Genomic DNA, 230,686 nt, shown 5'->3' with positions numbered 1-230,686 from the left:
GATATCGTAGTCCACAACGCCGGAATCACCCGCGACAGGCTCTTGGCCAACATGGACGAGGGCCGTTGGCAGTCTGTCATCGCCGTCAACATCGCAGCCCAGCTGAGAATCAACGAGGCCCTTTTGGCGTCGGAGTATTTCAGGGATTCGCCGCGAATCGTTTCGGTCGCGTCCACCAGCGGCATCGCCGGCAACAGGGGGCAGACCAACTACGGCGCGTCCAAGGGGGGCGTCATCGGAATGGTCAGGTCCACCGCCCCGCTGATGGAGTCTTTTGGGGGGACGATCAACGCAGTTGCCCCGGGCTTTATCGAAACCGAAATGACCGCCAAAATGCCCTTCGCCATCCGCGAGGCAGCACGCAGGCTCAACTCTCTCAAGCAAGGCGGGCAGCCCCAGGACGTGGCGGAAGCCATTGCCTTCCTTTCCAGCGATGCTGCCGGTGGAATTTCCGGAGAAGTACTTCGCGTCTGTGGACAACAACTGGTGGGAGCATGAACCATCCCCAGCCCGTTATCCTCGGTGAGCTGCCATCGCTGTCCAAGCTGTACGTCAACGCGGCCACAACGGCAGCCCGTAGGCGGGTCCTCGGGGCCAGCACAGGAAAGACGAAGTTGCCGGCTGTCAGTCACGAGGTGAGGGGGGTCCGGGCCGACGTCGGCAACCTGACCGCGTACCAGCACCTGGTAGGGGAGACGGCAAGCGATATTCTCCCGGCAGGATATGTCCACGCTTTAGCCTTTCCTGTTTCCATGAGTGTCATGAACCGCGACGACTTCCCGTTGCCGCTCCTGGGCATGATCCACCTAAGGAACCACGTAGAGCAGCGGATGCCGATCCACTTCTCCGACTCTTTGGATATCCGGTCCTGGGCGGAGAACCTCTCCGCCCACAGGGCGGGAACAATGCTGGACCTGGTGGCGGAGGTCCACGCCGGCTCCAGCGGAGACCTGCTGTGGCGAGGCGTCTCCACCTACCTTGCCAAGGGCGTCTTCCTGCCGGGCATCGACAAGCCGGGCAGCGTCAACGGAGCATCGGGAGCCTCGGACTTCTCACCCCCGGACCCCACTGCCCTGTGGCAGCTTGGCCTGGACATCGGGCGCAGCTACGCCACCGTTTCGGGTGACTTCAATCCGATCCACTTAAGTGTCCTATCGGCCAAAGCACTGGGGCTGCGAGGATCCATTGCGCACGGCATGTACTTGGCCTCGCGTGCGCTGGCTGACGTTGGTGCCGTCAAGGCGGATTCCTTCATCTGGGACGTGGCCTTTGAGGCTCCCGTGTTCCTGCCAACGCGGGTTGCCTTGGACATCACCACGGTCCAGTCGGCTTCTGGACGCTGGGAACGATCGGACTACGTTGCGTGGAATCCCCGCAGCGGCAGGCGGCACTTCATTGGCAGCGTTTCGGCCTTGCTCTGAAGTCCGCGAAATGGGACGGCGGCGGTCACTCACAAGGTGACTGCCGCCGTCGTCATTAATTCCATAGTGATCAAGGTCGCATCGCAACTTGCCCGGGAAAGCCGGGAAAACAAACAAGGCCCGAAATCCGTAGATTTCAGGCCTTGTGATTGTGCGCGGAGGGGGACTTGAACCCCCACCCCCTTTCGAGGACTAGCACCTCAAGCTAGCGCGTCTGCCATTCCGCCACCCGCGCAGGTGGTGTTCAGAAGTTCGTTTTGCACCTTGCGGCGCTTCACTTTCCTCCGAAGCAGCGAGAAAAACTCTAACACGGTTTCAGGGCGCTGAAAAATCGGCGCGGATCAAGGCTCCTCTGCAGGCGCGTCCCAAGACCCACGGCGAAACGAATACCTGACTGAGCCCGCTGCTGGTGAGTAGGCTGAGGGAACACGGGACGGAAACGCTGGGAAAACCACAGCGTGCGTCACCGGAACCTGCAGCCCAGCAACGCAAGGAGAGTTTCCATGTCTGTCATCCGCCCCGAAGACGAAGTCGTCCGGATCTGCCAGGAGCTCATCCGCATCGACTCCTCCAACTTCGGAGACGACTCGGGGCCGGGGGAGCGTGCGGCAGCTGAGTACACAGCCGGGCTGATCACCGAGGTTGGACTTGAAGCTGAGATCTTCGAGTCAGCCCCGGGCCGCGCCAACGTGGTAACCCGCATGGCAGGAGAAGACCCGTCGGCGGACGCCCTGGTAGTGCACGGGCACCTTGATGTTGTCCCGGCCCTCAAAGACCAATGGAGCGTGGACCCGTTCAGCGGCGAATTGAAGGACGGCCTGGTCTGGGGTCGCGGCGCCGTGGACATGAAAGACATGGACGCCATGATCCTTTCAGTCATGCGGAACTTTGCCAGGACAGGACGCAAGCCCAAGCGCGACATCATTTTCGCTTTCTTCGCAGATGAAGAGGCCGGCGGCACCTACGGCGCCAGGTACGCGGTAGAGCACCGACGCGAACTTTTTGATGGCGCCACCGAGGCCATTTCCGAGGTAGGTGGGTTCTCTGCCACGATCGGCGGACAGCGGACCTACCTGCTGCAAACTGCGGAAAAGGGCCTCTCGTGGCTGCGCCTCGTAGCCCATGGCCGGGCAGGACACGGCTCCCAGATCAACACCGACAACGCTGTTACCCGCCTTGCCCGTGCTGTGACCCGCATCGGCGAACACAAGTGGCCTGTGGAGCTGACGCCCACCACCCGACAGTTCCTGGACGGCGTCACCGAACTCACCGGCGTCGAGTTCGACGCCGACAACCCGGACATCCTGCTGAAGGAACTTGGTACCGTGGCCCGGTTCGTCGGTGCCACCCTTCAGAACACTTCCAATCCCACGTTCCTGCGTTCCGGATACAAGCACAACGTCATCCCTGAGTCTGCCGAGGCGTTCGTGGATTGCCGCACACTGCCCGGACAGCAGGAGCTGGTGTTCGAGACCATCAAGGAACTCGCCGGGGACGGCATCGAGATCAGCTACGTCAACAAGGATGTTTCCTTGGAGGTGCCGTTTGCAGGGAACCTGGTGGACTCCATGATTGATGCGCTGCACTCCGAAGACCCGGGCGCCAAGGTCCTTCCCTACACGCTCTCCGGTGGCACGGACAACAAATCACTGAGCAAGATCGGCATCACCGGCTACGGGTTCGCTCCTCTGATGCTGCCCGACGAACTCGACTTCACCGGGATGTTCCACGGTGTTGATGAGCGCGTGCCGGCCGAATCCCTCCAGTTCGGTGCCCGCGTCCTGAACACGCTGCTGACTAACTACTAACGGCAATCACCGGAAGAAGCTCCACGCCATGACTCCCGAAGAAATCCTGCCCGACGAACTGCTCGAACGGCTCCGTGGCCGCGCAGCAGGATACGACCAGAACAACCAGTTCTTCCACGAAGACCTGGAAGACCTGGCGGCCGCCGGTTACCTGAAGCTGTTCGTACCGGAGGCCGACGGCGGCGCCGGACTCGGTCTCGAAGCAGTAGCCGCGCTGCAGCAGCGTCTCGCCACGGCTGCACCGGCCACAGCGCTGGCCGTGAACATGCATCTGGTGTGGACCGGCGTCGCGCAGGTCATGGCGGCCAGGGGAGACGACTCGCTGGACTTCGTACTCAAGGAAGCCGGACAGGGTGAGGTCTTTGCTTTCGGCATCTCCGAGGCCGGCAACGATTCCATGCTGTTCGATTCCGGCACGGTTGCAGAGCTGCTGCCCGATGGAGGCTACCGGTTCACCGGCCGGAAGATCTTCACCAGCCTCTCGCGCGGCTGGACCCGGCTGGGCACGTTTGGCAAGGATATCGATGCCAGGGACGGTGAGGGTGAGCTCGTCTTTGGATTCCTCCGCCGCGATGAGCCGGGCCACGAAACACTGAGCGACTGGGACACCTTGGGTATGCGTGCCAGTGCATCCAACACCACCCTCTTGCACGGGGCAGTGATTCCCCCGGACCGCATCTTCCGCAAACTGCCCGTGGGACCCAACAAGGACCTGCTGATCTTCGCGATCTTCGCCTGTTTCGAAACGTTGCTCGCCGCTGTGTACACCGGCGTAGCCGAGCGAGCGTTCACTCTGGGCGTGGAAAATGTGAAGCGTCGTGTGTCAGCCAAGTACGGTGGCCGCAGCTATGCGCAGGATCCGGATATCCGCTGGAAAGTGGCAGACGCCGCGTTGGCGATGGATGGGATCTATCCGCAGATATCCGCCGTTGCGCGAGACGTCGACAACCTGGTGGATCACGGGGCGCTTTGGTTTCCAAAGCTTGTGGGGATCAAGTCCCGCGCCACAGAAAATGCACGCCACGTAGTGGATCTGGCCATCCGGGTTACTGGTGGATCCAGTTACTTCCGCGGCTCCGAAATGGAGCGCCTGTACCGGGATGTGCTTGCCGGTATCTTCCATCCGTCAAATGATGAATCCGCGCATAACACCGTGGCCAACGCGTGGTTGGGGCCCTTGGAGTAGCGGCGGACGCTTTAGACGGTTCGCTGCACGGAATAGACTTTACGGCGCAGCCAAAAGCGCCGGCCGCCTCCGAGATAGAGCACGCTGCGCTCGAGTTCCCACTTGCCGTATTCGGAATGCTCGGCAAGCCGGCGCCGGGCGTCCGGCAGCGAATCGTCAGGTCCCACCGTCAGAACGAGGTATTCGTACTGACGTGCGTAGTCTCGTTGGCGCTCAACGGAGCTGCCCGGAAATTGTTCTCTCATCCCTCTCCATTTTCGTCCTTTTCCAGCTAACGTGAAGTCATGAGCATCGATCCGCGTGTCGCGCTTCAATCACTGACCGCCGCCCTGGAAGAACATCTCGCTGCCGCATCCGCGCGCAGGGGCGAAGGTGACCCCAACGTCGAAGCGTCATTTTTCGCCGTCGCTGACGCCTTCGAGGTTTATGAAGACGCACTCTACGAGGCCTATTCCGAGGTTACTCCGCTTCAAGTTTTTGACGACGAAGATGAGGAAGACGACGAGGTTCTGGACGAAGACCTGGAAATCGTAGAGGACTAAATACCCTGATGACCGGCCACCCACTGGGTGGCCGGTTTTTTGTGGCTTCCTGGCGCGTTCTTGTGCCGTTTCCAGCCCGGATTTCCGGCCTTTTCCACCTCGTCGCCGAGCCCGAAAACACGTAGTGTGGTCGCCGCCGGCTAGGTACTCGCACGTAGATGCAATGGGTAATCCTGCGCAAACTTGAGTACAGACTACTGGTGCGCCTCCTGACCGCCGCCGCTTCACTGATAAGTAGGCAATGGCAGGTCTGCAAAGAAGGCTGACATGGTGAAAGTTCCAGTCTTGCGTATAGGCAAGGTAGCGGCACCCACGGGTGCGGACCATGCCCTGGCGGGGTCAGCCTTTCCCGCAAAAAATGCCATCGCCGACGTCAATCCGCCGGCGTCTCCCTGGATTGACAAGTCCGTTGCTGCACAACGGACTGAAAAGGCGGGACTGGCGGCACCGAGGTCCGAGGTCACCCTGGACTTCGTGCCGCCAGTCACCCGCAGGACCCCTCGCATCACTTTCCCTCGCCGGGGCCGCTCCGACTGGACGCACTCGCTGACCAACAGCCTTCGCATGTCGGACACGGCCCTCGTTGCTGCGGCTGTGTTCGCGGGCTTTGCGCTCAACACCAATGGCCTGTCCTTGGCAGCGGAAAGCCCTGCGTTCACGCACCATCTGATGACGGGATTGATTCTTGGCCTGGTCTGGTTGGGTGCACTGGAGGTCTACCGCACCCGGGATCCCAAAGTTCTCGGCGTAGGACCCGAGGAGTACAAGCGCGTCCTGTCGGCCAGTTTTCGCGTATTTGGCTTCCTGGGCATCGTTGCCGTGGTTTTCCGGCTCGATGCCGTCAGTTCATTCGTGCTTGTCTCCCTGCCCCTTGGCCTGGTGGCGCTCACCGGCAGCAGGTGGAGCTTCCGCCGGTGGCTGAGTCACGAAAAGTCCCGTGGGCGCTGCCTCTCCCGCGCGATCGTTGTGGGTGAACCCCAGGACGTCAGATACGTCATCAAACAGATCAACCGAAAGTCCGGCGCCGCCTACGACATCCTCGGAGCATGTCTTCCAGGTGCCCGGCGTGGTGCGGTGCTGAAGGTGGACCACCTCCGCGTCCCTGTCCTGTCGTCGATCTACGGCATCGCCCACACAGTCCGGCAAACAGGGGCAAACGCAGTAATTGTGGCCGGCCCCGTTCCCGGAGGAAACCAATTCATTCAAGAGCTGGGGTGGCAGCTGGAGGAAAATGCCGCGGAGCTGGTCCTCGCAGCCACCCTGACCAACGTTGCCGGCCCGCGCATCCACTGGCGGCCCGTCGAGGGACTTCCCCTGATGCACGTGGACATCCCGCATTACTCCGGGGGCAAGCACACGCTCAAGCGCTTGATGGACATTACGGTCTCGGCGTCGGCATTGCTGATCCTGTCACCGATCCTGCTGCTCCTCGCCGCCATAGTCCACCATGACAGCCCCGGCCCCGTACTTTTCCGGCAGGAGCGGGTTGGCAGGAGGGGCACCACCTTCCACATGCTGAAGTTCCGTTCCATGGTGGTGGACGCCGAATCGCGTTTGGAAGAACTCAATACCCGGGATGAGGGCGCAGGTGTGCTCTTCAAGATCCGCGGCGACCCCCGCATCACCCGTTGCGGCCGGTGGATGCGAAAGTACTCCCTCGATGAATTGCCCCAGTTCTGGAATGTCCTGGTGGGCAACATGAGCCTGGTGGGGCCACGGCCACCCCTGGCCCGGGAAGTCAGTGGATACGAACGCCACACGCATCGTCGGCTGCTCATCAAGCCCGGTATCACCGGCTTGTGGCAAATCAACGGGCGGTCCGACCTTCCATGGGATGAGGCCGTGCGGCTGGACCTCTACTACGTCGAGAACTGGTCCATAGCGGGAGACCTGATCATCATGTGGCGGACCTTCAGGGCAATGATTCAACCCTCCGGAGCCTACTAACCAGTAGCTGCAACAAACCAAGCAAATCGCGTTGTCAACATAGAAGCAGAGTGGGAAATGAGCATACGAACCATTCCATCAGGACAACTGAACGGCCACGGACTACAAGCCAAGCTCCGAATCGCGGTGGTCGGGGCAGGGTATTGGGGGCCCAATCTGGCCCGGAACCTCAAGGCCAGCCCGGACTGGGATCTCGTGGCCATCTGCGACCTCGACGTCGAACGCGGCCTGAAGCTCGCAGAGACGGTCGGTGGGGTGGCCGTCGTCGAATCCTTGGACGAGCTGTTGGATACCTACAACCTGGACGCCATAGCCGTAGCGACGCCGGCGCATACCCACCATGGAGTGGTGATGACGGCCCTGCGCGCAGGCAAACACGTCCTGGTGGAAAAGCCGTTGGCCGACAGCCGGGCCAAGGGCTTGGAGATGGTGGACGAAGCAAAGGCCAGGGGATTGGTCCTTATGGCAGACCACACGTATTGCTTCACTCCGGCGGTCCTCAAGATCCAGGAACTGGTGTCCAGCGGCGCCCTGGGCGATATCTTGTACGTGGATTCCGTCCGCATCAATCTGGGGCTCGTCCAACCGGACGTCAACGTCTTCTGGGACCTGGCCCCGCATGACCTCTCCATCCTGGACTTCGTCCTGCCCGGCGGCCTGCATCCCACGGAAATTTCAGCTCACGGCGCGGATCCCCTGGGAACGGGCAGGGACTGCGTTGGACACCTCACCTTCGGTCTGCCCAATGACGCCATGGTCCATATTCATGTGAACTGGCTCAGCCCCACCAAAATCAGGCAAATGATCATCGGAGGGTCAAAGAGGACCCTGGTGTGGGACGACCTCAACCCCCAGCAACGCCTCAGCGTCTACGACCGCGGGGTCAGCCTGGAGCACCAACCCAGATCTGCCGCAGACAAACGGACCTCGGCCATCTCCTACCGCCTCGGCGACACGTGGTCCCCGGCGCTGCAGGAAAGGGAACCCTTGGGCCAGGTGGTCAGTGAACTTGCCTCGTCCATCCGCAACCGCACAACGCCACGGACCAGCGGTGAATCCGGGCTCCGCGTCTTGTCCGTGCTCGAAGCCGTCACCAAAAGCCTTGGTACAGACGGACAATCAACAATCGTCGCCGGGAATGAAATCTCCCTCCAGGTTGCACGATGAAAGAGCTTCCAGGGGCGCGTGTCCTGGTCACCGGAGGCGCCGGCACCATTGGATCGACGCTGGTTGACCAACTGCTCGACGCCGGTGCGGAACACATAGACGTGCTGGACAACCTCGTCCGCGGCCGACGCGCAAACCTGAACGAAGCCCTCTCCAGTGGGAGGGTGCAGCTGATCGAAGGCGACCTCCGTGACCGCGACCTCGTCCACGACCTCACCAAGGGCAAGGACCTCCTCTTCCACCAAGCCGCCATCCGCATCACCCAATGCGCGGAAGAACCACGGCTGGCCCTCGAAGTACTGGTGGATGGGACCTTCAACGTCTACGAGGCCGCCGCAGCACACAAAGTGGACAAGCTCATCTCAGCGTCAAGTGCCTCCGTTTACGGCATGGCGGAGGAATTTCCCACCAAAGAAAGCCACCACCACCACAACAACGACACCTTCTACGGTGCTGCAAAGTCCTTCAACGAAGGAATGGCACGGAGCTTCCGAGCCATGTCAGGCCTGGACTACATCCTGCTGAGGTACTTCAACGTTTACGGACCCCGCATGGACGTCCACGGCCTCTACACCGAGGTACTGGTCCGCTGGATGGAACGGATTGTCGACGGCCAGCCCCCGCTGATTTTCGGCAGCGGGCACCAAACCATGGACTTCATCCATACCGCGGATGTCGCCAGGGCGAATGTCCTTGCTGCCGTCAGCAACGTACGCGAGGGCGTCTTCAACGTGGCCAGTGGTACCGAGACCAGCCTGGCGGAACTCGCACAGACACTGCTGAAAGTCATGGACTCACCACTTCGACTGGAACATGGCCCGGAACGTGCCGTCAACGGAGTTGCCCGAAGACTTGCAGACATCACGGCAGCACGCGATGCCCTGGGCTTCGAGGCGGCCATTGGCTTGGAAGACGGGTTGCGCTCGCTGGTTTCGTGGTGGCGTCCGCTTCGGGCCGAGATCGCTGCAGCCCGCACCATTAGTCGTCCAACAGCTCCGGCAGTGGGTGCGCGATGACCATCTCCGAAACCCGATTGGCCCGCATTGATGTCATGAAGCCGTGGCTTGGCGAAGAAGAGACCCAAGCCGTTGCTGAAGTGATCGCATCAGGTTGGGTGGCACAGGGCCCCAAGGTGCGGCAATTCGAAGACGCCTTCGCCGCCGAGCAACAAGCCGACTTTGCCATTGCAACGTCGAGCTGCACCTCGGCACTGCACCTGGCGCTCGCCGTCGCTGGAGTTGGACCAGGGGATGACGTGGTGGTGCCGTCGTTCTCCTTCATTGCCACCGCCAACGCGGCAACATACGTGGGCGCGCGGCCGGTCTTCGCCGACGTCGACATGCATACAGGCTGCGTTACTGCAGCAACCATCAAGGCCGCCCTGACACCCGCCACCACAGCGGTGATCGCCGTTGACCAAGGCGGAGTCCCTGTTGACCTGGAACCCATCCGGGCACTCTGCGATCCTCTCGGAATCATCGTGGTGGAAGACGCTGCGTGCGCTATCGGCTCCAGATACCGCGGACGACCTGTAGGTTCCAACGCCGAGCTGGCCGCATGGTCCTTCCATCCGCGCAAGATTCTCACCACGGGAGAGGGCGGGATGATAACCACTCCTCGCCAGGATTACGGTGACAGGGCACGACGGCTTCGCGAACACGCCATGAGCGTTTCAGCCGCCGACCGCCACGCCAGCCTGCTCGCCCCCGCTGAGGAGTACCTCGAAGTCGGGTTCAACTACCGCATGACCGACCTTCAGGCCGCCGTCGGGCTTGTCCAACTCGGCCGTCTCCAAGCAGTTGTCCAACGGCGGCGTCAGCTCGCCGCTACCTACGCCAACGCCTTCGCCGGCGTCGAAGGCCTCCGGCTGGTCAGCGACCCCCATTACGGCATCAGCAACTTCCAATCGTGCTGGTTGGAGATCGGCCCGGCGTTCCCGCTGGGACGGGAGGCGTTGTTGACCCGTTTGGCCGGAGACGGCATCTCTGCCCGCCGCGGAATCATGGCGGCGCACAGGCAGCCCGCGTATTCCGGTGCGGACACCGGCTCGGCTGAGCTGGGCGTTACTGAATGGTTGTCGGATCACACGCTCATCCTGCCGCTCTACCACGAACTGTCACTGCAGGACCAAGTCCGGGTCATCGACTCCGTGCTGCGCGCGGCGGGACAGCCATGAGCGAACTACTCCTCATTGCTGCAAGCGGCCTCGCCCGGGAGGTGCTTGCCATGGTCCGCAGCAGCGGGCCCTTCGACGTCATTGGGATCCTCGACGACGACGAAGACAAACTTGGGCGCGTAGTAGATGGGGCCCATGTGCTGGGCCCCATCCGCGACGCCTTGAAATTCCCCCATGCGATGCTCCTGGTCTGCATCGGCTCAGGAAGTGGGCGGGAGGGCGTCGTAATGCGGCTACGAACACTCGGACTCGACGATGACCGCTACGCGACAGCGATCGATCCATCTGTGAACGTTCCCGAGGGCTGCTTGATTGGCCGCGGAAGCATCATCCTGGCCCACGTCAGCATGACGGCATCCGTCACTATCGGCAGCCATGTCGTCGCGATGCCGGGAGTAACCTTCACCCACGATGACCTCATCGGCGACTACGTCACGTTGGCCTCCGGCGTGTCACTGGGCGGTAACGTCCACATCGGCCGGGCAGCCTACATAGGAATGAATGCCAGTGTCCGCGAGCGCCTGACCATCGGTGCGAAAGCAACGATCGGAATGGGCGCTGCCGTCCTCAGCGACGTCCCGGAAGACGAGACGTGGGCCGGTGTCCCTGCCCGGGTGATCAGGCGGGGCAACTCTCCGGCGCTGGAGGGGGCCCAGTGAGGCTCCTGATTTACCCTCACGAGTTGGCCATGGGAGGCAGCCAGATCAATGCCATTGAACTGGCGGCAGCGGTCCGTGATTTCGGCCATGAAGTGGTGGTATTCGCAACACCTGGAGTTCTGCTTGACAGGGTTGCGGAACTGGGACTCGAGTTCCTCGAAGCTCCCGCCAGGAGGCACAGTGTGGACGCGGAAACAGTCCGCCGCCTGATCGGCGCAGTGGACCAGCGTGGCATCAACCTCATCCACAGCTACGAGTGGGCTCCGTCTTTGGATGCGTTCTTCGGGCCAGCATTGTTGCGCGGTACCCCACTGGTGATGACTGTGCTCTCCATGGACGTTCCGGGCTTTCTGCCCAGGAATGTTCCGCTGATTGTGGGAACAAAAGGCTTGGCCGATGAGCAATCCACGGTCCGGCCGCTGGTACACCTCATGGAACCACCCGTGGACACTGACTTCAACGCGTCCCGCGGGATGCTTCCGGCACGGCGGCAGCTGGGGATCGAGGATCACGAACGGGTCGTTGCCGTGGTTGGCCGGCTCACCACTGACCTTGGCAAAGTGCAAGGCGTCCTTGCGGCTATCAGCGTTGTGGACAGGATTGCAGAGGACCGTCCGGCCATGCTTCTGGTCGCTGGTGATGGCCCTGGCCTTCGAGAGGTCCGCTCGTCAGCATCGGCGGTTAACCTCCGGCACGGAAGAGTGGTTATCCGTGTCGAAGGGTTGGTCCCTGATCCGCGGATGATCTATGACGCCGCTGACGTAGTTCTCGGCATGGGCAGCTCTGCGCTGCGTGGGATGTCATTTAGCAAGCCTGTAGTTGTGCAGGGCGCCGACGGGTTTTGGAGTCTCTGCACTCCGGGCAACACGGCGCGTTTCCTGCAGGACGGCTTTTATGGGCGCGGGATCCAAGAAGACCTCGAGAGCACCCTGTCCAGGCTCCTGACCGACGACGACTTGCGGATCGCACTGGGCGCCTACGGCCGGACGCTGGTAGAAGAGAACTTCAGTTTGGGTGTAGCGGCCCGTCGGCTGCTGGCTGTTTACGAACATGGAGAGCGCCGTAGCCGAAGTATGCAGGCAGAGCGCATCGGCGACTATCTGCGCACAAGCGTCGAGGTGGCAAAGTTCCGTGCGTCCATGAGGCGGCAAGCCTTAGCACGGCAAAAGCAACAACGGGGTCCGTGACATGACGCAGACTCAACCTGAACTCGGACTGCAAGTCAGGCATGGACTGGCCTGGAGCAGTATCAGCAACATTGTCCTGCGTCTGGGGAGCCTGGCTGTGGGCATAGCACTTGCCCGTCTCCTCAGCCCGGAACAGTTTGGTGTGTTCGCCGTGGCGCTCACCGTACAGACGGTCCTGATGACCATGGCAGACCTGGGCATGAGCGCGGATCTCATCAGGTCCGAGGATCCGGAACGGAAAGCACCAACAATCGCAACATTGGGCGTAGTAGCTGGGACAACGCTTGCAGCCGCTATGGCCTTTTCAGCTCAGGGCACAGCTGAACTCCTCGGCAGCCCTTCGGCTGGTCCTGTCATCGCCGTCATGTCTTTCTCACTTTTCCTCGCCGGCGTGGGCGTGGTGCCATACGCAACCTTGCAACGCGAATTTGCCCAGCGGAAACTTTTCATCGTCGCGCTGGTCGATTTCACCGTAGGAACGGCCCTGGTCCTCCTCCTGATCATTGTGGGTTGGGGTGTTATGGCGCTCGCGGCCGGTCGCCTGATCTCCCAAGCCGTGTCCCTGCTGGTGCAATTCAGGCTGGCCCGAACGCCCTTCCGTTTGGGTTTCGACAAATCCATCGCTCCGGCAGTGATTGCGTTCGGCCTTCCTGTGGCAGGCGCGAACCTTTTGTCATGGGCGCTTTTGAACGTGGACAATGTGGCCATTTCGCGGCTGGCGGGTCCGGTGGCGTTGGGCTATTACTTTCTGGCCTTCAATATTTCGACGTGGCCAATGAGTGCATTGGGCCAAGTGGTGCGTTCCGTTGCGCTCCCGGCCTTCGCCCGGATTTCCGGCACCATGCGGAAGGGGAGCTTTGGGATATTGCTCGGACCCGTGTGGGCCGTCGCTTTGCTGGCCGGAATCATGCTCGCCCTGCTAGCCGCCCAGCTCATAGAATTCGTGTACGGGGCACGTTGGCTGCCAGCGGCCAGCGTACTCGTTTGGCTCGGGTTGTTCAGTTCCTTACGCGTTGGATTCGACCTTGCCGCCTCGTACCTACTTGCAAACGGTGCGGCCCGGGCAACCCTTTTCGTCCAAGTCGCCTGGATCGCCGCACTCATTCCAGCGCTGACTTTCGGCGTCATCATTGGCGGGATTGCCGGAGCAGCGGCGGCCCACTTGATGGTGGCGTTCGTCGTCGTCGGCCCTGCTTATGCCTTCGCTCTTCACCGGAACGGGGCGGACATATGTGCGGCGTTTCGCAGCCTGTGGCCCCCGTGTCTCGCGGCAATACCTGCTGCAGCGGCAGCCATGGCGGCCGCTATGCCGTTCGACGGTCCAGTGGAGGGGCTCCTGGCCGGGGGCACCGCCGGCGCAGGAACCTACGCGTTGCTGCTGTGGCGTTGGGTCCTCCGCCGTCTCGGTGAGGTGCGGAGCATGCTCGGCAACGATGACAACGGTCCGGTGAGCGGAAGCCCCACTCCCGGTCCACTCTTGGTGAAGACTAAAGTCAGTCAGCCAGCAAGCTTTGCTCCTGCACAAGCCGACACGGTCACTGTGGTCATCACGTGCTACAACTATGGCCGATTCCTCCGGCAGGCGGTTGAGAGCGCCCTCACCCAGAACGATGTGACAGCGGATGTCATCGTGGTTGATGACGCATCCACGGACAACAGCCATGATGTAGCCCTGGAACTGGCGGCGATGTCCCACAGGGTCAAAGTACTGCGCCACCAGAGTAATCGCGGACCCGTGATTTCGTTCAATGATGGCGCCGCAGGTGCACAGGGCGAGTTCATGGTCCGGCTCGACGCTGATGACATTTTGACACCCGGTTCCCTGCGACGCGCCGTCGACGTTGCGCGCGCCTATCCTTCAGTTGGACTCGTCTACGGACATCCCTTGCACTTTGAGGCCAAAGAGCTTCCAGCTCCACGGCTATCTGCAAAGGCATGGACAGTGTGGCCGGGGCGGGAATGGCTCGGGGAGAGGTGCCGGAGCGGAGTAAACGTCATTACTTCGCCTGAAGCTTTGATGCGACGATCCGTCCTCCAAACCATCGGATACCAGGCACACCTCAAGCACACGCACGACATGGAGATGTGGCTCAGGATCGCCGCCTTTGCCGATGTCGCCTACGTACATGGAGCCGACCAGGCCTGGCACCGTGAACACGCGGACAGCCTGTCGGCCACAGGGATTGATGAATTGGAGGACCTCAAGGCACGTCGGGACGCCTTCGATGTCCTGTTCTCCGGTCCTGCAGCCAAGATTCCCGAGGCCCCGGAGTTCAAAGCCAAAGCCCGGCGTGCCCTGGCGAACGATGCACTGACCCGGGCTTGCCACGAATACGACCGGGGGAGTGGCGCGGCGCCCAAGTCCGAGGCCTTCGCAGCACTCGCCGCTGAACTCGTGGATAACCCCACAGAACTTGAGGCTTGGAACAGTTACGCCAGAAGACGTGCGCTGGGGCCGGCCCTGGCTGGCCAACCTTTGTGGTCCGGACCTCCGAGGCTGGCCCGCAGAATCCGACACACATTGCAGATACGGAGGTGGCATAACAGTGGTGTCTAATAACCTCCGAACCGACCCAGTCAGCGAGACGCTCGCCGTAGTCACGCCCAGCTACGGCCCCGATCTGGAACTCTGCAAGGACCTGAACCGCTCGGTTTTGACAATGACTGCCGCGGATGTGGTCCACCACATCATTGTGCCGCGGAACGACCTGACCGAGTTCCAAAGCCTCGCCGGACCACGCACAGTGGTTCACGATGCCAGGGAATACCTGCCACTTTCATTCGTCAAACTCCCGTGGCTCAACATGTGGGTCAACGTCGCACGGCCATGGCCGCCGGTTCGTGGGTGGATATGCCAGCAAATCATCAAACTTGCCGTCGTGGCGACACTCGACGCACGGGGAGTGTTGCTCATGGATTCAGACAGCGTCCTGGTCCGACCCACCACCCTGGACGCCTTTAGCGTGGACGGCGAAGTTTGCATGTATCGAAAACCAGGAGGGGTCGACCATACGCTGCCGGGTCACCGACTGTGGCACGATTCGGCTCGAAGGCTGCTCGGAATACAGCCGCCCTCCGACGGCGACCTCACCGACTACATTTGCTGGCCTTGCCTGTGGGAACCACACATTGTGCGGCAGATGCTGCTGCACATCGAAAACACAACCGGCTCGGCTTGGAGCACAGCCGTGGCGAGCCAGTTGCGATTGTCCGAAATGATGCTCTATGGGATCTTCGTAGACGAAGTCCTGGGCGGGAAACGGGCAACCTCAACAACGATGAAGGGGACAGTCCACTCCGCAGAACAAGCGCTGAGCGGGGCAGAGATACAGCAGTTGCTCAGTTCAGGACCACACGACGCCCTCGCAGTCATGCTGTCGGCCAAGGCCGGCATTCCGTTGGAAACAAGGCGGCGTGCACTCAAGGAGTTCACAGACCACATCAGCGAGACGGGCAGGACGGCACAGCCATGAACGCCAGCCAATCAACCGCAGCCCACGTCCTGTCCCGGCTCAGGCGCGACGGCTGGTCCTCGCTGGGAAGGCAGGCTCTCAGGAAAGGAGCACGCGCAGCGCTCGAAAGATGGAGCCTCGCCGAACCGGATTTCCCCCTGCGCGATGAAGACATCACCGACCCGGCAGGGCTTGTGCATCCACACGATGCCCCCCTCAGGATGGGTCCCCTGACAATTGGATGGGTATGCACCCCACCCGGCCCCGGTTCTGGAGGCCACACGACGTTCTTCCGTATGGTCCGTGCGCTGGAGGATCGAGGGCATCACTGCATCCTCTTCCTCTATGACCGAAACGACGACGACGTATCCCGGCATGAAGCGGTCATCCGGCGACACTGGCCCCTGATGCGCGCAGAAATTCGCAGCGCGACGCAGGGCATGGACGGTATCGATGCCGTCGTGGCGAGTTCATGGTCATCGGCGCACGTCATTGCAGCCCGATCCCATCACAGCGTCCATCGTTTCTACTTCGTCCAGGATTACGAACCCTATTTCTACCCGCGCGGCGCCCTCTACTCACTGGCCGAGGACAGCTATCGATTTGGGTTCACCATCATAGCGCTGGGCGACATGATCGGCAGTGTCCTGAAGGCCGAACTGGGTCAACTGCCGGAGACCACGGTTCCATTCGGCTGCGACACGGACATCTATCACTTAATCCGAAACCCGCATGGGCGATCCGTACGCAGTGGAGTGGTCTTCTACGCCAAGAAGTCGGTAGACCGCCGGGGATACCTCATCGGCAAGATGGCCCTCGAAGAATTCCATTCACTGCGGCCCGATCAGGAAATCCATGTCTACGGGGACGAGACTTCCGGTTGGAACATTCCCGTCACGAATCACGGGAATCTCTCGCCGCAGCAACTCAACGAGCTGTACAACCAGACCATAGCCGGCCTGGCAATCTCCTTCACCAACATCTCGCTGGTGCCCGGCGAGCTCTTAGCGGCCGGGAACGTCCCCGTTCTCAATGATTCCCTTTTCTCCTCCCAGGAATTGACAGATCCCGACGTCGTCTGGGTACCGGTATCACCCCACCGGCTTGCCGCGGCGCTCGCAGGGGTAGTCAGCGCCTCTGACATTAATGAGCGCGCACAGCGAATCGCACAGCGGCCGCGCCCGGACTGGTCGCAGTCCCAAGCAGCGTTCGCCGGAATTGTGGAGTCGCGCTGCACTAGGCACCAGCGGTGGGAATTGACATGAAGCGCAGAAACCGCGAGTTCAATGTCCTTCCGCCCAGGCCGGAGGTCCAGCTGGTGGATTTGGACCTCACCCCGGGTCCTGGCAGACGCGTTGGTTTGCTGCTGAGGATTGCGGCATTCGGGATCTTCTTCTTCCCATCCAACATGGTGGTGAAGCCGTTGGGCGCCATCGGGACAGTGCCCCTGCTTCTGGCCCTTCTAGTTCTGGCGGTGTGGCTGTGTTCCGTACTATTCGGCTTACAGAACCCTCTGAGCCCGCGTCACCCGGGACGCATCGGGCTGGTCCTGCTGTGGGTCGGAACCTGCGCCTCCTACGCAGCTCTGTATTCGGGTTATACGGGGGGTAGTTCCGTAACTGCGCGGGCGGCCGCCGACCGCTGGCTCATCTTGCTCCTTGCGAGCGCCGGCATCATTCTCGTCACAGCCGAGGCTGTGCGGACACTCAACGATGCATTGTCCCTGTCCCGGGCAATACTCGCCGGAGCATTCTTCTGCTGCGTCGTGGCTGTACTTCAATTCTTCTTCAGGTTCAATCCCATGGAATGGGTGCAGGCCGCAATGCCAGGGTTCACGGACAACGGAGGAAACACGCCTTTCCAGATGCGCGGCTTCATGATGCGGGTCTCGGGCAGTACTTTTCATTCCATTGAACTGGCCGTGGTTGCTTCCATGCTTTTGCCGCTCTCCATATGGAGAGGAATCTATGACAAGAGTGGACGCAAGTGGCTCCATTGGTTGGGAACGTCCCTCTTGGTCTTTGCCATAGCATCCACGGTATCCCGGTCCGGCATCCTTGGATTGGTCACCGGGCTTCTCGTCTTCATACCCTTTCTGCCACGAATCGCCCGGCGGTGGGCTTTGGTGGCAACACCCGCCGTCATAGCCGTGCTTTTTCTGGGCGTACCGGGGCTGGTCGGCACCTTGACAGCCTCGTTTACGGCGGGCGAAGACGACCCTTCCATCACTACGCGAACCAACAACTATCCGAGGGTGGCCGCCATGGTCGCCGAGCACCCCTACTTTGGAGTTGGTCCCGGGAATTACATGCCCACAAACGCCATCTACATCCTGGACAACCAGTATCTGAACTCTTTAGTCACGATCGGCGTCGTCGGACTGATCGGGCTAATTGCCTACCTGGTCATACCCGGCATTTCAAGTCTGCTGGCCGCCCGGGCATCCCGGATTCCGGCCCTACGGTGCTTTACCGGCGCTGTCTCCGCGGCGGGTGTCATCGCGGCCGTCTGCTCCCTCACCTTTGATTCAATGTCGTTCCCCGTCTTTGCCTTGATGTACCCCTTCATCGTGGGGTTGGCAGGAGGGTCATGGATCATGGTTCGACGTGAACTGGAACTCCGAAAAGAAGTGCCATCGATAATTGGCAACAGCCCGGTGCCGGCGGGACCTGCACCCAAGACTCCCAAGGGGGAGACATGGATCCAATAGCAGTTCTCAAGACCCTGTGGCACCACAAAGTCTTTGTCCTGCCAGTGCTGTTCCTGACCGCATTCGCAGCCGTCTACATGTACTCTTACGCGCCCAGATCATATGAGGCCCTGACGACCTACGCGATTGTGAATCCAAAAATCCCGTCATCCCAGGAAATAGAAAAGGACCCTGCCCTAGGTACCCTCAATACCGATAATCCCTATCTGCGTTCGGCCGATTCATCATTGATAACCCAAGTCATCACCACCCGGCTGAATGACGCTTCAACCAGCGAAGCGCTGGACAAGGCCGGCCTGGCTACCGACTACAAGGTGGAGCGTCCGTCAGCGGCGTTCCTGGTGGAGATCAGTGCCGTTTCAGATAGCGAAGACATCGCGTTGGATACTGTGCGTGCCCTTGGAACACGATTGGAACAGGAACTCCAAACAATCCAGACGGTCAATGGCGCTTCTGACCGGTACCTGTTCACCTCCTTGGTGGTCGCTGTGCCGGATAAGGCAACTGAACAGTTCTCAAGCCGTCTGAGATCGCTCATAGTGGTGGTGGTTGCGGGCCTGGTCCTCACGTTGGGGGCGGTATCAGTGGCACGATCGGTGGAATCGGCACGCGAACGGGCCAGAACAGAACGCACATCATCCGTTCCGACCAGGAAGGGCCGTAAAAAGCGCACGGGTGAAGCAGTGAACCCGGAGGGTGAACGCGCCGCGCCCTCCCATGCGGACACCCTCTCCGAACTGGAAACCCTGGTGGAGTTGGGTGTGCCCTCACCGAAGGAAGAGCTGCTCCGGCAACGTAACGCCGTTCAGGGCATCCTGAATGCCGATGCTGACCATAGGGCTCCCAACAAGAGAACGACTGTCTGACCAGCACCGCTACTGAACATGGCAACCAACGAACGACCGAGGCGCAGAAAGGTGGGACATGGTTCGTTTCGGCTACTTCGTGCCTGAGTTCCCAGGACAAACACACGGCTTCTTTTGGCGTGAGCTTCGGGCACTCACGCAGTTGGGACTTGAGCCTGAACCGGTCTCAACCCGGCGGCCGCGGCAATTGGCTCTCCTGCCGGAGTGGGCACGCAATGAAGTGGCGGCCACCCACTATTTGACACCGCCCAGCATCAAAACCTTCATGGGCGGGGGCACAAGAGCTTTTCGCGCTGTGGCCGGCGGCCGCCTGGGCGCCATCGTCCGCAGCGCGGCCAGTCCCTACGAGTCTTCCCGTGACCTTGATAGCCCGCGGCTGGGCTACGCAGTTGCACGCGCCGCGGCTCTGCTCTGGGCTGGCGGGGAACTTGCCCGACACGCGGAGACACGTCAGTGGGACCACGTCCATGTGCACTCATGTGCAGACGCCGCACAAGTAGCTCTCTTCGCACATGCCATTTCCGGTATACCCTACAGCCTGACCCTGCACGGCCCTCTGAGCGACTACGGGCCCAACCAGCTCCGCAAATGGCAAAACGCCGAGTTCTCGGTGGTCATCACGGCACGGCTGCTGGCCGAAGTCAGGGAAGCCTTGGACGGCCATCTGCCCGGAGAAATCCGGGTAGCGCCCATGGGCGTGGACTTGGACACCTTTAAACGTGTGGCACCTTATAAACCTTGGTCAGGCCAGGGCCAAGCCAGGATTTTCTGTTGCGCACGGTTGAATCGAAGCAAAGGCCATGCGGATCTGCTCAAAGCAATCACCATAGTTATGAGTTCCGGCTTTGATGTGCACCTGACATTGGCCGGTGAGGACGAGCTCGGTGGTACTGGTTACCGACAGGAGCTTGAACGTCTTGTCCGCGAGCTTGGATTGGAACGCAACGTGCGTTTTTTGGGTGCGGTCCCGGAACACAAAGTCCGGGAAGAACTTGCCGCAGCGCATCTTTTCGCCTTGGCGAGTCACTCAGAACCGCTCGGAGTCGCCATCATGGAAGCCATGGCCATGGGAGTGCCCGTCGTAGTGACATCCGCGGGAGGTGTCCGGGAACTGGTAGTGGGGGGTGAGAGCGGAATTCTGGTGGAACCCCACAACCCCGGCCGGCTCGCGGAGGTAATTTTCGAACTCCTCCAGCATCCCGACAAAGCCTTATCAATCGCTGAACAAGGGCGTTCCAGGATTGAACAGGCTTTCGATGTCAGAACCAGCGCGCTCGTACTGGCTGAACTGATGGAATCGAAAATCCGGAGAGGCAGAACATGAAGCCGCAAACAGCATGGGTCCTGGGTGCCGTTGCCATTGCGAGCATTGTCCTCGCAGTTGCCGCGGCTGGCGGCGGTGCCCCACCTTCTCCATCCGCGACCAGCGCATCCAGCGCCTCGCCGACACAGAATGTCACCGCGGCGCCGATAGCCCTTCGCCAAGTAGACGGCGGACAGGCCTACTACGCCCAGTTCAGAGCCGGCCTTCCCGCTGAGGATTCGTTCTTTCCCATCGGTGTGTGGCTGGAAAGTGTCCTGGACAAGGGAAACGTGTCCATGGACTCCGATGCCGGCATCAACACATACGTGGAGCTCACTGCCAACTCGAACGTTCAATTGATCCGGGACTCCGGTATGTTCGCACTGCCTTCCTTCCCGCATGAAGCCGCTGCCGGCTACACGCTCAGCGACGAAGTGGACATGTGGGCGGGCCCGGGCGACGCTCAGTGGACAGGCAACTACCCTGGCGAGGGACCCGTCTGCTCACCGGACGGAACACCGTGCGGCTACACGATCCAAAGGGACCGCCGTGCCTTGGCCCCCAAAGAAGCCATGCTCTACGCCAACTACGGCAAAGGCGTTACGTTCTGGGAATCCGACACGGTAGCGGCAAAGTTTGTCAGAGGCCTCCAAGACGTGGTGTCTGCAGATAACTACTGGTTCACGGATCCCAATATCTGCGGAAAAGGCGAGGGCGGAGCAATCGTGGACTACACCCGGGATCTGAACCCCGACGAGTGCAGGCTCGCAGCAAACTATGGCTGGACCATAGACCGGCTGCGTGCGCTCCAGGACCCATCTGCAATGATCCCCGTCTGGGCCTTCATCGAGAACGGTCATCCATCAGGTGATGTAGAGGGGACTAAAACCATTACTGGCCCAGAGCTGCGGGCCGCAGTTTGGAGCAGCCTCATCCACGGCGCCCGCGGAATCATCTACTTCAACCACAACTTCGGCGGACCCTGCGTAACCCAACACGTCATCAGAGACTGCGGCAAAGACATCGTTCCCACGCTAACGAACGTCAACAAGCAGATCACAGCCCTGGCACCGGTCCTGAACGCGCCATTCCTGGACAACGCGGTCACAACAACCGGCCCTGTAGACCAAGCCACGAAACTCCACAACGGCAAGGTCTACGTATTCGCAGGAGCGAACAACAACACAGCCGGAGCGGCAACCTTCACCGTGAAATGCGGCGGCAGCACCGCCGTCGTGATCGACGAAGACCGAACCATCCCCATCGTGGACGGAACCTTCACAGATACATTCGCAGACGGCAACGCCGTCCACCTCTACCGCATCGAAGGCGGCGGCACCTGCGGCTTCTGACTACCGACTACTCTCGTCCCGCTCCCAAGCGGGCACCACTTTGCGGGAGAACAGGGGACGACGGCGGCCCGCACCGGCGAATACGACGTAAACGGCGGCATCAAACGCCGTCAGCGGCCCCCTCACCGAGGCGAGCAACTCACGTAGAGTCCGAGCAGCAGACGCACCACCTGATACTCGATCCTGCTCCCCGTTCCCCCGATATGTCCGCCTGAGGACAGACAACAAAGCGGTGCACGTCCGTGGCGTCCTGACCACCACAGGCTCGGTGGGCAGCACTGCCTTCTCTTCATCAGAAAACAACCGGTCTACGTAGTAGTCATCACCTGTTAGCGCAGGGAAAGTCCCCAGCCGCTCATGTCCTGAATAGCTCAGGGCATACGCACCTGCACCCCAGAGCCCCTGGGCGTTTCCCGGTATCCGACACCGGGCGCGGTAGTAGGCCCGGACCAGCCACGAGGCACCCGCAGTGTCATAGCGGAACGCAGGACGTGCGGCCAGCACTGTGTTGCTCTCCAGCGCCCCAAAGACCGCACGAAGCGCTGGGGCGCTGACCTCGATATCGGCGTCCAAGTAAAGGCGGGGCCAACGCTGCGTTGCTTGGTCACCAGCATTCAACGCCGCAGTCTTGGATGCCTCGGCCACATGAAGGACGCGGACACCCTCACACCGGGACGCAACGGCCTCAGTGCCGTCCATGCACCCATTACAAGCCACCACGACATCAACAGTGCCCCACTCGATAACCTCCCTCAACGCCTCAAGCGTCCGGCTTATAACGTTGGCCTCGTTATGGGCCGGGATAATGACAGCACCCTGGGGATGGGACCCGGTCATGGCATAGCTGCGGTCGTGGTCCGCGTAGCGTGGGGCAAGGCCTCCCAACGCCGCTGACTAAGGACCGCCAACGCTGCATCCCGGTGTCCGGGTTTGTTCAAACGGGCAACCTCCGCGGCCAGGACCGCACCCCGGAAAGCCAGCGCACGCCCGCGCCCAAGATACTTGTCTGCATAGCGGACCCGATTAACCGACATCAACGCAGTCAATTGGGGTGACGTGCCCGACCCCCCACGTTCGTGCCACATCCGGGCCGCAGGCTCAAACCAGATGGAGAAACCCGCGTCCCTCACCCGGTGGCAATAATCCGTTTCTTCCGAATACAGAAAAAACTGCTCATCCCACGCACCCACCGCATCAGCCGCCTCGGCACTGATCAGGAGAGCCGCACCCGTAGCCCAGTCAACACAATGCCCGTGCAAGTAACTCTCCGGGTCAAAGTCCATCTCAGACAACCATTCCGGTCTGGCCTTCACATGACTGCCCAACGCCGCGTCACCAAGCGCTCGCAGAACGCCCGGCTCGCGGCGCAACGACGGGTAGATACTTCCGTCATCGTCCAACAGGACTGGAACAACCATGCCGGCCCCCAGCTCTTTCATCCGCCTAAGCATGGCGGCCACTGCTCCAGGTTCTACGCGGAGGTCCGGGTTGAGGACTAGGTAGCTGCCAGCCTGGCCGGCCACGGACAACGCGGTGTTGATACCGCCGGCATACCCGAGGTTTCCACCCGTGCGAACTGCTGTGACGTCGGGGTGGTGCGACAGTTCAAGGAGGGTGCTCTCATCGGGAGAGTTATCTGCCACCACCACCTTGATCGACTGATCCGTAGTTTCCTTCCGCAGGCTGGCGAGCAGCGGCCCGACATCGTCGGCATTGTTGTAGGTGACCACAATTACGGCGACGTCGGCCTTCTCGGTAACAGACACGAAAGGTCCCGGAGCCCGGCTGGGCACGGGTTCCGGGACGGCGTATGCGGTGGTGGAAAGCAAAGTTCTGGGCTCGATGTCGGAACTGCTCCACATCCGCAACTTCACGTACGCCTCCGGCCCCTCCACCAAATAGCGGCGTGCCAACCGGCGTGGCTCCAGCATCAGGCGCCATGCCCATTCGAGGCTGTGCGAACTGGCCCATGAGGGAGCACGCCGGACGTTCCCCGCCAGGAAATCCACCACGGCACCAAACGCCAGCAGGACCTTGGCGCCTGTCAGGTGGCCGTACTCGGCTATCCACAGTTCCTGTCGGGGTTTTCCCAAACCAACCACCAGGACGTCGGGGGCTGCCGCCCGTATCTCCTGGGCGAGCATGCGGGAGGCTGCGGCATCCCCCAGCGTGGACCTGGCAGGAGCCCACCAACCAACCACGTTCAGCTCAGGCCTCTCCGTTGCAAACTTCCCCGCGATCAGTTTCTGGGTCTCTTCTGAACCTCCCAGGAACCCCAGGCGCAAGCCCCGTGCCGCTGCGCCAGTCAGGAGGGGGTGAATGAGGTCGCTGCCGGCAAGCCGGGGCCACGTCCTCGACGTCAGGCGCCGCGCCTCGGTGGCCAGGGGTGCGCCGTCGATCAGGGTCAACCATTCGACAGGTGCGGGCGGGTCCAAGGTGCCCATCCAGCGGCTTCCGGTTCCGAAGTGCCGGACATGATCCAAATTTGCTGAGCAAACGCCCAAGGGTGGCGCATCGGGGGAGCCAACACGATCCAAAATTTCCCGAATCGCGCCGTCAGCTTCCATGAGCCTGACCGGGACCCCGCCCAGGTTCACCCAAGGAGCCCCCGCCACCGGCTCTGCGGAACCGGCCACACTTTGGTGCCGCTGATGACGCGGGCTTCCGGCTGTGACACCACGTCGCGGGTAAAGGTGGGGGACTACCCTGTGGAGCAGATCTCCAGTGGGCAGGATTTTCGGTAGCAGCATTCTCGGCTCCAACTCAAGGCATTACCATGTGGCCGACGACCCGAGGCTGCTGCACTGCCTGGATCGTCGGTGGCGGACCTGTGCCGCCGTGTCAACATGTTCATTTGAGTTGTCTCCCGGCCTCCTGCAAGAGGCTGCCGTACGGCTACTTTAGGACGTTTCGCAGGACTCCGCTAGAGCTGCAGGCTCCTGAGGAACTCAGCGAGGCGCTGAGTTGCCGCCGGGGGATCAAAGCCGGTGGCACGGATCTTGGATAAGTCCAGGACGCTGCTGCGGGGGCGCGGCGCAGTTCCCGGCCCCATGTAGTCCGCGGTGCTGATGGGCGTCACCCGTTCCGGGTCCGCTCCACTCAACCTGTACACGTCCCTGGCAACTCCGGCCCAGGACTGCCGCTCCCCGCCATTACTGAGGTTGTAAGTTCCGTAAGGGGCTTGATGATCAAGCAGGTGCCGAATTCCCGCAGCGATGTCTTTTGCGAAGCTCAACCGCCCCCATTGGTCATCCACTACCGATGGCGAGGCGCCCTTGGCCGCCAACGATGCCATGGTTCGAACAAAGTTTCTCCCCTCGCCCACAACCCAACTTGTCCTGACGATGTAGTGCTTCCGCACTGCCGCTACCGCCGCGTCACCTGCGGCCTTACTCTGACCGTAGACTCCCAGGGGAGTGGGCACCTCATCTTCGAAGTGGACCTCTGCTGTGCCGTCGAAAACGTAGTCACTGGATACATGGACCAATGTCAGTGAATGCTCGACGGCGGCACGAGCCAGGCGGGAAACAGCAGTTGCGTTGACGTTCCAGGCAGCTGCGCGACCTTCCGGAGTTTCGGCGGCATCCACCGCCGTGAACGCGGCGGCGTTGATAACCGCGGAGTAAGAGCGCCAGTTGACGGCGCGGTAGGAGGCTTCAGAGGTGATGTCGAATTGCGCGCGGCCAGCGAACTCCACCGTGGCGTCCCCTTCGAAGGCATGCCGGAGTGCTGTGCCTAACTGGCCCTCAGCTCCAAGGACCAGCGTGCGGCGCCCCGGCATGGGAACAACGTCCGCGAGGCGCGGATGCTTCTTGTCCTGTGGAGACAGAATGGCGCTCTTCAAGGGAATCGGCCAGGGCACGGCGACGTGTTCGTCGGCAAGGTTGAGGAAGGTGTAGTCCCTCTGCGCCTCCGCGCTCCAATGGTCGTTGACCAAGTACGTATAGGCGGTGTCGTCTTCCAGAGTCTGGAACGCGTTGCCTACGCCCCGCGGGACAAACACGGCGTCGTGGGCAGTCAGTTCAGCGCAGAACGAGGTCCCGAACGTTGGACCTTCGCGGAGGTCTACCCAGGCACCGAAGATGCGGCCGGAGGCCAAGGACACGAACTTGTCCCATGGCTCGGCATGAAACCCACGAATCGTTCCGCGTGCTGCGTTGAAGGAGATATTGTTTTGCACCGGCCCGAAGTCCGGGAGGCCTATGTCCCGCATCTTGGCCCGGTGCCAGTTCTCCTTGAACCAGCCTCGTTCATCACCATGAACTGCCAGTTCAAACAGCAGCAAGCCTGGAATGGGCGTGGTCCTCGAGTGCAGTTGCTCTGCCGGTTTCACGCCCTAATGTCCTTGGCCTGCGTATTTGGACTCTGTGGCTGCCTTTTGCGGCCGCCACCAGTGTTCGTTGTCCCTGTACCACTGAACCGTGTCCGCCAGTCCGGCGTCGAAGTCCGAATATCGGGGGGCCCAACCAAGCTCGCGTCGAAGTTTGCTTGAATCGATGGCGTAACGGAGGTCATGACCGGGCCGGTCGGTCACCAGATCATAAGCATCGCGGGGTTGTCCGGCGAGCGAGAGCAACATCTCAACCACCTCGCGGTTGGACCGTTCACCGTCGGCGCCTATCAAGTAGGTTTCTCCCACGCGGCCGCGCTCCAATATTGCCAAGACTGCGGAGGAATGGTCCTCCACATGGATCCAGTCACGAACGTTCCGCCCTTTGCCGTAAAGGCGTGGACGGTCACCGTCAAGGATGTTGGTGATCTGCCGCGGAATGAACTTTTCCACGTGCTGATAGGGGCCGTAGTTGTTGGAGCAATTACTGATGGTCGCCCGGAGGCCGAACGAGCGCACCCATGCGCGGACCAACATGTCCGATCCCGCTTTAGTAGCTGAGTATGGACTGGTGGGACGGTAGACGGACTCTTCAGTAAAGCGGTGAGGATCGTCCAAGGCCAGATCTCCGTACACTTCATCAGTGGAAATGTGATGGAAACGGATGTCATGCCTGCGCGCCGACTCTATGAGAGTGAAAGTTCCCAGCAGGTTGGTGTCAAGGAACGGACGGGGCTCCGCAAGTGAGTTGTCGTTATGCGATTCAGCTGCGAAATGGACAACTGCGTCTACGGAAGAGGTTAGTGAGTCCACCATGGCGGCATCGCATATGTCACCTTCGAAGAAAGCGAACCTGCTTGACGGCAGTCCTGAAAGCGATTCAATGTTGCCGGCATAGGTCAGTTTGTCCAGGACCGTGACATGGAGGCGGGTGTGCTCCATGATGTAGTGAACGAAATTGCATCCGATGAATCCGGCCCCGCCGGTGACAAGGATTCTCTGCATGGCCATAGCGTAACCGCCGAATACGGTGCTGCGCAGCGGGAGAGGACAGTTAGATGCGCGGAATTATTCTTGCTGGCGGTACGGGTTCCCGGCTTCATCCCATAACGCTCGGAATTAGCAAGCAGCTGGTTCCAGTCTTCGACAAACCCATGATTTACTACCCGCTTTGTACGCTGATGCTGGCCGGCATCCGCGACATCCTGATCATCACAACGCCAACGGATGGCCCTCAATTCGAGAATTTATTGGGAAATGGCTCCCAATTCGGGATCAACCTCAGCTACGCCCGGCAACCAACGCCCGACGGGCTTGCTCAGGCGTTCATCCTGGGGGAGGAGCACATCGGAAGCGGCAAAGTGGCCCTTATCCTGGGCGATAACATCTTCAACGGCCCCGGCATGGGCAACCAGCTCCGGCACTATGCCGATGTGGACGGCGGTGCAATCTTTGGCTACTGGGTCAAGGACCCGTCTGCCTACGGCGTGGTCGAGTTCGACGACCATGGCATGGCCGTCTCCATCGAAGAAAAACCCACCGTTCCCAAAAGCAACTATGCCGTTCCGGGGCTCTACTTTTATGACAACAACGTGGTTGCCATGGCCAAGGACCTGAAGCCATCCCCGCGCGGGGAACTGGAGATCACGGACATCAACAGGACGTATATGGAGCTCGGCCGGTTGCATGTGCAGAAATTTCCCCGTGGAACCGCATGGCTGGACACCGGTACATTCAGCGACCTGAATGACGCGTCAAACTATGTCCGTACCACCGAGAACCGGCAGGGTTTGAAGATTGGTGCTCCCGAGGAGGTGGCTTGGCGAATGGGGTATCTGACCGATGACGAGCTCCGCCAGCAGGCCGCCAAGCTCGCCAAGAGCGGCTACGGCCGATACCTGTTGGACATCCTGGATCGCGAATAGGCTGGACTACGCTGCAGAAACGTCCTCGAGAGCGCGCGCAATCTCAGCCGGCAGCGCCGTCAATTGAGCGTCCAGGAGTTCCTTGAGCTGAACAGCGTTTCTGGGCCCTACCACTGCGGTGGAGACGCCGGGCCTGGAGAGCAGCCAGCTCAGCGATACGTCCATTGGTGTCCTCCCCAGCCCGCGCGCTGCCATGGCCACAGCTTCCACCACGCGGGATGGCCGCGACTCGAGGTACGGCTCTACGTAGCCAGCAAGGCGAGTCTGGGCGGCACGCGAATCAGCAGGAATTTGTCCACGGTATTTGCCGCTCAGCACACCACGGCCCAAAGGCGCCCATGCCATCAGCCCCAGTCCTGCGTCTTCCACGGCAGGGATGAGTTCGTCCTCGGCTTTGCGCTGAACGAGCGAGTATTCGGACTGGTTGGCCACCAGAGTGAAGCCGGCCACTGCCGCTGCCTTGGCCGTCTGCCAGCCGTTGTAATTGGAGATACCCACGTAGCGTGCACGCCCGCTTCGCTGGGCTAACTCCAATGCTGAAAGGGTTTCGTCCAAGGGCACGTTCGGATCCCACTCGTGGGCGAACCAAATATCGATGTAGTCGGTGCCGAGCCTGGCGAGGCTGGCATCAAGGGCGGACAACATCGCGCCGCGGGAAGCATTGATACTGCGCCTGGAGTCCGACGACGACACGCCGGCTTTCGTGGAAATCACAATTTCCGATCGGGCCACCACATCGCCCAGCATGGACCCCAACATGGCTTCTGCCCGGCCTTGGGCGTAAGACGCTGCCGTGTCCACAACAGTGCCGCCGGCGGCAACGAATTCATGGAGCAGTTCGGCAGCGTCCTGCTCGTCGGTCTCCTGGGCCCAGGACATGGTTCCAAGGGACAATGAGGACACACGGAATCCACTGTTTCCGACATAACGCTGCTGCATAGCAGTTAGCTTACGGGGAGTTAGAGGACTTCATGACGTAGGGTCTATTCACGTGAACTGGATAGAAGCAGCCTTGCTGGGCCTGGTGCAGGGCCTCACCGAATTCCTCCCGATTTCCTCGAGCGCACACCTGCGGATTGTCGGATCATTCCTTCCGAATGCCGCAGACCCCGGTGCTGCCTTTACGGCCATAACGCAGCTGGGAACTGAAACCGCCGTGATTGTCTACTTCTGGCGTGACATAGTACGGATCGTCCAAGCATGGTTCGGCTCCCTCACAGGCAAGGTGGAGCGCAACAATCCGGATGCCCGCATGGGTTGGCTGGTCATCCTGGGCAGCCTGCCGATCATCGTCCTGGGCCTGTTGTTCCAGGACCAGATCGAGTCGGTGCTGCGCAGTATGTGGATCGTCGCCACCATGCTGATCGTCTTCGGCATGATCCTTGCTGTTGCCGACGCCGTTGGCAGGCAGGAGAGGGATCTCACGCAGCTGAGCTACAAGCACGGCATCCTCTACGGCTTTGCACAGGCCATGGCCTTGATCCCGGGCGTTTCCCGCTCCGGAGGCACCATCACCGCCGGCCTGCTCATGGGGTACACACGTGAAGCAGCCGCCCGGTACTCCTTCCTCTTGGCCATACCGGCCGTGTTCGGCAGTGGCCTCTACCAGCTCTACAAGACAGTTTCCAACGAGGGACTCGCTGGTCCCTATGGCCTCCCGGAGACTGCGCTGGCCACAGTCATCGCTTTCGTGGTGGGTTACGTCATCATTGGCTGGTTTCTGAAGTTTGTCTCCACCCGCAGTTACCGGCTGTTCGTTTGGTACCGGATTCTCCTTGGCTTGGCCTTGTATGTCCTGCTCGGTTTCAATGTGATCAGTGCCTAGCACTAAGGTTGAGTAGTGAAATCGTGGACCTCCCGCCCTGTTCCTGAGCTGCCCGGCAGCATGCCGCAACTACGGCTGTACGACACAGCCCTTGGCCGTGTGGTGGACGTCGAGAGACAGCCGGAACAGTCGATGTATGTCTGCGGCATCACGCCGTATGACGCCACCCACATGGGACACGCAGCCAGTTACGTGGCTTTCGACCTCCTGAACCGTGCCTGGCGCGATGCCGGCGTCCGGGTGTCCTACGTCCAGAACGTCACGGACATCGATGATCCGCTTTTGGAGCGGGCCACGGCCACTGGCGTGGACTGGCGCGAATTGGCGCAGAGCCAGATTGACTTGTTCCAGACAGACATGGACGCTTTGAATGTCCTCGCTCCGAACCATTACATCGGTGCGGTGGAGGCCATCCCGGACATCGTTCCCGCCATCGAGCAGCTCATTGCAGACGGCGTGGCCTATCGCGTTGCCGGCTCCGAAGGAGAACCTGACGGCGATGTCTACTACGACGTCGAGACGGCAGGCAAGCGCTCGGATGCCACTGACGCCTGGACGCTGGGCGACGTCTCCGGCCTCGGCGAAAAGGAGATGCTGGAGCTTTTCGCTGAACGGGGCGGCGACCCCACCAGGGCCGGGAAGCGCCATGCCCTCGATCCTTTGCTCTGGCGCGTCGCCCGTGACGGCGAGCCGAGTTGGCCAGGTTCCACCCTCGGCGATGGCCGGCCTGGCTGGCACATCGAATGTACCGTGATCGCTCAGAAGTACCTTCCCGCTCCCTTCACCGTTCAGGGTGGTGGCTCGGACCTGGTGTTCCCGCACCATGAAATGGGCGCCGGCCACGCCTATTCACTGTCCGGAGTCCCGCTGGCGCGCCACTATTCACACGCCGGCATGGTGGGGTTGGACGGCGAAAAGATGAGCAAGTCCAAGGGCAACCTGGTTCTTGTCTCAAAGCTTCGCGCTGCCGGTGAGGAACCTGCGGCAATCCGCCTTGCAATCCTTGCCCACCACTACCGCTCTGACTGGTCATGGACCGATGCGGAGTTCGCCGAAGCCAAGGACCGGCTCAAGCAGTGGCGTGCGGCACTGGATCATGCCCCGGCCGGATCCGCCGCGGCCCTCATATCAGCCATGCGCGATGAACTTGCCAATGACCTCAACGCTCCAGGTGCCATAGCCGCCGTCGACCATTGGGCCGCGGAAGCTATTCGCTCCGGCTCGGACAAGTCCGAGCAGGACACCGCGCTTGTCACGGATGCCATCGACGCTTTGCTTGGGGTTGAACTCTAGACCACAACAGAAAACGCCAACGGCCCTGACTTCGCGTCAGGGCCGTTGCTGGTTTCGGCGGCATTAATCCGTCAAGGACGTTCTTTGCCGCGACGTTTTAAATACCGCTCAAACTCGCGGGCGATGGACTCGCCGGACGCCTCCGGTAGATCGGCGGTGTCCTTCGCTTCTTCCAGTTGCCGCACATAGGCAGCAATCTCAGGGTCTTCCGTTGCAAGCTCGTCCACGCCGCGCTCCCAGGCTTCAGATTCTTCAGCCAATGCCTGGCTATCCAAGGGAACCTGCAGCAGGTCCTCGATCCTGTGCAGGATCGCCAGCTGCGCCTTGGGGGAGGGCGGCTGGGCAACGTAATGCGGAACTGCTGCCCACAGGGAGACCGTCGGCAGCCCTGCCAGCATCGCGAACTCTGCGAGCACACCCACAATTCCCACTGGTCCCTCGTACTGGGAAGCTTCCAGGTTGAGGCGCTCCCGCAGGGAACTGTCCTCGGTGGTGGTGCTCACCGGAATTGGACGGCTGTGGGGAACGTCGGCGAGGAGCGCACCCACCAAAATCACGGAGTCCACTTTGAGCGCTTCAGCATGGACCAGCAGTTCGGTGGTGTAGGCCCGCCAGCGATATGAGGGCTCAGTGCCCAGAACCAGAACCACATCCACGTTGCTGTCCGGAACTTCAGCTTTGTAAATCCGCGTTGACGGCCATTTCACCTTTCGGGCGCCTGAGGATGTACGCCGCACGGTTGGCCGCGTGAACTGGAAGTCGTAGTACTCCTCGGCGTCCACAGTGGCAACCTTCTTGCCGTCCCAGAGCTTGTTCAAGTAGTGCAGCGCATCGCTGGCAGCCTCACCGGCGTCATTCCAGCCCTCAAACGCCGCGAGCATTACGGTGACGCGCTGGCCGTCCGCGGGTTCCTTGAGGAAACGCTCGGGCTCCGCGGTCATGTCCTGTCCTTCGGGGGTCCCGTCCACACTGTTCATCCACTCACCCTACGTCCAAGACCCTTATGGATGCATGGCATTCCGCGCCGAAGCGTGTCCGCGATTCGCCCACAGCGCAACGCGGGGACAGCCGCCCGCCAGGTTCCACGTAGACTGGAAACCATGCATTCGTTACCCAGCCAGCCCCTCCTCAAAGCCGTGCTCTGGGATATGGATGGCACACTCGTGGACACCGAGCCCTACTGGATCGCGGCCGAGCGTGCGCTGGTGGAATCCTACGGCGGCACGTGGTCCCAGCAGCAGGCCATGCAATTGGTGGGCCAGGCTTTGCTTCACTCGGCAGCCGTGCTGCAGGCCGCCGGCGTCAGGCTTGAGGCCCGTGAAATCGTGGACACCCTGAGCACACAGGTCATCGAACAGGTCCGAAAAGAAGTCCCGTGGCGGCCAGGCGCCCGGGAACTGCTGGATGAACTCCACCAGGCAGGCATCCGCTGCGCCCTCGTGACCATGTCCGAGGGCCCCTTGGCCGGCGTCGTGGTGGAAAGCCTCGCCAAGCCCTACTTCGAGTTCATGGTGACGGGCGATACTGTCACCAACGGAAAACCGCACCCCGAGGCCTACCTCACGGCGGTGGAACGGCTCAGGCTGGACGACCCGTCCGTCACCGTTGACAACTGCGTCGCTTTGGAGGATTCCATCCCAGGTGCAACTGCCGCTATCGCGTCGGGTGTGGTCACAGTGGGAATTCCCCATCAGGTTCCCCTCCCGGAAGACCCCCGGATGATCACGTGGCCCACGTTGGTTGGCCGCACCGCACCCGATCTACAGCAGCTCGTGGCTGACCGTTTCGCCGCAGCAAACCTGCTTGAAGGGGCCAACTAGGTGAGCAGCCCATCCACACAGCATCACACGCAAAACAAAAAGCGGGACGGCATCCCCCTCGGAAGAATCGCGGGCATTCCGGTTTACCTGGCATACTCGTGGTTTGTCATCGCAGCTTTTACGGTGATCGTCTACGGCCCGGTCCTGATGGACTACATGCCCTATCTAAACAACTGGGCATACTTCGTAGCGCTGTGCATTGCCCTGCTGCTCGCCCTCTCTGTCCTGATCCATGAACTTGCACACGCGCTCAGCGCAAAAGCCTTCAAGTGGCCCACCGAAAAAATCGTGCTCAATCTTTGGGGCGGACACACACAATTCGAGAACTTCACGGCTTCGCCGGGACGTTCGGTTGTTGTCGCCCTGGCTGGACCCGCTTCCAACTTCCTGGTGGCCGGGGTGATGTGGGCTGTGATGTCCACCGACCTGCTCAGCGGCGTGTCCGCAACCTTGGGCGACATTCTGATGCGAGCCAACCTCTTGATCGGCATCTTCAACATTCTTCCCGGAATGCCACTCGATGGTGGTCGCTTAGTGGAGTCGGCCGTCTGGAAGGCGACCGGCAGTCAGGACAAGGGCACTATCGCTGCCGGCTGGTCCGGCCGGATCATCGTCGTCGTGCTGGTCATCTTGTTTATCGGCGTTCCCTTGATCAGTGGCGCGTGGCCGGACCTCACCTTCATTGTGATCACCGTGCTGGTGTGCGGCTTCCTCTGGATGGGCGCCTCAAGCTCCATCCACCACGCAAAGCTCCGCAGCCGTCTCTACTTGGTAAGTGCCGCCGGCCTCGCTGAGCCGGCACTAGGCGTGCCGAACTCGGCAACAGTGGCTGACGTCCTGGACATTTCACCCACCGGAAGTCCCGCCGTCGTGATTTGCGGCCCCGACGGCAAACCGCAGGGAGTTGTGGATTTCAGCGCAACACTCGCGGTGCCCGCCGCTGCCTCTACGACGACGCCCGTCACCGCTGTGTCGCACGCCCTGGCTGCAGGGGCTTACGTTCCGGAATGGTCGAAGGGGCAGGAATTGATCCAGTACTTGGCCCGACTCGAAGGCGGCGAATACGCTGTGGTGGACCACAACGGCATCGTCACCGGGCTGCTCCGGCAGCAGGCGGTAGTGACGGCCATAACAGGTAAGGAAGCACGCAGGAGCGGGCGCGCCTGACTGCGTTGCCGGTAGAGTTACATGCCGGCGGTTATACAAAAGAGACCCATTGATTTTTTGGCGCCCACCAGCCGGTCACACATCGCGGCCCAGCCGTACAGGAGCGAGGAACACCACATGAGCAGCGAAACCGCCGCCCCCGCAGCAAGCGCAGGCACTGACGAGTCGGCCACCGGCTCGGCCGTACAGCCGACAGGCGCTGCACGACGCCGCGGGCCTTTCCGCGTGGGCGAGCGGGTCCAGCTCACGGACGAGCGCGGGCGAATGAACACCATCACCTTGGAAGTGGGCGGCGCTTTCCATACGCACCGCGGCTTCTTGAACCACGATGAAATCATCGGCAAGGTGGATGGGTCCGTGGTTAGCAACAACGTCGGCCAGCAGTACCAGACGTTGCGGCCCCTGCTCTCTGACTTCGTGCTGTCCATGCCCCGCGGTGCGGCGGTGGTTTATCCCAAGGATGCCGGCCAGATTGTCACCATGGCTGACATCTTCCCCGGTGCACGTGTTGTGGAAGCGGGAGTTGGCTCAGGCGCCCTGTCCATTTCCCTTCTGCGCGCAGTCGGCGACGGCGGTTACCTCCACTCGTTCGAGCGTCGCGAAGAGTTCGCGGACATCGCACGGGGAAACGTGGAGACCATCTTCGGGGGCCCGCACCCCGCTTGGCAGATCTCCCTGGGTGACTTCCAGGAAGAGGTCGTCAAGGCCGAGGCCCCGGGGTCCGTGGACCGGGTTGTGCTGGACATGCTGGCTCCATGGGAATGCCTGGATGCCGTTGCCACCGTGCTGGCTCCCGGCGGCGTCTGGATCAACTACGTAGCAACCGTCACCCAGCTGTCCCGCACCGCCGAGGCAATCCGCGCTGATGGCCGCTTCACAGAGCCGGATGCTTGGGAATCGATGGTTCGAGGCTGGCACCTCGAAGGCCTCGCAGTCCGTCCGGATCACCGCATGGTCGCCCACACCGGATTCCTGCTTGTCACACGCCGCCTGGCCGATGGCGTCACCGGAATCTCCGTGAAGCGCCGCCCGTCCAAGACTGAATTCAGCGAAGAGGACCTTAACGCGTGGACCCCCGCAGCAGTGGGGGAGCGCGCCGTGTCTGACAAGAAACTGCGCCGTGCAGCACGCGACGCAATCGCCGGGACCAACGTCCAGGATGAGCCCTCAGTCACAAACTGACAAAGGTCACAATAGGGTTCGCATTCCGAATGTCACCCAGCACCCTGAGCGTTTCGGGACTAAGGTCTTGTTAAGCGCAGGAAGGGGCTGATGAATCGTGGATACGTCAAACAACGACCTTGGACGGCCGACGCCGGAAGAAGCAAACGACGCAGCGGAGAATACGGCAAGCCGGAGGCTTGGCGCTGTTCAGCCGCCGGAGACCTCGAGTGAACTGACTGTTGCCGAGCGGCAGATCAATATCCTTCGGGACAAGCTTCGCCACATCGACCGCCAGTTGGCAGCCGCAACCCAGAACAACAGCAAACTTGTCAGCATGCTGGAAACGGCGAAGGCCGAAATTCTTCGCTTGAAGGGCGCCTTGGAGCAGGAGGGTCAACCTCCTTACAGCTTCGGTACCGTGGTGCAGATCAACCCACGGAAACAGCCGGCCGCCGGCAGTTCGGGGCAGGCAGCCACCGAAGAGTCCGTGGACATTTTTAATGCGGGCCGCAAGATGCGTGTGGGCGTCAGCCCCCTGGTGAACCTCAACCAGCTCGCTGTCGGACAGGAAGTCCTGCTTAACGAGGCACTGCTGGTAGTGGCCGGACTCGGCTACGAACGCGCCGGCGAGCTCGTCACGCTCAAGGAAATGTTGGGCAGGGACCGGGCGCTGGTGGTCGGCCGCGCCGATGAAGAGCGCGTCGTCAGGCTATCGGGAGCGCTCCAGAGCGTTCACCTGAAAGTGGGCGATGCGTTGTCGCTTGATTCCCGGACAGGTTACGCCCTGGAGAAGGTCCCGCGCGCTGAGGTGGAGAACCTCGTCCTTGAAGAAGTTCCGGACATCACTTACCAGGATATCGGTGGCCTGGGCCCGCAAATCGAACAGATCCGGGACGCCGTGGAGCTGCCGTTCCTGCATCCGGACCTGTACCGTGAGCATGGCCTGAAGGCCCCAAAGGGCATTTTGCTGTACGGCCCTCCGGGCTGCGGCAAGACCCTCATCGCCAAAGCAGTAGCGAATTCCCTCGCTGCCCGGGCGGCGGAACGGGCTGGCAATACCGATCTGAAGAGCTACTTCCTGAACATCAAGGGCCCTGAGCTCCTGGACAAGTATGTGGGTGAGACTGAGCGCCACATCCGGCTGATCTTCTCCCGCGCGCGTGAAAAGGCGTCCGATGGCAGCCCCGTGGTTGTCTTCTTCGACGAAATGGACTCGTTGTTCCGCACACGCGGTACCGGCGTATCGTCCGACGTCGAAACCACCATCGTGCCGCAATTGCTCAGTGAGATCGACGGCGTGGAGCGCTTGGACAACGTGATCGTCATTGGCGCCTCAAACCGTGAGGACATGATCGATCCCGCCATCCTTCGTCCAGGTCGCCTCGACGTGAAGGTCAAGATCCAGCGTCCCGACGCTGAAGCTGCGGCCGACATCTTCGCCAAGTACATCACCACTGACCTGCCGTTCCACGCCCAGGATTTGGCTGAGTATGGCGGCGACGTGCAGGCCACTGTGGATGCCATGGTCCAGCGCACGGTGGAGGCCATGTACTCCACTGAGAAGTCCAACGAGTACCTCGAGGTCACCTACGCCAATGGCGATACCGAGATGCTGTACTTCAAGGACTTCAACTCCGGTGCCGTGGTCCAGAACGTGGTGGATCGCGCCAAGAAGTATGCCATCAAGGATTTGCTGACCAATCAACAGAAGGGTCTTCGAATCGATCACCTGCTTCGGGCCGTTGTGGATGAGTTCCGTGAGCATGAGGACATGCCCAACACCACCAACCCGGATGACTGGGCACGGATTTCGGGTAAGAAGGGCGAGAGGATCACCTACATCCGCACGATCGTTCAGGGCAAGGCCGGTCAGGAACCGGGCAAGTCCATCGAAACCACCGCGAATACGGGCCAGTACCTGTGACAGCAAGACCCGAGGGAACACCGGCAGAGAAACTTCCCGCAGGCGGCGCCATGCGTGTCATGGGCTCCGAAACTGAATACGGAATCCATGCGCCATCAGCGCCGGGAGCCAACGCCACCATGATGTCCGCCAGGATCATTCAGGCTTATGCCACGGTTACCCGGCAACGGGCGGCCGGCGGGGCTGAGACGCGGTGGGACTACACGGACGAGGAACCTTTGCACGATGCCCGCGGTTGGACCGTGGACAGGGCGGTGGCGGATCCCAGCCAGCTGACGGACCAGCCGCCAGTGCTCGACGCCGAAGCGGTCGCCCTGGCTTATGGTCGCCAGGAGTTGGAACTGGATGGCGCAGACGAGTCCGGCTCCCTCCTGATGAACATGGTCCTCGGCAATGGTGCGCGCCTTTACGTGGACCACGCGCACCCTGAGTATTCCAGCCCGGAGGTCACCAACCCACGCGATGCCGTGGCATGGGATGCCGCCGGTGACCTGGTTGCCTTGGCCACCGTCCGGAAGGTCGCCTCCGATCCCTCACTTCCTCCGATCAACCTGTACAAGAACAACACCGACAACAAGTCCGTGTCCTACGGCTCGCATGAGAACTACCTCATGCCGCGTTCTGTGCCCTTCGGAGACATCATCCGTGGGCTCACGCCGTTCTTCGTCTCCCGTCAGGTCATCTGTGGCGCGGGCCGGGTGGGGCTGGGGCAGGACAGCTCAACGCCCGGCTACCAGATCAGCCAGCGGGCAGATTTCTTTGAAGCCGAGGTGGGGCTGGAGACAACCATCCGCCGCCCCATCATCAATACGAGGGACGAGCCCCATGCGACAGCGGACAAGTACCGACGCCTCCACGTGATCATTGGGGACGCCAACCTCAGCCAGGCCTCAAATTTCCTCAAGTTCGGTACCACCGCCATGGTCCTGAGCCTCATTGAGGCAGGACAGGCTCCGAAGATTGAGGTTCACGAGCCCGTCCAGGCGCTCCAAGCCATCAGCCACGACACCACGATGGCTGTGACCGCAAGGCTCCTCGACGGAAGACGCGTGACCGCCCTCGATCTCCAGTGGATGTATTACGAGGCAGCCGCCAAACTGGCCCAGGAGACAGGGGTGGCGGATTCGGTCACCGGAGATGGCCACACCCATCTGGTCCTGTCGCAGTGGGAGTCCACGTTGACAACCCTGGGCACTGATCCTGATGCCGCTGCCTCGTCGGTTGAATGGGTGGCCAAGAAATCGCTTCTGGAAGGTTACCGCCACCGGGACGGACTGGCGTGGGACGACGCCCGGCTCGGCTTGGTGGACCTTCAGTGGTCGGATATCCGGCCGGAGAAAGGCCTTTACTACAGGCTGCTCTCCAGGGACCGGATGACGCGCATAGTCGACGACGGCGACATCACCCGGGCGGTCGCCGAACCGCCGTCGGATACCCGCGCTTACTTCCGCGGCCGGTGCGTTTCGAAGTTCGGAAAGGACGTTGTCGGCGCCAGCTGGGACTCGGTGATTTTCGATGTTCCCGGGCTGGGGAAACTGCAGCGGGTACCCACGCGCGAACCCCTGCGGGGAACCCAGGCCCTCACCGGCGCCCTTTTCGACCGGCATGAGGACGCTGGCACTTTCCTGTCCGAATTGATGGGCCGGAACCCGCCTCCGGCGAGGAGCTGAAGAGTGGCAGCCACAGGGAGATTCGTGCCCCCGCAAAGCCACGCGCAGCAGCCCGCAGCGTGGCACTATGGCAGTAGGAAGTCTCCGTCAACAGGGGACTGACAGTAGGGAGAAAGAAAATGGCAGCACAGGAGCAGCAACAACCACAGTCCCGGGAAACCGAGACCGAGGTGGATGTACCGGAGGCACCCCCGGCAGCACCCGAGGCACAGGCCTCGGAGGCGACGCAGGGAGTGGATGACCTTCTTGACGAAATCGACGGCGTTCTGGAATCCAACGCTGAAGAATTCGTCAGGGCGTTTGTCCAAAAGGGCGGCCAGTAACAGGACCCACCCCCGCAGGTACTGCCCGGTAGGCGTGAGGCCACCGGGCATCGGAACGCAGAGTCGAAGGAGTGCAGCAATGCAGGACCCATCAACCGGCCCCCTGGCCACCCAGGCAACGTCTTCTTTCACGGAGCATCTTCAACGTTCGCGTCCCGAACTCCTACCGTTCAATCAATTGTTACCCGCCGGCACAGTGCCGTCGTCGCCGCATGCCACCACCATCGTGGCCTTGACCTACGCCGGTGGTGTGTTGATGGCCGGGGATCGCCGGGCCACCATGGGCAACATCATCGCCAGCCGTCACATCGAGAAGGTGTTTCCTGCCGACGAGTACTCCGTGCTGGGCATAGCAGGCACCGCCGGCTTGGCAATCGACATCACACGGCTTTTCCAAGTTGAACTGGAGCACTACGAAAAGATCGAGGGCACGCTGCTCAGCCTCGTGGGCAAGGCCAACCGCCTGGGTGCGATGATCCGCGGAAACCTGCCCATGGCAATGCAGGGGATGGCGGTCATTCCGTTGTTCGCAGGCTTCGACCAGGTGGCAGGCGTGGGCCGCTTGTTCTCGTACGACGTCACAGGCGGCCGCTATGAAGAACAGGAGCATCACTCCGTTGGCTCCGGTTCGGTGTTTGCACGGGGAGCGCTGAAGAAACTGTGGAAGCCGAACTTGTCTGAGGAGGACGCCATATCCGTGGCCGTTGAGGCGCTCTACGATGCTGCCGACGACGACTCCGCCACCGGTGGCCCCGACCCCGTCCGGCAACTATGGCCGGTGGTCTACACGGTCAACCGCTCCGGCAACCGACGTGTCCCTGAGAGGGACCTGGCTGCGGTAGCCGGCGCAATCGTTGAATCGCGTGCCGTCGCCGGACGGGAGGCCTGACATGACACAGCAGTTTTATGTCTCTCCCGAACAGTTGATGAAGGACCGTGCGGACTTCGCACGCAAGGGCATCGCACGCGGGCGCTCTGTGGTGGTCATCAGCTGCGCCGATGGCATCGCATTGATCGCGGAGAACCCTTCGCCGTCGTTGCACAAAATCGGTGAAATCTACGACAAAATCGCCTTCGCCGCAGTGGGCAAGTACAACGAATTTGAGAGCCTCAGACAAGCAGGCGTCCGCTACGCAGATGTTCGCGGCTACTCCTACGATCGCGAGGACGTGACGGCCCGGGGCCTGGCCAGCGTTTATGCTCAAAGCCTCGGAGCTGTATTCACGGCCGAGCAGAAGCCGTTCGAGGTGGAATTGGCAGTGGCCGAAGTCGGCGTCACGCAGGAACAGGACCACCTGTACCGCCTCACCTTCGATGGATCAATCGCCGATGAGAACGGCTTCGTGGTCATGGGCGGACTTGCTGACCAAATTTCCGACGTCGTCAACGGGGCTTGGGAGCCGGAGCTCAACTTGGCGGGGGCCATGCAATTGGCACTTCGTGCCCTCGCCACCAACAAGGAAGTTGAAGAATTGCCCGCTGCCGCCGTGGAAGCCGCCGTTCTTTACCGCGATTCGGAAAGCAACCGCGGATCCCGCAGGGCGTTCCGACGGCTGCTTCCGGAAGACATGACCCGGTTGCTCACAGAGGAGAGCTGAGATGGATAAGCGGATATTTGGCATTGAAACGGAATTTGGAATTTCCTATTCCAGCCCCGATTCCCGCCCTTTGGCACCCGAAGAAGTGGCACGCTACCTCTTTCGCAAAGTGGTCAGTTGGGGCAGGTCATCCAATGTCTTCCTGACCAATGGCTCCAGGCTGTACTTGGATGTGGGCTCCCACCCTGAGTACGCCACCGCAGAGTGCGATGACCTTGCACAGCTCATTGCCCATGACAGGGCGGGCGAACTGATCCTGGACGACCTCGTGGATGAGGCCCAGGCAAGGCTGGCCGCGGAGGGGTTCAATGGCACGGTTTATCTCTTTAAGAACAACACCGATTCAGCTGGTAACTCCTATGGCAGCCACGAGAATTACCTCATACCGCGGCGTGGAGAGTTCTCCCGCCTTGCCGAGATCCTGATCCCCTTCCTGGTCACCCGGCAACTGATCGCGGGTGCCGGCAAGGTCTTGAAGACCCCGCACGGTGCCACGTTCGCGTTTTCTCAACGGGCCGACCACATCTGGGAGGGCGTCTCCTCTGCGACCACCCGGTCCAGGCCCATCATCAACACCCGCGATGAACCGCACGCGGACGCAGAGTTCTACCGCCGCCTCCACGTGATCGTGGGGGACTCCAACATGTCCGAAACTTCCGCGCTGCTCAAGGTCGGCACGGTGGACCTCATCCTGCGCATGATCGAGGCCGGCGTCATCATGCGGGACATGCGCATGGAGAACCCCATCCGAAGCATCCGCGAAATTTCCCACGACCTGACGGGCCGCGCATTGGTACGGTTGGCCAACGGACGGCAGCTCACCGCACTTGACATCCAGCGCGAGTATCTCAACAAAGTCACCGATTTCGTGGCCACAAACGGTGCCCACAACGCCCACGTTCCGCTCATCCTGGACTTGTGGCAGCGGACCCTGGATGCCATTGAGAGCGGCGACACCAGCACCATCGACACCGAAGTTGATTGGGCCATCAAGAAGAAGCTCATGGATGGCTACATGCGCCGCCATGACCTCAGTCTTGATTCACCACGCATTGCCCAACTGGACCTCACCTACCATGACATCTCGCGGCAACGTGGCATCTTCTTCCTCTTGCAGGCGCGCGGCCAAGCACGCAGGCTGGTCACTGAAACCGACGTTAAGGATGCTGTGGATGCCCCGCCACAGACAACGCGCGCAAAACTGCGGGGAGACTTTGTGCGCAGGGCACAGGAGCTTGGCCGCGACTACACAGTTGACTGGGTACACCTGAAACTCAACGACCGCGCACACCAAACCATCCTCTGCAAGGATCCGTTCCGGAGCGTTGACGAACGGGTGGATGCCCTCCTGGACTCCATGGGCTGACGGGCCTTATAAGCTGGCTCCCAGCTTCACGGGCTATTCTGGATAGTGGTCTCTTCCCGAGATACACCTTGCTTGGATGCGCAACGCGTCTTTCCGAGTGTCCCTTTGCCCCGACGAAAGTGTCTTTTTGTGCGTCGACTCCTAGCAATTCTACTTCCCGCCCTGCTGCTCATCACCGCGTGCGGAGGCGGAAGCACTCCGGCCGCTGAGCCCACCAGCCAGTCAGCAGGCGAAGTCGCCAAGCTCGACTCCGTGAAAGTTACGGATAACGGCAATGACAAAGCGCCCGGCATTGAATTCTCCAAGCCCCTCGCCGTGACCGAACCCACCGTCAAGGTTGTCAACGAAGGTGACGGTGAACCCGTCAAGGCTGGACAGACGGCGGAGCTGGCGTATCTCGCATTGGATGGCACTGACGGCAAGACCCTGGAAGATGCGTACGCGGCCGAGCCCCGGCAACTTGAGCTTACGGACCAGCTCAAATCCGAAAACGCGCTGATCTACAACGCCTTTGTCGGCGCCAAGGTCGGTTCGCATGTTGCCTTTGCTGTGCCCGGCACTGCCACTGGTGCTGCCGCAGCATCCACCCAGCTGATCGTCTTCAAACTGGTTGCCGCCAAGGATGCAGCCCCGGTGCTGGAAAAGCCTGAAGGTGAAACTGTTACGCCTCCCGCGGGACTCCCCACCGTGAAGGAAAACGACAAGGGCATCCCGGAGATCTCGGTTGAGGGAATCGCAGCTCCCACTCAGCTGATCGCCCAGGACCTTATCAAGGGATCCGGCGCGGCAGTCAAGGCCACCGACACGCTTACCGTCAACTACGTGGGCGTCAACCTTTCCGACGGCAAGAAGTTCGATTCCAGCTTTGATCGCGGCGAGCCTACAAGCTTCCCGCTCTCCGGCGTCATCAAGGGCTGGACCCAGGGCCTGGAAGGCAAGACCGTAGGTTCCCGCGTCCTCCTGGTCATCCCCCAGGACCTCGCGTATGGCGAGGCAGGTCAGGGCGAAGCCAAGGGCCACCTGGTGTTCGTCGTGGACATCCTGGGCGTCAAGTAACGCCAGCAGGATAGGCAGGCACTCGCTTAGGCTGGTTCCTGACATATTTTCTTTTCTCACCTAAGGAGCAACCATGTCATTTGGTCAGCGTGACTTCGACCGCACCAAGCCCGAAATCGACTTCCCCGAAGGCGACGTCCCCACGGACCTTGTCATCACGGATCTCATTGAAGGCACCGGCACCGAGGCCAAGGCCGGGGACACCGTGTCCACCCACTACGTCGGCGTTGCCTGGTCCACGGGCGAAGAATTCGACGCTTCCTGGGGCCGCGGCGCTCCGCTCGACTTCCGCGTAGGCGTCGGCCAAGTCATCCAGGGCTGGGATCAGGGTCTGCTCGGCATGAAGGTCGGCGGCCGCCGTCGCCTGGAAATCCCCTCGGAGCTGGCTTACGGCTCACGCGGCGCCGGTGGAGCAATCAAGCCCAACGAGGCCTTGATTTTCGTGGTTGACCTCGTAGCCGTCCGCTAGGACTTTGGCTTTTCGCAAGGCGCGTTACCTTCCGGTTTTGCCGGTCGGTGACGCGCCTTGCTGCTTTCCCGCAGGTTTTTAGTAACGTAGCAAGCGTGTCCGCATCCCGCACTGAACGCCTGTTGAATCTCCTCCTTGCTTTGCTCAATACCAAAGTGGGCCTCCCACGTGCCGTGCTGCGCGAAAAGGTTTACCACGATTCGGCGGAGAACGATGTCGCCTTTGGACGGATGTTCGAGCGCGACAAAGTTGACCTGAAGCACTTTGGCTTCGAGATCGAGACCTTGACGGATCCGCAAAACTTCGGCGCCGACGACCCCGCCTCCACCCGATACCGCATTGGCAAGGACTCCAACCGGCTGCCCGATGTGAGTTTGACGCCTGCAGAGAGCACCGTGCTGCTGCTCGCTGCACAGTTGTGGGAACGCGCAGCGCTGGGAACCGCAGCCGCCAACGCCGTCCGCAAGCTGCAGGCAGCCGGAGGCTTCACGGATGTGGACCTCCCAGCAGGGGTCCAGCCCCGGATCAAACCCGCCGGACAAGCTTTCGACGACGTCGTTGCAGCCATGCACGGCAAGCACCCGGTCCGCTTCGGCTACCTCGCGGTCAGTACCGGGCGCGAAGAAGTCCGCGAAGTGGAGCCTTGGGGACTGGGCAGCCGCTTCGGCCAGTGGTACCTCGTGGGCTTGGACCGGGGGAGGGACGCCAAGAGGCTCTTCAGGCTTTCCCGGATGACCACAGCAGTGAGCGTGGACACCTCGGGCAGTTTCCTTCCGCCGGAGGGTTTCAACGCCCGGGCTGAGCTGGACGCCCTCAACGAGCTTCCCGTTCAGCGGGCCACCTTGGTCGTCGAAAAGGACAGGTTGCTTGCCCTCCGCAAAAGGGCTGCTTTCATCCAAACGGACCCTGATGAACGCAGCCGGGACCGCATATCTGTGGATTTCCGGGATCCTGAGCAACTAGCAGAAGAGTTGGCATCCTACGGGCCCCACGTCAAGGTGACCGGACCCGCGGAACTGCGCTCCGCCGTCGTACGCCGCCTCCAAGCAGCCGCAAACTTTGATGACGTTTCCCCGATACCCGTTGAGTTTCCGGAAGCGGGACGCGCGCCCCGGGCACGCAAGCGCACGTCCGAAGACCAATTGTCCAGGATGCTGCAGCTGGTGCCGTTTCTGGTCCACCATCAAGGACTGCATATCCAGCAGGTGGCTGATCACTTTGGCATCAGCCGCAAGGCGTTGATTGACGACCTGAAGATCCTGATCTGTTCCGGCCTGCCCGAGGGATATCCGGATGACCTGCTGGACATCCAGTGGGAGAACGATCACGTGTATATCTCCGAGCACCTGGATTTGAATCGTCCCGTGCGTTTCAGCGAGGACGAAGCGGCCGCACTACTGACCGGCCTGGCCATGCTGGGCGATCTGCCGGCGCTGGCAGGCCTGACAGAAGATGAGTCCGGCAGCGCCTTGGAATCCGTCACCATCAAGCTGACGGGTGCTGCCGGGCAGGCAGCACGATTGGCCGGTTCCGTGTCCGGCCAATCGGTGGCGCCTGAACAGTCACAGGCTTTCGCTGCCATAACCAGAGCCATCAGGGAAGGTCAGCAATTGAGGCTCAGGTACTTCTCGTTGCAACGCGACGAAGTAACCGAGCGTGACGTGGACCCCCTGCGGCTCTACTCGCTGGACAATACGTGGTACTTCGAGGCCTACTGCCACAGCAAGGCCGGCATCAGGAACTTCCGGCTGGACAGGGTGGAAACCTTGGAGAGCAATGGTCGGCCCGTGTCCGGCGCTGCGACTGCAGAGCAGGATTTTCCGGCCAGGTTGTTCACTCCTGGAGACGACGACGTGCTGGTGATCCTCCAGCTGACGCGACAGGGTGCCGGACTGGCTGACGACTACTACGCCGAACGCACGGCCCAACTGCCCGACGGCGGATTGCTCGCCGAAGTGAGGTTTGGCAATCCGGAGTGGCTGCCGATGTTTGTTTCGCAGCATGGGGGATCCGTTCGAATCCTCGAACCCGGGACCTTGCGGCAGGAAAGCCGTGCGTGGGTTGACGCGGCCCTGGTGCAGTACGACTCACCTTCGGGCACCAAGGCTGGCTAGACTACTCAAATGCCTTGGTGGTTTTGGATCCTGTTGTGGATCGCGCTTATAGCCCTTTCGTTGCTCCTTCACCTGACACTGGGCTATCGCTTGTACCGAAAATTCATGTCAACTGTTCATGAACTGGCTGCTGCGGGTAAACGTTTCAGCAATCTCTCACCTGTCGTGGAAACCTCCGACGTTGACGGCGCGAATCCCCGGCCAGAACCGGGATCCGCAATTTTTGCCTCCCCGGACCAGATGCGTCATGATTACCTGACGGCCAAAGCCTTCCGCCAGGAAGTTCGCCGTCAACGGCGCGTCAAGCGCAAAGCCGAGCGCGGTCAGCCGCAATCCCTGCACGACATTGAAATCAGATAGACGTAGGATGTATCCAAAAGGAAAGGACCTCCCCACATGAGGCTCGAAGGCTGGCATCTCATCATTATCATCGTCCTGGCTCTGGTGCTCTTTGCAGCGCCGAAGCTGCCGTCCATGGCGCGCAGCATTGGGCAGTCGATGCGTATTTTCAAGTCTGAAGTCCGGGAAATGAAGAAGGATGGTTCTTCCGAGGCGAAGGACTCCCAGGACGCTTCCGACGCCGTAGAAGGCAAGGTAGTAGGCCACCCGGACGTCAAGACCAAGAACAACGGCGAGACTGACGTACCGCCCTCCAACCGCGTCTAAAGAGAAGTGGTAGAAACGAAGGGGCGCAAGGCCAACCCCGAAGCCCGGATGGCGCTCCTGGACCACCTCAAGGAGCTGCGAAACCGGCTCTTCAAGGCTGCAATCGGCGTCATTCTGGGAACAGTGGTGGGCTTCATCGTCTACCAGCCCCTCCTGGAAGCACTGATCAAGCCGATCAAGGACCTCAATGAAAAAGAGGGACGCGCTGCCACGCTGAACTTTGATGGCGTCGCGAGTTCGTTCGACCTCATGGTTCAGGTTTCGGTCTTTCTCGGTGTGATCCTGGCAAGCCCTGTCTGGATCTACCAACTTTGGGCCTTCATAGTGCCTGGGCTCCACAAGAAGGAGCGGCGCCTCGCACTGTCCTTCGTGGCAGCAGCGGTCCCGCTGTTCATCGGCGGTGTCCTGCTTGCCTGGCTGGTGCTGCCCAATGCCGTTCGCGTGCTGACCGACTTCACTCCGGTGGGCGGGTCAAACTTCATCAGCGCTGAAATCTACTTGGCCTTTGTCCTCCGGCTCCTTCTGGCCTTTGGTATCGCATTCCTGGTGCCCGTGGTGCTGGTTGGATTGAACCTCGCGGGAATAGTCAAGGGCAAACAGCTCATCAAAAGTTGGCGAATCACCATCTTCCTAGTGTGCTTGTTCGCTGCGATGGCAGCTCCGGGCGCTGACGCCATGAGCATGTTCTACCTCGCGGCGCCCATGCTGCTCCTGTTCTTCGCGGCCATCGGCGTCTGCGTCCTGAATGACCGGCGCCGTGAGCGCCGTGCCATCAAGCGGGCAGCTGAGACCGAGGCCACTGCAGACATCGCAACCCCGGCCACGGATCTGGAGAATCTCTAGACCTTGGGCCACTAGGCTTGATGCATGTCCTCCACTTCCGGGTCTTCATCACCATCAGACCGTTATCAGGCGGCAGCCCAGCGGGCAGCTGAGTCGAAAACTTACTTGGGCTCGTTCGCCCGTACCTTGGACTTTGACCTGGACGACTTCCAACGTGAGGCGTGCAGGTCGCTCCAGGAAGGCCGCGGCGTTCTGGTGGCAGCCCCCACCGGCGCTGGTAAGACGATCGTTGGCGAATTCGCGATCTACCTGGCCTTGGAACGGGGACTTAAGGCCTTTTACACCACGCCCATCAAGGCCCTGAGCAACCAGAAGTACTCGGAACTGGCGGCAAAATACGGACCCGCGAACGTTGGCTTGCTGACAGGTGATACCACCATCAACGGAGAAGCTCCCGTAGTGGTCATGACCACCGAAGTTCTTCGAAACATGCTTTACGCCGATTCTGAAACCCTTGGCGACCTGGGGTTTGTGGTGATGGACGAAGTTCATTACCTGGCAGATCGATTCCGCGGCGCCGTCTGGGAAGAAGTCATCATCCACTTGCCCAGCGAAGTGCAGGTTGCCTCGCTGAGTGCCACAGTTTCCAATGCGGAAGAGTTCGGCGCCTGGCTGGATACGGTCAGGGGCGATACGGACGTCATCGTCTCCGAACACCGTCCTGTACCGCTTTGGCAGCACGTCATGGTGGGCCGGGAAATAGTGGATCTCTTTGCCGGTGACACGACCTTCGACGAGATTGCGCCCCAGGCACCTGGTGCACAGGAAACCGAAGTGCCGGATCTTTCCGAAGCGGACGAGGTACTGACCGAGCCGGCCCCTACTGATCGACGACGTCCCGCAGCCAAGCGCATGTCCGCAAACACAGTCCGCCAGGCAGTCACCGGCCCCGAGTTCGAAGTGAACCCGGACCTCTTGGCCATGGCGCGCTCAGAGAGCCGGATGAACATGAATGGCCGATTTGGCCATGGTGGCCGGAGTCGTCGGCGCCAGGACCGGTACCGCGATGACCGGCAGCAATCCGAGCAGCGCAGTCCGGTGCGGAAGGCCAGCCGCCCCCAGGTCATTGAGAGCCTCAGGCGCCAGGATCTTCTGCCCGCCATTACCTTCATTTTCTCCAGGGCAGGTTGTGACGCTGCCGTAGCGCAGTGCGCGGCATCGGGACTTTGGCTGACCACCGAACGTGAACAGCAGATCATTGCCCAGCGGGTGGACGAGGCGAGCCACGAGATTCCCGCTGACGACCTCGACGTCCTCGGATTCTGGGGCTGGCGCGACGGCCTTGTCAGGGGCTTCGCGGCCCACCACGCAGGCATGCTTCCAACGTTCAAGGAAGTAGTGGAGAAGCTCTTTGCCGACGGCTTGGTCAAGGCAGTCTTCGCCACCGAAACACTGGCCCTTGGTGTCAACATGCCTGCACGCTGCGTGGTGCTGGAAAAGCTGGAAAAGTTCAACGGCGAAGCTCACGTCAACATCACTGCGGGGGAGTACACCCAGCTCACAGGCCGCGCGGGACGTCGAGGCATTGATGTCGAAGGCCATGCCGTTGTGCTGTGGCAGCCGGGTACTGATCCGGCCGCCGTAGCTGGACTCGCCTCCCGGCGCACGTACCCCCTGAACTCCAGCTTCAGGCCTACGTACAACATGAGCATCAATCTGATTGCCCAGTTCGGACGGGTCCGGGCACGCGAAATCCTAGAGTCCTCCTTTGCCCAGTTCCAGGCTGACCGCTCAGTGGTGGGCCTTGCACGGCAGGTGCGTGGACGTGAAGAGTCGCTGGCGGGCTACGCCAAGTCCATGGAGTGCCACCTGGGCGACTTCACCGAGTACGCAAAGCTCCGGCGTGAACTCAGTGATGCCGAGAATTTCGCTGCCCGCGACCACCATCGCGCCCGGAAATCCCATGTTGCTGATTCCCTCACACGCTTGATCCCCGGCGACGTCATCAGCATCTACAGCGGCCGACTTGCCGGTCATGCCGTTGTGCTGGAGGTGGACCCCAATGCCCGGGAACCACGCCCCTCCGTGCTCACCTCTGACAACCAGCTGCGACGCATCGGTGTCCATGACCTCGATGGTCCCGTGTCACCGATAACACGTATCCGCATTCCGAAATCCTTCAATGCCAAGGTTCCCAAAGCCCGCAGGGACCTCGCTTCCTCCATGCGGCACGCCATCAGCGAGGACGCTCCCCAAAGCCGCCGTAACAGCAGGCACGAAGACTTCGGGCTCGGCGCCCGCCTGCCGGATCAAGAGAAGAAAATCGCAGATCTTCGCCGGGCACTGCGTGCTCATCCATGCCATGGGTGCAGCGAACGCGAAGACCATGCACGGTGGTCGGAGCGCTGGTGGAAACTGCGCAGGGAGACCGACGGCCTGGTCCGGCAGATCCAAGGCAGAACCAACACCATTGCCAAGACGTTCGACCGCGTCTGCGATGTTCTTTCGGTTTACGGTTACCTGGAAACCAGCGACGCCGGCCATGTCACCATCAGCACCGATGGGCAACGGCTGCGCCGGATCTATGGAGAGAAGGACCTGCTCATCTCCCAGACTGTTCGGCGGGGCGCCATCAACGACCTCGATGCCGCCGAACTGGCTTCGTTTGCCAGCACCTTGGTTTACCAGGCCAAACGGGAAGACCGCGGGCTGCGGCCCAAGATGCCTAGCGTCTCACTGGAATCGGCCATAGACATCGTCATCCGTGAATGGTCGCAGCTGGAAGACACCGAGGAACGCAACAGGCTGCCTTTGACGGGCGAACCGGAACTCGGACTGATGTGGCCCATGTACAAGTGGGCCAAGGGGCGCCACCTTCAGGACGTGCTCAGCGGAACGGACCTCGCGGCCGGAGACTTTGTGCGCTGGGCGAAGCAAGTGGTGGACCTCCTTGACCAGCTGGCCAAGATCCCGCAACTGGACCCGCGTTTGGCCCGCATCTGCCGTGAATCCATTGACTTGGTCCGCCGCGGCGTGGTGGCTTACTCCACGGTGGCTTAGCGCGTCCCTTCCCTGATTGACAGTTTTCAACGCTCGAGGAGCACAACGCATGAACCAGCCAGGCGTGCCATCCGGCCAAGACCACAACACCAAGTACCGCAAGGTCACGATGTATCGCAACGGTTCGATCTATACCGCAGCCGACCCCTTTGCCACCGCCATGGTGGTGGACGGCGACACCGTAGCCTGGGTGGGCTCCGAGCAGGCAGCCACCTCCATCGCTGACTCATCCATGGACATCATCGATCTCCGGGGTGCCCTCCTTGCGCCCGGATTCGTGGACTCACATGCACACCTGACGGAGACAGGCCTTGCCCTGTCCGGTCTGAAGCTCGCAGCGGTGCGTTCGGCCAAGGAACTGCTCGACGCCGTTGCCTCCGCCGGCGGTACGGGCACAGTCCTGGGCCACGGTTGGGATGAAACCGCGTGGGAAAATCCTGTGCTCCCTACCCTTGAAGAGCTCGAAAGGGCATCCGGTGGACGGCACGTCTATCTTTCACGCATCGACGTCCACTCAGCCCTCGTGTCCTCCTCGCTGGCCGCGGCCGCAGGGTTGAATGGCCTCGACGGGTTCTCCGGAGTCGCACGCGTGGTGCGGGCAGCACACACCGCATCCCGGTTGACGGCGCGGATGTTCCCGGAGTCCGAAAGGCGCGGGTACCAGGAGCAGGCCCTGCAGGAGGCCGCGTCCCATGGATATGTAGCCATGGCCGAGATGTCCGCACCACACATTTGCGGATCCGAAGACCTGAGGATGGCCGCCTCGTGGAACCGCCACGGAGACAAGCCCGAGGTGCTCCCTTATTGGGGCGAGCTGGCGACGTCGGAGGAGCACGCCCAGGCCATACTGGACGCCTTGGGTACCGAGGTTCTGGGTCTGGCCGGTGACCTCAACATGGACGGTTCCATCGGTTCCCGCACGGCGGCCCTCCTGGACGACTACGCCGACGCACCGGGCCACCGCGGGAGTTTGTACCTTTCAGTGGACGATGCCACCAAGCACCTGATATCCACGTCCCTTCTGGGGGTCCAGGCAGGCTTCCACGTCATAGGTGACGCCGGACTGGGCGCAGTACTGGACGCACTGGATGCAGCAGCCGACGAAGTGGGGGAGCAGCGCATCCGGGCAGCCGGCCACCGCCTTGAGCACGTGGAGATGGCAGACCAGTCCGCCATCGATCGGCTGGCCAAGTACTCCGTGTCGGTCAGCGTTCAGCCTGGTTTCGACGCCGCATGGGGTGCCTCAGGCGGCCTCTACGAGCAGCGTTTGGGTGGCCGCAGCCAAACGATGAACCCCTTTGCATCCTTCTACGCAAGCGGCGTGCCTATCGCTTTCGGCAGCGACAGCCCAGTCACGCCTCTCCGCCCGTGGTCGAGCGTACGAGCCTGCCTGGAGCACAGCAACCCGGAGCAAAGAATTTCGGCTCGTGCCGCGTTCTTGGGCCACACACGTGCGGGGTGGCGGGCCACCAAGCACCGGAACCCCCTGATGGGCCAGCTGGTGCCGGGGGCACCTGCGAGTTTCGCCGTCTGGGAAGTGGACGAACTGATGGTCCAGGTGGCTGATAACCGAGTACAGTCATGGAGCACGGACCCCCGGGCGCGGACGCCCCTTCTGCCTGCTCTGGACACTGGCAGCGATCCCCGTTGCCTGCAGACGGTCCGCGAGGGACATGAGCTGTTCGCCCACGAATCGCTCAGGGTGTAAAGCAGGAATTTCCATCGGCACAGTGCCGCCTGATCTGCGACGACAGACGAAACCGCAGGTCATTGGCCGGTTGACACCCTAAGGTGAGTCCGTAGCATTGAGGCTCAACGGACAATCAACGCAGGGGCTGTGGCCGTAGCGTGGTGGTCCGGTCGTGGCCGGAGCGCATTCATGGTGGCGGCAGATGAGTGGGCAGGTCCACAGCGACCCGGAAAACAGTGCGTTTGCGGTTTCGTCCTCCGACGCCACTGGTCCCGGGCTTGTGGACCTGCCCGCCAGCGCGCCGCCACTGCCTGCGACCATGTGTCCGGCGCCACAGCCGCCAAATGAGTCCTTGCCGTCGTCCTATAATGGAGAGTTGCGCCAGAACGCCAGCCGTAAGGCTGCTCCGGCACACTGACCGCTCCATCAAGGAAAGGCCTCTTCTTGCGTGTCCTGACGATCATTCCCACCTACAACGAGCTGGAATCGCTCCCCGTGACATTGGGTCGACTGCGCGCAGCAGTGCCCGATTCCGATGTCCTGGTGGTCGACGACAACAGCCCTGACGGCACGGGAAAGCTTGCCGACGACTTCGCCGCAAAGGACAGCCAGGTGCATGTACTGCATCGCAAGGGCAAGGAAGGCCTGGGAGCCGCGTACATCGCCGGCTTCAAGTGGGGACTGGCCGCAGGCTATGACGTCCTGGTGGAAATGGACGCTGACGGTTCACATAAGCCGGAGCAGTTGCCGCTTCTCCTGGACGCCGTCAAGGACGGGGCAGACCTTGCAATGGGCTCACGATGGGTTCCCGGCGGGAGTGTGGTTAACTGGCCGCTCTACCGCCAGGCCATCTCCCGTATCGGCAGCACCTATGCCCGCATTATGCTGGGCGTCAAGATCAAGGACGTCACCGGCGGCTACCGTGCTTTCCGACGCAGCACTCTGGAAGCACTCAACTTGGACGAGGTCGAGTCGGTTGGCTACGGCTTCCAGGTTGACCTCGCGTGGCGCGTTGCCAAGCTTGGCCTCCGCATCGAGGAGCGCCCCATCACGTTCGTTGAACGCGAACTCGGGGCATCGAAGATGAGCGGCAACATTGTGGTGGAAGCCATGATCAACGTCACCAAATGGGGACTCGCGGCACGTTGGGCAAAGCTCACCCGCAAGTCGCCTGCCGTAGCCAAGTAGCTCGTTACCTTTATCAAGCAGAAAGGCCGGGTCCGGTTCCCAAAGGGAAACCGGACCCGGCCTTTCTTGTGTCCATGGCCGACTAAGCGGAGCGGCGCTCTCCACGGCGCTCACGCAGGATGTTCAGACGATCCTCGAGGATCTGCTCCAGCTCGGGGAGGCTGCGGCGTTCCAGGAGCATGTCCCAGTGGGTGCGGACAGCTTTCTCGTTTGCATCCACAGGACGCTCGCCATCAACCAGCAGCGCTTCCTTGCCGGTCTTGGAAACCCAAACGGGGGGAATTTCGGCCTCGGAGGAGAAGGTCACGAAGACCTGCTCGCCGTCCTCGCAACGGTACTCGACCCGCTGGCGCGGTGCCGGTTCAACGCCGGATTCTGTTTCCATGCTCTGGGCGCCAAGACGCATACCCCGCAGGCTGCGATCGCTCATGATTACTCCCTCTGTCTGTTCGCGGAGCAGGAACCCCGCGCTAGCCGTAAGCCGTTTTCACGATCCTTACGGACTACTTCTGCACACCTTGCATCACTAATTGCAACGCCTGGCCAAGCTTTAATGTTCCATCCACGCTGAACCAGCCGGACAAATATCCCATTATACGCGGATCATCGCCCACTACTCAAAAAGGCGGACAAACAACGAGCGGCCAGCCGGAATAGCTGACCGCTCGGAGACCCTGCAATGCTGGTTTACTCAGCTGGCCGCGGTTGCTGCGCTGTCCCCGCCGGCTCGGAGGTCTTGGTCTGTTCATTTCCACCGAAGAGGCCAGCGGGGGAGTCCCCGTTGTTCCCTCCAAGGGCACCGCCGATGCCTTTGAGTGCCTCTCCGACTTCACTCGGAATGATCCAAAGCTTGTTCGAGCTTCCCTCAGCGATCTTAGGAAGTGTCTGCAAGTACTGGTACGCAAGGAGCTTCTGGTCCGGGTTGCCCTTGTGAATGGCGTCGAAGACCTTCTGGATGGCCTGGGCTTCACCGTCAGCCCTCAGGATGGCCGCCTTCGCGTCACCTTCAGCCGCGAGGATGGCAGCTTGGCGCTGGCCTTCTGCGGTCAGGATCTGCGACTGCTTGGTGCCTTCGGCGGTCAGGATGGCTGCACGGCGATCACGCTCTGCGCGCATCTGCTTTTCCATCGAGTCCTGGATGGAGTGGGGCGGATCAATCGCCTTCAACTCGACGCGGGACACGCGGATGCCCCAGCGACCCGTTGCTTCGTCCAGGACACCACGCAATTGACCATTGATCTGGTCGCGGGATGTGAGTGCTTCTTCGAGGTTAAGCCCGCCCACCACGTTACGAAGCGTGGTAGTGGTCAACTGTTCCACGGCCTGGATGTAGTTGGCGATCTCGTAGGTTGCTGCCCTGGGATCGGTGACTTGGAAGTACACAACGGTGTCAATCGAGACCACCAGGTTGTCCTCGGTGATGACCGGCTGAGGCGGGAACGAAACTACCTGTTCACGCAGGTCGAGCAACGGCAGCAGCCGGTCGACGAACGGGATCAGGATGGTCAGCCCCGGGTTGAGCGTCCGCTGGTACTTGCCGAGGCGTTCAACGACGCCGGCACGGGCTTGCGGGATGATCCTTACCGAGCGGACCAACACGATGATGACAAAAATGACGAGAACAATCAGCACAATTGCTGCTGCTGTTCCTCCTAAGCCGTCCATACATCTCCTTCATTCCCCAATTGCGTGGTTTGATGCGGCGTGGCCCTGGCAGGCTGCCCGGGCCGGCAACCGCTGAAATTCAAGGGCGCGCCTTAGCGCGGGCTATTCTCGGCAGGCGAGGCGACTACCGCCGTCGCGCCGTCGATCCTGGTGACCTGAACTGTCGAACCGGCGTCGAGAACACCGGCCGTGCTGCGGGCGCTCCATACGTCGCCGCCGATCTTGACCAGTCCACTGGTTCCACTCACGGCTTCGATGACGAGAGCGGACTGACCGATGAGCCGGTCGATATTGCTGCGCTGTTCGGCTGGTCCCTTATGCAGGTGCTTCATGGCGACAGGACGGACAAAGACGATCATTAGGAGGGAGACCACGGAGAAGATCACGATTTGGAGCCAGAAATCGGCCCCCGCGAAGTCGGCGATCAGTCCGGCAAGGGCACCGCCACCGAGCATGATGAAGAAGAGGTCGAGGGTAAGCATCTCCACCACCGCGAACGCGAGGAAGACCGTGAGCCAGAGGGCCCACCAATTCTCGCCGAGCCATTCAAACATCATTTCCCCCTTGGTCCCGGATCCCGCGAGCGGGATCACAGTCACTGTTCCTCCATCCTAGCCCGACGTACCGTCCCACGTCAGGACACGGTAAATTCGCTGATTCGGAACTTCGCGCTGGTGGCCACGGAGCCTTCCACCGCGGTCAATTCCGCCAATTGTCCGCGCTGAAGGTGATGCCCGGCTGGACCCATGTAGGCGAGGTCAGCTACCTCCGGTCCGCTGAGCGTCAGGGGGAGATCGAGGCTCTGGCTGGCGCCTGAGAGGAAATGGTCCCGCATGGAGTCCATCAGCCGCTCCTCTTTGCCTTCTTCAATGCCGAGCATGCCTGTCCGGGCTGCGATTTCAGCGAGATGGCCCGGCCTGGGCGTCACAACGATCAGCGAGCCTCCGGGCCGGAGCACCCGGGCGAACTCGGCGGGGTTACGCGGGGCAAAGACCACCGTCACCACATCCGCAGTGTTGTCCGCCATGGGCAGCGGACGCCAAATGTCCCATACAAGGTTTGCGGCCTGCGGATTGAGCCGGGCGGCGCGCCTCAGGGCGAATTTGGAAATATCCACACCGATTCCGGCCACCTTGGAGCGGCCAAGGACAGCCTGGAGGTAGTGGCCCGTGCCGGTACCGGCGTCGAGAACCAGCGCGTCGGGACGTTGGAGTGATCCTGCGGCTGCTTGGGCGACGGCCTGGGCAAGGCCGGAGTAGTGTCCGGCCTCCAGAAACCTGTATCGGGCTGCCACCATGTCCGCCGAATCTGCTTCGAAGACCGTGCCTTTGCCCGTCAGCAGGTTGAAGTAACCCTGTTTGGCTGCGTCGAACAGGTGCCCGGCCTCGCAAGCGAGAGTTCGCTGCCGGCCTTCCCTGAGCTGGAACGTCCCTTGGCAAACAGGACAGCGGAGGGCAGCAACGGCGTCGGACAACATGGCTTCAATCCTACGGCGGGACGGAGTGTCAGGTGCCGGGTGCAGAGCAGCCGGGCTAGGCTCACCAACGTGAAACCCGAGCAATTGCACCTGCTGAACTCAGTGTCCGCCCCGGCAATCCACCCCGATGGAACCAAGGCGGTGGTATCCGTCACGAGGCCTGACTTTGACGCCGACAGCTATGTGGGCCAGTTGTGGAATGTTCCCCTGGACACCACCAAGTTTCCTCGACGCATCACGCGCGGCTTCAGGGACAGTTCGCCGGCGTTCTCACCCGATGGACTTGTCCTGGCCTTCCTTCGGAGTGACCCGAACGGCAAACCGCAACTGTACGTGGTGGAGGCAGCCGGCGGTGAACCGCAGCGCATCACGGACCAGCACGCCGGTGTAGGTGGTTTCGTGTGGGCGCCCGATTCGCACCGGATTGCCTTCGAGGCCCGGGTGCCGGAGCAGGGGCGCTACGGAACGGTCGACGGCGTCGGTTCCGGCGCCGAGGACGCCCGGCTTATCGCTGTCAATCAGTACAAGCAGAACGGCGTCGGATATACCTCCGATCAGCGTCAGCAACTTTTCGTCGTTGAGGTCCCGGAGTTGGGCGGTGAACCTGCTGTTGCTCCGCGGGGGAGGGCCGCCCACGAACAGCCCACCAGGACGGCGACGGGGATTCCAACTGCCAAGCAGGTCACGTACGGTGACTCGGACCACGAGTCGCCGTGCTTTTCAGCTGACGGCACCCACCTTTACTTCATTGCCGCCCTCCATGAAGGACACGACGACGACCTCGTCACCGCTGTCTATCGAGTCGCCGCCGACGGCGGTCAGCCGACCGCCGTCGAACCTTTCAAGCAAAAGCTGCAGACTGTCACGGCCGTGCGTGCCTCCACAGACGGCCGGTGGTTGTTTTACGTGGCCCAGGACCTGGGTGACACCGGCAAGGACTTCGTGGCTCGAAATGCTGTTCTGTACGTCATGCCCATCGCCGGGGGAGAAGCGGCGGCCCTGACGGACGTTGAACATTTGGACGTATCGGGACCTCTGGAACCCAGCGGGCCGGCCAGCGTCCTGGTGCTGAACACAGCGCTGGGAAGTGTCGAACTGCTGGACGTCACGGCGGAGGGCGGGATCACACCACTGGTCCATGGCAACCGTGTAGTTGTCGGGGCAACAGTGGCCGCCAACGGCGAAATTGCCGTGAGTTTCTCAGATGCCTCAACGGTGGGAGATGTCGCGTCACTGGAACGAGGAGAGATCCGCCTTCTCACGGACTTCTCAGCCGCCTTGCGCAACAACTCCCGTGTAACGGAACCCTTGGACTTCGAAGCCGAATCCACCGATGGACAACCCGTTCACGGTTGGGTGGTGCTGCCTGATGGCCCTGGCCCACATCCCGTCCTGCTCACCATCCATGGAGGCCCCTTCTCCCAATACACCGGCGCTTTCTTCGACGAAGCGCAGGTATACGCAGCTGCCGGGTACGCAGTTGTCATGTGCAATCCACGCGGGTCCTCCGGTTACGGACAAGCCCACGGGCGTGCCATCAAGGAACGCATGGGCACAGTGGACATGCAGGACGTGCTCGCGTTCCTGGACTCAGCGTTGGCTTCGTTTGCCGTCCTGGATGAAACACGGGTGGGGATCATGGGCGGTTCGTATGGCGGCTATCTGACCGCGTGGACCATCGCCCACGATCACAGGTTCAAGGGTGCGATTGTAGAGCGCGGTTTCCTGGACCCTGTCAGCTTTGCGGGTTCCGCTGATATTGGCTGGTTCTTCGGGACCGAGTACACCGGGGGAACCCCGGAACAGATGGCGGCCCAAAGTCCCATGGCTGTAGTCTCCCGCGTTGATACACCTACTCTGGTGATTCACAGCGAGAATGATCTACGCTGCCCCATGGAACAGGGTCAGCGCTACTACGCGCAGCTGAAGGCCCAAGGCGTGGAGACGTCATTGCTCATCTTCCCGGGGGAAGATCACGAGTTGTCACGGTCCGGGACGCCTCATCACCGCAGGCAGCGCTTTGATCACATCCTCCGATGGTGGGCAAAGTACCTTCCTACGGACGTGAACCGCAAGGAGGGCTAGCCATACAGTCCGGTTTCCGCCTCAGGGAAGGAATCCAAGGGCCCGTCGTGCCTCATCAATGTTCGGCGCGAACCAGCGGGCGGAGTGCTCAGCATTACTGGACAATGAGCGCAGTTCGGCCCGGTCCAGGTACAGGATGCCCTGAAGGTGGTCTGTTTCGTGCTGCACGATTCGCGCCTGCCACCCAGAGAACCACTCTTCCACGGGCTCGCCTGCTGGATTGGTGTAGCGCAGCTCCACGTTCCGGTGACGCGTCACTACAGCTTGGTATCCGCTGACGGAGAGGCACCCTTCATAAAATGAGGCAGTTTCTGTTCCGAGGGGACGGTACTGCGGGTTAACGATGGCGAAGAACTCCAATGGTTCCCTGTGACGCACCGCCGCCGACTCCGGGTCCACCTCATATTTGTCCTCCAGAACGGCCAGCTGCAAGGGGATTCCCAGCTGGGGAGCGGCCAATCCGACACCCGGGGCGTCGTGCATGACTTCCTTCATGCGCTCCAGGAAGGCCGCCAACTCGGCATCGTCAATTTGGCCGTCGTAGGGGGCCGCCAGCTGGCGCAACACGGGGTGCCCGGCCTGCACGATGGACGGAAGCGCTTCTGCATCAAGCAACCTGCGGACCGCGTCCCGTATCTGGGTTGGGTTATAGTCCGTGGCGGGGCTCGTGGCCTCAGGGTGAGGTTGGTGGGTCATACAGTGAGCCTAACGCGATGAAGGCAATCCCGACGGTGGGCTAGGCTCGACGAATGATCGATTCCACCCCTCTGGATTGTGTACTCGGGTTTGTTCGAACGGTTGAAGCCGGCGGCGGAGCTGCTGAACTGCGGCCCTTCCTGGCCGACGATTTCATACTCACTGAGTGGCCGCATGCCTTGTCCAAGACGGGCTCCACGCGGAACCTGGCCGAGACCTTGTCTGGCGCCGACCACAGCAAGGACATTGTCTCCGATCAGCGCTTTGACGTGGTCCGCACTACGAGCCAGGAAAACCGAGTGGTGCTTGAAATGAACTGGTCGGCCACTTTGCTGCTTGACCTTCCGCACTGGGACCGCGGCGATACCATTCGCGCCAGGAGCACTGCCGTTTTCGAGCTGCGTGATGGGCTAATCATCAGCCAGGACACGTACGACTGTTACTACACGACGCCGGAATAGCTAGCGCCCCGGAAATACCTAACGCATGGTGAAGCGGCGCTCCACCAGTTCTGAAATTGCCGGTATAGCCAGGGCGCTTGCGAAAAGCGTGTTCCTTGCCGACATGGCGGGAGGCGGGAGCGGTCTGCCCAGAGCCATGTTGAGGCCGGCCTGACGTGAAGCGCGAAGCGCCGCTTTCCTGCGTGACTTCTCGAAATTTGCCACATCGCGTCCTACGTCGGCACCCCGAAAGGATGCATCAATGATGGGGGCCAGAGCTGCAGCATCCAACCAGCCAAGGTTCATGCCCTGCCCGCCGATGGGGCTGATCTCGTGAGCGGCATCCCCCAGCAACACCACCCTGCCGTGAACCATGCGCTGAGCCAGCCGCGAACGTACTTCGAAAGCGCTCAACATCGAATTGCCGGCTGTGTCCAGTACCTCACCGGTCCTGGCCGTGACCAGGTGGGCCAGCCCCGCCGCCGTCGGGTTCTTGTGCGGTGCGCCCAGCCTGACGACCCATCTGCGGATGCCTCCTGGCAGAGGAAATGACTCCACGATTCCTTCGGGTTCCAGGTACAACACGGCGTCGGCGCCATGCCCCGTGTCATCCGGGAAATCGCCCATGATGTAGCAGTCCGGATAGCTGCGGAACGGCAAGGCCGGCAGGTAGTGCGGACGGATGGTTGAGTGCGCTCCGTCTGCGGCTATTACCAAGCGTGCATCTGCTTCCAGGCTCCCGGAAGGTGAAACCCCGCGAACGTGTAAGGTTTCGCCGCCGTGGTTGATCTCCTGGACATCGACACCCCGGACGATGGCGCCGGCATCCAGATCCCGTACCGCCAGCTCCAGAACTTCCTCGGTGAACGTCTGCGGGACGGCAAGGATGAAGGGAAACGCAGCGTCGCCGTCGAACGCGAGCTCCGCCACCCGTCGTCTCCGGCTGTAAGCCACGCCGCGCTGGATGTGGACTCCGGCAGCCATGAGTTCCTCGGCAACTCCAGCCCGCGCCAGCTCGGCCAAGGCCGGGGGGTGGATTCCGATCGCGCGGGAACGGTTGCTCCTGCCCCTTCGACGCTCCAAAATGCGGACCTGATATCCCCGTTGAAGCAGCAGGACGCCCATGAACAGGCCCACAGGGCCGGCCCCCACAATCACAACGTCAGGCACGGTTCTCCCCGCGGTGTTCGGTAAGGGCCTGGGGAAGGGCATGGACAAGGAGATGATGCCACGGTCCGTTTGGTTCCACGGTCCATGGGGCCGGGACTGCTGCTTTCAGTTCCGCCGCGGTGTAACTGCGCCTGATGGACGTCAAACCATCCCCGCAGATGTACGAGCCCACGCCCAAAGGCCAAAATCCTGCCAGGAACAAGAAGTATGCGATATTGCTGCGATTGAGGTCGTTATGGAGGCAAAGTCCCCGGCTCAACAACTCCGAATCGTGGAGGACCGCCGCAAGTTGCGCGGGATCGAGGTGGTGGAGGATGTGGTTGGAGATGACGACGTCAAACGTCCGGCCTTCCGCGACGAGCTCTGAGCTGTGCGCCTGACGGTAGCTGACCCCCTCCATACGAGGGGCTTGGGATGCAAAGGCGAAGGCTCTCTCATCCGGGTCGACCGCTGTCACTGTGAGCCTGAAGCCATCCCGTCGGGCCCACTTCGCGAGGCTCCGTGCCACATCTCCGCTGCCGCATCCGATGTCCAGCAATGACACCGCACGATTGGCTGCCAACAGCGGCCGAAGTCGTCGACGATACGTCCGGTGCCACCCCGAAAGCAGCCTGTTCACCACCGGGAAGCGGGCGTAAGTCCTGTTGAGGCGCCTGGGGTCGCAGTCTTCCCTGTCCATCTCCTCGACGGCGTGCAAATCCCTCTCTTGTAGGGATCCCCAGGGACTCACAGCGCAGGCGAGACCAGCGTAAAGAGTCCCGTTTCAACTGTCAGGCCCGGGCCGAACGCCATGGAACAGATCCTTTCCTCACGTTCGCTGACCGACCGTTCAAGCATGTACTTCAGGACGAACAGCACAGTAGCGCTGCTCATGTTCCCGTATTCCCTCAGCGTTTCCCGCGCGGGAACCAACTGTTCCTGGGTGAGTTCCAACTTGGACTCCACCTTGTCCAGGATGCTACGGCCGCCGGGATGGATGGCCCAGTGGGTAATGTCCCGGTAGGGGAGGCCGGCCAAGGAAGGCTCCCTGGCAAGCAGCGGCGCAAGGGCACCAGTGATGTGTTCCTCAATAATGTGCGGGACGTACGAGCCCAGCACCATCTCGAACCCTTCGTCACCGATGTTCCAGGCCATGGCTTCCTCGCCCACAGGTGTCAGCACGGTTTCAAAGTGGTCCAGGCGGATGGCCGGTTCCGGCCCCTGCAGCTCACGCGCGGTCACGACGGCGGCCGCCGCGCCGTCACCGAAAATCGCCGACCCCATGATCGTGTCGGGATCGTTCGAGGTCCTCACATGCAGGGAGCAGAGTTCAACACAGATCACCAGGACAACCGCGGCGGGGTCAGCGACACAGAACTGCTTGGCCGCCTTGAGGGCGGGGAAGGCTGCGTAACAGCCCATGAAGCCAAGATGGTACCGCTGCACTGCGGGGTTGAGCCCCAAGGCTCTGACCACCTTGTAGTCCGGACCAGGGTTGAAGAACCCTGTGCAGGACACGGTGATGACGTGCGTGATGTCATCGAGGTCGATCCCGGGCGCCTGGGCCACTGCGGCCTTGCCGGCCTCCACGAACAATTTGGTGGCTTCAGTTGCAAAGATCTCGTTGCGCACTTTAGTGCTGGGGCTCAGGACGCGGTTGGTTTCGGGGTCGAAAAACTGCGGATTCTCGGCACGTGCATCAAGGCTGAGCTCCGCTACCGCGGTGTACCGGGTGTCAATTGCCGCAGAGTCGAAACAGGTACTGACCAGTCGGGTACCCAGCCGCGTTAGGCCTGGCTGTGATGCGAAGACGTCACGGGCTTGCTGCTGTACGAGGATGGTTTGCGGAACTGCGGTTTCAAGGGACCTCATGTATACCGGCATGCTTCATTCTTAGCGAGTAAAGCTGGGAAGACAATGGCAGAATCGATCGTACTGACCGAGGTTGGTCAGTAAAAACCAGGCGACGCCGACGGGGGACTGTTGGACCGCGCCGCCTAACAGATGGAGAAATGATGACTATTGCTGCGAGTACCGACAAGCAATCTCCTGCATGGCACGCGGCCGATACCCACGATCTGATCCGGGTTCAAGGCGCACGCGAAAACAACCTGAAGGACGTCAGTGTTGAGATCCCGAAGCGCCGACTGACGGTCTTCACGGGTGTTTCCGGTTCCGGGAAGAGTTCGCTGGTCTTCGCCACCATCGCTGCAGAGTCGCAGCGCATGATCAACGAGACCTACAGTGCTTTTGTCCAGGGCTTCATGCCGTCCCTGGCCCGGCCGGATGTGGACGTGCTCGAAGGACTGACGACGGCGATCATCGTGGACCAGGAACGCATGGGCTCCAACCCGCGCTCTACCGTGGGCACCGCCACCGACGCCAACGCCATGTTGCGTATCCTGTTCAGCCGGCTTGGCCAGCCACACATTGGTTCGCCCAACGCCTATTCCTTCAACGTGCCCACGGTGAAGGCCAGCGGCGCCATCACCGTGGAACGTGGCGAAGGCAAAACGAAGACCGAGAAAGCGACCTTTAACCGGCTGGGTGGCATGTGCTCCCGCTGTGAGGGCATGGGTTCGGTCAACGACTTCGATCTCACGGCTCTCTACGACGAGACCAAATCCCTGAGCGAAGGCGCCCTGACCATTCCGGGATACACCATGGATGGCTGGTATGGGCGCATCTTCAGTGGCTCAGGGTTCTTCAATATGGACAAGCCCATCTCCAAGTTCACCAAGAAGGAACTGCACGATCTCCTCTACCGTGAACCCACCAAGATCAAGGTGGAGGGCATCAACCTCACGTACGAGGGCGTGATCCCCAAGATCCAGAAGTCGATGCTCAGCAAAGACGTCGATGCTTTGCAGCCGCACATTCGTGCCTTCGTGGAACGGGCCATTACCTTCACCACGTGCCCGGAGTGCGAAGGCACCAGGCTGAGCCCCGAGGCGAGGTCTTCCAAAATTAGAGGCAAGAGCATCGCGGATGTCTGCACCATGCAGATCAGCGACCTCGCAGGCTGGGTTCGCGAGCTTGATGAACCCTCCGTAGCTCCTTTGCTCAAGGGCCTCCAGCACCTTCTCGATTCTTTCGCCGGCATCGGATTGGGTTACCTGTCCCTTGAACGGCCGGCCGGCACGTTGTCCGGGGGAGAGGCCCAGCGGACCAAGATGATCCGGCATCTGGGGTCGTCCCTCACGGACATCACCTATGTCTTTGACGAACCAACCATTGGGCTGCACCCCCACGACATCGAGCGCATGAACCAGCTGCTGCTGCAGCTTCGCGACAAGGGCAACACAGTGCTGGTGGTGGAACACAAGCCGGAAACCATCGCGATCGCGGACCACGTCATCGATCTGGGTCCTGGCGCCGGCACCGGAGGCGGCACCGTGTGCTTCGAGGGTGACCTTGAGGGATTGCGGGGGAGCGACACAATCACGGGTCGCCATCTGGACGATCGCGCATCCATCAAAGACAGCGTGCGATCTGCCTCCGGCCACTTGGAAATCCGTGGTGCCTCCACAAACAACCTCAAAAACGTCGACGTCGACATTCCCCTTGGCGTTCTTTGCGTCCTCACCGGGGTGGCCGGCTCGGGCAAGAGTTCACTGATTCATGGTTCCGTAGCCAAGCGGGACGGTGTCCTGGTGATCGATCAGGCTGCCATTCGGGGATCCCGCAGAAGCAACCCCGCCACGTACACAGGACTCCTGGAACCCATCCGTAAGGCGTTCGCCAAGGCCAACGGCGTCAAGCCTGCGCTCTTCAGCTCGAACTCCGAGGGCGCGTGCCCCACGTGCAATGGAGCGGGTGTCATTTACACGGATCTCGGTGTCATGGCCACTGTCGAGTCGCCCTGTGAAGAATGCGAGGGAAAGCGCTTTCAGGCCTCTGTTCTAGAGTATCGGCTGGGGGGTCTCAATATTGCAGAGGTGCTTGCAATGTCTGTAGATGAGGCTGAGGTTTTCTTCAGCGAAGGCGAGGCGCGGACCCCGGCTGCCCACAAGATTCTCGATCGTCTTGCCGATGTTGGACTGGGCTACCTGACGCTTGGGCAGCCGCTGACCACCTTGTCCGGCGGTGAGCGCCAGCGGCTCAAGCTGGCGACGCAGATGTCCGAAAAGGGAGATATTTACATTCTCGACGAGCCGACCACCGGCCTGCACCTGGCCGATGTCCAAAATCTGCTGGGCATGCTGGATCGTCTGGTTGCAACCGGAAAGTCGGTGATTGTCATCGAACACCACCAAGCCGTCATGGCACATGCCGACTGGATCATCGACCTCGGACCAGGCGCCGGACACGACGGCGGCAAGATCGTTTTCGCCGGAACGCCGGCTGAGCTTGCGGCCGGGCAGTCGACACTGACGGGCAAGCACCTGGCTGCGTACGTCTCAAAGTAACGTCCTTGATGTGGTCGTTTCGACGGCGCTCGAAGCGACCACATCAGCCGCTCCCCAGATCCTCTCCAAAACGCCGATAATCTACATTATGTAAAGTAGAACTGTGATTATGGCGTCTGATGTGTGATCACCCCTCCTCTGCCCGTCGGATCCTTCACCCGCTGGCATCACCTGCGACGCAACAGGGTAGTCTCTACAGACGGGCCGCTAATTCAACACAATTATTCAAAGAATTCGACGGAATTTGCAGAACTAAAAATATCGACCATCCTGGCAACTTTGAGTAGCCAGCCAAATTCGCGGGTTGCAACACAAACAGGGTGGGTGTTCCCTCAAAGAGACACCCACCCTGCCTCTATGGATAATGTCTAATCGGAGGGCGTGGCGCCAGAACGTCGGCGTGCAATCACTACCGAGGCGGCGCCCGCTGCCAGCACGCCTGCTCCAGCCAGCCCCCAAACAATGAGGCCGGGATCAGTAGCCAACTTCTCCGGCCCTACTGCCGCACGAGCGTCCGTGACGCTGGAGACAGCAACGAAGTCGGAATCATGGTTGCCACCCCCCTTACCGTTGCCGTTGTTTCCGCGTCCGTGGTTGCCGTTGTTTACAGCCACCCGTGCAGAGCGAGTAACTCCGGACTCTGAACCAACGGCTGTAATCATGAAGCTTCCGGCGTCTTCGAAGGTGACGCTCGTAGTAATGGCGCCTTCACCGTTGGCGACAACGCTGAAGTTCGCTGGAGCGCTCCCCTGTGGTCCACCCCTCTTCTCGAAAGTGATGTTGACGGTTTCGCCTGGGAGGTATCCGCCGGCGGCGAAGGTGATGGTTTCACCGCGGTCAATCGTGCCGTCCGAGACGGTTCCTTGCTCATTGCCTGGCGCCGGGTAGGTGCTGGCTACGGCTGGTGCAATACCAGCGAACATGACGGTTCCCGCAACCATAAGAGTTGTGATGGTCTTTTTCATTTGTTTCCCTTGAGATCAATGAGTAAATCTACGTAAATGACGGCGTAACCGCTACGTAAATAACTTGTGGAACCCCCATATGCAATAGCAAGCGAAACGTTATCACGCAGATGTTGCCGCGACAAGGCGGGATTGAATGATTACAAAGCCCTAACCAAGCGTTTAGTTGACACAACTATCTCACTTTCTTCATTTCTCATACAGTATTTGTGACAAAATCAACGGGCTCTGTGACAAGCAGGCGAGCTCCAGCCGTGTGCTCAATCGGGCCGGGAACCAAAAAGGATGCCCACCCGGTAATCCGGATAGGCATCCCTGTTGTTGTCCTAAGCCGCCGGACTTCCGGCCGGCAACGAGCAGAGTTATTGAGCCTGCTGTGCTCCTGCAATGTTGACCAGCCAGCCGATACCGAACTTATCCACGCACATTCCGAAAGTGTCACCCCAGGGCGCCATCTCAAGCGGCACGGTGACCGTGCCGCCATCCACCAGCTTGTCCCAATACCCGCGAAGTTCCGCCTCGTCCGATGAGTCTCCGCTCAAGGAGACCGAAATGTTGTCACCGGGGTTGTACGCCATGCCGTTTGGGGTATCCGCGGCCATCAGCGTCAATCCGCTCGGAGATTCCAGCATGGCATGCATGACCTTGTTCGCCTCGGCTGGATCTTCGCTGGCCTGATAGTCGCCGAAAGTGCTGATGTTCAGTTCACCGCCAAAGACGGATTCGTAAAAAGTGACTGCATCCCGGGCGTTGTCCCGAAACGAGATGTAGGGGTTGAGGCGGGTGGTCATTGGTCAGTTCTCCTCGTTTGTAGTGGTGATGGTCACACATCGGTGTGCGGCAATGTTAACAGCGCCAACACGCGCCTGTCCCCCATTGCTTTCAGTCGCCGTCGTACGCCTTTTGGAGGATATTGATGTCGAGTTTCCGCATCTTCAACATGGCCTCCATAGCGCGCTGAGCACCTGCGGGATCGGGACCGCTCAACAGTCCCGACATGGCCGTGGGAACGATCTGCCACGACAATCCGAACTTGTCCTTAAGCCATCCGCACTGGCTCTCCTCTCCCCCGACCAGAAGCGCGCCCCAGTACCTGTCAACCTCCTCTTGGGAGTCGCAGTTCACAACCAGCGAGACCGCCTCATTGAACGTGAAAGCCGGTCCCCCATTGAGCCCCAAGAACTCCCTGCCCTCGATCTTGAATTCAACAGTCAGGGTGGTTCCATCGGGCCCGGGCGTCGTTTGCCCCATGGACGAATGATCGAACGTCGATGTGTAGAACTCGGCCGCTTCGCTCGCTTGCCCGTCAAACCATAAACAGGTGGAAATCTTCTGCATGTGCCGCTCCTCCAAGGTAGCCGGGAACTGCTTTGTCCCCCGTCAGGCTAGTACCGTGTGATCGCCCACACAACGCCCGACGGCGAGTCCAAGGGACCACTCATGCGGCACCTGGCGCCGAGGTACTGAAGCACTTACCTTCTGCTCAGTCCCCCGCCGTGCGGATCCGGCTCACCAAACCCACGGTGTTGGCCTCGCTATCCTCAATGAACGCCATCCATTCTTCCGAACCGGCCGGCCCCAGAGTGCCGTCCTCGTGCGCATAAATCATGTGCGGATCGGCGATGATACGGACTCCACGGCGCCGAAGTGCTGCCACTGTTCCGTCAAGATCTGCCACTTCGAGGTACAGCAGCGACGACGGTGCACCTTTCTCCAGCAGGAGGCGGACTCCACCCACATCAAAGAACAGGAGACCAGGGGGATCAAAGAGGGCGCTCGGCTCGGCGTCCAAGAGTGCAGCGTAGAAGGCAGCTGCCCTTTGAAGGTCGTCGGCGTGCTGGGCCACCTGAACAAATCGCATGGTCTCCTCCTGGTTGGGCTGACACATGGGCACTTGCGCTCATGGTGGCGGCCCAAGGGGCGATACGCAAGAGCTGCGGCACGGGCGCCAACTTCGCGCCGGAGGGACACCCCGATAGTGTCATGAGTATGTCTTCCCCATCACGACTCTGGATCCCCGCAGCCATTGCCGACCTTTTGCTGGTTCTTGTCTTCGCCGCCATCGGCCGGGACGCGCACGCCCGCGGAGATATTATTTCGGGAGCTTTTGCCACAGCGTGGCCGTTCTTGGCCGGAGCAGCCATCGCTTGGGCGGTAACGCGTGCATGGCGCTCACCCTTGGGCATGTGGCCATCCGGGGTGTGCATATGGATCGGCGCAGTAGTGGTGGGCATGTTGTTGAGGGCAGCCACAGGCCAAGTCGTGGTGCTGCCGTTCGTGCTGGTGGCTTTGATCACCCTCGGCGTCTTCCTTCTGGGATACCGGCTTCTCGCAGCGATGCTTTTGCGGGCATCGCGCAAACGGCAACGCCGGGTGTGATCAAGCCCCTGCCGAAAGGAATGCACTAGGCTGGAAAACGTCCGCAACGATGCATTTTCCGGAAAGGCCCCACGTGATCACCGCTTTCGTCCTGATCAAGACCGATGCCTCGCGCATACCGGAGACCGCCGAACAAATCTCGGCTATCCAGGGCATCAGCGAGGTCTACTCCGTCACGGGCGAGTGGGATCTTATCGCGGTTGCCCGGGTCAGCAAGCACGACGAGCTCGCAGATGTGATCGCCGATCGCCTGTCCAAGGTTGCTTCAGTGGTTCACACCACTACTCACATAGCCTTCAGGGCATATTCACAGCATGACCTGGACGCAGCCTTCGCTCTCGGATTCGAGTAACAGCAGGACTGCCGGTCATCAGCTTTGGCTGAGGGCCGTCCACTTGGCGAGTACTTCGGCGGCTTTGCCGGAGTCGACGGATTCTGCTGCCCGGGCGAATGCGGTGCGCATCCGCTGCTCAAGGCTTCCTTCGGCATGGAGATCGATGGACACCAAGCCAGCCGCGGCATTCAGAAGAACTGCGTCACGCACCGGACCGGTCTTACCATCGAGGATCTCTCGAACCACGGCCGCATTAGCGGCAGCGTCGCCTCCGCGAAGGTCTGCAACTGTCGACGGGCGGATTCCGAGATCGGCCGGCGTAAACACCTGCTCCTTGACTGTTCCGTTCCTGAATTCCCAGACGGTCGATGGCCCGGTAGGGGTCAACTCGTCCAGGCCATCGTCACCCCGGAAGACCAGGCCCCGGCTGCCGCGTCGGGCCAGCACCCCGGCCACCAACGGCGCCATGCGAGCGTTGGCTACGCCCACGGCCGAGGCCTGAACATGTGCAGGGTTGGTCATCGGTCCCAGGAAATTGAACGCAGTGGGTACAGCCAGTTCACGGCGAGGAACAGCTGTGTGGCGGAACGATGGGTGGAAGACCTGGGCAAAACAAAATGTGATTCCCGCCTCTTCGGCGTTCCGTGCCACCTGCTCGATCGAAAGATCCAAGCGGACACCCAAAGCCTCCAGAACATCGGCCGAACCCGAAGCGGAAGAAGCAGCCCTGTTGCCGTGCTTCACAACCTTGGCCCCGGCGCCGGCAGCCACGAGCGCGGCCATGGTGGAGATATTCACGGTGTTCAGCCGGTCTCCCCCAGTTCCTACGATGTCCAGCTTCTCACCGGAGATATCGATCGGATTGGCGTGCTGAACCATGGCCTCAACCAGGCCGGCCAGCTCTTCCACCGTTTCCCCCTTGGCGCGGAGTGCCACCAGGAAGCCGGCGATCTGCGCCGGAGTCGCTTCTCCGGCCATGATGGTGTTCATAGCCCACTCTGTGTTGCCCACTGCAAGGTCGTCGCCGTTGATCAGTGCAGAGATGAGGCCTGGCCAGGTATTGCTGGCTGCAGGTGCCGATGCCGGAGAAGTCACTCCCTGATGCTATCGAGCCAGCCACGCCGATGACCAATGTGAACCCGACCGGGAACTTTTCCGCGCGAATTCGCGTCTTTGTAGAAAAAGTCTCCCGAATCGGTGGTTTGCATTGGGAACTCTGGACTTTTACAGACATAATGTCCTTGTGACATCTGCGACCCATGCCCCCAGTACCCCGGCGCACCCGACGCTGAACCGCCCCAACTTGGTTTCTGTTGGAACCGTAGTTTGGCTGTCCAGTGAGTTGATGTTCTTCGCCGGCCTCTTTGCCATGTACTTCACCCTGCGCTCCACATCCGGAACGATGTGGGCCGAGGAGACGGCCAAGCTCAACTTCCCGTTTGCGCTCGTCAACACCATCGTCCTTGTGGCAAGTTCCTTTACTTGCCAGATGGGCGTCTTTGCCGCCGAGCGGCTCGAGCCGCGCCGTACCGGTGGGCTCCTGCAGTTCACGCGTTGGGGCATGACCGAATGGTTCTCCCTCACGTTCGTCATGGGTGCCTTCTTCGTAGCCGGCCAGACCATGGAATACGCGATGCTCGTCTCCGAGCATGTATCCCTGTCGTCCAACGCTTACGGCTCGGCCTTCTACATGACCACAGGCTTCCACGGCCTTCACGTCATTGGCGGCCTGATCGCGTTCCTGTTCATCATCGGCCGCGCGTTTGCAGCCAAGAAGTTCGGACACTTTGAAGCGACGTCGGCGATCGTCACCTCGTACTACTGGCACTTCGTTGACGTTGTGTGGATCGGCCTCTTCCTGGTCATCTACGTCCTCAAGTAAGCCCGGCTTTGACTCTTTTTCTACAAGAGGCAGAATTTCAAGAAGCGGCTCACGGAGCCGACGCAGGATCGAATAAAGGAACCACCACGTGAAGGCACTCTCGCAGAAGCGACGTCACCCACTGGCAGCCATTGCGCTGTTGCTGATGGGCCTCCTCCTCACTGGTGGGCTGTACGCCGTTGCCACAACTGTCAACCAGGCCAAGGCCAGCACCACAAGCTTCAGCGCAAGTGACGTAGAAGAAGGCGGCAAGCTATTTGCCGCCAACTGCGCCACCTGCCACGGCATGGGTGCCAGCGGAACCCAGGACGGCCCCTCGCTGGTCGGCGTGGGTGCTGCTGCAGTTGACTTCCAGGTTGGCACCGGCCGTATGCCCATGCAGATGAGCGGCCCGCAGGCCCAGCAGAAGCCCGCCCAGTTCAATGCGGAACAGACTAAGCAGCTCTCTGCTTACGTTGCATCCCTCGGCGCAGGTCCGGCCATCCCCGAGGAACACCTCCTCGACGGAAAGGGAGACGCAGCCAACGGTGGCGAACTCTTCCGTGTCAACTGCGCCATGTGCCACAATGCCGCCGCGGCCGGTGGCGCCCTGACCCGCGGCAAGTTTGCCCCCGCGTTGGCAGGTGTGAGCCCTGAGCACATTTACGAGGCCATGGTTACCGGTCCGCAGAACATGCCCGTCTTCAGTGACTCGAACGTCACCCCTGAGGACAAGCGCGATATCATCACCTTCCTGAAGACCATCGAAGCCAACGGATCCCCCGGTGGCGCGGACCTTGGCTCGCTTGGCCCGGTATCTGAAGGCCTGTTCGTTTGGGTTGCCGGCTTGGGTGTCATCATCGCATTCACGATCTGGTTGACGTCCCGCACGTCTTAGTCCGGACAGGACAAAACTTCTGCTGCAGGTCAGCAGTTTGAAACTGAAAATAACTCGGCCCCGGCCGAGACAACGAGAGAAGGATGAGGCGAATTATGGGCAACCATAGTGACGGCAGTCCGAACCACTCGGGCACCGTAGCTACGGCTGGTCAGAATGAGGTGGAGAAGTTCCAGGATCCTGGGCTCCCTCCGCATCGTTTGCGCCTGGCTGACACGGACCCGGTAGCCGCAAAGCGCGCCGAGCGTCAGGTAGCCATTCTGTTTGGCACCTCTGTAATCGGTACGCTGGTGTTCCTGGTGGCATACTTTGCCATTGACTTGGGCGAAGATACCTCCATTGCGACCATCCGCACCCAGAACCTCCTTCTGGGGCTCGGTACGGCCTTTGCAATGCTGGGAATCGGCACCGGAATCGTGCACTGGGCCAAAGCCCTGATGCCCGATCACGAAGTGTCTGAAGAGCGCCACGCTATCCGTACTGAAGAAGATCGCCAGGCAGCAGTCCGCATCGTCGACGACATCGTGGACGAGACCGGCATCAAGCGCCGCCCGCTGATCCGCAACACCCTTCTTGGTGCCGTTGCACTTGCTCCTCTGCCTGCCCTTGCCATCTTCGGCGATTTGGGCCCGCGGCCGGACAACGCTTTGGCACATACGATGTGGGCGCCCGAGGGCGACAAGCTCAAGCGACTGACCCGCGACCCTGATGGCACCCCCATCAAGGCTTCGGACGTCACCATCGGTTCTGCCTTCCATGTCATCCCCGAAGGCCTCAATGAGCTCCACGAAGGCAAGCTGAACGAAAAGGCCAAAGCCGTCGTTCTCCTGATGCGCCTGGACCCGGACTCCTTGAACCCCTCGGAGGGACGCGAAAACTGGAGCTACAACGGCATTGTTGCTTACTCCAAGATCTGCACGCACGTCGGTTGCCCGGTTGCTCTTTACGAGCAGCAGACGCACCACCTCCTGTGCCCCTGCCACCAGTCCACGTTTGACCTCACGCAGGAATGTAAGGTCATCTTCGGACCGGCAAGCCGTCCGCTCCCCCAGCTGCCCATCGCAGTTGACGCAGAGGGCTACCTCGTCGCCACCAGCGACTTCAGAGAACCTGTAGGACCGAGTTACTGGGAGCGTGACGAGCATGAGCGCCTCATCAACAGCTGAAGCCCCCTTCGTTCCGAAGACCAAGGTTGGTAGTTTCACCAACTTCGTGGACGAGCGTGTTGGCGGCTCCGGCATCCTGCGCGAGTTCGGCCGGAAGGTCTTCCCCGACCACTGGTCGTTCATGTTCGGTGAGGTGGCGCTGTACTCCTTCGTCATCTTGCTGATGTCAGGTACCTTCCTGACCTTCTTCTTCGATCCGTCAATGGCGGAAACCCACTACCAGGGTTCCTACACACCGCTATACAACGTCGAAATGTCTGTTGCCTACAGCTCTTCGCTGAACATCTCGTTCGACGTCCGCGGCGGTCTGTTCATGCGTCAGGTTCACCACTGGGCAGCTCTGCTGTTCGTGGCGTCGCTGGGTGTGCATATGCTGCGCGTCTTCTTCACGGGCGCTTTCCGCAAGCCCCGCGAAATGAACTGGGTTGTGGGCGGCGTGCTGCTCATCCTGGCAATGGCTGCCGGCTTCACGGGCTACTCACTCCCCGATGACCTGCTGTCCGGCAACGGCCTGCGCATCATTGACGGTGTTATCAAGTCCATTCCGGTCATCGGAACGTACACGTCGTTCTTCCTCTTCGGTGGAGAGTTCCCGGGTACGGCTATCATCGGCCGTTTGTACGTGCTGCATATCCTCCTGGTTCCGGCGCTGATCCTCCTGATGATTGTCATCCACCTCTTCATGGTGGTCGTGCACAAGCACACCCAGTACCCCGGTCCCGGCCGCAATGACGGCAACGTCGTCGGCTACCCCCTCGGCCCGGTATACGCTGCCAAGGCCGGTGGATTCTTCTTCATCGTCTTCGGTGTCCTTGCCCTCATGGCGGCAGCCTTCACGATCAACCCGATCTGGAACTACGGCCCTTACGACCCCTCCCCGGTTTCGGCCGGTACCCAGCCTGACTGGTACATCGGGTTCGTCGACGGCGCCTTGCGCCTCATGCCGGGTGTCATCAACGACTTCCATTTCGAATGGGTCATCTTTGGACGCACCCTGACGCTGAATGTTCTACTTCCGGCACTCGTGCCCGCGGGAATCATCTTCACCGTGCTGTTCATGTACCCCTGGATCGAACGCTGGGTCACCAAGGACAACCGCGAACACCATGTTCTGGACCGTCCGCGCAACGCCCCGACCCGCACCGCGATCGGCGTTGCAGGCTTCACCTGGTACTGCGTGATGTGGGCAGCCGCTGGTTCCGACCTCATCGCAACGCACTTCCACGTGTCGTTGAACGATGTGACGTACTGGCTCCGGACGCTGTTCTTCATCGGCCCGGTTATCGCCTTCATCGTGACCAAGCGCATTGCACTGGCCCTCCAGCGCAAGGACCGCGAAATTGCACTTCATGGCCGTGAGACAGGACGCATTGTCCGACTCCCCCATGGTGAGTTCATTGAGGTTCACGCCCCGCTGGATGAGTACAAGCGTTACAAGCTCGTCGGGTTCGAATCACCTGCTCCCATCCCGGCCCAGCCGAACGAACACGGAGTCGTCACCCGCAAGGAGAAGCGCCGCGCGGCACTTTCCCGCTGGTTCTTCGAAGACCGTGTTGCCCCGGCGACACCGGCGGAACTCGAAGCAGCGCACGCTCATGGCCACCACGAGGCCATCGCAGCTGGTGAAGACCAGAAGAGCCTGAGCCACTAGCGCTTAGCTCTCAAACATAAGGGGAAGGGCCCGGTCCGCATGGACCGGGCCCTTTTCTTATGTCTTTTGTCCTACCCCACGAACATCCAGGGCTACGGGTAGCACATGGTTATTGGGTGCGGTACCCCGACGAGTAGTTTCGGGTGGGACGAATGCCGGGGCGTTGCAAGGGAACCCAAAGTTTATAGCGGTCAGCCCTGTAGTACGAGACCGAGTAGTCCACCATTGCCCGGGCAACGAAGGCGTGACGCTGGATCTTGAGCAGCGGGGCGCCGACATCGACGTTGAGAAGTCTGGCAGTGGACGGAGACGCCGCAGTGGCCTCGATCATGTCCTCACCCCACTCCATGACCAGGCCAAAGCGTTCGCTCAGGACGTTGTAGAGCGAGGTTGGAGGCGCCTCATCGAGCAAGCCTGGCACCCGGTGTGCTGGAATGAAGTTCTCATCCACGCTCATGGGTTCGTTGTCAGCCAACAGAAGCCGCCTGAAACGCACCAGCGGTGTGCCTTCTTCGAGTTGCAGCTCCCTTGCAAGGAATGCACTGGCAGCGATTTGTTCGAAGCTTAGAACCTTAGCGGCGGGCACCATACCTCGGCGCTGCATCTCCTCGCTGTAGGAGGTCAACTTCACCTGTAGATCCAGCTTTGGCTTCCTGACGAAGGTGCCCAGCCCCACCACGCGCTCTATGACTTCTTCGCCAACCAAAGCATCAATGGCCTGACGAACAGTCATCCTGGCCAGTCCGAACCGTTCCGATAGATCCCGTTCAGAGGGCAGCGCAGAACCGGGCGGGCAGGACTGGACAATAAACGTCCGTAAAATCTCGCGTAGCTGAACGTAGATGGGTGTGCCGCTGGCGCGGTCGATCTCGCCGGCAATGCTTGCTGCTTCAGCCACGGCAGTCTTCCAGCAATTGAGTCATGCTTCAAGGATAATTCAGCCGGCCGGAGGTCTAGACCAGTGGGGCTGAATGTGGAACGGGTCCGGCCCCTGCGGCTACGCTGGTATGGATCATTTTTCAGGCGGGCGATCCGTCGTACCAAAGGAGCTGGGTTGCCGGAGCAGAAAACCTTCGTCGCCGCAGAAATCGGGCTGCACGCTCGGGCGGCCGCAGTATTTGTCCGAGCCGTCACCGAAACAGGACTGCCGATCACTATCCGCAAGCAGGACGGCCTGCCCGTGGACGCCCGCTCGCTTTTGGAGGTCATGACAGAGGACTTTGAACAGGGGTGCGAAGTTTTCCTCGCAGTAGCTCCAGAGGCACTCAGCGCCGGTCACACTCTTCCCGAGGTCGAGAATGCCCTCGTCGCTCTCTCGGCTGTCCTGGAGGGCACACAAGCCCGCTGACAGCCCCTCAGCTCCATCAGACCACCTGCGGCGTCGCCAGAGGGTCGGAATCGGAAACAGTACTTAAAGACGAAGGGCCCCACCAAGAGGTGGGGCCCTTCGTTGTACTACAGCTACTTAGTGGGCGTGATCGCCACGGCTGTACTCGAAGACCCAGCCAACCAAGGCAATCAACGCAAGACCGCCAGCAACGTAGGTTACCCAGAAGCCGATGGCGAGGCCGAGGAATCCACCGGCACAAGCCAAACCGAGAACCAGCGGCCACCAGCTCCAAGGGCTGAAGTGCCCCTGCTCGCCGGCGCCTTCGTGGATCTCTGCGTCGGGGCGGTCTTCGGGACGCAAGCCAATTCGCTTACCCGTGAACCCGAGGTAGGCACCAATCATGCCGGCAAGTCCACCGACCAGGAGGATGCCCAGGACACCAACCCATTCAGACCATTCCGTCAGGAAACCATAGGCGATGGCTACGGGGACGAAGAAGAAGACACCGGCTCCGAAGAGCCACGATTCAATTTTCATTTGCTGACGTCCCTTTGGTCGGCGTTACCCAAGACAGCTGCTGCGGGTGACGGGGCCTCGGCGGTGTGAACCTGCGCCAACTCCGGGTGGTGAAGGTCCAGAGCCGGGCGCTCGGAGCGAATACGGGGCAAGGAGGTGAAGTTGTGGCGCGGCGGCGGGCAGGAAGTTGCCCATTCCAGCGAAGCACCGAAGCCCCACGGGTCGTCCACTTCCACCTTCTTGTTGCTGCGCCAGGTGATGTAGACGTTCCAGAAGAACGGCAGGAGCGAAGCGCCAAGGACGAAGGAGGAAATGGTGGAGAACTGGTTCATCCACGTGAAGTTATCCTGCGGCATGTAGTCGGCGTAACGACGCGGCATACCCTCAACGCCCAACCAGTGCTGGATCAGGAACGTGCCGTGGAAGCCGAGGAACAGCAGCCAGAAGTGGATCTTGCCGAGACGCTCGTTGAGCATCTTGCCGGTCCACTTGGGCCACCAGAAGTAGAACCCTGCGAACATGGCGAACACGACCGTACCGAACACCACGTAGTGGAAGTGGGCTACAACGAAGTACGAGTCCGATACGTGGAAGTCCAACGGCGGCGAGGCCAGGATGATGCCTGTGAGGCCACCGAAGAGGAACGTCACCAGGAAGCCGATGCTCCAGAGCATGGGCGTCTCAAAAGTGATGGATCCCTGCCATAGGGTGCCGATCCAGTTGAAGAACTTCACGCCAGTGGGAACTGCGATGAGCATGGTCATGAAGGCGAAGAACGGCAGCAGCACTGAACCGGTCACATACATGTGGTGGGCCCACACAGTAACGGACAAGGCGGCGATGGCGATCGTTGCGTAGACAAGACCCTTGTAGCCGAAGATCGGCTTGCGGCTGAAGACCGGGAAGATCTCCGAAACAATGCCGAAGAACGGCAGGGCGATGATGTACACCTCGGGGTGACCGAAGAACCAGAACAGGTGCTGCCAAAGGACTGCACCCCCGTTTTCGGGATCGAAGATGTGGGCACCGAAGCGGCGATCCGCACCGAGTGCGAACAGTGCTGCAGCAAGCGGCGGGAAGGCCATCAGGACCAGGATCGCGGTAACCAGCGTGTTCCAGGTGAAGATGGGCATGCGCCACATGGTCATGCCCGGGGCGCGCATGCAGATGATGGTGGTGATGAAGTTGACGGCACCAAGGATTGTGCCGAAGCCGGAGAGGGCAAGGCCGAAGACCCAAAGGTCACCACCGACGCCGGGACTGAACGTCGTGTTCGACAATGGCGCGTAGGCGAACCAACCAAAGGAGGCAGCACCCTGGGGGGTGATGAATCCGGAAACAGCGATGGTTGAACCAAAGAGGAAGAACCAGAAAGCCAGGGCATTCAGTCGCGGGAATGCAACGTCGGGCGCGCCGATCTGCAGCGGCATGATCACGTTGGCGAAGCCAGCGAACAGAGGCGTAGCGAACATCAGGAGCATCACGGTGCCGTGCATGGTGAACATTTGGTTGTACTGCTCTTTGGTCTGCAGGATCTGCATACCGGGTTCGAACAGTTCAGCACGAATCAGCAGCGCCATGACGCCACCGAGGCAGAAGAACACGAATGACGCAATCAGGTACATGTACCCGATGGTCTTGTGGTCCGTGGAGGTAATCCAGTTGACGACGATGCGTCCCTTGGATTTAGGAACTACGGGAGCTTCTAGGACCCCCGGTGCGGATTGAGTGTACGTAGCCACGTCGCTCCCCTTACTTGGTTTCGTTCAGGTTCGGGTTGCGGTCATATTCCGCACCGAGCAGGCCCGTGTTGCCATCCTGGCGAAGCTTGTCCATGTGGGCCTGGAACTCAGACTCGGAGACAACCTTGACGCGGAAGAGCATTTCGGAGTGGTATTCACCGCAGAGCTCTGCACACTTGCCATCGAAGGTGCCCTCCTTGGTGGGGGTGAACCTGATGTAGTTCGTCTTACCCGGGATCATGTCGCGCTTCTGGAGGAAGGCAGGAACCCAGAATGAGTGGATGACGTCGCGGGAGTTCAGCTCCAGGTCCACGGACTTGCCAACGGGCAAGTACAGGGTGGGGAGGAGTTCCTTGTCGACCTCATTGCCGGTCAGGTGGGCCTGAACGCCGGCCTCGTGGAGGTCTTCATTGATGACCTCGCCCTTTTTGTAGTTGAAGTCCCAAGCCCACTGCTTGCCGCGGACGTCAACAACGACGTCGGCGGGCTGCGAGCGGTCATCGATCGCGCGCTGGTCCTGGTCGGTGAAGTAGAAGAACACCAGCACCATGAACAGCGGGATGGTCAAGTAGAAGACCTCGAGTGGCAGGTTGTAGCTGAGCTGCTTCGGGAAACCCGTGGTGCCCTTGCGGCGGCGGTAAGCAATGATGCACCAGACCAAGAGGCCCCACGTGATAATACCGACTGCCAAGGCGGCGATCCATGAGTTGACCCAGAGGTCCATGATCCGGTCAGTGTGGTTGGTCGTGCCGCGCTCTGTTGGCAGCCAACCCTTCTCTACCTCTGGTGAACATCCGGTCAAAACCAACGCGCCGGCTAGTGCCAAGCCAGTGATCGATGTGATCTTTATGCGTCGGCTGCCGGTTCGGTTCTGCGAACTCACAGACGGCCCTTCCTCTTGTTGCTGTCTCCCGGCAGGCCGAAGGCTCACCGGGCACACTAAAAGTTTTACTACCCGATGTAGAGCTTACCGCTATCACGCGGTTTTCGCGCACATGTCAGCGCCGTGGCTCCGAACGGTTTTAAAGCCGGGCGAAGGGGCGCCGACATGCGGCGATGGCTCACATCAGTGGAATGAATCGCCGCAGGCGCAAGACCCGCCGGCGTTCGGGTTGTCGATGGTGAAGCCCTGCTTCGAAATAGTGTCCTCGAAGTCGATGCTTGCACCGCTGAGGTAAGGAACGCTCATCTTGTCCACGACGACCTCAACGCCGTCGTAGTCGCGCACGGCATCTCCGTCAAGCAGGCGCTCATCGAAGTAGAGCTGGTAGATCAGGCCCGAGCATCCTCCAGGCTGGACTGCAACGCGCAGCCGAAGGTCTGTGCGCCCTTCCTGCTCGAGGAGGCTGCGGACCTTGCCTGCGGCGACGTCGGTCAGATTGACCTCGTGCGTGGCCAGTTCGTCGTCGTTGGTGACGAGCTGTGCTCCGGTGCTGTTTTCGTTGGTTGCAGTGCTCATTGGCCTACCTTCTTATGAAGCTCCTGGCGGCGGCGCCGGAACGCTGCCTGCCCTTACCCAATTACGTACGGGTTATAGCTAATGCTACGTCGCGCAGACGCTTAGCTATAACTCCTGACGTAACCACAGACAGCATTTCGTTGTTCCCGGCGCGCCGCAGGAGTTTACTCCTGCAGACCCTCGGCGTTGAGGCGGGCCAGCATCAGAGCCTCGGCCAACACGGCATGCCGGAAGTCTCCGATGTGCAACGATTCGTTGGCACTGTGCGCGCGGGAGTCGGGGTCCTCCACGCCGGTCACCAGGATCTGGACATCCGGATACATCTCCAAAAGATCGGCGATGAACGGAATGGAGCCACCGATACCCATTTCCACGGGCTTTACACCCCACGACTCTCCCAGCGCCCACAGTGCCACGCGCGCTGCGGCAGAAGACGTGTCGGTGGAGAAGGCATTGCCCCTCTCCCCCGGCGTGAACGTCACCTTGGCACCAAATGGCGCATGGGATTCAAGGTGCTGCTTCAGGGAGTCCATTGCAGCTTCGGGGTCCTGACCGGGCGCCAACCGCATGCTGAACTTTGCGCGGGCCGCCGGGATAAGGGTGTTGGAGGCAACATCGACGGCCGGTACGTCCATGCCGATGATGGACAATGCCGGTTTGGTCCACAGGCGCGAGGCGATGGTTCCGCTGCCGGCGAGCCTCACGCCGTCGAGCACTGATGCATCGGCGCGGTAATCCGCTTCGGCGAGGTCCACAGCCACCTCGTCCCGGCCCACCAGGCCCGCCACCGCCACGTTGCCATCGTCGTCGTGAAGCGTCGCAATGAGTCGAGACAAGAGAGTAGGGGCATCGAGGACCGGACCGCCAAACATGCCCGAATGGACCGCGTGCTCCAAGACGCGTACTTCGAAAGTGCCGTCCACCAGGCCGCGAAGGCTGGTGGTCAAGGCGGGAATGCCCACCTTCCAGTTGCTGGAGTCGGCAACAACGATCACGTCTGCCCGGAGAAGCTCCTGGTGCTCCTCAAGGAACGTCCGAAACGTCGGCGATCCCGCTTCTTCCTCACCTTCGAAGAAGAAGGTCACGCCGAGACCGAAGTCCTCGCCCAGGACCTTTGTCACGGCACTGTATGCGGCAAGGTGCGCCATGATCCCTGCTTTGTCGTCTGCAGCACCGCGGCCATACAACCGGCCGTCCCGTTCCTCGGCGACAAACGGTTCCGAATTCCAGAGGCTCCGGTCCCCCGGTGGCTGGACGTCGTGGTGCGCGTAGAGCAGAATGGTCGGCTTGCCTTCGGCGGCGGGTCGGCGGGCGACGACGGCAGGACCACCGGGCGTACCGTCGGCCTTGTTACACCGAAGGATCCGGACGTCCTGCATGCCTGCTTCCTTAACCAGGGCCGCAACGGAGTCGGCGCTTCGATCCAGTTCCGTTGGGTCGAAACTCGGCCACGCAATGCCCGGAATGCCAACCAATTCTTGCAGGGACGCGAGTGTGCTTTGGAAGGAGTCGTTGACTGCCGTGGCCAGTGCCTCGACCGGAGTGGAGCCGGACTGCCGTTGCTTGTTCTGCGGGATCTCCGCATGTGCTGAAGTCATGGGCCACACTTTACCGCCGGGGATTCACCCGCCGCAGCAGGCTTAGCCCGGAGCCGGAGGGGTTCACGGGGGCTAGGGACTCCAGCAACCGGACACGTAACGTGCGCCACCTTCTTCAGGGGTATTCTGTATGGGTGTTCGGACGCAAAAAGGAAGAGCCCAGCGCTCAATCAGTAGTAGATCAGGCCTACGCCACCGCACCGGAGTCCGGTGCGGGAAAGGGCGCCCCAACGCCTAAGCGGAAGGACCAGGAAGCGGCCCGCAAGCGCCCCTTGGTTCCCAACGACCGTAAAGCCTCCAAGGCAGCGGAAAGGGTAGCCATTCAGGACCAGCGGCAGAAAATGCGGCAGGCTCTGGATACGGGTGACGAGAGGTTCCTCCCCCTTCGCGACAAAGGCCCACAGAAGCGGTACACGCGCGATTACGTCGACGCACGCTTCAGCTTGGGCGAGTACCTCATGTTCGGCGCCTTGCTGTTCGTGGTGATCTCCCTGATCATCCCTCCCACCAGCGCCGGCATCAGCTATGTCCTTATTGGATTCTGGATTATGTTCCTCGCGGTCTTCGTGGATGTCTTCATCCTGTCGCGAAAGCTCCGCAAGCGTCTTACCGAGAAGTTCGGCGAAGTGGAACGTGGCTCCATTTGGTACGGCTGCATGCGTGCCCTCCAGTTCCGCAAACTCCGTCTTCCCAAACCCCAGGTGAAGCGTGGTCAGTATCCCGCCTAGGCGGCACAAACCTTCGCAAGCAAAGAAGACCCCGGGCCAGCGGTCCGGGGTCTTCTTTGTGCGGCGACTTGCCTGAAACTTGCCTGCAAAGACAGGTATCAGTGGGCTGCCCGCCGACGAAGTTTCACGAGGCCCTTATTGATGCGCGAAGCCCAAAACGGGCCTTCGTAGAGGAAAGCTGTGTAGCCCTGCACCAGCGTTGCCCCCGCGTCCAAGCGGTCCTGAACATCCTGCGGGGTCTCCACGCCGCCTACCGCGATGAGTACGAGCTGGTCCCCCACCGCGTCCTTGAGCCGGCGCAACACTTCCAGGGAGCGCTCCTTGAGGGGTGCTCCCGACAAGCCGCCCGCTCCGAGCGACTCCACCTTTGCGGCGTCCGAGACGAGTCCATCGCGGGAAATCGTGGTGTTGGTGGCAATGATCCCATCAAGCTTCAGGTCCAGCGCAAGCCGTGCGACGTCGTCGATATCGTCATCGGACAGATCGGGCGCAATCTTGACCAGCAGGGGAACATGCCGGCCGGCGGCTTCGTCGGCAGCGTCGCCAACGGCCCGCAGGAGCGGTCGCAGCGTCTCCACGTTCTGCAGCAAGCGCAGCCCCGGAGTATTGGGAGAGCTCACGTTGACCACCAGGTAATCGGCTGCCGGTGCCAGGCTACGGGCGCTGACCAAGTAGTCCTCGGTAGCGTCGTCCAGATCAACCAGTTTGGTCTTGCCGATGTTCACCCCAATAATCGGCCGGACGTTCGGGTGCAGCCGCTGCAAAGCAGCCCGCGCTGACTTGAGTCTCGGCGCGACTGCGGCGGCGCCGTCGTTGTTGAATCCCATGCGGTTGATCACCGCTTTGTCCTCAATCAAGCGGAACAGGCGGGGCTTTTCATTGCCTGGCTGCGCCTGGCCAGTGATGGTCCCCACTTCCACATGTCCGAAGCCAAGCTCTGACAAGGCTTCGATGCCGTGGCCCTCCTTGTCGAAGCCTGCCGCCAGGCCGAACGGCGACGGGAAGGTGAGCCCCAGCGCCTCCGTGCGGAGGGAAGCATCAGGAGCCGTGATCCTGGCGAGAATCCGGCCGGCACCGGTACGGTGGGCAGTCCGGATCCCTTGGAAGCCGATCTTGTGGGCCTTCTCGGCATCCATCCAGGAGAAGGCCAACTTGAAGAATGTGGGGTAAACACGCATGCTCCTAGTTTTCCCGCTTACTGACAACTCACCAAACCCGTGACCCACCCTGCCGCTAGCATGTAGGAATGCCGCTGGAAAATCGTGACGCAGATCATGGAATCCGAAGGATCGCTGCCGACATCGTGATTATCGGCGCCGGGTTGTCCGGACTCGTCGCCGCAGCCACCGCCTACGCCGCCGGCAAGACGGTGGCTGTTTTGGACCAGGAACCTGAGGCCTCCGTCGGCGGACAGGCGCACTGGTCCTTCGGGGGCCTCTTCATGGTCAATACGCCGGAACAACGGCGCTTGGGGGTGAAGGACAGCGCCGGGCTGGCCATGTCCGACTGGCTTGCCTCAGCCTCTTTTGATCGCTCCGAGGACCGTGCTGCCCGGGAGTGGGCCGAAGCCTATGTCCACTTCGCCTCGGGCGAGAAGCGGGCCTGGTTACGGAGTCTGGGCGTCGGCATCTTTCCGCTGGTGCAATGGGCCGAACGCGGCGGTTACGGGCCGCAGGGGCACGGAAACACTGTTCCCCGCTTCCACGTCACGTGGGGAACCGGGCCTGCGATTGTTGAACCGTTCCTCGCCAAGGTGTTGGAGGGCGTCGCTGCCGGCAAGGTCAGCCTGCACTTCAGGCACCGGGCCTTGTCTCTGACGACGACGGCGGGCAGGGTCACCGGCGTTTCCGGTGAGGTACTGGAACCCTCGACGGCGGTCAGAGGCCAAGCGTCCGGGCGCGTCGCCGTCGGGAGCTTTGAAGCAACGGCGGATGCCGTGGTGGTGACGACTGGCGGCATCGGTGGCAATCACGCCACGGTGCGCCAACAATGGCCCGGGAACTCTGCTCCCGATTACATGCTCAGCGGAGTGCCGGCCTCCGTTGACGGCGAATTCCTGTCCGCCGCCATCTCCGCTGGAGGTGCCGTGGTCAACGGCGACCGAATGTGGCACTACCCCGAAGGCATCCACAACTACGATCCGGTGTGGCCCAACCATGGAATCCGTATCCTGCCCGGACCTTCCTCCTTATGGCTGGACGCCGAAGGACGTCAGTTGCCGGCTCCGCTCTTCCCCGGCTTTGACTCGCTGGGAGCGCTTAGGCACATAGTCCGGACAGGACATGGATATTCATGGTTTGTCCTCAACCGCACCATCGCGCTTAAGGAGCTGGCCCTCTCCGGGTCCGAACAGAACCCGGATCTCACGGGTAAGGATGTCCGGCTGCTCGCATCACGGTTGCGTCCTACGAGCGACACGCCCATTCAACGTTTCTTGGACAAGGGCATTGACTTTCTCCAGGCTTCGTCCCCTTCAGAGCTCGCTTCGCGCATGAACCACCTCGCAGGAAGCTCCTTGATCAACGCCGCGGAGCTCGAGTCACTGATCCACGCGCGGGACGGCCAGGTGGCCAGCGGCTTGGGCAAGGACCCACAACTGTCCGCCATCAGGGCAGCGCGTCGATTTGCGACGGACAAGCTTATGCGGGTGGCTCCGCCCCACCGCCTGATGGACCCGACGCATGGTCCCCTGATTGCCATCCGGCTGTCCGTGCTGACGCGGAAAAGCCTGGGCGGTCTCACAACGGATTTACGCTCAAGGGTGTTGGACAAGGAAGGAAGGGCCATCCCGGGCCTCTATGCGGCTGGCGAGGCGGCGGGATTCGGTGGAGGGGGTATCCACGGGTACCGGGCGCTGGAAGGAACATTCCTGGGCGGTTGCCTCTTCACCGGAAGGGCAGCGGGCCGCGACGCCGCCGCCAGTGTCTAAGCTAAAGCCATGGAGTGGACGGCTGACATCCTGGGAACCGACTTCCAGTCCTGCGGCCTTGACGCCACAGGGCAGGATGGCGTGATCCGGCATGCCACCTTGATCCGGCACAGAGTTCAGGCAGCCCATGCCAATGACAGCCAGTCACCGCCGCAGCGCTCCGGTGCCGTACTTTTCCTGCACGGCTGGAGTGACTACTTCTTCAATGTAGAGCTGGCCGGCTTCTGGGCAGACCAGGGATACGATTTTTACGCCTTGGACATGCACAATCACGGCCGGAGCCTTCAGGCCGATATGCCCGGCGGCTACGTGGCGAACCTGAATGACTATGATGCCGAAATTGAAAAGGCCATCGACATCATTCATCGGGATCGCGCTGGCTCCCCGGCGGGAAGCCTGACGCTGATGGGCCACTCAACCGGCGGGTTGGTGGCAGCACTGTGGGCCAGCCGCCACCCGGAAGCCGTCCAGTACCTGATTCTCGACAGTCCGTGGCTGGAGATGCACGGCAGTTCACTGGTGCGGCGCGCTGCGCAAGCCATGGTGTCACCCATCGCAAAGATCCGCCCGGAGACCGTCTTGAGGTTGCCGGAGCGTGGCTTTTACTTCCGGAGCATCAGCAGTACCGCCGAAGGGGAATGGGCCCTCGACGAGAACTATAGGCCTCCGCTCGCTTTCCCTGTCCGGGCGGGCTGGCTTAGCGCTGTGTTCGCAGGTCATTCTCAGGTGGCCCGCGGCTTGAAACTGGAGATGCCGGTCCTTGTATTGACATCCAGCACCAGCGCCAATGGCATGGTGTGGCAGGAATCGATGCGCCGTTCGGATGCCGTGCTGGACGTCAGCGTCATCGCCTTGCGGGCAATGGCTCTGGGCCGGACAGTCACTTTGGAACGCATCGACGGCGCCCTCCACGACGTCTTTCTTTCGGCCCCCGCCGTACGAAAGGACGCCTATGCGCGCCTTGCCCGGTGGGTCAACGGATTCATGGACAACAACAGGCCCGAGCACCAGTCGGAAGGGGATACATGACCACCACGGACGAGTCGGTTTCACTGTGGCAGCCCGACGTCCTCGGCCACGGTTACGAGTGCATGGATCTGCCGTTGAAAGCTGATGAAGAAGGGCCGGTCAAAGCGACTCTCGTCAGGCATGCACCGCCGGTGGTCCATCCGTCCCCGCATGGCGTCCTCGATTTCCTGACGTCTTTCACCAAGCGCAAACGCCGCCCCGCCCCGGCAGATCCCGGCGGAGCGCCGAGGGTGGTTCTCTACTTGCACGGTTGGGCGGATTACTTCCTGCAGACCGAGTTGGCCGAGTACCTGACGGCGTCGGGCTTTCACTTCTATGCTCTGGACCTGCGGAAATTCGGCCGCAGTCTGCTGCCGGGACAGACGCCCGGCTACACGTCCGATCTTGGTGTCTACGACGAAGACCTCGCCGCTGCCATTCGTGAGGTCGAACGGGACGTAGCCGCAAGGACCAGTAATGCCACACCGCCCACCATTCACATGCTCGCCCATTCCTTGGGCGGCCTGATCGCGGCTCTGTGGGCCGACCGCAATCCCGGCCGCGTGGGAACCTTGGTCCTGAATTCGCCGTGGTTGGAACTCCAGGGCAGCAGCCTGGTCCGCAGCATCGCCATGCACTTGGTGGAACCCTTTGCCCGGACCGATCCAAAGCGTCCCTTCAGGTTCCCGGAAATGCCCGCGTATTGGGAAAGCGTCAGCAACGAGGCCCATGGGGAATGGATTCTGGATCCGACGTGGCGTCCGCGTGCTTCGTTTCCCATCCGGGCCGGATGGACAAAGGCAGTTTTGGCTGGACATGCCGCGGTGGAACGCAAGCTCAACATCGACGCACCCGTGTTGGTTCTTCTGTCCGGGAGGACCAGGATTCAAGCCGAATGGACTGCGGACCTCATGCGTGCCGACGCCGTCATTGATGTCGAGGAAACGTCGCGGCGGGCGCTTGGCCTTGCCCGGCGGACTGCCGTGTTCCGCTATCCCGGCGCCCTGCACGACGTGTTTCTCTCACGGCGCACGGTCCGGCAACAGGCCTACCGTGACGTCGCCGTCTGGCTGGCAGCCTATCCGTACTGAGTTAACAGGTACGTGCTAATTGACTGCGGGTGCCGCGTCCACGGCCCCGCCGTAACGCCGGTCGCGTTTCGCATAAATCTCGACGGCGTCCCAAAGGGTCCGCCGGTCCACGTCCGGCCACAATGTGTCCATGAAGACGAACTCAGCGTACGCCGACTGCCACAGCAGGAAATTGGAGAGCCGCTGCTCCCCCGAACTGCGCAGAAACAGATCCACATCAGGAAGGTCTGGTTCGTCCAGGTACCTTTGAATGGTCTTCTCGGACACCGACCCTGGCTTCAACCTGCCAGCGGCGACGTCGTGCGCGATGGCCGAAACGGCGTCGGCAATTTCTGCCCGGCCACCGTAATTAACACACATGGTCAACGTGCAGGTGTCGTTGGCGCGGGTGTAGTCCTCTGCCTCCTCCAGCTCTTTGATCACCGATCCCCACAGGCGTGGCCTGCGGCCAGCCCAGCGGATACGGACACCCCACTCATCCAGCTGGTTGCGCTGGCGGCGTAGTACATCCTTGTTAAATCCCATGAGGAATCGAACTTCTTCCGGTGACCGTCGCCAGTTCTCGGTGGAGAACGCATACACGCTGACGTACTTGATTCCGAGTTCGATCGCCCCCGCCATAACGTCCAAGAGCGCAGGCTCACCAGCCTTATGCCCCTCTATGCGCGGTAGGCCGCGCTGATTGGCCCACCGCCCGTTGCCGTCCATGACTATGGCCACGTGCTGAGGGATGAGCTCACTGGGAATATTGGGCGGCACAGCCCCGGAAGGGTGTCCGTAGGGCGCAACCACGGGGGCCGTTCTTGCCGCTGTTGACTTATTCTTCTTTCCAAGTACCACTGTCAGCTTCGCTCCACGTGTTTGAGTGATTTCAGGGCCCGTTCAAGGTGCCACTGGAGGTAACTGGCTACCAGGCCGGCAGCCTCCCGCCTGTGCCGCGGATCCGAAGCGTCGGCGACGCTCCAGTTACCAGTGAGCAAGGCACCGAGCAATACCACGGTCTCCGGCGCCGGAGCCGGCGAGCCCGGGGGCCTGCAGTCGCTGCACACCATCCCGCCTATGGGGGCGGCAAATGCCGTATGAGGACCGGGACGGCCACAACGGGCACATTCGGTAAAGCTGGGCGCCCAGCCACCTGTGGCCAAGGCCCGCAAAAGATAAGAATCAAGAATGAGTTCGGGCGGATGGTCCGAACGGCTGAGGGCCGCCAAGGCACCAACCAGCAGATTGTATTGTGCGGTCCCCGACTCGGTGTCGGCATCCGTAAGTTTCTCGGCAGTCTCCGTCATGGCTGCAGCCACAGTGAACCGCCCGTAGTCGGCTGCGATGCTGCTTCCGTACGCGCCCTTCGCCACGGCCTGGGTGACAATGTCCAAGGTACGGCCGGAGACCAGTTGCAGGTCAGCCACCATAAAAGGCTCAAGACGCGCCCCGAAGCGGCTGCTGGTCCGGCGAACACCCTTGGCAACTGCACGAACCTGCCCATGGTGCTTGGTCAGCAGAGTAATGATTCGATCCGCCTCGCCCAGCTTGTGGGTACGAAGCACCACGGCATCGTCCCGATAGGACCGTGCTGCAAACGACGGATTGGCCACAACTAATCTTCGCACTAAGCCTGGGCCCGGCAGTGACCGCCGGACCGTGTGGTGACGGTATTTCCCGTCACCACACGGCACGTGCTCAGGCCTGGGCGTCCCGGACGGCCCGGTTTACTGCCGAAATCAGGGCCTTGAGGGAGGACGTGGTGGTGCTGGGGTCGATTCCGACACCCCACAAAACGCGCTCTCCGACAGCACATTCAACGTATGCCGCCGCGCTGGCACTGCCACCTTCAGACAGGGCGTGCTCGCTGTAATCGAGCACCCGCACGTCAACGCCGTCGTGGTGGAGTATGTCCAGCAGGGCTGCAATGGGACCATTGCCGTGGCCGGTGCGGCGGACTTCGACGCCGTCGATCCGCAGGTTTGCGTTCATGGTCATGGCGCCGGATTCGTCGGTCTCAGTACTCACGCTGCCCAGACCATAACGACCCCACTGGGCCTGCTCTTCGTCGGAAGGCAGATACTCATCCTGGAAGATCTGCCACAGCTGGGCGCCACTGACCTCTCCGCCCACAGCATCGGTACGGCGCTGGATGACTCCGGAGAACTCAATCTGGGCGCGACGGGGAAGGTCCAGGTTGTGCTCGTTCTTCAGCAAGTAGGCCACGCCACCCTTGCCGGACTGCGAGTTGACCCGGATGACGGCCTCATAGCTGCGACCGAGGTCCTTGGGATCGATGGGCAGGTACGGTACCTGCCATGTGAAGTCGTCAACCGACTTCCCGGCAGCAGCAGCGTCCTTCTCCAGAGCCTCGAAGCCCTTCTTGATGGCGTCCTGGTGTGAACCGGAAAAAGCGGTAAAGACGAGGTCGCCGCCGTAGGGGGAACGCTCCGGAACCGGCAACTGGTTGCAGTACTCCACAGTGCGGCGGATCTCATCGATATCAGAGAAATCGATCATCGGGTCCACACCCTGCACGAACATGTTCAGGCCGAGCGTTACCAAGTCCACATTGCCCGTGCGTTCGCCGTTGCCGAACAAGCAGCCTTCTATGCGATCGGCGCCTGCCAGGTAACCGAGCTCAGCAGCAGCTACGCCCGTGCCGCGGTCGTTATGCGGGTGGAGGGAGATGATGATGCCCTCGCGTGGGTGGAGGTTCCGGTGCATCCACTCGATGGAGTCTGCATAGACGTTGGGGGTTGCCATTTCCACTGTCGCCGGCAGGTTGATGATGACCTGTTTGTCGGCCGAAGCCTCAAAGACGTCAGCAATGGCGTTGCACACGCGGGCAGCGTACTCGAGCTCGGTTCCGGTGAATGACTCCGGCGAGTATTCATAGGTAATGTGCGTGTCCGTCAGTGTCTCTTCATACTTCTTGCACAAGCGCGCACCCTGCAGTGCGATATCCAGAATGCCGTCTTCGTCCTGATTGAAGACAACGCGACGCTGCAATACAGACGTGGAGTTATACAGGTGCACAATGGCCTGCTTGGCGCCAACCAACGACTCATAGGTCCGTTCGATCAGGTGCTCACGAGCCTGAGTCAACACCTGGATGCTGACGTCGTCCGGAATATGGCCGCCCTCGATGAGTTGGCGAACAAAGTCGAAGTCGGTTTGCGACGCTGAAGGGAACCCGACCTCGATTTCCTTGTAGCCCATCTTGACGAGCAACTGGAACATCTTCAGCTTGCGTGCCGGGCTCATGGGATCGATCAATGCCTGGTTGCCATCGCGCAGATCAACTGCGCACCAGCGCGGAGCTTTGGTGATGACTTTATCCGGCCAGGTGCGGTCCGGAACCTCGACGGTGATCTGGTCCTGGAACGGCAGGTAGCGGTGAATCGGCATACCGGAGGGCTTTTGTGCATTACGCATGACGTGTGGCCTTTTCTCTAAGAACTAAGTGAAAGCTTAGCCGGACACAACGGAACTCCGCGGCGAGGATGGCCCAGCTTCAGATAGCTTTCAGGCCTCGCCGCGGCAGCTAAGAAGAAGCATCGCCGTACGCACAAATTCACAGTAACACGGTGCGTATGATGACAGTGCAACACCTCATGAAACGTCCACTATGCAGACGCCGCGACGGTGGAAACGCCGACTGCAGTGTCCACTCAAGGAGCCACAGTGCCACAGTCGGGGATCTCTCTTTCCAATATCGATCACAGCGTCCGGCCCCAGGACGACCTTTATCAGCATGTCAACGGCGCTTGGCTCAACAGCACAACGATCCCCGACGACAGGCCGCTTGAAGGCACCTTCACGGCTTTGCGGGATGGCGCCGAGTTGGCCGTCAAGGCGATTATCGAAGAAGCAGCCGCCAAGGGTGAGTCAGCAACCGGCGTCGAACAGAAGGTTGGCGGACTGTACGCCAGTTTCATGGACGAAGATGCGGCTGAGGCAAAGGGCCTGGAACCCGTGCGAGGCCGCCTCGATCAGGTTCGGGCGGTGGGCTCGGCACAGGAACTGGCCGCCCTCATCGGCCGGTTGTTCCGGTCGGACGTCTCCGGCCTTTTCTCCATCTACCCCGCTCCGGACGCCGGCAATCCGGAACGTATCCTCCTGTATATCGGACAGGGTGGCCTAGGTTTGCCGGACGAGTCCTACTACCGCGAGGAAAAATTCGCAGCCATCGTGGCCGCCTACGGTGACTACATTGCAAAGTTGTTCAATCTCGCGGGTATCCCCGATGCGGAAGCTGCTTCACAGCGCATCGTCGCCCTTGAAACCGCCTTGGCATCCCACCACTGGGACAACGTCACTCTGCGGGATCCCCAAAAGACCTACAACCTCAAGACCGCAGAGGAAGCCGAAGCACTGTTCCCCCTGCTCAACACGTGGTTCGAGGCGGCAAGGGTAGAACAAGCCAAGCGGGATGAAATTGTGGTGAGTACTCCGGACTTCTTTGCAGGGGCTGCAGCCTTGCTGGAATCCGAGCCACTGGAAACGTGGAAGGAATGGCTGACACTCAGGGTTCTCAGCTCGGCCGCGCCATACCTGTCTTCCGTTTTTGTTTCCACGAACTTTGACTTCTACGGCACCACCCTCAGCGGTACCCCGCAGAACAAAGAGCGCTGGAAGCGCGGGGTGGCCGTCGTCGAGGCGGCCCTTGGCGAAGCAGTCGGCCAGATCTATGTTGATCGGCACTTCCCTGCCGGCCACAAAGCAAGGATGGAGACGCTGGTCTCCAACCTGATCGAAGCCTACCGGGAGAGTATTTCTTCCCTGGGATGGATGGGCGAGGACACCAAAAAAGAGGCGCTGAAGAAGCTGGACGCATTCCGTCCAAAGATAGGTTTTCCCGACAAGTGGATCGATTACTCTGCCGTCGAGATTGACCCGACAGACCTCCTCGGTAACGTGGAACGTGCCCATGACGCCGATGTGGACCGGCACTTGGATGAAATAGGGAAGCCCGTTGACCTGACAAAGTGGCTCATGACACCCCAGACTGTCAACGCCTACTACCATCCAATGCTCAATGAGATCGTCTTCCCCGCAGCTATCCTTCAGCCCCCCTTCTTCAACGCGGACGCGGATGACGCTGTCAACTATGGCGGCATCGGCGCGGTGATTGGTCACGAAATCGGCCACGGTTTCGACGACCAAGGGTCACAGTTCGACGGGAGCGGAGCGCTTCGCAATTGGTGGACGGAGGACGACCGTACAGCCTTTGAATCCCTGACGGCGAAATTGGTTGCCCAGTACGACGCTTTGTCCCCCTACGCGGCACCGGACCATAAGGTCAACGGCAAACTGACCCTGGGTGAGAACATCGGCGACCTCGGTGGCCTGACGATTGCCTACAAGGCCTATCTCCTGAGCCTGAACGGAGCCGAGCCCGAAGTCATCGACGGATTCACAGGATTCCAGCGGTTCTTCATGTCGTGGGCTGCCGGTTGGCGCCAAGTGATCCGCACCGAGGAAGCGATCCGGAGACTGGCCACCGATCCCCACTCCCCCAACGAATTCCGTACCAACGCCATAGCCCGCAACCTCGACGCCTTCCATGCAGCGTTCGCAGTGTCTAAGGCCGATGGCATGTGGATGGAGCCAGGGGAACGCGTCAGCATCTGGTAAACCCGCACAACGCAACGGCCGGCCAGTTCGATAACTGGCCGGCCGTTGCTGTGTGCGGCTAAAGCAGGGAACTTACTGCTGATCGATGTACAGGGGATTCACCTGTTGGCAAACAGCATCGTTGGCCGTTTGATTGACCACATCGGACGGAACAGAGGCTGCACCGTACGCCGTTCCGCTGCTGAAGTCTGTACCCACGTAGAGCTGCACGCCCGCTACGCCCGGAGCTTCCTGGACCTGCGCGGCCGGGATGCCGAAAAGTGTAGCGACGTCGGCAGCCACGTCCGCGAAGCCCGGTCCATAGTAAAGCACCGTCTGATCCACGGGATTAGCCAAGTAGGAGACCGTCTGAGCGAAACCGTTCCCTGTGAGTACGGTCATGAGCTCCTGAGCCCTGGTAGCAACGCCACTGCCGTTGGCAACGGCCACCGGCTGAATCGCTTTGTCGTACGCAGGTGCGGGAGGCGTGGTAGCCGTTGGCTGTGGGGCCGGGCTTTCGCTCGGTGCAGGAGGAGCCGTCGCACCCGGCGTTGTGAGGTCGAGGTCAGCACGAAGCGCAGCGAAAAGCTGCGATGCCTGGGGCTCGATGAGTTCCAACCTGTTAATGTCAGCCGCGGCGGCCTGAGTGGGCACCGCTACGAACGCCACCTTGGAAACATCGATGTCCTTGAGCCGCCCGCCAATGGTCAGCAGCGAAGGAACAGACGCCAGGCCCTCGTCCACAGTCAGGTTCTGCGTGACCACATCCGCGATCTGCAACAGCCTTTGCGGGTTACCCAGTGTTCCCTCATCCTTGAGCTTCCTGGTGAGGGATGAGAGGAACGCTTGCTGCCCCTTGATGCGGCCAAGGTCGCCTCCGTCACCGAAAGCATGCCTGGTCCGGAGGAACGCCAAAGCTTGTTCGCCTTCAACCAAGGAATCACCCTTGGCGAGGCGGAGCCGCGAATCCGGGTCAAACACCGGGTCACTGACGCAAACATTGACACCGCCCACAGCATGTGAGAGTTCCTTGACCGCGTTGAAGTCAGCCATCATGAAGTGGTCGATTTCCAAACCGGTCAACTGGTTCACGGTATCCACCGCGCAACCAATACCGGCCTCTGCCATGGCTTCATTGATCATCACGCCGCTGCGGGCAGGGAAGGTCTGGTTATTGGTACGGTCGGTGCATTGGGGCACGTCAACAAGAAGGTCGCGCGGGAAACTCAAGACATTGACGCGTTTATTGTCCGCGGAGATGTCCAGCAGCATCATGACATCGGAGTGGCCATAGCCGGTGGAGTCCTCAGTGCTACCGTATTCGGCGTTCTTGCCGTCACGGGTATCGGAGCCAAGGATCAGGATCTGCAGGCGATCCGTCTTATCGTCCACCAGCGGGTCACCGGCGTTGCGGGTTTCCCCGGCACTCAAGGGCGCCTTGGTGATATTGGTCTGCAGGCGGATAAACCAGAAAGCCGCAAAGGCAACGCCTGCCACCAGCGCAACGGAGACCACGCCGGTAACAATTTTCAACCAAAGCGGCAGGCCTTTGGGCGCGTTCATATGGCGAGGGGTACCGTCGGCATCCTCTCCATGGCGCGCCCCGGTGGGGCCAGCGGTGCCGGTGCCCTGCGGGCGGGCGTCACGACGTCGCACTATTCGGTTTACCTTTCATCAAACAGCTGGATCCCCGCAATCATAGTTGCCGTTTCTGGGAAGTTCCTTATCGGGCCCGTAGCCACGCCGGATCCAGTAACGCCAACTAGAACCCGAGTTTGACCAATTGCTTGGGATCGCGCTGCCAGTCTTTGGCTACTTTAACGTGGAGATCGAGGTAGATCCGGGTGCCGAGCAGCGTCTCGATACCCTTTCGGGCGTTGGTTCCCACCTCACGCAAACGGCTTCCGCCCTTGCCGATGATGATGGCCTTCTGGGAAGGCCGTTCAACATAAAGGTTCACGCGAACATCCAACAGCGGGTTGTCCTCGGTCCGGCCCTCACGGGGAACGATTTCCTCCACCACCACTGCGAGTGAGTGCGGAAGTTCATCGCGGACGCCCTCAAGTGCCGCTTCGCGAATCAGCTCTGCGATCATGACGGCCTCAGGCTCGTCCGTCAGCTCGCCGTCAGGATACAGCGGCGGTGATGACGGCATGTGGCTGATCAGGACATCTGCAACAGTGGAGACCTGAAAACCATCGGCGGCAGAAACAGGCACGATGTCAGCCCAGCCCTGCTCACCAAGAACATCGCGGCCCAACGCGGCGACTGCAAGCAATTGCTCCGTCAACGCCTGACGATCCACAAGGTCGGTTTTGGTCACAAGTGCCACGATGGGCTTGCGTCCGACGGCGGCAAGCTGAGCGGCGATGTATTTGTCGCCGGGGCCGATTTTTTCGTTTGCCGGCAGGCAGAAACCGATGGCATCGACTTCCGCCAGGGTGTCTGCAACAAGTTCATTGAGACGCTTTCCCAGCAGGGTACGCGGGCGGTGAAGGCCCGGAGTGTCCACAAGGATCAATTGGGCGTCGTCGCGGTGGACAATACCGCGAATGGTGTGCCGTGTAGTTTGCGGTTTGGCCGAGGTGATGGCCACTTTCTGGCCAACCAACGCGTTGGTCAGTGTCGATTTCCCCGCATTGGGCCGGCCGACAAGCACCGAGAAGCCAGCGTGGAAGCCACCGAAATCGGCATCGGCATCGAATTTCTTATTTTGCTTGCTCACGTGGAACTCCCTGTTGCGTTGAGTCGGCGTCATCGAGAAGGTCTTCAAAGTCAGTGTCTTCCTTTGGCATGGCTGCCGCAATGATGTGGCTGACCCTGTTACGGCGACCCTCCAGCCTATCTGCCCGGAGCGATATTCCGTTCACTTCAACGGAGCTCCCAACAATGGGAACCTGGCCAAGGGCTTTTGCAAGAAGACCGCCGACCGTATCCACCTCGTCGTCGTCCAGATCGATGTCGAAGAGTTCGCCCAGGTCATCGATGCTCATGCGGGCGCTCACGCGGTACGTGCCATCGCCGAGATCAACCGCTTCCTCGGCGGCGGCGTCGTATTCATCCACAATCTCGCCAACGATCTCTTCAATGAGGTCCTCAAGGGTGACCAGCCCGGCGGTGCCGCCGTACTCGTCGATGACGATCGCCACATGCGTGGACTCTTTTTGAAGTTCCCTCAAGAGGTCGCTCACAGGCTTGGATTCCGGGACATAACGGACGTCGCGTGCGAGCGAGTCAACGTCGTGGGCTTGTAATCCGGGTTCGCTGCGATGCATGGCCGCAGCCACATCCTTGAGGTAAAGAATTCCACGGATCTGGTCCGTGTTCTCACCAATGACCGGGATCCTTGAGTAGCCGGACCGCAGGAAAAGGCCCATTGCCGTTTCGAGGTCCGAGCCCGTACCGATACTGACAATGTCCGTGCGGGGAACCATCACCGAACGCACCAAGGTGTCACCGAAATCGAAGACCGAATGAATGAGCTCAGCCTCGTTGTCTTCGATCATGTCCGATTCCGCGGCACGATCCACGAATTCGCGGAACTCCTCTTCGCTGACGAAAGCGTCATCCCCGCTCGGGGCACCTGGTGCAACTGCCTGCCCCAAGGCCACCAACCAGCCAGGGATGGGTCCCAAAATCCAGCACAGGAACCTGATCAGCGGTGCAGTGAAGCGAACGACGGGGCCGGAGTGCGCCCGGCCCAACTGCCTGGGTGAAACACCCACCAGCACGAAGCCGATGACCGCCATGATTCCCGTGGCTGCGAGCCCGGCGAGCCACACGTTGTCCAGCAGACTATGCAGGACAACCGCAACGGCAACTGCCGCCGCCATTTCGAACCACACGCGCCAAAAACGCAGGGCCCGCATGTGCGCGATCGGGTTCTTGAGAATTCCCCCCAGCGCCTTACCCTTGCTCCGCACTATTGATTGTTCGGCCTCATGCCGGGGCAGGAAGTTGAACGCAGCCTCGGCTGCGGTCAGCAGTGCAACGAAGCTGAGAAAAACCAGCGCCATGCCGACCAGGATGATCGAGGTCACTGCATGGTCTCCATGGGGGCATCCTTGCCCAGGAATTCAGACAGCAGTTCCCGCTGCAAACCGAACATCTCTTCCTTTTCCTCCGGCTCCGCATGGTCAAAACCAAGCAGGTGGAGGATGCCATGGGTTGTCAGGAGCAGCATTTCGTCCTGCGTGGGGTGCCCGGCGTTGCGCGCCTGTACCTCGGCCACCTGAGGGCAAATAGCGATGTCGCCCAGCATGCCTTGCGGCGTGGGCTTCTCCGGAGTGCCCGGCGTCAGTTCGTCCATGGGCACGGACAAAACATCCGTAGCCCCGGGCTCGTCCATCAGTTCGATGTGCAGCTTTTCCATTGCCGGTTCATCGACAAGGAGAATGGATAGCTCTGCTTGGGGGTGGATGTACAGACGCTCAAAGATGAAGCGTGACAACGTCACCAGCTGGGCTTCGTCCACCACCACACCGGACTCGTTGTTTACTTCAATGCTCATTTGCGTACTCCACGGTTGTACTGTGCACCAGGTTTGTCTTGTGCACCAGGTTTGTCTTGGGCACCAGGTTTGTACTGGGCGTCGGTGCGGTGTGCGTCGTCCCATGTGCTGTAGGCGGAGACGATGTCAGCAACCAAGCGGTGCCGGACGACGTCAGCGGCCTCCAGAATGGAGAAGTTGACGTCATCGATTCCCTTCAGGATTTCCCTGACAATCCGCAACCCGGAGGTTGAACCGGAAGGCAGGTCTATCTGCGTGACATCGCCCGTGACCACCATTTTTGATCCGAAACCTAGGCGGGTCAGGAACATCTTCATCTGCTCCGGAGTGGTGTTTTGCGCTTCATCGAGAATGATGAATGCGTCGTTCAGCGTCCGTCCACGCATGTAGGCCAGGGGTGCGACCTCGATGGTCCCCGCAGCCATCAAGCGCGGGATGGACTCGGGATCCATCATGTCGTGCAATGCGTCATACAGCGGGCGAAGATACGGGTCGATCTTGTCGCTCAGCGTTCCGGGAAGGAAGCCCAGACGTTCCCCCGCTTCCACCGCAGGCCGGGTGAGGATGATCCGACTGACTTCCTTTGTCTGCAGCGCCTGGACTGCCTTGGCCATTGCCAGGTATGTCTTTCCGGTACCTGCGGGACCGATTCCGAAAATGACGGTGTTGTCGTCAATGGCGTCGACGTAGTTCTTCTGGTTCAGCGTCTTGGGCCGTATGGTCTTGCCCCTGCTGGACAGAATATTGTGCGTCAAGACATCAGCCGGATTCTGCACGGACTGGACCCTCAACAAGGACACGAGCTGCTGAAGGATGTCCGGAGTGACCACGGTCCCCTTCGCCACGAGCCCACGGACTTCCTCCAAGAGACGCATGATGCGTGGAATGACGGTGGAAGGCCCCGTCATGGAGAGCTCATTACCGCGGACATGGAAGTTGACGTCCTGGAACTGTTCCTCGATGTATCGCAAGGCTTCGTCGTGGCTGCCCAACGAGTGAACCATCTGGTCGGAGTTGTCGAACGTGACAACTTCCGTGCGCGTACCCGGTAGTGTGTGCGGGAACTCGGTGGGCGGCTGGTTGCCGTTTCCGGTCCTGAGCCGCCCGTTCAAAGATTCACTCATAGTGCTGGCCTCAAGGCCTTTTCTCCTCCGGTTGGTTCGTAATAACGCCATCGATTCGACATTCGTGGCCGCTCAAAGGCGCCAGCCCGGATGCCGGAATGTCTTCAATCCTACGCCAGCCCGGCCTGCGATGAGCCTCAACCGACGGCAACATCCGGGCCGGGGCCGTCATGTCAGACATATTGTCTCAACTCGGCATCAAGCGGGTATCAATCATGTTTCAGTTGGCCCCGGTCCGCCCAATCCCGGCCGGCCGCCGTCGACGATGTGCCAAGCTGGCATAGCGGGTGGCAGCAGCACCCTGCGGCCCGGCTTCTGCGGCTGGGGCCGCCAAGAGACATACGGCAAGGCAGGAAACCCATCACAAAGCCAGTAAGCATAGGGAACGGCGCGCGCAGAGGGACGAAATCCGTCATCGCCGCGCCGGCGATGCTTGCTGTCCTGTTGCTGACCGGTTGCATCGCCAATGGCGGCGGTAGCCAAGCAATCACGAGTTCACCACCTGTTACTGTCCAGGATGCCCCGGCCAGCCATGCCCCGCTGGAGACCACACAGGCTTCCACCAAAATCCCGGTCTACTGGATTGGCCGCAGCAAGGAAGAGGTTTACCTCTACCGCGAGTTCAGGGACATTTCCAGCGATGGAAACCCCGTGACTACAGCGCTCCGGATCATGATGGCTGAGAAACCCCTGGACCACGACTTCTTCACGCCTTGGCAGGACCCGGGAAGCCTCGCCACGTCCATCTCGGGCAAGAACGTGATTACCGTGGATATTTCGCGGGACGCCTTTAATTCAAACCTCGACGCCGGAATGGCACATCGCGCCGTTCAGCAGTTGGTCTATACAGCTACGGCAGCAGCCTCGTCCTCGGGACTTATCAACTCCGGCCAGCAGATCCAAGTAGTCATTTTGGTTGACGGGCACAAGGACTACATGGCGTTCGGGCAGGTGCAGCTCGGCCAACCCATGGAGCGGAACGCATCTTTGGTGGCACCGCTGTGGATTATCGATCCGCAGGAGGAAACATCCTTGCCCGCGGGTGTAGTCAAATTCAATGGCCGCAGCACCGACAGCTCAAGGCCGGTCAGCTGGCAGATCCTCCAAGACGACGGCAAGGGCGAAAAGACCAGCCTGCTCACAGGCCAGACCAAGGCAACCGGTGAGCCGGGACAATATGGTCTTTTCACTTTCAGCGCCACGCTGAAGACCGGAAAGTATGAGCTGCGGGTTTCACAAGTCGATGAAGCGGGCGCAACCATCGAAACGAGCACCGATACCCGCTTGTTCAACGTCGGTTAGTCTGCGGGCTGACTACCAGCGGCCCAGAACGTCGCTGGCAAGAACGACGGCGGCTGGTCCCGCCGTCGACGACCGCAAGACATGGTGACCCAAGAGGGCCGTCACCGCGCCCGAGTCGCTGAGCCGAGTTACTTCACGCGGTGAGATTCCGCCCTCAGGTCCCACGATCAAGAGAACTTCGCGCGGCTTACCTTCGTTAGGTAACGCCGCCAACTCTTCAAGGACAGTTCTCAGGGGGTTCTTGGCGTCTTCATGCAGGATGATGGCCATGTCAGCGTCCGCTACGGCCTTGGCCAAAGCAACGGTATCCACAATGGACCGCACCTCGGGAATCCAGGCACGCCGCGCCTGCTTGGCCGCGGCTGTGACCACCGACTGCCACTTCGCATGTGCTTTGGCGGCCCTCTCACCCTTCCACCGCACGATTGCACGCTCGGACTGCCAGGGGATAACAGCATCTATGCCGAGTTCCGTGGCAGTCTCGATGGCGAGTTCGTCGCGGTCGCCTTTAGCCAGGGCCTGGACCAGCACCAGCCGGACCTCCGGTTGCTCCTCGAACAGCACTTCGGAGGCCTTAACCGTCAAGGTGCTGGATCCGGCGTCGACCACTGTCCCTGTCAGCCGCACGCCGGCACCATCTGCAATATCCACGGGCTCGCCTGTGGTCAGGCGCTTAACCGTGACAGCATGCCGGGCCTCTGCACCCTCGAGGACGAAGGTGGAACCAAGGACTACCTGACCGAGGGAACCCGCCGGCGTGAAGAAAACAGGATTGCTCACTGCTATAGGTTACCGAGCTTGTCCCGCAGCTTTGCGAACATACCGCCGCTGGCCACAAGCTTTCCTTCCGTAAACTGCTCGCCACGCAGCTTGGCCAGCTGCTGCAAGAGTTCTTCCTGGGCGGGGTCGAGCTTGCTGGGCGTCTCCACATGCAGGTGCACCTTGAGGTCGCCACGGCCGTAGCCCCGGAGGTGCGTGACACCCAGGCCGCGGAGGGTAATGACTTCTCCCGATTGCGTGCCGGCCTTCACATCAATGTCCTGTGCGCCGTCGAAAGTGTCCAGCTGCAGCTCGGTTCCCAGCGCGGCCGCCGTCATGGGCACGCTGAGCGTGGCGTGAAGGTCGTCGCCTTCACGCATGAACATGGCGTCGTTGTTAACCCGGATCTCTACATAGAGGTCACCTGCAGGACCACCTGCGGGCCCCGCTTCGCCCTGTCCGGACAGCTGGATGCGCGTACCGGTTGCGACGCCTGCCGGGACCTTGATGGTGAGGGAACGGCGGCTGCGGATACGGCCCTGCCCGTTGCACTCGTTGCAGGGATCCTTGATGACGGTGCCGAAGCCTTCGCAGGAACCGCAGGGGGCGGTGGTCATGACCTGGCCGAGGATGGATCGGACAGCCCGCTGAACCTGGCCACTGCCACCGCAAATGTCGCAGCGCTCCGGATGGGTGCCCGGGCGGCAGCAGCTGCCATCACAGGTGGGGCAGACCACGGCGGTGTCCACTTCAAGCTTCTTGTTGACGCCGAACACGGCGTCCTTCAGGTCGATGCGGACGCTGATGAGCGCGTCCTGGCCGCGACGGACACGGGAGGCCGGTCCACCGTGGCCACCGCCTCCACCAAAGAAGGTGTCGAAGATGTCCTGGAACGCGAAACCCTGGCCGGAATAGCCGCCACCGAAACCGTTGTCGGTGCCGTTCTCATTGCCCGTGGCGTCGTAGACCCGGCGTTTCTGGGGGTCTGACAACACTTCGTAAGCGTGGGTCACGGCCTTGAACTGTTCCGCGACATCCTCACCGGGGTTTACGTCGGGGTGCAGTTTCCGCGCCAACTTGCGGTACGCCTTTTTGATCTCTTCCCCGGTGGCTTCCGGCGAGACTCCCAAAACGTCATAGTGGCTGCTCAAAGTCGGTATCTCTTCCTTGTTGTACTGCGGATGTTTCCTCGGACCGGTGTTCAGCCGCCGAGAATGCGGGAAAGGTAACGGGCCACGGCACGAACGGCTGCCATGGTGGTGGGATAGTCCATGCGTGTGGGACCGAGAATCCCCACCTTGGCGCCGGAGCCGTAGCCCGTAGCCACGACGGATGCCTCAGCCAAGCCGTCGTACGGATTCTCGCGTCCAATGCTCACAGTGACTCCGCGGGGGTCATCCCCCATATCGGACAACAACCGGAGCATGACAACTTGTTCCTCGAGTGCTTCCAGCACGGGACCGATGCTCAGGGGGAAATCCACGTTGGAGCGCGCAAGGTTGGCCGTTCCTGCCATCAGGATGCGCTCTTCTCGGCTGGTGTCACTGAGCGATTGGAGTCCCTGGGCCAACGTCTGCGCCAGGCTGCGGAGCTCCGGCGGGCACAGGGCAACTACCGATGGGAGCACTTGCGGCAAGAGAGCCAGTTGCGTGGCGGCAATGCTGCCGAGGAAGCGGGACCTCAGGAGCATCAAGGCTTCGTTGCTTACGTCCGAGCCGGCGTCGATGACCTTCTGCCCTACGCTGCCGGTGTCCGCGATGAGGACCACGAGCACCTGCTTTGGGCCCAACAGGACGAACTCCACGTGACGGACCAGTGCGCGGTTGGAATGCGGATACTGCACGACGGCCACCTGATTGGTCAGCTGCGACAGGAGCCTTACGGTGCGCTCCAGGATGTCGTCAACCTCATCGGGGCCCTCTAGCAACGAATGGATGGCCCTGCGTTCGGCGGCCGAGAGCGGCTTTACCTGCGAAATGCGGTCGACGAACAGGCGGTAGCCCTTGTCCGTAGGGATTCTCCCTGCACTGGTGTGGGGGGCCGCGATGAGGCCTTCCTCTTCCAAGACAGCCATGTCGTTCCTGATGGTGGCACTGGAAACGCCAAGATGGTGCCGCTCCACGAGGGCCTTCGAACCGACAGGTTCCCTGGAATGCACGTAATCCTCAACGATGGCACGCAGCACCTCAAGCTTGCGCGGCTCACTCATTGCTCCACCTCCTGACGACTGCCATGGTCCCTGGGACCGGTCAACGCGGGATCTCAATCGGACCACCACACTTAGCACTCAACATGCCCAAGTGCTAACAAGTCTAGTATGAGCCACCCCGTTGCTAGCATTGAAACCTGCCGCGGCCGGCTTCGGCCCGCACCATAAACCAGCACAAAGGTAGGAATCCCTTGGCTTTCGACAATTGGGGACCGCAGGATCTGTCCGCTCCAGCCAAAAAGCAGCTGCCGGAAGTAGCCGTCCAGCGGGGAATGGTCCTCGAGGACGTCCAGTCCGGCTGGGTGGGCGAAGTCACCCGCGTTGAGAAATCGGGCGGAATGCATGTGGTCTCCCTTGAGGACCGGCGCGGAAAGACCAAATCTTTCCAGCTCGGATACGGGTTCCTGTTGGAGGGCCAGGCCATACGGCTTATGCCTCCTGCTGCCCGCCCTGCCGCCTCTGCCGCCCCTTCCACCCGGACAGCCTCCGGATCCGTGAGGGTACAGGGCCAACGTGCCCAGGTGGCCAAGGCGAGCCGCGTCTGGGTCGAAGGAAAGCACGACGCCGAACTCGTCGAGAAGGTCTGGGGTGACGATCTGCGCGTGGAAGGCATCGTCGTGGAGCCATTGCATGGCGTAGACGACCTGAAGTCGGCCATCGCTGCCTTCAACCCCGGGCCGGGTCGCCGACTCGGCATCTTGGTGGACCACCTTGTCCCCGGCTCCAAAGAGTCGCGCATCGCAGCCGATGCCATGACGGTACCGGGGGCTGCAGGAAACGTTTTGATTGTCGGCCACCCCTACGTGGACGTCTGGCAGGCCATCCGGCCAAAGGTCCTGGGCATTGAGGCATGGCCGGAAGTCCCCCGCGGGATCGACTGGAAGACGGGAATCCTCAGCGCGTTCGGCTGGCCCCACGACACAGCCGAGGACATAGGCTTGGGCTGGCAACGTCTCCTTGGTGCAGTACGCACGTATGCCGACCTCGAGGCATCGCTGCTGGGACGCGTTGAGGAAGTCATCGATTTCCTGACAGTTCCCTGAGGCAACGTCCACGAAGGAACATCAACCACCGTGTCAAAGGGGCGTTGGTCCCGGGAAGCACGTTGGGGCCGGTATTCTGGGACAGCAACACCGCAGCATCTTTACAGCAAAGGGAAGACACCGTGGCAGATAACGCTCCTGAAGAACCGGGCAGCGCCGCAGGCCGGCCCCAGTACCATGGCGCGCCTGCCAACGCACTACCGTTGACGGCCAGCGAGGACAGGCAGTGGGCTACGCTGGCCCACTTCGGCGGCATCCTGGGATGCCTGCCGTCCCTTCTGATCTACTTGATTTTCCGGGATCGCGGGCCGTTCACCGCGCAGGAATCAAAAGAAGCCCTGAACTTCACGCTGCCTCCCACCATCGCTGCAGTGCTGGCCAACATCCTGGTGCTGCTGCCCGTGGTGGGCAACATCTTCGCCGTCATCGCCACGGCTATCTGGGTGGCACTGACGTGCTTCTCCGTCTCGGCGGGAATCCGGGTCAACCACGGGCAGCCTCACCGTTACAAGGTCAACCTGCGCTGGATCAAGTAGCCCGCCCTCCCCCTCCAGAGGGAAGGGCGCAGAGGTTAGTCGGGAAGAATCCTTCGGACTACGGCGTCAGCCAAGAGCCGACCCTTCAGGGTCAAGACCAAGCGACCCTTGAATGCCTGCACCGGGTCAACCAGTTCGTCGGCAATCAGCCCGGCCATCGCATGCCGTCCGATCGCGTCCAAGGCGTCCACGGACAACCCTGTTCCAAGCCGCGCTTCAAGCATGATGCGCTCAACTTCCCGGGTTTCGACGTCGAGGGTTTCCCGTCCGGCAGCCGGTGAGGTTCCGCTCCCGAGCCGTGAGGCATACGCCGTGGGGTGCTTGACGTTCCACCATCGGACACCCCCCACGTGGGAGTGGGCTCCGGGGCCGATGCCCCACCAGTCATCTCCGCGCCAATAGGCAAGATTATGCCGGCAAGCCTGTTCCGGCGTCCGGGACCAATTGCTGACCTCGTACCAGTTCAAGCCCGCTTCAGAGATCATCTTGTCGGCCAACTCGTACTTGGAGGCGTGGTCGTCATCGTCAATACCGGGTACTTCGCCGCGACGTATCTGGGCCGCAAGTTTGGTGCCGTCCTCCACAATCAACGCGTAGGCACTGATGTGATCTGGTTGGTACGAGAGCGCAGTTTCGAGTGACAGCTGCCAGTCGGCCATGGACTCTCCGGGCGTGCCGTAAATGAGGTCAAGGCTAACTGCCAGGCCGGCTTCGCGCGCCCACTGCACAACGAGTGGCACACGGCTGGGCGTATGGGTGCGGTCCAGTACCTTCAGAACGTGCGGAACCGCGGATTGCATGCCGAAGGAGACCCTGGTGAATCCGGCATCAGCCAACACTCTGAGGGATTCAGGTGTCACCGAATCTGGATTTGCCTCGGTTGTCACCTCGGCGCCGGGCTCCAGGCCCCAATGGCCGACGGCGGCACGCAGGATCCGCGCCAGGTCTTCCGCCGGGAGGAGCGTTGGGGTACCACCGCCAAAGAAGACAGTGCTGAGGGGACGTCGAGGCAAACCGGAGGCGTCAAGTGCCAGAGAGGCGAAGTCCAGCTCGGATACGGCCGTGGAAGCGTAGGCGTCCTGCGATGCACCGCCACCGAGTTCGGTTGCAGTGTAGGTGTTGAAATCGCAATAGCCACACCGCACGGCACAGAACGGTATGTGGACATAGAGCCCGAACTTGCGGTGCTCGACGCCGGCCAACACCTGCGGAGGCAATATGCCATCCGCAGGTGCCGGGTCGCCCAAAGGTAGGACGCTGGGCATCTACTTCTTGGCCTTGTCCTTGGACTCGTCAGTGGTCAGGGCTGCAATGAATGCCTCTTGGGGCACCTCCACGCGGCCCACCATCTTCATGCGCTTCTTGCCCTCCTTCTGCTTCTCGAGCAGCTTGCGCTTACGGGTGATGTCACCGCCGTAGCACTTGGCAAGAACGTCCTTACGGATGGCCCGGATGCTCTCACGGGCAATGATGCGGGATCCGATGGCGGCCTGGATGGGTACCTCGAATTGCTGCCTCGGAATAAGCTCACGGAGCTTCCCCGTCATCATCACACCGTAGGCGTAGGCCTTGTCACGGTGGGTGATGGCGCTGAAAGCATCCACTTGCTCACCCTGCAGCAGGATGTCCACCTTGACCAGATCCGCCACCTGCTCGCCATCGGCCTTCCAGTCCAGCGATGCGTAGCCGCGGGTCTTGGACTTCAGGAGGTCGAAGAAGTCGAACACAATCTCAGCCAGCGGGATCCAATAGCGAAGCTCCACGCGGTCTTCGGACAGGTAGTCCATCCCGCGCATCTGGCCACGGCGACTCTGGCACAGTTCCATGATGGAACCCACGAACTCGTTGGGCGCCAGGATGGTTGCGGACACCATTGGTTCACGGACCTCGGAGATCTTGCCCGTGGGGTACTCGCTGGGGTTGGTGACGTGGATGACCTTCTTGTCCTCAAGGGTCACCTCGTACTCCACGTTGGGAGCAGTTGAGATGAGGTCGAGGTTGTACTCGCGTTCGAGGCGCTCACGCGTGATTTCGAGGTGCAGCAAGCCGAGGAACCCTACGCGGAAGCCGAAGCCCAGCGCTGCAGACGTCTCGGGCTCGTAAACCAGCGCGGCGTCGTTGAGCATCAGCTTTTCGAGGGCATCGCGGAGGACAGGGTAATCTGTGCCGTCCAGCGGGTAGAGACCGGAGAAGACCATCGGCTTGGCGTCGGCGTAGCCGCTGAGCGACTCCGAGGCCGGCTTGGCCAGGTTAGTGACAGTATCGCCAACCTTGGACTGGCGGACGTCCTTCACACCTGTGATCAGGTACCCCACCTCGCCGACGCCCAGGCCCTTGGACGGTGTGGGCTCCGGGGAGCTGACACCAATCTCCAAGAGCTCATGCGTTGCCCGGGTGGACATCATCTGAATGCGTTCGCGCGGGTGAAGCATGCCGTCCACCACGCGGACGTAGGTGACCACGCCGCGGTAGGTGTCATAGACAGAGTCGAAAATCATGGCGCGGGCCGGAGCATTGGGATCACCAACGGGCGCGGGAAGGTCGCGGACAATCTTGTCCAGCAACGCCTCCACGCCTACGCCGGTCTTGCCGGAAACCTTGAGGACATCCTCGGGGTCGCCACCAATGAGGTTGGCCAGTTCCGCCGCATACTTCTCGGGCTGCGCGGCCGGAAGGTCGATCTTGTTCAGCACAGGAATGATGGTGAGGTTGTTTTCCATCGCCAAGTACAAGTTCGCGAGGGTTTGAGCCTCAATGCCCTGGGCCGCATCCACCAACAGCACTGCGCCTTCACAAGCTGCCAAGGAACGGGAAACTTCGTAGGTGAAGTCGACGTGGCCGGGAGTATCGATCATGTTCAGCGCGTAGCTGTTGCCATCGAGTTCCCACGGCATGCGAACAGCCTGGGACTTGATGGTGATGCCGCGCTCACGTTCGATATCCATACGGTCCAGATACTGGGCCTTCATGTCGCGTTGCTTAACGACGCCGGTGTACTGCAGCATGCGGTCGGCCAAGGTGGACTTACCGTGGTCAATGTGGGCAATGATGCAGAAGTTCCGGATGATGGCCGGATCTGTTGCGGCGGGCACCGGTGCGGTGCGGGCCATGGGAGACACGCAGGATCCTTACTGTCGACACTCACACGGCAATTCCGCGACTGGGCATAGGCCAGCCGGAAAACGCCGCGCATCTGATCCTCTAGTCTCCCATGAACCGGCGCTTCGCCGTACATTGCCTGCCGGGCGTCCGCAGTGGACGGTTGTAGCGTTGTCACATGGCTTTCGACTTGCGCCCCTTGGGCAAACTTCTCCTGCGATCATTCAAGGCGCTGGGAGGCAGCCGCACCAACGCCGGCACCCCCTTGGGCGCCCCCTCGAGCGCTCCGGGCAATCAATCCCGGCGGACCGCCGTCGGGCACCCGCCCGGCTCCTACCCCGGCGACTTCCGCGGGGCCGTCAAAGTGAACTACTCCCCCAAGCCTGACGGCCAACCGGATCCCGGGGAGATCGTATGGAGTTGGGTCCCTTACGAAGAGGATCACTCACGCGGTAAGGACCGGCCCGTCCTTCTTATTGGACGGGACGGCGGCTGGCTCCTGGGGCTGATGCTGACATCCAAAGACCACGACAACGGGAACAGGGCGGATGACTACGTCGATATTGGAGCGGGTTCCTGGGATCGACAGGGCCGGGCGAGTGAGATCAACGTAGGCCGCATCATCCGCCTGGATCCCGAGGCAATCCGGCGCGAAGGCGCAATCTTGGGGAAAACACCGTTTATGGAGGTCTCCCGGGCCGTGCGCGCCAGGCACGGTGGGAACTGAACCGCCTGCAACTAACACGACGAGTCGTGGGTGAGCCATACTTTCTGCTATCCTTTATAGCTGTGTGTCCGTGCAGGTCGACGGCCATACATGGTTGGCTGCCATAGGCATCCCCACGCCGCTCAGTCGATGGCCAACCTGAAAACCCTCTAGACCATTTCCGCATTAAAAAGAGAGTTCATACGTGGCTAATATCAAGTCCCAGAAGAAGCGCATCCTCACCAACGAGAAGGCTCGCCTGCGTAACAACGCTGTCAAGTCCGAGCTGAAGACGGCCATCCGCGCCGTCAACACCGCCGTTGAGTCTGCTGACAAGGATGCTGCTGGAACTGCACTTGTTGCTGCCAGCCGCAAGCTGGACAAGGCTGTCAGCAAGGGCGTTATTCACAAGAACAACGCTGCAAACCGCAAGTCGGCGATCTCCAAGAAGGTCAACGCACTCTAAGGTTTTTCCAGTTCGACTGAGCTGATCAAAAGGCCGGCGCCCCATGGGCGCCGGCCTTTGGGTTTAAGCAGGCCAGTCAGCACCGACGCGCACAAGCGGCGGCCGACATCAGCGGCGACTGGCCGAGGTGGCGATGACCGTGACCGCGTGCTCAACCGCGTAGACAGGGTCCCGCGACTCGCCCTTCACTTGGGCATCGGCTTCTGCAATGACTTGGATGGAGCGAATCAGGCCTTCCGGGGTCCAGCGGCGGACATCACGCTGGGCCTGTTCCACAAGCCACGGCTGCATACCCAGGTTTTTGGCGATGGTGGCGGGTGAACCGTTGGCACCCGCAACTTTGGCCAAGGTCCTCAGCTTGGCAGCCAGTGCTGCAACCAGGGGAACCGGATCAACGCCGGTGGCCAAGGCGTGGCGCAGGGTGGACAGTGCAACCGGTCCGTTGCCGGCCATGGCAGCATCGGCCACCTTGAAAGCCGTAGCTTCAACTCGGCCGCCGTAGTAGCGCTCAACAGTCTCGGCTGTGACGGCTGTGGTGGCGTCGGCAATCAACTGGCTGCAGGCAGCAGCAAGCTCGGAAAGATTGGCGCCCACCGCATTCACCAAGGCCTGGACAGCCTCGCCCTCAATGCGTCGTCCGCCGGCCCTGAACTCGGAGACGACAAACGCGGTCTTGTCAGAGTCTTTCTTCAGGGGTTGGCAATCGATGACGGGCCATCCGGCGGACTTGACGGCGTCGAGCAGCTTCTTGCCCCGGACTCCCCCGGCATGGCGAAGGACGAGGACAACGTCTGGGTCCGGATGCTGAAGGTAGGCCAATCCGTCGGACAGGAAGGCGTCATTCATGGCCTCGAGACCCTCGACCTCGATGAGCTTGCCCTCGCCGAAGAGAGACGGGGTAACGGTCATCGCCAACGACCCGGCCTCGTAGGCACCCGCGTTCAACCGGCTGAGCTCAACATCCGGTGTAGCGGTTCGCACGTGGCTACGGATGCCGTCCATGGCGCGGATACCAAGATACTCTTCCGGGCCCATGATCAGGACTACGGCGGCCGGCGCCGCATCACGCCAGCTGACGGTGTTCGCCGCGACGCTCTTGGCCCGGGTGTTTTGGGCAGCAGCCACTGGTAGTTCCTTCCGGACGTTTCTTTGCAGGCTTCAAGTCTGCCATGTTTGGTGATGACCCCGCGCTCAAGAAGCAACACGATGATGTGGTGCACGCCCAGGACACGGCCCCACACCCCTGCCGGGTGCAGCAACATCCAAACGATCGGGATGCTCAAAAGTGACATGGTAGCCATGGCCACCACTCCAGCCGGGCCTTCGGCCCACGGCAGGGCCGCCCCGGGCATATGGGCGAAGAACCTCGCCATACCAGCCACGGCACCTGCACATGTTCCCGCAACGGCGATAGGTACCACTGCCAACCAAGGAAGGGTCGCAGCCAGTGGAACGGCGATCGTCCCAAGGATAGTCACCGGAGCCACCAAAGGACCGGCCACCACGTTCGCGATGAGTGCGTAAGGAGTGCACTGTGGTTGAAGGGCCACAATCACCGGGCAGCACAGCAACTGGGCCGACAACGGTACGGCCACCCCGGCAGCCAACCACCGTGGCACGCTGGAAGGCATCCACGACGCAACGCGCGTGGCCAGCAGCACGATACCCAGCGTTGCCAGGACGGACAGGAGGAACCCGACATTTGCAGCCATGCTCGGATCGAGCAGCAAAAGAACGATGGTGGCAAGACAGAGGAAAGTGAGGGACCTGCCCCGCAGGCCACCGATGAGGGCAGCCAGCCCCACGGTCCCCATGACAGCAGCACGTAAAACACTCGGGTCCGGCCCCACCATGACAACAAAAGCCATAAGACCGCACGCCGCCAAAACTCCGGCAACCGGGCGGGTGAGCCTCAGGCATCTCGCCAGCAAAATGAAGCCTCCCAGCACCAGGCTGCAGTTTGCACCACTAACTGCGGTGAGATGTGTCATTCCGGTGGTCTTCATATCCGCCTCAAGACTTTCCAGCAGGGCGGTGGTGTCCCCCGTGACCATTCCCGGCATCAGACCGGCCGCGTCCGGAGGCAACCAACTCGACGCTGCCACAAACTGTCGACGTACCTCACCGGCGGACCGTCGGACATCAAAAGCCGACGTCATGATGATGGGAGCGGAGGACGCGGACAGGAGAGCTGCCTGTGTTTGTCCTTCCCGCACAGCCTTGAGTGTTCCTGAAGTTCTAATGCTTTGCCCGGGCCGCACGTCTTGCCAGCCAGTTCCTCCAACAACCATCACCTCTGCGGAACCACGAATGACAGTTCCGTTGGATGTGAGCTCAAGCGACGTCGCAGTCACCGACCATCTGTTTCCACCGGATTGGCTCGGCATGGGGACCTCCGCAGGCATTCCTGTGACCAGCAGTTGAATGAAGACACCGCCTCCCCTTGCCACCGCCTCAGACAATGGGCCGGTCTCCCGCGTGTTGGCCACAACAGCACAATGGACAGCTACTGCTGCACCCAGGACACAGGCGAGGGCTAAGGTGGCAGCCATCGTTCCGGCACGAACCGATGCCGCTCCGCGACGCCGCGCCCCAACCAGGAGCAGTCCCCCGACCACGGCCAGTACTCCTGCCACAGAGGCGGACCACGCTGCGTCGATGAAGGCTCCGGCAAGTGCAACGGACCACGTGACCAGCACGGCAGGAACAAGCCGCAGATCCGTGCGCTTCGATGCCGTCGCGCCCCCAGCGGGTTCAACCGTTCCTGCCACCGGATCAGCCACCCTGCACCGTCACAAGATCCTTGAGAGACTCCATGAGCTTAGGACCGATGCCATCAACGGCGTCAAGTTCCTCCACGGATGCAAATGGGCCGTGCTCTTTCCGCCAGTCAATAATGCCTTGCGCAGTCACCGGCCCCACTCGGGGCAGCGTCCCCAGTTCTTCCAGTGAGGCAGTGTTGATGTTGACCTTGGCACCTCCGGCCGCAGGGCCGGCCGTTGCACCGGGGCTACCGGAACCGCCAGCTAGTGGCGATGGCGGAGGCTGCGGGACCTCCCCTACTTTCGGCACATGAATCTTGACCCCATCACTTAGCACCTCAGCAAGGTTGAGCCCGTTGAGTTCGGCGTTGGACGCAGCACCCCCGGCCGCATCTATCGCCTGGAAAACCCGGCTGCCCTCCGGTAAAGCCACCACGCCGGGCTTCTGCACGGCACCGGCAACGTGCACAAGAAGGCTCCTCCCAGCCTCCCTGGCCTCTGGATGCTGGGACTCTGACGGACTTGGTAGCCCGGGGCCCGCTGACATCGACGGTGTGAGGGGTTCAGAAATTGGCTGCCCCACGGCCGATTGCCACAAGTGCCAGGCAATAATGCCAGCTCCTACAACGGCGAGCAGGGCGGCAACCCGCCAAGGGGTTCGCCAACGAGTCCGCGCAGGACGGGTCTCGGATTTTCGATATGAGTGATCAGTCGTCGGATCCGCCTCGAGGGGCAGCTGTAAGAGCGGAGGTGTCTGGGGGTTCGCCCCGAGACGAGAGGCAAACCGCTGCCGGACTGCCTGCGCTGCGGCATCTGGGGACGTATCCCGGTTCCGGCGTGGCATGAAACGAGCCTATGACCGCCGCTGTCCGCCCGACGGGGACGAGGTGCTCTATGTGGATAAGACGAGCGAAGGGTCAGTCTGTTGGCGTGCTGCTCTCCCCCACGATGACTGCAAGAACACCTAAACCTGCATGTGCTGCCAACACAGCCGGCAGTGCGCTGATTTGAGGTGCCGGGCAATCCGGGCACTTCTCGCTAAGACGGGCGGCCAAGGCTTCTGCCTCCAACTGATTGCCAAAGTGGTGAACCGCCAATCGCTGCTGCCCGGCCGGGCGGGATGCCACGTCTGCTGCAACGATCTCCTCCAAACGGGCAACGGCGCGCACAGCGGAACGGACCTTTTCCAGCGGTACGATCCTGCCGCCGTCGACCGCCAGGATGGGTTTGATGGCCAGGACAGTACCGAACAGGGATGCTGCCGCGCCGATGCGCCCGCCCCGCCTCAATTGTTCGAGGCTGGGCACGTAGAAGTAGACCTTGGTCCGCTCCATGCGCTTCTCGGCGAAGCCGCGGACTTCTGCCGCTCCTTGGCCATCGGCTGCTGCCACCACTGCACTTTGGACTCCCATGCCTTGCGCCATCCCCACGGTGCGCGAGTCCACGACTTCAACCGGGATGGTGACGCGTGCGGCAGCCAACCTTGCGGAATCGGCGGTTCCGGAGAGTTCGGAGGAAATGTGGATGGACACCACAGCCTCAAATCCGTGGCGCTGCGCAGCGAGGTACGCCTGTTCAAACTGGCCAGGCGATGGCCGTGAAGTTTTCACCGAAGCGCCTGAGGCAAGAGCCAAAGACAGGGTCTGCGTGATGTCGTCTTCGCCTTCGCCGTAAATTTCGTTGCCCACCATGACTGGCATCGGAACAACCGCCAATCGGCCGTCCGCGGTGAAAGCAGACACCCAGTCCGACGGCAGGGCCGCGGCGGAATCGGTGACGACGGCAGTTTTGACGACGGCGGCCAGCGGCACGTCAGCGACAGGAACCGGTGCCGCGGGCTGCCGGAGGCGCGCCACTCTTTCCTTGAGCCATATCCATGCGGGTGGTTCTCGCTCAGGCACGCAACCTCCAAAGATGATGGCTGGCCGCCGGCAGAATGCCGGCGGCCGCACTATCCCTGCTAGGCAGGAACGATGTTCACCAGTTTAGGTGCCCGCACGATGACTGTACGGATGCCGCGGCCGTCCAAGGCACGCTGGACGTTCTCCGAGGCCAGGGCGAGCTCACGCAGCGAGTCCTCGGTGATGTCCGGCGAAACGTCCAGACGGTCGCGAACCTTGCCCTGCACCTGGACCACAGCGGTCACGGTGTCCTGCACCAGCAGTGCATCGTCGTGCTTCGGCCAGCCTGCATTCGCAACGGAAGCCGGGTGACCGAGCGTGTTCCACAAGTCTTCGGCCGTGTAGGGCGCAAAGAGGCTCAGGATCACGGCTACGGCTTCCACCGCTTCACGAACAGCCGGATCTGCGGCGCCTGCCCCCGAATCGATGGTTTTGCGCGTGGCATTGACCAACTCCATCAGGCGGGCAACCACGACGTTGAACTTGTTGTTGTCCAGCAGTTCAGCGGCATCGGCGATGGTCTTGTGGGTCACGGTGCGCAGGGCACGGTCACCTGTGGCCGGATCAACGCCCGGTTCGCTGCTGACGTCCTGGCCGAGGCGCCAGGCGCGGGCCAGGAATTTGGCCGAACCGGACGGCGAAACGTCCGCCCAGTCGACGTCGTCCTCAGGTGGGGAGGCGAAGACCATGGTAAGGCGAACGGCGTCGACACCAAACTTGTCCAACTGCTCGCCCAAATCCACGCCGTTGCCGAGGGACTTGCTCATGGCCTTGCCGCCGTTGAGCACCTGGCCCTGGTTGAGCAGCGCCGAGAACGGTTCGTTGGCCTCGATCAGGCCGATGTCCTTGATGACCTTGGTGAAGAAACGTGCGTACAGCAGGTGCAGGATGGCGTGTTCAACGCCGCCCACGTACTGCCCGACCGGCATCCAGTTGTTGATCTTTTCGGGATCGAACGGGCCTTCGGTGTAGTCCGGCGATACGAATCGCAGGAAGTACCAGGACGAGTCCACGAACGTATCCATGGTGTCAGTATCACGCTGCGCTGCACGGCCACAGTTGGGGCACTCTACGTTGACCCACTCGACGGCGGCGGCCAGTGGGGAGGTCCCCTTCGGCGACAACGCCTCACCGCGCAGGTTGTCGGGCAACCTGACGGGCAGCTGGTCATCTGGAACGGGCACTTCGCCACATTCGCCACAGTGGATGATGGGAATGGGGGTACCCCAGAAGCGCTGGCGGCTGAGCAGCCAGTCACGCAACCGGAAGTTGACGAACTTTTCGCCGGTTCCGAGCTTCTCGAGAATCTCGATCGCTGCGGGAATGCCTTCGGATTTGGAAAGGCCGTCCAACTCTCCGGAGTTCTTGAGCGTGCCTTCACCTGCAGTGGCAACGCCGGTCTCTGCGGGGTCCTCGTCACCGGTATCCAGTACCGCACGAACGGGCAGCCCGAAGGTCCTGGCAAAGTCGAGGTCGCGCTGGTCGTGTGCCGGGACGGCCATGATGGCGCCCGTGCCGTAGTCGGCCAGGACGTAGTCAGCGGCCCACACCGGGAGCTTTTCTCCGTTGAGCGGATTGATGGCGTAGCGGCCGGTGAAGACGCCGGTCTTCTCGCGCTCGGTGGACTGGCGCTCAATTTCCGAGAGTGCCTTGACCTTTTCGCGGTAGGCCATGAGTTCGTCGTGGTGTTCAGGCGTCACCAAATCCAGCGCCAGGTGAGCATCCGCAGCAACAACGAAGAAGGTTGCACCGTAGAGGGTGTCCGGCCGGGTGGTGAATACGGTGACTTCGCGCTCTGCCCGGTCCTCTGTGGCTTCGATGACAAAACGCACGTGGGCGCCCTCGGAGCGGCCGATCCAGTTTCGTTGCATGGCCAGGACGCGCTCGGGCCAGTGACCCTGCAGCTGGTCCATGTCCTCAAGGAGGCGGTCGGCGTAGTCCGTGATCTTGAAGTACCACTGGTTCAGGGACTTCTTGGTAACTGGCGTGCCGCAGCGTTCGCAGGCGCCATTGACTACCTGCTCGTTGGCGAGAACAGTCAGGTCCTTGGGGCACCAGTTGACGGGCGAGTCCTTGCGGTATGCCAGGCCACGCTCGTAGAAGCGCTTGAACAGCCACTGAGTCCACCGGTAGTACTCGGGGTCGGAGGTGTGGAGGCGGCGGGACCAGTCGGCGGAGATTGCGTAGCGTTTGAAGGACGCCGCCTGGGTGTCGATGTTGGCGTAAGTCCACTCGCTGGGATGCGCGTTACGCTTGATTGCAGCGTTCTCAGCGGGAAGTCCGAAGGAGTCCCAGCCGATGGGGTGCAGGACATCGAAGCCCTTCTGGCGCAGGTAGCGTGCCACGACGTCACCCATTGCGAAGGCTTCGGCGTGGCCCATGTGGAGGTCGCCGGAGGGGTAGGGGAACATGTCCAGCACGTAGCGGCGTTCCCGCGATCCGTCGTCGGCAGGCGTGAAGACTTTGAGGTCCTCCCAGACCTGCGGCCACTTGGCTTCCATCGCAGCGAAGCTGTAGACGCCTTCTTCGGGCGCTTCGGCTGCGGCTGTTTGTGCTGTTCCGGTCTCTGTCTCCGGCTGAACGCTCACTGCTGCCCTCTTCTGTTCTTCGATGGCGGTTTTGACTCCTGCTATGGCACCGGTAAGTCCCGGACACACAAAAGCCCCTCAACAATGGAGGGGCGGCCGCACGGCTAGTGAAAGCCGAGCGGCTAGATAAGCAGAAGGATCGCACGCATAGATCTACAATAGCGCACGATCCCCCTTCCACTCACCGGCAAATCGTGGTTGGCGACGCAGCGCGCAGCGTCGAAAAAGGGGCCGATGACTCCCCGCCATCGTGTGGCGGGTCCCCCCGTTGGGCCCCCGGCTGCGAGGGCCCACCGCGAGCTTGCGGGCGGAGGGAGCAGCTGGGGACGGGCGGGCGGGAGTCATCGGCCCCTTTTTGAACTACTTAACGTCTTCGTCGACCCAATCCATGGATTTGGTTACGGCCTTCTTCCAGAGCCGCAGCTGACGCTCCTGCTCCTCCACCGGCAGCTGCGGCTCCCAGCGCTTGTCCTCGTTCCAGTTTGCACTGAGCTCACCGAGGTCTTTCCAGAAACCGACGGCGAGGCCGGCCGCGTAGGCAGCACCGAGGGCCGTGGTTTCCACAACCTTCGGGCGAACTACAGGTACGCCCAGGATGTCTGCCTGGAACTGCATGAGTGCCTCGTTGGCCACCATGCCGCCGTCGACCTTCAACTCGGTGAGCGGAACGCCCGAGTCGGCGTTGACGGCGTCGAGAACCTCACGCGTCTGGAATGCAGTTGCTTCCAGTGCTGCGCGGGCAATATGACCCTTGTTGGCGAAGCGCGTGAGTCCGACGATTGCACCGCGTGCGTCTGCTCGCCAGTACGGTGCGAACAGGCCGGAGAAGGCCGGCACGATGTAGACGCCGCCATTGTCCTCGACGGCGGCAGCCAAGTCCTCAACCTCAGGAGCGGAGCTGATCAGGCCGAGGTTGTCACGGAGCCACTGGATCAGAGACCCGGTGACGGCGATGGAACCTTCAAGGGCGTAGTGCGGCTTGGCGTCCCCCAGCTTGTATCCAAGGGTGGTGAGCAGGCCGTTCTTTGAGTGAACGATCTCTTCGCCGGTGTTGAAGATCAGGAAGCAGCCGGTGCCGTAGGTGTTTTTGGCTTCGCCGGGCTGGAAAGCGGCCTGCCCGAAGGTTGCTGCCTGCTGGTCTCCGAGGATGCCGGCTACCGGCGTTTCGCGGAGCAGCTGCGAGGTGTGCACGTGGCCGTATACCTCGGAGGACGACTTGATGGCAGGCATCATGGAGGCCGGCACGCCGAAGATGTCCAGGATCTCCTGGTCCCACTGCAGGGTCTCGAGGTCCATGAACAAGGTGCGGGAAGCGTTGGTCACGTCAGTGACGTGCACGCCGCCGTCCACGCCGCCGGTCAGGTTCCACAGAACCCAGGCGTCAGTGTTGCCGAACAGGAGGTCGCCGGCTTCGGCTCGTTCGCGGGCGCCGTCCACGTTGTCCAGGATCCATTTGATCTTGGTCCCAGAGAAGTACGTGGCCAAAGGCAGGCCGACCTTCTGTTTGAAGCGCTCCACGCCCCCGTCTTGAGCCAGTTCATCCACGATGGACTGGGTGCGGGTGTCCTGCCAGACGATGGCGTTGTAAACGGCCTCGCCGGTGTTCTTGTCCCAGACGACCGCTGTTTCGCGTTGGTTGGTGATGCCGACGGCGGCAATGTCGTGCCGTGTCAGGTTCGCCTTGGACAGGGCGGAGCCGATCACCTCGCGGGTGTTGTTCCAGATTTCGGCGGGGTTGTGCTCCACCCAGCCGGCCTGCGGGAAGATTTGCTCATGCTCCATCTGGCCTGTGGACACGATGTTGCCCGTGTGGTCAAAAACGATGGCGCGGGAGCTGGTGGTGCCTTGGTCGATGGCGATGACGTATTGATTCATGGTGACGTCCTTGTCTTGGTTGTTAGCTAATCAGTGGTTATCTACAGCGTGCGGATAAGTGAGGTGCGTTCGGGATTAGCCGGCGAGTGCAGGCATGATGTCAGGGACCCAGAGGGCCACGAGGCCGGCAAGTGCTCCGCCAACAAGCGGTCCTACAACGGGAATCCATGAGTAGGCCCAGTCGCTGGTGCCCTTGCCCTTGATGGGGAGGACGGCGTGCGCGATGCGGGGGCCAAGGTCACGTGCAGGGTTGATGGCATAGCCGGTGGGGCCACCGAGGGAAACGCCGATACCAACAACAAGCAGTGCGACAGCCAGCGGGCCGAGACCCGAGGGGGTGCCGCCAAAGGTCAGGATGACGAAGACCAGGACGAAGGTGCCGATGATTTCAGTGATCAGGTTCCACGGGGTGGAGCGGATGGCCGGTCCGGTGGAGAAGGTGCCCAGCTTGTTGGCTGCCAGGGGCTCCTCATCGAAGTGCTGCTTGTAAGCGAGCCAGCAGACAACGGCACCCAGGAACGCGCCCAGGAGTTCAGCGCCGAAGTACGTCAGGGTGGAGGCGAAGTCCACCGGCACACCGGGTGCGTACTCTGGCTTGCCGTTGACCAGCAGGCCTAAAGTGACGGCCGGGTTAAGGTGCGCACCGGACTTTGCGGCCACGAAGACGCCCGCGAAGACCGCAATACCCCAGCCCCACGTCACCATCAAGAATCCACCGTTGTTGCCCTTGGTGCCTTTGAGCGCAACGTTTGCCACGACACCGCAACCCAGCAGGGTCAGCATCATGGTTCCGAATACTTCGGAAAGGAAAACAATTCCAAGAGACATCTTTGACTCCTCATTTTTCTGTTGTCAGCCTCCTCGCGGGTGAAGAGGCTGTTGGGACGGTTCCGTTGTCTCCGGAACCGTCCCGGTGTGGTGGTCCCCTGGCGGGCCCACCTACCCCATTCCGTCCCTACCGCACGCTGGGACGGTCAAGCTGTTTCCGCTGCTTGGTGTCAGGCTACGAGACTGTGCACGTCAACCTTGTGGAACCGTTGCAGTACCTCTTGGGCGTGGCGGATCTCCGCTTCACGGGCAGCGGCGTCCCAACCGAGCGGCTCGGCCAACGCTGCGGCGATCTCGTTGAGCAATTCGCCGGTGACCAGCCCACGGAACGCGAGTGACGTCCTGCGAATGAGGACATCCACCAGGTGCCCGATTTGCTCGTGCTCGGCCATGAAAGCCAGCTCCCGAACGCTCAGTTCGCGCGTGGAACGCAGCGGCGTGTCATGTCCCGCGTTCAGGTAGTCAATGACGGCGTCTGCCCGGGTTCCGTACCGGGTCAGCAGCACGGCTACGCGGTCAGCGTCCAGGCCCGGGCCCATGTGCTTCTTAATCCATTCCTGCTCGCCCTGTTCTGAGGCAGGGAAGCCGGCGCCGCCGCCGATGGCGAGTTTCGCCGTCGAGACTTTGCGTTCCATGCCCAGTTCGCGAAGGACGTCATTGCTCATGTGTTCGGCCAGGGCGCGGAACGTGGTCCACTTGCCGCCTACCAAGCTGAGTACGACGGCGGCCTTACCGCCTGGTGTTGGGACGGCGTCGCCGCCGGTGCGGACGCTGCGTTCGATGCGGTAATCGCGTGAGACGAATCCCGGCTGCGTTTCGTCGTGGCGCGGCAGGGGCCGAACTCCGGCGAAACTGTAGACGATCTGCTCCCGCTCCACCTTGATGGTGGGGAACACGTGGCCGACGAGGTCGAAGAAGTAGTCGATCTCTTCATCCGTGCACACTGCGTCTTCGGACATATCAGCGTCCACATCCGTGGTGCCGACCAGCACGCGGTCCCCCATGGGGTAGATCAGGACGATGCGGCCATCGGTGTGCTCGAAGAAGATCTCCCGGCCGTTGCACGCGGCGAGCAGTTCCGGGTGGTCAAGGACGATGTGCGATCCTTTGGTGCCGCCCATGAACTTGCTGACGGCGCCCATGGCCTGGTTGGTGAGGTCTACCCAGGCGCCGGTGGTGTTGACGATGACGTCGGCCTGGAAGTCGAATTCCTTGCCGGTCAGTTCATCGCGGAGCCGCACTCCGTCCGAACCCATGGAGACAAGCGAGACGTAGTTGCTGGCGCGGGCGCTTCCTCCTGGGAGTCCCCCACCTCGGCCTGCCTTCTCGCCATCCTGGAGGACGTCGAGGGTGAGGCGCTCGGGGTTGTGAACCGAAGCGTCAAAGTACGTGGCCGCGTACTTGATGCCGGAGTGCAGCTTGGGGAGCTCGGCCAAGGCCTTTGTCCGGCCGCGGAACTGGTGGCGGGGTACGCTGCCGCCGTCGCGGGAGAAGAAGTCGTACATGCTCAGGCCAACCTTGATGAGGAACGCGCCACGCTCCTTGGGCTTGCCCTGTTTGTGGGTGAGGAAGCGCATGGGTGCGGACAGGATGCCGGAGAACGTGCTGAAGATCGGGATGGTGGTCTGCAGTGGCTTCACGTAGTGCGGCGCAATCCGCAGCAGACGGTTGCGCTCAACCACGGATTCCTGGACCAGGCGGAACTCGCCGTTTTCGAGGTAGCGGATGCCGCCGTGGATCATGTGGGACGAGGCGCCACTTGCACCTTGGCAGTAGTCACCGCGTTCAACAAGCGCTACGTCGACGCCTTGAAGGGCGAGATCGCGGAACGTTCCCACACCATTGATGCCACCGCCGATGATGAGTACCTTGGCCGAAGGCCGCTCCTGCAACGCAACGACGGAGTCGCGCTGTGTGTGCTGTGAGGTACCGGAAATCCTGTTGTGTCCCAAAACTGCTCCCTTGGGCTTGGTTCGTGCGCCGCGCCACTCGCTGCTGCACCGTTCACCACTAATCTTGCGAAGGTGGAAAATGGAGTCAAGCTATTTGCACAAACGTGCAGTAAGGAAATGAGATGGCACGATCACGTCACTCGGATGCGCTCCGGGCTGCACAGATGTACTACCTGCAAGACCTGACCATGGATGCCATTGCCCGGGAGCTGAGGACATCCAGGTCCACGGTGTCCAGGCTGTTGTCTTCGGCGAGGGAAACAGGCTTGGTTCAGGTTCAGATTCGAAGCCCTTTTGATACCGGCCCTGAGCTGGAAAGCCAGATCCGGAACCAGTACGGCGTGGACGTCCACGTGGTTCCGGTGCTGGACACGCTCAACGAAGCAGAGACCCTGGACCGCGTAGCCATGCAGGCTGCACGAACAATAGGCCCTCTGGTGGACTCGAATGCCATCATCGGTGTGGCCTGGGGCGCGACGCTGAGCGCCGTCAGCCGGCACCTCACCCGAAAGATGACCCACGACAGCATCGTGGTCCAGCTCAATGGCGCTGGAAACATGCAAACCACCGGAATTACCTATGCCAGTGACATCATGCGGCGCTTCGGCAGTGCGTACGGGGCCCGCGTGGAACAGTTCCCTGTTCCTGCGTTTTTTGATCACGCCTCCACCAAGACAGCCATGTGGAATGAGCGCAGCGTTCAGCGCATCCTGGACTTGCAAGCCCGCATGAGCATCGCAATCTTCGGCGTCGGGTCTGTGGATTCGGATTACCCGAGCCATGTCTATGCCGGTGGTTACCTCGATGAACACGACCTCACCATGTTGGCCGCCGACGATGTGGTGGGCGACGTAGCCACGGTCTTCTTCAGGAGCGATGGATCCTCTGATGGCATCACCTTGAATGAGAGGTCGACCGGGCCCAGCCATGAACAATTGCGGCAAGTCAGGCGCCGTATCTGCGTGGTCTCCGGCGCATCCAAGATCAACGGCCTCCAAGGAGCCTTGGCTGCGGGGCTGGCGACGGACCTTATTCTGGACGAAGCCTCAGCCCGACGCCTGGTGAGTTTCAATGGTCATTCCTGAAGCAATCGTGCAAGGAATGGGTAGAGTCGTTGCTATGAGATCCCCATCCAAGCTGACATCAAACAGGCTGGCATTGAATAACGGCGTACAGATGGAACGCATGGGATACGGGCTCTACAAAGTTCCCGCCAAAGACGCAGAAGCTTTGGTGTCCACGGCTTTGGGTGAGGGCTACCGGCGATTTGATACTGCAGCGATGTACGGCAACGAGGTAGGGGTGGGCCGCGCCCTCGGCGGCGCTATCGGCGATGCCGCGGAAGCCAACAGGGGTACCGGCGGCTCTGGAGAGTCGGTGCACTCACTTGCACGTGAGGACCTCTTCGTCACCACCAAGGTCTGGAACGACGATCACGGCTACGATGCCACGCTCCGCGCATTCGATACGTCCATTTCAAACCTTGGCCTCGACTACGTGGACCTTTACCTCATTCATTGGCCGTGTGCCGGCCGTGGCCTTTATGCGGAAAGCTACAAAGCCATGGAGACCCTCTACCGTGAAGGCAAGGTGAGGGCGATCGGTGTTTCCAATTTCCAGCCCGGACACCTTGAAGAACTCATGCAGAAGGCCGAAGTTGTCCCCGCGGTAAACCAGATCGAGTTGCACCCTTGGTTGCAGCAAACCAGGCTGCGGACCTTGCATGAACAGTTGGGGATCGCCACAGAGGCTTGGAGCCCCCTCGGCCGTGGGCAGGTCCTGGCTGACCCTGCCATTGTGTCGCTCGCCGAGAAGTATGGAAGGACCCCGGCCCAGATCATTCTGCGCTGGCATCTTCAGCTGGGGAACCTGGTCATCCCCAAGGCGAGTTCGGCGGGACGGATCAAGGAAAACTACGCCGTCTTTGATTTTGAACTGGACGCCGCGGACATGGACGGCATAGCCACGCTCGAACGCCACCATCGGACCGGGTCCCACCCGGACAACGTAAACTAGGAACAAACGAATGGACAACGTGGACACCGCGCACTCCCCACGAGGTGCGCAGGCCCCCAGCGAATTCTTCAGCAAATCCTTGCAGGGGCGGACCCATGCCTCGGACGTTGAGGTGGACGGCAGCAACGTAGCGTACTGGACTTACGAACCGGTCATGGTCACTCCAATGACACGCACCATCCTGGTGATCCATGGCTTCCGGGGAGACCACCACGGGCTGCTGCGCGTGGCCGATCAACTTCCGGAGATGCGGATCATCATGCCGGACCTGCCCGCCTTCGGGAGTTCGGAGCCCTTCGTCGACGATGAGCACAGTGTTGAACGCTATGGAACGTTCATCTCCGGTTTCATGGCCGCCCTCGACTTGGATGACAAGACTGTCCTGCTGGGCCACTCCTTCGGCTCAATCGTGGCCAGCCACTTCACCGCCGCGAATCCGGGAACCGTCTTTCCGCTGATCCTGATCAACCCCATTGCTGCGCCCGCATTGGAAGGCCCCAAAGGCATCATGACCAAGCTTGCGGTGCTGTATTACCAGGCGTCCGCCAAGCTTCCCCGCCCTCTGGGACTGGCCGTCCTTCGCAATCGGCTGATCGTTCGCATCATGAGCATCACCATGGCCAAAACCAAGGATAAGGGCCTGCGCAGTTTCATCCACGGCCAGCATGACGCCTACTTCAGTGCCTTCGCGGACCGGAAGAGCCTGCTCGAATCGTTCAAGGCTTCCGTCTCAGGCAATGTGGCCGAGGTCGCCGAACAACTTACTCTCCCCGTGCTGTTGGTCGCCGGCGAGAAGGATGAAATAGCCACTCTCCCCAACCAGTACAAACTCATGAAACGACTACCTGACGCAAAGCTGGAAGTGATTCCCGGCGTCGGGCATTTAATCCACTATGAGACGCCGGTTCCGGCGGCAGAAGCAATCCGCACCTTCCTGGAGGAACATCCCGCGTGAAAATTGTCATCGACGCCCGCTTTACCCGAACGGACCACCACGATGGCATCAGCCGCTACGGTTCCAGCCTCATAGCCGCAACGTCCAAAATCGCCGACGTCACCATGCTGATCAGCGACAAGCGCCAACTGGCCCTGCTGCCCGACGTTCCGTATGTCATGGTCAACAGCCCCTTGTCTCCCTTGGAGCTGTTCGTCGCCCGCAAGGTCAACCCCCTGGGTGCCGACGTGGTGGTGTGTCCCATGCAGACCATGGGCACCGTGGGCCGCCGATACGGGCTGGTACTGACCCTGCACGACCTCATTTACTACGAACACCCGACTCCCCCGGGCTTCCTGCCTGCCCCCGTGCGCCTGTTGTGGCGCCTCTACCACAAGGCGTTCTGGCCACAGCGATTCCTGCTTAACCGGGCGGACATCGTGGCTACCATCAGCCGCACCACCGAGGCCCTCATAGCCAAGTACAAGCTGACAAAGCGTCCCGTGCGCATTGTGGGCAACGCACCCCAACCGGGCCAGACAGCGCGCGACCCCGAGGCAGGCGCGGACAAGTCCCTGCTCTACATGGGTTCGTTCATGCCGTACAAGAACGTGGAAACCATGATCCGGGGTATGTCCGGCCTGCACGACTACACCCTTCACCTGCTCAGCAGGATCACTCCGCAGCGCAAAGCAGAACTGGAGGCGATGGTTCCTGAGGGAGCCAAGGTCCTTTTCCACAACGGTGTTACTGATGCCGAATACGACGAACTCCTCCTCAGGGCCACCGCGTTGATCAGCCTGTCACGAGCCGAAGGGTACGGTTTGCCGTTGGTGGAGGCGATGGCCTTGGGCACCCCCGTTATCGCAAGCGATATTCCGATTTTCCGTGAAGTGGGTGGGGACGCCGTCAGCTACGTCCACCCCGAATCGCCGACGGAATTCGCGGCCGCTGTGACGGCCCTTGCCGACGACGCACTTTGGCAGCAACGCTCCCGCCGGTCCGCGGAGCGCGCGGCAGAATTCAACTGGGACGAGTCTGCGCGGCAGCTCGTGGCTGCGGCGGAAGAAGTCGTGGCCCGGCGCGCACGCAAGACCCGGGAACGCGCTTAGCGCACTCCCAGGTCCCGGGGCGGCAGCCTGTCATCCAGTAGTCGCTCTTGACGCAGGCTGGTTGGTTACGGAGGATGCAATCTCTTCGTAGGGCCGCAGTCGGAACAGGGCGACGGCCGCGAGGAGGACCACCACGGCCACTCCGATGTAGAGCTGGTGGGGGTTCCATCCGTTGTCAAGCAGCGCGCCGACCGCAATGGGAGCGAGGATGGCACCGGCCCGGCCAATACCAATCCCCCAGCCCACACCCGTGGTGCGGACACCAGGCTCGTAGGTCATGGGAGCCACGGTGTAGAGGCCAGCGATGCAACCGTTGACGAGCATCCCGACGACCACGCCGGACGAGAACGCCAGCAGCGGCAGGGGGCTTGTGGTGATGAACAGGACGAGGGTCACGGCCGAGAGCACCGTGAAGACCATGAGGGTCAACCGCGCGTCCCACCGGGTGGTGAGCACGCCGAAGAGCAGCGAACCGAAGGTTCCGCCCATGGTGAGCATGAGTCCCCCGATGATGCCCTGCTGCTCCGTCATCCCTGATTCCACGAGCAGCCGGGGCGTCCATGAGTTGGCGAAGTAGAAGCCGAACATGATGACGAAGAAGGAGATCCAAAGCAGGATGCTGGCCGTGCGGTACCGCGGGCTCAGGAGCACGGCCACGCTGCCCTGCTGCTTACCGGCACTCACAGGGGCAGGACCGGGATTGACGTCACCCTCGAGACCGAGACGGCCGGCGATGCGCTGGAGCTTCCCGGCCGCGCCCGCCGGTCGCCGGGTGCGGAGGTAGTCGACGGACTCTGGCATGAGGACAACCACCAGAGCGATCGCCAACAGAGTCAGCAGGCCACCAACGAGGAACACGGAGCGCCACCCGAAGGCGGGGATGAGCTGGGTCGCTCCCATCCCCCCGAGCGTGGCACCTACTCCATAGCCCGCGGTGAAGATGCTGACGGCCATACCGCGACGGCGGGCATTGGCGAACTCACTCGTGATCACAGTCGCAGAGGCGAGGATGCCGCCCACACCCAGTCCTGTGACGACGCGCCATAGGCCGAGCTCGAGCGCGGAGTTCGCTGTTGTGGACAGCAACAGTCCGACCGCGTTGATCGCCAGTGCGACGATGAGGATCTTGCGCCGGCCGTAGCGGTCCGCGAAGGGCCCGAGGACGAGCGAACCCACGGCCATACCGATGAGGCCCGCGCTGAGCAGCCAGCCAAGCTGGGAACCGGAGAGTCCGAACTCCTTGGTCACGGATGTGGCTGTAAAGGCCATGGCCAGCACGTCGTAGCCGTCGAGGGCGTTGAGGAAGGTGGTCACCGCGATGATGATCCACTGGTAAGACGACATCTTGGATGCGTCGATCTGGTGTCTGATGTCCATGGTACTGATGCCTCTCAGGGAACGTCGATGGTGAGGATGGTGGGACGGGGCGTCAGGACTGTGCCCGGTTCGGCAGCGACCACCCGCGAGACGCAGCAACACATTTTGGTGGTGGGTTCCTTCTGGCGGTCCGAGTAGAAAACGTCGCGGTGGTCGATCCGTCCGGCGAGCTCAAGGACCTTGACCTGGCACAGGCCGCACTCGCCCTTGCGGCAGTCCGACATCATGTCCACACCATCGCGCTCGAGGGCCTCCAGCACGGTCTCATCGGAGCCGACATGTGTCTCTACCCCCAGCCGCGGTATCCGCACGGTGAATGGTTCTGCCTCGTACCAGCCGCTGTTGCCGAAAGTCTCGTAGCGCAGGTTTGTGGGCTCGAGCTCCCGCTCGGTCCATGCACGGCGGACAGCGTCCATGAGCCGAATGGGCCCGCACATGTAAAACTCTGCGTCCTCGGGGGCTGAGCCCACGAGGGCCCGGACGTCAAGGGGAACCCCCTCCGCGTCGATGTGCGCCTCGAAGCGGTCTCCGTGCATGGCGGCGAGGTCATCCAGGTAGGCCATCGCATCCCGGGAGCGGGCCACATAGACGAGGCGGTAGTCGGCGCCGAGGCGGCGCAGCAACGCGGCCATCCCGGCGATTGCGGTGATGCCGATGCCCCCGGCAAGCAAGACGTAGGAGGGGGCTCCGATCCGCAGCGGGAAGTTCTGCAACGGCTGGGTGATCTCCAGGCGCTGCCCGGGCTGGAGAGAGTGCATGAACACGGATCCGCCGCGGGAGGTGGGGGTCCGGAAGACGCTGAGGGCGAGGTGCGTGCCATCGTCGGCGGCATTGACCACGGAGTATGAGCGGACGTGCTGCTCGCCTTCGATGGTCGTGCGGACATCCACGTGCTCGCCGGGACGAATGGCGCAGGGACGCTCCGGACGCAGGACGATGCGGCGGATGTTCTCGGCCACGTCGGATACGGCGTCGACGACGGCCTGCTGCCACAGGATGTGATGGGAATCGGCCACGGTTTTCTCCCCTGCTCAGCTGCCCGGCAGGGCGGCGAGGCGGCCCTCGACTTCGAGCGCACGCTCCAGGAGCCGGCGCACCCACATCCCGCCCATGTCGATGTTGAGGTTGTAGAACTCGTAGTCGGGGTTGGCGTCGATGGCCGCCTGCTGCGCAAGGAGCATGGCCTCGTCTTCGCCGAAGACCCCGTGCACGCCGTTGCGCAGCTGTGTGGTGATGAGCTGGCTCTCCAACCGGTAGTTGCGCATGAACGCCCAGAAGTAGTGGCAGGAACGTTCGGTCTCCGGCGTGATGGTGTTCATGACGTAGCCGTTCACCCCGCGGGAGCGGTCGCCCTCGGGGGCTCCGGTCCCGGCCTCGGCGACCCCGACGTCGATGCAGATGGTGGAGGGGAAGTAGTAATGGATGATCTGCCAGCGGTCCACCTTTCCCTCGAAGTCCGGGAACTTGTCCCGCATGTTCTTCAGCCAAAACGGTGGCGCGTCAATGTTGCGCATCCAGCGGGTGACAGTGACGGATGTCTCGTCGTGGGTCACCTCGAACTCGGACTCGGACAGTTCCTCTTGCCCGATCGAGGAGCTGTGCACGAACTCCTCGTGGGTGAGGTCCATGAGGTTGTCGAGGACCAGCTGGTAGTTGCATGGGGCGTGGATGGTCTCGCCGTCTCCCGCCCACTCGGGGCTGTCCAACTGGTGCATGTCCGGCAACAGGCCCGGGTCGGCCTTCGTAGGATCACCGAGCCAAACCCACACATAGCGGTACCGCTCGACCACAGGGAAAGAGGGCACCGTGGCTGAGGGATTGAGGGTTTCCTGCGCAGGCATCGAGGTGCAGCGGCCAGCAGCGTTGTAACGCAGCCCGTGGTACGGGCACTGGATCTCGTCACGGCCCACGAGTTTCCCCTGGGAGAGCGGGGCAAGACGGTGCCAGCAAGCGTCGGCCAGTGCGACGGCGCGGCCGTCTCCTGTTCGGTAGAGGGCCAGAGGGCGGCCGGCGATGGTGCGGGCCAGAATCCCTTTGGCGGAAATCTCATGATCCCACCCCGCCACGAACCATGCGTTGAGCGGAGAGGGCAGGAGCTTGGCGGTGGATGTGGTCTTTGTTGCAGAGACAGTCATGAAGCGGTCCTCATCTTTGAGCGGGCCGGAGAGAAGAAAATAACTATCAACATAGTTATTTGGTGACGTGAGACACATACTATCTATCTCGATAGTGGTTTGCAAAGCTCTTCTGGGGCTAAGCTGTAATTGCCGTCCTGAAAGGAGCGCCTGTGACCCTTCGCTCAGCTCTGCTGGCACTGCTGTCCTCAGGTCCGCTGACAGGCTACGACTTGGTCAAGCAGTTCAGCTCTTCCGTGGGCCACGTCTGGCACGCCCCCGACTCCCAGATCTACCCGGAGCTGCGAAGGATGCACGCCGAGGGCCTACTCTCCAGCAGGCCTGTGCCGTGGGGCACCCGCGGAGCGACGAAAACGGAGTATGCCCTTGCGCCGGCAGGCGAGGCGGCTCTGATCGAGTGGCAGAATCAGCCGCTCACCTACGTCCGGGACCGGGACCCTGCGCGCCTCAGGGCCGCTTACTTCGAGTGGGCCCCGTCCGGCGTGGCGGCTGCGCAGCTGCGAGCTCACATCGCCCATTACGACGAACAACGCCTCCAAACTCTGTACATGATCCAAGCTCTCGAGCAGCGCACCCATCCCACGCTTGCCCGGCGCCTCGCCCTGTACTCCGAAGAGGAACGAGAGCATATTGTCCGCTTCAAGGTCTTCGCCTATGAAGGTCAGCTTGCCCATGCCGAGCAGGAAATCGCGTGGGCGAAGCGCGGCCTGCAGATACTTGAAGATATAGAGAACCCCGGAACGTCTGATCCAGTGAATGAACCAGGGACCTAGAGGACGTCTACGCCGTCCAAGCGCAACTGAACGGGTCCTGAGGTACGCTTAGCGGCATTTGCTACCTTCACGGCCCGCATGGCACGGGTGGCGGTCGCAGCGTCAGCGTAGGGAATGAAGTAGAGGGTCCTGACCTCCGAATCGCTCTCTTCGGCTGACGACTGGGCTCCTCCAAACAGGTGCACCGGCGCAGGTCCGGCTTTGCGAAGTTTCGGTGCCGACGCCAACTCGGCGTTGGCTTCCAGCGCGTCACTGAAATGCACGACGTCGGCCCTTGCGCCTGTCACGGAAGCTACCCTGACTGCGGGTGGCAGCTGCAGTTCCTTCCGAAGCGCCAGTTCGCGCGATGCGTAGCCGGAAGCATCCCACCGCAACAGTGCTCCCGTCGCCGCGGTGTCATCCGCAGTAATCACCACGAGCCCACCTTGGCTGGCTGGCTTCACGAGGGAGGCGGCATTGAACCACCGGCGAACAGTGTCCTCCCCCGCCCGCAGATTCTCCCGCCGGAGCAGCGAGTTGCCGTCCAACAGCAGGGCAGCCGCGTAACCGTTTGGGGCAACAGGCTCGGCACCCACCGTAGCGACTATCAGTGCGGGTGCATCCGGGACTGTTGCCTTGATGTGTTCGCCGGAGGACGTCACGACGGCCTTGCCGGGGAAGGCCCGTCCCAATTCCTCGGCAGTACGCATGACTCCAGCCGCTCCACGGCGCAGCTTTGTCCCACTGCAGTGGGTGCAACGCCATTGAGGAGCGGGGGTGGAGCACCACCGGCATGCCGGCATCGCGGAACTGCTGGACACGGCCAAGGGGCCCCGGCAGGCGTTGCAGCGCGCTAGTTCCCGGCACGTCTCGCACACCAAGGACGGGGCGTATCCCGCGCGGGCTACCTGGACCAGAACCGGGCCGCGCTCCAGGCCCTCCTTTGCCGCACGCCACGCCGCGCCAGGCAAACGCGCAATGCGCGCCAACGGATCGCGCTCTTGCTCGAAACTGTCCGCCGTGTTGAGAACCCGGGGCACCCTAGAGCGGACATGTGTGCGCGGAGCTTCAATGGGCACTGCCCACCGCATTTCAACGAGGCGTTGAAGTTCAGTGCTGCGGCTATGGGACGCCATGAGGCAGGCGGCATGCTCCTGCTCGGCGCGGAGCAGAAGGACCTCCCTGGTGTGTGCATAAGGAGCCCGTTGCTCGATGTGGAGGTCGTCGCCGTCGTCCCAGCACACCACCAAGCCAAGGTCGCGGACGGGAGCATACGCCGCCGAACGTGTGCCGATGGCGACCCCCGCCGCACCGGTCAATAGACGCAGGAAATTCCGGTAGCGAGGCGTTTGCCCATCATCCGCGGTGAGCCGGGCGACGTCCGAAGACGGCAGGACGTTGGCAAGCGCCGCCTCCAACTGCTCAAGATCCCGGTAATCCGGCACTACCACCACGGCTCCCCGGCCTGAGGAACGGACCGTGGCAACGGCTGACGCCACGAGGGCGGGCCAACCACCAGGACCGAACCCTTGTAGGGCCGTCAGGACAGCCTTGGGCGAACCACCACTGGCTAGGTGCTGCAGGTACGGCGCTCCGTTGGAGTACGCCGCCCACGCACGGGCATCCGTGAACGGTTTCAGGTCCGCTGCGTCGGCGTCGAGATCTCCGGCCAAAAATTCCTTCTCCACCTTGGCCACACGGGGAGGCACAGCCGTCCGGAGAACATCGCTGAGCGTACCGGCGTACCGGGCAGCGACCGCGCCGGCCAACTCGGAGATAGCAGGGGTCAGGACAGCCAGCGGGGACACGACTTTATTCAGGACCGTCAGCGGATGGGCTGCATCCGAGTCCACACGCCGCTCGACGACGTAACCATTGAGCTCCTGGCCGTTGAACTTCACCTTTACACGAACACCGGGAACCGCAGTTTCGGACAGCTCCGCGGGAACGCTGTAGTCAAAGGGCCTGTCCAAGTGCGGCACGGAAGACTCCAGGACGACGCGCGCAACGGGATTCACAGCTGCCAACGGAGGTCCGTTGACAGGAACCCGGTCCGGGAAACCTTGCAGCAGCGAGGGTTGAAGCAACGATGGCTGGGCCTCGTGTCCTGCCATACTTCACCTCCACCTCATCGCGCGGAAAACCACTGCGCACCATCAACTCCACTGCGCACCATCAACACAGATGCCCGCAGCGGGATTGACCCGCTACGGGCATCTCTCTGTCTCCAGCCAACCACGAAGCACCGACAAAACAACATCAGCGATCAGGACCGGCCTGACGAAACAGCAATCAGGCGTTGAAGTATTCCTTCAGGTCAGCCACCCGGTCCAAGCGCTCCCATGTGAAGTCGGGTTCATCACGGCCGAAGTGACCGTGAGCCGCCGTCTTGGTGTAAATGGGTCGCTTGAGGTCCAGTGCGTCGATGATGGCACGCGGACGGAGGTCAAACAATTCGTCGATGGCTTCACTGATGCGGGCAGGGTCAACAGTCTCCGTGCCGAAGGTCTCAACGTAAGTTCCAACAGGGCGTGCCTGGCCGATGGCGTAGGCAATCTGAATCTCAGCACGCTTGGCCAGTCCGGCGGCCACCACATTCTTGGCAACCCAGCGCATGGCGTACGCGGCTGAGCGGTCTACCTTGGACGGATCCTTGCCGGAGAAGGCGCCACCGCCGTGGCGTGAGAATCCACCGTACGTGTCCACGATGATCTTGCGGCCGGTCAGGCCCGCGTCGCCCACGGGTCCTCCGATGACGAACGCGCCGGCCGGGTTCAAGATGTTTGCAGTCCGGGCGATATCCAGGTTGGACGCCGACAGAACAGGATCGATCACGTAGCTGGCCAAGTCCGCACGAAGCTGATCCAGGCTCGCTTCTTCTGCATGCTGGCTGGAGATGACTACCGTTTCAACGGAAACCGGCCGGTCGCCGTCGTATCCTACGGTGACCTGGGTCTTGCCATCCGGGCGCAGGTAAGCCAACTCGCCGTTCTTGCGGACTTCGGTCAGACGCTCGGAAAGTCGGTGGGCCAGCCAGATGGGCGTGGGCATGTAAGACGCCGTCTCATCGCTGGCGTAGCCGAACATGATGCCCTGATCGCCCGCGCCCTGGAGGTCGTAGTCGTCCTCCTGACGGCCTTCGCGGGCCTCGAGGGAGTTGAAGACGCCACCTGCGATGTCGTTGGACTGCTGGCCGATTGACACGGACACACCACAGCGGGCGCCGTCGAAGCCGTTGGCCGACGAGTCGTACCCAATACCCAGTATGGTCTCGCGGACAATCTGCGGAATTTCAACATAAGCGTCTGTGGTGACCTCACCCGCTACGTGCACCAGGCCTGTAGTGGCCATGGTTTCGACGGCCACACGGGACTCAGGATCAGCAGCCAGGAGCGCATCAAGGATGGCATCGCTGATTTGGTCGCAGATCTTGTCCGGGTGCCCTTCAGTGACCGACTCGGAGGTGAAGAGCCGGAGCTTGGACGGGGTGCCATGGTGTTCATGGTGCAGCGGTAAAGTCACTCGACCACCTTACTGGGTTGCGGGACGACGATATCTGCCGTGTGTCCCTTTGCTAAGAATTCGGGTGTGTGCTCAGTTACAAAGCCGGGAAGACCCGTGCAAGTTCGGCGCCCACCCGATCGATCACCGCGGCAGCGACATCGGCTTTGGTGCCGGCGGCCGACTGCGGCTCCGCTCCGTGACCGGACAGGATCACCACGGAATTGTCATCCTGGCCGAAGACGCGGCCAATACCCACCTGATTAACCACTAGGAGGTCGCAGCCCTTGCGTTTGAGTTTGGCCGTGGCATGCTCCAGGACGTCGCCCTGGGCGTCGCCTGTTTCGGCCGCGAAACCCACTATCAACTGCTGACCACCCTCGGCGTTGCGGCGTTCCACCAGCTCATGCAGAATGTCCGGGTTCCGGATCAACCGCACAACGGGCGCGTCCCCGCCGTCGACCTTCTTGATCTTGGTGTCCGACACCTCTGCCGGACGGAAGTCCGCCACGGCGGCGGCCATAATCACGACGTCGGAGTCCACCGCCGCTTTCAGCGCCGCCTCCCGCAGTTCCAAGGCTGATTCAACGCGGACAAGCTCGACGCCGGCAGGCGGATCGACGTCCATGTGCGCGGCGAGGAATCTGACAGTTGCCCCGGCAGCCAAGGCTGCAGCAGCCAGTGCCGCACCCTGCTTTCCTGAGGACCTGTTTCCCAGGAAGCGGACAGGGTCAAGCGCTTCCCTTGTCCCGCCGGCGGAAATGGTGACGGTACGGCCTGCCAGGGAGGCGTGCGCGGCAGGCGCTGCCTTCCCTTCGCCCTCCACGGAAGCCTCGGCCAAAGCCATAGCCGCAGCAAAGATCGCTTCCGGGTCCGGCAAGCGGCCGGGGCCTGAGTCAGCACCCGTGAGTCGACCGGAGGCAGGCTCGAGCACCGTCACACCTCGGCTGCGCAGCGTCTCCACGTTGGCCTGGGTTGCGGCGTGCTGCCACATTTCCGTGTGCATCGCAGGAGCGAAGAGCACTGGACCGTGGGCCATCAGCAGCGTGTTGGTGAGGAGGTCCCCCGCCTGTCCGGTTGCTGCTTTGGCCAAGAGGTCGGCCGTGGCTGGAGCAACCACGATCAGGTCTGCATCATGCCCCAAGCGGACGTGGTTGACCTTCTCAACGTCGTCAAAGACGCTGTTGCTCACAGGGTTGCCGGACAGGGCTTCCCACGTGGCCACTCCGACGAACCGGGTAGCAGCTTCTGTGGGAATGACCGTTACCTTGTGGCCGGCTTCAGTAAAAAGCCGGAGGAGCGATGCAACCTTGTAGGCTGCAATCCCTCCCCCGACTCCGAGGACTATGCGCACGTGACCTCCGTCAACAGGCAGTCTTTGTTATTCGGTGGGCTCGATCGGCGTGGAAACCAGAAGGCCTTCGTTGATCTCGCGGAGTGCGATGGACAGCGACTTCTCGTTCAGCTTGGTGTCAACCAGCGGGCCGACGTACTCGAACAGGCCCTCGTGCAGCTGTGCGTAGTAGGCGTTGATCTGGCGGGCGCGCTTGGCGCCGAAGATGACCAGGCCGTACTTGGAATCAGCAGCCTCAAGCAGCGAATCGATCGGCGGGTTGATGATGCCTTCAAGGTTCGTGGACACGAATTCTCCAAATTTTAGCGGGCCAACAAATGCAAGCGCTTAGCGCTGGTGCGGGGTAAGCCCCATGAGTGAAACAAGCTCGTCCGCTGCCCGGCGAACGTCGTCATTGATGACGGTGTGGTCAAACTCCGGTTCAGCAGCAAGTTCCAGTTTAGCGGTTTCCAGCCTGCGCTGCTGTTCCTCGGGAGTTTCAGTACCGCGGCCCACCAAGCGGCGGACCATTTCGTCCCAGCTGGGCGGTGCCAGGAACACGAAATTCGCGTCCGGGACGGCAGCCTTGACTTGTCGTGCGCCCTGGAGGTCGATCTCCAGCAGCACTGACTTGCCGTCGGCGATGGCCGCGTCCACCGTGCTGCGAAGCGTTCCATAGCGGTTCTGGCCGTGCACCACGGCCCACTCCAGAAGTTCACCCTCAGCTACCAGGGAGTCGAACTCCTCCGCGGACTTGAAGAAGTAGTGAACGCCATCCTTTTCGCCCGGACGCGCGGCCCGGGTGGTTGCCGAGACTGAGAGCCAAACCTCCGGATAGTTGTCCCTGATGTAGGTGGATACGGTTCCCTTGCCAACGGCAGTGGGGCCTGCAAGGACAGTCAGTCCGGGTTTCTTGCTCACGGATTCCTTCGGGGAGATGCGTCAAACGCTTTGCTGGGTATCCATAAAATCTACCAGCGCCCGGGCCTGATGAATTCCCAGTCCCCGGATGCGCCTGGATCCTGCAATGCCAATCTCCGCCATGATCCCCGCAGCCCTGACGGGCCCGATGCCCGGCAACGCCTCCAGCAATTCCACCACCCGCATGCGGGCTATCGCTTCATCCGTTGAACCGGAAGAGATCAGCTCCGCAACACTCACCTCTCCGCGCTTGAGCCGTTCCTTGGCAGCGGCACGCACGGCCCGCGCCTTGGCAGCCTTTTCAAGCGCAGCGGAGCGCTCCTGCGGTGTCAGCTCTTTAAGGCCCACTGCCAAACCCCTGTCAGATCGCAATTGTGATCCAGATCACGCGGACTGATCCTGAACCTACCGGCAGGGGCCCGGTTGCGCAATGAGGGTGGGCAACTTACTCGGAGCGAAGCCCGTCCAGCGTCTCTGCTGTTGCGGCACGCAGGCTCGCCAAAGACGGACCAGCGGCCAGGATCCCCCTGCTGGAGGTCGCCAGGACTGAGGGATAGGCATGGCCGAAAGTCGCCCGAAGATCAGCAGGAGTAGCGCCCTGCGCGCCGAGTCCGGGGGCGAGGATCGCGCCGCGGACAGGAGCCAAGTTGATGTCCAGGTCCTCAAGCGCGGAACCGATAGTAGCGCCAACAACCAAACCGACGGAACCTAGAACGCCCTGATACCGCTGGTTCTCCGCTGCAGCAGCGGCAACCATCCGGCGCGCCACGGAGTCGCCTCCGCCAACGTGCTGGACAGACTTTCCTTCAGGATTCGATGTCAGTGCAAGCACGAACACTCCCCTGCCATAATGCGCAGCAAGATCCAAAGCCGGCCGCAGCGACTCAAAGCCAAGGTACGGGCTCAGGGTCACCGAGTCCGCAGCCAAGGACGAACCATCCCGCAGCCAAGCATCCGCATAAGCCGCCATGGTGGAGCCGATGTCCCCGCGCTTGGCATCGGCGATACTGAGCACGCCTGCCTCAGCGCATGCGGCCAGAGTGCGCTCCAGGGCCGCCATGCCGGCGGAGCCATGACGCTCATAGAGCGCCACCTGCGGCTTGACCGCGGCAGCGAGGGAAGCCACGGCCTCCACGACTGTCAACGAAAAGCGCTCCAGCCCCGCGGCGTCGTCGGTCAATCCCCAATCAGCCAAAAGCTGCGGGTGGGGGTCGATTCCGACGCAGAGCGGGCCGCGCGCGGCCATGGCGGCAGCCAGCCGGGAGCCAAAAGACTCCCGGACCGGCTGCTGCTCTTGCTGGGGTGAAGCAGACTCAGGCATTGGCTGCTTCCATTGCCGCCGACAGGTTGGCTGCGTGCTCCTGCAGGCTGGTCACCGACCATTCGTAGGTGCGCAGTGCCTCAATGGCCTGCACTGCGGCGTTGAACTCGGCAACGGTGGTGATGCAGGGAATGCCGATCGACGTTGCCGCGGCACGGAGCTCGTATCCGTCGCTGCGGGCTTCGCCACCGGAGGGCGTGTTGAAGACCATGTCGATCTCGCCGGCTATGACCAGATCCGCGATGGTGCCTTCGCCCTCGGCGCTGCTGCCCTCTGCCACCTTGCGGACCGGAGTCGCCTGGATGCCATTGCGGCGCAGGACGTCAGCAGTGCCACCGGTGGAAACAATCTCGAAGCCCAGGTCCGAGAGTCGCTTGACGCCCATGATCACGGAGCGCTTGTCACGGTTGGCCACCGAGACGAAGATCTTGCCCTCGGTAGGCAAGGCGTTGTTCGCAGCGGCCTGGCTCTTGGCGAACGCGGTGTCGAAGTGCTTGTCGATGCCCATGACTTCACCGGTGGAGCGCATTTCCGGGCCGAGCAGGGAGTCGACAACCTTGCCTTCAGGAGTACGGAAGCGGCTGAACGGAAGGACCGCTTCCTTGACGGCAACCGGGGCGTCCAAAGGCAGGGTGGAACCGTCGCCGGTTTCCGGCAGCATCTTGTAAGCGCCGCGGAGTTGGTTGATGGTCACACCAGTACCAATGAGGGCAGCAGCCTTGGCCATCTGCACGCCCGTTGCCTTGGAGACGAACGGAACGGTGCGGGAAGCGCGCGGATTGGCTTCAAGGACGTACAGGACATCCGAGGCCAGCGCGAACTGGATGTTGATAAGTCCGCGGACGCCTACACCTTCGGCAATGGCACGGGTTGCCGTGCGCACACGCTCGATCACGTTGTTGCCAAGAGTAATCGGAGGAAGCACGCATGCGGAATCACCGGAGTGGATGCCCGCTTCTTCGATGTGTTCCATAATGCCGCCGAGGTACATGTCGGTGCCGTCGAAGAGTGCGTCGACGTCAATTTCGACCGCATCTTCAAGGAAGCGGTCAATCAGCACCGGGTGGTCCGGGGTGATTTCGGTGGCGTTTGCGATGTAGCGGGAGAGGTTGGCTTCGTCATAGACGATCTCCATGCCGCGGCCGCCCAGGACGTAGGACGGACGGACCAGCACCGGGTAGCCAATTTCGTCGGCGATCTTCTTGGCGTCCTCGAAGGAAACGGCGGTGCCGTTCTTCGGGGAGGTCAGGCCGGCTTCATCCAGGACGCGGGCAAAGGCTCCACGGTGCTCTGCGAGGTCGATCGCTTCCGGCGAGGTGCCCAGGATCGGAACACCGGCGTCGGCGAGCTGCTGGGCCAGCTTCAGCGGGGTCTGGCCGCCGAGCTGTACGAAGACGCCCATAACGCCACCGGTGCGCTCCTCTGCGGCAATGACCTCAAGGACGTCCTCAAGGGTCAGCGGCTCGAAGTAGAGACGCGTGGAGACGTCGTAGTCCGTGGAGACGGTCTCGGGGTTGCAGTTGACCATGACCGTCTCATAGCCGGCCTTGCGCAGCGCCATGGAGGCGTGGACGCAGGAGTAGTCGAACTCGATTCCCTGGCCAATGCGGTTGGGGCCCGAGCCCAGGATGATGACGGAGGGCTTGGCGTGCAGGCCTACTTCGTCTTCCTCGTCATAGGACGAGTAGTGGTACGGGGTGTAGGCGGCGAACTCTGCTGCACAGGTGTCAACCGTCTTGTAGACCGGACGAATGCCTAGCGCCTGGCGGACGCCCCGGACCACGGCCTCGTTGTTGTGCGTCAAAGCACCGATCTGCTCGTCGGAGAAGCCGTGGCGCTTGGCGTTGCGCAGCATTTCCTCCGTGAGGACGCCGGCCTTGCGGATCTCCTGCGCGGTCTCATTCAAGAGCTGCAGCTGATCCAGGAACCAGGGGTCGATCTTTGTGGCTTCGAAGAGGTCTTCCACCGTGGCGCCGCCCAGGAGCGCGCGCTGCACCTGGTGCAGGCGGTCCGTGGTGGGGCGCTTGGCCTTCTCAATGAGCTCGGCAACCTCGTACTCCGGCACGGAGCTGAAGTCCAGCTGCGAGCCCTTCTGCTCCAGTGAGCGAAGCGCCTTCTGCAGGGCCTCGGTGAAGTTGCGACCCATGGCCATGGCTTCACCAACAGACTTCATGGTGGTGGTCAGCGTGTTGTCGGCTGCCGGGAACTTCTCAAAGGCAAAGCGCGGAACCTTGACCACTACATAGTCCAAAGTGGGCTCGAACGAGGCCGGCGTCTTCTGCGTGATGTCGTTCGGGATCTCGTCCAAGGTGTAGCCAAGGGACAGCTTGGTGGCGATCTTGGCGATGGCAAAGCCGGTTGCCTTGGAGGCCAGGGCGGAGGAACGGGATACGCGGGGGTTCATCTCGATGACCACCACACGACCCGTGGCGGGATCGATGGCGAACTGGATGTTGCAACCACCGGTGTCCACGCCCACTTCGCGAATGACCGCGATGGAGACGTCGCGCAGCTTCTGGTACTCGCGGTCCGTGAGGGTCAGCGCCGGGGCGACCGTGATGGAGTCACCGGTGTGGACACCTACGGGGTCGAAGTTCTCGATGGAGCACACAACAACGACGTTGTCGTTCTTGTCGCGCATCATCTCGAGCTCGTATTCCTTCCAGCCGAGGATGCTCTCTTCGAGCAGGACCTCGGTGGTGGGGCTGTACTGGAGGCCTTGGCCGACGATGCGGCGGAGGTCGTCCTCGTTGTAAGCCAGCCCGGAGCCCAGGCCACCCATGGTGAAGGACGGACGAACCACCATGGGGTAGCCCAGGTCCTCGGCAGCAGCGAAGGCCTCTTCCATGGTGTGGATGATGTGGCTGCGTGCGGACTCTGCGCCACAACGCTCCACGACGCCCTTGAACTTCTCGCGGTCTTCGCCGAGCTCAATGGCCGCAATATTCGCGCCGATGAGTTCCACGTTGTACTTCTCCAGCACACCGTTCTTGTCCAGCGCGATGGCCGCGTTCAACGCAGTCTGGCCACCCAAGGTGGGCAGGATGGCGTCCGGGCGCTCCTTGGCGATGATCTTCTCCACCACCTCAGGAGTGATGGGCTCCACATACGTGGCATCGGCGAACTCCGGGTCCGTCATGATGGTGGCCGGGTTGGAGTTCACCAGGATGACCCGCAGGCCCTCCTCCTTGAGGACGCGAAGCGCCTGGGTACCGGAGTAGTCGAACTCAGCCGCCTGGCCGATGACAATGGGGCCGGAACCGATGACAAGGACGCTCTTGAGATCTGTACGCTTGGGCATTACTTCTTGTCCTCAGTCTTGGAGTCGGTGGAGTTGGCGCCTGTGGCCTTGGACTTGGTGTCGGCCATGAGGTCGATGAAGCGGTCAAAGAGGTACGCAGCATCGTGCGGTCCGGCCGCGGCTTCGGGGTGGTACTGGACCGAGAACGCCGGGATGTCGAGGCAGGCGAGTCCTTCAACGACGTCGTCGTTCAACGAAACGTGGCTTACTTCCACGCGGCCGAAGCGCTCTTCCGGCGCCACGGTGGAACCGTTCAGCGGTGCGTCAACGGCGAAACCGTGGTTTTGCGAGGTGATTTCCACCTTGCCGGTGCGGCGGTCCATGACGGGCTGGTTGATGCCGCGGTGGCCGTAACGGAGCTTGTAGGTGCCGAAACCCAGGGCGCGGCCGAGGATCTGGTTACCGAAGCAGATGCCGAAGTATGGGAGCTTCTCCTCAAGCACCGAGCGCAGAAGCGAGACCTGGTGGTCAGCTGTAGCGGGGTCGCCAGGTCCGTTGGACATGAAGAAGCCGTCCGGGTTGACCGCGTTGACGTCCTCAAGAGTGGACGTTGCAGGCAGGACGTGCACGCGCACGCCGCGCTCGGCGAAGCGGACCGGCGTCATGGCCTTGATGCCCAGGTCAACCGCCGCGATGGAGAAGCGCGGCTCACCTTCCCAGCCGTGGTCCTTGGGTTCCACAACGTAGGCCTCATCAATGGAGACTTCCTCAGCCAGCGCTGCGCCTTCCATGGGCGCACTGGCAAGGACAGCGTCCAGGAGCTCCTTGTCGCTGGCCTGTGCGGCCTCGCCGGAGAAAATGCCGGCGCGCATGGTTTTGTGCTCGCGGAGGTGGCGGGTGATGGCGCGAGTGTCTACGCCCTGGATGCCAACGATTCCCTGGTCCACCAGTTCATCATCGAGGCTGCGTTCGGAGCGCCAGTTTGAGGGGCGGCGGGCGGCGTCGCGCACAACATATCCGGCTACCCAGATGCGGCGGGATTCAGCGTCTTCGCTGTTGACGCCTGTGTTGCCGATGTGAGGCGCGGTCTGGACCACAAGCTGGCGGGCGTAGGAGGGATCAGTGATGGTCTCCTGGTACCCGGTCATGCCGGTGGCGAAGACGGCCTCACCGAGAGCCGTTCCCTGGGCTCCGTAGCTGCGGCCGCGGAACATGCGGCCGTCTTCGAGCACGAGTACTGCTGCTGAGGGGGCGGGTGTGGTGGCTGCTTTACTATCCGTCACTTTATTACTTTCCACTATCGGCATCTGCCTGAGGGGCTGCGGAGATCAATTCTTGGAGGGCTTCGAGGAGGAGCTGCTTGTCGGCTGCGTGCCTGGAACGGAATCCGGTGTCGAGTTCCCGGGAGCCAAGCTTCCAGTTGATGACCAGGAGTCCGTCCTTTTCGACGAACTTCCCGGCCATTCCGTTGGCTTCGCGGCTGTCCACCAGGGCTGAGCGCGGGATGAACACCGGGGCGGCGCCTGAACGGTCGAACAACGCACCTTCAGCGTGGATGCTCAGTTCCGCGTTGGTCCGGATACCCAGGCCCTGGACTGCTATCCGGTCCAGCCAGTCGCCCGCCGTGGTGGTGGCAACGTACTGGCCGTCCGAGACAACGGTGGCCGGCGTCAGCTGCTCCGGCACCTCGGGGAGGCGTTCGACGTCGGCTTGTCGCCTTAGCCGGTTCCGCCACCCCAGCCAGATCATCGCCAAAACGATGACGATCAGCGGCACCGTGATGAGCACGGTCAGTGTTTGGTTGTCCATCAGTTGCTGCTGACTGCCGGGTACCTGTACGGCGTGTTGAGCTGGCCATCAAGCACCGTGGGGTGGCCCTTGAAGAAGGTCGCCACCACGGATCCGGGCAGCTCTTTGCCCTTGAACGGTGAATTGCGGCCCATGGTTGCCATTTTATGGGGGTCAACGGTCCAACGCGCAGCCGGGTCCACCAGAATGACGTTGGCCGGCTCGCCAACCTCCAACGGACGGCCCTGATCGGCGACGCGACCGATGACTGCGGGCGTGAAGGACGTGACCCTTGCAAAGTCGGCCCACGTCATGAGGCCGGTTTCGATCATGGTCTCCTGGACCACGGACAGGGCAGTTTCAAGACCGGTCATGCCCATGGCTGCCTGCGCCCACTCGCATTCCTTATGCTCGCTGGGGTGCGGGGCGTGGTCGGTTCCCACCACGTCGATGGTGCCATCGGCCAAACCCTCGCGGAGCGCCTGAACATCGGCGTCGGTGCGCAGCGGGGGGTTGACCTTGTACACGGGGTCGTAGCTGCGGACCAGTTCATCGGTGAGGAGCAGGTGGTGCGGGGTGACCTCGGCAGTAACGTTGATCCCTCGCGCTTTCGCCCAGCGCACGATCTCCACGGAACCTGCAGTGGAGACATGGCATACGTGGAGGCGGGAACCAACATGCTGTGCAAGCAGAACGTCGCGGGCGATGATGCTTTCCTCTGCAACAGCCGGCCAGCCGGTGAGTCCGAGCACCGCAGACACAGTGCCTTCATTCATTTGAGCACCGGCGGTAAGGCGCGGCTCCTGCGCATGCTGGGCCACCACGCCGTCGAACGCTTTGACGTATTCCAGGGCACGGCGCATGAGGACGGGATCGTGTACGCAGATACCGTCGTCGGAGAACATCCGGACCTGGGCTCGGGAGTCAGCCATGGCACCCAACTCGGCGAGCTGCTCGCCGGCCAAGCCCACCGTCACCGCGCCGACAGGGCGCACATCCACCCAGCCGGACGCACGGCCCAGGCTGTGAACCTGCTCCACGACACCTGCAGTGTCGGCCACCGGGTTGCTGTTGGCCATCGCGTGGACAGCTGTGAAGCCGCCCAATGCTGCAGCCCGGGTACCGGTTTCCACCGTTTCGGCGTCTTCGCGGCCTGGTTCGCGCAAGTGGGTATGAACGTCCACCATGCCCGGCAGGGCCACGAGGCCCTGGGCGTCAATGACAGTTGCGTCGTCGGCCGACAGGTCCTTGCCGCGTGCTTCGATAACGCCGTCACGAATCAAGAGGTCTTCAGCTTCGCCGCCGAGGATGGCGGCCCCACGAATCAGGTAGGTGTTCTCGGCCATCAGTTGGTCTCCTTGCTGGACTGGCTTACGTTCGGGGCGGCTTCGCGGGAGTCCCCGGAGAGCAGCAGGTAAAGGGCGGCCATGCGGACCGAGACACCGTTCCGCACCTGCGCGAGCACGGTGGAACGCGGTGAATCTGCGGCCGCAGAAGATATCTCCAACCCCCGGTTCATGGGGCCTGGATGCATGATGATGGTGTCCTTCATGCCGAGGTCGTCCAGCATCCGGAGCCTGGCGTCATCGAAACCCCAGCGGCGCGAGTACTCGCGGGTTGAGGGGAAGAAGGACGCGTTCATGCGCTCACCCTGGACACGCAGCATCATCATGGCGTCGATGCCTGCTTCCAACGTCTCGTCCAGGTTGTAGCTGACTTTGCAAGGCCAGTGCTCCACGCCGATGGGCAGCAGAGTAGGCGGCGCCACCAAGGTGACCTCGGCGCCAAGGGTCTTCAGCAACCAAACGTTGGACCGGGCGACACGGGAGTGCAAGACATCCCCGGCGATCGCTACGCGCATGCCCTTCAGATCTGCTCCCGTGGACTCAGTACCGTTGACCTGCGACCAATGGCGGCGCATGGTGAACGCATCCAACAGTGCCTGGGTAGGGTGCTCATGGGTACCGTCGCCGGCGTTAATGACAGCTGCGTCTATCCAGTCGGTGGCGGCGAGCCTGTGCGGCGCGCCGGAAGCCCAGTGGCGGATAACGACGGCGTCCGCGCCCATGGCTGCGAGTGTCTGCGCGGTGTCCTTAAGGGACTCCCCCTTGGAAACCGACGATCCTTTGGCGGCGAAGTTGATAACATCCGCTGACAGGCGTTTGGCTGCCGCCTCAAAGGAGATACGGGTACGGGTGGAGTCTTCGAAGAAAAGATTAACCACGGTGCGGCCGCGGAGTGCCGGTAGTTTCTTTACTTCACGCTCGCCGACGGCGGACATCTCCTCCGCCGTGTCCAGAACACGAATGGCGTCGAAGAGACTGAGGTTTTCGGTGGAAAGGAGGTGCTTCACTTGCCAGCCTCAATTACTACCTCGTTGACGGGCACGCCGTCCACGGAGTCGATCTCCTCGAGGTGCACCCGGACTTTTTCGGATGAGGAAGTGGGCAGGTTCTTGCCCACGTGGTCTGCCCGGATGGGAAGCTCGCGGTGGCCCCGGTCCACCAGCACAGCCAAGCGGACGATCCGTGGGCGGCCAAGGTCAACCAAAGCGTCCAACGCGGCGCGAATGGTCCGACCGGAATAAAGAACGTCGTCGATCAGGACAACAACCTTGTTGTCGATCCCGGACAACGGGAGCCGTGTGTGGCGTGGGGGCCGCGTGGGCTGATGGGAGAGGTCGTCACGGAACATGGTGACATCCAGCTGGCCAACCATCGTCTCGGCGTTCACCGTGGGGTCGGCGGCTGCAATTTTGTTGGCAAGCCGCACTGCCAAAGGATAGCCGCGGCTGGGAATGCCCAACAGGACAAGGTCCTGGGAGCCTTTATTGGCTTCGAGGATCTCGTGGGCGATACGAGTGAGCGCACGATCAATGTCCGCCTGATTGAGAACAACCCGCGACGGCACGTGCGCTGAAGTGACTTCAGTCATCGCTCGTCTCCCCTTTCCCCGCCTCACGGGACGGAATTAAAAAAGGAATATTTGCTTTTCAAAGCTACCACAGCGCCTCTTTCCCATCTCACCGGGGACGCCAGTGAAGCGTGAGTTTAAGCTCACACTCCGTACTGTGGAATAGGCTCTTGCCCATGACCATGAACCACCACGGCCAGCCCTATCCGCGGCCATACCTGGAACCTGGTGCCAACCCCACCTGGATCGGCCGCGTGCAGCCGGGGAACTATCAACCCGCCCCGGGTAATCCGACGTCACTACCCCAGCAAACCTGGGCCGCACCGCCAACACCCCCGGGACGCCGGTCCTGGGGGATGCTCCCCCTGCTCATTGCGGGAACTGTGCTGGTTCTGGGCAGTCTGTTGTTGGTAGTGCCGTTTCTGCTGGGCAACACCGGCATCACCGGTTTCGTGATCGGATTCATTGCCTCCCTGATTCCGCTGTCAGTGGTGCTGCTGACGGTGCGCCTGATCGACCGCTGGGAGCCCGAGCCGAAACGACTCCTCTGGTTCGCCTTTACGTGGGGTGCGGCCGTCTCCATTGCCGGTACGTTGCTGATCCAGCCGCTCTTCGCACTTGCCGCACCAACCTCCAGCGAAGAAGCTTTCACCTACTTCATGGCCACGGTGCAGGCCCCCATCGTGGAAGAGTTCACCAAATCGCTGGGGCTGCTGGTGCTGATTTTGGCAGCACGCAAGTACTTTGACGGACCTGTTGACGGTGTCGTGTTCGCCTTCACCATCGCCGCCGGCTTCGCCTTCACGGAGAACATCCTCTACTTTGGTCGCGAAATAGCCTCGTCCGCCGATCCCGGAACTGACTTGGTCCGCATCTTCATCCTCCGCGGGGTCATGTCCCCGTTCGCCCACGCGGTGTTCACGGGAACAACCGGACTGATTATGGGCTTCGCCGCCCGGAAATGGCACTCAGGGTACGCGGTCCTTGCGTTCTTCGTCGGCTTGCTGCCCGCGATGTTCCTGCACAACCGTTGGAACAGCATGGGACAGAACTTCCTGGTGGAGTACTTTGTGGTCCAGGTGCCGATCTTCCTGGTCGCCGCCGCAGGCATCATCCTTCTCCGTGTCGCCGAAGGAAAGCTCACCCGCCAACGGCTCCTCGAGTACGCCCGGGCAGGTTGGTTCACTCCAGCTGAAGTGGAGATGCTGGCCACGTCACGAGGCCGCCGACAGGCCGTTCGCTGGGCGTCCTCGCGCGGGCGTGGTCACCAGATGAAGTCATTCATCAAAGGTGCCACTGCACTGGCGTTTACCCGGCAACGGATACTGAGTGGCCGCGACGTCCACATCCACCAGCACGATGAGCTTGAGCATCTGCGCAGGATCCCCACGCTCCGGGCGGCGGTGCTTCAGTGACGCAAGAGGCCGTCCTCCAGTAACGCAAGAAGGACCCGCATCCTGCGGATGCGGGTCCTTTCTTGTCTTATCGCGGTTTGTCTTACCGCGCATAGCTCATCGCTGTGAATGCCTACGCGAGGAGAGAAGGTTTGAGCTTCTGCAAACGGCCAAGAAGCCCGTTGATGAAGGCCGGCGACTCGTCCGTGGACATCGTCTTGGCGAGGGCCACGGCTTCGCTGACAGCTACTCCGTCCGGAACTTCGTCATTGTAGAGAAGTTCCCAGGCGCCAATGCGAAGGATGATGCGGTCTACCGACGGCATCCGTTCCAACGTCCAGCCTTGAGCGTAGGTCTGCAGGAACTCATCGATGGTCGCCTGCATGGAAACGACACCTTCCACGATTTCCACCGTGTACGGGTTGATGACAAGATCGGTCTTCTCCCGACGCGCTGTCATCGCGTCGAAAGCCGAAACAGAGCGCTGCTCTGCCTCGAAAAGTACTTCAAGCGCCCTGCTACGGGCTTTACCGCGTGCGCTCACTAGTCGTTGACCCGGCCCAAGTAGCTGCCATCGCGGGTGTCTACCTTGACCTTGGTGCCCTGCTCAACGAACAGGGGAACCTGGATTTCGTAGCCCGTCTCCACAGTTGCGGGCTTGGTGCCCGCCGAGGAGCGGTCGCCCTGAAGGCCCGGTTCCGTGTAGGTGATTTCAAGGACGACGCTCGGGGGCAATTCGATGTACAGCGGCGTGCCCTCGTGGATGGCAATATTGACCATCTGGTTCTCGAGCATGAAGTTGGTAGCGTCGCCTACAGTAGCGCCGGACACGGTGATCTGGTCGTAGTCCTGGGTGTCCATGAAGACGAAATCTTCGCCGTCCTGGTACAGGTACTGGTAGTCACGGCGGTCAACCGTTGCGGTTTCAATCTTCAGGCCGGCGTTGAAGGTCTTATCGACCACCTTGCCGGACATGACGTTGCGCATTTTGGTGCGAACGAACGCTCCGCCCTTGCCCGGCTTGACGTGCTGGAACTCAATGATGTTCCAGAGCTGGCCCTCGAGCTTCAGTACGGTCCCGTTCTTGATGTCGTTTGTGGTTGCCACTCGTATCCTCTGGTTTCTCTCACTGGTTCAAGCTGCCAGTTTGTCTATGCCAAGCAGGCATGCCAAACGGCCCGCCAGCGCGTATTTATCAAAAATCCAAGAACCATTCTACCGGCAAATACACCTAAGACTTGCGGGCGCGGTTTCCCGGGGCGTCAGGAAGCCAGTTCCAGGACATTCCGCGCCCTTTGCAGGGCTACGGCGGAGGAGTAGATCAGCGCGGCATCAGCAGCCATGGCTACGCGCAGATTCAGGGCCTTGGCGAATTCCTCGGATGCGGCAAGCGCGTTCCCGCTGACGAAATATGCCCGGCCCAGATATTGGTGCACGATAGCTTCCTTCGAGCTGCCTTGGACATCCTGCAAGAGATGCCTGAACAACTGCACAGCACGGTCCAGCCGGTTGGTTGCGCGGTGGACTTCAGCTTCAAAAATCCTCAACCGGAACGACTCCGGATCCTTGTAGCGCGCTTCGGCCAACAGCTCCGCTGCCTCGTTCGGCTGGTTATCCAGCAGGAGAGCCATGATGCGATCCGCGGGGTCTTCCGAGGCCGCAAGGGCGGACTCCATGACTTCCTCATTGACAACCACGGGAAGCAAAGTATCCGGGTTCATCCGGACTCCGGGGAAGCCGGCTGTGGGCCAATCACTGACGCCTTCGCGCAGAGTGACAGTCATGATGCGATCTCCTGGTATGCGGCAAACAGGAGTGACGTGTCAGGGACTTCCAGGATGCCCGGCTTGGCTACGCCGTCGAGGACCACGAACCGGAGAAGATCGCCGCGGGACTTCTTGTCCCGGCGCATTCCGTCCAGAAGACCCTGCCAGCGGTCCCTGCGGTACGTGATGGGCAAACCGAGGCTCTCCAGGATGGTGCGGTGGCGGTCTGCATCGGCATCGGACAAACGCCCCACGCTGCGGGACAACTCGGCAGCGAACATCATTCCCACGGAAACGGCGGCACCGTGACGCCATGAGTATCGTTCAACGAGCTCGATGGCGTGGCCAAGCGTGTGACCGTAGTTCAGGATTTCGCGGAGGCCGGATTCCTTGAGGTCCTGGGAAACGACATCGGCCTTAACCGAAATCGCGCGTTCAATGAGCTCGCGGACAACATCCGATCCCGGGTCCATCACAGCGTCGGTGTTCTTCTCGACGAGGTCGAGGATCGCGGGATCAGCGATGAAGCCGCATTTGATGACCTCGGCCATCCCGGAAATGAGCTCGTTCTTCGGCAACGTCTGGAGTGTGTCCAGGTCGGCCAGGACAGCGGCCGGCGGATGGAAGGAGCCCACGAGGTTCTTGCCTTCGGCCGTGTTGATTCCGGTCTTGCCTCCCACGGAAGCATCCACCATGCCCAGCAAACTCGTGGGCATGTGGATTACTTTGACCCCACGAAGCCAGGTGGCTGCCACGAAGCCGGCGAGGTCCGTGACTGCGCCTCCACCTACTGCCACGATGGCATCGGAGCGTGTGAAATCATTCTGGCCCAGCACTTGCCAGCAAAAAGCGGCCACCTGGATGTGTTTGCCTTCTTCGGCATCCGGGATTTCGGCCGTGAGGGCCGTGAATCCCGCAGCTTCAAGCTCGTCCCGGACGGTATCGCCGGTCAGCCGGAGGGCCCTCGGGTGGATCACCAGTACTCGCCGTACACGCTCGCCGAGCTTGGCAGGCAGCGTGTCCAACAGGCCGCGGCCCACCACGACGTCGTAGTTCTCATTAACGGACTGGCCGGTCACCTTGATGACAGTTGCTTCGTTGCTCACTTTTCAACTTCCTCTTTCAAGGCTGCATGCTGGAGCAGCCGCTCCTCCAATAGGAGGCCGATTTCCGCCACGGACCCGGAACGGACATCCATGACTATGTCCGCGAGACGCTCATAGACCGGGCGCCTGGTGGCAAACAAAGCTTCCCAGCGGGTCATGGCGTCGCCCTGCAGCAGGGGTCTGCCTGTGTTCCGCGCAATCCTGTCTGCGACTGTTTCCGCGTCACACTCCAGATAGACCACGGTGCACTCCCCCAGCAGTTGCTGGGTCCCGGAGTCAAGCACCGCACCTCCGCCCAGGGAAATAATGGCGGGCTCGACCTTGGCCGACTCGATGGCCTTGGCCACAGTCCGCGCTTCAATCTGGCGGAAGGCGTGTTCTCCCCTGCCGGCGAAAATATCTGCGATGCTGCCGTGGGCAGCAACCACCACTGCGTCGGTGTCCACGAACGGGAGATGGAGTTGCTGGGCCAGTTGCTGGCCGATCGCCGATTTTCCAACGGCCATGGGGCCTACGAGGACAACGGGGCGGCCATCCGGGATAGCGCGGCCCACTACCGGCCGACCGAGTCCAGGGTGGCCGGGATGCTCTCGAGGTAGCTCTGCAGGTTCCGCTGGGTCTCCGGCACGGAGTCGCCACCAAATTTCTCCGCAACAGCTTCTGCGAGAACCAGTGCCACCATGGCTTCGGCAACAACGCCGGCGGCGGGAACCGCGCAGACATCCGAACGCTGGTGGTGGGCCTTAGCAGGCTCACCGGTACTCACGTCGATGGTGCGCAGTGCACGCGGAACGGTTGCGATCGGCTTCATGGCTGCCCGAACGCGAAGAACCTCACCGATGCTCATACCACCTTCGATTCCACCGGCGCGGTTGGTCTGACGAACGATTTTGCCGTTTTCGTCCTTAAGGATTTCGTCATGTGCAGCAGAACCGCGACGGGCGGCCGTGAGGAAGCCGTCGCCGACCTCTACTCCCTTAATAGCCTGAATACCCATGAGTGCGGCCGCGAGGCGGGAGTCGAGGCGACGATCCCAGTGGACGTAGCTGCCAAGTCCCGGGGGAAGCCCGTATGCCAAGACCTCCACTACGCCACCAAGGGTTTCGCCTTCCTTGTGGGCGGCATCCACCTCGGCCACCATCGCATTCGACGTCTCACGGTCGAAGCAGCGCAAGGGATCTGCGTCAAGCGCTATGACGTCCTTCGGCAACGGCAGGGGCCGTCCTTCAGGAACGGTCACGCTGGCGATGGAAACAGTGTGGCTGACCAGCTCGATACCCAATTGCTTCAGGAACTGGGCAGCAACGGTACCTAGTGCCACGCGTGTGGCGGTCTCGCGTGCGCTGGCACGCTCGAGGACCGGACGGGCTTCGTCGAACCCATACTTCTGCATTCCCGTGAAGTCGGCGTGCCCGGGACGCGGACGAGTCAGAGGTGCATTGCGGGCTTGGTCGGCGAGGACTTCAGGGTCCACGGGATCAGCAGACATGATCTGCTCCCACTTGGGCCACTCGGTGTTACCAACCTGGATGGCTACTGGGCCACCCTGAGTGAGTCCGTGGCGGACGCCACCCATGATGGTGACCTCGTCCTGCTCGAACTTCATGCGGGCACCACGGCCATAGCCCAGGCGGCGACGCGCCAACGCGTCACGAATCTGCCCGCTGGTGAGTTCAACACCGGCAGGCACGCCTTCAACAATTCCGATCAGGGCCGGACCATGGGATTCACCGGCAGTCAACCAACGCAACATATAACCAATCCTGCCATGTAAGGCTTCTAGAACACTCGCCGGGGAAGCCCGACTGAGTCGCACATCACATCTATGACGGCGGCATCCACGTCACAGCCGCTGAAGCGCCTGATCTGCTCGGCCGCCTGATACATCAGCATCTCCAGGCCAGGGACTACCGCTCCCCCGTGGCCTTGCCACACTTCCGCCAAGCGGCTGGGCCAAGGATCGTAGGCGACATCCAGCAGGACGCCGCCCCCGGTTCGCGGCAAAGCTGCAAGCTCCTCAGCCAACGGATCAGCGGCACGCGGCGGAAATGTGGAGATCACCAGATTCATTCCGGCCACAGCGGACGCTGCTTCGGTCAACGGCCGGACGGCGAGGGAAAGTCCGACGGCGGCCGCTGCGGCTTGCGCATCACCGGCACGTCCGGCGTCGCGAACGAAAACATCGACGTGACGGGCACCGAGTTCCTTTACAGCTGCGACGGCCGCAGCCGATGTCCCGCCGCCACCAAGGATGGCTGCGTGGGGTGCTGCAACCACGCCCGCGTAGCGGACCGCCTCGACGATGCCGGCCACATCAGTGTTGTAACCCACCCGGCGCACCTGTGCGCCGTCGCGCTCGAAAACAACAGTGTTGATGACGCCCAAGTGGGCGCCGGCTCCGCGAACTTCGTCCACTTGGCTGATCATGGCCGATTTCAGCGGCATGGTCACCGAGAGGCCGCACCAGGTGTCATCACCGCGAAGTGACTCCATGAACCCTGGGAGCCTTTCAACAGTGACGTCAATCGCCGAGTATTCGATGTCCACGCCCAACGTGGCATAGGCAGCAGAGTGCAGGGCCGGAGACTTCGAATGTGAGATCGGATGCCCCAGAACTGCGGCACGACGACTCACACACACCGTCCTGCGTTAGCCTGGCACCACGCATTGTACTGCTCAACGTAGGTGTTGTGCTCGGCCAGTGTCTTGGAGAACCGGGTCTCCTTGGTGTCCAGGTTGATGGTCACCCAGTAGAGGTATTCGTTCGGCGTCGGCTTTGCTGCAGCATCAATGGCAGTCTTACCTGGAGAACCGATGGGTCCCACCGGCAGCCCAACGTTGGCGTAGGTGTTGTACGCGTTGGACTTGTCCGCCTTTTCTTCCTCCGTGAGGTGGAAGGACTTCTTCCCCAGCCCGTACGTCACAGTGGCGTCGGACTGGATGAGGCCGCTGGTCTCAACGTTGTTGGGTTTGAGCCTGTTGTAAATGGCGCCGGCCACGTTTCCGTAGTCTGCCTGGCCGCCTTCAGCCTGGACGATGCTGGCAATGGTTACAGTGTCGTACTGCTTGGCCGGGTCCGTTACTCCCTGGGCTTTGAGTTCATCAAGGGTAGTGTTCACCAGCTTCTGGATGATGTCCTTGGCGGATGTACCGAGTTCAAAGCGGTACTCCCCCGGCGCCAGGAAGCCCTCCAGGTTCTTGGCCTTGGCAGGCACTCCGAATTGACCCGGCGCTTGGTTGAGGGCATTGAGCTGTTGCATGGGTATGCCCGAGCCCTTGGAGATGGCCTCCAGCGATTCGTTGATACGCAGACCTGCGCTCAGGGCGAAGTACATGACCTTGGATGCGTCCTTGTTCACCAGCACAGCCACGGCGTCGGAGTTCTTCATCTCCGTACGGAACGTGAAGTCCCCGGGAGAGAGCTCCCCGCCCTCGCTCAGGAATGCCTCCACAAAAGCGTCGGAGTCGGCAACCACGCGCTTTTGCACGAGGTCGTTTGCCACGGCTTTGGGACCGGATCCCTCAGGAACAGTAATGGTGACCGAGCCCGTTCCCGGGCCCGGAAAGTCGGTAACCCTGTCCATGCCCAGCAAGGGCTTCAGGAACTGCGCACCTATGGCGATGGCGGCAACGAAGACACCCAGCGTGATCAGAAGGGCCAATACACGACGACGGCGGCGGGCCTTCTTCGCGGCGGCCTTGGACGCTGGACTGGCTACAGCGGCAATGAGGTCATGGTGGTGGTCATCATGGAGATGAACGTCACCGTGAAGTTCTTCATGGATGCCGGGCTCGTAGTGGGCATCGTAAGCCGCGTACTCGTGGTCGTCGGCGTGAGCCTCGGGGTGTCCTACTAAAACAGCTTCGTGTTCGATGTCACCGTGCAGGGCGTGATCGTGCAGGGCGTGATCGTGCAGGTGGTGATCACGCTGGGCGGGATCGTCCTGAACATTACCGTCCTGAACCTCACCGCGAGCAAGCTCGTCATACTCATGGTCTTCGTGGAAGTCTGCTTCGTCTTGGTGGACTTCCTGGTGGTGGCCTTCCGGCCCACCATGCGCCTCAGCCGCGTGAGTTGTGGCGTCGGCCGCCTCTTCGAGAGGTGCCTCTGGCTGCGGGGCGGCCACGTGCTGGGTTTCGGCCGCGGCTGCCGCGGCTGCCGGGGGTGCAACGGGAGTTGGCGGCGCCACGGGAGTTGGGGGCGCCACAGGAGTGGGGGGCGTCACCGGGGTGGGTTGAACAGCCGGGACGGGTCGCGGCAGTTCCGGCTCAACGTCTGCTGAGGGAGCCGCCTCTCCGGGAGTCGCTTCGGGAACGGGCACCACATTGTGGTTCTGCGTGGCGAGGAATCGTTCACGCGCCCGCAGCTCTTTGCGGGTCAGCGACATACCGCCGCCGGCGGTACCGCTGGAGGGGTCGTTGTTGACCGGGCTCACAGTTGCAGTCCCCTCTTAGAAGAATCGGTTTCAAGGCCGGAGGCAGCCCGCAGTGTTGGGGCACTGCTGGGTTTTTCGGACTGCACCGGTGCCTGCACTCGGCGGCCAACGTCCGTTCCTCTGGCTTTTTGCATGTCGATTGCGTGCTGCAGTATTCCAGCAGCGGCAACCTGATCAACCACTTTACGGTGGTTCTTGCTGCTCATGCCAGCTTGGTGCAGGTTGCGGTGTGCCGTAACGGTTGAAAGTCGCTCATCCACGAGGTTTACGGGAACGTCCAAACCGACACGCAGAAGCTCGCTTACAAGGAGGTCCGCATAGTCCATGGCCATTTGCGCAGACGCGCGCTCCTCGCCTTTCATGGTGCGGGGAAGACCCACGAAAATCTGGACCGCCGGCAAATCCGCGGCGTGCTTGACCAGTACGCGCACATCGGAGTTCTTCTTGCTGTCCCGCCCGATAGTCTTCAACGGCGTCGCCAAAATCCCGTCGGGATCACTGACGGCCAGGCCTACCCGGACGGTACCGACGTCTACCCCCAGCTTTATACCGTGGGGGTAGACGCCACTGTGAGTACTGGAAGCCACCGTCAGCGCTTGGCTATCGCATCCACCACCGCTGTGAGGGCCTCGGAGACCTTCCCAGCGTCGGTGCCGCCGCCTTGGGCGACGTCGTCCTTGCCGCCACCGCCGCCGCCGAGGATGCCCGCCGCCAAGCGGACCAGCGCGCCGGCCTTGACGCCCGCTTCGCGAGCGGCCTCGTTGGTGGCGATCAGAATGACAGGTCGGTCATTGCTGACACCCGCAACAGCAACAGTGGAGGCTTCAGAGCCCAAGCGATTACGCAGGTCGAGGGCAAGGTTACGCAGATCGTCAGCCCCACCCACCTGACCGGCATCGTGGGCGACAACCCGAACACCAGCAGCATCCTTCGCTGTACCCACCAAGTTGGCAGCAGCTGCAGCAAGCTGCTCCTTGCGGAGGCGGTCAAGTTCCTTCTCCGTGGCCTTGAGCTTGTTCAAAGTGCTGGAGATGCGGTCAGCAAGTTGTCCGGAAGGAACCTTCAAAAGCTCCGTAAGCTCGGAAACCAGGGCGCGCTCTGCTGCCAGGTGACGGAATGCGTCCAAGCCAACAAAGGCTTCAACGCGGCGGTTTCCTGAGCCAACGGACTGTTCGCCCAGCAGGGAAAGGCTGCCGATCAGGGAGGTGTTGGAAACGTGGGTGCCACCGCACAACTCGCGGGACCACGCGCCATCGATCTCCACTACGCGAACTTCGCTGCCGTAGTTTTCACCGAACAAAGCCATGGCGCCCAGCGCCTTGGCTTCAGCGAGCCCCATCACCTTGGTGTCCACCCGGAAGTTGTTCCGGATGGCGATGTTGGAGACCTCTTCGATTTCGGACCTCGTGGCTGTGCTCAAACCCTCGCCCCAGGCGAAGTCGAAGCGAAGGTATCCGGCCTTGTTGTACGAACCGCGCTGGGTAGCTTCCGGGCCGAGGATCTGGTGCAACGCGGCATGCACAATGTGCGTGCCGGTGTGGGCCTGCTCGGCAGCATGGCGACGTTCACGGTCGACGGCGGCACGCACCAGCGCGTCGGAGCCGATCTCACCTTCGCGGACGATTGCCTTGTGAACGCTGAGGCCCTTGATGGGGCGCTGAACGTCCAGGACCTCGACAACGAAGCCGTCACCGGTAATGAGGCCGGTGTCAGCTGACTGACCGCCTGCTTCTGCGTAGAACGGGGTTTCGTTGAGGACCAGCTCAATCTCGTCGCCGGTGGAGGCATGCGCTACCGCACGGCCACCGCTGACGATGCCGCGGACCTTTGCCTCGCCCTCCAACTCGTCGTATCCGGTGAAGACGGTCTCGCCCTTGCCGAGGAGCTCCTGGTAGGCGCTGAGGTCAGCGTGGCCACCTTTCTTGCCCTTGGCATCAGCCTGGGCACGCTGGCGCTGCTCGAGCATGAGCGCACGGAAGCCCGCTTCGTCCACCTGCAGGCCAGCTTCTTCTGCCATCTCCAGGGTCAGGTCAATCGGGAAGCCGTAGGTATCGTGCAAAGCAAAGGCATCCGCGCCGGACAGCGGAACGCCGGCCGCCTTGGACTCCGCTACCGCGTCCTCCAGGCGGGCCGTACCGGAAGCAATAGTGCGCAGGAATGCTTTTTCTTCGGCGTAAGCAATGCGGCTGATCCGTGCGAAGTCAGTCTCCACTACCGGGTAAACGCCCTTCATGGCGTCACGGGAGGCGGGAAGCAGGTCCGGCAGGCAAGCCTTTTCGACGCCGAGCAGGCGCATTGCCCGAACGGCGCGCCGAATAAGTCGACGCAGCACGTAGCCACGGCCCTCATTGGACGGTGCTACGCCATCAGCGATGAGCATCAAAGCAGAGCGAATATGGTCGCCGACGACGCGCATGCGGACATCGTCCGTGTGGTGCGGGTCTTCCGGCGATTCAGCCGAGGTGTACTCGCGGCCGGACAATTCAGCGGCTTTGTCGATCACCGGGCGTACCTGATCGGTCTCGTACATGTTTTCGACGCCCTGGAGGATCATCGCGAGACGTTCCATGCCCAGGCCGGTGTCGATGTTCTTCTGCGGCAGTTCACCCACGATGTCGAAGTCCACCTTGGAGCGGACGTTCTCGATCTGGTACTGCATGAACACGAGGTTCCAGATTTCGATGTACCGGGTCTCGTCGGCCAGGGGGCCGCCTTCGATTCCGTAAGCAGGGCCGCGGTCGTAGTAGATCTCCGAGCAGGGTCCGGCGGGTCCGGGCTGGCCAGTGGACCAGTAGTTGTCGGCCTTGCCCATGCGTTGGATGCGCTCTGCCGGAATTCCGGTGTTCTTGAGCCACAGCTCCTTGGCTTCGTCGTCCTCTTCGTAGACAGTCACCCAAAGACGTTCGGCCGGAAGCCCGTAGCCGCCGTCGTCAACACTGGTGGTGAGCAGCTCGAAAGCGAACTTGATGGCGTCTTCCTTGAAGTAGTCGCCAAAGGAGAAGTTGCCGCACATCTGGAAGAACGTGCCGTGGCGTGCGGTCTTCCCGACTTCCTCTATGTCACCGGTGCGGATGCACTTCTGGACGCTCGTTGCACGGCTGTAGGGAGGCTCTTCGCGCGCGGTCAAATAGGGAATGAACGGCACCATTCCGGCCACAGTGAAGAGAAGCGACGGGTCGCTGGAAACGAGCGACGCGGAGGGAACGGCGGTGTGGCCCTTGTTGACAAAAAAGTCCACCCAGCGCTTGGTGATCTCCTGCGACTTCATTAGCTGATTACTTACCCTTCTCAATTCACTGCACACGATGTGCGCGGTTCCGGCTGGTGCCGTTCCGCAGCTTTCCATTCTGCCCTGTTGAGGGCGTGGGGGCGAACCGCTCCCCCCTAGCGCCGAACGGCTCCGGCGTCGTCGATTCCCAATGCTGCCCGTAAATCTTCCTCGCGTTGGTGCATCCCCGTCCGCACGGCGTCGGCAAAGTCGAACAGTCCATCCGCCATCCGGCCGACAGCGCGGTTCAGGCCCTCCGGCCCAAGGTTGGCTTGGGCCTCGGTGATTTTACGGAAGGCAATGACGCCAATGGCGACGCCTATGCCCATCCACACAATTCTCTTCATGAGGTTTGGTCTCCCTGTAGTTCAGCGACTGTGTAGTTCAGCGACTGTGTAGTTCAGCTGCTGCGTAATCAGCGGCTGCGGCGGCCGGATGAAGGGGCGCGGCGTCCAGCGAAAGCCGAACGGACGCCATAGCTGAAGGCAGCCACCTTGATCAGCGGCGAACCAACCGTGGCTGCAACGAGCGACGACAACGCGGAGATGTTGGCCGATGCATCGGAGACGTTGGAGGCGATGCCGTCAACCTTCTTCAGTTGCTGGTTGGTGGTGGTGACCGTTGCGGTCACTTCATCCATCAGGGGCGTGGCGCCGTCGCTGATGGAACGGATGGAGGTCCGCACCTCGTCAAAAACGCCGCCAAGCTTCAAGATGGGCACGGCCAAAAGCAGGACGAGGAGCGCGAAGACTCCTGCTGCGATGAGGCCGGCGATGTCGCCACCAGACATAGAACTCTTCTCCTTGGATCGTTTCGCTGCCTCGCACCAGCCGGTTCACGGCTTCGGTCAAGGCCTCCCCAAGTACCTTACCTACTTTGGCCCGGTACCTTACATACAAAGAAGCCCGCGGCTTGTGCCACGGGCTTCTTTGTATGCGCTGCTTGAATTTAGCGAGCGTAGAATTCGACGACGAGCTGCTCTTCGCAGATCACGGGGACCTCGGAGCGCTTCGGGCGACGAACCAGGCGAGCCTGGAGGGCGTCAATCTTGACGTCCAGGTATGCCGGCACGTTATTGAGCACGTGTGCGCCAGCGGCTGCCACCTGGAACGGGGGCATAACCTCGGAGCGGCTGTGAACGTGGATGAGCTGGCCTTCGCCAACGCGGAAGGACGGGCGGTCCACGCGGATGCCGTCAACCATGATGTGGCGGTGCACAACCAGCTGGCGTGCCTGTGCGATGGTGCGGGCGAAACCTGCACGGAGCACGAGGGCGTCCAGACGCATTTCGAGCAGCTCAACCAGGTTTTCACCGGTGAGGCCCTTGGTGCGGCGGGCTTCTTCGAAGGCGCGGGTCATCTGGGCTTCGCGGATGCCGTACTGGGCGCGCAGACGCTGCTTTTCGCGCAGACGTACGGCGTAGTCGGAGTCCTGCTTCTTGCGGGCACGGCCATGCTCGCCGGGGCCGTACGGACGGCGCTCCATGTACTTGGCGGCCTTGGGGGTCAGAGCAATGCCGAGTGCACGCGAAAGGCGTGCGGTACGGCGAGCACGAGTGTTGTTAGCCACTTGTGTCCTTCCAATTACTGCGGTGTGTCAGTGTTACTGGCCTCCATCAGGGAGAGCATCGGCCAACCGCTGCCTCTTGCTACTAGCCCGGGCGCACAGCACTATTGAAGAAATCTCAAAGGGATTGTGCGTCGGGCCATGCCAGACAAGCAATTATCCTACCACGGGCAGGGCGGCCGCCCGCAGTTGGGTTGATCCGGCCGGCTACTCCCCCCGGACGATCTTGCGGAGCCGTTCCAGCCTGGCGGCAATATCCCGTTCAGCTCCGTTGTTGGTGGGCTCGTAGTAGTCCTTACCTACCAGATCATCCGGCGGATACTGCTGGGTTGCCACTCCATGCGGCTCGTCGTGTGCGTACTTGTAGCTCTTGCCATGGCCCAATTGCTTTGCACCCGGGTAATGGGCGTCGCGTAAATGCATGGGAATGCCGCCGCCGAATCCGGCACGAACATCGGCCACCGCTTTGTTCAAACCCATGTAGGCGGCGTTGGACTTGGGGGCAGTGGCCAAATGGACCACGGCTTCGGCCAGCACGATGCGGCCCTCCGGCATGCCAATCAACTGCACTGCCTGCGCCGCTGCCACGGCGGTTTGCAACGCCGTGGGGTCAGCCATGCCGATGTCTTCGGCTGCGGAGATCACGATGCGCCGCGCAACGAACCTCGGGTCCTCCCCGGCTTCAAGCATGCGTGCCAAATAGTGCAGGGCAGCGTCCACGTCCGAGCCCCGGATGGACTTGATGAACGCACTGGCCACATCATAGTGCTGGTCGCCGGCGCGGTCGTAGCGGACGGCCGCCGCATCCAACGCACGTTCCGTGTGGCGGAGTTCCACCATGACCGGTGCGTCGGGCGGGCCGTCGTTCGCGAGTCCGGGTTCGGCGTCGGCGGTTTCGCCTTCCTCTTCAGGCCCCGTCGCGGTGTCGGGAACATCGACGGCGGTGGAGTCACCGAACGCGACACCGGCGGCCGCCTCCAATGCGGTCAGCGCCCGTCGGGCATCGCCTCCGGATAGCCGGACCAGGTGGTCCAGTGCCTCCGGGCTGAGCTCCACGCGGCCGGCGAGGCCACGGGCGTCGACCACAGCTCGTTGCAGCAAACCCGAAATGTCGTCATCCGTGAGCGGCTTCAGCGTGAGGAGCAGCGAACGGGACAGGAGCGGCGAGACTACGGAGAATGACGGGTTTTCCGTGGTGGCCGCCACCAACACCACCCAGCGGTTCTCGACGCCGGGCAGCAGTGCATCCTGTTGGGCCTTGTTGAAGCGATGGATCTCGTCAAGGAAAAGGACAGTGGTCTTCTTGTACAGGTCGCGGGCAGTCAAAGCCTCGTCCATGACCCGACGAACATCCTTGACGCCGGCGGTGATGGCGGACAGCTCAACGAACTTCCGTCCGGGTCCGCGAGCGATCACATGCGCCAGCGTCGTTTTCCCTGTTCCCGGCGGACCCCAAAGGATCACCGAGCTGGGACCCGCCGGACCGGCAGCATCGGCACCGGCTGCCAGCTGCCGAAGCGGCGAACCTTGCCCCAGCAGATGCTGCTGCCCTACTACCTCGTCCAGCGACCGGGGGCGCATCCTGACCGCCAGCGGACTACGCCGGGAAGCCATCCAGTGAGCATCGGAGGGACCCCCTGAAGCAGGCAGATCCTCCGACTCATCGTCGTCAACTGCACCCGCACCAAAGAGATCTTCCACATGGATAGGCTACTCATAGTTCCAGCAAAGGAGACATTGACGTGGATCGCCAAGCATCTGCCCCGCACCAGCGTTCAGGCAGCCGGACCGCTTTGGTGCCCGCGACCCGGTTGCAGGGATGGGTGGACCGCTTTGCGGCGAGCCATGGTGCCGTTGTCGAAGACTTCGACGGGGATGGGCTGCTCCTGCGCGCAGCCGATGGGGCGACTGCCCTGTTGAAAGCCCCATGGCCGTCGGACGGACGTCCGGGCCGGGGAGGGACTGAACTGGACCGCCTGATATCGCTTGCTCACCAGGAGCGGGGGCTGGGCCTGCTGCTGGTTCGCAGGGGAGGCTACGCCATAGCCGCCGCCAGCGGATCCGCGATCCTCGCTTCGAAGAGTGGCAACCGCTTCGTCGACGCCAAGGCCACGGCAGAACATGCCTCACGGATCTTCAACGAACACCGCATCGAGTACATCGTCCCGGGTGGCGACCGTGCCTTGGTGGATCAGGTCCTTGCCCATTCACTACTCAAAGCGATATCAGGACGTACTCGCCTCGCTTTCCTGGATATCCAAGAGCCCAGGACTGCTGTGTTGGCGAAGGCGGCTACCGACGCCTGCTCCGTGCGAATTACAGTGACCGATCCACCCGCTTAGCAGCCGCTGGACGCCCGCCGCAACGGCGCCTGCCGGTACAAGTAGCTTCCGTAGTCCGTGAACCCGGCCTGTGAGTAGAGTGACTGCGCACCGCGATTGGCCTCAGTAACCAGCAGCCAGAAACCCTGCAGATTCCGTTCGGCTCCGGCATTCAACAACGCGTCCAGCACCTTGGTCCCGAATCCGCGCCTGCGGTGCCCAGCCGACGTCGCCATACTGTAGATGCCTCCCCAACCGTCCACTAAGGCGAGACGTCCGACGGCGGCCGGGACGCCGTCGTCGTCCCTCACCGTTGCGTACAGCGCCGGGCAGGCGAGGAGAATCTTGTGAGCGACCGACAGTTCGGCGTCCCCGCCACGGCCGTCGACGGACCACCACATGCGAAGCCATTCGTCGGAGGGCTCATCAGATATGTCAACGTGCCGGCCCGAAGCGCCCACCGGCAGCTCATCCACACCGCGGACCATGATCCTTGTTTCGGATTGCCTCGTGAAACGTTGGGTATCCAGGACGGCGTTAAGAGCGGCGCTGCGGGAGTCACCGAACACTTGGAAGATCAAGGGCAGACGACGAAGGCGGTACCACTCCGCTGCTGCACGAATGGACCGGGACATGTCCGGATTTCCCATCGACCCGCCATCCAGGTTCCTTGGCCACACGGAATTTGCCCTCTGCGTCACTCCCTCCGAAGCGCGGAGGACCCACCCACCCGTATTTCCGGGGTCAAGGTCTTCAAGGTCAAGGTCTTCACGCTCAAGCGCAGGCCAGGCCCTGTCCATGAGCGATTCCAGGAATGCTTGATCCAGCATTCTGCTGCACCTTTCGTTGGCGGGAGTGGTTGGCCGGAGTCCGCGGCGGGAACGCCAAAGGCCCCCCACCGTGGTGGAGAGCCTTTGGCTACCGCTTACTCGGACTTCGTGTCCGGCTTGGCTGCGGGCTTGGACTCCGGTTTGAAGTCGACGCCCGCTTCCTTGCGCTGCTGCGGTGTGATCGGTGCCGGCGCAGCAGTCAGGGGGTCGTAGCCGTTGCCCGACTTCGGGAAAGCAATGACGTCGCGGATGGACTCGACGCCCGCGAGCAAAGCAACCACACGGTCCCAGCCCAAGGCCATTCCACCGTGCGGAGGTGCGCCGTACTTGAAGCCTTCCAGGAGGAAGCCAAACTTGGTTTCAGCGTCTTCCTTGTCCAGGCCCATGAGCTGGAAGACGCGCTCCTGCACTTCGCGCTCATGGATACGGATGGAACCGCCGCCGATCTCGTTGCCGTTGCAAACGATGTCGTAGGCGTAGGAGAGCGCGGACTCCGGGTCCTTATCAAAGGTGTCCAGGAACTCAGGCTTGGGCGAGGTAAAGGCGTGGTGCACAGCTGTCCACTGTCCTGCGCCCACTGCAACATCACCGGAGGCGACAGCCGCGGCGGCGGGCTCGAACATGGGAGCGTCCACGATCCAGACGAAAGCCCAGTCCTTCGGATCGATCAGCCCTGTGCGGTGCCCGATTTCAACGCGGGCAGCACCGAGCAGGGCGCGGGCTGCGGACTTCTCGCCGGCGGCGAAGAAGATGCAATCGCCGGGCTTGGCGCCAACGGCGTCCGCCAGACCTTCGCGCTCGGCATCGGTAAGGTTCTTGGCTACCGGGCCAGCCAATTCGCCGTCTTCCTTGAAGAGGACGTAGGCGAGACCCTTGTGACCGCGCTGCTTGGCGAATTCCTGCCAACCGTCCAAGGTGCGCCGCGGCTGGGAAGCACCACCGGGCATCACCACGGCGCCGACATACGGCGCCTTGAAGACACCGAAGTTGGTGTCCTTGAAGAACTCGGTGAGCTCGGTCAGTTCAACGCCGAAACGCAGATCTGGCTTGTCCGAGCCGTACTTGGCCATGGCATCCAGGTACGTCATGCGGCGGATCGGCGTGGGAATCTCCACGTCGATCAACTGCCACAATGCCTTGACGATTGCCTCGCCGAGTTCGATGACGTCGTCCTGGTCCACGAAGCTGGCTTCGATGTCCAGCTGCGTGAATTCCGGCTGGCGGTCCGCGCGGAAGTCCTCGTCGCGGTAGCAGCGGGCAATTTGGTAGTACTTTTCAAAGCCGCCCACCTGGAGCAGCTGCTTGAAAAGCTGCGGCGACTGCGGCAGCGCATACCAGGAACCCGGGGCAAGACGTGCCGGGACAACGAAGTCACGGGCGCCTTCCGGCGTCGAACGCGTCAGCGTGGGGGTCTCGATTTCCACGTAGCCGCGCTGGTGCAGAAGTTCGCGTGCCACACGGTTTGCCTCCGAGCGCAGACGCATGTTGCGCGCGGGACCAGGGCGGCGGAGGTCCAGGTAACGGTGCTTGAGCCGGGCTTCCTCGCCAACTTCCACGTGCTCGTCGATCTGGAACGGCAGGGGTTCGGAGGTGTTGAGAATGACCACCTTGTCCGCCATGACCTCGATCTCACCCGTAGCCAACGCCGGGTTCTCATTGCCTTCAGGACGCTTGTTGACAGTACCTGTCACCTGCAGGACGTACTCGTTCCGCAGGCCGTGGAAGACCTCTTCCTCACGGACAACCACCTGGGCTACACCGGACGCATCACGCAGGTCAACGAATGCAACGCCACCGTGATCACGGCGGCGCCCCACCCAGCCGGCCAGGGTAACGGTTTGTCCAATGTGCTCGGAGCGAAGTGATCCGAGGTCATGTGTGCGCAGCACAGCATTCCTTTCAGCATGAAATATAGAGGGATCGTTGCAAGGACGATCCCGTCCGAGTTTACCCGTCCCGGCCACGGCTCCCGCCACGAGGACGGAACAATCCTTGGGTCCTAGCCGGCGGCGGTGATGCGGACGTACAAATCCTCTTCATCGGGCGTCCAGCTGGCGGGGTCGGCGTCAATCTGTTCGCCTGAGCGGATGTCCTTGACCTGATGCTTGCCGTCGTCATCGGTGAACCACACGAAAGGAATGCCGCGACGGTCCGCGAACTTGATCTGCTTACCGAACTTCTCGGCCTTGGCAGCAACTTCCGTGGCAATCCCCCTGCCCCGCAACTGGGCTGCAATGTCCTGCGCCGCTGACCAGCTGTCATCCAAGTTCAGGGCCACCAGCACAGCCGTGGGCACGGAACGCGACGCTTTAACAAGTTCCTGGCTGAGGATACGGGAGACAAGGCGCGTCACCCCGATGGAAAGGCCGACGCCGGGGAACCTACGGTTGCCCTTGCTCGCCAGTGCGTCGTAGCGGCCGCCTGAGCAAATGGAACCCAGCTGCTCGTGGCCCACAAGCACCGTCTCCACAACAGTTCCCGTGTAGTAGTCCAGACCGCGGGCGATGCTCAGGTCCGCAACGACCTTACCGGGAGCGCGCTGAACTGCAGCCTGAATGACCTGCTCCAGTTCGTTCAGGCCCTCGTCGAGGAGATCGTCCTTCACTCCGAGCGCGCGGACCTGATCCACGAATGAGGTGTCTTCCGTACGGATCGTGGCCAGTTCAAGGGCTAGACCGGCTTGTTCGTCAGTGGCACCGAGCTCACTCTTCAAAAGCTCGGCCACCTTCGCGGCGCCGATCTTTTCCAGTTTGTCGATGCTGCGCAGTACCCCTGCCGTGTCCGTCAGGCCGATGCCGCGGTAGAAGCCTTCAGCCAGCTTGCGGTTGTTGATCCGGAGCCGGAAATCCGGGATCGGCAGGGCGCTGAGGGCCTCAGCAATGACCAACGCGATTTCGACGTCGTAACGGAACGGAAGTTCGCCGTCGCCCACAATATCGATGTCAGCCTGGGTGAACTCACGCGCACGGCCTTCCTGCGGCCGCTCGCCACGCCAGACTTTCTGGATCTGGTACCGGCGGAAGGGAAAGGCCAGGTAACCGGCGTTTTCCACCACGTAGCGGGCGAAGGGAACGGTCAGGTCGAAGTGGAGGGCCAGGGCGTTGGGATCGGCCTTGTCCGATTTCGCAGCCTCCCCTTCATCATCCTGGAGCCTGCTCAGGCCATAGACCTCTTTGTCGATCTCGCCTTTGCGGAGCAACTGGCCCACTGTTTCAACCGCCCGGGTCTCTATGGAAGAAAAGCCGTGCAGTTCAAACGTCTTCCGGAGCGTATCCAGCACATGGAGCTCCACCAACCGCTCCTGGGGAAGCCACTCGGGGAATCCGGACAGGGAGGCGGTACGTGCCATGGTGGAAAAGTCTCCTCGAAGAAAGCTGACGCTCTGGCATCGCACCGCAGCTTTAAACACCCTTTCGGCGTTTACAGGGCGGGCGTCCAGCCGGTCATGCATAAACTATGTGCGGCAGCCAGTTTATGCTTTCCGCGCGTGCACATCTAATGCAGCATGCCCGGTTCCTGTCGGCAGCCATCGAAAGTGGACACAATCAGGAGGACTCTTGGCAACAAGATCGCGGGATGACCGCGAAGCGAAACGGCGCATCAGGCAGATGGAAGCCAAGCGTGCCCTGCGGCAGGAACAGGGCAAGCGACGCAAACGTGATAACACCCTCGCCGTGAGTGCAGCTGCCGTGGCAGTTGTCCTGGCCGTCGTACTGCAGCTGACGGTCTTCAGTTCCAACCCCACCGAGGCGGAGGTCGCCGCCGCTGAGGCAGGGCTCAGTTCGCCTTCCGCCTCTCCGGCAGCTTCCAACAGCGCCGACGTACCCAGCCCGGACACGGCCGCTGGAAAAACCTTCACAGGCGAGCTCGCGTTGAACAGCGGCGTTGTGGGCGTGGAACTGAACGGGACCGCGGCACCACAGGCCGCCGCCGTGCTCAAGTCCCTCAGCGACGCAAGCTATTACAACGGTGCGTTCTGCCATCGATTGACCACGTCAGAGACTTTCGGACTTCTCCAATGCGGCGCCAAGTCCGAAGACGGCGCAGACGACCCCGATTACAGGTGGGGGCCGCTGGAAAATACGCCTGCGGACAACAAGTACCCCGCCGGGACGATTGCGGTGGCCCGCACAGGGAACAATGCCTACGGCAACGGCCACCAGTTCTTCATCGTCTACAAGGACACCACCATTCCGGCTGATACCGCCGGCGGATACACCGTGGTGGGCAAGGTGACCAGCGGGCTGGACGTCGTCACCAAGATCGCCGCAGCAGGCCTTAAACCCGGCGATAATGCCAGCGACGGCGCCCCTGTGGCACCTGTCACGATAGACTCGTTTTCTCTGAAGTAACCAGCTCCAGGCCCGGCCTGCGGTGCATTACCTGAGCAGTTCCCTCCAAGCGAAAGACTTTTAGCGGTGACAGACAGTCAGAAATCCGACGAAACAGCAGTAGTGGCCAACGAAGAAGCAGTCGAGGCAACCGGCACCAACGGTACCGAGGCACCAGCTCCCGTAGAGGCTGCTCCGGCCAATGAAACAGCTCCGGCTGCCGAGGAAACAACGGAGGAAGCGCCGGCCACGGAGCCCGCAACACCGCCCGCTCCCCGGCCCACGCCGTCCGCAGCACCCTCACCCGCAGCCTTCGCGGCCCGCCCCAAGGCTCCCGCCGCCGTCGTTCCTGCTGCCCCGGCGGTGTCCGCTGCCTCGCTCGCCGAGGCGGCCAAGTGGGGACGCGCTGAAGGTGACGGCCACGTCTTCCTGACGCTTGACGGCGAAGAGATCGCTGTTGGTCAGTACCCGGGCGTCAGCACCGACGAGGCCCTTGGCTACTTCGCGCGCAAGTTCGACGACGTCATCGCTCAGGTGGTTCTCCTGGAACACCGTGTGGAATCCAAGGCTCCTGCCACGGACATGCAGAAGACAGTAACTCACCTGCGTGAGCAGCTCGCTGAGCGCAACATGGTGGGTGACATCCGTGCTGCTGAGGCTCGCCTGGACGCCCTGTCAGCGCAGATCGTTGAACTGGAAAAGTCCGAGAAAGCTGCCCATGACGCGATTCGGGCCAACGAACTCGCGGCCCGCGAAGCAATAGTTGCCGAAGCTGAGACCATTGCCGGCCAAGACCCCGCGCAGATCCAGTGGAAAACCTCAAGCGCACGCATGAACGAGTTGTTTGAAACGTGGAAGGCCGCGCAGAAGAGCGGGGTCAGGCTCGGCCGCAGTAACGAAGACGCCCTGTGGAAGCGCTTCCGTTCAGCGCGGACGGTATTCGATCGTCACCGCCGTGCTTACTTCTCGCAGCTGGACAGCAACAACTCCGCTGCAAAGTCCGCCAAGGAGGCCTTGATTGCGGAGGCCGAGGCTCTTTCCACGTCTACCGACTGGGGATTCGCTGCCGGCGAGTACCGCAGGCTGATGGACCAGTGGAAGACCACTCCGCGTGCAAGCCGCAAGGATGATGACGCTCTCTGGGGCCGGTTCCGCGCCGCTCAGGACGTCTTCTTCAGCAACCGCCAGGCCGCCAACGACCAGATCGACCAGGAATACACTGCGAACCTGGCCGTCAAGGAACAGCTGGTGGCTGAGGCGCAGGCGCTCCTCCCCATCAACGATCTCAATGCCGCCAAGAAAGCCCTCCAGTCCATCAGGGACCGTTGGGAAGATGCCGGCAAGGTTCCCCGCGCGGACATGGGCCGGATTGAAGCCGGCCTTCGCAAGGTGGAAGACGCGGTCCGTGAAGCTGAGGAAGAGAAGTGGCGCCGGAGCAACCCGGAAACCAAGGCCCGCACCAACAGCGCGTTGTCACAACTCGAATCCGCTATTGCAGGCCTCAAAGAAGATCTGGAGAAGGCCGAGAAGGCAGGCGACCAGCGCCGCATCAAGGCCGCCCGCGAAGCTCTGGAAGCACGTCAGGCATGGCTTGACCAGATCCAGCGCTCCGCCAGTGACCTCGCGTAGAGGATTCTGCGCTTAGGGACTATCCTGCAGGCTTCGTTCCGGTTATCCACATAACCGGAACGGAGCCTGTACTCGTAGGGCAGCCGCGCGGAATGATCAATGAATGGTCCCCACTGTAAACGCACCGCACTTGCTGGAGCCTGTCATATCCGAGCTTTACTGCCCCAGCCGCATCTTCACTTGGAACGAACTGCAGAGCATGGCGTTCGATGGCATCCTGCTGCCCCTGTACGGCAAGAGTTACGCCTCCCCGGGCGTACCTGTCACCCACCGCCTGAGGGCCCGCGCAGCGGCCCTGACCGTCCCGGAACGAATCCGAACCAAGGTGGTCGCGGGACGGCTCACAGCAGCGTGGATCTACGGTTGCGCGAATCCACCGGACCACCTGTCACTGCTGGTTGATGTAAAACATCGCATCTCCAGTTTGCGGGGAACCACGGCCTGCAGTCTCCATGAGGTCCGTCTGGGTCAAATGGACGTCGTCAGCCTCGGAGGAATGCTGGTGAGCAGCCCACTCCGAACCGCGGCCGACATCGCCCTCCACGTCGAAGCCGATCGCGCTCTGCCGGCGTTGAGGCGTCTTCTGGACCGCGAAGAGCTTGGCATCCGGCTCCGTCTGCTGACTCTGGCTGTTGAGGCGGCCCCCCGAGTCCCCCATAAAAAACGTGCCTTGGCAACCTTAGCGAGACTGGCCCGGTAGTGCCCCGGCCGGCCCAGCCGGGACACTGCCAGCCCAGCCGAAGCCGGGCTAGCTGCGGCGGCGGTTACCAGTAGTGCGATAAACGTCAAAGACACCGTCAATGCGTCGTACAGCGTTCAAGACGTGGTGCAGGTACTTCGGATCTCCCATCTCAAAGGCAAACTTCGAGATCGCCACCCTGTCGCTCGAGGTGTGAACCGACGCGGCGAGGATGTTCACGTGGTTCTCGGACAAGATGCGGGTCACATCGGACAGAAGAGACTTCCGGTCCAACGCTTCAACCTGAATCTCCACCAGGAAAACACTCGACTGGGTGGGTGCCCATTCAACTTCGACGATTCTGTCCGGCTGGTCGCGCAGACCGGAAACATTCGTGCAGTCAGTCCGGTGGACTGAAACTCCTGAACCACGCGTGACGAAGCCCAGGATGGGGTCCGGGGGCACCGGCGTGCAACAGCGGGCCAGCTTGACCCACACATCGCCCACGCCTCGCACGATGACGCCTGAGTCCGAGAACTTCGACTTCGCAACCTGAGTGGGAATACTAACTTCGTCGAGGTCTTCGTCCGGCGTTTCATGGCCGCCCAAATGCTCAACGAGCTTTTCCATGACGGACTGAGCTGACGTGTGCCCGTCACCCACACCTGCGTAAAGCCCGGAGATGTCTACATAGTGGAAGTCCTCGGCCACAGCGGACAGAGCATCGTGCGTCATCAAGCGCTGCAGAGGCAGGTTCTGCTTCCGCATGGCGCGGGTCAGCATGTCCTTGCCACGCTCAATGGCTTCCTCGCGGCGTTCCTTGGTGAACCATTGGCGGATCTTATTGCGAGCACGTGCCGACTTGACGAAGTGCTGCCAATCCTGGCTGGGACCGGCGCCTTCCGCCTTAGACGTGAAGATCTCCACCCAGTCGCCATGATTGAGTTCGCTGTTAAGCGGAACCAACTTGCCGTTGACTCGGGCACCGATGGTTCGGTGGCCAACCTCCGTGTGCACGGCATACGCGAAGTCCACAGGTGTTGATCCTGCTGGAAGGGCCATGACTTCACCCTTAGGGGTGAAAACGAAAACTTCCCGGGCATTAATCTCATATCGAAGCGAATCCAGGAACTCTCCGGGATCGGAGGTCTCCTGCTGCCAGTCCACCAGCGACCGCAGCCAGCCCATGTCGCCGTCGCGCGGGCTGCCCGGTCCTTGCGCGGTCCGGTTGGGCTGGTCTTTGTACTTCCAGTGCGCTGCCACGCCATACTCTGCCCGACGATGCATCTCGTGGGTACGGATCTGGATCTCCACGGGCTTGCCGCCGGGCCCAATCACGGTGGTGTGCAGTGATTGGTACATGTTGAACTTGGGCATGGCGATGTAATCCTTGAACCGTCCCGGAAGGGGGTTCCACCGCGAATGCAGCGTCCCGAGGGCCGCGTAACAGTCACGCACAGAATCCACCAGGACGCGCACACCCATGAGGTCGTTGATGTCGTCGAAGTCCTTATCCCGGACGATCATCTTCTGGTAAATCGAGTAGTAGTGCTTCGGACGGCCCGTGATGGTCGCCTTGATGCGTGCCGTCCGCAAGTCATCCGCTATCTGGTTACGGATGACGCTGAGGCTCTTTTCCCGCTCCGGCGTCCGGTCTCCCACCATGCGTACGATTTCCTCATACACCTTGGGGTACAGCGCAGCGAAGGAAAGATCTTCCAATTCCCACTTGATGGTATTCATGCCCAGGCGATGGGCCAGGGGTGCGAAGATCTCCAGTGTTTCGCGGGCCTTGCGCGATGACGACTCCGCGGAAACGAATCGCCAGGTGCGTGCATTGTGGAGACGGTCCGCCAGCTTGATCATCAGGACACGGATGTCCTTGGCCATCGCGACGACCATCTTGCGGACGGTTTCCGACTGGGCAGCCTCACCAAAACTGACTTTATCCAGCTTGGTGACGCCGTCCACCAACATGGCAACTTCAGGGCCGAAGTCGCGCGTCAGGTCAGCCAGCGTGTACGGGGTGTCCTCCACGGTGTCGTGAAGCAACGCTGCCGCCAGGGTTGTCCCGGTCATGCCGAGCTCAGCCAGGATGGTGGCCACGGCCACCGGGTGGGTGATGTACGGATCACCGCTCTTGCGCTTTTGTCCCTGGTGGCTCTGCTCTGCCACCGCGAAAGCGCGTTGGATCAGATCGAAGTCCTCTTTGGGATTGTTCGCCCGGACGGTCCGCAGCAGGGGTTCCAGGATGGGCGAGTAGGGGGCGATGCCCCGTCCGGTCAGGCGGGCCAGGCGTGAACGTGTGCGTTCCCGCCGTCCCGGGAAGGTGGGACGCACGCCGGGAGAATCAACCGGCACCGCAGCTGCAGTCCGTCCCGGCACACTCGTTGCCGGAACTGCCACAGCCTTGCGGCCGTCATCCCCGCCCGCCGGTGGTGCCGACGTCGCACGTTCTTCCACAGAAGTACCCCTCACAACCGATTTAATTCTCCCAGTCTATTCCCGTAGGTGAATGCTTCTGCAACCGGGCAGCACATGACAATGACTCAAGCAAGTCAAGAAGCCGGCCTCCGCCCTGATGCGGAGGCCGGCTTCCGGCGAAACAACGGGGCTGAACAGGCCCTAGACTGTGGCTTCAGTCCTGCGGTGCGCAACCTTTTTGGCTTGCTTCACGAGTTCCGGCTCACCTTGGCGCAGCCACGCGTACAGAGGCGCCGCAATGAAGATCGTGGCAGCCGTACCAATGATGATGCCCACGAACAACGCCAGGGAAAGGTCCCGCAGCGTGCCAGCGCCCAGGAGGCCTGCACCGATAAACAGGATTGCTGCTACCGGGAGGACGGCCACCATCATGGTGTTGATGGAGCGGACCAGAGTTTGGTTGATCGCCAGGTTGACTTCTTCACCGAACGTGCGGCGGGTGGACGTGGTGATATCCGCCGTGTTTTCACGAATCTTGTCGAACACCACCACGGTGTCGTACAGCGAGTAGCTGAGGACCGTCAGGAATCCGATAATCGCCGACGGCGTGACTTCGAAGTCACTGAGGGCGTAGATGCCCGCTGTAATAAACATGGTGACCAACATGCCCACCAACGCCGACAACGACATCTTCCAGGTCCTGAAGTACAGGGCCATCAAGACAGCCGCCAAACCAACGAACACCACCAAGCCGATGAGCGCCTGTCGGGTGACATCCTGGCCCCAGGTGGGTCCCACGAAGTTGGAGGTCACTTCGTTTTCCGTGACTCCGTAGGCGCTGGTGAGGCCGTCCTTGATGCGGTTCGTCTCGTCGTCGGTCAACTGGTCCGTCTGGATCCGCATGGTGTTGCCGGCAACGTTCGCGACGCGCGGAATGGCGCCGGGAACGACGTCGTGCACGGCCTTTTCGCCGAGGCTCGCGTCGGTGGTGCTCACGTTGGAAACGGTGAACTCCGAGCCGCCACGGAACTCAATGCCAAGGTTGAAACCACCCTTGGCCACCGGGATGAGGATAGAGAGGGCTACGGCGACGGCCGCAATGATGAACCAGATCTTCTTCGAATTTACGAAGTTGTATGAGCGCTTGCCCGTATAGAGCTCATGGCCGAAGGTTGCGAAGCTCGTCGTCATTACTTCTCCTCCTTGGTGCCGTTGGAAGTACCAGTGAGCTGGCCCTTCTCGGCAAGGCGCCTCTCGGCGATGGTCATGCGTCGTTCGGCTTCGGCTGCGGCACCGGTGTTGCGTGCGCGAACCACGGCAGGCTTTTCCTCAGGCGTACGGAGGCGCCCCGCCCCCCGGTACAGGGGAACTGCGCCCAAACGGTCAGGGGAAAGCCCGGAGAACCTGTGACCTTCGCCGAAGAACTTAGTGCGCGCCAGGAGCTGCAGCGTGGGGTGCGTAAACATGAACACCACAATGAGGTCGGCAACTGCCGTCAAGCCGAGCGTGAACGCGAAGCCACGGACGTTGCCCACAGCCACGAAGTAGAGGACAACTGCGGCCAGGAGATTGACCGCCTTGGAAGCCAGCACCGTTCGCTTGGCGCGCTTCCATCCATTCTCCACCGCGGAAACGAGTCCACGGCCCTCGCGCAGCTCATCCCTGATGCGTTCGAAGTAGACAATGAAAGAGTCCGCAGTCTGGCCAATGGCCACGATCAGACCTGCTACGCCTGCCAGGGAGAGACGGTAGTTTTCCGTCCATCCAAGGATGGCGATGGCCAGATAGGTCAAGACACCCGCCACCACAAGGGAAGCGATGGTGACAAGACCCAAGGCACGGTACTGGAACAGCGAGTACACAACTACCAGCAACAAACCGATCATGCCTGCGAGCAGACCAAGGCGAAGCTGGTCGCCACCCAGGGTGGCAGAGATCTGCTCCTGCGATTGGATCTCGAAGCTGATGGGCAAGGCGCCGTAGCGCAACTGGTCAGACAGGGCCTTGGCGGAAGCCTGGGTGAAGTTGCCCGTGATCTGCGGCTTTCCATCGGTGATGACAGCAAGGGCGCGCGGCGCCGAAATTACTTTGTCGTCAAGGACGATCGCGAACTGGGACTTGGGATCATCAGAACCCTGCAATTGTGCTGCAGCATAGAACTGGTTGAGCCGCTCTGTGACTGCCTTGAACTTCGCCGTTGCATCCGCGTTGAAGACGATGTTCACACCCCAGGAATTGGTCACGGAGCCCTGTGCGCCCTGGACCTGGGAGAAGGTGGAATCACTGATGTCCTGGCCCCTGACTTCCACCGGACCAAGGATGTACTTGATCGCGGGAGTCTGGGCGGTGGCTGCCTCGCAGGTTACCAACGGCTTGGCAGGATCCGAACGCTCGCGCTTCTCCGGGGAGGGATTCACGCAGTCCAGCGCCTCGAATTCCTTGACGATATCCGCCGTTACCCAGTTGATGTCGCTGGCGTTGGCCGGCTCCGCGGTGGGCTTGGGCAGCTGGTCATCCGGAGTGCGCTGCTCGGCCGGGACAGCCGCCGGGTCACCGTAGGTGATCACCGGCCGGAAGTTCATGTCGGCAGAAGCCTGAATCAGGTCGCGGGTTTCCTTGGAAGGTGTTCCCGGGAGGCTGACCACCACGTTGCGGCCCGACTGGGTGCTGATTTCGGCTTCGGCAACACCCGAGCCGTCAACTCGCTGCCGGATGATGGCAACTGCCTGGTTGAGCTGCTCTTCATTGATCTCGCTGGAACCCTCCACCCTGGGGGCCAAGATCATCTGGGTTCCGCCTTCAAGGTCCAGAGCAAGCTTGGGAGCCCAACTGGCATTGCCAGTTACTACTCCACCAGCCAGGACAGCTGTTAGTACAACGAAAATTGCTCCAAGCCAGGTCAGCACCCTGCGGGCTGAGTTTTTGGGGCCGGTCCGTGCCATTATCGATCTTCCTGTTATCGCCGGACAGCCGCCGGCCGACGCTTGTGAGCGTCTGCCGGCGGCTCTCCGCTGCCGTAGAAGTTGCCTTGCGCGGTGTCGCCGCGACTAACGGTGCTAGTTGTCCTTCTTGTCCTCTTTGTTGAGGCGCGCGATGGTTTCTTCCGGGGTCTCGACGGCGGCAGGAGCTTCAGTCTGCGCGGCGGTCAGGGAAGAAGCGTCGTCCGGAACAACCGGCGCTTCTTCGGGGGTGGTTTCGACCACCTTGGTGACTGCCTGGCGGTGAACCGTAGCCTGGTTGCCCGGCGAAAGCTCGATGACAACCTTGTTCTCAGCTTCGTCGATGGACACGATGCGGCCAAAGAGACCGAAGCTGGTCATGACGTCGACACCCGGAGCGAACTTGGACTGCATTTCAGCCTGCTGCTGCTGGGTCTTCTTGTTGCGGCGGAACATCATGAAGACAAAGAGTCCAAGCATGACGAACAGCAATATGGTCATTGGATCCACAGGGAAGTTCCGTTCTGTACTTACGTTTTGGTTCACGGCAACGTCCCTGGCAGATCCCCGTAGCGGGCATGGATCAAGGACTCGAACGTGCCGAGCGTCATACCAGTCTAGTGGGAAAAGCTGAACACAGCGTGTTAACCGACAGTATCTACGCTTTCGGCGTGGTTTTCGTCCTCACCGAACAGGGCAAGCGTCTCTTGGCCGAAGACTCCTGCCGGGACTGCATAGCCCAGGTGCGTCCAAGCGGACGCCATGGCGATGCGACCCCGCGGCGTTCTTCCCAAAAGTCCCTCGCGGACCAAGAAAGGCTCAGCTACGGTCTCCACCGTTTCGGGTTCCTCACCCACGGCAATGGCCAAGGTGGACAAGCCGACGGGACCACCGTTGAACTTGGTAATCAGGGCTTCCAGAACGGCCCGGTCCAGCCTGTCCAAGCCCCGCTCGTCTACTTCGTACATATCCAAGGCTGCTGACGCCGAACGGGCGTCGATTTGCTCAATGCCGTGAACGAGGGCCCAGTCGCGAACCCGGCGGAGGAGCCTGTTGGCTATGCGGGGTGTTCCCCGGGAACGGCCCGCAATCTCCGTAAAGCCTGCAGAGTTCACCTTCAGGTCCAGGAGCCCTGCCGAGCGCCGGAGGACAAGCTCGAGTTCGGCCACCGAATAGAACTCAAGGTGCCCGGTGAAACCGAATCGGTCCCTCAGAGGCCCCGGAAGAAGACCTGCGCGGGTGGTGGCGCCCACCAGGGTGAAGGGCGGCAGCTCCAAGGGAATGGCAGTTGCGCCCGCTCCCTTGCCCACCACGATGTCCACACGGAAGTCCTCCATGGCCATGTACAGCATTTCTTCTGCGGGCCTGGACATGCGGTGGATTTCGTCAAGGAACAGGACCTCGCCCTCCGAGAGCGAGGAAAGGATGGCTGCGAGATCTCCGGCGTGCTGGATGGCAGGTCCGCTGCTGATACGCAGTGGTGCGTTCATTTCGGCCGCGATGATCATGGCAAGCGTGGTCTTGCCGAGTCCTGGAGGCCCGGACATCAACACGTGGTCGGCGCTGCGGCCTCGCATCTTTGAGGCCTCAAGCACCAAAGCAAGCTGCTTGCGGACCCGGTGCTGTCCCACAAAATCGTGCAGGTTCTTGGGACGGAGAGCGGCCTCGATGACCCGCTCTTCCGGTTCTTCTCCCCCGCTGACGAGTGATGGCTCAGCCACGGCTGCCTACGCGGTTTCCTGCGCGCGCCCCGTCCTGGCCAAGCCAGCGCAGCGTAGCGCGAAGTATCTGGGCCACGTTTCCGGCGTCCACGAGTTCCGGCGAATCAGCCATGGCTTTGTCGATGCTGCCGTTGGCGTCCTTCTCTGACCATCCCAAGCTGGTCATGGCGGCGACTACCTGAGGCTTCCATTCGGCGTTCGGGGCTGCGGCGGGAGCAGTGCCGGTGCTGGTTCCGTGCGGGACCAACTTCCCGGCCAGTTCCAGGACGATACGGCCGGCCACCTTCGGACCAATACCCGGCACCTTGGTGAATGTCTTGCTGTCGCCGGTGTGTGCAGCAACCCGGATAGCTTCGGGTTCATGCACGGCAAGAACGGCGAGGGCAAGCCGCGGGCCAACCCCGCTGACGCTGAGGAGGACGTCGAAGACTTCGCGTTCGTCGTCGTCCGCGAAACCGAACAACGTGAGGGAGTCTTCCCGGACGATCATGGAGGTGAAGAGTTTGGCTTCACTTCCGGTCTTGAGGTGGCTCAAGGTCTGCGGTGTGGCATAGACACTCATACCCGCACCGTTGAGGTCGATAACAGCGGTGGACAAACCAACGTGGGCTACGGTTCCACGGAGAAAACTGATCAAGACCCGGCTCCTGAAATACTGCCTGCTCCGTCGCCGTAATATTGCGGCCAAAGCGGACTATCCGAACATATTTACGAATACCCTAGCAAGAGCAGCCGACAATCACCGTTTGCGGCGCGCTTTTGCTTCGGCGTCGGCCCAGGCCTTCTGCGCCGGCGTCAGGGAACTGTTGCCGGATGCGGCGCCCATTCCGCTGCCTGCACGCCAGGCGTGCGTTAGTGCCAACGCGAGGGCGTCCGCCGCGTCAGCGGGCTTGGGTGGAGCATCCAGGCGCAAAATCTTGGTCACCAGCTTGGTTACGGCATCCTTGTTGGCCGTGCCGCTGCCGGTTACCGCGGCTTTGACCTCCGACGGTGTGTGCAACGCGACGGGGATGCCACGGCGTGCGGCCGCAGCGATGACGACGCCTGAGGCTTGGGCCACACCCATTACCGTGCTCACGTTCATCTGCGAAAAAACGCGTTCGACGGCGACGACATCCGGCTCGTGACGGTCGAGCCACTCATCAATTGCCTGGGCGATGACCAGCAATCGTTTGTCCAGCGTGAGTTCCGCCGACGTGCCAACCACACCCACGGCCACCATGGTGGCCCTGCGGTTTTTCTCGATGTCCACAACACCGATGCCGCAACGGGTAAGGCCCGGATCGACTCCCAATACGCGAAGAGTCAATTCCGGGCCTTCCTGTTAGCTGTCAAAGTAACTGCGCTGCACCCGACTACTCGGAGTCGAGGGCAGCCTGCACTTCCTCGCTGAGGTCCGCGTTGCTGTAGACGTTCTGGACATCGTCCAGGTCTTCCAGCGCATCCACGAGCTTCATGAACTTCTTGGCACCGTCAACGTCCAGGTCCACCTGCATGGACGGAACGAATTCGGCTTCATCGGTTTCGTAGTCGATGCCCGCTTCTTTCAGGGCGTCGCGGATGGCCTGAAGATCGGAGGGCTCGGAGTGGATCTCCCAGTTTTCGCCGCTGTCCTTGACTTCCTCGGCTCCAGCCTCCAGGACCGCCATCAGAATGTCGTCTTCGCTGAGGCCGTTCTTGGGCAGCACCACAACGCCCTTCCGGGCGAAGAGGTAGCTCACGGAACCGGGATCGGCGATGGTGCCACCGTTGCGGGAGATTGCCAGGCGTACCTCGGAAGCAGCACGGTTCTTGTTGTCGGTCAAACATTCAATCAACAAAGCCGAGCCCTGCGGACCGCGGGCCTCGTACATGATTTCGGTGTAGTCCACCACTTCGCCGGTGAGGCCTGCCCCACGCTTGATGGCACGATCGATGTTGTCATTGGGAACCGAGGTTTTCTTGGCCTTGGTGACGGCGAGTTCCAGGCCTGGGTTGCCGGCGAGGTCCGGGCCACCCATGCGGGCAGCAACTTCGATGTTCTTGATCAGTTTCGCGAACGACTTTGCACGCCTGCCGTCAATGATGGCTTTCTTGTGCTTGGTGGTCGCCCATTTGGAGTGGCCTGACATGCTTTACGCTTCTCCTCTGATCATTCGAATAAAGAGTTCATGCACGCGTTTCTCTCCCGTCACTTCCGGATGGAAGGAGGTGGCCAGCAATTGGCCGGAACGCACTGCAACAATTCTAGCCACTCCATGCAAAGTAGCCGTGTGGCTGGCGTGGTCGGGGTCAACCTGGGCAAGGACTTCGACGCCTGAACCTACGCGTTCCACCCAGGGGCCGCGGATGAATACCGCGTGAACGGGATCCACACCGGACTCCCCCGCACTGAAATCCAACCCCTTGAAATCGAGGTCGGTTTCGAAGGACTCGCGTTGGCGTCCAAAGGCATTTCGGCGGACAGTAATATCCAATCCGCCAAAAGTCTGCTGGGGATTTCCGTTCAGGTCCGTAGCCGGGTCCGCAATTTCATCGGCCAACAGGATCATGCCGGCGCAGGAGCCGTAGACGGGAAGTCCCTCCGCGATGCGCTTTTGAAGGGGGTCACGGACTTCGAAGATCCGGGAGAGTTTGTCAATGGTGGTGGATTCGCCGCCTGGAATAATCAGGCCGTCGATGTCGTCGAGCTCTGACGGGCGGCGGATACCCACGCCGGTGGCACCAGCGGCCTCCACAGCGTGGATATGCTCGCGGAAGTCGCCCTGGAGAGCCAGCACGCCGATCCGGAGTCCTGAACCCACGCGTGACGAAGCGTCGGAAAGGGGGTTGGTCATTCGACCATCATAGTGGCCCAAGCCTTCCGTTACGCCGTTTGCGGCCACCAGGCATTACCGGCAGTCAGGGTTCCATGCCCTGACTGGGATATATTACAGAGCATGCTTTCCTTCAGCGTCCCCCTCGGCAAGCTGGTCCGCACACTGTCCCGGCTCCGGGGTGGAGGCTCAGCTTTCCCCGGCTTGGTAGTCGAGAAAATCGACCCCGGCTTCATGCAGCGAACGCTGGCGTCGCTCCCCCTTGGCGTAGCCGTGGTCAGCGGCACCAACGGTAAAACCACTACCACCAAGATGGTGGTTGAACTCCTTGAGAGCCAAGGCTTGAAGGTCTTCACCAACCGCAGCGGCAGCAACTTCACCCGGGGCGTAGCCGCCTCACTCTTAGGCGACGTGGATTGGCGTGGACGCCTCGACGCGGACATCGCCATTCTGGAACTTGACGAGGCCCACGCCGTGCACTTCGTCAATAAAGTGGAGCCCCGCTTCAGCCTCCTGTTGAATGTCCTGCGCGACCAATTGGACCGCTTCGGTGAAATCGACAAGACCGCCCGTTTGCTGGAGCACATCGCCTCCAAGACCACTGACACGGTGGTCCTCAACCGGGAGGACCCCCGTGTCGCCCGGATTGCCAACGCACTCAACACCTTGGACGCCGTACACCACCCCGAGATCAGGTACTTCGGTCTCGACGAATCGTTGCGCAGCACTTTTCCCAACGACGACGAGATGCGCACCACGGCGATCGGCCCTTCCCCGTCAGGAACCTCGGTTGCCGCAGAAACCGGTGACGACGTAGACCTGCCGGCTGCCGACGTCGTACTTCGCCGGGTAGGTGCCCAGGACGCTGACTTTGAGTTCGACGGCGAAACCGTCACCACAACCATGAAACTGCGCGGCGTCTACAACATCTTCAACGCTGCGGCGGCATTGTCGCTGGCGCGGGCCATCCTGGGAACCGGCCCCGTTGACACGCCCAAACTCGTGAAATCTTTGGGAGAAGTTGCTCCCGCGTTCGGCCGCGGTGAAAGCCTCACGGTGGATGGACAGCCTTTGGAGCTGGTTCTCGTGAAGAACCCCAGCGGGTTCCGTCTCGGACTGAAGTCCTTCCCTGCCGGTGGGTACGCCACCATGATTGCCATCAACGACAACTACGCCGACGGCAGGGACATGTCCTGGCTTTGGGACGTTGAGTTCGATTCCCTGCGGGAAGACGGCGTTGAGGTCCTCACCGGTGTCCGCGCCTACGATATGGCGCTGCGCCTCCAGTACGACGACGTGCACTTCGGAGTCGTGGAACCTGACATCACCGCAGCTCTTCGGGCTTTCATAGACGGCTCGCGGGGCAAGCCCAAACGCATCTTCTGCACGTACACCTCCATGCTCGCCATTCGCCGTGAACTGGCCAAAATCACCATAGTTGAGGTGGTCTCATGACCTCGGAAGCACAACCCACGCCTGACTCACAGCCCAGCAAGGGCACCATCCGCGTTCTCCAGCTCTACCCGCGGGAAATGAACATCTACGGTGACTGGGGCAACGCCCTGGTCCTTAAGCAACGGATCAAGTGGCATGGCTACACCCCGGAGTTGCTTGAGTACAACGTGGGCGACGACTTCCCCGACGACGTGGACATCATTGTGGGCGGCGGCGGGCAGGACAGCGGCCAATTGGTCATCCAGGACGACCTCCAGGCGCGCGCCGGACAGCTGAAGCAGCTCGCCGACGAAGGTGCCCCCATGCTGGTGATTTGTGGGCTGTATCAACTTTTCGGCAAGTTCTTCAAGACCAGCACAGGGCCCGTCATTCCCGGTATTGGCATCCTTGACGTCGAAACCCACGGAACCGACGAGCGACTCATCGGCAACGTGACCATGAAGTCTGCCGAATTTGGCGACATCCTGGGCTACGAGAACCACAGCGGGCAAACTACCCTGGGTCCCGGCGTCGAGCCTCTCGGCACTGTCACCAAGGGCGCGGGCAACAACAGCAAAGACGGGCATGAGGGCGCCCGCTACAACAACGTTGTAGCGAGCTACCTTCACGGTTCATTGCTGCCGAAGAACCCGGCCATTGCGGACTTCCTGATCCGCACGGCGGCCGAACGTAAATTCGGTACTTTCGTGCCTGGAAGGCCCGACGACGGTTACGCGCGCCTTGCGCGGGAACACGCCGCCCGCCGGCCGAGGTAGAAGTTACTTTTCCTTGGTGATCAGTAGTTCGTGTGCGCCTGCAGTTGCTGCGCCCATGGACTCAACCACCGCTTTGGTTCGCTGGTAGGTCTCAGCGTCGGCCGCAGGTGTAGCGCAGACTCCCTGGGGTGCGTCGCTGGCTACCGAGCACCAGCGATAGGGATCGCGAACGATGACTGACGGAGCCCAGGCGAGATCCGAAGCAGCCCAAGTACCGGCAGCGTTTTGGCTGAACTGTGCCCTGACGAGCAGCCCTTCGTTATTGGCGACGTACCACGGTGACAATTCAGTGACGCCGTTGCCCAGCCCATACACGATCCACGTGCCTTTGTAATTCTCGATAGGCAGCACCGAGTGGGTGTGGTGTCCGTAGATCATGGTGAACTGTCCGCTGTCCACCAACGCGTGAGCAACCTCCTGCTGCTGGGCATTGGCTTCGCTGGCGTACTCGTCTCCGGCATGCATGACGCCAAGGACAATGTCAGCCCCAAGTGCCTTCGCCTGGGTCGCCTTCGCGATCATGGCCGCCGGGTCCAGCTCGTCCACCAGCCACGGGTATTCCGGGATTTGCCCATTGTGGCCATACGTTCCAATGATGACGGCCACCTTGGCTGCGTCCGTTTGGAGCATCAGTATTTCCTTGGACTCCGCTTCCGTGCGGTAGGACCCCGTGTGCTTCAGGCCCGCTGCATCCAAAGCATCCAGTGTCCGGAGCAAACCTTCGGTCCCGCGGTCAATGGTGTGGTTGCTCGCTGTAGTGCAGGCCTGGTAGCCGACTTCCTTGGAAGCAGTGATGATTTGCGGCGGCACGTTGAAGGACGGGTAGGCAGAGAACGGCCCTTCCGGAGAAGCAACGGGCGTTTCTTGGTGGCAAATGGCGAGGTCGCTGTTGCGAATGTAGCGACGCTGTCCTTCAAGAAGCGGGACGAATGTGTAGCCGGGAAGACCTGCCGCCGCGGCGTCAGCTCTAGCTTGTTGCCAGAGCTGGGTGTGAACCAGCATGTCGCCTGTCACCGTGATGGAGGTGCAGCGTAATTCCGGGCAAGCGGGCCCCTTGCCCGGAGTCGGGTTCGGCGCAGGGGTACGCGTTGGAGCCGGGGTTTCCGTTACCGGGGCCGAAGCGGCGCTGCTGCGGTTCGAGTTTTCAGTTTCGGCAATGACACCGCAGGCGTTCAAGGACAGGGTAAGCGCCATCGCGCCCAGCACGAGTGCCGCCAGCTGAGGACGGTACCAGGCCGCGGAAAATGTGATTTTGCCCATGACTTTCATCCTACGGCGGAAGCCCGGAGGAACAGGGCGTGCCGCTCTTGAGGACACGATTCTTACGTGAAAGAGTCGCTTCATGACCAATCCACTCTTGAGTTCCAGCCCGCTGCCTTACGGGCTTCCGCCCTTCGCCGGCATTTCAGCAGAGCACTACGCCGAGGCCGTAGAGGCAGGCTTGGCTTCGCATCTCCAGGAAATTTCGCGGATCGCGGACAACCCGGAGCCCGCCACCTTGGAGAACACAGCCTTGGCCATGGAGCGGTCCGGACTTCTCCTCAACAGGGCTGCCGCAGCGTTCTTCACTCTCGTTTCCGCGGATGCTTCAGAGGCCATCAAAACGCTTGAGACAAAGTTGTCACCCAAATTCTCAGCACATCAGGATGCTGTCTATATGAACCGCGCGCTCTTCGAGCGGTTCGCCGCCATAGAAACCACCGGCCTGGATGCGGAAGCCTCCCGATTGGTGGAGGAGTACCTCAAGGAGTTCCGACAGTCCGGAATTCAGCTCGATGACGCCGGGCAGCACCGCTTGCGTGAAGTCAACGCGGAGCTGTCCCGCTTGGGCACCGAGTTTGGCCAGCGCGTCAAGGAAGGCATGAAGTCCGCCGCCCTGCTCCTTGACGACGCCGAAGATCTGACCGGGCTGCAGCCCGAAATGGTTACCGCCGCTGCAGAAGCTGCAAAGCTTGCCGGGCATGATGGCAAGTACCTACTGACGCTGATCCTACCCAGCAACCAACCCGCCTTGGCGTCACTGGAGAACCGAACCATCCGCCGTCGCCTGTATGAAGCGTCCCTGGCTCGCGGCGCCGATGGCGGCACCTTGGATGTCCGCGACCTGGTGAAAGCTACTGCACGTTTGCGGGCCGAGAAAGCCACACTTTTGGGGTTTGCCAACTTCGCTGAGCTGGTAGTGGACCAGCAGACTGCGCCAGGTTTCAGCGAAGTACAGGCGATGCTTGGCCGGCTCGCTCCGGCTGCCCTGAGCAACGCTGAGTCGGAAGCACAAGCCTTGGCCGAAACCGCCGGCCACCAACTTGAGCCGTGGGATTGGGCGTACTACTCAGCCCGGGTCCGCCAGGAGAAGTTCGAGGTGGACGAGCAAGCACTCCGGCCTTACTTCAGCCTTGAAACCGTACTCAACGACGGAGTCTTCCATGCGGCGACCAAGCTGTACGGGGTTACCTTCAGTGAGCGGGAAGACCTTGAAGGCTATCACCCGGATGTCCGTGTCTGGGAAGTCCGTGATCAAGACGGCAGCGGCCTCGGCCTCTTCTTGGGCGACTACTACACCCGGGAGTCAAAGCGCGGAGGTGCCTGGATGAATTCCCTCGTGGAACAGTCCAGCATGCTGGGAACCCAGTCCGTGGTCATCAACAACCTCAACATCACCAAGCCGGCTCCCGGCGAGCCTACATTGCTGTCCTTGGACGAGGTCCGTACCGTTTTCCACGAATTCGGCCACGCGTTGCACGGGCTCTTTTCCGATGTCACCTATCCACGGTTCTCCGGAACGTCTGTACCGCGCGACTTCGTGGAATATCCGTCCCAGGTCAACGAAATGTGGATCATGTGGCCCGAGGTCCTGGCCAACTATGCACGCCATTACTCCACGGGGGAGGCACTCCCCCAGGACACCGTGGACAAACTCAATGAGTCATTGTTGTGGGGAGAAGGGTTCGCAACTACCGAATATCTCGGGGCGGCGCTCCTTGACGTGGCGTGGCACGTGCTGTCCGAGTCCGAAGTCCCGGAGGACGTTCTCGCGTTCGAAGCCAAGGCGCTGGCTGATGCGGCAATCACGCACCCGCTGATCCCGCCGAGGTACCGCACGGGGTATTTCCAACACATCTTCGCCGGTTCGGGTTACGCAGCGGGCTACTACTCCTATATCTGGAGCGAGGTGCTGGACGCCGACACTGTGGAATGGTTCAAGGAAAACGGCGGCCTTACCCGCTCCAACGGGGACCGGTTCAGATCCGAGCTGCTATCGAGGGGTAACAGCCGCGATCCGCTGGAATCCTTCCGCTCATTCCGAGGCCATGACGCCGACCTGGCCCCCCTGCTAAAGCGCCGCGGCCTCAACTAAACACAACGACGCCGGACGCTCACCTCATAAGGCGACCGTCCGGCGTCGTTCATAACCTCAAGCACCTCAAGCTGAGGGCAGGGGCGATCCGGCAGTGTGCGTAAAAGGGGCCCCGCGCCCTGAGCAGCTACTTAGCTGCCAACGGGGCGCGGGGAATAGCACGCAGAGGATTGCCGCTGTCCGAGACTTAAGTGCGGCTTACCAGCCGCGCTCTGCGAGGCGGTGGGGCTGGGGGATGTCGTCGACGTTGATGCCCACCATGGCTTCGCCCAGGCCGCGGGAGACTTTGGCAATGACATCGGGATCGTCGTGGAACGTGGTGGCCTTCACGACGGCGGCGGCGCGCTCTGCCGGGTTGCCGGACTTGAAGATACCGGAACCAACGAACACACCGTCGGCGCCGAGCTGCATCATCATCGCAGCATCAGCCGGGGTAGCGATGCCACCGGCAGTGAACAGCACCACGGGGAGCTTGCCGGTGGCGGCAACTTCCTTGACCAGCTCGTACGGGGCCTGCAGCTCCTTGGCCGCAACGTACAGCTCGTCCTCAGGCAGGGCAGCGAGCTTGGCGATCTCCGAACGGATCTTGCGCATATGGCCCGTGGCGTTGGAAACATCGCCGGTACCGGCTTCGCCCTTGGAACGGATCATCGCCGCGCCTTCGTTGATACGGCGCAAAGCCTCACCGAGGTTGGTGGCGCCACAGACGAACGGGACGGTGAAGTTCCACTTGTCGATGTGGTTGATGTAGTCCGCCGGGGTCAGGACCTCGGACTCGTCGATGTAGTCAACACCGAGGGACTGCAGGACCTGGGCTTCGACGAAGTGGCCGATGCGGGCCTTGGCCATGACCGGGATGGACACGGCGGCGATGATCGCATCGATCATGTCGGGATCGGACATGCGGGACACGCCGCCCTGGGCGCGGATATCGGCCGGGACACGCTCGAGTGCCATGACAGCCACGGCACCGGCATCCTCGGCGATGCGGGCCTGCTCGACGTTAACGACGTCCATGATGACGCCGCCCTTGAGCATCTCCGCCATGCCCCGCTTAACGCGGTTGCTGCCCGTGACGCTGTTCGCGGACGAACCGGCTTCGTTGCTTACATCTGGTGTAGACACAAAAACCCCTATGGGTAGATAAACGACCGTTTTGCCGGAGGCGCGCGCAGCCACACGACCGCAATCAGCGCACACCGGGTTTCAGGTCAAGGTGACCAAGTACTAGTAATAGTAGTCGCACCTTGCATGGTGGCAGTACATTCATTACTGCCTCGAAGGGCAATAAAGCGGGCTCTGGTAGGACAGGTGCACAACCGGAGAGGAACGATTTTGGTTTGCCAACCAGTTCCCCCGGCAAGCGTTGACCCACGGCGTTTATGCTGCAGCAGTTCCATCGGCTTCGGCCATGGCCTGTCGGCGAACGGCGGTCATCCGTTGGACGATCGTCACCACACTTGCCAAGGCAAGGAGGATCAGGGTCCCGAACAATACAACCGGCGGCAGACCCAATCCCGTGAGCCCCGTGACGAGCAGCACGGACGCCAAGCGCTCTGCACGCTCTGCGATCCCGACGCTCGCTTGGTAGCCCAAGGACTCCGCTTTGGCCCGGGCGTAGGAAACAACCATTCCAAGAACCAGGCAGATGACTGCTGCAGAACCTATCGCCGGATCCTCACCTCCGGTGAAAAACCAGATAGTCAGGCCGGCAAATATCGCACCATCGGCAAGCCGGTCCAAAGTGGAATCCAGGAAATTGCCCCAGCCGCCGCTGCGCCCCTGAAGCCTCGCCATGATTCCGTCTACGACATCTGAAAATGCGAAGAAGGCGACCACAACCGAACCCCACCACAAAAAGCCCAACGGGTAGAGGACGAGTCCGCCCAATATCACGCCTGCGGTCCCTGCAATGGTCACGGCGTCAGGAGACACACCGATCCTCAGGAGCCATCGCGCTAGAGGAGTAAAGAGTGAAGTGAAAAAGCCGCGCGCATGCCTATTGAGCATTCGACTCCCCCGGCCAGGCTTCGGCCACAAGCTTGCGGACCTCATCGAGTGTCTGCGTGATGGCCTTGGTCTGGGCGATGATCGGGAAGAAGTTTCCATCCCCGCCCCAGCGCGGAACCACGTGCTGATGGAGATGCGCTGCGATTCCGGCACCACCGGTCACGCCTTGGTTCATGCCCAGATTAAAGCCGCTCGGATTGGAAACTTTCCGCAGCACCCGCATTGCCGTCTGGGTGAGGTCGGCGAACTCGGCCGTTTCCTCCACTGTGATGTCCGTGTAGTCGGGAACGTGCCGGTAGGGGCAGATCAACAAATGACCTGGGTTGTACGGGAACAGGTTAAGGACCACATAGCAGGTCCGTCCCCGATAGACGATGAGGGATTCCTCATCTGAGCGTGTGGGTCCTACACAGAACGGGCAGTCGTCCTTGTTCTTGAATTGATCCTGCCCGCCCTTGATGTAGGCCATACGGTGCGGAGTCCACAGGCGCTGAAACGCGTCCGGTACGCCTGCCAATCCGAAGTCATCGGTGACGTCGGCATCGCTCGGAAGGTCAGCTGCCGCGCCTGTGTTCTCCTGCACCGTCTCTGTGTCCGTTCCGTCAGCTCTCGCGGTTCTTGACGGCGTCAACGATCCTGCGGACCGCCTCGGCCACGGGCACTCCATTGTCCTGGCTGCCGTCCCGGAAGCGGAACGACACCGCACCGGCTTCCGCATCCTCGCCGCCGGCAATCAGGACGAACGGGATCTTGTCCTTGCTGGCTGTGCGGATCTTCTTGGGGAACCTGTCCGAGGAGATATCCACCTCGGCACGGATTCCGGCAGCCTTGAGCTGGCCGACGACGTCGAACATGTAGTCGTTGAACGTCTCGGCGACGGGGATGCCCACTACCTGTACAGGAGCGAGCCATGCAGGGAATGCCCCGGCGTAGTGCTCGGTGAGAACACCCATGAAGCGTTCCACGGAACCGAAAAGGGCCCGGTGGATCATGACGGGGCGTTGGCGCGTGCCGTCGGCAGCCTGGTATTCCAATTCGAAACGCTCGGGCAGGTTGAAGTCCAGCTGAATGGTGGACATTTGCCAGGTCCTGCCCAGAGCATCTTTTGCCTGAACGGAGATCTTGGGGCCGTAAAATGCTGCTCCACCCGGGTCCGGTACCAAGTGCAGACCGGAAGCCTCTGCGACCTCGGACAAAGTGCGTGTAGCTTCCTCCCAGGCGGCATCGTCACCAACGAACTTCTCTTCGTTCTTGGTGGAGAGCTCCAAGTAGAAGTCGTCCAGGCCGTAGTCCTTGAGCAGGCCAAGGACGAAGTTCAGGGTGGTGGTGAGCTCGTCCTTCATCTGCTCGCGGGTGCAGTAGATGTGGGCGTCATCCTGTGTCATGCCACGGACACGGGTCAGCCCGTGCACAACCCCGGACTTCTCGTACCGGTACACCGAACCGAATTCAAAAAGGCGCAGCGGAAGTTCGCGGTAAGATCGGCCCCGGGAGCGGAAGATCAGGTTGTGCATGGGGCAGTTCATCGGCTTCAGGTAGTAATCCTGCGCAGGCTTCCGCACGCTGCCGTCTTCGTTGAATTCGGCGTCCACCTGCATCGCCGGGAACATGCCGTCCTTGTACCAGTCAAGGTGGCCTGAAACCTCGTATAGGTGTCCCTTGGTGATGTGCGGGGTGTAGACGAACTCATAACCGGCGTCCACATGGCGTTGACGGGAGTAATCTTCCATTGCCTTGCGGATGATGCCGCCCTTGGGGTGGAACACAGGGAGGCCGGAGCCCAGCTCATCCGGGAAGGAGAAGAGGTCCAGTTCGACGCCGAGCTTGCGGTGATCGCGGCGCTCAGCTTCAGCTATGCGTTCCTGATATGCCTTGAGGGCTTCCTTGGTGGGCCACGCGGTGCCGTAAATGCGCTGCAACTGCTGGTTGTTCTGGTTGCCGAGCCAATATGCCGCAGATGAACGGGTCAACGCGAAAGCGTTGGAGATGATTTTGGTGTTCTGCAGGTGCGGTCCGCGGCAAAGATCGCACCAGATGCTCTCGCCGCTCTTGCGATCCACATTGTCGTAGATCGTGATGTCGCCCGCGCCGACCTCGACATTGACGCCTTCAGCCGCGTCGCTTGCGTCGTTCTTCTTGCCCAACAGCTCCAGCTTGTAGGGCTCGTTGGCCATCGCTTCGCGGGCTTCTTCTTCGGTGACTACACGGCGAACGAACTTCTGGTTCTGGTTGATGATCTTTTGCATCATCTTTTCCAGCGTGCGCAGGTCTTCCGGGGTGAACGGATCAGCGACGTCGAAGTCGAAGTAGAAGCCGTCAGTGATGTACGGGCCGATGCCGAGCTTGGCCTCGGGGCGCAACTGCTGGACGGCCTGCGCCATGACGTGCGCTGTGGAGTGGCGGAGAACGTTGAGTCCATCAGGGGAATCGATGGTGACGCCCTCGACGTCTGCACCCTCGGTGAGGACTTGGTCAAGGTCCTTGAGTACACCATTGACACGGGCTACAACGACGTCGCGGCGCTCGAAGAAGAGTTCCGCGCCGGTAGTCCCTTCCGTCACCTTGGTCTCTTCGCCATCGACGATGAGGGTGATCTGTTGGGCATCTGACACGGGTGTCTCCTATTCATAGTTAAGGCTTCATAGCTTGTGGCGTACGGGGACCACAGCCAGCCACCGTCAATCGTATCCGCTTCAGCGAAGGCGGCCAAAGCAGCGCGCCGGGGCCGGATTCGGCTGCCCGAGGAAGGATTCTGCTGCGCGTTCAGCTTCCCAGGCCAGTGATGGCGAGGTTCCTGGAGATGCCATGAAGGGGCCCGTGGTGGGTGTATTCATCCGGTAGACCAACTTCGGCAGGCAAGAGTTCGGAATATGGCAATGCTTCGGGCCGGCTGAGGTCCCATGCCTTGCTGGCACTCAGACTGATTCCCTTGGGACCGGTCCTTCTGGTGGTTCCACGAATCAACAGCATGCGGGTACCAAACAAGAGGGGCCCCGATTCTTCCTGGGCTTCATGGAAGAAGACAGAGTCAACACAACCTGTGCCGTCATCGATGCTGATGAAGACAACGCGCCGCCCGCCCCGCATGGGTGGGGTTTGTGTCGCTATCCGGACCCCCGCCACCAGGACTTCGGTCCCATTGCGCAGGCTGAGGAGTTTGTCAGCCGTAGTGACTCCCAACTTCTCCAACAGTGGCCGATGGCTTTCCATCAAGTGCTCGCTGACATCCACAGCCATGAGATCGAGTTCCGCCCTGACGTTGTCCACCATTGTGGGCGCAGGCAGTTCCGGAGCCAGGTTCCGCAGTTCCACATCGCCCAAGGCAAACGCCAGTTGTCCCTCAATGACATCGGTGGCTTTTTTGGAAGGGTTGCTTTGGAGTGCTTGCAAGTGTTGTACGAGGTCGGCCCGGTTCGCTTTTCCACCGGAGTCTTTGTGCAAGGCATCAAAGGCGCCAAGTTGGGCCAGTCTTTTAATGTTTGGTTTACTCACCCTCGCCCGCGCCCGGAGGTCTGCCAGGGAATCGTACGGTTGCCCGGCCACGATCCGCTTCAGTTCTGCGCCTGATAGCCCATAGATCCCAGTGAGGCTCAAGCGGATTCCGAGCTTTCCATGATTGGTGCCTTGCTGGATTTTCTCCACCCGGTATTCAGCCTGGCTCCTGTTGATATCCAAAGGCAGGATGGGAATGCCTAGCCGGCGGGCTTCAGCAACGAGCAGTCGCTTGGGATACATCCCGGGATCGTGTTCCCACAGCCCGGCGAGGAAGGCCTCGGGGTGATGGGCCTTGAGCCAGGCAGACTGATATGTGGGCACAGCAAAGGCAGCACCGTGGGCTTTGCAAAAACCAAAACTGCCGAAGGCTTTCAGGGTTCCCCAGACCTTGTCCACCACTTCGGGACTGTATTTCTTGATCGCTTCCTTTCGGAAGTACTTCTCCACTCCCGGTTCCTGCACTTCGTCGCCCAGGGCCCGACGAAACTCGTCGGCCCTGTCCAAACCGCAATCGGTCATGACGTGGAAGGTCTTCAGGATCTGCTCATGGAAAACAGTCACCCCGTGTGTTTCCTGCAGGACTGGCTTGAGGTCCTGGTGGGGATATATCTCAGGAGCAAAGCCGTGCCGGTGTTCCAGGAAGGGTCGCACCATGTCGGATTTCATGGGTCCGGGCCTGAAAAGCGAGATGTCGATGATGAGGTCGTTGAATTCCCGGGGAGCCATCTTTCCAATGAGTTCCCGTTGTCCCGGCGATTCGATCTGGAAGCAACCAAGCGTGTGGGTACTGCGTATCAGCTCATAGGTGGGTTCGTCGTCGAAAGGTACGGCATTGAGGTCGATCCTGCCGTCAGGGGCAATGTAGTCAGGACCATCCCCGCCCGGCTCGATTGGATGCCTGCCTGCTGCCACCACTTCAGCTTTGGAAGGATGCAGCCGAATCACTTCCCGAACCGCAAAGGCCATGGCACTCTGCATGCGCACTCCCAGGACATCGAGTTTGAGCATGCCCATGGGATCCATGTCATGTTTGTCGAATTGACTCATGGGCAGGCCCAAGCCACTGGGCTGGACGGGTGTTCGATCCAGCAGTGTGGCATCTCCCAGAATCACTCCACAAGGATGCATGGAGATGTGCCGGGGAAGGCGATCCAGCCTTTCTGTAAGGTCAACCAACAGGTCCAGCTGTTGGTTCTCCTCCAAGGCTCCCCTTTCCACCCGCCCGGCAAAATCACGCAGCTCGGGCTTCTCAACCAAGGCCTCACGGAATTTGCGTGCAGAGAATCTCCACAGTTGCTTGGCGATCTCACCGACTTCATCGTCCGGCATCCCCAAGGCCATGCCGGCATCACGAACTGCACCACGTGCCCTGTAGCCGTTTTGCATGCTCATCAGGGTGACCCGTTCGGCCCCAAAGCGGTCAAAGATCTTTCGGTAGACGTTGTGCCTTTCAGCACTTTCCACATCAATATCAATGTCTGGAAGGGTTGACCGCCGGCCGGATAGGAAGCGTTCAAAGATGAGGTCATGGCGGATCGGATCAACCTGGCTGATATCGATCAAGTAGTTGACCAGGCTTGAGGCACCGGATCCCCTCGCGGCAACCCGGACCCCCATATCCAGGATCATCCGTGAAACTTCTGCCACGGTAAGGAAGTAGGAGGCAAAGCCAAGCCTGCCGATGATCCCGAGTTCGTGCTCCAACCGCGAGCGCAGGTGTTTTTCAGCATCTCCGTTGATGCCCGGGAACCTTCTGGTGATTCCGGCTTCGCAGCGTTGGGTGAGTTCAAGCATGGGGTCTGCGTCGATGCCGATGATGGAGGCCTCGGGGACTACGGGTTTTTTCCATCCCATATCGAGGACAGGATTGATGCGGCATTTGTCTGCGAGCGCTTCGGTGTTTGCGAGGAGTTTGGTGAGGTCGGCTTTTCCTTGGCCTGCGGCGTTCATGATTTCTTTACCGAGTTGGAGCATTTGCTGCGGTGTCTTCAGCCAGCCCTGCCCGGTTGGTTGGAGCATCCCGGTTGGTTGCAGCGGGGGTGCTGTTGAGAGTTCCGGGAGGGATTTGAGGGTGCGTGCGGAGTCGAGGACGTCTGCGGTGGCGGCGCCGTCCTGGGCGCAGTAGCGGACTGCGTTGCTGAGGATTGCGGGGATGTTGTATTCGAGGGCGAGTTTGAGCATGCGCACTGCGTGGGCTGTGCTGAGCGGCTCTCCCGGGGCGCTGAGGTGGGATACAACTTCGGCGACCATGGTGCCGGGGGGCATGGCGTCGATCCACTGTTTGAAGAGGGTTCTGGGCCTGAGGTATTTGCGGCCCCCCATGGCAAGGCCGACGTCGGAGTCGGGTCCTATCAGCACTGTCAGGACTGGTTTGAGGGTTTTGGGGTCAAGGGTTCTTGAGGCGAGTTCTCCCCGTGTGACTGCAGCAGGGACTGCTCCCCCGGCTTTTCCTGAGGTGCGTGCATGGGCGTCGGATATGAGGCGGCAGAGTGCCCTGTACCCGGCGCCGTTGTTGTTGCCGTGGGCGAGTACGACGACGCGGCCCCCGACTTGGGTGCGGTGGTCGCCGTCGTCGTCGAATACTGCCAGGTCCACCCCTACGATGGGGTCAATGCTTGCGTCCATGCATGCTTTGAGGTGTTTGATGGTGCCGTATAGGCCGTCCCTGTCTGTGCAGGCGAGCGCTGTGGCTCCGTTTGCTGCAGCTGTTTGGGCAAGTTCATCGGGCCAGGAGACGCCGTAGTGTGCGCTGAAGGCTGTGGAGACGTGCAGGTGGGTAAAGCTCAAGGTTCACGCTGCTTCTTCGGGTTCTTCGGCGCGTGCTGGTGCGGCGTCGTGGATGCGCAGGAGTCTCCAGCGTCCGCTGCCCACGTGCCGGACGAGGTCAAGGGTGATGGAATGGTTGGTTTCGGCGTCGGCTGCGGTGGGTAGGAGCTGTACACGCCAGATTTCGTGGTCGACCAATCCGGCGCCGGTCCCCAGTGGTGCGCGGTTCTCTTCAAGCCACCATTGGCGCCTTTCGTACCATCGGACCGGTTCGTTGGTGACTGTGTACCGGGTGCCTTTCCAGCGGACTTCCTGTGGCTGGCCTGTGTCGGTGCAGATGACTCCGACAGACTCGCTGAACAGCCCCATATCCACACCTCTTTACGCCGGAAACCTTATTCGAAAGTATGTTCGAATAAATCCAGTTTACGCCGACGCCCCCACAAAACCTACTTCGAAGTTCCGGTCCTTTCCCGGGTTCGCGCTACGCTCTTGCCCACCTGCTTCAGCAGAGCGTCGCGCCATGGTTGTGCGCCCTGTGCGAGTGCCACGCTCCCCATGAGGGAAGAAGCCAGCCTGAGAAGTTGTGTTCGCATAACCCGCTTCCTGCCAAAGGCGGCGAGCGCTTCCTCCGTGGGCAGTTCATTCAGCAGGCCCCCCAGGGTCACAGCGTCGATGAGCGCTTCGCAGGCGCCCCTGCCCAGGTTGGGGGTCATTGCGTGAGCGGCATCCCCTACCAGCACGACGTTCCTACGTGCGTAGCGGCCGAGGGCCGGGGTGGTCCAGATGCGTTGCGCAAGCGATGTTTCGGGGCTGGCCAGGGCGAGGAGTTCCTTCACTGCGGGTGCGTGGTTGGCATAGCGGTCCCGGGTCACTTCAAGCGCCTCTGCGACGTCCACCTTGTCCGGGCCCAGGTCTGAGCGGAAGGAGGCGTACCAGTTGGTTCCACCTCCGGCAGGTGCCAGGCCGAAAATCTGACCGCGCCCCCAGTATTCACCTACGTCTTGAGGGGATGGGATTCCTGGAACGACGCCCCTGACTGCAAGGAACGGCGTTGGCCTGGCCGTACTTCGCCGGCCCCAAAAGTCCCGCCGAACAATGCTGTTGACTCCGTCGGCACCCACGGTCAACCCGGAATGGCCCGGCAGGCGATCCACTCTCTGCACTACCCGGCGCACGGTAGCTGGTACGGCCGTGTCCAGCAGTCTCAGCAGTTCGGGGCGGGACACTCCTACCAGCCCTTCACCTTCCATGGACAGCAGGGCCTCTCCCGAGGGACGGCGAAGTGCGCCGGCTTTGATAATGGCTCCGCGACTCCGCACGGCCCCGAGTATCCCCAACTCAGCCAACGCCTGCTGGGCTTCCGGCCACATGGCCAAGGCAGTTCCAACGGACGGGAGTTCGGTCCGCTGCTCATACACGGTGACGTCGAACCGGCCGGGGTCGAGTCGTCCTGCGAGCGCCAACCCGGCGATTCCTCCACCAATGATGTCCACTTTTTCCATGGCCACACTGTACTACTACATTTGTAGTAGTGATAGGGGTTGAAGCTAGACTTTCGCCATGCCGGACCGCCGAACAGAACTTGCCGACGCCGCCCTTGCCGTGGTTGCTGCCAAAGGCCTCAAGGGACTCACCCACCGGGCCGTAGACGCCCACGCGGGCGTCGCCGTCGGAACCACCTCGAACTATTTCCGCAACCGGGCAGCACTGATGGGGGCCGCCGTCGACCGCGTTGAAGAACGGGACCGCCTCCTGCTCCAGCGCGGTGGAACGGAAATCCCGACGTCGGTAGCCGCCTTGGCGGAGCAGATCGCCGGAGCGGTCATGGGACTCGCGCATGAGAACGCCGAACTGACCCGAGCCAGGTTCGCCTTTGCCCTCGACCAGCCCGATGTTGTGGCAGCCGGGCATGAGCGGCTGGTATCGGCGTTGGCGCAACTGCTTGAAGCCATGGGCATAACTGAAGCAAGAGCCCGGGCCGAAGCAGTGTCCGACTACGGCGACGGCCTGGCCATGCACCTGCTGACCGCCCGCAAAGGCCAGGACATTGACGGCGCCACCGTAGCCAGAAGCCTCCGGCGCCTCCTGGAGGGATAAGGGTGAGGATGACACCCAAGGGGTGGACGGCAGCCGGTCCACAGAGCAGGATTGTGGAATGAGCACCAATGACGCACTCCTGAAGCAGGTCAACATCTCCGCCGAAGACGACAACCTCGTGGCACGGTTCGAAATCGATGGCAACATACCAGGCTCCGGCGCTTACGTCGTGGGCCTTGTTGCTGCAAGCGAGGACTATTCCTCACAGCGCAGGCTCGGCATCGAGTTCATGAACGGCGAGGCGATCTCGTTCTATTCCTTCAACCACTCCCTCAGTGCCGAGGAAAACTACGACATCAAGGGCGTGGAGCACTCCGGCAACGTCATCACGGGGAACTTCCCGATGTCTGCCATCCACGGGCTCAGCAAAGGCCACGTCATGACAGGCTTCAGCGAAGCCGACGGCCGGGAATTCCAATCCGGCGTGCCGGTTACCGAAGCCCTCTGACTCCTAGAAGAGACCTTCCACCGGTTCAATAAGTTCCGGCGAGTTGTTACGGACATTTCCGACGGCGGCCCCTACCGCGTCCAGCGTCCAACCGGCCGCCGCGTCGTGTGCCCTGGAACGGACCATGTCCACCAAGCCTTGGGCGTCCTTCTCCCTAGGATCCAACCACGCTTCCATCGTCTCAGTGCTCATGGGCAACGGAACCCGGTCATGGAGTGACGTAAGTTCGTCAAACACTGAGGCACTGCGCCTTGTTCGCGCCTCATCTGCTGTTGGGGTGTCGGCAGTCAGAATGGACATGGACAGCAACCAACGGCCCGGATCATCAGGGGATGCTGACTGGTCCCGCCACCACTCGTACAAGCCCGCGAAGACCAAACCCTGGCCGTCCCCCGGGTGCACATAGTACGGTTGCTTGTTCTTGCCCTCGCCCTTCTTCCATTCGTAGTAGCCATCCGCCGGAACCGCACAACGCCTGGCCACAGCGGCTTTCTTGAAGGACGGCTTCTCCAGCAACGTTTCACTGCGCGCGTTGATGAGCCTGGCACCACCTTTGGGGTCCTTGGCCCATGAGGGCACCAAACCCCACTTGGCTACGTGGAGCTGGCGTTTCACGTCCTCATCGATGAGCCTCTCCAACACGATGGGAACGGCATCCGTCGGGGCCACATTCCACGATTTTTCAAGGGCAATCTCGTTCTCAAGCTCAGCGTCGAAATCGGCGAGCAGGTCTCCCACCGCACGGGCCATCACATAACGTCCACACATGGCAACAGTCTGCCCTCTCCTCCAAGAACGCACCAGCGCACCATGTGACGTAACCCGGCTTCGCGGCCGAACGGGAATTATTCCGACGCGGGTTACCGTTGATAGCAACGAACCATCCCGCGCAAACGACCAACACTGAGGAGAGCTCTGTGGACTTCACTCCCGACTCCGGCACCATCACCATGTTCTCGACCACCTGGTGCGGCTACTGCAACCGCCTTAAGAAGCAGCTGGACGCCAAGGGCATCGGCTACACCGAGATCAACATCGAAGAAGTGGATGGGACCGCCGAACTCGTCGAGCAGCTCAACGGAGGCAACCGCACCGTCCCCACCGTGCTCTTCCCTGACGGAACTGCGGCCACCAACCCCTCAGCCGCCGAGGTCGAGAACCGCTTGGCCGCATAGCCTCCCACACTGCCGCTGTTGGGCCCGCACGGAACAATCCACGCACTGTCTGCCACCTGTGATAGACAGAATGGGAATCCGTAGCGGGCCCTGCTTCATTAAGGGGCCTGCTGTCCTAGAGCCCGAAGGGAACATCTCCATGGTCCACGCAGTCAAAGGTGTCGTCGTCCGCTCCAAAGGCGCACCCGCAACCCTAGAAACCATCCTGGTTCCCGAACCCGGACCCGGCGAAGCCCTGGTGGACATTCTCACCAGCGGCGTATGCCACACCGACCTCCACTACAAACTCGGCGGAATCAGCGACGACTTCCCGTTCCTGCTCGGCCACGAAGCCACCGGCGTCGTCAGCGCAGTCGGCCCTGACGTTACCGACGTCGCCCCCGGCGACCGCGTCGTCCTCAACTGGCGCGCAGTGTGCGGCAACTGTCGCGCCTGCAACCGCGGCCAAGCCCAGTACTGCTTCAACACCCACAACGCCACCCAAAAAATGACGCTCGAAGACGGCACGGAACTGTCACCTGCCCTTGGAATCGGCGCGTTCATCGAAAAGACCCTGGTGGCCGCGGGGCAATGCACCAAGGTAGACCCCGACGCCGATGCCGCCGCCGTCGGACTGCTCGGCTGCGGCGTCATGGCAGGTTTGGGAGCCGCGCTCAACACCGGCGGGGTCAAACGAGGAGACTCTGTTGCCGTCATCGGCTGTGGCGGCGTGGGCGTAGCAGCCATCGCCGGTGCCGCGCTCGCCGGCGCCACCACCATCATCGCCGTCGACATCGACTCAAAGAAGCTCGAGCGCGCCAAAGAACTCGGCGCGACACACACCGTGGATTCATCCGCTGGCGACCCCGTCGAAGAAATCCGGGCCCTGACAGGCGGCTTCGGCGCAGACGTGGTGATTGACGCCGTCGGACGTCCCGAAACATACAAGCAGGCCTTCTACGCCCGCGACCTCGCAGGAACCGTTGTCCTGGTGGGCGTGCCCACCCCGGAGATGACCCTGGAACTGCCACTGCTGGACGTCTTCGGCCGCGGGGGTTCCCTCAAGTCCTCCTGGTACGGCGACTGCCTGCCCTCCCGTGACTTCCCCATGCTGGTGGACCTCTACAAACAGGGCAAGCTGGACCTGGACGCGTTCGTGACGGAGCGCATCACCATCAACCAGGTAGAAGAAGCCTTCGACAAAATGCACCAGGGCGCCGTCCTGCGATCGGTGGTAGAGCTGTGAGCACCGGCAACATCACCATCGACCGCGTCGTCACCTCAGGGACATTCTCCCTCGACGGCGGAACCTGGGACGTGGACAACAACGTCTGGATCATCGGCGACGACTCCGAATGCATCGTCATCGACCCCGCCCACAACCCCGAAGCCATTCGCGAGGCAGTTGCCGGCCGTACGGTCAAAGCCATCTTGCTAACCCACGGCCATGACGACCACATCAGTTCCGCGGGCGCGTTTTGCGAGCTCGTCAAAGCTCCCATCCATCTGCACCAGGACGACTGGATGCTGTGGCGGGCAGTGTTCCCCGAAATCGACCCCGATGTGGCAATCGTTGACGGAGACGAGTTCACCGTTGCCGACGCAACACTGAAAGCGATCCACACTCCCGGTCACTCACCAGGGTCCGTCTCATTCCACTTGCCCAGCAAAGAAACACTGTTCAGCGGGGACACGCTCTTCCAGGGCGGACCCGGCGCGACGGGCCGCTCGTACAGCGACTTCCCCACCATCATCGAGTCCATCAGGACCAAGCTCCTCCCACTGCCTGAGGAAACCGTGGTCCTCACCGGACACGGTGATTCAACCACCATCAGCGCAGAGAAGCCGCATCTGGATGAATGGATTGCACGGGGCCACTAAGTACCCATCGCAGCCAGGTCCGCGGCATCACCCGCGATGGCCGGCTGCCGTTTCGTACACCGGGGCGGCAGCCGGCTCAAGCCGGATCATGACAGACTTCGAGGCCGGAGTGTTGCTCTCCTCGGCCGTAGAATCCAACGGCACAAGGACGTTCGCCTCCGGGTAGTACGCAGCGGCGCAGCCCCGTGCACTGGGATAGGAGACCAAACGCAACTGGGGCAAGACACGGTCCACACCGTCGTCGGCCTCGCTGTGAACGTCCACGTAACCGCCGTCCTCGAAACCCAACTCGGCCAGGTCCGATGGATTCACCAGGAGGACCATGCGGCCTTTCTTTATGCCCCGGTAGCGATCATTCAAGGTGTACGTGGTGGTGTTGAACTGATCATGTGACCGGATCGTCTGGAGAAGCAGGCGGCCCCGCGGAATCACAATGGTTTCAAGCTCGTTGACGGAGAACATGGCCTTGCCCGTTGCTGTGGGGAATGTCCTGCTGTCCCTTGGCCCGTGAGGCAAGACGAAGCCATCCTCCTCGCGGATGCGGGCATTGAAATCCTCAAACCCCGGCACGACGCGGGATATGTGATCCCGGATGGCGTCATAGTTGCGTCCCAGCCCGGCCCAGTCAACCGGCACTTTATCGCCCAGGACAGCTTGGGCCATGCGGCTGACGATGGCCACTTCGGACAAGACGTTCGGGGCTATGGGTTCCAGCGGACCCATTGAGCGATGCACCGCACAAACGGTGTCCTCCACGGTGACAAACTGCTTTACGCCGCCCTGTCTGTCGATCTCCGTCCGCCCCAACGTTGGCAGGATCAGGGCCTGCTCACCAACCACCACATGAGACCGGTTCAGTTTCGTTGAGATTTGGACTGATAATCGGGTTTTCCTTAATGCCGCTTCAGCCACCGTGGTGTCTGAAATCGCGTGCACCAAGTTGCCGCCCAACGCGATCAGGACTTTGATCCCGCCATCCCGCATGCCCTTGATGCTGTCCACAGCGTCGACGCCAGGATTCCGTGGCGGATCAAATCCGAACTCCCGCTGGATTGCCTCCAGGAACCGTGGCGGCATCTTCTCCCAAATGCCCATGGTCCGGTCACCTTGAACGTTGCTGTGTCCACGGATGGGGCACGGCCCTGCACCGGGTTTGCCGATGTTGCCGCGCAACAGAAGCAGGTTGATGATCTCCTTGATGGTGGGGACAGCTTTCTTATGCTGCGTGATGCCCATGGCCCACGTGATGATGACTTTTTCAGCGCGGAGGTACCTGGCGGCCAAATCATCGATGTCCGCGCTGGTGAGCCCTGTCGCGGTAAGGACATCGCGTTCGTTCAGCGTGGCCAGATGGGCCGCGAACCCGACGAAGCCTTGGCAATGCTCATCAATGAACGTGCGGTCCAGCACTGTTCCGGGGGCAGCCCTCTCGGCGTCCAGGACACGCTTGGACAGAGCCTGCAACAGTGCCATGTCCCCGGCAAGGCGGATCTGCAGGTACTGGTCCGCCAGGTCGGTGCCTTTGCCCACCAAACCACGGGGACGTTGTGGGTTCCGAAAATTAATCAGCCCGGCTTCAGGCAAGGGATTCACGGCCACGATCCCGGCGCCTGCTTCCTTCGCTTCCTCCAGGGCTGTGAGCATCCGGGGATGGCACGTTCCCGGGTTCTGACCCATGATGATGATCAGGTCAGCCTGGGCAAAGTCCGCATAGGTGATGGCTGACTTTCCGACTCCGACGGTCGCTCCCATGGCGACACCCGTGGATTCGTGGCACATGTTGGAACAGTCGGGAAGGTTATTGGTTCCGTACGCCCGCACGAAAAGTTGATAAAGGAACGCGGCCTCGTTGCTTGTTCTTCCGCTCGTATAGAACGTCGCGTGGTCCGGGTTCTCAAGACCGTTCAGCTCGCGGGCCACTACTTCGAATGCCCGGTCCCAACTGACAGGAACATAATGATCGGACCCTGCAGCCTTAAAGACCGGCTCCACCAACCTGCCTTGCTGACCAAGCCAATACTCAGACTTGGACTCCAAGGCACTCAAGGTGTTTTCGGCCCAGAACTGCGTGGGAATTTTGAGTGGTTCAGCTTCCCAGCCGATGGCCTTGGCACCGTTCTCGCAAAATTCAGCCGCTTTACGTTCCGGCGGGTCAGGCCAGGCGCAACTCATGCAATCGAAACCGTCTTTTTGATTGACGGCCCGCAGTGTCTTCCATGCCCGGGAGGGGCCCATGTCAGCCATGGCATGCGGGAGTGTTTCGCTCAGACTTGGCAATCCCGCGGCGGATCTCTTGGGCGCGCTGACGCTGATGTCTACGTCAGAGTCCTCAATAGGGCGCTTTCTCCGGCTCATTGTTCTACCGCGATCCGCGTGCTCGGGATACCTGTCTACCTCAGACTAAACCCGGGCACCTACACGCTCAACGGAGCTGTGGCGACTAGCCCAGCAGAGTCCGGAAGTCGCCGTCGACGATGTCTGCGTAGCCACGGTAAGCCTCAATCACGGCATCCTCCACAGTAGTGACATCCAAATGCGGCAGCAGGTCATTCGCGGCACCGGCAGTCGCGGTGTCCCACTCGAGACCGAGCGCGGCATAACTCGCCGTCAGGACGTCGCGGATGGGCTTGGAGTCCTCCACCACGATCACTGAGCTGAAAAGCCACCCTCCGGAGACCACACGCTGGGCCGTGCCGATGAGCTTTATGCTGTGGGCAGGGAAATCGGGGTCTTCGCCGTGGACACTGAACTCCCCCGGGCAGTACTCCCCTGGAATTTCGCCTACTGCGGCGTGGACGCCGACGCTGCGAAGCGCGCCGGCCAGGAGCTCACCAAATTCCGCGAAACGGGCTTTGGCGCGTACTATCGCGTCCGGGTGCGGCTCAATATGATCGATCACCAAGGTTCCTTGGTGATATGCCGCGGCGCGGCCCCCGGCCTTCCGGATGAGTGGCTCGAAACCGAGCTCCCGGCACGCTTCCTCGGCTGCGTAAAAACCAGGCAAATTCGCGTCGCGTTGACCGAAAGCAACCGTAGGCTGGGGACGGTACAGGCGCAGACACGGGCCGAGATTTCCGTTGCGGGCACGCTGGAGAAGCTCCAAAGCGAAATCAAGGTCTCCCGCCGCGCCCATGGTTTCTTTCTGGCGGTAAACCGTTAGCCGGCGCGGCCCTGCTTCCGAGTCGCTCATCAACTCTTCCTCAACGTCAGGATCTGTTCAGCCCGGCCGAAGGGTCCGTGGACATCATGAAGCACGGTGGATGTCAGGCCTATGCCGTCGGCTCCGAAGGAGACCTTATTGTCCAGCCCCAACCATTCACCCGACGGAGCGCGATACATGTGGATCTGAAGATCGACGTTAGGAAAAATGTAGCTGTTTTCACCCGGGGGAACGCGGGCCGCTATGCCGTTCGCGGTATCCACCAAGCCCATCAGGCGGGCAAGCTCAGTGCTGTCGTCCTGGTCGGTCAGCGGGTGGGACGTCCGTATCCACACCTTCCCTGATCCGGGGCGGTGTCCCTCCGCGAGTCGCATCTCCAAGGAGCGAATGTAACCCCCGGGCCACACACTTGCGCCATCCCACGGCTTGCATTCGTCCGGGGCCGGCATGGGCTCGTCTTCCACTGCGGATACGGCGCTGGTGTCACTGGTGACCATGCGCCAGGCGGCAGCACGGATGGCCACACGGCCTCCCGCTGAAAGCTCTGCCTGGATAAGTTCAATGGTTCGTCCCGGCCTGAGTGTCGAGGTGGTGACCTGGAAATCCCCGCCGGGAATCAGCCCGAGGATTTCGTAGCTGATCCGCGCCAGGCGGACATCGTTCCGTGGTTCATGGCGGACCAGAGCATCGGCGATGATGCCCGAGGCTGGAGCCATGTGTTGTTCGTGGGGATTCCACGCGCCTTGGGCGTGGATGGTGGACCGGTAGCGGCCCTCGCCCAGGGATTCGTAGTAAAAATCGCCGTCTGCCAGTTCCGGTAATGCAGTAGTCAACCCAGGCCTTTCGCCGATCCAGCTGTAGAACTCAGACCACTGTATCCGCTGATTTGGCCTTCGCCCGACGCCGTTGGAACACGACAACCCAGACAACGACGGCCACCAGGGCCGCGACTCCCACCGCAGCCCCGATCGGTGATGCCGCTGCTACCGCCAACCACGCCTCCAGAGCAGCCAGACCAATGGTGGCGTAGAGCAATGCCCAGATGACAGAACCCGCCACCGCCGCGGGCAAGTAACGTCGGAGCGGCATGCGGGCAGCGCCGGCCGCAAGGTTGATGGCCGTTTGGAGGCCAATGGTCAGGAAGGCGAGAACGACGGCGTACGGTCCCCAGCGCTGAATCAAGGCCTGGGCCCGGGCTGCTTTGGGTCGTTCCAAAGAACCACCGAAGCGGGTGTGCGCGAATCCGGCAACGGCTCCCCGCCCGATCCAGTAGGTGACATTGACGCGGATCATGACAATCGCGAAGAGCGCCGCGAGTGCGACGCCGAAAGGCAAACTCATGATCTGATCCACTCGACTTAGGCTACCCTAAGCATCACGCCGGTGAAGACTCGGTCTCCTCGACGGCCATGGCGAACCCCGAGCCAGTGGAAACCCTAGGATAAGTCCATGGACCTCCGCGACGCCGCCCAGGAGCTGTACGCCGTAACACCTCGTGATTTCACGGCAGAACGAGCCGCGCAGGTCCGCAAAGCGAAGGATGCCGGCCACAAAGACCTGGCCAAAGAGATCGGCAGCCTGCCCAAGCCGGCCGCCGGTGCATGGGCCATCAACATGCTGGCCGTTCACAAGCCCGAGGTGATTGACGGCGTCGTACGCTTTGGCGTTTCGCTTCGGACCGCCCAAGAGCAGGGCGACGCGGCGGCGTTCCGTGAACTCGGGCAGCAACGCCAAGGCCAACTGACAACCGCCGTGAATGCAGCCAAGGACCTCGCTTCCGAAATGGGAGCTCCAATCAGTGCAGCCGCGGCGGCCGACGTTGAGCAGACACTCAGGGCAGCCATGGCCGACGCCGGGGCCGCTGCCGCCGTAGGAACGGGCAGGCTGGTGCGGGGGCTCAGTGGCAGCGGCTTCGAGGCAGTGGACCTTACAGCTGCCATCGCTGCGGCAGGTCCTGACGACGAGGCGGGCCCCGAAGAAACGGCGAACTCAAGCGAAAAGGCCGCCCAACCAACGCCTGGGAGGACCACAAAGAAGGCGACCTCTGCAACGGCCCGGGAATCGTCCCCGCCGAAAACGAAGACACCCAAGGATGAAGCCACGTCCCTGGCGGACCGACGCGCAGCCAAGCAACAGGCCGCACTGAAAGAGGCCCGCAGCGAATTCGAGTCAGCCGAGCAAGCGGCCAAGGAAGCAGACGAAGCAGCGTCCAAAGCGTGGGGCGCCGTCAAAGAACTGGCCGAACGCCGAACAAACCTCACATCAGAGATCGAGGAAGCAAAGAAGCATCTGGCCGCCCTTGAAGCCGAACTCATCGGTATTACCCGTGACGTGGAGTCCGCCGAATCGGCCAAGAAGCTCGCGGTCAGGGCAGCCACACAGGAGCGCCGCGCCGCGGACCAAGCCCAAAGGCGCGTCGATCGGCTCAGCTAATCCTTCTTCTTGACCGGCGACTTTTGCAGGTGATGCGTCGCGGGTCCCTCAAGGTAGTTTCCCTCCGGCGTGAAACGCGAACCGTGCAAGGGACAGTCCCACGACTTTTCGGCGTCGTTCCAGCTCACAATTCCACCCAGGTGCGCGCAGCTCGCCGAAACCATGCAGACGTTGCCGTCCACAGTGGACACTGCCGCTGGTTCACCCTTATACAGCCCCACCACGCCGGCTCCTTCTGCGGGACGGGTCTGATCTGTGATTTCAGGGTTTGCCTTGATTCTCGCCCTGTCCTCGACCATCCGTTTGGTGGCACCCGCGTTGAGGCGAACAGCCTGGAGCGCGCCCAAGGGAGAAGTAACCCGGTGATGAATGACGCTCGCCCAGTCGGACTGGCCGCCCAGGATATCCGAGGTGACGGACAGGGCGGCCGCCACGCCGTTGCTCATCCCCCACTTGTTGTAGCCCGTGCCGAAGAAGATCCGTCCGTGGCCGCGGGGAAGCTTGCCGAAGAACGGCATCAGGTTGGTGGCCTGGTAGTCCTGCGCTGACCACGTGTGGGTGACCTCTGCTCCGGGGTAATGCTGGGTTGCCCATCCGAGCAGGTCATCGAGGTGCGACTTCGGCGAGGTTGCGCGGCCGGCCGTATGCCCGTAACCGCCCACCAAGAGCAGCTCGCCGTCCGTGGTGGGATGGGTCCGCTGGGAGCGGGTAGGCGCGTCAATGGACAGGTACATGCCTTGCGGAATGCTGCCCGGAACGCGCAGGGCCGCCGCATACGAACGGTTGGGTTCCAACTTGGCGAAGTACAGCCCACGGTCCAAAATCGGTGTTCCCGTGGCAAGCACTACGGTGTCTGCCGTGAACGTGCCTTTGCGGGTGGAGACCTCCAAGGGCTGCTCAGAGCCCACATTCTGAACCTGCACCCCCTCCACAATCAGCCCGCCGTGTTCCCGGATATCGCTGGCCAGGGTCTCAAGGACATCCATGGGGTGGATCTGCGCTTGGTCTTCCAGCTCCAGCGCCTCCACTACCGGGAACGGCAATCCGGGATCACGGCTGAAATGGACATCCAAACCCGCGTCCCGCGAAACTGCGGCCTCTTTCCGGAGCCGCTGGCCGCCGTCGTCGGTGGTTGCGAAGGTGACCGCGGTCCTGCGCTGAAAGGGGACGCCTTGCTGCTCCATATACTGCGTGAGCCAGGCTTGTCCCGTCTTGTTGGCTTCCACGTAGGCCTGCACCACCTTAAGGGGATACTGGCCGCGCAAGGCCGAAAGCGCTCCACCTTGGAGGAGGCTGAGCTTCCCGGTGGTGTTGCCGGTGGTCACCGCACCGAGAGTCCGTGCTTCAAAGACCACCACGCGCTGCCCGGACCGGGACAAGAGCAACGCTGCCACCATTCCGGTGAGGCCGGCGCCCACCACAATCGTGTCAAAGTGCTTCTCATCGGGGATTGCGTCGGGCGTGAAATGAGATGTGCGGTCCAACCATAGCGACTTCATCGAACAATCTGCCTCTCAATTCACTGGCATGTGTTGAGGGAAACGCTAGGCGGGTCGCTGGTGCTTATCAAGGGGTATCGGTGCTTGTCGCCAGCGCCGCTGCATACCGAAGTTCGGGGTCAGAATCGTCAGCCCAGCGCTCCAGGACGCGTTCAGCGCGTTCCTTCGCGAGCCCCGCCAGTTGCGCCATGAGCGGGCGAACGACATCTTTGGCGAGCGGGTCTACCAGCTCCCGGGTGCCGGCCTGCCTCATGAAGCCTTCAATACGGGTGAGGTCAGTGTTAAGCAGGACGCTTACTTTGCTCTGCAGCAGAACCACCGCCGCAAGCCGCCGTTCAAAGATCGGCTCGGCCCACAGCTCCGAGCTCAAGGCAGTAACGTCGTCGTGGTCCAGATTCTTGTACCGCTTCAGTGCGTCCCGCACCGTTCCCCGCACGGCCCCCACCGATGCCCCATACACCTTCAGGCTCCCGCCCAGGCGCTCACTGGCCTCCGCAGCTTTCTCCCACGTGGATTCCATCTGCAAGGTGTGGTCCACGAATTCACCGGCTTCACTCACCCGTCTATTTTGTCAGTGACTCCCCCTAGCGTGATGACAACAGCAACCGACAGGAGCAACATGCCGTCCCAAGAGCTCGCCACCGAGGCCTCATTTCCTGGCGTCCCCGCTGCTTCGTCCATGCCCGACTGGTATCCCACCTTGCTCAACACGGTGGCTCAGGAGGTCCGCGTCGGCAGGACCCGGGCGCTGGCAGCCGCAAACAGCGAGCTGTTGAATTCCTACTGGAGCATCGGCCGGCAGCTCGCCGACCGTGAATCCGAGCAAGGTTGGGGCGCCAAAGTAGTCACCCGATTGTCCGCCGACATCCGGACACGGTTCCCGGAAGCGAAGGGTTTCTCCCCCAGAAACCTGAGGTACATGAAGAGCTTCGCCCAAGCATGGCCGGACTTCCCCATGTTGCAAGCGCCGCTTGCAACATTGCCTTGGTACCACCAGATCGCACTGCTGGAAAAGCTCGACGACGCCGCCACGCGACTTTGGTACGCCGCGGCGGCTGCCCAGCACGGATGGTCGCGCAACGTGCTGACGCACCAGATTTCAACGCGCTTGCACGAGCGATCAGGGCAGGCCATCACCAACTTTGCCTCCACAATGGTCGCTGCGGATTCGGACCTCGCGCAGCAGGCAACCAAGGACCCCTACGTCTTTGACTTTCTTTCCATGAGTGATCGGCACACAGAACGGGACCTGGAGTTGCAGCTGGTGAAGCATGTGGAGAAATTCCTGTTGGAGCTGGGCCAAGGTTTCGCCTTTGTTGGTGAGCAAGTGCGGTTGGAGATTGCGGGGGACGAGTTCTTCGCGGACCTGCTCTTCTACCACCTGAAATTGCGCTGCTACATGGTGATTGAGCTCAAGGCCGTCAAGTTCGAGCCTGGATTCCTCGGGCAACTTGGCATGTACATGGCCGCCGTGGACGACCTCATGGCCCACCCTGACGACAAACCCACCATCGGCCTGCTGTTGTGCAAGGAGAAGAACAGCGTGGTAGCGGAGTATGCACTGCGCGGGTTTAACGCTCCCGTGGGCATCGCGGAGTGGAAAACTTCCCTTGCCGACTCCTTGCCCGATGAGCTGGTGGCGAGCCTGCCGAGTATCGAGACCTTGGAAGCGGAGTTGGCAACTGAGGCTGCGCGGCTACAGGGCTAGGGGGGTTTAGACGTTGTCCTTGAACCACGTCAGGGTGTCGTTCCACGCTGCTGTTGCCTGGGCCTCCACGTAGCGCTCACCTGTGTCGTTGTGGAACGCGTGGTCCACGCCCGGGTACACCTTGAGCTGGTGCTTGACCGTTGAAGCGTCCAATGCTTCCTGAAGTTGGGGCATCGCTCCGGTGATGCGTGCGTCGTTTTCGGCATACACACCAAATACTGCCGGCTTGATTCCGGACACCTTGGCCAAGTCCGGTGCGGGACCGTAAAAGGCCGAGGTTGCTTTGAGTCCCGGGATTTCCGTGGAAGCCTGCCATGTGATCCCACCGCCGAAGCAGAAGCCAACCATCGCGATCCGGCCTTCTTCGACGAATTCCTGGCCGTTGAGGTACTCGAAGGCGGCTTTGAAATCGTCCACGTGCCTTTGGGCGCCTGCCTGCGTAAGAGCGCCAGGGACAGCGTCCGGATCCATATTCGTTGTGCCGCCTTCCCTGCTCAGCAGATCCAGTGCCAGCGCCACGTACCCTTCCTTGGCGAAGCGACGGGCGACGTCCTGGATGTGCGGTGTGAGCCCTCGGTTTTCGTGGCAGACCAGGGCTCCGGGGCCCCTCTGGCTTTCCTCAGGCCGGGCAAGGTAACCGCTGATTTCCGTCCCCCCGGAGTCGAACTTCACTGTGGCAGTAACCAGACCCGCCGCGCCTTCTGGAACGGACAAAGGACTCTTGGCATTGGGAACCGCCGTGGTGGCCGTCCCCGGAGATGCTGCAGCAGAAGTGGTCGAGGGTATGGGCATCGGATCGGTGGTCCGTGGCACTTCGTCAGGAGTACAGCCCACCAAAGTCATGGCTGCCGCAGCCGCGGTCATACTGCCCATGATGAACGCCACCCGTCTGGTGAATGTCTTGTGCGACATATCCCCCGACCGGTAGTCATCGTAGAACTCTTCGATCAAGTACTTTTCGAACTTACCCAGCTGAGTCACGGTCAACCTCCCGAAGATGGCACTTATGCTCCCCTCAAATGAAGACGCGGACAAGGGTGAGACGGTTCAGAGCCACGAGCCCCCCCGGTTGAAACCGCCTAACGAAGAGTTGGCGCTTGTCACGGAGATGCCCCGTCACGAAAATCCCCTATATGAGCTGTGTTTAACTTCCCCACGTCCCGGCATCTGCTGTTCATGCAACGGCCACCATTTAGTAGCCCGAAAGTATCGAAACAAACCACGCCGGGAACGGAATAGGGCTTGATGAGACGTCCTGTTGACAGAGGATCGTGCAGCAGATCGATTGCGGAACCGTTCCTGGAGCCGGTTTTCACCTCATAAGGCGCATCTTAAGGCTGCGATTATGACGTCTTCGGTCCCGTCCATTGCACCGCATGACCGAGCACTTTCAGAGCCCTTCCAACCCGCGCCCGATCGGCCTTAGTCGTGGACGCATATTCTCAGCAGCTAACCGTATGAAATGGTGAATCCTAATTGCAAAGTCCTGCTTCTAATATTTTCACTGATTGTCATGCAATTGACTGATCGGAGCCTACGCTTCTCAGTAATTGGATTGAGATCTCGCCTCACACCGCAACCAGAAATTAATTGGATGGCACCACTGCATGGCATCCGTAAGCGCTGAGCCAATGATGACCCGCGCAGGCACGGTGACCATCTCCCCGCATAGGCCGCTTGATGCGCGCCTGGAACCTGCCACACGGAGGGTTTCCCCAACCGAATACAGCAGCAGATGACATCCGCTAATGCACAAACATGTCGATAACACAGAATCGGTCTTTTCCGTGTCATTTTCTGGAAATCCGTAATTGGAAGATGCAACGCGAGCGGAGTGCCTGTGGAACTACGCGCCCTTAGCTCATTTGCACTAAACAACTAGTTCCGGCTCTATGACCCGCGCGCAAGGCAGCGGACTGGAGGCGCTCACGAACCGCGGATGACTCGATCCGATAGCCACAATGCTCCGGTTTGCAGGGTGCGAATCCATCGGGTACGTTGTGGTTACTTTGTCGAATGGGGACGACATTTGTTGCCCCGCAGACCTGTTTCAAGGCACACAGTGGGGGCTATGCGTGACCAGTAACGTCATTAAAATCAGAGACCTTAACAAGAGATACGGCTCGTTACATGCCGTTCAGGATTTGTCGCTGGAAGTAGAGCGCGCATCAATTTTTGCTTTCCTGGGAACCAACGGCGCCGGCAAATCCACAACCATCGGTTGCATCACCACCACTCTCGGATTCGACAGCGGAAGCATTCAGGTCGCTGGTCTCACGGTCGGTAAGAACGACGACGAGATCCGACGGAAAATTGGCGTCGTTTTCCAGCAGTCGCTGCTCGATCCGACGCTCTCGGTCCGGCAAAACCTCGACATCCGAGCAGGTTTCTATGGGCTCTCGAGGTCCGAACGAACTCAGCGCATCGGTGAACTCGCCAGCCTCATCGGCCTCGAATCATTCCTTGAGAAGCCCTACTACGGGCGCCTATCCGGCGGCCAGAAGCGCCGGGCTGACATCGCCCGGGCTCTCATCCACCGGCCTGAGATCCTTTTCCTTGACGAGCCGACAGCCGGCTTGGACCCGCAGAGCCGGGAGCAAGTCTGGCAGACCATTCACAAGCTTCGCGACGACGACGGTCTGACCGTTTTCCTCACGACCCACTACATGGAAGAAACCGAGGTGGCGGACCAGGTCTCCATCATCGACTCCGGAAAGCTGGTCGCCCAGGGCACACCGTCGCAGTTGCGTGAACAACACAGCAACAGCATCCTGACCGTCACCACGGATGACCACGCATTCCTCACGGAGTACTGCAAGACCGCCGATCTGAACTGGACACTCGATAACGATGTCTATCGAGTTGAAGTAGACAACTCGAAGCAGGCCCGGCACCTGCTCAATGTGGGCGCAGAACGAGTCCACGACTTCGAGTTCCGCCACGGACGCATGGATGACGTATTCCTTGCCCTGACATCCAAGAGGAGCGAACCGTGAACAGCGTCATGATTCTCAGTGGCCGTAACCTGATGATCTTCTTCCGCGACAGAGCCGGCGTATTCTTCTCCCTGCTCTCCGCGCTGATTCTCATCGCCCTTTACGCCCTGTTCCTCGGCAACCTGCAAGTAGACAACCTGCAGGCAAAATTCCCTGATGCAAGCAGCGCGGAAATCAACGCATTCGTCAATGCGTGGGTCTTTGCGGGCATCACTATGATTACCACGCTCACCACCGGGCTGGCCGCCCTCAACGTCTTCGTTGACGATGCGTCAACGGGCCGTTTCCGAGACTTCCTCGTCTCCCCCATCAGGCGGACGAACATGATCCTCGGATACTTGATCGCCAGCTTCGTCATCTCCGTGATCATGACGGCGATAGTGATCCTCGTGGGTCAGCTGTACATCCTCTTCCGCGGTGAACCGTTGATGACCTGGGCCCAGCTCGGACAGTGCGCCGCCGTGGTCCTGGTGTCGTCTGCTGCGTTTGCGGCGCTGTCCAGCTTCGTGGTCACCTTCATCAAGTCCAGCACCGCCTTCTCAGCTTTGAGCACGATCGTGGGAACCATTATCGGATTCCTTGCCGGCGCTTACATCCCGGCCGGAACCCTGCCTTCCGGGGTGGTTAATGTTCTGAACTCACTCCCCTTCGCGCAATCAGCCATGTTGATCAGGCAGCCGTACACATCGCAGGCACTTGAAGCGCTGACAGACAACCAGGACCAGGCCGTTGACGCAGTCCAGACTTTTTACGGCATCACAGCTTCGGTCGGGGATCTCGCCGTGACGAACACGCTGGCGATCTCTGTTCTGCTTGGAATGGTTGCCGTCTTCATCGCTCTGGGTTCCTGGCGAATCGGTCGGCGCATACGGTGACCGGCAACGAGGACCCGTGGGGAGGCCTCGAGTCCACCGTCGCAATGTTTCCGGGCCAAGGCAGCCAGCGCCCGGGAATGGGCAGGACCCTGACAAGGAACTACGCGGAGGCCGACGAAGTCTTTGATGAATGCTCCGATGCGCTCGGTCTGGATGTCCGGGAGCTCGCCTGGGATTCGTCACCGGAGCAACTGGGGAAGACCGAGAACACCCAAGTGGCGCTCGTCGCAGCCAGCATCGCCGCTTGGAGGGTGTGGACCCAAGTGGGCGGCAACCTGGCCCACGCCGTAGCCGGACACAGCATCGGGGCGCTCTCAGCGGCCATTGCCGGTGGATACATACCATTGGCGGACGGCATCAAACTGGCCAGGCGGCGTGGTCATTTGATGGCTTCGGCACCGGGGCAGGGTTCGATGTTGGCAGTCGCTGTCCGTGGAGAAGACCAACGACATGGGCTCATCACCTCCGCGGCTACGTTCGGTCTGGACGTAGCCGCAGTCAACGGCGAACGTCAGGTAGTTCTCTCCGGTCCCGTCGATGACATTGAGGACGCCCGGAAACACTTCGGCGCCAAATCAAGCCAGCTCAACGTCAGCCACGCTTTCCACTCCCGCCTGATGGAACCGGTGATGGCCGAATGGCAGGAACTACTGAGCCGCGCGCCCTTCCGTGCTGGAGACATACCCATGCTGGGCTGCACCTCACCCGGCCGGCTGGACACCGCCATGGAAGTCTCCAACGAACTCTACTTCGGCATCAGGCAAACGGTCCGGTGGGACCAGGTCCTTGAAGCTGCGGACAGCTTCGGGACCTGGGTTTACCTGGGCACAGCCAAGTCACTTTCCCGTCTCAGACGGAACCAAACTCAAACAGTTCAGATCGTGGAGGACACGTATGTTGGACGTCGAACATAGCCCCATCACATTGGTGGTGGGCGCATCCCGAGGCATCGGCAAAGCCTGTGCCCTGGAACTTGCCGCATCCGGTCACGACATCGTGATCTTTTACCGGCAAGACGACGAGGGCGCTGCAAGAACAGTTGAAGCCATACAGGAATTGGGACGTAAGGCCCTGGCCGTCCGTGTCGACGTTTCGGTCGAAGCCGACGTCCGGGCGGCCTTCCGTGCGGTTCTCAAGGACTTCGGACGCATCCGCTCCGTTGTTTACAGTTCCGGGATCACCGCCGACGGTCTCCTGGCAACGATGTCATTGAACAACTGGGACCGCGTCATCAGCACAAACCTGACCGGCGCATTCCTTGTCTGCCGTGAGAGCGTCAAGGCGTTGAGGAAAACAGGCGGCTCAATCGTGCTGATCAGCTCCACGTCGGGTATCAGCGGACAGCCCGGTCAAGCCAACTACAGCGCCACCAAAGGCGGAATCAACGCCCTGACCCAATCCATGGCCAAGGAAATGGCTTCCTTCGGCATCAGGGTCAACGCTGTGGCACCCGGATTCACGAATACCGACATGCTCAAACAGATGGATGCCAAAGCACGCCGCGAATACACGCAGCACATCCCGCTGCAACGAATCGGCGAACCCCACGAGATCGCTGCGGCAGTGGCATTTCTCATAGGACACCAAAGCTCGTACATCACCGGCCAGGTCCTCGCAGTCGACGGCGGCCTGACCTCCTGAAGGAGAACTCCCAATGAACGACATTCACGAAGCCACTCTGTCCTCCGCGCGGAAGAGGACCGAACTCAACGCCCGCCTGAAAAACCTCCTGTCCGAAGGTTTGGAACTACCCATTACTGGTGACCAGATCGAAGACGACCAACCGCTCTTTGGGCGAGGACTCGAACTCGACAGTCTGGACACCCTCGAAATCGTGAGCTTGGTTGAAGAGGAGTTTGGTGTGTACATCACCGACGAAGACCGGACAGTTTTCGGGTCTATCAACAAGATTGCCGATTTCATCGCTGCCAACAGCGACGACGACTAGGGGCGGGGCAATGTCCACCACCCTGCAGGCCGGTGACATCCTGTCCCGGCTCCCGCACCGCCACCCCATGGTTCTCTTGGACAGGGTTGAAGATCTCAACTACGGCAAGTCCGCCACCGGAATCAAGAACATCACGATCTCGGACCCGGTCTTCCAAGGCCACTTCCCCAACAACCCCGTCTACCCTGGCGTCTACATGATTGAAGCGTCGGCGCAACTTTGCGGGCTCCTGCTGGGCTCCCCCGCAGGGGAAGACGGCCCCGTCCTTGGCTACCTGGCGTCCGTACGCAAATTCAAGTTCGTCACCCCGGTCCATCCAGGTGACGTGCTGAACATCCAAGCCCGGGCCGGCGTAAGCCACGCCAATCTTGCGGATTTCAGCGTCGACATTAAAGTCAGTGGCAAGATCGTGGCCTCCGGGTCGCTGGCGCTGGCCCGGATAGACCCGGACCCATCAACGTGAAACCGATAGTAAGGCTCTACGACCCGGAACGGGACGCGGCACGAGTCGCGGAGCTATACAACCGAAACAACTACGGAACCATCCGTAGCGGCTCGCCACTTACCGGCGACGACGTCAATGCGGTGCTGCAGGAACGCTGCGCAGCATTATTCATGGTGGGGGAAGACCGCGGAAACATCGTGGGCACCATTGGCTATCTGAAGGTATCGGGCAGGCGGGTCGCCGGCGACGACGAACTCTTTTCCGGAATGTTCCTCATCGACCCGGGCTACCGGATGGGTTTCCTGGCCGGCGAGCTGTTCATGCAGTCTTTTATCAAGCTGGTCGAGCGCGGTGTCCGGACCCTCCGCCTTGAAGTGGATCCAGCCAACCAAAAAGCTTTCCCGCTCTACGGACGGGTCGGCTTCAGGACAGCAGGCATCGTCAGTCCTGACGAGGACGGCTACATAGAACTCATCAGCTTCCTTCCCGGCGTCGTGTCAGATCTGCTTCGAACATCATTTGCCGACGCCTCCCCGCAGGACATGTTTTCGAAGTACTCCTGGCGCAGCATGGGCTCAGCCCGCGGCAAAGACCTCATGGACGGCGTCTCTGTCCAGGACGGCGCCCCACTGCTGACGTACACCTTCCCCGTGAAGAAGGACATCATTGACGTCCAGGTCGATATGTCGTCGGGAGCCATCGTCCACGCGCGACACAACGGCCACCTCTTCGACTGGCCGGAAACACCCCAACGTTCCGCTCCAAACCGCCCCGAGAGGCCTTCGCTCGGCTCCCGGCGGCTGGGCGAGTTCACTATCTCACTCGACTCGGGAGGGACGTTGACAATTGACCACCCACGGCATCCGGGTCCGGTTCTGACGGATCACTTCCCCGTCGGAGAGGATGGGGCACCTTACTGGCGCCGGCCCGCCGCCCTGAACGTCACCTGCCAAGAACTCCCCGACGGCTGGAGGACCTGGCTGGGGCCGATCACCCGTGAGATCCGCCTGCTCGGCGACAAGGTCAGCGTCGTAGTGAACCATCAAAGTGAGCAGAGGGTAACGGCCTTTCCATGGGTGAACCTGCGCTCGGGCGAGTTCCACCTCACCACGGAAGGCCGCCAACGCACTTTAGGTGGACCGATCGTCCGAGGACTCTGGCCGCCTGACCGGACAGACTTCGAAGCCGCCGAAAGCGTCTTCGACGATCAAAGCTACGGCGCATCAGCCCTCTGGACAGACACGGACTCCGGGATTGCTTTGGCCGCCACCTGGCACTCGGAAGGGAAGTTGCGCGTCGAAGGTGCGCACCTTCCCGCGGCTTCCTCCGAGGCCGGTTCCATCCTGTACGACGTGGACTTGTTCGACGGTGCGGAGGCCTTACCGGTGCCTGACAATGTGGAACTTCCCCCGTCATTAACGCCTGTATTTCACGCCGTCCCCTCCGGACCCCACCAGGGCTGGAACCCAATCACCTGGGCTGCTGCGGAAACGTCGCGTACCGACGTGCTCGAGGCCGTGGGGAGCAACGGGTCGTTGCTCGTCTCGCCCGACCAAGGGATCGTTTCGTGGACTGCCGGCCAAACGAAGGTCCTTGCGGCGCCGTTTCCGAAACTAAGAGCCCTTGGGCCCTTGACGGCGTGGAACTCCGGTCTGTGGGTGACGGGCCAAGGAGCGCGCGAAGATCCGGAGCAAGGCATCGAATGGGGAAGCGGGGGCCGAGCGCCACACCTCATCGGCAGCCCAGCAGATTGTTCCGGATGGGAAATCCAGCAGCGAGGAAACGATCTGACAGCGCTGCGCATCGTCGTTGACGGCGTCAAAGGTGCTGAACAGGTCACGCACGTCACACCGAACGCCCAAATACAGGCCAAGAACCGGGCGCCCATACTTTTTCAAACCGATACCAACACCGACCTCTGGTGGGCGGCGGCCCGGGACCGTTTTCCGTTGCGGGCGTCAGTGCGGAGAGCGGCTATCGGCCTGGGTGGAACCACGTGGCTTGTCGTCGAAAACGATCAAGGCACCCATCCCGAAATTCTGATCAGGTCCACAGGCGAATACCTTCTGCTGTCCCTCCTCGCCAGGGCCGGGGACACCACCACCACATCATGGCTTCTTTCCGTTCAGGAAATGGGAAGCCCCACCACGAACATCAAGGAGAATCCGTCATGACAGCTATCACTGACTACGAGGCAATTCGTTCCACCGCCGCCGTCTACCCCACCGGTGAGTTTGTTCTCGAAATCGCCGGAGAGCAGCGGGCGGAACTCGTTTCCTTCCTGCTCGCCAAGCGCAGCGAATTCGCCCAACCCGGGAGCGTCGTCGAATCCTTGGTGCTCAGGGAAGACGCTTCAGTTGCGGGCCACGTTGCGGCCTACGTCGAAGAGGAACGCGTCCTGCTGATCGCAGACCAGCCCATCGACGTCGACATCACCATCATTGCCAAGCATCGCGGCCTGGAGTCCGTCCGCGTCACCGACCTGTCCGACTCCACGGCCGTCGTAGCCGTGGAAGGACCCGTGGCATGGAAAATTGTCCAAAACTTCGCCGACGAAGAAATCGCGGGCGTCCTCCTTGGCGAAAGCTGCACGGCGACTTTACCGGTTTCAGCGCAGCCAGCCACCATTATCCGTACCGGCACCACCGCCGAATACGGCTACCTGGTTCTCGCCCCGAACACGGACCGTGGCACGTTGCTGGAGTTTCTGTTGACCACCGCCACGGAGTTCGGGGGCCAACGCGTCGGCACCGAAGCACTACAGCGTGCCCAGGCCGAGGTCAGTCACCCTCTCTACCCGGAACAATTCGACGGTTTGACGGTCCGAGAAGCGGCCGCCCTCTGGATGCTCTCAGCGGACCGTGACGACGAATTCCTCGGCAGCGACCAGCTCAATAAGGAGACTGCCGTACGCTCACTGGTCGCCGTGAACGCCGTAACCTCAATTCCCGCAGCAGGAACGAGCGTTACCTCCGGGGATACCGAAGTCGGCCGAATCCACCACGTGCTTCCCTCCGCCGGGCAACCTCAAGGGTTCGCCCTTGCCCTCCTGAATGCCCCCTTCAACGTGCCGGGCCTGGAGCTGCTAGCGGACGGAGTCACCTTGACCACAATCTCCCGTCCCTCAGTTGATCCGGTCTCCTGGACCGAACCGATCGGTTAAGCCATGAAAATAGTTGTTACCGGATTCGGCCTCAGGGCGGCAGTGGGCTCGAACGCAGAACAAAGCTGGGAATCCATTTCCAACGGAAAGTCAGGGATCGTCCGAACGACCGTAGTCCCCACCGAGGGCCTGGTCAGTTCAATGGGCGGCCAGGTCGAGTCCGAAATGGAAACAGAGCCGCCGTCGTCCCGGACCACTTACGTTGACCGCTGCCATAGGCTGGCTTCAGCCGCTGCAACCGAGGCACTGACCCATGCCGGGGCCAACCAGGCCCCTGTTGACCGGACCAGAATTGCTTTGTCATTGGGTACGTCCTTGGGCGGGGCGCGAAGCGGGGAAGAGTTTCATCGCCAGTGGATCCAGGACGGCTTGCGTAAAGCCAACACGGGCCTGCTGCGCCAGTATCCTCTCCACAGCGTTGCGGACCATCTGGCCTCCGAATTCCAGTTGTTCGGACCACGCAGTGTCCAGTCCAACGCGTGCGCTGCCGGTGCTGTCGCCATCGCCTACGGGATCGAGCTCCTCGAATCGGATGCCGCTGACATGGTTCTCGCCGGCGGCGTTGACCCTCTCGCGCTGTTGTCCTTCGGTGGTTTCTCCAGCCTGAAGGCACTCGATCCCCTTCACTGCGCACCGTATACCCGCAGTTCGGGACTCAACCTGGGTGAAGGAGCCGGCTTCCTCGTCCTTGAGAGCGAGGCTTCAGCTGTGGGCCGGGGCGCTGCGATCTACGCCGAAATCGCCGGGTATGGGCTCAGTGCCGACGCCTACCACGCCACAGCACCGGATCCCATGGGTCGCGGTGCCCTGCGGGCAATGCATGCAGCCCTGCACATGGCCGGGAATACGGTGGAAGATGTGGACTATGTCAACGGTCACGGAACCGGGACGGCGGCCAACGACAGCGTTGAAGCCAAAGCCATAACCCATCTTCGCGAAGGTGCTGCTCCCCCGGCCAGCTCCACGAAGTCCATGATCGGGCACACCCTTGGTGCTGCCGGAGCCATCGAAGCCGTGACATCCGTGCTCGCTATCCAAAACCAGGAGATGCCACCCACCGTCACACCCGACGGTTTGCGCTCACCTACAGGGCTGGACATTGTGGCTGAAACGGCACAGAGGGCGCGATTGAAAACCGTGCTGTCCAACTCCTTTGCGTTCGGCGGCAACAATGCTTCACTCGCCATCCGGGAATACACTAAGGACGCTTCCCCGCGCGCCCCTAAGACCGTTCGGCCAGTGGTGATCACCGGCATTGGCGCCCTGGCCGGGGATGCGGTTACTACTGAGGAAGTGAAGACTGCCCTTTTCGAGGGCCGGCCCGTTTACGGTGACGGCACCGTCGAGGTGGACGGCTTCGGTTCCTTCCCGTTTGGCGATATTCCGGCCGACAAACTCAAGAAAGGGATTGACCCGAAGTACCTGCGTCACATGGACACCTTGGGACGGAGGTCGGCGCTGGCCGTCAGCCAGCTCTTGAAGCAGCGCGGTCTTTCACGCGCTGAGTCGACCAGCACCGGGCTGTTGTTCGCTACGGGCACGGGACCGATCTCCACCGTTGAGGCTTTCGAGCGTGAGCTCCTGACCACGGGCAGCGGTAACGCCTTGCTGTTCCCGAACACGGTCATGAACGCCGCTCCCGGGCATGTCGCTTTGCTGAACAAACTGCAAGGACCCACGGCCACCATTTGTGCCGGCAACACAGGGGCCATCACTGCGCTCCACTTCGCCCAGAACCTCATCTCGAACGGCGTTGTGGACCGGATGATCGTCCTCGCCGCGGACGAAGCCCCTCACGCGATGCTCGCCGCCTACGCTCCGATCCCCGGTTACCTTACACGTTCTGCCTGCCTCCCCTATTCGAACACGGGTCGAATCATCTCCGGCGCAGCCGTAGCCATCCTCTTGGAAAGCGAAGACAGCGTTGACCCCGGGAGAGTGCTTGGCCGCATCGAACACTTTGGCATGACCGGTGACGGAAGCGGCCCCAGTCGTCTTCGCCGCGGGTCCGAGGCCTGGGTGCGATCCTTCCGGCTGGCCCTCGGCAGCAATCCTCCTGAAACAGTTGACGCGGTGGTGGCCGCAGCGTGCGGGAGGGATGCAGTGGATTCATTGGAAGTAGAGGCGTTGGCGGCCATGGGTCTGGGCGGTCGACCTGTCTCAACACCCAAGGCCATCTTCGGCGATGCGGGCGCCTCAGGAGGCCTGTTGGGTGTGGCACAAGCAGTGTGGATGAGCCAGGAGAAGTTCATCCCGGGCACCGCCGGCGTCGTTGCGTCCGGCCCTGAAGGACTGGTACCACCCAGCGGCAAGGCCGGAGAGGTCAACCGGACGCTGGTTTCCACTTGTGAGGCCGGAGGTAGCTTCCAGTCCGTCACCATCGCGACCTGACCAGTGGTGGATGTTTGGATTCGTTGGACAGGCCGATCACCTACGGACGACTTTGGGCGGTACAGGTCCCGCTCCGGCGCCCGCTTTCTCGCTGAGGCGGCGAAGTCGACCCGATGCCCGGATGATGTGTCGCTACCCTGCCACGTCATCCGGGGTATGGACGGGCGTTGGTTCTGCGCCGACTGCAAGTCAGGCTGGTCGGTTTCGCACACACAGAACGTTGTTGTCGCGGCACGGGCAAGAAGTTGGGTTGGCGTGGATGTGGAAACGCCCAAGAGACGGAACGCAGCCTTCAGATGGCTGGGCCGCGTCACCGGGGTACCCACTATCGGCATCGAGCAATGGACCCAGGCTGAAGCCCTGTGGAAAGCAATGGGCAACGCTGCACGGCGCCCTGCAACCGGCGAACTCCAGCTCAGCCCTCACTGGGCCTATGGCTGGCAAAGATCGGCAGACCTCGCTTGGCACATCCACACAGCCACCTTTCAAGGAGCTGTGTGGAGCCTTGCCGCCAAGGACAGGGAACCGGTGACTCTGCACTCAGACCCTGTTGTTGATTAAGCACCGTTAAATCGTGCTGCCTCCGACGCAGGACGGCGGAGGCAGCATGCAATTCACAAGGAGGAGGACTTAGAACTCCCAGTCCTCATCTTCCGTGTTGACAGCCTTGCCAATCACGTAAGAGGAGCCCGAGCCGGAGAAGAAGTCGTGGTTCTCGTCAGCATTCGGGGACAGGGCCGACAGGATGGCCGGGTTCACATCGGTGACGGAAGCCGGGAACATGGCCTCGTAGCCGAGGTTCATGAGGGCCTTGTTGGCGTTGTAGTGCAGGAACTTCTTGACGTCTTCGGCCAGGCCGACGCCGTCGTAGAGGTCGTGCGTGTACTGGACTTCGTTTTCGTACAGCTCGAAGAGAAGCTCGAACGTGTAGTCCTTGATTTCCTGCTTGCGGGCCTCGGAAACCTTCTCCAAGCCCTTCTGGAACTTGTAGCCGATGTAATAACCGTGCACGGCCTCATCACGGATGATGAGGCGGATGAGGTCGGCCGTGTTGGTCAGCTTGGCGCGCGAGGACCAGTACATGGGCAGGTAGAAGCCGGAGTAGAACAGGAAGCTCTCCAGCAGTGTGGAAGCCACCTTGCGCTTCAGGGGATCGTCGCCCTGGTAGTAGTCCATGACGATCTGGGCCTTCTTTTGCAGGTTCTCGTTTTCGAGGGACCAGCGGAAAGCGTCGTCAATCTCCTTGGTGGAGCACAGGGTGGAGAAGATGGACGAATAGGACTTCGCGTGCACCGACTCCATGAAGGCGATGTTGGTGTACACAGCTTCTTCGTGCGGGGTGATGGCGTCCGGAATCAGCGAAACAGCGCCCACCGTGCCTTGGATCGTGTCCAAGAGAGTGAGCCCGGTGAACACGCGCATGGTGAGTTGCTGCTCATCCGGCGTCAGCGTGTGCCACGACTGGACGTCGTTGGACAGCGGCACCTTTTCCGGGAGCCAGAAATTGTTGACCAGGCGGTTCCAGACTTCCACGTCCTTGTCGTCCTGGATCTTGTTCCAGTTGATGGCCTCGACGTGTGTCAGCAGCTTGACCTTTTCGGTCATTTCATCCCCTTTAAGCGATGGTTTTCTTGAGATAAGCCTACGACGGCGGGTGGAAACCCGCCGTCGTACTCTTTAGTTATGAGGGTAGCCAAGGCCACCGTTAATCAACCTATAGAGGTTGATCACAACATGCAGCTAACGCAACCCTCCACCTCAGTGCCCTCCAGCGCGAGCTGACGGAGACGGATGTAGTAGAGGGTCTTGATGCCCTTGCGCCATGCGTAGATCTGCGCCTTGTTGATGTCACGCGTGGTGGCGGTGTCCTTGAAGAACAGCGTCAGGGACAGGCCCTGGTCCACGTGCTGCGTGGCAGCGGCGTAGGTGTCGATGATCTTCTCGTAGCCGATTTCGTAGGCATCCTGGTAGTACTCCAGGTTGTCGTTGGTCAGGTACGGAGCCGGGTAGTAGACGCGGCCGATCTTGCCTTCCTTGCGGATTTCGATCTTGGCGGCCACCGGGTGGATCGAGGACGTGGAGTTGTTGATGTAGCTGATGGAACCGGTGGGTGGCACGGCCTGGAGGTTCTGGTTGTAGATACCGTGCTCCATGACGGAAGCCTTCAGCTCGCGCCAGTCATCCTGGGTGGGGATGTGGTGGCCAGCGAAGAGCTCGCGGACGCGCTCCGTTTCCGGAACCCATTCCTGCTCGGTGTACTTATCGAAGAACTCACCGCTTGCGTAGGTGGACTTCTCGAAGCCGCCGAACTTCTGGCCGGTCTCGATAGCGAGTCGGTTGGAAGCGCGCAGAGCGTGGAACAGCACCGTGTAGAAGTAAATGTTGGTGAAATCCAGGCCCTCTTCGGAACCGTAGTGGACGTGCTCGCGGGCCAGGTAACCGTGCAGGTTCATCTGTCCGAGGCCGATCGCGTGGCTCTGGGCATTGCCTTGAGCGATGGACGGAACCGAGTTGATATAGGACATATCCGAAACAGCGCTGAGGGCACGGATGGACGTCTCGATCGAGAGACCGAAGTCCGGCGAGTCCATGGTCTTGGCGATGTTCATGGAACCGAGGTTGCAGGAGATGTCCTTGCCCACGGTCTCGTAGCTCAGGTCCTCGGCGTAGATGGACGGCGAGGAAACCTGCAGGATCTCCGAGCACAGGTTGCTCATGGTGATCTTGCCGTCGATCGGGTTGGCCCGGTTCACGGTGTCCTCGAACATGATGTACGGGTAGCCGGACTCGAACTGGATCTCCGCGAGGGTCTGGAAGAACTCACGGGCGCTGATCTTGGTCTTCTTGATCCGGGAATCGTCAACCATCTCGTAGTACTTCTCGGTCACCGAAATATCGGAGAACGGAACACCGTAGACCTTCTCGACGTCATACGGGGAGAAGAGGTACATGTCCTCGTTCTTCTTGGCGAGTTCGAACGTGATGTCCGGAACCACAACGCCCAAGGAGAGCGTTTTGATGCGGATCTTCTCGTCTGCGTTCTCACGCTTGGTGTCCAGGAAGCGGTGGATGTCCGGGTGGTGGGCGTGCAGGTACACGGCACCTGCACCCTGGCGGGCACCGAGCTGGTTGGCGTAGGAGAAGCTGTCTTCGAGGAGCTTCATCACGGGGATGACTCCGGAGGACTGGTTTTCGATCTGCTTGATCGGGGCGCCGTGCTCACGGATGTTGGTGAGCGAAAGCGCTACGCCGCCGCCACGCTTGGAGAGCTGGAGCGCGGAGTTGATGGCGCGGGCGATCGACTCCATGTTGTCTTCGATGCGGAGCAGGAAGCAGGAGACGAGCTCGCCACGCTGCGCCTTGCCCGCATTGAGGAACGTGGGGGTTGCCGGCTGGAAGCGGCCGTCGATGATTTCATCGACGAGGCGGTTGGCCAGGTCTTCGTCGCCGCGTGCCAGGTGCAGGGCAACCATGCAGACGCGGTCTTCGTAGCGCTCCAGGAAACGCTTGCCGTCAAAAGTCTTCAGCGTGTAGGACGTGTAGAACTTGAAGGCGCCGAGGAAGGTCTCGAAGCGGAACTTCTTCTTGTACGCGCGGTTGAAGAGATCACGGATGAAGTTCATCGTGTACTGGTCGAGGGTTTCGCGCTCGTAGTACTGGTTCTTCACCAAGTAGTCGAGCTTCTCTTCCAGGTCATGGAAGAACACCGTGTTGTTGTTCACGTGCTGCAGGAAGTACTGGTGCGCAGCTTCACGGTCCGCTTCGAACTGGATCTCACCGTTGGGGCCATACAGGTTCAGCATGGCGTTGAGCTCGTGATAACCCAAGCCCTTGAAAGCCTCAGGCAGCGGCTTCTTGACCGTGTCCACAGCGCCCCCGGTTACTTCTGTTTCTGCGACAGTTGTGTCCAAAACTTTTCCAGCCCTTCGTTGACCCGCTGAACGTCTTCCGGCGTCCCCATGAGTTCAAATTTGTAAAGATGCGGCACTTTGCACTTCACGGAGATGATGTCTCCCGCTGCGCAATAGTTGTCCGCGAAATTGGTGTTCCCCGCTCCGATAACACCGCGGATCAGTTCTCTGTTCCGCGGATCGTTCAGAAATCTGATGACCTGCTTCGGCACGGAACCTTCGCCGTTCGTTCCGCCGTACGTGGGCAGTACAAGGACGAAGGGTTCAAGGGCCTGAAGCGGAGCATCCTGGGCATATAGCGGGATACGTGCCGCATCCCTGCCCAGTTTCCGGACGAATCGTTTGGTGTTCTCGGAAGTCGAGGAAAAGTAGATGAGGTGACTCCTCGTGGTCACAGCTTCCGCAGCATCGCGTACGGTTGCCGCTGCCAGCGGTGCCATGGGAGTCACCTCGACTACATAGGAATTCTTAGTGTGCTGTGGTGGCGAAGTTTGAATGGAAACTTAGGCCACGGAGGAAACAGCCTGGGCCAGTTCCTCGATCTTGTCCGGGCGGAAACCAGACCAGTGGTCCTGCTCGGTCACGACAACCGGAGCCTGCATGTAGCCCAAGGCCTTCAGGCGCTCGAGGGCCTCGGCATCCTGGGAGATGTCGACACTCTGGTAGGCAATGCCCTTCTTGTCGAGTGCTCGGTAGGTTGCGTTGCACTGAACACAGGCCGGCTTCGTGTAAACCGTAACGGTCATGATCCCTGTCCCCTTAGTTGAAGTCTGTCGCTCTTCGTATCTGGCGGGCTCAACCGGAACTAGTTTCTGAATCCGATACCGGCCCGCGGGCTGCTGTGGCAGCCAACACGCTTATTTAGTCTTGTGCTGGTTTCCCGCTCAATCCGTAAATCGATACTACATGTAGTGCAAGCGCCTCGCCGGAACCCCAAGATGATGTATTACAAGTATGTCATTCAATCCACCGCTCGTCCACAGGCAAGGGCTCTCAAAATGTCCGTGATTCCGCCGAATTGAGAGATGTCATCCACACCCTGTGGACTACTTAGCCACATTTAATCTCCAGCGTGTCGCCCGGATACGGCGTGTCGTGACACTTTGAAAATGTGGCGTGGCGAACAGCTAAAATCGGCTGATGGTCAACCTTCTCCATCTCCGCACCTTGATGGAGGTCACCCGGCTGGGTTCCTTCGCCGCCGCTGCCGCCCAACTCGGTTACACAGCTTCGGCAGTATCCCAACAGATGGCAGCGCTGGAACGCGATACCGGCGTCGAACTCTTTCAACGGTCAGCCCGCAGCGTCATCCCGACGGAGGCCGCGGTCACCATGACCCGGCACGCATCGAAGGTGCTGACGGACGTTGAAGCCCTCATGGCGGCGGCCTCGAGGACCAACGACTCCCCCGCACAGGAACTGAGACTGGGCATTTTCCCCAGCCTGGCCACCTATGTGCTGCCGGACATCCTGCGGAATGAGCGATGGAGCGGGCTGGGCATTGAGCTGCGCGTCTCCGTGGCTGAGCCGGCGCAAACCATCCAAGGCCTGCGCAGCGGCGGCGAACTGGATGTGGCGCTGGTCTACCAGGTGGGGCAATCCGGCTTGGCCTGGCCGCACTCACTGGAACGCCAGTGGATTGGCGACGACGACTTCCGGGTGGTGCTGCCGGCATCATGGAAAATCCGTGAGGATGCCGAGATCGAGGCGGCACACCTCTCCGACATGCCATGGATCGTCCACCACCCGGGCACCAGCGATGCCCTGGTGATCGAACGACTGTTCGCCAGCTGCAACCTGCACCCCCGCGTGGTGGCCTACAGCGATGACTTCCACGCGAGCCTGGAGATGACCGCCGCCGGGCTTGGCGCCTCGCTGGTACCGGAACTGGCGCTCCGGAACCGGCCACCCGGCGTCGTGGTCCTTGACGTACCGGACATCCGGCTGGCGCGGAACATCTTCGCGCTGCTCATCAATGAAAAGCGCACAGCCCAAGTGCAGTTGTTCACACAATTGCTTGCCGACACCCTCAGGGACACCTCGGGAAAGAGTGGTCTTCACCCCCTGAAACCCACTCCTGTCAAGGGTCGCAAGCTCCAGAGGTGAATTGGCGCCAAGTGCTGGAACCCGCCGGTTGATGGGGTTAGATTGATCACATGGGCAAGGTAGCGAGCAAACATTTTGGGGAGATCGAGCTCAACCACGGGCGTGAACATTGCTTCGTCGCGAGACACGAACTTGGCGGTAATCAGCTGGAGCTGGACCTCAACGTCACGGCGCACGACCACTTCGATGAGGCGGCCATGCGAAAGGTGGATTACAGGTTGCGCTTCCTACCGGAACTCGTGGACCAGGTCAGGGAGATGATCGCCGACGAGCTCGACCAGGACGGCACCAACCCTCAACAGTTCCTGCACTTCCACAGTTCACAGCTCAAGGAAGAGCAACTCGAATCGGTGTTCGGTGTCAGTGACAAGGGCCAGCTCACCAACGATGTTTTCCTGAAAGCCCTGAAACTAGGCCATGTGGCCATCTACCCTGGCCAGCCGGAGCGCTACTTCGTGCTGGACTTCACGCTCGGCTCACACTTCACGGACGAGCTGCTGGTGGTGGCCGCTGATGAAGACGGCGTGGTGGACGACGAAATCCTGTGGGAGTCCTAAAGGGTTTTAAAGCGTACGACGGCGGCCGGTCACCTTCAGGTAGTCGTCGTGGCTCCATCAGGACGCAGCCGCGGCTGTTACGCCTGGAATGATGTGGCAGTTGATTTGCGAATATTCTTCGCCTGAAGCTTCACCATGGCCTGTCCACACCCGGGGATGTGTCCGGCCCCCGCAGGTACTCGCCACGTTCTTGACCCTCCGAACGCTCACGGTGGGCCTGTTGCGCGTTCTCTTCGAGCTGCTGGAGTTGTTCCTGCTTCGGGGCCGGCGATGTTTCCTGGTTGGGAGTGGATGGATCATCAGTTCGCGACTCGTCCGCGGCGATCTTGCCGGCGAGCCTGTCCGCGGCGGAGTGGAGCTTGCTGCCCTCTCCGGCGGCGTTCGCCGGACCTTCCGTGTGGCACTCCGGCGGCGCGGCCTTTGCTGCAGCCAAGGCTTCCTTGAAAAGCCGGGCTGCGGCGTCCCGATCACTGACGGTATCCCCCAGCTTCTCGATGCTCAGCACCAGGTTGACGCGCACTTTGCATTCATCGGTCCCCGCCCCGGCTTGCAAGGCCGAGGCAAAGTCCTCCCGCGCAGCAGCAAAGTGGCCCGCCACAACGTGGGCATCCCCTGAGGCGAATAGTGCTTTGTGTGGCTCCAGGACGTTCGCCAACTTCAGCCACGACGCCGCACTGGCCACGCCCTCCGGCTCACCAGAAGTGAAAGACTCCTCGGCAGAGGCGCCCAGCACACCAACGCTTAGCAACTTCGCCGCAACTGCGAGCGCCAGGAGTGCGGGTGGTGCTGACCAGAGCGCAAGCCGGTTTCGCCGCCGTCGTGCGTTGCCGTTCATGTGGTTGGTTCCTTCCGCGCGGCTGACCGAAGCGATTGCAGGGCGGTGAAGTGCCGCAACGGTTCGTGGATTGCCATGAGGAAAGCGGCCGAGGCAAGCAGCCAGTAAAGTTCTACGCGGCCCGGGGCGTCGTGCGTCATGACGGTCATGGCGCCGGGGCGGGCTTGGCCGAGCATGTGGGATGGTGGCTCGTTGCCTGTTCTGTGGGCGTAGGGGACGTGGAGTTGCTCGGCGATGGCACGCAATTGCCCTTCGTCGATTCGCGAGATTGCGTCCTGTGGGTTGTCGGTGGTTTTGTCCTTTACATATCCGGCGTCGGGGTCCGCGGATTCCTTCATGCGGCCGCCCTCGCCGGTTCCGTACCCAAGCACCGCTCCCCCGGCCACGTTGCCGGTGTCCATGGGAGCCGGTGCCTCGGCGCTGGTGTTCTCACCGTCGCCGGCGTAGAAGACCAGTGCCGGGCGCCCTGGATGTTGCTGGTTGGCGGCAGCGAGCCTTTCCTTCAGGAGTTTCGCCGCTCCGGTCACGCTGCTTCCCTTGGCATACCTGCTGTTTTGGGGTTGCAAGGTGGTCATGCCCGTTTGGAGAGCTGTTGCGTCCCGTGTGAGCGGCATGCGGACGCTGGCTTTGCTGTCGAAGGTGATGAGGGAGAACTTGGCTCCGGCGAGTTCCTTGGCGATGGCCATGACGTCCTGTTTGACCCCGGAGAGCCGGGGGCCGGTTCCGTTGTAGTCTTCTGCGCCCATGCTTGTGCTGGTGTCCACGACGAAGAACACGTCCAGATCTGCGGTTGCGGTTTCGGCTTGGCCACCGGCCCAGCCGGGACGCAAAGCGGCAAGCAACAGAAGTACGACGGCGGCACACCGCAGAGCTTCCGGCCTCCAGGTTCGCCTTGGCTGGCTTCGCCCACGACTGACGAGTGTCCATGAAGTGAAGCCCAGCACGGCGACGAAGGTCAGGGCCAGCAAGGGCCAGGGGATGATGGGGGCGAAGGTCATGGTTCCAGCCGCCATCCGAGCAACAGCATGCCCGATCCGGCGAGCAAAGCAATCCCCAGGGGCCAGGCCGGGGCATCGGCCACCACTGCCTGGGGTGCTGCAAGGTAGCTTGTGGCCTCGCTTTCCTGCACTTTCCGGACGATGCCCGGCACGGCATCGGGGCTATCCAAGGTGAAGTAGCTGCCCCCTGTTCGTTCAGCCGCTGCCCTGAGCTGCACTCCGGGCTGGTCTGGTTGCTCGCCGTAGTCCATGTCGCCGGGGTTGAGGGCGTACACCTTCACGCTTTTACCGGTGGCCAAGGCGGTGGCTTCGTCCAAAGTGAAAATCGGTTCCCCGGAGAGGAAGTTGTCAGTTGCCAGCACCACTGACCGCGAGCGCTTGGCATCCCCTGTGTCGGTGTCGGGGAAGCTCTGTATGCAGGATGCCAGTCCGTCGCCGATGAGCGAGGAGCCTTCCCCGTTCCAGGTGCCGTCGAAGAAGGACCCGGCACCGCTGTCCAGGGCCTCCTTGGCGCGGGTGAGTTGTTCGGCGGCGTACTGGTAGTCGTCGGTGAGCGGGAAGAGTTGCACACTGCTGCTGTCGAAGATGACCATGCCGATTCGTTCGCCGTCGAACTCCTTGGCGAGGCCCTGGAACACTGAAGCTAGTGCAGCATCCGTGCTGGTCATGGAGCCCGAAACATCCAGGCAGAGCACGATGTCCCTGTTCCTGATTTCCGGCTGCTCCACGGTCCGTTGCGTGGGCCTTGCGGCTGCCGTGGCGGTGGCTGCGAGGAACACTGCGCCCAACACCACCGCTAGCGCCAGGCGTGTACGGTGCCGGCGTAAGGCCTGTTGGTATTGGGGGAGGTCAGTGAGCCGCTCGCCGTGCGCGATGGGTCTGGTCCTTGCCGGACCACGACGGCGGCGGTACAGCCAGGCTGTGACCGCCACCGCTGCTGCGGCCAGGGGAAGAATCCACCAGTGGCTCAGTTCCATGACGAGACCACCTGACGTGCGGCCTCTGCGGATTGCCTGACTGAATGTACTGGTGTGGCGGCGAATTCGTTGGGGTAGATGCCGGCTATCCTTGCCGCCAACTCCCTGAGGTGGTGGCGTTGGAGGTCCTCGAGGGTCATGGAGGTAACTGGCAGGCCCGTGGCCGCGCCGACGAACTCCCGCACGAGGAAGCTGAGTCTTTGGTGGGCGTCGCGCTCGGGTAGGCGGCCGGCGTCGGCGTCTACGGTGGTGGCGTTGATTGCCGTCAGGCAGGTGGTCCGGAGCGTCTCGAGGTCCTGAGCGCTCCTTACCTGACGGAGTGGAGCCTTGCTGTGGTCCGGGGTCTTCTTTCGGACAGGGCGGAGGATCCAGGCGTACCAGGCTCCGATGAGGAGTACGAGCATGAGTCCAAGCCACAGCCACTGAGGTTGGTACTGCAAGGGAGCATAGAAGCCGTTTTCATCCTGCACGAGTACCGCCCTTGGACGAGGACCGTGAAGTGAAGGACCCAGAGCGGTGCTTTTCGAGGAGCGCGAAGACAGCAGTGAGCACATCAGCGCTGCCGGTTGCGTGTTCCTCGGCAATTCCCAGCCGGTGGAAGACATTCCGCCGCAGCTGTCCGCGTTCCAGCATTGCCGCAGCATAGGCCGCACGTACCTTGGCGTCCACGGCCAGGGGCAAAGGAATTGTTTGTCCTGTGCCTACGTCAATGCTGTCTTGCAGCCGGCTCCCGGGCTCAGCAGCGAGTTCGGCGTCACGGACGGTCAGCCACAGGACCTCGTGCCGGGCACGCAGCCTGCGCATCAGGCTCTCTGTGCGGGCATCGGGCAGGAACTCGTCCGCAACGGCAACAATGAGCAAACGTCCCTTCAGGTACCTCAGAACATAGTCCAGTTGCTCCGCAATTCCACTGGCTGGACCGTCCAAAGCAGCGCTCGCATCCACTTCACGGAGCAGCCGCTCCAGATGTTCCTCACCACTGCGCGGCGGAACGTATTTGGACGCCTCGGCGTTACCGTGCAGGAGGCCGACGTCGTCACCGTGCCGGGAAGCCAAGTACCCCAGGACTCCGGCAGCATGAACAGCGATGTCCTTCTTGGACTCCCCGGACAATGCTTGGGCGGCCATGTTCCTTCCGGTATCCACCAGTAACAGGACTGTGTGGCGGCGAACGGCCACATAGCGTTTCACCAGCGGCGATCCGTGCCGTGCCGTCGCTTTCCAGTCGATGTCACGGACCTCATCGCCGGGCACATATGCGCGGAGTTCATCGAAGTCCAGGCTGCGGCCTTTGAAGACCGATCCGTATTCGCCGTCAAGAAGGGTCAGTGTCCTGCGGTGGGCGAAGATGAACATCTTCGACTTGACGCGGCGGAGGAGGCTGGGCACGTGCCGCTCCGCTATGGGGTCTGGACGGACGCCAAAACGGCATCGATCACGGTTTCCACGGAAATCTCCTCAACCACAGCATCGAATCCCAGAATGATCCGGTGACGAAGGATCCGATGAGCGAGGCTCTTGACGTCTTCAGGAATGACGTGGTCGCGCCCCTTGAGCAGCGCCATGGCGCGGGCTGCCTGGCTGAAGGCGATGCTCGCCCGCGGGCTGGCGCCAAATTCGACGACGTGGGCCAGCCGGGGCTCCAGATACTGTGAAGCGTTGCGGGTGACATAGGAAAGTCCGACGATGTAGCGCACGATAGCCGGATCAATATAGACCCGCCTCACCAGTTCCTGAACCTCCACTACGGCGTCAAGGGAAGCGGCTGCCGGAGGCCTCTGCTCCGCGCTGAACACGCCGGCGTCAATCCGCCGGATGACCTCCGCTTCCTCCGCTGGACTCGGATAGTCCAGGACGTCCTTAAGCATGAACCGGTCCATCTGCGCTTCAGGAAGACGATACGTCCCTTCTTGCTCGATGGGGTTCTGCGTAGCGAGCACCAGGAAAGGCTTAGGCAGGGGGTAGGACTCTCCGCCAATGGACGTCTGCCGCTCCTGCATCGCTTCCAGCATTGCGCTCTGGGTCTTGGCACTGGACCTGTTGATCTCATCCAGCAGCACAATGTTGGCATGGACCGGGCCCAACTGCGTGACAAAGGTACCCTTGACGGCGTCGAAGATCTGCGTGCCGGCGATGTCGCTGGGCAGCAGGTCCGGCGTGCACTGGATCCGGCGGAACTCTGCACTGACCGACTCCGCTATGGCTTGGGCCGCGGTGGTCTTAGCCAGCCCCGGCACACTTTCCAACAGGACATGGCCACCCGTCAACAGGCCGATAACCAAGGTCTCACGCAGCCTGGCCTGGCCCACCACCTTGTTTTCGAAGCTGCGGACGATGCTGCCTATAAGCTGCTGGGCACGGGCCATGTCCGGCGCATCGATTCCGGCCATGGCTGTGGTCTGTTGCACTCGTGGTCCCCTCGCTGGCGTTGATGTGAAACGGCCACTCCATCCAAGCCTTCCCGGAACGGGTTCGCAATGGGGACCCCTCCCCATGTGGACTTCCGAGGTCTATCCTTTTGCCATGCATCAGCTACCAGCCGCCTATCAGAATTACCTCGCCTCCCAGGACCAGCACGTCATCGACGCCGTACGGCCGGTTCTCCTCCAGTCCGCAGCGGACCAACGACACGGAGTACGCATTACCTTCAACAGGGGCCCGACCGGCCACCAAGCCCACCTGGACGATTCCATACCCTACGGCGAAATCATCGAAGACATCGACTGACGCAGACTACAAACCTGACATGGAGCGGGGCTGGCCTTTCATGGGCTCCAGCTAGCCTTTCATGGCTCCGGACAAGGCAAACGAATTCCCCATGCCACGGGAAACCAGCGCGTAGAGCACCAGCACGGGGACCGAATACAGGATGGAGAACGCGGCCAACTGGCCATAAGCGATAGCTCCGTGCTGGCCGAAGAAGCTGAAGATGGACACCGCGGCTGGTTGTTTGCCGGTGGACAGCAACAGGATAAAGGGGACGAAGAAGTTCCCCCACGCCTGGATGAAAACGAAGATGAACACCACGCCCAGCCCCTGCCTCATCAGTGGGAGCACGATGCGTCGCAGCGCCGCCATCGTGGAGGCTCCATCCACCCACGCCGCTTCCTCCAACTCAAGAGGAACCGAATCCATGAAGTTCTTGGTCATCCAGATGGCCATGGGCAAAGTAGTTGTTGCCATGAAGAAAATGGTGGCAGCCATGGAATCCAAGAACTGCAGCTGAACAAACAGGCCATAGACAGGCACCATGATGGCCGTCACCGGCAACGACGTCCCAAACAGGACCGTGTACATGAAGGGCTTGTTGAACCGTGATTGATACCTGGACAACGGGTATGCGGCAAGCACAGCAGCAAGAACATTCACCACAGCCGTCCCCGCCGACAACATCAAGCTGTTTGCCAAAGGTTGAAACAACAGCTCAGGAGTCATCACGGCACGGAAATTGTCCATCGACGGCGTTGACGGCACCTTAGTCTGGTAACCGGCTTCAGGATCGACGGCGGCCAAGAGCAGCCAGAGCAAAGGTGCAACAAAGCTCATCCCAATCACAGCAAGGGCTATGTTCGCCCCCAGCCTGGCCCTGGACCTGGAGCTGCCACCCGCCGTCGTGCTTTCCGTCCCCAGCGGCGCCCGCAGTCGGCTGGTGGTCATGGGCGCTCCTCCCGCAGGAGCCGGACGTACACCGCACCGAAGACCATGCCCAGGAGGATCAGAACGGACGCCACAGCCGTGCCGTAGCCGATGTCACCAAATTTGAACGCCTCTTGGTAGGCCAGCACCGGCAACGTGGTGCTGGCGTTGGCGGGTCCGCCTGCCGTCATGACCCAGATGAGGGTAAACACCGCCAGTGTCTGGAGCGTGATCAGCATCAGGTTCGTGGCGATGCTGCTCCGGATCAGCGGCAGTGTAATGAAGGCAAGCCGCTGCCACCCTCGGGCCCCATCCACAAGTGCTGCCTCAGAAATATCGCGGGGAACGTCTGCCAGCGCTGCCCGGTACACCAGCATGGAGAAGGCTGTCCCGCGCCACGTATTGGCCAGGACAATCGCCACCAGCGGAAAGGAATACAGCCAGTCCGGGCCCTGACCACCCACGATTCCCAGCATCTGGTTCAGGGTCCCGTCCCGGTTGAAGTAGGCATAGGCGGCGAAGGCGGCCACGATTTCAGGCAGCACCCACGCCGCGACCACTGCCGTACCCACCAACGACGAAACTACCGTCCGCGACCGTGTCATCAGCAGTGCGATCAGCAGGCCCAACACGTTCTGGCCCAGCACGGCCGACGCGGCGACGAACACCACCGTGAGCCAAGCCGCTAACGGAAAGGAGCCGTCACCGAACATCCGCGCATAATTGTCAATGCCAACCCATTCCGGGTTCCTGGCAGCTTTACCGGATAACGAGGCATCGGTGAAGGACGCGTAAAAGGACCACAACACCGGGGCCAGCAGGAACAACAGCAGCAGGAGAATGGACGGGACTAACGGAAGGAGCCGCAGGTAGCGGCGGATCGTCATTTCTCCAGGACCTTGTCCTCACCGACGAGCTTACGGACGGTGGCATCATATTCGGCAGCGGCATCCTCGGGGCTCTGCTTGCCCGTGATCACGGACTCCGTGGCGACCTGGACGGCGGAAGAGATCCTGGGGTAGTCAGCGGTGGCCGG

At 61.5% G+C, this 230,686-nt stretch carries 211 protein-coding genes and 1 tRNA gene (2 of these 212 cut by a window edge); 92 read left to right on the top strand and 120 right to left on the bottom strand.

Annotated features, from left to right (window positions below):
- On the top strand, positions 1-498 hold the final stretch of the coding sequence (locus tag J3A64_RS06025; RefSeq protein ID WP_014921905.1) for a 3-oxoacyl-ACP reductase. Its footprint begins 843 nt before the window's first position; the window shows 498 of its 1,341 coding nt (coding positions 844-1,341); its start codon lies beyond the left edge, outside the window; its stop codon occupies positions 496-498.
- On the top strand, positions 495-1,421 hold the full coding sequence (locus J3A64_RS06020; protein WP_210063807.1) for a MaoC/PaaZ C-terminal domain-containing protein: 927 nt from the start codon (positions 495-497) through the stop codon (positions 1,419-1,421). Before J3A64_RS06025 ends, J3A64_RS06020 begins: the two co-directional genes overlap by 4 nt.
- Before the next feature lie 152 nt (positions 1,422-1,573).
- Here J3A64_RS06020 and J3A64_RS06015 read toward each other — a convergent pair.
- A tRNA-Leu gene (locus J3A64_RS06015) sits at positions 1,574-1,656 on the bottom strand.
- A 268-nt stretch (positions 1,657-1,924) separates the two neighbouring features.
- On the opposite strand from J3A64_RS06015, the gene J3A64_RS06010 reads away from it, so the two are divergent.
- Together J3A64_RS06010 and J3A64_RS06005 are read left to right on the top strand one after the other, a co-directional pair.
- Complete coding sequence (locus J3A64_RS06010) at positions 1,925-3,229, top strand: M20/M25/M40 family metallo-hydrolase (protein WP_043470269.1); 1,305 nt, start codon at positions 1,925-1,927, stop codon at positions 3,227-3,229.
- A 28-nt stretch (positions 3,230-3,257) separates the two neighbouring features.
- The gene (locus tag J3A64_RS06005) at positions 3,258-4,415 is read left to right on the top strand and encodes an acyl-CoA dehydrogenase family protein (protein ID WP_011774831.1); all 1,158 of its coding nucleotides are present in this window, start codon (positions 3,258-3,260) and stop codon (positions 4,413-4,415) included.
- Between the two features lie 11 nt (positions 4,416-4,426).
- Here the strand turns inward: J3A64_RS06005 and J3A64_RS06000 are convergent, their stop codons facing one another.
- Complete coding sequence (locus tag J3A64_RS06000) at positions 4,427-4,660, bottom strand: DUF5703 family protein (RefSeq protein WP_011774832.1); 234 nt, start codon at positions 4,658-4,660, stop codon at positions 4,427-4,429.
- Between the two features lie 39 nt (positions 4,661-4,699).
- Between J3A64_RS06000 and J3A64_RS05995 the strand changes: the two genes are divergently transcribed.
- The 14 genes from J3A64_RS05995 to J3A64_RS05930 all read left to right on the top strand — a co-directional run bounded on the left by J3A64_RS05995 (position 4,700) and on the right by J3A64_RS05930 (position 21,776).
- Positions 4,700-4,957 carry a hypothetical protein gene (locus J3A64_RS05995; RefSeq protein ID WP_011774833.1) on the top strand — a complete coding sequence of 86 codons (258 nt, stop codon included), beginning with the start codon at positions 4,700-4,702 and terminating at the stop codon, positions 4,955-4,957.
- 267 nt (positions 4,958-5,224) lie between these two features.
- Positions 5,225-6,904 carry a sugar transferase gene (locus J3A64_RS05990; RefSeq protein WP_011774835.1) on the top strand — a complete coding sequence of 560 codons (1,680 nt, stop codon included), beginning with the start codon at positions 5,225-5,227 and terminating at the stop codon, positions 6,902-6,904.
- A 57-nt stretch (positions 6,905-6,961) separates the two neighbouring features.
- On the top strand, positions 6,962-8,071 hold the full coding sequence (locus J3A64_RS05985; RefSeq protein ID WP_210063806.1) for a Gfo/Idh/MocA family protein: 1,110 nt from the start codon (positions 6,962-6,964) through the stop codon (positions 8,069-8,071).
- On the top strand, positions 8,068-9,087 hold the full coding sequence (locus J3A64_RS05980) for an NAD-dependent epimerase/dehydratase family protein (protein ID WP_210063805.1): 1,020 nt from the start codon (positions 8,068-8,070) through the stop codon (positions 9,085-9,087). Before J3A64_RS05985 ends, J3A64_RS05980 begins: the two co-directional genes overlap by 4 nt.
- Positions 9,084-10,247: a DegT/DnrJ/EryC1/StrS aminotransferase family protein gene (locus J3A64_RS05975; protein WP_014921909.1), complete on the top strand. Its 1,164-nt coding sequence runs from the start codon at positions 9,084-9,086 to the stop codon at positions 10,245-10,247. The genes J3A64_RS05980 and J3A64_RS05975 overlap by 4 nt, the downstream gene beginning before the upstream one ends.
- Positions 10,244-10,906 carry an acetyltransferase gene (locus J3A64_RS05970; RefSeq protein ID WP_011774839.1) on the top strand — a complete coding sequence of 221 codons (663 nt, stop codon included), beginning with the start codon at positions 10,244-10,246 and terminating at the stop codon, positions 10,904-10,906. The genes J3A64_RS05975 and J3A64_RS05970 overlap by 4 nt, the downstream gene beginning before the upstream one ends.
- Positions 10,903-12,093, top strand: coding sequence for a glycosyltransferase family 4 protein (locus tag J3A64_RS05965; protein ID WP_307807164.1), 1,191 nt, complete (start codon positions 10,903-10,905; stop codon positions 12,091-12,093). Before J3A64_RS05970 ends, J3A64_RS05965 begins: the two co-directional genes overlap by 4 nt.
- Position 12,094: 1 nt before the next feature.
- Complete coding sequence (locus J3A64_RS05960) at positions 12,095-14,650, top strand: oligosaccharide flippase family protein (RefSeq protein ID WP_210063803.1); 2,556 nt, start codon at positions 12,095-12,097, stop codon at positions 14,648-14,650.
- The gene (locus J3A64_RS05955; protein WP_307807163.1) at positions 14,643-15,566 is read left to right on the top strand and encodes a DUF6492 family protein; all 924 of its coding nucleotides are present in this window, start codon (positions 14,643-14,645) and stop codon (positions 15,564-15,566) included. The genes J3A64_RS05960 and J3A64_RS05955 overlap by 8 nt, the downstream gene beginning before the upstream one ends.
- A complete protein-coding gene (locus tag J3A64_RS05950; protein ID WP_210063802.1) occupies positions 15,563-16,810 on the top strand; it encodes a glycosyltransferase family 1 protein in 1,248 nt (415 codons plus the stop codon). The genes J3A64_RS05955 and J3A64_RS05950 overlap by 4 nt, the downstream gene beginning before the upstream one ends.
- Positions 16,807-18,255 (top strand): O-antigen ligase, encoded by a 1,449-nt coding sequence (locus tag J3A64_RS05945; protein ID WP_043806100.1) that lies wholly within the window; start codon positions 16,807-16,809, stop codon positions 18,253-18,255. Before J3A64_RS05950 ends, J3A64_RS05945 begins: the two co-directional genes overlap by 4 nt.
- Complete coding sequence (locus J3A64_RS05940) at positions 18,243-19,121, top strand: hypothetical protein (RefSeq protein ID WP_011774845.1); 879 nt, start codon at positions 18,243-18,245, stop codon at positions 19,119-19,121. Before J3A64_RS05945 ends, J3A64_RS05940 begins: the two co-directional genes overlap by 13 nt.
- A gap of 58 nt (positions 19,122-19,179) precedes the next feature.
- Positions 19,180-20,445 (top strand): exopolysaccharide biosynthesis GT4 family glycosyltransferase EpsE, encoded by a 1,266-nt coding sequence (gene epsE, locus J3A64_RS05935; RefSeq protein ID WP_210063801.1) that lies wholly within the window; start codon positions 19,180-19,182, stop codon positions 20,443-20,445.
- Positions 20,442-21,776 carry a hypothetical protein gene (locus J3A64_RS05930; protein ID WP_210063800.1) on the top strand — a complete coding sequence of 445 codons (1,335 nt, stop codon included), beginning with the start codon at positions 20,442-20,444 and terminating at the stop codon, positions 21,774-21,776. The genes epsE and J3A64_RS05930 overlap by 4 nt, the downstream gene beginning before the upstream one ends.
- Here the strand turns inward: J3A64_RS05930 and J3A64_RS05925 are convergent, their stop codons facing one another.
- The 4 genes from J3A64_RS05925 to rfbB form a co-directional block, all read right to left on the bottom strand.
- A complete protein-coding gene (locus J3A64_RS05925) occupies positions 21,777-22,613 on the bottom strand; it encodes a glycosyltransferase (protein WP_014921916.1) in 837 nt (278 codons plus the stop codon). It abuts the gene before it with no gap.
- Positions 22,610-24,526 carry a WecB/TagA/CpsF family glycosyltransferase gene (locus tag J3A64_RS05920; RefSeq protein ID WP_210063799.1) on the bottom strand — a complete coding sequence of 639 codons (1,917 nt, stop codon included), beginning with the start codon at positions 24,524-24,526 and terminating at the stop codon, positions 22,610-22,612. The genes J3A64_RS05925 and J3A64_RS05920 overlap by 4 nt, the downstream gene beginning before the upstream one ends.
- Before the next feature lie 173 nt (positions 24,527-24,699).
- The gene (locus tag J3A64_RS05915) at positions 24,700-26,109 is read right to left on the bottom strand and encodes a bifunctional dTDP-4-dehydrorhamnose 3,5-epimerase family protein/NAD(P)-dependent oxidoreductase (RefSeq protein WP_210063798.1); all 1,410 of its coding nucleotides are present in this window, start codon (positions 26,107-26,109) and stop codon (positions 24,700-24,702) included.
- A 3-nt stretch (positions 26,110-26,112) separates the two neighbouring features.
- A complete protein-coding gene (rfbB, locus tag J3A64_RS05910) occupies positions 26,113-27,111 on the bottom strand; it encodes a dTDP-glucose 4,6-dehydratase (RefSeq protein WP_043471321.1) in 999 nt (332 codons plus the stop codon).
- 53 nt (positions 27,112-27,164) lie between these two features.
- Here rfbB and rfbA point away from each other — a divergent pair, with 53 nt between their 5' ends.
- Complete coding sequence (gene rfbA, locus J3A64_RS05905) at positions 27,165-28,031, top strand: glucose-1-phosphate thymidylyltransferase RfbA (RefSeq protein ID WP_011774852.1); 867 nt, start codon at positions 27,165-27,167, stop codon at positions 28,029-28,031.
- Positions 28,032-28,037: 6 nt separating this feature from the next.
- Here rfbA and J3A64_RS05900 read toward each other — a convergent pair whose 3' ends face one another.
- The gene (locus tag J3A64_RS05900) at positions 28,038-28,970 is read right to left on the bottom strand and encodes an aldo/keto reductase (protein ID WP_011774853.1); all 933 of its coding nucleotides are present in this window, start codon (positions 28,968-28,970) and stop codon (positions 28,038-28,040) included.
- Between the two features lie 52 nt (positions 28,971-29,022).
- On the opposite strand from J3A64_RS05900, the gene J3A64_RS05895 reads away from it, so the two are divergent.
- Together J3A64_RS05895 and mshC are read left to right on the top strand one after the other, a co-directional pair.
- Positions 29,023-29,856, top strand: a complete 834-nt coding sequence (locus J3A64_RS05895; RefSeq protein WP_011774854.1) for an undecaprenyl-diphosphate phosphatase — start codon at positions 29,023-29,025, stop codon at positions 29,854-29,856.
- Positions 29,857-29,871: 15 nt separating this feature from the next.
- Positions 29,872-31,149 (top strand): cysteine--1-D-myo-inosityl 2-amino-2-deoxy-alpha-D-glucopyranoside ligase, encoded by a 1,278-nt coding sequence (gene mshC / locus J3A64_RS05890; protein WP_011774855.1) that lies wholly within the window; start codon positions 29,872-29,874, stop codon positions 31,147-31,149.
- Between the two features lie 71 nt (positions 31,150-31,220).
- On the opposite strand, the gene J3A64_RS05885 is transcribed toward mshC, so the two are convergent.
- Entirely contained in the window at positions 31,221-32,126 is a 906-nt protein-coding gene (locus tag J3A64_RS05885) for a PAC2 family protein (protein WP_210063797.1), read from the bottom strand.
- A 30-nt stretch (positions 32,127-32,156) separates the two neighbouring features.
- Here J3A64_RS05885 and J3A64_RS05880 point away from each other — a divergent pair, with 30 nt between their 5' ends.
- From J3A64_RS05880 to J3A64_RS05795, 18 genes are all read left to right on the top strand, one after another.
- Positions 32,157-32,969: an HAD family phosphatase gene (locus J3A64_RS05880; protein ID WP_014921922.1), complete on the top strand. Its 813-nt coding sequence runs from the start codon at positions 32,157-32,159 to the stop codon at positions 32,967-32,969.
- Positions 32,970-34,136 carry a site-2 protease family protein gene (locus J3A64_RS05875; protein ID WP_014921923.1) on the top strand — a complete coding sequence of 389 codons (1,167 nt, stop codon included), beginning with the start codon at positions 32,970-32,972 and terminating at the stop codon, positions 34,134-34,136.
- Between the two features lie 117 nt (positions 34,137-34,253).
- Positions 34,254-35,318, top strand: a complete 1,065-nt coding sequence (locus J3A64_RS05870; RefSeq protein WP_043470271.1) for a tRNA (adenine-N1)-methyltransferase — start codon at positions 34,254-34,256, stop codon at positions 35,316-35,318.
- 97 nt (positions 35,319-35,415) lie between these two features.
- The gene (arc, locus tag J3A64_RS05865) at positions 35,416-37,224 is read left to right on the top strand and encodes a proteasome ATPase (RefSeq protein ID WP_011774860.1); all 1,809 of its coding nucleotides are present in this window, start codon (positions 35,416-35,418) and stop codon (positions 37,222-37,224) included.
- A 50-nt stretch (positions 37,225-37,274) separates the two neighbouring features.
- Positions 37,275-38,894, top strand: coding sequence for a depupylase/deamidase Dop (gene dop, locus J3A64_RS05860; protein WP_210066068.1), 1,620 nt, complete (start codon positions 37,275-37,277; stop codon positions 38,892-38,894).
- 119 nt (positions 38,895-39,013) lie between these two features.
- The gene (locus J3A64_RS05855) at positions 39,014-39,217 is read left to right on the top strand and encodes a ubiquitin-like protein Pup (protein WP_043806102.1); all 204 of its coding nucleotides are present in this window, start codon (positions 39,014-39,016) and stop codon (positions 39,215-39,217) included.
- A gap of 79 nt (positions 39,218-39,296) precedes the next feature.
- A complete protein-coding gene (prcB, locus tag J3A64_RS05850) occupies positions 39,297-40,106 on the top strand; it encodes a proteasome subunit beta (RefSeq protein ID WP_210063796.1) in 810 nt (269 codons plus the stop codon).
- Between the two features lies 1 nt (position 40,107).
- The gene (gene prcA / locus J3A64_RS05845; protein ID WP_014921928.1) at positions 40,108-40,815 is read left to right on the top strand and encodes a proteasome subunit alpha; all 708 of its coding nucleotides are present in this window, start codon (positions 40,108-40,110) and stop codon (positions 40,813-40,815) included.
- A 1-nt stretch (position 40,816) separates the two neighbouring features.
- Positions 40,817-42,181 (top strand): Pup--protein ligase, encoded by a 1,365-nt coding sequence (pafA, locus tag J3A64_RS05840; RefSeq protein WP_011774865.1) that lies wholly within the window; start codon positions 40,817-40,819, stop codon positions 42,179-42,181.
- A gap of 129 nt (positions 42,182-42,310) precedes the next feature.
- The gene (locus tag J3A64_RS05835) at positions 42,311-43,237 is read left to right on the top strand and encodes an FKBP-type peptidyl-prolyl cis-trans isomerase (RefSeq protein ID WP_210063795.1); all 927 of its coding nucleotides are present in this window, start codon (positions 42,311-42,313) and stop codon (positions 43,235-43,237) included.
- A 73-nt stretch (positions 43,238-43,310) separates the two neighbouring features.
- The gene (locus J3A64_RS05830) at positions 43,311-43,706 is read left to right on the top strand and encodes an FKBP-type peptidyl-prolyl cis-trans isomerase (RefSeq protein WP_011774867.1); all 396 of its coding nucleotides are present in this window, start codon (positions 43,311-43,313) and stop codon (positions 43,704-43,706) included.
- A 95-nt stretch (positions 43,707-43,801) separates the two neighbouring features.
- The gene (locus J3A64_RS05825) at positions 43,802-45,820 is read left to right on the top strand and encodes a YafY family protein (protein WP_210063794.1); all 2,019 of its coding nucleotides are present in this window, start codon (positions 43,802-43,804) and stop codon (positions 45,818-45,820) included.
- A gap of 9 nt (positions 45,821-45,829) precedes the next feature.
- Complete coding sequence (locus J3A64_RS05820; protein ID WP_011774869.1) at positions 45,830-46,180, top strand: hypothetical protein; 351 nt, start codon at positions 45,830-45,832, stop codon at positions 46,178-46,180.
- A gap of 36 nt (positions 46,181-46,216) precedes the next feature.
- Entirely contained in the window at positions 46,217-46,486 is a 270-nt protein-coding gene (gene tatA, locus J3A64_RS05815) for a Sec-independent protein translocase subunit TatA (protein WP_011774870.1), read from the top strand.
- A gap of 6 nt (positions 46,487-46,492) precedes the next feature.
- Positions 46,493-47,329 carry a twin-arginine translocase subunit TatC gene (gene tatC / locus J3A64_RS05810; protein ID WP_011774871.1) on the top strand — a complete coding sequence of 279 codons (837 nt, stop codon included), beginning with the start codon at positions 46,493-46,495 and terminating at the stop codon, positions 47,327-47,329.
- Between the two features lie 24 nt (positions 47,330-47,353).
- On the top strand, positions 47,354-50,329 hold the full coding sequence (locus J3A64_RS05805) for an RNA helicase (protein WP_210063793.1): 2,976 nt from the start codon (positions 47,354-47,356) through the stop codon (positions 50,327-50,329).
- A 49-nt stretch (positions 50,330-50,378) separates the two neighbouring features.
- On the top strand, positions 50,379-52,037 hold the full coding sequence (locus tag J3A64_RS05800; protein ID WP_210063792.1) for an amidohydrolase: 1,659 nt from the start codon (positions 50,379-50,381) through the stop codon (positions 52,035-52,037).
- A gap of 426 nt (positions 52,038-52,463) precedes the next feature.
- Complete coding sequence (locus J3A64_RS05795; protein ID WP_011774874.1) at positions 52,464-53,207, top strand: polyprenol monophosphomannose synthase; 744 nt, start codon at positions 52,464-52,466, stop codon at positions 53,205-53,207.
- A gap of 82 nt (positions 53,208-53,289) precedes the next feature.
- On the opposite strand, the gene J3A64_RS05790 is transcribed toward J3A64_RS05795, so the two are convergent.
- The 4 genes from J3A64_RS05790 to J3A64_RS05775 all read right to left on the bottom strand — a co-directional run bounded on the left by J3A64_RS05790 (position 53,290) and on the right by J3A64_RS05775 (position 56,349).
- Positions 53,290-53,637 (bottom strand): RNA polymerase-binding protein RbpA, encoded by a 348-nt coding sequence (locus tag J3A64_RS05790; RefSeq protein ID WP_011774875.1) that lies wholly within the window; start codon positions 53,635-53,637, stop codon positions 53,290-53,292.
- A gap of 257 nt (positions 53,638-53,894) precedes the next feature.
- The gene (locus J3A64_RS05785; RefSeq protein WP_011774876.1) at positions 53,895-54,872 is read right to left on the bottom strand and encodes an SPFH domain-containing protein; all 978 of its coding nucleotides are present in this window, start codon (positions 54,870-54,872) and stop codon (positions 53,895-53,897) included.
- A gap of 92 nt (positions 54,873-54,964) precedes the next feature.
- A complete protein-coding gene (locus tag J3A64_RS05780; RefSeq protein ID WP_043471323.1) occupies positions 54,965-55,426 on the bottom strand; it encodes an NfeD family protein in 462 nt (153 codons plus the stop codon).
- 80 nt (positions 55,427-55,506) lie between these two features.
- On the bottom strand, positions 55,507-56,349 hold the full coding sequence (locus J3A64_RS05775; protein ID WP_210063791.1) for a putative RNA methyltransferase: 843 nt from the start codon (positions 56,347-56,349) through the stop codon (positions 55,507-55,509).
- A 69-nt stretch (positions 56,350-56,418) separates the two neighbouring features.
- Between J3A64_RS05775 and J3A64_RS05770 the strand changes: the two genes are divergently transcribed.
- Positions 56,419-58,434, top strand: coding sequence for a S9 family peptidase (locus J3A64_RS05770; protein WP_014921936.1), 2,016 nt, complete (start codon positions 56,419-56,421; stop codon positions 58,432-58,434).
- A gap of 21 nt (positions 58,435-58,455) precedes the next feature.
- On the opposite strand, the gene J3A64_RS05765 is transcribed toward J3A64_RS05770, so the two are convergent.
- Positions 58,456-59,130, bottom strand: a complete 675-nt coding sequence (locus J3A64_RS05765; protein WP_210063790.1) for a peptide deformylase — start codon at positions 59,128-59,130, stop codon at positions 58,456-58,458.
- 53 nt (positions 59,131-59,183) lie between these two features.
- Here J3A64_RS05765 and J3A64_RS05760 point away from each other — a divergent pair, with 53 nt between their 5' ends.
- Entirely contained in the window at positions 59,184-59,591 is a 408-nt protein-coding gene (locus J3A64_RS05760) for a nuclear transport factor 2 family protein (RefSeq protein WP_011774881.1), read from the top strand.
- Positions 59,592-59,609: 18 nt separating this feature from the next.
- Here J3A64_RS05760 and J3A64_RS05755 read toward each other — a convergent pair whose 3' ends face one another.
- From J3A64_RS05755 to J3A64_RS05745, 3 genes are read right to left on the bottom strand one after another with little or no spacing between them, the layout of a single operon-like run.
- Positions 59,610-60,740, bottom strand: coding sequence for an NAD(P)/FAD-dependent oxidoreductase (locus J3A64_RS05755; protein ID WP_210063789.1), 1,131 nt, complete (start codon positions 60,738-60,740; stop codon positions 59,610-59,612).
- Entirely contained in the window at positions 60,733-61,470 is a 738-nt protein-coding gene (locus tag J3A64_RS05750; RefSeq protein WP_011774883.1) for a class I SAM-dependent methyltransferase, read from the bottom strand. The genes J3A64_RS05755 and J3A64_RS05750 overlap by 8 nt, the downstream gene beginning before the upstream one ends.
- Positions 61,467-62,603, bottom strand: a complete 1,137-nt coding sequence (locus J3A64_RS05745) for a type III polyketide synthase (RefSeq protein WP_011774884.1) — start codon at positions 62,601-62,603, stop codon at positions 61,467-61,469. The genes J3A64_RS05750 and J3A64_RS05745 overlap by 4 nt, the downstream gene beginning before the upstream one ends.
- 131 nt (positions 62,604-62,734) lie before the next feature.
- Here J3A64_RS05745 and J3A64_RS05740 point away from each other — a divergent pair, with 131 nt between their 5' ends.
- On the top strand, positions 62,735-65,128 hold the full coding sequence (locus J3A64_RS05740; RefSeq protein ID WP_374100534.1) for an ATP-binding cassette domain-containing protein: 2,394 nt from the start codon (positions 62,735-62,737) through the stop codon (positions 65,126-65,128).
- 368 nt (positions 65,129-65,496) lie between these two features.
- Here J3A64_RS05740 and J3A64_RS05735 read toward each other — a convergent pair whose 3' ends face one another.
- From J3A64_RS05735 to J3A64_RS05720, 4 genes are all read right to left on the bottom strand, one after another.
- The gene (locus tag J3A64_RS05735) at positions 65,497-66,093 is read right to left on the bottom strand and encodes a hypothetical protein (protein ID WP_011774886.1); all 597 of its coding nucleotides are present in this window, start codon (positions 66,091-66,093) and stop codon (positions 65,497-65,499) included.
- Positions 66,094-66,455: 362 nt separating this feature from the next.
- Complete coding sequence (locus J3A64_RS05730; protein WP_210063787.1) at positions 66,456-66,884, bottom strand: VOC family protein; 429 nt, start codon at positions 66,882-66,884, stop codon at positions 66,456-66,458.
- A 91-nt stretch (positions 66,885-66,975) separates the two neighbouring features.
- A complete protein-coding gene (locus J3A64_RS05725) occupies positions 66,976-67,431 on the bottom strand; it encodes a VOC family protein (protein ID WP_210063786.1) in 456 nt (151 codons plus the stop codon).
- A 145-nt stretch (positions 67,432-67,576) separates the two neighbouring features.
- Positions 67,577-67,954 carry a VOC family protein gene (locus J3A64_RS05720; protein WP_043806109.1) on the bottom strand — a complete coding sequence of 126 codons (378 nt, stop codon included), beginning with the start codon at positions 67,952-67,954 and terminating at the stop codon, positions 67,577-67,579.
- A 128-nt stretch (positions 67,955-68,082) separates the two neighbouring features.
- On the opposite strand from J3A64_RS05720, the gene J3A64_RS05715 reads away from it, so the two are divergent.
- Both J3A64_RS05715 and J3A64_RS05710 read left to right on the top strand, forming a co-directional pair.
- Positions 68,083-68,472, top strand: coding sequence for a DUF3054 domain-containing protein (locus J3A64_RS05715; RefSeq protein WP_011774889.1), 390 nt, complete (start codon positions 68,083-68,085; stop codon positions 68,470-68,472).
- 73 nt (positions 68,473-68,545) lie between these two features.
- Positions 68,546-68,824, top strand: a complete 279-nt coding sequence (locus tag J3A64_RS05710) for an Lrp/AsnC family transcriptional regulator (RefSeq protein ID WP_014921945.1) — start codon at positions 68,546-68,548, stop codon at positions 68,822-68,824.
- Between the two features lie 18 nt (positions 68,825-68,842).
- On the opposite strand, the gene trpD is transcribed toward J3A64_RS05710, so the two are convergent.
- A complete protein-coding gene (trpD, locus tag J3A64_RS05705; protein WP_011774891.1) occupies positions 68,843-69,901 on the bottom strand; it encodes an anthranilate phosphoribosyltransferase in 1,059 nt (352 codons plus the stop codon).
- A gap of 148 nt (positions 69,902-70,049) precedes the next feature.
- Between trpD and J3A64_RS05700 the strand changes: the two genes are divergently transcribed.
- The 4 genes from J3A64_RS05700 (at position 70,050) to J3A64_RS05685 (ending at position 74,382) form a co-directional block, all read left to right on the top strand.
- A complete protein-coding gene (locus tag J3A64_RS05700; protein ID WP_081589141.1) occupies positions 70,050-70,688 on the top strand; it encodes a heme-copper oxidase subunit III in 639 nt (212 codons plus the stop codon).
- 88 nt (positions 70,689-70,776) lie between these two features.
- A complete protein-coding gene (locus J3A64_RS05695) occupies positions 70,777-71,565 on the top strand; it encodes a c-type cytochrome (RefSeq protein ID WP_011774893.1) in 789 nt (262 codons plus the stop codon).
- 95 nt (positions 71,566-71,660) lie between these two features.
- The gene (locus J3A64_RS05690) at positions 71,661-72,731 is read left to right on the top strand and encodes a ubiquinol-cytochrome c reductase iron-sulfur subunit (RefSeq protein ID WP_043470287.1); all 1,071 of its coding nucleotides are present in this window, start codon (positions 71,661-71,663) and stop codon (positions 72,729-72,731) included.
- Positions 72,709-74,382 carry a ubiquinol-cytochrome c reductase cytochrome b subunit gene (locus J3A64_RS05685; RefSeq protein ID WP_014921947.1) on the top strand — a complete coding sequence of 558 codons (1,674 nt, stop codon included), beginning with the start codon at positions 72,709-72,711 and terminating at the stop codon, positions 74,380-74,382. The genes J3A64_RS05690 and J3A64_RS05685 overlap by 23 nt, the downstream gene beginning before the upstream one ends.
- 109 nt (positions 74,383-74,491) lie before the next feature.
- On the opposite strand, the gene J3A64_RS05680 is transcribed toward J3A64_RS05685, so the two are convergent.
- On the bottom strand, positions 74,492-75,280 hold the full coding sequence (locus J3A64_RS05680; RefSeq protein WP_210063785.1) for a GntR family transcriptional regulator: 789 nt from the start codon (positions 75,278-75,280) through the stop codon (positions 74,492-74,494).
- Between the two features lie 156 nt (positions 75,281-75,436).
- On the opposite strand from J3A64_RS05680, the gene J3A64_RS05675 reads away from it, so the two are divergent.
- Positions 75,437-75,730, top strand: coding sequence for an HPr family phosphocarrier protein (locus J3A64_RS05675; protein ID WP_187329876.1), 294 nt, complete (start codon positions 75,437-75,439; stop codon positions 75,728-75,730).
- Positions 75,731-75,847: 117 nt separating this feature from the next.
- Here J3A64_RS05675 and J3A64_RS05670 read toward each other — a convergent pair whose 3' ends face one another.
- The 5 genes from J3A64_RS05670 to J3A64_RS05650 form a co-directional block, all read right to left on the bottom strand.
- The gene (locus J3A64_RS05670) at positions 75,848-76,249 is read right to left on the bottom strand and encodes a cytochrome c oxidase subunit 4 (protein ID WP_011774898.1); all 402 of its coding nucleotides are present in this window, start codon (positions 76,247-76,249) and stop codon (positions 75,848-75,850) included.
- Entirely contained in the window at positions 76,246-77,970 is a 1,725-nt protein-coding gene (ctaD, locus tag J3A64_RS05665) for a cytochrome c oxidase subunit I (RefSeq protein ID WP_011774899.1), read from the bottom strand. The genes J3A64_RS05670 and ctaD overlap by 4 nt, the downstream gene beginning before the upstream one ends.
- 10 nt (positions 77,971-77,980) lie before the next feature.
- Positions 77,981-78,853: a cytochrome c oxidase subunit II gene (coxB, locus tag J3A64_RS05660; RefSeq protein WP_026005322.1), complete on the bottom strand. Its 873-nt coding sequence runs from the start codon at positions 78,851-78,853 to the stop codon at positions 77,981-77,983.
- 183 nt (positions 78,854-79,036) lie between these two features.
- Entirely contained in the window at positions 79,037-79,429 is a 393-nt protein-coding gene (locus J3A64_RS05655) for an iron-sulfur cluster assembly accessory protein (protein WP_011774901.1), read from the bottom strand.
- A gap of 164 nt (positions 79,430-79,593) precedes the next feature.
- Positions 79,594-81,027 carry a dipeptidase gene (locus J3A64_RS05650; RefSeq protein WP_210063784.1) on the bottom strand — a complete coding sequence of 478 codons (1,434 nt, stop codon included), beginning with the start codon at positions 81,025-81,027 and terminating at the stop codon, positions 79,594-79,596.
- 134 nt (positions 81,028-81,161) lie between these two features.
- Here J3A64_RS05650 and J3A64_RS05645 point away from each other — a divergent pair, with 134 nt between their 5' ends.
- Complete coding sequence (locus J3A64_RS05645; RefSeq protein WP_017197596.1) at positions 81,162-81,755, top strand: DUF3043 domain-containing protein; 594 nt, start codon at positions 81,162-81,164, stop codon at positions 81,753-81,755.
- A 98-nt stretch (positions 81,756-81,853) separates the two neighbouring features.
- Here the strand turns inward: J3A64_RS05645 and J3A64_RS05640 are convergent, their stop codons facing one another.
- Complete coding sequence (locus J3A64_RS05640; protein WP_014921949.1) at positions 81,854-82,933, bottom strand: quinone-dependent dihydroorotate dehydrogenase; 1,080 nt, start codon at positions 82,931-82,933, stop codon at positions 81,854-81,856.
- Positions 82,934-83,001: 68 nt separating this feature from the next.
- Here J3A64_RS05640 and J3A64_RS05635 point away from each other — a divergent pair, with 68 nt between their 5' ends.
- Genes J3A64_RS05635 through J3A64_RS05625 form a run of 3 tightly spaced genes read left to right on the top strand, consistent with a single transcriptional unit; the run spans position 83,002 to position 86,783 of the window.
- Positions 83,002-84,684, top strand: coding sequence for an FAD-binding dehydrogenase (locus J3A64_RS05635; protein WP_210063783.1), 1,683 nt, complete (start codon positions 83,002-83,004; stop codon positions 84,682-84,684).
- A gap of 9 nt (positions 84,685-84,693) precedes the next feature.
- Positions 84,694-85,713, top strand: coding sequence for an alpha/beta hydrolase (locus J3A64_RS05630; RefSeq protein WP_210063782.1), 1,020 nt, complete (start codon positions 84,694-84,696; stop codon positions 85,711-85,713).
- Complete coding sequence (locus J3A64_RS05625; RefSeq protein ID WP_011774907.1) at positions 85,710-86,783, top strand: alpha/beta hydrolase; 1,074 nt, start codon at positions 85,710-85,712, stop codon at positions 86,781-86,783. Before J3A64_RS05630 ends, J3A64_RS05625 begins: the two co-directional genes overlap by 4 nt.
- Before the next feature lie 15 nt (positions 86,784-86,798).
- On the opposite strand, the gene J3A64_RS05620 is transcribed toward J3A64_RS05625, so the two are convergent.
- The 3 genes from J3A64_RS05620 to leuA all read right to left on the bottom strand — a co-directional run bounded on the left by J3A64_RS05620 (position 86,799) and on the right by leuA (position 90,203).
- Positions 86,799-87,623 (bottom strand): isoprenyl transferase, encoded by an 825-nt coding sequence (locus tag J3A64_RS05620; RefSeq protein ID WP_014921952.1) that lies wholly within the window; start codon positions 87,621-87,623, stop codon positions 86,799-86,801.
- A 2-nt stretch (positions 87,624-87,625) separates the two neighbouring features.
- Positions 87,626-88,378, bottom strand: a complete 753-nt coding sequence (gene recO / locus J3A64_RS05615; protein WP_043470293.1) for a DNA repair protein RecO — start codon at positions 88,376-88,378, stop codon at positions 87,626-87,628.
- 85 nt (positions 88,379-88,463) lie between these two features.
- A complete protein-coding gene (gene leuA / locus J3A64_RS05610; RefSeq protein ID WP_011774910.1) occupies positions 88,464-90,203 on the bottom strand; it encodes a 2-isopropylmalate synthase in 1,740 nt (579 codons plus the stop codon).
- Between the two features lie 249 nt (positions 90,204-90,452).
- Between leuA and J3A64_RS05605 the strand changes: the two genes are divergently transcribed.
- Positions 90,453-92,405 (top strand): M13-type metalloendopeptidase, encoded by a 1,953-nt coding sequence (locus J3A64_RS05605; protein ID WP_210063781.1) that lies wholly within the window; start codon positions 90,453-90,455, stop codon positions 92,403-92,405.
- A gap of 72 nt (positions 92,406-92,477) precedes the next feature.
- On the opposite strand, the gene J3A64_RS05600 is transcribed toward J3A64_RS05605, so the two are convergent.
- The 5 genes from J3A64_RS05600 to J3A64_RS05580 all read right to left on the bottom strand — a co-directional run bounded on the left by J3A64_RS05600 (position 92,478) and on the right by J3A64_RS05580 (position 98,018).
- On the bottom strand, positions 92,478-94,040 hold the full coding sequence (locus J3A64_RS05600; RefSeq protein WP_011774912.1) for an LCP family protein: 1,563 nt from the start codon (positions 94,038-94,040) through the stop codon (positions 92,478-92,480).
- Positions 94,041-94,146: 106 nt separating this feature from the next.
- On the bottom strand, positions 94,147-95,109 hold the full coding sequence (gene era / locus J3A64_RS05595) for a GTPase Era (protein ID WP_017197589.1): 963 nt from the start codon (positions 95,107-95,109) through the stop codon (positions 94,147-94,149).
- Positions 95,093-96,424, bottom strand: coding sequence for a hemolysin family protein (locus tag J3A64_RS05590; protein WP_011774914.1), 1,332 nt, complete (start codon positions 96,422-96,424; stop codon positions 95,093-95,095). Before J3A64_RS05590 ends, era begins: the two co-directional genes overlap by 17 nt.
- Entirely contained in the window at positions 96,421-96,894 is a 474-nt protein-coding gene (ybeY, locus tag J3A64_RS05585) for an rRNA maturation RNase YbeY (protein WP_011774915.1), read from the bottom strand. Before ybeY ends, J3A64_RS05590 begins: the two co-directional genes overlap by 4 nt.
- A complete protein-coding gene (locus tag J3A64_RS05580; protein ID WP_052295499.1) occupies positions 96,891-98,018 on the bottom strand; it encodes a PhoH family protein in 1,128 nt (375 codons plus the stop codon). The genes ybeY and J3A64_RS05580 overlap by 4 nt, the downstream gene beginning before the upstream one ends.
- A 429-nt stretch (positions 98,019-98,447) precedes the next feature.
- On the opposite strand from J3A64_RS05580, the gene J3A64_RS05575 reads away from it, so the two are divergent.
- On the top strand, positions 98,448-99,320 hold the full coding sequence (locus J3A64_RS05575; protein WP_043470302.1) for a GerMN domain-containing protein: 873 nt from the start codon (positions 98,448-98,450) through the stop codon (positions 99,318-99,320).
- Between the two features lie 12 nt (positions 99,321-99,332).
- Here J3A64_RS05575 and J3A64_RS05570 read toward each other — a convergent pair whose 3' ends face one another.
- From J3A64_RS05570 to hrcA, 3 genes are read right to left on the bottom strand one after another with little or no spacing between them, the layout of a single operon-like run.
- On the bottom strand, positions 99,333-100,100 hold the full coding sequence (locus J3A64_RS05570) for a 16S rRNA (uracil(1498)-N(3))-methyltransferase (RefSeq protein ID WP_210063780.1): 768 nt from the start codon (positions 100,098-100,100) through the stop codon (positions 99,333-99,335).
- 2 nt (positions 100,101-100,102) lie between these two features.
- Complete coding sequence (gene dnaJ / locus J3A64_RS05565) at positions 100,103-101,230, bottom strand: molecular chaperone DnaJ (protein WP_011774919.1); 1,128 nt, start codon at positions 101,228-101,230, stop codon at positions 100,103-100,105.
- A 50-nt stretch (positions 101,231-101,280) separates the two neighbouring features.
- Positions 101,281-102,288, bottom strand: coding sequence for a heat-inducible transcriptional repressor HrcA (gene hrcA / locus J3A64_RS05560; protein WP_014921957.1), 1,008 nt, complete (start codon positions 102,286-102,288; stop codon positions 101,281-101,283).
- A gap of 191 nt (positions 102,289-102,479) precedes the next feature.
- On the opposite strand from hrcA, the gene J3A64_RS05555 reads away from it, so the two are divergent.
- Both J3A64_RS05555 and J3A64_RS05550 read left to right on the top strand, forming a co-directional pair.
- Complete coding sequence (locus tag J3A64_RS05555; RefSeq protein ID WP_210063779.1) at positions 102,480-103,331, top strand: DUF3097 domain-containing protein; 852 nt, start codon at positions 102,480-102,482, stop codon at positions 103,329-103,331.
- Between the two features lie 122 nt (positions 103,332-103,453).
- Positions 103,454-103,867, top strand: coding sequence for a DUF4870 domain-containing protein (locus tag J3A64_RS05550; RefSeq protein WP_026005318.1), 414 nt, complete (start codon positions 103,454-103,456; stop codon positions 103,865-103,867).
- 35 nt (positions 103,868-103,902) lie between these two features.
- Here the strand turns inward: J3A64_RS05550 and hemW are convergent, their stop codons facing one another.
- Entirely contained in the window at positions 103,903-105,132 is a 1,230-nt protein-coding gene (hemW, locus tag J3A64_RS05545; RefSeq protein WP_011774923.1) for a radical SAM family heme chaperone HemW, read from the bottom strand.
- Positions 105,133-106,986, bottom strand: coding sequence for a translation elongation factor 4 (lepA, locus tag J3A64_RS05540; protein ID WP_011774924.1), 1,854 nt, complete (start codon positions 106,984-106,986; stop codon positions 105,133-105,135).
- Positions 106,987-107,144: 158 nt separating this feature from the next.
- On the opposite strand from lepA, the gene J3A64_RS05535 reads away from it, so the two are divergent.
- On the top strand, positions 107,145-107,693 hold the full coding sequence (locus J3A64_RS05535) for a type II toxin-antitoxin system PemK/MazF family toxin (RefSeq protein WP_011774925.1): 549 nt from the start codon (positions 107,145-107,147) through the stop codon (positions 107,691-107,693).
- 184 nt (positions 107,694-107,877) lie between these two features.
- The gene (gene rpsT, locus J3A64_RS05530; protein ID WP_011774926.1) at positions 107,878-108,138 is read left to right on the top strand and encodes a 30S ribosomal protein S20; all 261 of its coding nucleotides are present in this window, start codon (positions 107,878-107,880) and stop codon (positions 108,136-108,138) included.
- Between the two features lie 108 nt (positions 108,139-108,246).
- On the opposite strand, the gene holA is transcribed toward rpsT, so the two are convergent.
- The 8 genes from holA to J3A64_RS05490 form a co-directional block, all read right to left on the bottom strand.
- Positions 108,247-109,263 (bottom strand): DNA polymerase III subunit delta, encoded by a 1,017-nt coding sequence (gene holA, locus J3A64_RS05525; protein WP_043470307.1) that lies wholly within the window; start codon positions 109,261-109,263, stop codon positions 108,247-108,249.
- Positions 109,182-110,909, bottom strand: coding sequence for a ComEC/Rec2 family competence protein (locus tag J3A64_RS05520; protein WP_307807162.1), 1,728 nt, complete (start codon positions 110,907-110,909; stop codon positions 109,182-109,184). The genes holA and J3A64_RS05520 overlap by 82 nt, the downstream gene beginning before the upstream one ends.
- A 4-nt stretch (positions 110,910-110,913) precedes the next feature.
- Positions 110,914-111,369: a helix-hairpin-helix domain-containing protein gene (locus tag J3A64_RS23605; protein ID WP_286139663.1), complete on the bottom strand. Its 456-nt coding sequence runs from the start codon at positions 111,367-111,369 to the stop codon at positions 110,914-110,916.
- Between the two features lie 448 nt (positions 111,370-111,817).
- A complete protein-coding gene (locus J3A64_RS05510; RefSeq protein WP_374100533.1) occupies positions 111,818-112,801 on the bottom strand; it encodes a DegV family protein in 984 nt (327 codons plus the stop codon).
- A 59-nt stretch (positions 112,802-112,860) separates the two neighbouring features.
- On the bottom strand, positions 112,861-115,389 hold the full coding sequence (leuS, locus tag J3A64_RS05505; protein WP_210063775.1) for a leucine--tRNA ligase: 2,529 nt from the start codon (positions 115,387-115,389) through the stop codon (positions 112,861-112,863).
- Between the two features lie 360 nt (positions 115,390-115,749).
- Complete coding sequence (gene glpK, locus J3A64_RS05500) at positions 115,750-117,264, bottom strand: glycerol kinase GlpK (RefSeq protein WP_026005314.1); 1,515 nt, start codon at positions 117,262-117,264, stop codon at positions 115,750-115,752.
- Between the two features lie 75 nt (positions 117,265-117,339).
- The gene (locus J3A64_RS05495; protein WP_011774933.1) at positions 117,340-118,092 is read right to left on the bottom strand and encodes an MIP/aquaporin family protein; all 753 of its coding nucleotides are present in this window, start codon (positions 118,090-118,092) and stop codon (positions 117,340-117,342) included.
- A 170-nt stretch (positions 118,093-118,262) separates the two neighbouring features.
- On the bottom strand, positions 118,263-120,044 hold the full coding sequence (locus J3A64_RS05490) for a glycerol-3-phosphate dehydrogenase/oxidase (protein ID WP_011774934.1): 1,782 nt from the start codon (positions 120,042-120,044) through the stop codon (positions 118,263-118,265).
- A gap of 122 nt (positions 120,045-120,166) precedes the next feature.
- On the opposite strand from J3A64_RS05490, the gene J3A64_RS05485 reads away from it, so the two are divergent.
- From J3A64_RS05485 to J3A64_RS05470, 4 genes are read left to right on the top strand one after another with little or no spacing between them, the layout of a single operon-like run.
- Positions 120,167-121,129: a sugar-binding transcriptional regulator gene (locus tag J3A64_RS05485; protein WP_011774935.1), complete on the top strand. Its 963-nt coding sequence runs from the start codon at positions 120,167-120,169 to the stop codon at positions 121,127-121,129.
- A 34-nt stretch (positions 121,130-121,163) separates the two neighbouring features.
- On the top strand, positions 121,164-122,060 hold the full coding sequence (locus J3A64_RS05480; protein ID WP_210063774.1) for an aldo/keto reductase: 897 nt from the start codon (positions 121,164-121,166) through the stop codon (positions 122,058-122,060).
- 10 nt (positions 122,061-122,070) lie between these two features.
- On the top strand, positions 122,071-123,015 hold the full coding sequence (locus J3A64_RS05475; protein WP_210063773.1) for an alpha/beta fold hydrolase: 945 nt from the start codon (positions 122,071-122,073) through the stop codon (positions 123,013-123,015).
- Entirely contained in the window at positions 123,012-124,106 is a 1,095-nt protein-coding gene (locus J3A64_RS05470) for a glycosyltransferase family 1 protein (protein WP_011774938.1), read from the top strand. The genes J3A64_RS05475 and J3A64_RS05470 overlap by 4 nt, the downstream gene beginning before the upstream one ends.
- Before the next feature lie 30 nt (positions 124,107-124,136).
- Here the strand turns inward: J3A64_RS05470 and J3A64_RS05465 are convergent, their stop codons facing one another.
- Genes J3A64_RS05465 through J3A64_RS05455 form a run of 3 tightly spaced genes read right to left on the bottom strand, consistent with a single transcriptional unit; the run spans position 124,137 to position 127,618 of the window.
- Positions 124,137-125,483: an MFS transporter gene (locus J3A64_RS05465; RefSeq protein ID WP_210063772.1), complete on the bottom strand. Its 1,347-nt coding sequence runs from the start codon at positions 125,481-125,483 to the stop codon at positions 124,137-124,139.
- Between the two features lie 14 nt (positions 125,484-125,497).
- Positions 125,498-126,499 (bottom strand): PDR/VanB family oxidoreductase, encoded by a 1,002-nt coding sequence (locus tag J3A64_RS05460; protein WP_210063771.1) that lies wholly within the window; start codon positions 126,497-126,499, stop codon positions 125,498-125,500.
- A gap of 15 nt (positions 126,500-126,514) precedes the next feature.
- Positions 126,515-127,618, bottom strand: a complete 1,104-nt coding sequence (locus J3A64_RS05455) for an aromatic ring-hydroxylating dioxygenase subunit alpha (protein WP_210063770.1) — start codon at positions 127,616-127,618, stop codon at positions 126,515-126,517.
- A gap of 152 nt (positions 127,619-127,770) precedes the next feature.
- Between J3A64_RS05455 and J3A64_RS05450 the strand changes: the two genes are divergently transcribed.
- The gene (locus J3A64_RS05450) at positions 127,771-128,391 is read left to right on the top strand and encodes a PadR family transcriptional regulator (protein ID WP_011774941.1); all 621 of its coding nucleotides are present in this window, start codon (positions 127,771-127,773) and stop codon (positions 128,389-128,391) included.
- Here the strand turns inward: J3A64_RS05450 and J3A64_RS05445 are convergent.
- From J3A64_RS05445 to pyrR, 13 genes are all read right to left on the bottom strand, one after another.
- Positions 128,388-130,484: a primosomal protein N' gene (locus tag J3A64_RS05445; RefSeq protein WP_210063769.1), complete on the bottom strand. Its 2,097-nt coding sequence runs from the start codon at positions 130,482-130,484 to the stop codon at positions 128,388-128,390. The two genes, J3A64_RS05450 and J3A64_RS05445, sit on opposite strands and share 4 nt — an antisense overlap.
- Positions 130,485-130,662: 178 nt before the next feature.
- Entirely contained in the window at positions 130,663-131,892 is a 1,230-nt protein-coding gene (gene metK, locus J3A64_RS05440) for a methionine adenosyltransferase (RefSeq protein ID WP_011774943.1), read from the bottom strand.
- Positions 131,893-131,968: 76 nt separating this feature from the next.
- A complete protein-coding gene (coaBC, locus tag J3A64_RS05435; RefSeq protein ID WP_210063768.1) occupies positions 131,969-133,225 on the bottom strand; it encodes a bifunctional phosphopantothenoylcysteine decarboxylase/phosphopantothenate--cysteine ligase CoaBC in 1,257 nt (418 codons plus the stop codon).
- Between the two features lie 27 nt (positions 133,226-133,252).
- On the bottom strand, positions 133,253-133,513 hold the full coding sequence (gene rpoZ, locus J3A64_RS05430) for a DNA-directed RNA polymerase subunit omega (RefSeq protein ID WP_011774945.1): 261 nt from the start codon (positions 133,511-133,513) through the stop codon (positions 133,253-133,255).
- A gap of 39 nt (positions 133,514-133,552) precedes the next feature.
- Positions 133,553-134,125 carry a guanylate kinase gene (gene gmk, locus J3A64_RS05425; RefSeq protein WP_011774946.1) on the bottom strand — a complete coding sequence of 191 codons (573 nt, stop codon included), beginning with the start codon at positions 134,123-134,125 and terminating at the stop codon, positions 133,553-133,555.
- Positions 134,126-134,146: 21 nt separating this feature from the next.
- On the bottom strand, positions 134,147-134,473 hold the full coding sequence (gene mihF / locus J3A64_RS05420) for an integration host factor, actinobacterial type (RefSeq protein ID WP_014921972.1): 327 nt from the start codon (positions 134,471-134,473) through the stop codon (positions 134,147-134,149).
- Between the two features lie 97 nt (positions 134,474-134,570).
- Positions 134,571-135,446: an orotidine-5'-phosphate decarboxylase gene (gene pyrF / locus J3A64_RS05415; protein ID WP_210063767.1), complete on the bottom strand. Its 876-nt coding sequence runs from the start codon at positions 135,444-135,446 to the stop codon at positions 134,571-134,573.
- Complete coding sequence (gene carB, locus J3A64_RS05410) at positions 135,439-138,747, bottom strand: carbamoyl-phosphate synthase large subunit (RefSeq protein WP_210063766.1); 3,309 nt, start codon at positions 138,745-138,747, stop codon at positions 135,439-135,441. Before carB ends, pyrF begins: the two co-directional genes overlap by 8 nt.
- Positions 138,747-139,994 carry a glutamine-hydrolyzing carbamoyl-phosphate synthase small subunit gene (gene carA, locus J3A64_RS05405; RefSeq protein ID WP_210063765.1) on the bottom strand — a complete coding sequence of 416 codons (1,248 nt, stop codon included), beginning with the start codon at positions 139,992-139,994 and terminating at the stop codon, positions 138,747-138,749. The genes carB and carA overlap by 1 nt, the downstream gene beginning before the upstream one ends.
- Positions 139,975-140,496: a hypothetical protein gene (locus J3A64_RS05400; protein WP_011774951.1), complete on the bottom strand. Its 522-nt coding sequence runs from the start codon at positions 140,494-140,496 to the stop codon at positions 139,975-139,977. The genes carA and J3A64_RS05400 overlap by 20 nt, the downstream gene beginning before the upstream one ends.
- Positions 140,496-141,821 (bottom strand): dihydroorotase, encoded by a 1,326-nt coding sequence (locus J3A64_RS05395; RefSeq protein ID WP_011774952.1) that lies wholly within the window; start codon positions 141,819-141,821, stop codon positions 140,496-140,498. Before J3A64_RS05395 ends, J3A64_RS05400 begins: the two co-directional genes overlap by 1 nt.
- Positions 141,821-142,828, bottom strand: coding sequence for an aspartate carbamoyltransferase catalytic subunit (locus tag J3A64_RS05390; protein WP_210063764.1), 1,008 nt, complete (start codon positions 142,826-142,828; stop codon positions 141,821-141,823). Before J3A64_RS05390 ends, J3A64_RS05395 begins: the two co-directional genes overlap by 1 nt.
- On the bottom strand, positions 142,825-143,409 hold the full coding sequence (gene pyrR, locus J3A64_RS05385; protein WP_014921974.1) for a bifunctional pyr operon transcriptional regulator/uracil phosphoribosyltransferase PyrR: 585 nt from the start codon (positions 143,407-143,409) through the stop codon (positions 142,825-142,827). Before pyrR ends, J3A64_RS05390 begins: the two co-directional genes overlap by 4 nt.
- A 110-nt stretch (positions 143,410-143,519) precedes the next feature.
- On the opposite strand from pyrR, the gene J3A64_RS05380 reads away from it, so the two are divergent.
- Positions 143,520-144,803: a PrsW family intramembrane metalloprotease gene (locus tag J3A64_RS05380; RefSeq protein ID WP_011774955.1), complete on the top strand. Its 1,284-nt coding sequence runs from the start codon at positions 143,520-143,522 to the stop codon at positions 144,801-144,803.
- A 112-nt stretch (positions 144,804-144,915) separates the two neighbouring features.
- On the opposite strand, the gene nusB is transcribed toward J3A64_RS05380, so the two are convergent.
- From nusB to J3A64_RS05310, 14 genes are all read right to left on the bottom strand, one after another.
- A complete protein-coding gene (nusB, locus tag J3A64_RS05375) occupies positions 144,916-145,326 on the bottom strand; it encodes a transcription antitermination factor NusB (protein ID WP_011774956.1) in 411 nt (136 codons plus the stop codon).
- Positions 145,326-145,889, bottom strand: a complete 564-nt coding sequence (efp, locus tag J3A64_RS05370; protein ID WP_011774957.1) for an elongation factor P — start codon at positions 145,887-145,889, stop codon at positions 145,326-145,328. Before efp ends, nusB begins: the two co-directional genes overlap by 1 nt.
- 155 nt (positions 145,890-146,044) lie before the next feature.
- Positions 146,045-146,566 carry a lipopolysaccharide assembly protein LapB gene (locus tag J3A64_RS05365; RefSeq protein ID WP_210063763.1) on the bottom strand — a complete coding sequence of 174 codons (522 nt, stop codon included), beginning with the start codon at positions 146,564-146,566 and terminating at the stop codon, positions 146,045-146,047.
- The gene (gene aroB, locus J3A64_RS05360) at positions 146,563-147,654 is read right to left on the bottom strand and encodes a 3-dehydroquinate synthase (RefSeq protein WP_011774959.1); all 1,092 of its coding nucleotides are present in this window, start codon (positions 147,652-147,654) and stop codon (positions 146,563-146,565) included. The genes J3A64_RS05365 and aroB overlap by 4 nt, the downstream gene beginning before the upstream one ends.
- On the bottom strand, positions 147,651-148,160 hold the full coding sequence (locus J3A64_RS05355) for a shikimate kinase (protein ID WP_286176181.1): 510 nt from the start codon (positions 148,158-148,160) through the stop codon (positions 147,651-147,653). The genes aroB and J3A64_RS05355 overlap by 4 nt, the downstream gene beginning before the upstream one ends.
- A gap of 47 nt (positions 148,161-148,207) precedes the next feature.
- Positions 148,208-149,407: a chorismate synthase gene (aroC, locus tag J3A64_RS05350; RefSeq protein ID WP_014921976.1), complete on the bottom strand. Its 1,200-nt coding sequence runs from the start codon at positions 149,405-149,407 to the stop codon at positions 148,208-148,210.
- A gap of 26 nt (positions 149,408-149,433) precedes the next feature.
- The gene (locus J3A64_RS05345) at positions 149,434-150,288 is read right to left on the bottom strand and encodes a shikimate dehydrogenase (protein WP_014921977.1); all 855 of its coding nucleotides are present in this window, start codon (positions 150,286-150,288) and stop codon (positions 149,434-149,436) included.
- The gene (gene mltG / locus J3A64_RS05340) at positions 150,285-152,090 is read right to left on the bottom strand and encodes an endolytic transglycosylase MltG (RefSeq protein WP_210063762.1); all 1,806 of its coding nucleotides are present in this window, start codon (positions 152,088-152,090) and stop codon (positions 150,285-150,287) included. The genes J3A64_RS05345 and mltG overlap by 4 nt, the downstream gene beginning before the upstream one ends.
- Positions 152,087-152,677, bottom strand: coding sequence for a Holliday junction resolvase RuvX (gene ruvX / locus J3A64_RS05335; RefSeq protein ID WP_210063761.1), 591 nt, complete (start codon positions 152,675-152,677; stop codon positions 152,087-152,089). The genes mltG and ruvX overlap by 4 nt, the downstream gene beginning before the upstream one ends.
- 2 nt (positions 152,678-152,679) lie before the next feature.
- Positions 152,680-155,358, bottom strand: coding sequence for an alanine--tRNA ligase (alaS, locus tag J3A64_RS05330; RefSeq protein ID WP_043470321.1), 2,679 nt, complete (start codon positions 155,356-155,358; stop codon positions 152,680-152,682).
- A gap of 116 nt (positions 155,359-155,474) precedes the next feature.
- Positions 155,475-155,705 carry a hypothetical protein gene (locus J3A64_RS05325; RefSeq protein ID WP_011774966.1) on the bottom strand — a complete coding sequence of 77 codons (231 nt, stop codon included), beginning with the start codon at positions 155,703-155,705 and terminating at the stop codon, positions 155,475-155,477.
- A gap of 68 nt (positions 155,706-155,773) precedes the next feature.
- On the bottom strand, positions 155,774-156,148 hold the full coding sequence (locus J3A64_RS05320) for a DUF948 domain-containing protein (RefSeq protein ID WP_011774967.1): 375 nt from the start codon (positions 156,146-156,148) through the stop codon (positions 155,774-155,776).
- A 158-nt stretch (positions 156,149-156,306) separates the two neighbouring features.
- Complete coding sequence (gene rpsD, locus J3A64_RS05315; RefSeq protein WP_011774968.1) at positions 156,307-156,927, bottom strand: 30S ribosomal protein S4; 621 nt, start codon at positions 156,925-156,927, stop codon at positions 156,307-156,309.
- Positions 156,928-157,131: 204 nt separating this feature from the next.
- Entirely contained in the window at positions 157,132-158,625 is a 1,494-nt protein-coding gene (locus tag J3A64_RS05310; RefSeq protein ID WP_210063760.1) for a replication-associated recombination protein A, read from the bottom strand.
- Positions 158,626-158,666: 41 nt separating this feature from the next.
- Here J3A64_RS05310 and J3A64_RS05305 point away from each other — a divergent pair, with 41 nt between their 5' ends.
- Positions 158,667-159,266, top strand: a complete 600-nt coding sequence (locus J3A64_RS05305) for a Vms1/Ankzf1 family peptidyl-tRNA hydrolase (RefSeq protein ID WP_011774970.1) — start codon at positions 158,667-158,669, stop codon at positions 159,264-159,266.
- Here the strand turns inward: J3A64_RS05305 and J3A64_RS05300 are convergent.
- The 3 genes from J3A64_RS05300 to hisS all read right to left on the bottom strand — a co-directional run bounded on the left by J3A64_RS05300 (position 159,263) and on the right by hisS (position 163,424).
- Positions 159,263-160,075: a GNAT family N-acetyltransferase gene (locus J3A64_RS05300; RefSeq protein ID WP_210063759.1), complete on the bottom strand. Its 813-nt coding sequence runs from the start codon at positions 160,073-160,075 to the stop codon at positions 159,263-159,265. The genes J3A64_RS05305 and J3A64_RS05300 overlap by 4 nt on opposite strands.
- 95 nt (positions 160,076-160,170) lie before the next feature.
- Positions 160,171-161,964, bottom strand: coding sequence for an aspartate--tRNA ligase (gene aspS / locus J3A64_RS05295; RefSeq protein ID WP_187329877.1), 1,794 nt, complete (start codon positions 161,962-161,964; stop codon positions 160,171-160,173).
- Between the two features lie 110 nt (positions 161,965-162,074).
- On the bottom strand, positions 162,075-163,424 hold the full coding sequence (gene hisS, locus J3A64_RS05290) for a histidine--tRNA ligase (RefSeq protein ID WP_210063758.1): 1,350 nt from the start codon (positions 163,422-163,424) through the stop codon (positions 162,075-162,077).
- Between the two features lie 208 nt (positions 163,425-163,632).
- On the opposite strand from hisS, the gene J3A64_RS05285 reads away from it, so the two are divergent.
- The 3 genes from J3A64_RS05285 (at position 163,633) to J3A64_RS05275 (ending at position 166,735) form a co-directional block, all read left to right on the top strand.
- Positions 163,633-164,427: a peptidylprolyl isomerase gene (locus J3A64_RS05285; protein ID WP_193352618.1), complete on the top strand. Its 795-nt coding sequence runs from the start codon at positions 163,633-163,635 to the stop codon at positions 164,425-164,427.
- 66 nt (positions 164,428-164,493) lie between these two features.
- Positions 164,494-166,035: a DUF349 domain-containing protein gene (locus tag J3A64_RS05280; RefSeq protein WP_011774975.1), complete on the top strand. Its 1,542-nt coding sequence runs from the start codon at positions 164,494-164,496 to the stop codon at positions 166,033-166,035.
- Between the two features lie 103 nt (positions 166,036-166,138).
- Positions 166,139-166,735: a hypothetical protein gene (locus tag J3A64_RS05275; protein WP_210063757.1), complete on the top strand. Its 597-nt coding sequence runs from the start codon at positions 166,139-166,141 to the stop codon at positions 166,733-166,735.
- A 48-nt stretch (positions 166,736-166,783) separates the two neighbouring features.
- Here J3A64_RS05275 and J3A64_RS05270 read toward each other — a convergent pair whose 3' ends face one another.
- The 9 genes from J3A64_RS05270 to pdxT all read right to left on the bottom strand — a co-directional run bounded on the left by J3A64_RS05270 (position 166,784) and on the right by pdxT (position 176,614).
- Positions 166,784-169,177, bottom strand: a complete 2,394-nt coding sequence (locus tag J3A64_RS05270; RefSeq protein ID WP_014921985.1) for a bifunctional (p)ppGpp synthetase/guanosine-3',5'-bis(diphosphate) 3'-pyrophosphohydrolase — start codon at positions 169,175-169,177, stop codon at positions 166,784-166,786.
- 162 nt (positions 169,178-169,339) lie between these two features.
- Positions 169,340-170,329, bottom strand: coding sequence for a protein translocase subunit SecF (gene secF, locus J3A64_RS05265; RefSeq protein ID WP_014921986.1), 990 nt, complete (start codon positions 170,327-170,329; stop codon positions 169,340-169,342).
- The gene (gene secD, locus J3A64_RS05260; protein ID WP_011774978.1) at positions 170,329-172,080 is read right to left on the bottom strand and encodes a protein translocase subunit SecD; all 1,752 of its coding nucleotides are present in this window, start codon (positions 172,078-172,080) and stop codon (positions 170,329-170,331) included. The genes secF and secD overlap by 1 nt, the downstream gene beginning before the upstream one ends.
- A gap of 114 nt (positions 172,081-172,194) precedes the next feature.
- A complete protein-coding gene (yajC, locus tag J3A64_RS05255) occupies positions 172,195-172,578 on the bottom strand; it encodes a preprotein translocase subunit YajC (protein WP_024816850.1) in 384 nt (127 codons plus the stop codon).
- Positions 172,579-172,721: 143 nt separating this feature from the next.
- Positions 172,722-173,798: a Holliday junction branch migration DNA helicase RuvB gene (ruvB, locus tag J3A64_RS05250; RefSeq protein WP_210063756.1), complete on the bottom strand. Its 1,077-nt coding sequence runs from the start codon at positions 173,796-173,798 to the stop codon at positions 172,722-172,724.
- Positions 173,791-174,435: a Holliday junction branch migration protein RuvA gene (ruvA, locus tag J3A64_RS05245; protein ID WP_014921988.1), complete on the bottom strand. Its 645-nt coding sequence runs from the start codon at positions 174,433-174,435 to the stop codon at positions 173,791-173,793. Before ruvA ends, ruvB begins: the two co-directional genes overlap by 8 nt.
- A 102-nt stretch (positions 174,436-174,537) precedes the next feature.
- Positions 174,538-175,107 (bottom strand): crossover junction endodeoxyribonuclease RuvC, encoded by a 570-nt coding sequence (gene ruvC / locus J3A64_RS05240; protein WP_011774982.1) that lies wholly within the window; start codon positions 175,105-175,107, stop codon positions 174,538-174,540.
- A 46-nt stretch (positions 175,108-175,153) separates the two neighbouring features.
- On the bottom strand, positions 175,154-175,909 hold the full coding sequence (locus tag J3A64_RS05235; RefSeq protein WP_011774983.1) for a YebC/PmpR family DNA-binding transcriptional regulator: 756 nt from the start codon (positions 175,907-175,909) through the stop codon (positions 175,154-175,156).
- A 3-nt stretch (positions 175,910-175,912) separates the two neighbouring features.
- Positions 175,913-176,614 carry a pyridoxal 5'-phosphate synthase glutaminase subunit PdxT gene (pdxT, locus tag J3A64_RS05230; RefSeq protein WP_210063755.1) on the bottom strand — a complete coding sequence of 234 codons (702 nt, stop codon included), beginning with the start codon at positions 176,612-176,614 and terminating at the stop codon, positions 175,913-175,915.
- A 102-nt stretch (positions 176,615-176,716) separates the two neighbouring features.
- On the opposite strand from pdxT, the gene J3A64_RS05225 reads away from it, so the two are divergent.
- Both J3A64_RS05225 and J3A64_RS05220 read left to right on the top strand, forming a co-directional pair.
- Entirely contained in the window at positions 176,717-178,048 is a 1,332-nt protein-coding gene (locus J3A64_RS05225) for a Mur ligase family protein (RefSeq protein ID WP_043470329.1), read from the top strand.
- Positions 178,045-178,803 carry a type 1 glutamine amidotransferase gene (locus tag J3A64_RS05220; RefSeq protein ID WP_011774986.1) on the top strand — a complete coding sequence of 253 codons (759 nt, stop codon included), beginning with the start codon at positions 178,045-178,047 and terminating at the stop codon, positions 178,801-178,803. The genes J3A64_RS05225 and J3A64_RS05220 overlap by 4 nt, the downstream gene beginning before the upstream one ends.
- 3 nt (positions 178,804-178,806) lie before the next feature.
- Here the strand turns inward: J3A64_RS05220 and J3A64_RS05215 are convergent, their stop codons facing one another.
- Positions 178,807-180,072, bottom strand: coding sequence for a CapA family protein (locus J3A64_RS05215; RefSeq protein ID WP_210066067.1), 1,266 nt, complete (start codon positions 180,070-180,072; stop codon positions 178,807-178,809).
- 73 nt (positions 180,073-180,145) lie between these two features.
- Here J3A64_RS05215 and J3A64_RS05210 point away from each other — a divergent pair, with 73 nt between their 5' ends.
- Positions 180,146-182,158 carry a M3 family metallopeptidase gene (locus tag J3A64_RS05210; protein WP_210063754.1) on the top strand — a complete coding sequence of 671 codons (2,013 nt, stop codon included), beginning with the start codon at positions 180,146-180,148 and terminating at the stop codon, positions 182,156-182,158.
- Positions 182,159-182,356: 198 nt separating this feature from the next.
- Here the strand turns inward: J3A64_RS05210 and pdxS are convergent, their stop codons facing one another.
- From pdxS to J3A64_RS05175, 7 genes are all read right to left on the bottom strand, one after another.
- Positions 182,357-183,283, bottom strand: coding sequence for a pyridoxal 5'-phosphate synthase lyase subunit PdxS (gene pdxS / locus J3A64_RS05205; protein WP_014921993.1), 927 nt, complete (start codon positions 183,281-183,283; stop codon positions 182,357-182,359).
- Positions 183,284-183,538: 255 nt separating this feature from the next.
- On the bottom strand, positions 183,539-184,168 hold the full coding sequence (gene pgsA, locus J3A64_RS05200) for a phosphatidylinositol phosphate synthase (RefSeq protein ID WP_043470332.1): 630 nt from the start codon (positions 184,166-184,168) through the stop codon (positions 183,539-183,541).
- On the bottom strand, positions 184,158-184,751 hold the full coding sequence (locus tag J3A64_RS05195; protein WP_011774990.1) for an HIT domain-containing protein: 594 nt from the start codon (positions 184,749-184,751) through the stop codon (positions 184,158-184,160). Before J3A64_RS05195 ends, pgsA begins: the two co-directional genes overlap by 11 nt.
- A gap of 19 nt (positions 184,752-184,770) precedes the next feature.
- Positions 184,771-186,780, bottom strand: a complete 2,010-nt coding sequence (gene thrS / locus J3A64_RS05190) for a threonine--tRNA ligase (RefSeq protein WP_011774991.1) — start codon at positions 186,778-186,780, stop codon at positions 184,771-184,773.
- Between the two features lie 151 nt (positions 186,781-186,931).
- Positions 186,932-190,450 (bottom strand): DNA polymerase III subunit alpha, encoded by a 3,519-nt coding sequence (locus tag J3A64_RS05185; protein WP_210063753.1) that lies wholly within the window; start codon positions 190,448-190,450, stop codon positions 186,932-186,934.
- Positions 190,451-190,453: 3 nt separating this feature from the next.
- A complete protein-coding gene (locus J3A64_RS05180; RefSeq protein ID WP_014921996.1) occupies positions 190,454-190,798 on the bottom strand; it encodes a DUF6504 family protein in 345 nt (114 codons plus the stop codon).
- 80 nt (positions 190,799-190,878) lie between these two features.
- On the bottom strand, positions 190,879-191,940 hold the full coding sequence (locus J3A64_RS05175) for an FAD-dependent monooxygenase (protein WP_210063752.1): 1,062 nt from the start codon (positions 191,938-191,940) through the stop codon (positions 190,879-190,881).
- A 52-nt stretch (positions 191,941-191,992) separates the two neighbouring features.
- On the opposite strand from J3A64_RS05175, the gene J3A64_RS05170 reads away from it, so the two are divergent.
- Positions 191,993-192,529, top strand: coding sequence for a TetR/AcrR family transcriptional regulator (locus J3A64_RS05170; protein WP_014921998.1), 537 nt, complete (start codon positions 191,993-191,995; stop codon positions 192,527-192,529).
- Between the two features lie 58 nt (positions 192,530-192,587).
- Positions 192,588-192,977 carry a hypothetical protein gene (locus tag J3A64_RS05165; protein ID WP_014921999.1) on the top strand — a complete coding sequence of 130 codons (390 nt, stop codon included), beginning with the start codon at positions 192,588-192,590 and terminating at the stop codon, positions 192,975-192,977.
- A gap of 3 nt (positions 192,978-192,980) precedes the next feature.
- Here the strand turns inward: J3A64_RS05165 and J3A64_RS05160 are convergent, their stop codons facing one another.
- The gene (locus J3A64_RS05160; protein ID WP_187329879.1) at positions 192,981-193,745 is read right to left on the bottom strand and encodes an SOS response-associated peptidase; all 765 of its coding nucleotides are present in this window, start codon (positions 193,743-193,745) and stop codon (positions 192,981-192,983) included.
- A 149-nt stretch (positions 193,746-193,894) separates the two neighbouring features.
- Between J3A64_RS05160 and J3A64_RS05155 the strand changes: the two genes are divergently transcribed.
- The 3 genes from J3A64_RS05155 to J3A64_RS05145 all read left to right on the top strand — a co-directional run bounded on the left by J3A64_RS05155 (position 193,895) and on the right by J3A64_RS05145 (position 196,012).
- Complete coding sequence (locus J3A64_RS05155; protein WP_014922000.1) at positions 193,895-194,152, top strand: mycoredoxin; 258 nt, start codon at positions 193,895-193,897, stop codon at positions 194,150-194,152.
- Positions 194,153-194,291: 139 nt separating this feature from the next.
- Entirely contained in the window at positions 194,292-195,377 is a 1,086-nt protein-coding gene (locus tag J3A64_RS05150) for an S-(hydroxymethyl)mycothiol dehydrogenase (protein ID WP_210063751.1), read from the top strand.
- A complete protein-coding gene (locus J3A64_RS05145; protein ID WP_210063750.1) occupies positions 195,374-196,012 on the top strand; it encodes an MBL fold metallo-hydrolase in 639 nt (212 codons plus the stop codon). The genes J3A64_RS05150 and J3A64_RS05145 overlap by 4 nt, the downstream gene beginning before the upstream one ends.
- Positions 196,013-196,039: 27 nt before the next feature.
- Here J3A64_RS05145 and J3A64_RS05140 read toward each other — a convergent pair whose 3' ends face one another.
- The 4 genes from J3A64_RS05140 to J3A64_RS05125 all read right to left on the bottom strand — a co-directional run bounded on the left by J3A64_RS05140 (position 196,040) and on the right by J3A64_RS05125 (position 200,525).
- Positions 196,040-198,367, bottom strand: coding sequence for an FdhF/YdeP family oxidoreductase (locus J3A64_RS05140; RefSeq protein WP_014922001.1), 2,328 nt, complete (start codon positions 198,365-198,367; stop codon positions 196,040-196,042).
- A gap of 85 nt (positions 198,368-198,452) precedes the next feature.
- Complete coding sequence (locus J3A64_RS05135) at positions 198,453-199,202, bottom strand: lipoate--protein ligase family protein (RefSeq protein ID WP_210063749.1); 750 nt, start codon at positions 199,200-199,202, stop codon at positions 198,453-198,455.
- Positions 199,202-200,005, bottom strand: a complete 804-nt coding sequence (locus J3A64_RS05130; protein WP_014922003.1) for a thioesterase family protein — start codon at positions 200,003-200,005, stop codon at positions 199,202-199,204. The genes J3A64_RS05135 and J3A64_RS05130 overlap by 1 nt, the downstream gene beginning before the upstream one ends.
- A 31-nt stretch (positions 200,006-200,036) precedes the next feature.
- Positions 200,037-200,525, bottom strand: a complete 489-nt coding sequence (locus J3A64_RS05125) for a DedA family protein (protein ID WP_011775003.1) — start codon at positions 200,523-200,525, stop codon at positions 200,037-200,039.
- A 96-nt stretch (positions 200,526-200,621) separates the two neighbouring features.
- Between J3A64_RS05125 and J3A64_RS05120 the strand changes: the two genes are divergently transcribed.
- Positions 200,622-201,605 carry a hypothetical protein gene (locus J3A64_RS05120; protein ID WP_210063748.1) on the top strand — a complete coding sequence of 328 codons (984 nt, stop codon included), beginning with the start codon at positions 200,622-200,624 and terminating at the stop codon, positions 201,603-201,605.
- Here J3A64_RS05120 and J3A64_RS05115 read toward each other — a convergent pair.
- Positions 201,602-203,104 (bottom strand): FAD-dependent oxidoreductase, encoded by a 1,503-nt coding sequence (locus tag J3A64_RS05115; protein ID WP_210063747.1) that lies wholly within the window; start codon positions 203,102-203,104, stop codon positions 201,602-201,604. The two genes, J3A64_RS05120 and J3A64_RS05115, sit on opposite strands and share 4 nt — an antisense overlap.
- Positions 203,105-203,171: 67 nt before the next feature.
- On the bottom strand, positions 203,172-203,663 hold the full coding sequence (locus J3A64_RS05110; protein ID WP_210063746.1) for a DNA alkylation repair protein: 492 nt from the start codon (positions 203,661-203,663) through the stop codon (positions 203,172-203,174).
- Positions 203,664-203,723: 60 nt separating this feature from the next.
- On the opposite strand from J3A64_RS05110, the gene J3A64_RS05105 reads away from it, so the two are divergent.
- Positions 203,724-204,812 carry a YhcG family protein gene (locus tag J3A64_RS05105; protein ID WP_210066063.1) on the top strand — a complete coding sequence of 363 codons (1,089 nt, stop codon included), beginning with the start codon at positions 203,724-203,726 and terminating at the stop codon, positions 204,810-204,812.
- Positions 204,813-204,818: 6 nt separating this feature from the next.
- Here the strand turns inward: J3A64_RS05105 and J3A64_RS05100 are convergent, their stop codons facing one another.
- Positions 204,819-205,793: a dienelactone hydrolase family protein gene (locus tag J3A64_RS05100; RefSeq protein ID WP_043470344.1), complete on the bottom strand. Its 975-nt coding sequence runs from the start codon at positions 205,791-205,793 to the stop codon at positions 204,819-204,821.
- 1,163 nt (positions 205,794-206,956) lie between these two features.
- Between J3A64_RS05100 and J3A64_RS05095 the strand changes: the two genes are divergently transcribed.
- The 10 genes from J3A64_RS05095 to J3A64_RS23600 all read left to right on the top strand — a co-directional run bounded on the left by J3A64_RS05095 (position 206,957) and on the right by J3A64_RS23600 (position 217,191).
- Entirely contained in the window at positions 206,957-207,808 is an 852-nt protein-coding gene (locus J3A64_RS05095) for an ABC transporter ATP-binding protein (protein ID WP_238324311.1), read from the top strand.
- The gene (locus J3A64_RS05090; RefSeq protein WP_011775010.1) at positions 207,805-208,683 is read left to right on the top strand and encodes an ABC transporter permease; all 879 of its coding nucleotides are present in this window, start codon (positions 207,805-207,807) and stop codon (positions 208,681-208,683) included. Before J3A64_RS05095 ends, J3A64_RS05090 begins: the two co-directional genes overlap by 4 nt.
- Entirely contained in the window at positions 208,680-209,597 is a 918-nt protein-coding gene (locus tag J3A64_RS05085; RefSeq protein ID WP_210063745.1) for an ACP S-malonyltransferase, read from the top strand. The genes J3A64_RS05090 and J3A64_RS05085 overlap by 4 nt, the downstream gene beginning before the upstream one ends.
- The gene (gene fabG / locus J3A64_RS05080) at positions 209,578-210,324 is read left to right on the top strand and encodes a 3-oxoacyl-ACP reductase FabG (protein ID WP_014922011.1); all 747 of its coding nucleotides are present in this window, start codon (positions 209,578-209,580) and stop codon (positions 210,322-210,324) included. Before J3A64_RS05085 ends, fabG begins: the two co-directional genes overlap by 20 nt.
- Before the next feature lie 13 nt (positions 210,325-210,337).
- Entirely contained in the window at positions 210,338-210,631 is a 294-nt protein-coding gene (locus J3A64_RS05075) for an acyl carrier protein (RefSeq protein ID WP_011775013.1), read from the top strand.
- 10 nt (positions 210,632-210,641) lie between these two features.
- Positions 210,642-211,094, top strand: a complete 453-nt coding sequence (gene fabZ, locus J3A64_RS05070) for a 3-hydroxyacyl-ACP dehydratase FabZ (protein WP_210063744.1) — start codon at positions 210,642-210,644, stop codon at positions 211,092-211,094.
- Positions 211,091-213,250, top strand: a complete 2,160-nt coding sequence (locus J3A64_RS05065) for a GNAT family N-acetyltransferase (RefSeq protein ID WP_210063743.1) — start codon at positions 211,091-211,093, stop codon at positions 213,248-213,250. Before fabZ ends, J3A64_RS05065 begins: the two co-directional genes overlap by 4 nt.
- On the top strand, positions 213,247-214,239 hold the full coding sequence (locus J3A64_RS05060; RefSeq protein ID WP_210063742.1) for an aminomethyltransferase family protein: 993 nt from the start codon (positions 213,247-213,249) through the stop codon (positions 214,237-214,239). Before J3A64_RS05065 ends, J3A64_RS05060 begins: the two co-directional genes overlap by 4 nt.
- Positions 214,240-214,242: 3 nt before the next feature.
- Positions 214,243-216,630 (top strand): beta-ketoacyl-[acyl-carrier-protein] synthase family protein, encoded by a 2,388-nt coding sequence (locus J3A64_RS05055; protein ID WP_210063741.1) that lies wholly within the window; start codon positions 214,243-214,245, stop codon positions 216,628-216,630.
- Positions 216,631-216,885: 255 nt separating this feature from the next.
- On the top strand, positions 216,886-217,191 hold the full coding sequence (locus tag J3A64_RS23600) for a hypothetical protein (protein WP_238324312.1): 306 nt from the start codon (positions 216,886-216,888) through the stop codon (positions 217,189-217,191).
- A gap of 69 nt (positions 217,192-217,260) precedes the next feature.
- On the opposite strand, the gene nrdF is transcribed toward J3A64_RS23600, so the two are convergent.
- The 4 genes from nrdF to nrdH form a co-directional block, all read right to left on the bottom strand.
- On the bottom strand, positions 217,261-218,235 hold the full coding sequence (gene nrdF, locus J3A64_RS05045) for a class 1b ribonucleoside-diphosphate reductase subunit beta (RefSeq protein ID WP_011775019.1): 975 nt from the start codon (positions 218,233-218,235) through the stop codon (positions 217,261-217,263).
- A 122-nt stretch (positions 218,236-218,357) separates the two neighbouring features.
- The gene (nrdE, locus tag J3A64_RS05040) at positions 218,358-220,499 is read right to left on the bottom strand and encodes a class 1b ribonucleoside-diphosphate reductase subunit alpha (protein ID WP_014922016.1); all 2,142 of its coding nucleotides are present in this window, start codon (positions 220,497-220,499) and stop codon (positions 218,358-218,360) included.
- Between the two features lie 11 nt (positions 220,500-220,510).
- Positions 220,511-220,981: a class Ib ribonucleoside-diphosphate reductase assembly flavoprotein NrdI gene (gene nrdI / locus J3A64_RS05035; RefSeq protein ID WP_014922017.1), complete on the bottom strand. Its 471-nt coding sequence runs from the start codon at positions 220,979-220,981 to the stop codon at positions 220,511-220,513.
- A gap of 63 nt (positions 220,982-221,044) precedes the next feature.
- Positions 221,045-221,287 (bottom strand): glutaredoxin-like protein NrdH, encoded by a 243-nt coding sequence (gene nrdH / locus J3A64_RS05030; RefSeq protein WP_011775022.1) that lies wholly within the window; start codon positions 221,285-221,287, stop codon positions 221,045-221,047.
- A 394-nt stretch (positions 221,288-221,681) separates the two neighbouring features.
- Between nrdH and J3A64_RS05025 the strand changes: the two genes are divergently transcribed.
- Complete coding sequence (locus J3A64_RS05025; RefSeq protein ID WP_011775023.1) at positions 221,682-222,647, top strand: LysR family transcriptional regulator; 966 nt, start codon at positions 221,682-221,684, stop codon at positions 222,645-222,647.
- A 50-nt stretch (positions 222,648-222,697) separates the two neighbouring features.
- Positions 222,698-223,204 carry a DUF2004 domain-containing protein gene (locus J3A64_RS05020; protein ID WP_011775024.1) on the top strand — a complete coding sequence of 169 codons (507 nt, stop codon included), beginning with the start codon at positions 222,698-222,700 and terminating at the stop codon, positions 223,202-223,204.
- Positions 223,205-223,334: 130 nt separating this feature from the next.
- On the opposite strand, the gene J3A64_RS05015 is transcribed toward J3A64_RS05020, so the two are convergent.
- From J3A64_RS05015 to J3A64_RS04990, 6 genes are read right to left on the bottom strand one after another with little or no spacing between them, the layout of a single operon-like run.
- Positions 223,335-224,039 carry a hypothetical protein gene (locus J3A64_RS05015; RefSeq protein ID WP_210063739.1) on the bottom strand — a complete coding sequence of 235 codons (705 nt, stop codon included), beginning with the start codon at positions 224,037-224,039 and terminating at the stop codon, positions 223,335-223,337.
- On the bottom strand, positions 224,036-225,052 hold the full coding sequence (locus tag J3A64_RS05010) for a VWA domain-containing protein (protein ID WP_210063738.1): 1,017 nt from the start codon (positions 225,050-225,052) through the stop codon (positions 224,036-224,038). Before J3A64_RS05010 ends, J3A64_RS05015 begins: the two co-directional genes overlap by 4 nt.
- A complete protein-coding gene (locus J3A64_RS05005; RefSeq protein WP_210063737.1) occupies positions 225,034-226,014 on the bottom strand; it encodes a VWA domain-containing protein in 981 nt (326 codons plus the stop codon). The genes J3A64_RS05010 and J3A64_RS05005 overlap by 19 nt, the downstream gene beginning before the upstream one ends.
- The gene (locus J3A64_RS05000) at positions 226,005-226,484 is read right to left on the bottom strand and encodes a hypothetical protein (RefSeq protein ID WP_210063736.1); all 480 of its coding nucleotides are present in this window, start codon (positions 226,482-226,484) and stop codon (positions 226,005-226,007) included. Before J3A64_RS05000 ends, J3A64_RS05005 begins: the two co-directional genes overlap by 10 nt.
- The gene (locus J3A64_RS04995; RefSeq protein WP_011775028.1) at positions 226,474-227,403 is read right to left on the bottom strand and encodes a DUF58 domain-containing protein; all 930 of its coding nucleotides are present in this window, start codon (positions 227,401-227,403) and stop codon (positions 226,474-226,476) included. The genes J3A64_RS05000 and J3A64_RS04995 overlap by 11 nt, the downstream gene beginning before the upstream one ends.
- 11 nt (positions 227,404-227,414) lie before the next feature.
- Positions 227,415-228,422 carry a MoxR family ATPase gene (locus J3A64_RS04990; protein ID WP_210063735.1) on the bottom strand — a complete coding sequence of 336 codons (1,008 nt, stop codon included), beginning with the start codon at positions 228,420-228,422 and terminating at the stop codon, positions 227,415-227,417.
- A gap of 85 nt (positions 228,423-228,507) precedes the next feature.
- Here J3A64_RS04990 and J3A64_RS04985 point away from each other — a divergent pair, with 85 nt between their 5' ends.
- Positions 228,508-228,741, top strand: coding sequence for a hypothetical protein (locus tag J3A64_RS04985; protein WP_210063734.1), 234 nt, complete (start codon positions 228,508-228,510; stop codon positions 228,739-228,741).
- A 51-nt stretch (positions 228,742-228,792) separates the two neighbouring features.
- Here J3A64_RS04985 and J3A64_RS04980 read toward each other — a convergent pair whose 3' ends face one another.
- The 3 genes in view from J3A64_RS04980 to J3A64_RS04970 are tightly spaced (each overlapping or abutting the next) and all read right to left on the bottom strand, a layout consistent with a single transcriptional unit that may run on beyond the window.
- Positions 228,793-229,671 carry a carbohydrate ABC transporter permease gene (locus J3A64_RS04980; RefSeq protein WP_011775031.1) on the bottom strand — a complete coding sequence of 293 codons (879 nt, stop codon included), beginning with the start codon at positions 229,669-229,671 and terminating at the stop codon, positions 228,793-228,795.
- Positions 229,668-230,537, bottom strand: coding sequence for a carbohydrate ABC transporter permease (locus J3A64_RS04975; protein ID WP_210063733.1), 870 nt, complete (start codon positions 230,535-230,537; stop codon positions 229,668-229,670). Before J3A64_RS04975 ends, J3A64_RS04980 begins: the two co-directional genes overlap by 4 nt.
- Positions 230,534-230,686: the 3' end of an extracellular solute-binding protein gene (locus J3A64_RS04970; protein WP_210063732.1), read on the bottom strand. Its footprint extends 1,236 nt past the window's final position; 153 of the gene's 1,389 nt are visible here — the last part of the coding sequence; its start codon lies beyond the right edge, outside the window; the stop codon is at positions 230,534-230,536. The genes J3A64_RS04975 and J3A64_RS04970 overlap by 4 nt, the downstream gene beginning before the upstream one ends.

Origin of the sequence: Pseudarthrobacter sp. PvP004, from assembly GCF_017876035.1 — a bacterium.
GTDB lineage: Bacteria > Actinomycetota > Actinomycetes > Actinomycetales > Micrococcaceae > Arthrobacter > Arthrobacter aurescens_A.
This window is presented reverse-complemented; position numbering and strand designations above follow the sequence as displayed.

Bases quoted from the DNA above. Each gene is read 5' to 3' on its own strand.
- J3A64_RS05055 (WP_210063741.1), top strand. From the start codon at position 214,243: ATGAAAATAGTTGTTACCGGATTCGGCCTCAGGGCGGCAGTGGGCTCG.
- J3A64_RS05870 (WP_043470271.1), top strand. From the start codon at position 34,254: ATGAGCAGCGAAACCGCCGCCCCCGCAGCAAGCGCAGGCACTGACGAG.
- J3A64_RS06005 (WP_011774831.1), top strand. From the start codon at position 3,258: ATGACTCCCGAAGAAATCCTGCCCGACGAACTGCTCGAACGGCTCCGT.
- J3A64_RS05980 (WP_210063805.1), top strand. From the start codon at position 8,068: ATGAAAGAGCTTCCAGGGGCGCGTGTCCTGGTCACCGGAGGCGCCGGC.
- tatA (WP_011774870.1), top strand. From the start codon at position 46,217: ATGAGGCTCGAAGGCTGGCATCTCATCATTATCATCGTCCTGGCTCTG.
- J3A64_RS05320 (WP_011774967.1), bottom strand. From the start codon at position 156,148: ATGTCTGGTGGCGACATCGCCGGCCTCATCGCAGCAGGAGTCTTCGCG.
- J3A64_RS05210 (WP_210063754.1), top strand. From the start codon at position 180,146: ATGACCAATCCACTCTTGAGTTCCAGCCCGCTGCCTTACGGGCTTCCG.
- rfbA (WP_011774852.1), top strand. From the start codon at position 27,165: ATGCGCGGAATTATTCTTGCTGGCGGTACGGGTTCCCGGCTTCATCCC.
- alaS (WP_043470321.1), bottom strand. From the start codon at position 155,358: ATGAAGTCGCAGGAGATCACCAAGCGCTGGGTGGACTTTTTTGTCAAC.
- nrdI (WP_014922017.1), bottom strand. From the start codon at position 220,981: ATGGCACCGCTGGCAGCGGCAACCGTACGCGATGCTGCGGAAGCTGTG.
- J3A64_RS05075 (WP_011775013.1), top strand. From the start codon at position 210,338: ATGAACGACATTCACGAAGCCACTCTGTCCTCCGCGCGGAAGAGGACC.
- rfbB (WP_043471321.1), bottom strand. From the start codon at position 27,111: ATGCAGAGAATCCTTGTCACCGGCGGGGCCGGATTCATCGGATGCAAT.
- J3A64_RS05475 (WP_210063773.1), top strand. From the start codon at position 122,071: ATGGACAACGTGGACACCGCGCACTCCCCACGAGGTGCGCAGGCCCCC.
- J3A64_RS05855 (WP_043806102.1), top strand. From the start codon at position 39,014: ATGGCAGCACAGGAGCAGCAACAACCACAGTCCCGGGAAACCGAGACC.
- J3A64_RS05790 (WP_011774875.1), bottom strand. From the start codon at position 53,637: ATGAGCGATCGCAGCCTGCGGGGTATGCGTCTTGGCGCCCAGAGCATG.
- J3A64_RS04985 (WP_210063734.1), top strand. From the start codon at position 228,508: ATGTGGACTTCCGAGGTCTATCCTTTTGCCATGCATCAGCTACCAGCC.
- hemW (WP_011774923.1), bottom strand. From the start codon at position 105,132: ATGCCCAGCGTCCTACCTTTGGGCGACCCGGCACCTGCGGATGGCATA.
- J3A64_RS05765 (WP_210063790.1), bottom strand. From the start codon at position 59,130: ATGACCCACCAACCTCACCCTGAGGCCACGAGCCCCGCCACGGACTAT.
- fabG (WP_014922011.1), top strand. From the start codon at position 209,578: ATGTTGGACGTCGAACATAGCCCCATCACATTGGTGGTGGGCGCATCC.
- pafA (WP_011774865.1), top strand. From the start codon at position 40,817: ATGGATAAGCGGATATTTGGCATTGAAACGGAATTTGGAATTTCCTAT.
- dop (WP_210066068.1), top strand. From the start codon at position 37,275: ATGCGTGTCATGGGCTCCGAAACTGAATACGGAATCCATGCGCCATCA.
- J3A64_RS04980 (WP_011775031.1), bottom strand. From the start codon at position 229,671: ATGACCACCAGCCGACTGCGGGCGCCGCTGGGGACGGAAAGCACGACG.
- J3A64_RS06010 (WP_043470269.1), top strand. From the start codon at position 1,925: ATGTCTGTCATCCGCCCCGAAGACGAAGTCGTCCGGATCTGCCAGGAG.
- J3A64_RS05650 (WP_210063784.1), bottom strand. From the start codon at position 81,027: ATGACTTCAGCACATGCGGAGATCCCGCAGAACAAGCAACGGCAGTCC.
- pdxT (WP_210063755.1), bottom strand. From the start codon at position 176,614: ATGACCAACCCCCTTTCCGACGCTTCGTCACGCGTGGGTTCAGGACTC.
- carA (WP_210063765.1), bottom strand. From the start codon at position 139,994: ATGCCGATAGTGGAAAGTAATAAAGTGACGGATAGTAAAGCAGCCACC.
- pyrR (WP_014921974.1), bottom strand. From the start codon at position 143,409: ATGACTGAAGTCACTTCAGCGCACGTGCCGTCGCGGGTTGTTCTCAAT.
- pyrF (WP_210063767.1), bottom strand. From the start codon at position 135,446: ATGCCTGAGTCTGCTTCACCCCAGCAAGAGCAGCAGCCGGTCCGGGAG.
- prcB (WP_210063796.1), top strand. From the start codon at position 39,297: ATGCAGGACCCATCAACCGGCCCCCTGGCCACCCAGGCAACGTCTTCT.
- J3A64_RS05135 (WP_210063749.1), bottom strand. From the start codon at position 199,202: ATGAGCGACTCGGAAGCAGGGCCGCGCCGGCTAACGGTTTACCGCCAG.
- J3A64_RS05060 (WP_210063742.1), top strand. From the start codon at position 213,247: ATGACAGCTATCACTGACTACGAGGCAATTCGTTCCACCGCCGCCGTC.
- J3A64_RS05735 (WP_011774886.1), bottom strand. From the start codon at position 66,093: ATGAAAAAGACCATCACAACTCTTATGGTTGCGGGAACCGTCATGTTC.
- hrcA (WP_014921957.1), bottom strand. From the start codon at position 102,288: ATGAGTGAGCCGCGCAAGCTTGAGGTGCTGCGTGCCATCGTTGAGGAT.
- J3A64_RS05455 (WP_210063770.1), bottom strand. From the start codon at position 127,618: ATGACTGTCTCTGCAACAAAGACCACATCCACCGCCAAGCTCCTGCCC.
- J3A64_RS05740 (WP_374100534.1), top strand. From the start codon at position 62,735: ATGACTATTGCTGCGAGTACCGACAAGCAATCTCCTGCATGGCACGCG.
- J3A64_RS05985 (WP_210063806.1), top strand. From the start codon at position 6,962: ATGAGCATACGAACCATTCCATCAGGACAACTGAACGGCCACGGACTA.
- J3A64_RS05725 (WP_210063786.1), bottom strand. From the start codon at position 67,431: ATGCAGAAGATTTCCACCTGTTTATGGTTTGACGGGCAAGCGAGCGAA.
- J3A64_RS05930 (WP_210063800.1), top strand. From the start codon at position 20,442: ATGAAGCCGCAAACAGCATGGGTCCTGGGTGCCGTTGCCATTGCGAGC.
- J3A64_RS05885 (WP_210063797.1), bottom strand. From the start codon at position 32,126: ATGAACAGTGTGGACGGGACCCCCGAAGGACAGGACATGACCGCGGAG.
- leuA (WP_011774910.1), bottom strand. From the start codon at position 90,203: ATGCGTAATGCACAAAAGCCCTCCGGTATGCCGATTCACCGCTACCTG.
- J3A64_RS05715 (WP_011774889.1), top strand. From the start codon at position 68,083: ATGTCTTCCCCATCACGACTCTGGATCCCCGCAGCCATTGCCGACCTT.
- carB (WP_210063766.1), bottom strand. From the start codon at position 138,747: ATGCCCAAGCGTACAGATCTCAAGAGCGTCCTTGTCATCGGTTCCGGC.
- J3A64_RS05365 (WP_210063763.1), bottom strand. From the start codon at position 146,566: ATGACTGTCACTCTGCGCGAAGGCGTCAGTGATTGGCCCACAGCCGGC.
- J3A64_RS05575 (WP_043470302.1), top strand. From the start codon at position 98,448: ATGCTTGCTGTCCTGTTGCTGACCGGTTGCATCGCCAATGGCGGCGGT.
- aroC (WP_014921976.1), bottom strand. From the start codon at position 149,407: ATGTTGCGTTGGTTGACTGCCGGTGAATCCCATGGTCCGGCCCTGATC.
- J3A64_RS05640 (WP_014921949.1), bottom strand. From the start codon at position 82,933: ATGCGTGTTTACCCCACATTCTTCAAGTTGGCCTTCTCCTGGATGGAT.
- secF (WP_014921986.1), bottom strand. From the start codon at position 170,329: ATGACGACGAGCTTCGCAACCTTCGGCCATGAGCTCTATACGGGCAAG.
- J3A64_RS05215 (WP_210066067.1), bottom strand. From the start codon at position 180,072: ATGAAAGTCATGGGCAAAATCACATTTTCCGCGGCCTGGTACCGTCCT.
- J3A64_RS05445 (WP_210063769.1), bottom strand. From the start codon at position 130,484: ATGGCAGGACACGAGGCCCAGCCATCGTTGCTTCAACCCTCGCTGCTG.
- J3A64_RS05820 (WP_011774869.1), top strand. From the start codon at position 45,830: ATGCCTTGGTGGTTTTGGATCCTGTTGTGGATCGCGCTTATAGCCCTT.
- J3A64_RS05495 (WP_011774933.1), bottom strand. From the start codon at position 118,092: ATGTCTCTTGGAATTGTTTTCCTTTCCGAAGTATTCGGAACCATGATG.
- J3A64_RS05960 (WP_210063803.1), top strand. From the start codon at position 12,095: ATGACGCAGACTCAACCTGAACTCGGACTGCAAGTCAGGCATGGACTG.
- J3A64_RS05225 (WP_043470329.1), top strand. From the start codon at position 176,717: ATGCTTTCCTTCAGCGTCCCCCTCGGCAAGCTGGTCCGCACACTGTCC.
- J3A64_RS05630 (WP_210063782.1), top strand. From the start codon at position 84,694: ATGGAGTGGACGGCTGACATCCTGGGAACCGACTTCCAGTCCTGCGGC.
- J3A64_RS05010 (WP_210063738.1), bottom strand. From the start codon at position 225,052: ATGGCGGCTGGAACCATGACCTTCGCCCCCATCATCCCCTGGCCCTTG.
- J3A64_RS05355 (WP_286176181.1), bottom strand. From the start codon at position 148,160: ATGGCCGTTGGAAAATCGGCGATCGGCCAGCAACTGGCCCAGCAACTC.
- J3A64_RS05535 (WP_011774925.1), top strand. From the start codon at position 107,145: ATGGCTTTCGACTTGCGCCCCTTGGGCAAACTTCTCCTGCGATCATTC.
- J3A64_RS05020 (WP_011775024.1), top strand. From the start codon at position 222,698: ATGGGCAAGGTAGCGAGCAAACATTTTGGGGAGATCGAGCTCAACCAC.
- J3A64_RS05685 (WP_014921947.1), top strand. From the start codon at position 72,709: ATGAGCGCCTCATCAACAGCTGAAGCCCCCTTCGTTCCGAAGACCAAG.
- J3A64_RS05780 (WP_043471323.1), bottom strand. From the start codon at position 55,426: ATGTTTGAATGGCTCGGCGAGAATTGGTGGGCCCTCTGGCTCACGGTC.
- J3A64_RS04975 (WP_210063733.1), bottom strand. From the start codon at position 230,537: ATGACGATCCGCCGCTACCTGCGGCTCCTTCCGTTAGTCCCGTCCATT.
- J3A64_RS06020 (WP_210063807.1), top strand. From the start codon at position 495: ATGAACCATCCCCAGCCCGTTATCCTCGGTGAGCTGCCATCGCTGTCC.
- J3A64_RS05730 (WP_210063787.1), bottom strand. From the start codon at position 66,884: ATGACCACCCGCCTCAACCCCTACATCTCGTTTCGGGACAACGCCCGG.
- nrdH (WP_011775022.1), bottom strand. From the start codon at position 221,287: ATGACCGTTACGGTTTACACGAAGCCGGCCTGTGTTCAGTGCAACGCA.
- J3A64_RS05580 (WP_052295499.1), bottom strand. From the start codon at position 98,018: ATGAGTGAATCTTTGAACGGGCGGCTCAGGACCGGAAACGGCAACCAG.
- J3A64_RS05805 (WP_210063793.1), top strand. From the start codon at position 47,354: ATGTCCTCCACTTCCGGGTCTTCATCACCATCAGACCGTTATCAGGCG.
- J3A64_RS05480 (WP_210063774.1), top strand. From the start codon at position 121,164: ATGAGATCCCCATCCAAGCTGACATCAAACAGGCTGGCATTGAATAAC.
- J3A64_RS05975 (WP_014921909.1), top strand. From the start codon at position 9,084: ATGACCATCTCCGAAACCCGATTGGCCCGCATTGATGTCATGAAGCCG.
- J3A64_RS05005 (WP_210063737.1), bottom strand. From the start codon at position 226,014: ATGGAACTGAGCCACTGGTGGATTCTTCCCCTGGCCGCAGCAGCGGTG.
- J3A64_RS05635 (WP_210063783.1), top strand. From the start codon at position 83,002: ATGCCGCTGGAAAATCGTGACGCAGATCATGGAATCCGAAGGATCGCT.
- J3A64_RS05940 (WP_011774845.1), top strand. From the start codon at position 18,243: ATGGATCCAATAGCAGTTCTCAAGACCCTGTGGCACCACAAAGTCTTT.
- glpK (WP_026005314.1), bottom strand. From the start codon at position 117,264: ATGAATCAATACGTCATCGCCATCGACCAAGGCACCACCAGCTCCCGC.
- J3A64_RS05990 (WP_011774835.1), top strand. From the start codon at position 5,225: ATGGTGAAAGTTCCAGTCTTGCGTATAGGCAAGGTAGCGGCACCCACG.
- J3A64_RS05690 (WP_043470287.1), top strand. From the start codon at position 71,661: ATGGGCAACCATAGTGACGGCAGTCCGAACCACTCGGGCACCGTAGCT.
- J3A64_RS05830 (WP_011774867.1), top strand. From the start codon at position 43,311: ATGTCATTTGGTCAGCGTGACTTCGACCGCACCAAGCCCGAAATCGAC.
- nrdF (WP_011775019.1), bottom strand. From the start codon at position 218,235: ATGACCGAAAAGGTCAAGCTGCTGACACACGTCGAGGCCATCAACTGG.
- J3A64_RS05970 (WP_011774839.1), top strand. From the start codon at position 10,244: ATGAGCGAACTACTCCTCATTGCTGCAAGCGGCCTCGCCCGGGAGGTG.
- J3A64_RS05465 (WP_210063772.1), bottom strand. From the start codon at position 125,483: ATGGACATCAGACACCAGATCGACGCATCCAAGATGTCGTCTTACCAG.
- J3A64_RS05160 (WP_187329879.1), bottom strand. From the start codon at position 193,745: ATGTGTGGACGTTATGTGATGGCCCGTGCGGTGGGAGACCTGCTCGCC.
- J3A64_RS05170 (WP_014921998.1), top strand. From the start codon at position 191,993: ATGCCGGACCGCCGAACAGAACTTGCCGACGCCGCCCTTGCCGTGGTT.
- J3A64_RS05950 (WP_210063802.1), top strand. From the start codon at position 15,563: ATGAACGCCAGCCAATCAACCGCAGCCCACGTCCTGTCCCGGCTCAGG.
- J3A64_RS05140 (WP_014922001.1), bottom strand. From the start codon at position 198,367: ATGAGCCGGAGAAAGCGCCCTATTGAGGACTCTGACGTAGACATCAGC.
- pgsA (WP_043470332.1), bottom strand. From the start codon at position 184,168: ATGCTCAATAGGCATGCGCGCGGCTTTTTCACTTCACTCTTTACTCCT.
- J3A64_RS05325 (WP_011774966.1), bottom strand. From the start codon at position 155,705: ATGAAGAGAATTGTGTGGATGGGCATAGGCGTCGCCATTGGCGTCATT.
- J3A64_RS05945 (WP_043806100.1), top strand. From the start codon at position 16,807: ATGAAGCGCAGAAACCGCGAGTTCAATGTCCTTCCGCCCAGGCCGGAG.
- J3A64_RS05015 (WP_210063739.1), bottom strand. From the start codon at position 224,039: ATGAACGGCAACGCACGACGGCGGCGAAACCGGCTTGCGCTCTGGTCA.
- J3A64_RS05150 (WP_210063751.1), top strand. From the start codon at position 194,292: ATGGTCCACGCAGTCAAAGGTGTCGTCGTCCGCTCCAAAGGCGCACCC.
- J3A64_RS05995 (WP_011774833.1), top strand. From the start codon at position 4,700: ATGAGCATCGATCCGCGTGTCGCGCTTCAATCACTGACCGCCGCCCTG.
- J3A64_RS05925 (WP_014921916.1), bottom strand. From the start codon at position 22,613: ATGACCGGGTCCCATCCCCAGGGTGCTGTCATTATCCCGGCCCATAAC.
- yajC (WP_024816850.1), bottom strand. From the start codon at position 172,578: ATGACCATATTGCTGTTCGTCATGCTTGGACTCTTTGTCTTCATGATG.
- hisS (WP_210063758.1), bottom strand. From the start codon at position 163,424: ATGGCACGTACCGCCTCCCTGTCCGGATTCCCCGAGTGGCTTCCCCAG.
- J3A64_RS05785 (WP_011774876.1), bottom strand. From the start codon at position 54,872: ATGGACGGCTTAGGAGGAACAGCAGCAGCAATTGTGCTGATTGTTCTC.
- J3A64_RS05720 (WP_043806109.1), bottom strand. From the start codon at position 67,954: ATGCGATTTGTTCAGGTGGCCCAGCACGCCGACGACCTTCAAAGGGCA.
- J3A64_RS05760 (WP_011774881.1), top strand. From the start codon at position 59,184: ATGATCGATTCCACCCCTCTGGATTGTGTACTCGGGTTTGTTCGAACG.
- J3A64_RS05395 (WP_011774952.1), bottom strand. From the start codon at position 141,821: ATGGCCGAGAACACCTACCTGATTCGTGGGGCCGCCATCCTCGGCGGC.
- J3A64_RS05120 (WP_210063748.1), top strand. From the start codon at position 200,622: ATGGACCTCCGCGACGCCGCCCAGGAGCTGTACGCCGTAACACCTCGT.
- fabZ (WP_210063744.1), top strand. From the start codon at position 210,642: ATGTCCACCACCCTGCAGGCCGGTGACATCCTGTCCCGGCTCCCGCAC.
- J3A64_RS05115 (WP_210063747.1), bottom strand. From the start codon at position 203,104: ATGAAGTCGCTATGGTTGGACCGCACATCTCATTTCACGCCCGACGCA.
- ybeY (WP_011774915.1), bottom strand. From the start codon at position 96,894: ATGAGCATTGAAGTAAACAACGAGTCCGGTGTGGTGGTGGACGAAGCC.
- J3A64_RS05105 (WP_210066063.1), top strand. From the start codon at position 203,724: ATGCCGTCCCAAGAGCTCGCCACCGAGGCCTCATTTCCTGGCGTCCCC.
- J3A64_RS05900 (WP_011774853.1), bottom strand. From the start codon at position 28,970: ATGCAGCAGCGTTATGTCGGAAACAGTGGATTCCGTGTGTCCTCATTG.
- J3A64_RS06000 (WP_011774832.1), bottom strand. From the start codon at position 4,660: ATGAGAGAACAATTTCCGGGCAGCTCCGTTGAGCGCCAACGAGACTAC.
- J3A64_RS05235 (WP_011774983.1), bottom strand. From the start codon at position 175,909: ATGTCAGGCCACTCCAAATGGGCGACCACCAAGCACAAGAAAGCCATC.
- J3A64_RS05800 (WP_210063792.1), top strand. From the start codon at position 50,379: ATGAACCAGCCAGGCGTGCCATCCGGCCAAGACCACAACACCAAGTAC.
- J3A64_RS05220 (WP_011774986.1), top strand. From the start codon at position 178,045: ATGACCTCGGAAGCACAACCCACGCCTGACTCACAGCCCAGCAAGGGC.
- prcA (WP_014921928.1), top strand. From the start codon at position 40,108: ATGACACAGCAGTTTTATGTCTCTCCCGAACAGTTGATGAAGGACCGT.
- J3A64_RS05880 (WP_014921922.1), top strand. From the start codon at position 32,157: ATGCATGGCATTCCGCGCCGAAGCGTGTCCGCGATTCGCCCACAGCGC.
- J3A64_RS05300 (WP_210063759.1), bottom strand. From the start codon at position 160,075: ATGCTGGATCAAGCATTCCTGGAATCGCTCATGGACAGGGCCTGGCCT.
- J3A64_RS05180 (WP_014921996.1), bottom strand. From the start codon at position 190,798: ATGGGGCTGTTCAGCGAGTCTGTCGGAGTCATCTGCACCGACACAGGC.
- J3A64_RS05655 (WP_011774901.1), bottom strand. From the start codon at position 79,429: ATGAGCACTGCAACCAACGAAAACAGCACCGGAGCACAGCTCGTCACC.
- J3A64_RS05275 (WP_210063757.1), top strand. From the start codon at position 166,139: ATGGTCCCCACTGTAAACGCACCGCACTTGCTGGAGCCTGTCATATCC.
- J3A64_RS05485 (WP_011774935.1), top strand. From the start codon at position 120,167: ATGGCACGATCACGTCACTCGGATGCGCTCCGGGCTGCACAGATGTAC.
- J3A64_RS05165 (WP_014921999.1), top strand. From the start codon at position 192,588: ATGAGCACCAATGACGCACTCCTGAAGCAGGTCAACATCTCCGCCGAA.
- J3A64_RS05670 (WP_011774898.1), bottom strand. From the start codon at position 76,249: ATGAAAATTGAATCGTGGCTCTTCGGAGCCGGTGTCTTCTTCTTCGTC.
- J3A64_RS05025 (WP_011775023.1), top strand. From the start codon at position 221,682: ATGGTCAACCTTCTCCATCTCCGCACCTTGATGGAGGTCACCCGGCTG.
- epsE (WP_210063801.1), top strand. From the start codon at position 19,180: ATGGTTCGTTTCGGCTACTTCGTGCCTGAGTTCCCAGGACAAACACAC.
- secD (WP_011774978.1), bottom strand. From the start codon at position 172,080: ATGGCACGGACCGGCCCCAAAAACTCAGCCCGCAGGGTGCTGACCTGG.
- J3A64_RS05625 (WP_011774907.1), top strand. From the start codon at position 85,710: ATGACCACCACGGACGAGTCGGTTTCACTGTGGCAGCCCGACGTCCTC.
- J3A64_RS05920 (WP_210063799.1), bottom strand. From the start codon at position 24,526: ATGCTGCTACCGAAAATCCTGCCCACTGGAGATCTGCTCCACAGGGTA.
- J3A64_RS05775 (WP_210063791.1), bottom strand. From the start codon at position 56,349: ATGTTGTCCGACGCCGTTGCTGCCCTCCGCTGTCCTGTTTGCCAAGGG.
- J3A64_RS05400 (WP_011774951.1), bottom strand. From the start codon at position 140,496: ATGGACAACCAAACACTGACCGTGCTCATCACGGTGCCGCTGATCGTC.
- J3A64_RS05745 (WP_011774884.1), bottom strand. From the start codon at position 62,603: ATGCCGGTATACATGAGGTCCCTTGAAACCGCAGTTCCGCAAACCATC.